Raw genomic sequence first — 229,922 nt, 5'->3', positions numbered from 1 at the left:
AGGCGGCCGCCGTCGACGGGGCCGGGCGGCTGCGGACCCTGGTGTCGGTGACGGCGCCGCTGCTCGCGCCGGGCATCGCGGCCACCGCGCTGTTCGCCTTCGTCACGGCGTGGAACGAGTTCTTCTTCGCGCTCGTGCTGCTCAAGAGCCCCGGCAACCAGACGTTGCCGGTCGTGCTGACCCATTTCATCGGCGCGGAGGGCGTCGCCGACCTCGGCCCGCTGGCCGCGGCCGCGTTCCTCGCCACCCTGCCCTCCCTCGTGGTGTTCGCCCTGCTCCAGCGGCGGATCACCGGGGGCCTGATCGCCGGAGCGGTGAAGAGCTGATGCGGACCAGGATCACCATGGCGGTCGCCGCCCTCCTGCTGCTCCTCGCGGGCTGTTCCTCCGGCGGCCACGATGACGGCGGGCCCGTCACCCTGCGCTTCCAGTCCCTCGCCTGGCAGCAGGAGTCGGTCGCCGCCAACAAGGAACTCGTGCGGGAGTGGAACGCCGCCCACCCGGACGTCAAGGTCGAGTACGTACAGGGCAACTGGGACAGCGTGCACGACCAGTTGCTCACCTCCTTCGAGGGCGGCGAGGCCCCCGACGTCATCCACGACGCCTCCGACGACCTGGCCGACTTCGCCTACGGCGGCGACCTCGCCGACCTGAGCGGCCTGCTGCCCGCCCGGCTCAAGTCGGACATCCCGCAGCGCAGTTGGCAGACCACCACCTTGGGCAAGGGCGTCTACGGCGTGCCCTTCCTCCAGGAACCCCGCGTGCTCATCGCCAACTCTGCCTGGCTGCGGAAGGCCGGGGTGCGCATCCCGACGCCCGAACACCCGTGGAGCTGGGCGGAGTTCCGGAAGATCACCGCGCGGCTCAGCGGCGACGGCAAGTACGGGGTCGCCTGGCCGCTGAAGGAGCCCGTGTCCGTCACCCTCAACCTCGGCCTCTCGGCGGGCGGCACGCTCTTCCAGCGGGGCAGCGACGGCAAGGTGAGCGTGCGGTTCGGCACCGGGGACGCCGTCGTACCGCGCACCGTGCACGACCAGGTCGCCCACGACCGCAGCGCGCCCGCCTCGACGCTCGGCAGCGGGGGCTCGGACACCCTGCCCGGCTTCTTCGGCGGACGGTACGCGATGGTCCCGCTGGGCTTCTCCTACCGCCAGCAGATCGAGCAGCAGGCCCCCAAGGGCTTCCAGTGGGAGGTGCTGCCCGCCCCGGCCGGCGCCGACGGGCTCACCCAGGGCGTCAGCCCGCAGACCCTCTCCATCTCCCAGGACTGCCCGCACAAGAAGGAGGCCGCCCAGTTCATCGACTTCCTGCTGCGGCCCAAGAACATGGTCCGCCTGGCCCTCGGTGACTGGATGCTCCCCACCGGCACCGAAGCCCTCGCCGACCCGGCCCTGCACACCGCCGACCGCGGCTGGGCCACCGGCACCGCCCTGGCCGCCCACCTCCGCCCGGCCCCCGCCCAGTCGGTGCGCGGCTACCCGGAGTGGAAGGACAAGATCGCCACTCCGGCCTTCCAGGAGTACTACAGCGGCGCCATCGGCCTCAGTGAGCTGCGCACGCGGCTGGAGAAGGACGGCAATCTGGTCCTCGCCCGCTACCAGCGCTGAGCGGGCGCGGCGAAATTCGCTGGAGCGGGCCACCGGGCGCCACCTAGCCTCGGGGCCATGACCCCCCAGCGCCCCGCACACATCGCCATGTTCTCCATCGCCCAGCACGGCCATGTGAATCCCAGCCTGGAGGTGATCAGGGAACTCGTCGCACGCGGCCACCGCGTCACCTACGCCGTCCCGCCGCTCTTCGCCGAGAAGGTCGCCGCCACGGGTGCCGTGCCCGTGCCCTACACCTCCACCCTGCCCGGCCCCGACGACGACCCCTCGGCCTGGGGGACCACACTGCTGGACAACGTGGAACCCTTCCTCGCCGACGCCATCCAGGCGCTGCCCCAGCTCATCAAGGCGTACGAGGGCGACGAACCCGACCTGGTCCTGCACGACATCGCCTCCTACCCCGCCCGCGTCCTGGCCCACCGCTGGGGCGTGCCCGCCGTCTCGCTCTCCCCGAACCTCGTCGCCTGGGACGGCTACGAGGAGGAGGTCGCGGAGCCCATGTGGGCCGAGCCCCTGAAGACCGAGCGCGGCCAGGCGTACTACGCCCGCTTCGCGGGCTGGCTCGCGGAGAACGGCATCACCCAGCCCCCCGACCCGTTCGCCGGCCGCCCCGCCCGCTCCCTCGTCCTCATCCCCAAGGCGCTCCAGCCGAACGCCGACCGGGTCGACGAGCGCGTGCACAGCTTCGTCGGCGCCTGCCAGGGCGACCGCGCCGACCAGGGCACCTGGGAGCGGCCCGAGGCCGCCGAGAAGGTGGTCCTCGTCTCCCTCGGCTCGGCCTTCACCAAGCGGCCCGCCTTCTACGCCGAGTGCGTACGCGCCTTCGGTGACCTGCCCGGCTGGCACCTGGTCCTCCAGATCGGGCGGCACGTGGACCCGGCCGAACTCGGCGAGCTGCCCGCCAACGTCGAAGTGCACTCCTGGGTACCGCAGTTGGCGGTGCTTAGGCAGGCCGACCTGTTCGTCACCCACGCGGGCGCGGGCGGCAGCCAGGAGGGGCTGGCCACGGCCACCCCGATGATCGCCGTCCCGCAGGCCGTCGACCAGTTCGGCAACGCCGACATGCTCCAGGCGATCGGCGTGGCCCGCACCCTGCTCACCGAGGACGCCACCGCCGACCGCCTCCGTGAGACCGCCCTCGCCCTGGCCGACGACCCCGAGGTGGCGGCCCGGCTGAAGGAGATCCAGGCCGACATGGTGCGCGAAGGGGGCACGACGCGGGCCGCCGACCTGATCGAGGCGGAGCTGCCCGTGCGCTGACGCCGGTGGAGAAACGTTGGTGAACCAGTCACAAGATCGTGGAGGACTTGCCCGGCGGCCGCTCGGTCCGACAGAGTTTGCCGCAACGGGCGTACCGTCCGGTACGGCCGTCGTGCCCGCCCCCACGGGGCACGACGGCCGTTCTATCGTGGGCGGATGACGACGACGTATGCGGCGCTGCTGCGCGGGATCAACGTGGGCGGCAACAAGAAGCTCCTGATGGCCGACCTGCGAACTCTCCTTTCCGAGCTGGGCCATGACGATGTGCGGACCCATCTGCAGAGCGGGCAGGCGGTGTTCACCGCCTCCCAGGGCGACGAGGGGATTCTCGCCGGGGAGTTGAGCACGGCCATCGAGAAGCGGTTCGGGTTTTCCGTCGACGTGATCGTGCGGGACCACGCCTATCTGACGGCGGTCGCGGAAGCCTGCCCGTTCCCCGCCGACGCGCTGGAACCCAAGCAGGTGCACGTCACCTACTTCTCCGGCCCGGTGGACCCCGAGCGCTTCGCCGGGATCGACACCGCCGCCCGCCTCCCCGAGGAGTTCCGCCTCGGCGACCGGTGCCTGTACCTCTACGCACCCGACGGGCTCGGCCGCTCCAAGCTCGCCGAGGAGCTGGGCCGCCCGCGTGTCACCAAGGGCCTGATCGCGACGACCCGGAACTGGAACACCGTCCGCAAACTGGCCGAGCTGACCGGCTGACGGCGCCCTCTACCGGACGGCCGGGGAATGTCAACCCCCTTTCACTCCAAAGGGGTTGATTGCTGGTGCCGTCGGCCGCTTCGTGGGTAACGTCACCGACCGAGCCGACCCGGCACGCTTCCCTCGCCGCAGCCCGGCCCCCGTAAGGCCCCCGGATCAGGAGTGAGGACGACAGACGTGAACGCGTACAACCACCCCGGCAGCACCTCCGGCCGCCCGGTACCCGGCGGCGACGGGACCGACCTGGAGACCCTGATCCGGCTCGCGGACGGACTGGTCGCCGCGCTGCACGCCGAGTACCCCGTGCTCCTGGAGCACGGCGAGATCATCCAGGCCGAGCTGGCCCTCGCCGCCGACGACGGCTTCCCGCCCAACCGGGGCCGCATCCGCCACCAGCTCGACGACCTCTGCATCGGCGCCGCCGCCGGCACCGGAACCCTCGAGTACACCCGGCGCCTGACCACCGCGCTCAACCTCTAGGCCCCCACGGCCACCGGCACCGACCGCAGCGCCTCGGTGTAGCGGTCCAGCAGCACCCGCGCCACCTCCGGCGCGGGCCCCAGCACATCGGCCAGGACGTCCGCGTCCGCCGCGCCCCGCGCGATCCGGTCGGGCAGGAAGCCCGGCGCCAGCACATAGGGCGCGACGGCGATCCGCTCGCACCCCTGGGCGCGCAGCTCGCGTACCGCGTCCTCGGTGCGTGGAAGGCGGGCGGAGGCGAACGCGGGTCGCACGGCGCACCAACCGGTGCGCCACCACTCCCGCGCGATGTCGGCGATCACCGCGATCGCCTCCGCGTCGGAGGACCCCGCCGAGGCCAGCACGACCCCGGTCGAGGACTTGTCGGCGGGGTCGAGCCCCGCCTCGTACAGGCGCCGTTCCAGCGCCGAGACCAGCAGCGGTGACGGGCCGAGCACCTCGGCCTGGCGGACCCGCATCCCGCGCGGCGCCTCCCGCAGCACGGCCGGGATGTCGGCCTTGGCGTGGAAGGCGCGGGTCAGCAACAGCGGTTGCGCCACCACCTCGCGCACCCCGTCGGCCGCCAGCGACTTGAGCACGCCGCCGACCGAGGGCACGTTGAAGTCGAGGAAGCCGGTCACCACCCTGAGGTCCGGCCGCATCGAGCGCACCCGCGCGACCAGGGCGTGCACGGTCGCGGCGTGCCGGGGGTCACGGCTGCCGTGGGCGACGATCAGGAGAACGGGTTTGTGGTGCATGGGAGTTCAGCTCTTCACCAGCAGGCCCCGGCTGCGCAGCACCCACCGCTCCAGCGGACTGAAGATCAGCAGGTCGACCGCGATGCCGACGAACAGGATCAGCAGGATGGCCTCGAACACCATCGCCATGTCGAGGGCGTTGCGGCCGTTCTCCAGCAACTGGCCAAGACCGACGCCCAGATCGGGGAACGACGCGATGATCTCGGCTGCCATCAGCGAGCGCCAGGAGAACGCCCAGCCCTGCTTCATCCCGGCCACATAGCCGGGCAGCGCGGCCGGCAGCGTGATGTGCCAGACCCCGCGCAGCCCGCCGGCGCCCATGGTGCGGCCCGCCCGCAGGAACAGCGGGGGCACCTGGTCGATGCCGGAGACCAGGCCGTTGGCGATGGAGGGCACCGCGCCGAGCAGGATCACCGCGTACATCATCGAGTTGTTCAGCCCCAGCCAGATCACCGCCGGGGGCACCCAGGCCACCGAGGGCAGCGACTGGAGGCCGGACAGGATCGGGCCGATGGCCGCGCGCACGAACTTCACCCGCGCCACCAGCAGCCCCAGCGGGGTGCCGATGAGCAGGGCCAGGCCGAAGCCGAGCAGACCGCGCGAGACGCTGGTCCAGATGTAGCCGAGGAGCTTGCCCTCCAGCCAGTCCCGCTGCACCGCGTCCCACACCGCCCTCGGCGCGGGCAGCTTGGTGGGGTCGGAGACGACCCCGAAGGACACCAGGCCCTGCCAGACCAGCAGCACCACCAGTACGGCGGTGACCGGCGGCAGCACCTTGGTGACCAGGGTCTGCCGCAGCGGCACCCGGGCGCCGCGCGGGGTCTCCAGGGCGTCGAGGCCCGCCTCCACGCTCCCCGTGTCGGGAGCCGGTGTCGTCTCAGTGCTGGCCATGGCGGCGGATCTCCCCTCGCAGCGCCTCGGTGATCTCCAGGGACAGTTCCGCCACGGGGGCGTCCTCGATGCGGCGCGGCTGCGGGATGTCCACCGTCCACTCGTGGTCGACCTTGCCCGGCCGGGAGGACAGCAGCACGACCCGCTGGGCCAGCCGTACCGCCTCACGCACGTTGTGCGTCACGAAGAGCACGGACAGGCCGGTCTCCGTCCAGACGCGGGTCAGCTCGTCGTGCAGCACGTCGCGGGTGATGGCGTCCAGGGCCGCGAACGGCTCGTCCATCAGCAGCAGTCCGCTTTCCTGCGCCAGCGCGCGGGCGAGTGCCACCCGCTGCCGCATACCGCCGGACAGCTCGTGCACCCGCTTGCCGTGCGCGCCCTTCAGCCGGACCAGTTCGAGCAGCGACTCGGCCTTGTCGCGGCGCTCGCCCTTGGGCACGCCCCGCAGGCGCAGGGCGAGTTCGATGTTCTTGCCCGCGGTCAGCCACGGGAAGAGGGCGTGCTCCTGGAACATCAGGGCCGGGCGGCCGTCGGTGTCGATGGACCCGGCGCTGGGCCGGTCCAGGCCCGCGACCAGGTTGAGCAGGGTCGACTTGCCGCAGCCCGAGGCCCCCAGGAGGGTGACGAACTCGCCGGGCGCGACATCGAGGCTGATGTCGTCCAGCACGAGCTGCTGCCCGCCCGGTCCCGGAAAGGACTTCGAGACGTGGTCGAGGCGGGCGGCGTACTCGACCGCCGGGCCGGCCTTGGTGAGAGTGGTGGCCATGGTCGTCACCTCCTGGGGACTCATCGGTTGGCGTCGGTCAGTCGGTGCCGAGCCCGGCGGCGTCGACCTTGGGGGCGCCCTCGGCGCCGAGGACCTTGTTGAGCAGGGTCAGGTCGTAGATGCCCTTGAGGTCGGGCTTGGCCAGCAGGCCCGCCTTGACCGCGTGGTCGGCCTCGGTGTCCAGGGTGGCGGCCAGCGGGTCGTCGGTGGTCTGGATCGACTTCCACGCCGGGTCCAGCACGGCCGGGGGCAGCGACTTGCCGGAGTCGGCCTCCAACTGCTTGTTCGCCGACTCCTTCGCCGCGTCCGGGTTCGCCTTGATCCACTTGTTGGTGCGCACCGACGCCCGCAGGACCGCCTCGACGGCCTTCGGGTGGGCCTTGAGGAACTTCTGCGACACGATCACGTTGGTGATCACGAACTTCTTGTCCGGCCACAGGTCGGACTCGTCCAGCAGCACCTTGCCGCCCTCGGCGACCAGCTTGGACGCGGTCGGCTCCGGCACCCACGCGCCGTCCAGGGAACCGGCCTTGAAGGCGTCCGGGGTCACCTTGTTGTCGCTGCGGACCACGGTGACGTCACCCTTGCCGCTCTGCGCGTCGACCTTGTAGCCCTGCTCCGCCGCCCAGTTGAGGAAGGCGACGTCCTGGGTGTTGCCGAGCTGGGGCGTGGCGATCCGCTTGCCCTTGACGTCCTTCAGCGACTTGATCTTCTTGGGGTTCACGACCAGCTTCACCCCGCCGGACGCCGAACCGCCGATGATCTTCAGGCTGCGGCCGCCGGACTTGGTGTAGCCGTTGATCGCGGGGGAGGGGCCGATCCAGCCGATGTCGATGGAGCCGGAGTTGAGCGCCTCGATCTCGGAGGGGCCCGCGTTGAAGGTGGCGTAGTCGGCCTTGGTGGCGCCCAGTTCCTTCTGGAAGAGGCCCTGCTGGCGGCCGACCAGCGCGGTGGCGTGGGTGAGGTTGCCGAAGTAGCCGATCTTGACGGAGTCCAGGCCGTCGATCTTCTTGGCCCCGGCGGCGACCTTCTGGTTGGCGGCGTCGTCCTTGGCCTCGGACCCGTAACCGCAGGCCGCGAGGGCCAGCAGGGGGAGTACGGCGAGCACGGTGAGACCGCGGCGCGGCAGCGGCGAACTGATGGCAGGCACGGGAGGCGTTTCCTCTCGTCGGCCCGGCGGTCACGGCGGTCAGGCCGTGGCCGGGAGGTCGATGGGTCTTCGTCGTCGCAACCGGGACGTCGTCGGGTGGGAGGAGGGCATTGCGTGGGGGAGCAGGGCGCGCGAGCGGTGCGCGTACGTCAGCGCGCACATCGTGCGACCCCGCCCTGCCCGGAGCCGAGCGCGCCGCTGCCGATGCGGCCGCCCTCCTTGGCGAACGTCGAGAAGACCTCGGTGGCCCGCATGGTCAGAAGTCCCACCCGTCGTCGTCGCCCTCCGTCACCGGCTCGGGCGCGGCGAAGGACTCGCCGACCATGCCCGCGGTGAGGGTGGTGCCGTCGCTGGGGTCGATCAGGATGAAGGAGCCGGTGCGGCGCGAGTCGGCGTAGGAGTCGACCGGCAGCGGCTCGGCGGTACGGATCTTCACCCGGCCGATGTCGTTGGCGGCGAGCGTCCCCGGATGCGGGTGCAGGGACAGGTCGGCCAGGGTGAGCCGGGACGGGATGTCCTTGACGATCGCCTTGACCGTGCGGGTGCCGTGCTTGAGCAGCACCCGGTGGCCGACGGTCAGCGGCTGGTCGGCCACATGGCAGACGGTCGCCTCCACGTCCTGCGTGGTCGCGGGCGCGTCCTTGCTCGGCACGATCAGGTCGCCGCGCGAGACGTCCACGTCGTCCGCGAGCAGCACGGTCACCGACTGGGTGGTCCACGCGACGTCGACCGGCTCGCCCAGCAGGTCGATCCCGGCGATGGTGGAGGTGCGGCCGGACGGCAGCACCGTGACCTCCTCGCCGACCCGGAAGGTGCCGGCCGCGATCTGCCCGGCGTACCCCCGGTAGTCGGGGAGTTCGGCGGTCTGCGGGCGGATCACGTACTGCACCGGCAGCCGGGCGTGGCAGTGCGCCAGGTCGTGGCTGACCGGCACCGTCTCCAGGTGCTCCAGCACGGTCGGGCCGCCGTACCAGTCCATCCGGGCGGAGGCGTCGACCACGTTGTCCCCGGCGAGCGCCGAGATCGGGATCGCGGTGACCTCGGGGACGCCCAGCTCGGTCGCGTACGCCGTGAACTCCTCGGCGATGGCGGCGAAGACACTCTCCTCGTAGCCGACCAGGTCCATCTTGTTCACCGCGAGCACCACGTGCGGCACGCGCAGCAGGGCGGCGATGGCCGCGTGGCGGCGGGTCTGCTCGACCACGCCGTTGCGGGCGTCGACCAGGACCACGGTCAGCTCGGCGGTGGAGGCGCCGGTGACCATGTTCCGGGTGTACTGCACATGGCCCGGCGTGTCGGCCAGGATGAAGCGGCGGCGCGGGGTGGCGAAGTAGCGGTAGGCCACGTCGATGGTGATGCCCTGCTCGCGCTCGGCCCGCAGGCCGTCGGTGAGCAGCGCCAGGTCCGGCGCCTCCTGGCCCCGGCTCGCGGACGCCCGCTCCACGGCCTCCAGTTGGTCCACCAGGACCGACTTGGAGTCGTGCAGCAGCCGTCCGACCAGGGTGGACTTGCCGTCGTCGACGGAGCCTGCGGTGGCGAACCGGAGCAGGGTGGTGGCCGACAGCGCCTCGGCGGTGATGGTGCTCATGGTCAGAAGTACCCCTCGCGCTTGCGGTCTTCCATCGCGGCCTCGGAGAGCTTGTCGTCGGCGCGGGTGGCGCCCCGCTCGGTGAGCCGGGACGCGGCGATCTCGGTGATGACCGCCTCCAGCGTGGTCGCGTCGGAGTCGACGGCGCCCGTGCAGGACATGTCGCCCACCGTGCGGTAGCGCACCAGCCGCGTCTGGACCGGCTCGGTGTCCTTCGGGCCGCCCCACTCGCCGGCGGTCAGCCACATGCCGCTGCGGGAGAAGACCTCGCGCTCGTGCGCGAAGTAGATCTCCGGCAGCTCGATGGACTCGCGGGCGATGTACTGCCACACGTCCAGCTCGGTCCAGTTGGACAGCGGGAACACCCGGACGTGCTCACCGGGCGCGTGGCGGCCGTTGTACAGGTTCCACAGCTCCGGGCGCTGGCGGCGCGGGTCCCACTGGGAGAACTCGTCGCGCAGCGAGAACACCCGCTCCTTGGCGCGGGCCTTCTCCTCGTCGCGCCGGCCGCCGCCGAAGACCGCGTCGAACCGCTCGCTCTGGATCTTCTCCGTCAGCGGCAGCGTCTGCAGCGGGTTCCGGGTGCCGTCGGGACGTTCCTTGAGCACACCCCGGTCGATGTAGTCCTGTACGGAGGCCACATGGAGGCGCAGCCCATGTGCGGCCACCACACGGTCCCGGTACTCCAGCACCTCGGGGAAGTTGTGTCCGGTGTCCACATGAAGCAGGGCGAAGGGCACGGCCGCCGGCGCGAACGCCTTCAGCGCGAGGTGGAGCATGACGATCGAGTCCTTGCCCCCGGAGAACAGGATCACCGGGTTCTCGAACTCGCCTGCCACCTCGCGGAAGATGTGCACCGCCTCGGACTCCAGCGCGTCCAGGTGGGAGAGGGCGTACGGGCTGTCCGTACCCTCGCCGCCACCCGTCACCTTGGCGACGGTCGTCATGCCAGTCCCCTCTCGCCGAGCAGGGCGTGCACCGCGGCCGCCGACTGCGTGACGCTCTGTCCCTGCGTCTCGATCCGGAGATCCGGCGCCACCGGCTCCTCGTACGGGTCGTCCACGCCGGTGAGCCCGGTCAGCTCGCCCGCCGCCTGCCGGGCGTACAGCCCCTTCACGTCCCGCTCGCCGCACACCTCGACCGGGGTCGCCACATGGACCTCCAGGTACGGGGTGCCGTTCGCCGCGTGCCGCTTGCGCACCGCCTCACGGCTGTCGGCGTAGGGCGCGATCACCGGGACCAGCGCCAATACGCCGTTGCGGGCGAGGAGTTCGGCCACGAAGCCGATGCGCTGGACGTTGGTGTGCCGGTCCTCGCGGGCGAAGCCGAGCCCGGCCGAGAGGAACTCGCGGATCTCGTCGCCGTCGAGCACCTCCACGCGCCGGCCCTCGGCGCGCAGCCTGCCGGCCAGTTCGGTGGCGATGGTGGTCTTGCCGGCGCTCGGCAGACCAGTGAGCCAGACGGTGGCTCCGGTCGTCACGTGTTCTCGCTCCTCGTATCGATCGGTCGTCATCCGTGCAGCCCGCACTCGGTCTTGCCCCGCCCGGCCCAGCGGCCGGCCCGCGCGTCCTCGCCCTCCAGCACCCGCCGGGTGCAGGGGGCGCAGCCCACCGAGGCGTAGCCGTCCATCAGCAACGGGTTGGTGAGCACGCCGTGTTCGGCGACATAGGCGTCCACGTCGTCCTGGGTCCAGCGGGCGATGGGGGAGACCTTGACCTTGCGGCGCCGGGCGTCCCAGCCGACGACCGGGGTGTTCGCCCGCGTCGGCGACTCGTCCCGGCGCAGTCCGGTCGCCCACGCCTGATACTCCGTCAGGCCCGCCTCCAGCGGCTGCACTTTGCGCAGGGCGCAGCACAGGTCGGGGTCGCGGTCGTGCAGCCGGGGCCCGTGCTCCGCGTCCTGCTCGGCGACGGTCTTCTCGGGGGTGAGCGTGACCACGTTGACGTCCATCACGGCGTCGACGGCGTCCCGGGTGCCGATGGTCTCCGGGAAGTGGTAGCCGGTGTCGAGGAACACCACGTCCACGCCGGGCCGCACCCGCGAGGCCAGGTGGGCCACCACGGCGTCCTCCATGGAGGAGGTCACGCAGAACTTCTCGCCGAAGGTGTCCACCGCCCAGCGCAGTACGTCCAGCGCGGAGGCGTCCTCCAGCTCACGGCCGGCGCGCTCGGCCAGTTCCCTCAACTCGTCCTCGGTGCGCTCTTTCTGAGCGGTCGTCATATCCGGTCGTCCCCTCCGTCGTCGCCCCGCTTCAGCCCCCGGGCGAGCAGCCCGAGGAACTTGAGCTGAAAGGCGCGATTGCAGGCTCCGCATTCCCAGGCGCCGTGGCCCTCCTCGCTCGGGCGCAGGTCCTCGTCCCCGCAGTAGGGGCAGTGGAACGGTGCGGCACGCTCGCTCACGACAGCGCCTCCTCGCTGGCCCGCGCGGCCCACACGGCGAACCGCTCGCCGTCGGCGCGCTCGGCCTCGAAGCGGCGCAGGACGCGCTCGACGTAGTCGGGCAGCTCCTTCGACGTCACCTTCAGACCGCGCACCTTGCGGCCGAAGCCCGCCTCCAGACCGAGCGCGCCGCCCAGGTGCACCTGGTAGCCCTCGACCTGGTTGCCGTCCTCGTCCACGACCAACTGGCCCTTGAGACCGATGTCCGCCACCTGGATACGGGCGCAGGCGTTCGGGCAGCCGTTGAGGTTGATGGTGATCGGCTCGTCGAACTCCGGCAGGCGGCGCTCCAGTTCGTCGATGAGGGCGCTGCCGCGCGCCTTGGTCTCGACGATGGCCAGCTTGCAGAACTCGATGCCGGTGCAGGCCATCGTGCCCCGCCGGAACGACGAGGGGGTGACCCGGAGGTCCAGCGCCTCGAGACCGGCGACGAGGGAGTCGACCTGGTCGCCCTCGACGTCCAGCACGATCATCTTCTGCTCGGTGGTGGTACGGACCCGGCCGGAGCCGTGCTCCTCCGCGACCCCGGCGATCTTCGCCAGGGTGGCACCGTCGACCCGGCCGACGCGCGGGGCGAATCCGACGTAGAAGCGGCCGTCGCGCTGGCGGTGCACACCGACGTGGTCGCGCCAGCGCTCCACCGGCTGCTCGGGCGCCGGGCCGTCGATCAGCTTGCGGCCGAGGTACTCGTCCTCCAGCACCTGGCGGAACTTCTCCGGGCCCCAGTCCGCGACCAGGAACTTCAGCCGGGCGCGGTTGCGGAGCCTGCGGTAGCCGTAGTCCCGGAAGATCGAGATGACGCCCTCGTGGACATCGGCCACCTCGTCGAGCGGCACCCAGGCGCCCAGCCGGACGCCGATCTTCGGGTTGGTGGACAGTCCGCCGCCCACCCACAGGTCGAACCCTGGTCCGTGCTCGGGGTGTTCGACGCCGACGAGCGCGATGTCGTTGATCTCGTGCGCCACGTCCAGCAGGGGCGAGCCCGAGATCGCGGACTTGAACTTGCGGGGGAGGTTGGAGAACGCCTTGTTGCCGATGACCCGGCGCTGGATCTCCTCGATGGCCGGGGTGCCGTCGATGATCTCGTCCTCGGCGATGCCCGCGACCGGCGAGCCGAGGATCACGCGCGGGGTGTCGCCGCACGCCTCGGTGGTGGACAGCCCGACGTCCTCCAGGCGCCGCCAGATCTCGGGCACGTCCTCGATCCTGATCCAGTGCAACTGGATGTTCTGCCGGTCGGTGATGTCGGCGGTGCCGCGCGCGAACTCCTGCGAGATCTCGCCGATCACGCGCAACTGGGCGGTGGTCAGCCGGCCGCCGTCGATGCGGACGCGCAGCATGAAGTACTTGTCGTCCAGCTCCTCCGGTTCGAGCACGGCGGTCTTGCCGCCGTCGATACCGGGCTTGCGCTGGGTGTACAGACCCCACCAGCGCATGCGGCCGCGCAGGTCGTTGGGGTCGATGGAGTCGAAGCCCCGCTTGGAGTAGATCGTCTCAATGCGTGTCCGCACATTGAGACCGTCGTCGTCCTTCTTGAACTGTTCGTTGCCGTTGAGCGGGGTGTGGTGTCCGGCCGCCCACTGGCCCTCACCACGGTGACGACTCACCTTGCGGCGGGGCGCGGCGGCAGCGGGGTCCTGGGGACTGGGGGCCATGGTTCTACGTCCTTAGGAACAGGCGGAAAATCGGCTCTGGCCTGCGCGCATGTACGCACGCGGGCATACCTGCGCGGCGTTGCGCTGAACGGGGGTGGAGAAAGAGGTCGGCGGTGCTGGAGTGCTCAGCTCGCCCGACACATGGCGCTGGACATGCGGCCGAGGTCGACGTGGCGTCGACTCACCAGGGCGATTCCAGTTCCAGACATGACGGCAGCGTGTCACGCACGTCTCCGGGCAGTCCACCATTGTCCGGCATATGGACGGATCTATTCTGAATGGTGAGACGCGGGTGAGGGGTGGGTTCCGCTCAGTCGCCCAGGAACGCACCGGGCCACGGTCCCGGCGTCGGGAGGTCCGCCTCCAGCTCCACCTTCGTGTCGAACAGGGTGAAGCCGCGCCGCAGATAGTTGTCCAGCGCGTACGGGCCGTCCTTGCTGCACGTGTGGAGCCACACCCGCTTCACCGGGGCGAGATCCGGCCACCGGTCCGCCAGGTCCCAGGCGCGCGCCGTACCGAACGACAACAGGTGCCCCCCGATCCGGCGCCCCCGGAACGCGGGCAGCAGCCCGAAGTAGGCGATCTCCACCACGCCCTCCCCGGTCGCCTCCAGCTCGACGTACCCGGCGGGCGTGCCCCGCTCGTACGCCACCCAGGTCTCCACGCCGGGCCGCCCCAGGTACTCCGCCCACCGGGCGTGGGTCCAGCCGAGCCGGTCGGTCCAGCGGATGTCGCCGCCGACCGAGGCGTACAGGAACCGGCTGAACTCGGGGGACGGCACCTCGGCCCGTACGATCCGCACCGCGTCGCCCTCGGGGGCCGCTGCGGGCAGGAGGTCGGACGGCGAGGTCTGTTCCAGGGACCAGGTGGTGACAGGGACGCTGCTCATGGGCTCAGGGAATCATCCCGCCCACGGGCCTGTCGATCGTCGGCGGCCAGGTCACGGCTCAGTCCAGCGAGCGTTCCAGCGAGGCCAGCGGGACCGCGAACAGCATCCGGTCCGACAGCGACCACACCTCGCCGGTCTCCTGCCAGTACGACAGCGACACCGCCGACTCGGTCCAGCAGTGGTGCGAGCCGTCCGACCCGCAGCGGGCCCCCTTCGCGCCGTCCGCGTCCTGCCGCCACAGCCCGCCCCGGCCGTCCTCGGCGCCGGGCAACTGGCCGGTGTACCAGGAGGCGCCCTCCGCCCCGGCGTGCCGGTACGACAGCACGCCCCGCACCCCGCGCGCCTTGGTCCGGAACACCTCGACGGCGTCGGTGTGCCCGGCGGAGTCGGTGGCGAGCAGGCCGGCTCGCGCGGGGGCGGCGCTGAACGCGTACCGCCACAGCCGGGCGCGGCGGGCGCCGTCCGGGGAGGTGCGCTCGGCCGCGACCAGGCTGTCCGGGGCGGTGCTCCGGTCCAGCGCCAGCGGGCCGGGACAGGGTGGGCGGCCGCCCTCGCAGCGGCCGCGGGTGTAGCGGTAGGAGCCCACGGCGGGCAGTACGTACCGGTACCCGGCGGCCGACCAGCCGTGCGGCACCCGGCCGACGGCGGGCTCGTTGGTGGTGGTGCGCTGGATGCGGTCCAGGTCGTAGACGTAGAGCGCCTCGGCGCCGCCGTCGGAGGTGGTGACCAGCAGCTTGCCGTGGTTCCAGACCATGCCGGAGACGCCCGAGGTCAGGGGCCGGTAGTCCCGGCCGCCGTCGACCGGCACCACCAGCAGGACCCAGCGGTAGACCGGGCGGGCGGGGTCGTCGAGATTCGTGAACGCGACGCGGGTCAGGCCGCGTTCGGCCGCGCGGCCGGTATCGGTGGCGTGCGTCCAGCCGGTGAGCACGACCCGGTGGCTGCCCCAGACGCCGTCCTCGTCGGCGTCGCCGGAGGTGGTCACGGCGGCGGGGCGCCAGGCGGTGTCGGCGGTGTCGGCCGGGTCCCAGCAGTACGAACGGGTGGCCTCGGGGGTCAGCGGCAGCGAGGAGCGGTCGTCGCCCGCGCAGTCGGCGCCCGTCCGCATCCGGCGGTCGGCGTCGCCGAGCACGGTGTCCACGCCGACCGGGCGGCCCATGGCGGCGGAGAGGCGGTTCAGCACGGGGGCGGGCTCCAGGCGCTCCTGGAGACGCAGCGGGGCGGTGTCGGAGGCGGAGGTGAGCGGCTTGAGCGCGCCGGGGTTCCCGGCGACCTCGGCCTGGGAGGTGCTGATCAGCGTGGCCGCCGCGGTGAGCGCCAGTCCGGTCCCGGTGAGGGCCGCGCGCAACGCCACGCCCCGTCTGCGCCTGCGGTGTCTGCCGCGTTGCTTCATGTCTCCTCCCGAGGCGGGCCAACTGCGCCCGGCGATCGTCATGTTGATCACCCGGCACGGGGCGGACCCGCCTCGGATGCTACGGCAGCACGCGGCGCGCCGGGGCCAAGAGGCCGCAAATACGCGGAAGGTGCCCGGTGTGCGGCAGGAGGCGCCCGGCGTGAAAGGGGGCGCTCAACGCGTCCCGTGTGCCGTGCGGCGCACCGCGATCCCCGGTGCCGTGGAGCGCGGCAGCAGGTCACGGGGGTCGTCCGGGAGCAGCACCTCGGCCTCCGCGTCCTCCCGCAGCCGGTACGGCCGATGCAGGAGGAGCGCCCCGAGATATCGGCGTACCCGCGACATCTCCGCGCGGACGGTGACCGTGCGGGAGGGGTCGCCGAACACGTCCTCGGCCAGCCCCGCCGCACTGCGCCCCGCACGCTGGGCCACGAGCAGGTACAGCAACTCCGCGTGCCGCTCACTGGGTTCACGGGTCCAGGTGCCGCCCGCGTCGGACACCGTGAGCAGCCGGCGCTCGGGGTGGGACAGGTCGAGCACCAACCTCCCCGTGCCGTCCGGCGTTTCGGCGGACGCCCGCAGCAACCAGCCCCCGGCCAGCGGCTCCACCGCGCACATCCCCAGCCCCGGCAGCCAACGCCTGCCCAGAGAAAGCGACTTGGGCAGCGTGATGCGGCGTACGTACGGCATCCCCGTCACCGCCGCCGACCAGCCGTCCCGGTCCACCACGAGCGCGCGTCCGTCCAGCCGGGCCAGCACCGGCGCGGCCACCGACCGCAGTTGCTCCAGGGAGCCGAGGTGCAGCTCGCGCAGCCGGGCCTCGGCGAGCCGGGCGACCGACTCCACCCAGGCGAGGGTCGCCGGATGCATGCTCTCCAGCGGACCGCTGATGTCCACCACGCCGATCAGCCGCCCGTCCCGGGGATCGGTGACCGGCGCTCCCGCGCACGTCCAGGCGGCGTGCGAGCGGACGAAGTGCTCGGCGGCGAACACCTGCACCGGCCGCCGCACCACCGCCGGGGTGCCGACCCCGTTGGTGCCCACGACCGCCTCGCTCCAGTCCGCGCCGATCTCGAAGCCGAGCCCGTCCGCCCGGCGCAGCACGGCGGGCGAGCCCTCCCGCCACAGCACCCGGCTGTCCGCGTCCGCGACGACCATGATGTGGCGGGCCACGTCCGCGACCGAAAGCAGCCCCTCCCGCAGTACCGGCAGGACGTGCCGGAGCGGCGACTCCTCCCGGCGGCGGCGCACCTCCTCGGCGCTCAACAGCCCCGCCCTGACGTCCCGGTCGGGGTCGACGCCGTCGCGCAGCATCCGTTCCCAGGACTGTCCGATCACCGGCCGGGGTGCCATCGGCGCACGTCGCCCGGCGAGCGTCGCCTCGCGGACCTGCGCCAGCATGCGCGCCGTGCGCGGCGGGTCGGCGGCGGTCGGACGCGCCACGTCACTTGGCGGGTTCACCACGGGAGTCCTTCCCTCTCCGGACAGCGCGCACGGCCCTGTCAAGCCGTCCGGAGGGCGGTTTCCGGTCGGCCGACGCCCCCATACTGCCGTCGGTCCCCGGTCGGGGGGAACACCCTCCGCGCACTGTCGGCGACAAGTTGCAACCCCCTGCAACCCTGGTGAACCCGGAAGGGCGGCAGGAGACTTGACTCCCGCGCCGCCTCAAGGGCGGCGTTCGCGCCCCGTCGCGGGCCCGTGTCGCGGGGGCGGTGCCGAGTCGGCGCGGCACCGCCCCCGCGGCGCCGCACCGTCCGCCGGGTCGCCGCACAAGCGTGCCCCCGCGAGGTGAGGGGCGCGTGGTGCGGCGGATACCGTTAGGACGTGCAGTCAGCAAGCGAATCCTCCCAGCGGCCCCACGGTCGCCTCCACCGGGCCAAGGCTCTCTACCGGAACGTCTCCAAACGGAGGACGGCCTGGCTGCTGCTGACGGACACCGTCAATTCCTGCATGGAGTACCGCATCCTGGGCCTCGCCGCCGAGGCCGCGTTCTTCACGCTGCTGTCCGTGCCCCCGCTGCTGCTCAGCCTCATCGGCCTGCTCGGCTACGTCGACGACTGGACCGGCGCCGACACCATCCACAGCCTGGAGACCAACCTCCTCGAAGCCTCCCGCACCGTCCTGTCCGACAAGGGCGTCAAGGAGATCGCCGAGCCGATCCTGGACGACGTGATGAAGGGCGGCCGGCCCGACGTCATCTCCATCGGCTTCCTGTTCGCCCTCTGGTCGGGCTCGCGCGCGGTGAACGTCTTCATCGACACCATCACCGTGATGTACGGCCTCGACGGGGTCCGGGGCATCGTCAAGACCCGGATCATGGCGTTCCTGCTGTTCGTGGTCGCCCTGCTGATCGGCTCGGTGGCGCTGCCGCTGATGGTGGCCGGGCCGGACGCGGTGGTCGGGGTGCTGCCCTGGTCGGCGACGGTCGTCCAGGTGCTGTACTGGCCGGTCGTCATCGTGCTCTCCATCGTCTTCCTGACCACGCTGTACCACGTCTCCGTCCCGGTCCGCTCGCCGTGGATCGAGGACGTGCCCGGCGCGCTGGTCGCGCTCGCCATGTGGGTCCTGGGCAGCCTCCTGCTGCGCGTCTACCTCACCCACACCATCGAGGGCGCCACCATCTATGGCTCCCTCGCCGCCGCCGTCGCGGTGCTGCTGTGGATCGGCGTGTCCGCCTTCGCCGTGCTGGTCGGCGCCGCCGTCAACGCCGCCATCGACCGGGTCTGGCCCGCCGCCGCGACCGCCGCCGCCCGCGAGGCCAACGAACGCCAGCGGGAGGCCCAGGTCGCGGACTACGTCGCCTGGGCGGCCGGGCTGCGCGACGCCGACCCGGACGACCCGGACATGCCGTCCGAGTTCCCCGAGCGCTGGTCCCGCTTCCTGCCCCCGGAGGACATCACCGGCCGGCTGCGCGGCCACACCCGCAACGGCCACCAGCCGCCCAAGGGCCACCAGGACGACGACTGACCGTACGGACGGTCGGTGCGCCGGAATAGATCCACTCCGCGCGGCGCTCTGAGAGACAGATGTGGTGCGTGCCGCCACGGCGGCCGCACCGGCGACGAAGGGCTGGTGGGCGATGACGGCTGACCGGACGGGCCCGGTGGCCCGCACCCCGTACGGCGCGGTACGCGGCCGGTACGAGCACGGGAACGCGGTGTTCCGTGGCATCCCCTACGCCGCACCCCCCTTCGGCATCCGCCGCTTCCGCGCCCCCGAGCCGCCCGAGCCCTGGGACGGCGTGCGCGACGCCGGAGCCTTCGGGCCGACCCCGCCGAAACCCCCGTACTCCGAGGCGTTCGCCCAGTACCTCTCCGACCCCTCGGTCCCCGGCGACGACTGTCTGAGCCTCAACGTCTGGACCCCCGAGCCCGGCCCCGGCGCCCGTCTCCCGGTGCTGGTCTGGCTGCACGGCGGCGCGCTGACCAGGGGTTCCTCGGCGGTACCGGTGTACGACGGGCGCGCCTTCGCCCGCGACGGCGTCGTCCTCGTCTCGGTCAACTACCGGCTCGGCGTCGAGGGCTACGGACTCTTCCCCGACGCCCCCGCCAACCTGGGCCTGCGCGACCAGCTCGCCGCGCTGCGCTGGGTCCACGAGTCCATCGCGGCCTTCGGCGGCGACCCCGGCAACGTCACCCTGGCCGGGCAGTCGGCCGGCGCCATCAGCACGGGCGTGCTCATCGCGGCCCCGCAGGCGCGCGGACTGGTCCGGCGGGCGGTGCTCCAGAGCGGGGCGCCGGAGGTCTCGGACCGGGAGAAGGTCCGGCGCATGGTCCGCCGGATGGCGACCCGCCTGAAGATCCCCGCGACCGCAGCCGCCTTCGCCGACGTCGACCGCGACCTGCTGCTGCGCACCCAGGCCGAGGTCAGCCGCCGCAGCAGCCCCATCCTGGGCGGGCCCGGCTTCGGCATCGTCGTCGACGGCGACCTCGTCCCCACCGACCCGCTGGCCGCCCTCACCGCAGGCGACGCGGCGCACGGCGTCGACCTGCTGATGGGCTGGACCCGCGACGAGTACCGGCTCTGGCTGGTGCCCGGCGGCCTGGTCGAGCACGTCGACCGGCTCGGCGCGGTCGCGCTGGCCGGCGCGATGGCCCGCTGCCACGTCGGCTCCGAGGTCCCGCGCGGCTACCGCGCCCTGCACCCCGAGGCGGGCGCCGCCGAGCTGGTCGGCCAGATGGTCACCGACCACATGCTCCGCCTCCCCCTGCACCGCCTGGCCGACGCCCGCCCGTCCCGTTCCCACGTGTACGAATTCGCCTGGCCGTCCCTCCGCCCCGCCCTCGGCGCCTGCCACTCCCTGGAACTCGGCTTCGTCTTCGACACCGGCGAGGTCGAGGAGGCCGTGAAACTGGCCGGCAAGGGCGCCCCCCAGTCCCTCGCCGACACCATGCACACCTCCTGGGTCGACTTCGCCACCACGGGCGACCCCGGCTGGCCCTCCTGGGACGCCGCCCACCCGACCCGCGTCTTCGCCACCACGGGCCCCCACCTGGCCCACGGCCCCCGAGACGCGGAACTCGCCCTCTGGACGCGCCCCCTCGTCCCCCGCCAGACCCCGTCACCCGACCGCCTCGCGGCGGTACGGCGCCTGCGGAGGTCCCCGGTGCTGCGGAGGCGCTGAGCAGCCGCGCGCTAGTGGGCGGGGCCGGACGCCCAGGCCAGCGGCGGCACGATCGACTGGACGTCCGCTCCCTCACCGACCCACAGCCCGATGAACAGGGCGGCGGCCGCCTCCAGCAGGGCGGCCCGGGCGAGGGGCCCGGCCGAAACCGGCAGGCAGCCCGTGTCCCGGACCAGTTCCCGGGCGAGCGCGAGGGACTCCTCGTCGTCGCCGCAGAGCGGGACGGACAGGGCGCGGCCGCCGAAGACCGGAGGCCGCATGCGCCACACGTCCTCGTGACAGAGATTGAACGCCTTGACCACATGGGCTTCCGGCGCCGCCGACGCCAGCCGTTCCGCGGCCGACGGGCCCCGGGCCGTGAGGAGTCCGAAGCCGGGCCCCACCGGGTTCGAGCAGTCCAGCAGCGTCGTCCCGGACAGCGCCGGGCCCAGCCGGCCGACCACCTCCTCGCCCGCCCCGAAGGGCAGTGCGGCCAGGACCACCTGCCCGAACCCGGCCGCCTCGCGCAGTCCGCCGGCACGGGCGGCACCACCGACGCCCCGCGCCAGGCGCGCCGCCCGGTGCGGGTCGCGCCCGCCGATGAGCACCTCGTGCCCGGCCCGCGCCCAGTGGGTGGCGAGGGCGTCCGCCATGTTGCCCGTCCCCAGTACGCCGATCCTCATCGTTCGTCCCTTCGCCCCGTTCGGTCGTCCGGAACGACGGTAGGGAGCCCGTCGGGCACCATGTGGTGCGTGACGACCGACGCGTTCCTCGCCGACTGCCGGGCCCGCCTCGCCTTCGACCTGCTCTCGAACACCTGGAACGCCGTCGTGCTCTGGGCGTTGCGCGACGGACCGCTCCGCCCCGTCGAACTGCGGGAGCGGATCGGGGGCATCAGCTCCAAGGTCCTCACCGAGACACTGCGCCGCCTTCAGTACAACGGCCTGGTGGCCCGGCGGCCGCGGCCCGGAGCGCCGCCGCGAGTCGAGTACCGGCTCACCGATCTGGGGCGGACCTTCCTCGCCCCCATCGGCGCCGTGGGCGCCTGGGCCTTCGACCACGGTGACGAGGTCATGGCGGCACAGGAAGCCGCGTCCGGCGAGTGATCAGGTACGGCCCAGAGCCCGCGCGATCGCGGTGATCGTCTCCGGGCCCACGCGGCAGCAGCCGCCCACGAGGCGGGCGCCGGTGGTGGAGAGGGCGGGGGTGAGGGTGGGGGCGTTGTCCCAGGAGCGGGTTCGCGCGTTCCAGGTCTCGCCGCTGTTGGGGTAGGCGACCACTGGTTTGCCGGTGATCCGGGCCGCGGTTTCCACCGCTCTCGGGACGTCCTCGGGGGCGCAGCAGTTCACGCCCACCGCGATGATCTCCTCGGCGTCGGCGGCCAGGGCGAATGCCGCCTCCAGGGGCTGGCCGGCGCGGGTGTGGTTGCCGTCGATGGTGTAGGACAGCCAGGCGGGGATGCCCAGGCCGCGTACCGCGTGCAGGAGGGCCGCTGCCTCGTCGGTGTCGGGGATCGTCTCCAGGGCCAGGATGTCGGGGGCGGCCTCCGCCAGGACCTCCAGGCGGGGGCGGTGGAAGCGTTCCAGCTCGGTGCGGGTCAGGCCGTAGCGGCCCCGGTACTCGGAGCCGTCCGCGAGCATCGCGCCGTACGGGCCCGCCGAGGCGGCGACCCAGAGGGGGCGGGTTGCCTCGGCGCGGCGGGCGGCCGCACGGGCCAGTTCGACGCTGGAGGTCAGCAGGCGCGCGGCTTCCGCGTGGTCGATGCCGCGCCGGGCGAAGCCCTCGAAGGTGGCCTGGTAGCTGGCGGTGATCGCCACGTCGGCACCGGCCCTGTAGTAGGCGAGGTGGGCCTCGGTGATCGCCTCCGGGGCCTCCGCGAGCAGGCGGGCCGACCACAGCTCGTCGCTCAGGTCGTGCCCGGCCGACGCCAACTGGTTGGAGAGGCCGCCGTCCAGGACGAGCGGCGGGCCCTCGGTGAGGGCGGTGGCCAGATCGGTGCTCATCCCTCGACGCTAATCGAGGTGAGGGCCTCGGCGAGCCGGTCCGCGAACTCCTCCGGGTGCTCCACGGTGCCGAGGTGGCCGCCGGGGAGTTCGAGGAGGGGGCCGCCGGACAGGAACGCGGCCGTGCGGTGGGGGAGTTGGCCGCGTGAGTCCGCTCCTGCGGCGAGCGTCAGCCGGGCGAGCGGGGGTGCGGGGACGTAGGCGGTGAACGGGCGCAGTACATGCGCGAGGAAGACGCCCATCGGGGTCGCGTCGGGCCCCTCGGCGGGCGGTCGCCCGGGCCCGGCCAGCGCGGCGATCAGCTCCCGGCGCCGCTCGGCCCCGTCCGGCAGCACCAGCGCGCACGGCGGCTCGTGCGCGACCACGTGCGCCAGCCGCGCCGGGTGCCGCGCGGCCAGCGCGAGCGCCGCGATCCCGCCCGAGCTGGTCCCGAAGACGTACGCCAGCTCACCGGCCGGCAGCACGGCGGCCAGCACCCGGTCCGCGCCGTCCGCCCAGTCCTCCGGCCGCTGGTCCGGCACCGGCTCCCCGAGGCGCCCGTGCGCCAGGCCCAGCGGGTCGTACGTCACCACGGTGAACCGGCGCGCCAGCCGCGCGACCAGCGGGCCGAGCCCCATCGGATGCCCGGCGCCGCCCGGCAGGAGGAGCAGCACCGGGCCGGTGCCGGTGACGTCGAAGTCGGGGGTCCTCACGCGCTCTCCCTCGGCCAGTTCTCCAGCGCCCGGTGCAGCGCCTCGACCCCCTTCTCCCAGGAGGCGTCCACCGCGCGGCCGGCGCCGAAGCCACCCGCCGATTCGAGGACGCAGTAGCCGTGGAAGGTGCTGCGCAGCAGGCGTACCGCGTCCGTGAGGTCGGGCTCGTTCAGGCCGTAGGCGCGCAGCATCCCGTAGGTGATCTCGGCGGTGCGGCGCAGGGCGGGGGAGTCCGCGATCAGGGACTGGTCGATGCGGATCTGGGTGGCCGCGTACCGGCCGGGGTGCTCCAGGGCGTAGGCGCGGTACGCGTTCGCGAAGGCGGTCAGCGCGTCCCGGCCCGCGCGTCCGGCGACCGCCGCCGCGATGCGGTCGATCAGCTCGCCGCCCGCGTACAGCGCCAGCCGGGTGCGCAGGTCGTTCAGGTTCCGGACGTGCGAGTAGAGGCTGGCGTCCTTCACTCCGAAGCGCCGGGCCAGCGCGGAGAGGGTGACGTGCTCGAAGCCGGCCTCGTCCGCGAGTTCGGCGGCGGCCGCGACCAGCCGGTCGGCCGTAATCCCCGCACGCGCCATGGACCCACCTCCTTGGATGCCTAGCGCACATCCTAGAGGCTCTAGGAAAGAATCTCCCGCACGAATTCATTGGCGAACTTCCTCGCCGGGTCCAGCTCGGCCACCAGCGCCCGGAAGTCGGCCAGCCTGGGCAGCCGCCCCCTGATGACCGCCGACGGCATCGCGAACACCTTCCCCCAGTGCGGCCGGGCGTCCAGCGCGCCGAGCGCGGCCTCCACCGCGCGGACCACGGGGAGCACGCGCGCCGCGTCCTCGATCCAGGTGAAGTGCAGCGCCACCGAGTCCCGCCCGTACGCCGGGCTGAGCCACTGCGCGTCGGCCGCGACCGTACGGACCTCACAGGTCAGCACCACGCCGGCGAGCGCCTCCCGGATCGCGTCCAGGGCGTGCAGCGCGGCCAGGGCGTCCGCCCTCGGCAACAGGTACTCCGACTGGAGTTCCGAACCGCTGCTGGGCGTGAACTCGGCCCGGAAATGCGGCAGTCGCTCGTGCCAGGGGCCGGGCACACCGCCCTGCTCGGTGCAGTTGACCGCGGGCATCCCCGGCACCGGATGCATCGCCCCGGCCGCCGGCTCGGCCCACGGGAAGTCCACCGGTGCCTGGTCGGTGCGCCGCTTCAGCCACACCTGCCGGAACCCCGGTGCCCGCCAGTCGGTGAACAGGCTCACGCTGTACGCCGAGGCCGCGACCGTCTCGTACTCCAGCCCGTCCAGGGGGAGTTCGGCGAAGACGTGCTGCTCGACCTCGTACGCCGGTTCCAGGTCGAGGGTGAGGGCGGTGACCACGCCGAGCGCGCCCAGCGAGGTCACGGCGCCGTCGAAACGGGCGTCGCCGCGGGCGATCCGCAGCGTGCCGCCGTCCGCCGTGATCAGCTCCACCTCACGCACCGCCGAGGCGAGCGGCCCGTTGTCCACGCCGGAGCCGTGGGTGCCCGTCGCGACGGACCCGGCGACCGAAATGTGCGGCAGGGACGCCATGTTGGCGAGCGCCAGCCCGTGCGCGTGCACCGTACGGGCCAGCTCCGCGTACCGGACCCCGCCCCCGACCCGTACCGTCCGGGCCGACGTGTCCACGTCGATCACCGGGGGCAGCCCGGCCACCGACAGCAGTACGCCCCCGGCGCCGGGGTCCGCGATCCGGTTGAAGGAGTGCCCGCTGCCCAGCACCCGCACCCGCGCGCTGTCCGACACCAGTGCCCGCAGCGCGTCCGGCGAGGTGGGCCGGTGGAACTCGTCGGCCGTGTACGTGATGTTCCGCGCCCAGTTGGTGACCGCCCGCGCCGACCTGGTCATCCCTGCCGTCCCTCCCCGAGAGTGCCTGTGCCCAGACCCTCTCATCACTCCCGTGACCTGGGGAGACCCGGACCGAGGGACAACACGTCGCGTGGCTCACAGCCCCCCCCCGGGAGGGCTTGCCGGGAAGTGGGGGCATACGGTGTGAGATGTACGTGTGAGCCGGGACCTTAGCCGGAGGAGACAGGGATGGGCAGCCGCACCGCGCTGGTCGAGGATCTGATGGAGCGGTTCCCGCATGTGCCGCGGGAAGCCGTCTTCAAGGAGGACCTGCTCCGGGGCGGAGTCGCCTTCGACGCCTCGGCCCTCAGCGACAACGAGAACGGCGAGGTCAAGCCGAAGTCGTACTTCATCTTCTCCTTCGACCACGGCACCCTCCCCGAGCTGGGCGAGGCCGCGCTCCGCAGGCCCCCGGAGGAGATCATCCTCACCGGCGGCCCCTACGACCTGCGCCGCACGGTCGTCTCCGTACGGGTGAACCCCGCCTCCCCCTACCGGGTCGCCGCTGACGAGCACGGCCAGCTCGGCCTTTACCTCGACGGCAAGCGGATCTCCGACGTCGGCGTGCCGCCGATGCCGGAGTACTACCGGCACAAGCTCTCCAACGGGAAGTCGGTCATGGAGGTGGCCCCCACCATCCAGTGGGGCTACCTGATCTACCTGACCGCCTTCCGCGTCTGCCAGTACTTCGGCGCCAAGGAGGAGTGCCAGTACTGCGACATCAACCACAACTGGCGCCAGCACAAGGCGGCGGGCCGCCCGTACACGGGCGTGAAGGACGTCGACGAGGTCCTCGAGGCGCTGGAGATCATCGACAAGTACGACACCGCCAAGATCTCCACCGCGTACACGCTCACCGGCGGCGCGATCACGACCAAGGTCCAGGGGCTGGACGAGGCCGACTTCTACGGGCGGTACGCCAAGGCCATCGAGGAGCACTTCCCGGGCCGCTGGATCGGCAAGGTCGTCGCGCAGGCGCTGCCCAAGCCGGACGTCCAGCGCTTCAAGGACTACGGCGTGCAGATCTACCACCCCAACTTCGAGGTGTGGGACGAGTATCTGTTCAAGATGTACTGCCCCGGCAAGGAGCGGTACGTCGGCCGGGACGAGTGGCACAAGCGCATCCTGGACTCCGCCGACGTGTTCGGCGCGCGCAACGTGATCCCCAACTTCGTGGCGGGCGTGGAGATGGCCGAGCCCTTCGGCTTCACCAGCGTCGACGAGGCCATCGCCTCCACCACCGAGGGCCTGCGCTTCTTCATGTCGCACGGCATCACGCCCCGCTTCACCACCTGGTGCCCCGAGCCCACCACCCCGCTCGGCAAGGCCAATCCGCAGGGCGCGCCGCTGGAGTACCACATCCGGCTGCTGGAGGCGTACCGCAACACCATGGACGACTTCGGCCTCTCCTACCCGCCCGGCTACGGGCCGCCCGGCCCCGGCAACGCGGTGTTCTCCGTCAGCTCCTTCATGGACAGCCTGTCCGCGGAGGAGCGGGTGGAGGTCTGAACCGGCCTGCGGTTCCGGGGCTTTGAACCGCTGAGCGCCCGCTTCCGTATCTTCTGACGGAGTGGCGGGCGCGCGGCGGGCGGTCCCGGTCACGCCGGGCGACGAGCCGCTCACCCGATCCGCCGGGTCCGCTTGTCAGCCCGGCGGCGGCGTGAAAGGCTCCTGCCTCCGCGAGGCCCCAACTCCACCATCGCTGTGGGGAGTTGCCCCTCGCTCGTGGACGCTGGAGACCGATGCCCGATCTGCCGCCACCTCAGGACGCCGCCGAGGCAGCGCTGTTCGCCGAGTGCTGGGACGCGGTCCTCTCCTACGCCGACCTGTGCACGGCCGGAGCGGGAACGGCACACCAACTGGCCGACGAAGCCTTTACGTTGGGGATGCGTGAGCTGCGGGCCGCGCAGGGTGCCGTGCGCGGCCGTACCGCCCGGCTGCCGGTCATCCCCCAACTCCTCACCGCCGTACGGGAGACGGCGGCCGGCTGGGAGAGCGCGGGCAAGGGACACAAGCTCGACCCCGACCTCCGTCTCTGGCTCAACTCAGAGGCGGCCGCCCGTTATACGGGTCCTCCGCTGGGCCGGCCCATCGCGCTGCGGGGTCTGCGTGACATGCCCGAGGCGGACGCCACGCTGCTCTGGCTCGCCGAGGTGGAGTCGCTCCCGCTGCCCAGCGTGGCCCGGCGGCTGGGCCTGGACCCGCTGACCACGGGCGCCGAACTCGACCAGGTCCGCGTGCTGTTCCACGACCGCTGCCACCGCGCCCACCGCGACACCCCGCTGGACGCCGAGTGCCGCAGCTACGCCCGCCTGCTGGACGCCGTCACCCGCTCGCCCGGCGCCGAGACCCCCGAGGACCTCTCCCGCCACCTCGCCACCTGCGTCCCGTGCGCCGAGGCCGCCGCCTGCCTGCGCCTGCACGGCGGCGGCATCCCGGCCGCGCTCGCCGGGGGCGTCATCGGCTGGGGCGCTCTCGCCTACCTGGAGCGCCGCCGCCGCGCCGCCGAGGTCCGCCTCGGCGTGGGCGCGCCCTCGGGGCCGGGGGCGCGGGCGGACGACGAGGCGGCGCGGGGCCGCGTACTGCGCGGCAGCCTCCTGGCGGCGGCGGGGCTGCTGTCGGCGGTGGCCCTGGGGGTCTCCCTGATGCCCTTCGGCACCCCGGACGACACCGACGCCTCCGCACGCGACGACCAGAAGCCGATCGCCGCCCCCGACACTCCGCACCCCGACCCCACCCCGGCCCCGTCCCGCTCGGCGGCCCCGGCGACGACCCGTACCGTCCCGGTCCCGGCGTCCCCGCTCCCGACCCCGACCCGGTCTCGCGAACCGGCGCCGCCTCCCTCCCCGAAGCCCTCCGCGACCCCGTCCCCCACGCCGAGCACCCGTACGACCTGCCGCGTCGCCTACCACCTCGACGACGAATGGAGCGACGGCTTCCAGGCCAGCCTCCACATCACCACCGACACCCCCCTCTCCGACTGGCAGCTCACCTGGACCTTCCCCGACGGCCAGCACATCGGCCAGACCTGGGACGCGACCCCCCACCAGGACGGCGCCCGGGTCACGGCGGAGGCCAAGAGTTACAACCGCGAGGTCGCCGCCGACGGGACGATCGCGTTCGGGTTCGTGGGGACACGGGACGGGGGGAACGGGGCGCCACGGGGGTTCCGGCTCAACGGGGAGCCCTGCGCGAACGGTTGACCGCAGCCTGGTCGCCGGCCGTGCGGGAGGATGGCCGTCATGACGGACAGCCATGGTGAACTGCACGAACTGCTCCACCGCGCCGGCCTGGAGAAGGTCGGGGACGGCAGGGTCTCCGAGGCGCTGCCCTCACAAGCTGCCTGGCGTCCCGTGATCGCGGCGAGCACGGAGCCCACGCTCGCGGTGCCGGACGACCGTCCCGACCTGGTCGCCGAGTTGAACCGGCAGTGGCACCGGCTCGCCGTCGAGCGCGGTGTGATCGACGGGGACGGGGAGTTCCTGATCCACGTCGCCAATCACGGCTGCGCCTGCTGGACCCGAGTGCGGCTGGGGGAGCAGTGGGATCTGGCCGGCCTCCTCGGCCCCCGCCCGGGTCAGCCGGAGTTCGTGACGATGTCCCCGGACGGGGAGAGCGTCCTGGGCGTCACCTGCGAGGAGTACGAGGTCTGGTTCGTGGCCGTCGCCCCGTTCGGGGACTGGCTGGAGGCGTGGGCACGGGGGTTGGCGGTGGAGAGACCGGACGCCGGCTGGGACACCGTCCTGCGACGGAAGACGGGGTCGGCGCGGCTGCGGGGCGCATGGCGCGAGGGGCTGGGCGCAAACCCTTCCGCCTCTCCGGCCGTGCTGTGCCGCCTCCTCGACGTCGCCCCTGAGGAGCGGCTCCCGTCCGGGCTCAGATATCGGGAACTCCCCGAGGAGGTGGTCGCGGCCTGGGTCGCGCACCCCGAGTGGCGGGTGCGCGAGCAATTGGCGGAGCGGCCGCTCGACGCCGAACAGAGCGCCGTGCTCTTCCGCGATCCCGATCCGCGACACCGGTGGTCGCTCCTCACCAGTGTGGTGGACCAGCACCCGCCGCTCACCGCCGCGACCTTCGCCCAGCTCGCCACTGACCCCAGCCCGCGCGTGCGTGCCGAGCTGGTCCGTCACCGCGACCTGCCGGTGCGGCACCTCGTCGCGCTGGCCGCCGACCCGGACACCGCAGTACGGAAGGAAGCCGTCCCGCGTGCCTGGACGCATCTGGCTCCTCCGGCGCGGGCGGCCCTGCTCGCGGACCCGGACGCCGGCGTGCGGTTCACAGCCATGCTGCTCCACCACGACTCCACCCCCCTCCCGCCGGCCGACTTCGCCGCACTTCCCGGTGCCGCCCACCGGGAGCGCGCCGCGCTCACCTGCGTTCTCGCCCGTGAGCTGGCCGAGGAACTGGTCCACGGCACCGAGACCACCCTGCGCAGGGCCGTCGCCCGGAATCCGCATCTGGACGCCGACTTGGTGGCTCTGCTCGGCCAGGACCCGGACCCCGGCATCCGCTGGTGGGTGTACGTCCGTCCGGAGCTCACCGAAGCGGAACGCTCCCGCGTGGCCATCGACTTCGATCCGGACGCCCACTGCCGCCCCCTCCCGTGGGTCCAAGAGCTGGCGGACGACGAGGAGGCCATGCGCCGCTGCGCCACCTCCGCACACGTCATGCTCCGCCGCAGCGCCGCGTGCGCGACGAACCTGCCGCCCGACGTGGTCGACCTGCTGGCGCGCGACGAGGACCGGGTCGTCCGGCTCTTCCTCGCCGAAAGCTGCGCCCAGGCCCCGGCGGACCTCCTGCTGGAGATGGTGCGGACCTGGAACGGCTACTCGTCCGCCCGGATGATCGAGCACCCCAACTTCCCCCGGCAGGGCCTTCTCCGCTTCGCGGACGACCCCGACCCCCGCACCCGTAAACTCGCCCTCCTCGACCCGGAGTCACCCACCGAACTGGTGGAACGCTTCAGCCGTGACGCGGACGCGACTATCCGCCGATCCGCGCTGGCCGACGAGCGGCTGTCCGTCGCCTCCGTGATCCGCCTGCTCGACGATCCGCACGCGTACATACGGGACGCCGCAGCCGCCGACCCCCGCCTCCCCGTCCACGTCCTGACCACCCGCCTGTACGACCGCACCACGGCAAACTCCGCCGCGGCCAACCCCGCCCTCCCGGAAGCCGTCATGCACCACCTGCTGGACGCGACGGAAATCGATGGCGGCTCAGCACTCGTCGCTCTAGAGTGAGGACCGCTTCGCGCGGCGGTAGGTCGTCGCCGCTTCAGGCTGAGTGAGGAAAGGGAGGTGTGACCGATGGCTGTCTCTGTGCTGGGCCGTGCCCGCGACCAGAAGTTCATCCACTCCACCTCCGTGGCCACCGGCTGATCCGATCGCGCCCTAGGCGCTCGCCGGGGTCACCCTTGTGAAGGGTCTCCCTTGCAACTCTCCTCCTCGCATGCTCTTTTGCCCCTCGGCTGGGACTCCCACTGGGAAGCCGAGTTCGCTCCCTACGCCCGTCAGGGGCTGCTTCCCGGGCGGGTCGTCCGGGTGGACCGGGGGCAGTGTGATGTCCTCACCGCGGACGGGGTCGTCCGTGCGGACACCGAGTTCGTCGTCCCCCGTGACCCGATGAAGGTCGTGTGCACGGGGGACTGGGTCGCCGTCGACCCCGAGGGCGGCGACCCCCGGTACGTCCGGGCCTACCTTCCCCGCCGGACGGCGTTCGTGCGGTCCACCTCGTCCAAGCGGTCCGACGGGCAGATTCTCGCGGCCAACGTCGATCACGCCGTGGTCGCCGTGTCGCTCGCCGTCGAGCTGGACCTCGGGCGGGTCGAGCGGTTTCTCGCGCTGGCGTGGGAGTCCGGGGCGCAGCCGGTGGTCGTGCTGGCCAAGGCCGACCTCGTACCGGACCCCGCGACGCTCGCGCACCTCGTACAGGACGTCGAGACCACCGCGCCCGGCGTCCCCGTACTCACCGTCAGCGCGCTGCACGGCGACGGGCTGGACGTGCTCCGGGCGCTGATCGGCACCGGCACCGCCGTGCTGCTCGGGCAGTCCGGCGCGGGCAAGTCCACGCTGGCCAACGCGCTCGTCGGTACGGACGTCATGGACGTCCAGGCCGCGCGGGACGTGGACGGCAAGGGCCGGCACACCACGACCACCCGCAACCTGCTCCCGCTGCCCGGCGGGGGCGTGCTCATCGACACCCCCGGACTGCGCGGCGTCGGCCTGTACGACGCGGAGAGCGGGGTCGGCCAGGTGTTCTCCGAGATCGAGGAACTGGCGGCGCGCTGCCGGTTCCACGACTGCTCCCACGCCGCCGAGCCCGGCTGCGCGGTCACCGCCGCCGTCGACTCCGGCGAGCTGCCCGTCCGGCGACTGGAGAGCTACCGCAAGCTGGTCCGCGAGAACCAGTGGATCGTCGCCAAGACCGACGCCCGCCTGCGCGCCGAGCTCCGCAAGGACTGGAAGCGCAAGGGAGCCGAGGGCCGGGCGGCGATGCGGGCCAAGAAGGGGCCCTGGACCTGACCCGTAAGGGGGCCGGGCAGGGGGACCGGGCTGCATGTCCGTTTTCCGCTGGCCCGGCCCCCCTCCCACGTCCGACACTGGACGCATGACGGACGATGACAGCAGGTACGAGGCGGTGCGCAGCCGCGACGGGCGGTTCGACGGCGTCTTCTTCTTCGCCGTCCGGACCACCGGCATCTACTGCCGCCCGAGCTGCCCCGCGGTCACCCCGAAGCGGTGCAACGTGACGTTCTTCCGCACGGCCGCCGCCGCCCAGGGCGCGGGCTTCCGGGCCTGCCGTCGCTGCCGCCCGGACGCCGTGCCGGGCTCGGCCGAGTGGAACGTCCGCGCGGACGTCGTCGGCCGGGCCATGCGGCTGATCGCGGACGGCGTCGTCGACCGCGAGGGCGTCACCGGCCTCGCCGCCCGCCTCGGCTACAGCGCCCGGCAGGTGCAGCGCCAGCTCACCGGCGAGGTCGGCGCCGGACCCGTCGCGCTCGCCCGCGCCCAGCGCGCCCACACCGCGCGCACCCTGCTGCGGACCACCGAACTCCCGGTCACCGAGATCGCGTTCGCGTCCGGCTTCCGCAGCATCCGCCAGTTCAACGACACCATCCGCGAGGTCTACGCCCACACCCCCACCGAGGTACGCGACGCTGCCCCGCGCTCCCGCCGCGGCGCCCCCGGCACCGGTATCCCGCTGCGCCTCGCCCACCGGGGCCCGTACCAGGCCGGCGCCGTCTTCGACCTGCTCGCCCGCGAGGCCGTACCCGGCGTCGAGGAGGTGACCGGCACCCCGGGCGCCCGCGTCCACCGGCGCACCCTGCGGCTGCCGTACGGCACCGGTGTCGCCGTCGTCCACGAGCGCGCCCACACCCCCGAGCCGCGCGGCGGCACCCGGCCCGGCGGCTGGCTCGACGCCCGGCTGCTGCTCACCGACCCCCGCGACCTCACCACCGCCGTGCACCGGCTGCGCCGGCTGTACGACCTGGACGCCGACCCCTACGCCGTCGACGCCCGCCTCGGCGCCGACCCCCGGCTCGCCCCGCTGGTCGCCGCCCGGCCCGGCCTGCGCTCACCGGGCGCGGTGGACCCGCTGGAGATCGCCGCCCGCGTGCTCAGCGGGTCGCCGGACGAGGTCACACGATTCGTCCTCCGGTACGGCAAGGCGCTCGACGCGCCCAGCGGTGCCCTCACCCACCTCTTCCCCGAGCCCGCCGTCCTCGCCGAGGCCGAGGCCGGAACCCCGCTCGGCACGCTCGCCGCCGCCCTCGCCGACGGCCGCATGCGCCTCGACCCCGGCGCCGACCGGGACGAGGCGCGGCGCGTCCTGGAAGCGCTGCCCGGCATCACCCCGGCCGCCGTCGCCGCCCTCCGGGCGCGCGTGCTCGGCGACCCGGACGTCACCCCACCCGGTACGGACCTGCCCGAAGCCTGGCGGCCCTGGCGGTCCTACGCCGTTCACCACCTACGGGTCGCCGAGGAGCTGACCGAGTGATGGCGATCATGGACAACCCCTACTGGACCGAACTGGCCTCCCCGGTCGGCCCCCTGCTGCTCACCGCCGACGCCGACGGCGCGCTGACCTCGGTCTCCGTACCCGGCCAGAAGGGCGGCCGGACCGTCCAGGAGGGCTGGCGGCACGACGCGGGACCCTTCCGGGAAGCCACCGAACAGCTCACCGCGTACTTCGCCGGAGACCTCAAGGAGTTCGACCTGCCGGTCCGTGTGCGGGGCACCGAGTTCCGCGAGCGGGTGTGGGGCGCCCTGGACGCCGTCCCCTACGGGGCCACCACCACGTACGGTGCGATCGCGGCCCAGGTCGGTGCTCCGCGTGCCGCGATCCGGGCGGTCGGGGGTGCGCTCGGTGCCAACCCCCTGCTGGTCGTCCGCGCCTGCCACCGGGTCATCGGGGCCGACGGCACGATGACGGGGTATGCGGGCGGGCTGGAGCGGAAGATGTGGCTGCTGCGGCTGGAGGGAGTGCTGGGGGGCGCGTAGCCTCTGCCCGTCCTGTCGCGGGCTGTTCGGTGCGTGGGGGGCTGCGGGCCGTCGTGGCTGGTCGCGCAGTTCCCCGCGCCCCTGGGTGGGGGTGGTGGAGGGCGGTTCGGGAGCTGGCGTCTGTTCGGTTGCCGGCTGTTCTGTGCGTGGGCGGCTGCGGGGCCGTCGTGGCTGGTCGCGCAGTTCCCCGCGCCCCTGGGTAGCCGCAGCACAAGTTGGTCAGAGGCGCGGGTGAGCTGACCGGGCCCACCCGACCGGCTGGGCCGAGCGGGTGGGCCCGCGGTGCGGGTGCCCCGGCCCCGGCACGCCCGTGTGACACCGTCGCCTGGGGTGGCCCGGACATCCGGACGGGCCCGGTGCGGAAAGGGGCGGACATGGGCGGTGCCGTACGGTTCCTGGCGGTCCTGCTGCTTCTGCTCACCCCCGCACCGGCCTGGGCCGCCGCCGGTGACCAGCCCTGGACCGGCACCTGGGAGGCCGCCCCCTCCGGCACCGCCCCCGCTCTGCCCGGCGCCGCGATCCGCAACGTCGTCCACCTCAGCGTCGGCGGCCACGAGCTGCGGGTACGGGTCACCAACCGGCTCGGCACCACCCCGCTGCACCTCGGCGCGGTCACCGTCGCCCTGCGGCAGGGTCAGGGCCCGGACGCCGTACCCGGCACCCTGCGCACCGCCACCTTCCGGCGTGCCACCAGCGCCACGGTCCCGCCCGGCCGGGACCTGCTCACCGACCCGGTCCGGCTCACCGTCCCGGCCGCCGCCGATCTCCTGGTCACCGTCCTCACCCCGGACGACTCCGGCCCCGCCACCCAGCACGGCACCGCCCTCCAGACAAGCTGGGTCGCACTGGTCGGCGCCGGGCACGCGGCCGACGAGGACGGGTCGGCGTACCGCACCCCGATCAGCAACTGGTACTACGTCGCCGGGGTCGACGTACGCGGCGTCGCCACCGCCAGCGTCGTCGCCTTCGGCGACTCGCTCACCGACGGCCACGGCTCCACCCACGACGCCAACCACCGCTGGCCCGACCTGCTGGCCGAGCGCCACCGCCGCCTCGGCGTCCTCAACGCGGGCATCGGCGGCAACCGCCTGCTGCGCGACGGCACCGGCCCCGGCGCGCTCGCCCGGCTCGACGTGGACGCGCTGGACCGTGCCGGGGTCCGCTTCCTCGTCGTCTTCGAGGGCGTCAACGACATCAACGGCAGCCCCACCGCCGACGACGTCAGCGCCTACGCCGACGCCTACCGCACCCTCGTCGCCCGCGCCCACGCCCGGCACCTGCGAGTCGTGGGCGTCACCCTCACCCCGTACGGCGGCTACCCGGCCCACACGGCGGCCCGCGAGAAGGTACGACAGGGGGTCAACGAGTTCATCCGCACCGGCGGCGCCTTCGACGCGGTCTGCGACGCGGACGCGGCGCTGCGCGATCCGGCCGACCCGGTACGGCTGCTGCCGCGCTACGACCCCGGCGACCATCTGCACTTCGACGACGACGGGATGCGGGCGGTCGCCGACTGTGTGAGCCGCGTGCTGCTGTGAACGGGGTCAGCCCCAGACCACCGCGCCCAGCCATGCCGCCGCGATCAGCAGGCAGGCGAAGAGTTCCGTGAACACGCTGGAGCCGCCCGAGCGCATCGCCGTACGCAGCGCGGCCATCGCCTCGCCGTGGCTGCCGAGGCGGAGCCGTTCGCCGAGGTAGATCCCGCCCATGAAGCCGGGCAACGCGCCCACCACCGGCAGCAGCACGAAGCCGACGAGCGCGCCGACGCCCGCGTACACCGCCATCCGGGGCGTCGCGCCGCTCGCGCGCAGCCGGCGCGCGGGCAGCGTCCAGCGGACGACGTGCGCCAGCAGCAGCACGACGGTCGCGCCGACCAGGAGGGCCCAGGCCAGGCCGGACGGGTTCGTCAGCGACCACCACAGGACACCGGCCCACACCAGCCACGAACCCGGCACCCCGGGCACCAGCACTCCGCACAGGCCGAGCGCGATCACCAGGCCGACCAGCAGGAGTTCCCACGCTCCCATCTGCCCAGCGTGCCCGAGCCCGGACGGAACCGCAGATTACGTACGGCCGTTCGCCCTGTCCCTCGATGCGCTGGGCGAGGAGGGCCGGATTTCGCCGATGCCCCGTTTCCGCGCGGCCCGCGTGGTGACAATTACCGGCATGAGTCAGCAGGGGGGCGGGCCCACTCGCCAGGACGACGACTGGTGGGGGCAGCTCTACGACGAAACGGCCGAGGACACCGGACCGGCACCGGCCCCGGATTCCCTGGACGACCGCTACGCCTCGGCGAAGCGCACGATGGGGCGGGGGCCTGGCGGCGCGGAGGACCGGGGCCCGGCGCAGGGGGGTTCACCGCCCCTGCCGGACCGGAGAACCGACGGCCCGGCCCCCGGGGAACGCCCGCCGTTTCCGGCCCAGCGGGACGCCGAGCCGCCTGCCGGGGGAGGGGCGCCGCTGGATGCCCCGGGCGGGCGCACCCCGCCGGTCGGACCGGCTGCCCCTCCGTTCCCGCCTCCCGTGCCGGACGCCCGGCGGACCCCGGCCGCCTCGGAGCCGCCGGTCCCGCCTTCCGCGCCGCCGCCCGCCTCGCCTCCTGTGCCGGACGTGCGGCAGCCCCCGCCCGCCGGGTCGTCTGCCGGTCCGGTGGTGCCGGGCACGCCTCCCGTACCGGATGCGGGGCCGCCCCCGCCTGTCCCTCCCAGGAGGGACGCCCCGGCCCCGCCGACCGCGCCCCCTGCGCCGGACCCCCGGCGAGTGGCGCCCGCTGTCCCCACGGAGCCGCCCGCTCCCGAATGGTCAGCGGGGCGGACGCCGGTACCGCCGAGCGCCCCGTACCCACAGCCGGGCGGACCTCCCGCCGTCCCGCCCAGTGCCCCGGAGACACCGGCAGGCCGCGCCCCGGTTACGCCCGCCGCCCCCGGCTCCGAGTCGGACCGGCCTCCCACCGTCCCACCGAGCGCCCCGTACCCACAGCCGGGCGAACCTCCCGTGGTCCCGCCGAGCGCCCCGGACACACCGGCAGCCCGCACCTCCGTTTCGCCGACCGCCCCGGCCCCCCCGCCGCACCGACCTCCCGCCGCCCCAGACCCCCAGCCCGGCCGACCCCCCGCCGTCCCGCCCATGCCCGGCTGGCCAGCACCCGCTGCGGAGCAGCCCCCCGGCCCCGGCGCCCCCCGAGGCCCCGTCGTCACCGGCGTAGCCCACTTCACGCCAGCCGCGCCCCCCAGCCCCGACTACGTCGGCTCCCGGCCGCCCACCTACGCGCCCGAGCCCACCGCGCTGCCCGCCGCCGATCCCGAGGAACTCGGGGAGCTGGTGCCGGACACCGTGCTGGAGGGGGCGCGGTACGGGGCGTGCACCTTGCGGGCGGTGTCGTTGCGGGGGGACTCCGCGCGGTACCGGGGGGAGGCGCGGCGGGACGCGCTGCTGGTGGCGCGGTTCGGGGCGGGGGAGCAGGCGCTGGTGCTGGTGGCGATGGCGACCGGCGCGCGGGCCGCGCCCGGCGCGCACCGGGCGGCCGCCGAGGCGTGCCGGTGGACCGGGCAGGCGTTGGGACGCAGCCACGAACGGCTGGTCGAGGACCTGCGCGCAGACCGGCGCGGCGACCTCAAGTCCGGCCTGAACCGCCTCACCGACCGCACCCTCGGCAAACTCCGCGCCGCCTCCGGCGAGCCCACCGCGAGCCTGCGCTGTCTGCTGCTGCCCGCCGACCCCGACTGCCGCACCCGTGTGTTCTTCGGCGCCGGTGAGGGCGGCCTGTTCCGGCTGCGGGACGGCGAGTGGCGGTCCCTCGAACCAGCCGTACCAGCCGTACCGGCCGCACCGGGCGAGGGCACCCCCGACGGCGACCGCCTCACGATGGACCTCGGTATCCCGGTCCCGCCGAGCCCGTACGAGCCCGCCGAGCCGCCGCAGACGCCGTTCCGGTTCCGGGCCGCCATAGCCCGGCCGGGTGATGTGCTGATGATGTGCACCTCCGGCCTCGCGGACCCGCTGCGCGGCGAGGCGTCGCTGCGGGCGTTCCTGGGCCGCCGCTGGTCGCGCGCCGCCGCGCCCGGTCTCGCCGGGTTCCTCGCGGACACGCAGACGAGGGTGAAGGGGTACGCCGACGACCGTACGGCCGCCGCCGTTTGGGAGGCGTAACCGGGGCCCCTGTGACTTGATGGAAGCGCAGGGGCATATCCCAGGGACCGCGAAGGGGCGGACGAGCGTCATGGCCAAACAGAACGTCGCCGAACAGTTCGTCGACATCCTCGCCCGCGCCGGCGTGCGCCGTATGTACGGCGTCGTCGGCGACAGCCTCAACCCGGTCGTGGACGCCGTGCGCCGCAACGCCGCGATCGACTGGGTGCATGTGCGGCACGAGGAGGTCGCCGCCTTCGCGGCCGGCGCCGAGGCGCAGATCACCGGCAAGCTCACCGCGTGCGCGGGTTCCTGCGGCCCCGGCAACCTGCACCTGATCAACGGCCTCTACGACGCCCACCGCTCCATGGCGCCCGTACTGGCGCTCGCCTCCCACATCCCGTCCAGCGAGATCGGCCTCTCCTACTTCCAGGCGACGCACCCGGAGCGGCTGTTCGAGGAGTGCAGCCACTACAGCGAGATGATCTCCAACCCGCAGCAGATGCCCCGGCTGCTCCAGACCGCCATCCAGCACGCCATCGGCCAGCGCGGCGTCAGTGTGGTCACGCTGCCCGGCGACGTCGCCGACCTGCCCGCGCCCGACCAGTCCTTCGAGAGCGCCCTGGTCACCTCCCGGCCCACGATCCGCCCCGGCGACGCCGAGATCGACCGCCTGGTGGAGATGATCGACCAGGCCGACAAGGTCACCCTGTTCTGCGGCGCGGGCACGGCGGGCGCGCACGCCGAGGTGATGGAGTTCGCGGGCCGGATCAAGTCCCCGGTGGGCCATGCCCTGCGCGGCAAGGAGTGGATTCAGTACGACAACCCGTTCGACGTCGGCATGAGCGGGCTGCTCGGTTACGGCGCCGCCTACGAGGCCACCCACGAGTGCGAGCTGCTGATCCTGGTCGGCACCGACTTCCCGTACAACGCGTTCCTCCCGGACGACGTGAAGATCGCGCAGATCGACGTACGGCCCGAGGTCATCGGCCGGCGGTCCCGGCTGGACCTCGCGGTGTGGGGGGACGTCCGCGAGACGCTGCGGTGTCTGATCCCGCGGGTGCGGGAGAAGACCGACCGGCGCTTCCTGGACAAGATGCTCAAGAAACACGCCGACGCGCTGGAGGGCGTGGTCAAGGCGTACACCCGCAAGGTGGACAAGCACGTCCCCATCCATCCCGAGTATGTGGCGTCCGTGCTGGACGAGTTGGCGGACGACGACGCGATCTTCACCGTCGACACCGGCATGAACAACGTCTGGGCCGCCCGCTACATCTCGCCCAACGGCCGCCGCAGGATCATCGGTTCGTTCTCGCACGGCTCGATGGCCAACGCGATGCCGATGGCCATCGGCGCCCAGCTCGTGGACCGCGACCGGCAGGTCGTCGCCATGGCCGGTGACGGCGGATTCACCATGCTGATGGGCGACTTCCTGACCCTGGTGCAGCAGGATCTGCCGGTCAAGCTCGTGCTGTTCAACAACTCCGCGCTCGGCATGGTGGAGTTGGAGATGCTTGTGGCGGGCCTGCCGTCGTACGGCACCACCGACGTGAACCCCGACTTCGCCGAAGTCGCCCGCGCCTGCGGGGTGTTCGGGGTGCGGGTGGAGAAGCCCAAGCAGTTGGCCGGTGCGCTGAAGGACGCCTTCAGGCACAAGGGACCGGCGCTGGTGGATGTGGTCACCGACCCCAACGCCCTCTCGATCCCGCCGAAGATCAAGGCCGACATGGTCACCGGGTTCGCGCTGTCCGCCTCGAAGATCGTGCTGGACGGCGGCGTCGGCCGGATGCTCCAGATGGCCCGCTCCAACATCCGCAACGTCCCCCGGCCCTGAACTCGCCCCGGAAAGCGGTGATTTCCGGTCAGTTTCACCGCGAGTGACCGATTGGGGGCGCACGGTGCGCGCACGGGCCCGCAGGAGCCCTCAGACGGCTCCTGCGGCGTCTTTCGGCCGCCTCGGCGCTTTCCGTACGCGTGTCCAGACGGCCGGTGGGCCGCCCGTACGGCCGCCATGCGTGGCCGAAGACCCGGCGGTCGGGCGGCGGCCATGACTGGCCGTTGGTCCACTGGGCAACCATCCGTCGTGGACGCGGTCGACCAGGAGGGGGAGGGCCGGCGACGTGTGGGCGGGGGTCATGACGAAGCAGGCGCGAGGGGGCGGTCCCATGACGGTGGGGGCCACTCCGGCGGACACGGGGGACGGCGAGACCGGCGGCACACGTGAGGCGCACCGGCTCAGACGCGAGCTGGCGCGGGCCGACCTCGCGGCGGTGCCCGCGGCGCGGCGCGAACTGCGCGCCCTGTTACGGCACTGGGACCGGCCCGACCGGTCCGACATAGCGGAACTGCTCACCAGCGAACTCGTCACCAACGCCCTGGTGCACACCGACGACGACGCGGTCCTCACCGTCGTCGTCTCCCCGCGCGGACTCCGCGTGGAGGTACGGGACTTCATGGCCCGAGGGCCTCTGATGCGCACGCCCACCCCGGACGAGGACACGGGCGGCCGGGGCCTGGTCCTGGTGCGCTCCCTCGCGGACGCCTGGGGGGTACGGGCGCACGCGGTGGGCAAGTCGGTCTGGTTCGAACTGGGTTCGGCGGCCGCATAGATACGACGGCGGGGTGGGGACGCGCTCCTGACGAATCGCGTCCCCACCCCGTCGCCGCTCGGACTCAGCCGAACTGCTGCTCCAGGTCCTTCAGTTTGCGCTCCAGCGAGTCGAGCCGGGGGAGCGCCATCGTGTCGTCCTCCGCGGTGAGGTCGACGGTGACCGGTTCCCCCCGGACCGACTGCAGCGAGGGCCGTGGGCGGGCGGTCAGCTTCTCCGCCGCTATGGCCGGCTCCCCGGTCGCCGGGGCGGCGGCGCGGTCCATCTGCACCTCCACCGTCCGCGCGGGCGTCCGGCTCACGAAGCCCCGGGCACCCCGGCTCAGCGCCTTCAACTGGGCCCGCTCCACGCGCTGTTGGTCGCGCCGGCGCTGACGGGCCTCGGTCTTCTCCCGCTTGTCGTCACGCACCTCCTCGACCGCCTCGTCCAGGCTGCGCACCCCCTCCAGGAGCATGAGCGACCAGGCCCCGTAGGTCTCGCGCGGTGCCCGCAGCCAGCGGACGATGCGGATCTGGGGCAACGGGCGCGGCACCAGGCCCTGTTCGCGCAGAGCGGCCCGGCGGGTCTGCTTCAGCGCCCGGTCGAACAGCACCGCCGCCGACAGGGACATGCCGGAGAAGAACTGCGGCGCCCCGTCGTGGCCGATCCCCCGGGGCGCGTGCACCCAGTTGAACCAGGCCGCGGCGGCGGCGAACATCCACACCAGCATCCGGGAACCCAGCGCGGCGTCGCCGTGGCTGGCCTCGCGCACGGCGAGGACCGAGCAGAACATGGCCGCGCCGTCCAGGCCGAACGGCACCAGGTACTGCCAGCCGTCGGTGAGGCCGAGGTTCTGCTCGCCGAAGCCGACCAGGCCGTGGAAGGAGAGGGCCGCCGCCACCGCGGCGCAGCAGAACAGCAGGACGTACGAGGCGGTGCCGTAGACCGCCTCCTTGCGCCTGCGGCGCTCCTCGCTGCGTTCCCAGGAGTCGTCCGCACCCGCCTTCTCCCCGGAGGAGCGCTTGCCGCGCGCGAGCACCGTGATCGCCGCCGGTACACCCAGGAGCAGCACGGCGCCCGGAAGCAGCCAGTTCAGCGATATGTCGGTCATTCGCATCAGGGGTCCCTTGCCTTGGGATAGGGCGTATCGCCCGTCATAGTGACCCATTCCCGGCGCCCGGCCGGGGATTTCGAGGCAACGGTCCTTCAAAGGGGCACGGGGGCGGCGCGATGATGCCGTTCTGCTCGAACTGTGTGCTGCGAAGGGGTAGTTGAGTTCGATTTCCGCCGCTCGAACGAGTGGTTCCGGCTCGCTCAGGCCGCCGCGGCCGCCGTCAGCTTGGCGACGCGGTCGCTGTCGCAGGTGCGGGGGCAGGTGGCACAGGTGTCCTCGGGGCGCAGCGTGTAGAACATGCAGCAGCTCACCCGGTCGCGGGTGGCCAGCGGGGCGCCGTCCGGACCGGTCAGCTCGCGGAACGCGGCCGAGCCCGCGTACGGACGGGTGGTGCCCGGCAGCAGCAGCTCCAGCTCGCGCATCGCGCGCCGCTCCTCGCCCTCGCCGAAGAGGGAGGCGAGGTACCACAGGCCCTCGACGATCTCGTCCGTCGCCATGCCCCACAGCGCGCGGCCGCGCCGCCGCATGCGCGGGCCGAAACCGCCGAGCACCGGTTCGAGGTGCTCGGCGACGGCCGCGCGCACCTCGGCGCGCAGCGCCTCCTCGTCGGCCACCACGACCGCCTCGGGCAGCCCGGCCGCCGGGTCGTCCGGCAGGCAGGCGAAGGTGCCCGGCCGTACGGTCATCCGGCCCTCGGTGCGGTGGTAGGCGACGTGGGCCGCGGGCAGCCGGGGGACCCGGCGGTGCAGGAACCAGGGGACGGTGATCAGGAGGCAGGCGGGCCAGGCGTAGCGGTGCAGGCCGAAGCCGGCGATGACGTCCGGGCGGGCGCGCTGCCCGTAGTCCCGCAGCACCTGGGCGTCGTCCCAGGCGAGGAAGGAGTCGAGCTGGGCGCCGCCCGCGGCGAGTCCGTCGGCGGTGACCCAGCCGTCGCCCGAGGGCAGTGCCGGACCCTCGTGAAGGGTCACGCTCAGTCCCGGATAGACCTCGCCGAGCCGGGCGTACGCTGCGGTGAGCGGCGAGGCCGTAGCGAGCATGGCGGGACCACCGATCCTTCGAACATGGGGGCGGGCGTACAGGTAAGGCTAACCTTACCCATCTTTCCGGGAATTTGAAGAGGCGCCTCCTGCGCCTAAGGTGCTTGACGGACATGTGACGGTCCGTCGTCCGTGTCCGGGGCCGGTCCCCGGCCGCCGAACAGCCCGAGGAGGACCCGTGAAGCAGGGCCTGCACGACGTCTCCGGTACGGGGCTGCCCCGGCACGCCGCCCAGCCCGCCGAGCGGGTCCCCGCCCAGTCCCGCGAGCGGGCCGACGGCACCCCGGCGGTACGGGGTGAGCACACGCACAGCGAGCCCCCGCTGCCCCAGCCCCGTGCGGTCGTGCAGCGGGCCTCGGTGCGGGGGCAGATCCTCGACGCGCTGCGCTCCGCGCTGACCACCGGCGAACTGTGCCCCGGCGAGGTCTATTCGGCGCCGGTGCTCGGTGAACGGTTCGGGGTCTCCGCCACCCCGGTCCGCGAGGCCATGCAGCAGCTCGCGCTGGAGGGCGCCGTCGAGGTCGTCCCCAACCGGGGGTTCCGGGTCGTGCAACGCGGGGCCCGCGAGCTGGCCGAGCTGGCAGAGGTACGGGCGCTGCTCGAGGTCCCCGTCCTGCTGCGGCTGGCCGGCACCGTCCCGGCGGCCCGCTTCGCCGAGCTGCGCCCGCTCGCCGAGGACACCGCCCGCGCGGCCGGCGCCGGCTGCCCGGCCCGTTACGCCGAGGCCGACCGCGCCTTCCACCGCGCCCTGCTCGCCCTCGCGGGCAACGAACAGCTCCTCCGCATCGCCGAGGACCTCCACCGCCGCGCCCAGTGGCCCCTCGCCACCACCCCGCCCCGCCAGCACCGCGCGGTCCTCCTCCGCGACGCCGCCCAGCACACCGCCCTGCTGGACGCGTTGGCCTGCGGCGACGTGGACCTGGTGGGGGACCTGGTGGCGGAACACTTCGCGCAGCGGGACTAGGGAACCGCGGTCCCCTCAGGCCGTGGCCGCCCCCGGTGCCGGTGGGCTCAGGTGCTCCGCCAGCCACGTAGGAAGCCCGCCCAGGAGGCGGAAGAGGCGGCCGGCCTCCTCGCGCAGCCGCGTCGCCTCGGGTTCGGGTTCTGTCTCGGCGAGGGAGACCAGGGCGGGGGCCGTGCCGATCAGGTAGCCGAGGTCTTCCCGGAGGCGGAGGGATTCCGCGAAGCCGTGCCGGGCCTCGGCCAGTTCGCCTTCACGGAGGGCCAGTTGGGCGAGGTGGCGCCAGGTGCAGGAGAGCAGGAGCGGGTCGGACTGGGCGGTGGCGCCCGCGTGGGCCCGGCGGTAGGCGGCGCGGGCGGCCTGCGGGGAGTGGGTCAGGTTCTCGGCGAGCAGGCCCCGGCGGAAGTCCAGCAGGGCCCGCCCCGGAGCCCCCGGCGGGATCAGCGCGGCGGCCCGGCCGAGCGCGGCCCGCGCCTCGTCGGCCCGGTCCCGTACGCGGTGCAGCGTGGAGGTGTAGGCCAGCCGGCCCCGCTCGCAGGCGGCCGCCCCGCGCTCCTCGTCGCTGTGGGCCCGCGCCTCGGCGGTGCGCAGCGCGTCCTCCGCCGCCTCCCAGCCCCGCTCGGTGTACAGGCACCGCTCCACCAGCAGCGCGGCCCGCTGGAGGGTCGCGCGGGGGGTGTCCGTGGGCAGGAGGGCCGCCGCGTCGGCCCAGCAGGCCCGGGAGCGCAGCCGCCACACCGCGGTCTGGAGCGGATCGTCATCGGCGGTCGTTCCGTCACCAGACATGGCGGGATGCGCCACGTTGCCCTCCCCGAGCACGCCGTCGAGCTGTTGAGTGCGTGCATTCCAGCACCGATCACCGGGCCGGGCCAAGAGGGTGGGTGAAACTTTTCACAAAGTTGCGGACCGGGGGCCGAACGGCCGTCCCGTGGCGCCGGAAGATCGAATTCGCTCCCCGGCGCCGACCGCCGCTGATCACACCGGTGCGGCGGTGCTCAGCTCATCCGCAGGGCGAGGAAGAAGTCCAGCTTGTCCTCCAGCCGGGACAGGTCCCGGCCCGTCAACTGCTCGATCCGCCCCACCCGGTACCGCAGCGTGTTGACGTGCAGATGCAGCCGGCTCGCGCACCGCGTCCACGAGCCGTCGCTGTCGAGGAACGCCTCCAGGGTCGGGATCAGCTCGGCCCGGTGGCGGCGGTCGTACTCGGTGAGCGGGTCCAGCAGCCGGGCGGTGAAGGCGCGCCGCACGTCGTCCGGGACGAACGGCAGCAGCAGGACGTGCGAGGCCAGCTCCTGGTGCCCCGCCGCGCACACCCGGCCGGGCCGGGCCGCGGCGACCCGGCGGGCGTGCCGGGCCTCCTCCAGCGCCCCGCGCAGCCCCTCCGCCGAGTGCACGGCGGCGGACACGCCGAGGGTGAGCCGTCCGTCGCCCTCCAGCCCCGCCGACAGCGCCTCGCGCACCGAGCGCAGCAGCGCGTCGGCCTGCAGTCCGGCCTCGGAGCCGTCGTGCTCGGCGGAGACGGCCGGCAGCGGCACCAGCGCCACGGCCTCGTCCCCGGTGTGCGCGACGGCGACCCGGTCGGCCGGTTCCGGGCCGGTGGCCAGCGGGTCGACGAGGACCTCCTCCAGCAGCGACTGGGCGACCGGCCCGCCCGCGACCGCGCCGTCCTCCCACTCCACACGGGCCACCACGACCTGCCAGTGCGGCGCCGCCCCGAGCCCCGGCAGCAGCACCGGTGCGGCGACCCTGAGGCGCGCCGCGATCTCGGCGGGCGCGGCCCCGCTCTGCACCAGCTCCAGCACCTCCTGGGCGAGCCGGCGCCGTACCGTACGGGCGGCGTCGCGCCGGTCCCGTTCGACGGCGATGAGCTGGGTGACGCCCCGGAGCAGGTCGAGCCGCTCCTCGGGCCAGTCGGCGGCGTCCGCCTCGACGGCCAGCAGCCAGTCCGACAGCACGGTCTCCCGTACGTCCGGCACCGCCTGCGGCGCGCGGCCGGAGGAGCGGACCGGGAACAGGGAGTACGTGACACCGTCGAGCTGCACCCGGTGCGGCCCGCGCCGCCCGGTGCGTACGGCGGTGAGGTGCTCGGCGGCGAGCCGGGCGCAGGTCTCCGGCGGCAGCGCCGGGCCCGCGACCTTGGAACCCGCGATCAGGCGGCCGGTGGGGGAGAGCACCCAGGCGCGCAGGTCGAGGTCGCTGCCGAGCAGGTCGAGGACCACGTCGGGGCCGCCGCCCGCCGGGCCGGAGGTCATCATGCGCCGGTGCCGGTCCACCACGGCGGCGAGGTCACCGGCGCGCTCACCGGAGACCTGGCGCACCACGTGCTCGGTGATGGTGGCGAAGGCCACCGACTCGTCCACGGCCAGCAGCGGCATCCGGTGCTGGGCGCAGGCCACCACCAGGTCCTCGGGTATGTCCCCCAGCTCGGCCTCCCCGGCCGCCAGGGCGGTGACCCCGGCCTGCACCAGGAGGCGGACGAACGGCTCGGAGTCACCGGCGTCCCGGCGCCAGGCCAGGCCGGTGAGGACCAGCTCGCCGCCGGACAGGTACCGGCTCGGGTCGCGCAGGTCGGTCGTCATGACCCCGCGCACCGTACGGTCCAGTTCGTCCTCGCCGCCGAGCAGCCGCAGCCCCAGCGCATCGGTGTCCAGCAGTGCGCGCAGCCGCATCTCGTCGCCGCCGTTCTGTGTCGAAACTCTTCGTGATCTGGATGGGTGACGGAGGCGGAGCCGGCGCGGGGCGCGCGGGCCGTGCCCCGCACCTGCGGTGTCTCCTGTGTTTCCGGAGGAAAACGGAGGGGTTGCCGAGGGCCTTCGTTCATACGAATCTACAAGATGACCGCCGTGGCCAGCCAACTCCTTCGGGTTTTCGGTGACTGACACCGTTGGAAGAAGGACCGGTGTACTGACTTCACGACCCCCGTGTCATGAGACGGAAGAAGAGAGCCGGGCCATGGAATTCCTTCGCCCCGCAAGCTGGCAGGAGGCGCTCGCCGCGAAGGCCGAGCACCCCACCGCCGTGCCGATCGCCGGGGGCACCGATGTGATGGTGGAGATCAACTTCGACCACCGCCGCCCCACCCACCTCCTGGACCTCACCCGCATCGGCGAGCTGACCGAGTGGGAGACCGGCGCGGACTCCGTACGCCTGGGCGCCTCTGTCCCGTACGCCCGGATCATGCGGCACCTGCGTGCCGAGCTGCCCGGTCTCGCGCTCGCCGCGCACACCGTCGCCTCGCCGCAGATCCGCAACCGGGGCGGGGTCGGCGGCAACCTCGGCACCGCCTCGCCCGCCGGGGACGCCCACCCGGCGCTGCTCGCGGCCGGGGCGGAGGTCGAGGCCGAGTCGGCGGCGCGCGGCACCCGGCTCATCCCCGTCGACGCCTTCTACACCGGGGTCAAGCGCAACGCCCTGGAGCCCGACGAGCTGATCCGCGCCGTCCGCATCGCCAAGGCGGACGGACCCCAGCAGTACTCCAAGGTCGGCACCCGCAACGCCATGGTCATCGCGGTGTGCGCCTTCGGTCTCGCCCTGCACCCCGAGACGCGGACCGTGCGTACCGGCATCGGCTCCGCCGCGCCCACACCGATCCGGGCCGAGGTCGCGGAGCAGTTCCTCAACTCGGCCTTGGAGGAAGGCGGGTTCTGGGAGAGTGGGCAGATCGTCGCGCCCTCGGCCGTGAAGCAGTTCGCCGCCCTGTGCGCCGCCGCCTGCAACCCCATCGACGATGTGCGCGGCACCGCCGACTACCGGCGGCACGCGATCGGCGTGCTGGCCCGCCGCACGCTGATGTGGGCCTGGGAGTCGTACCGGGGCGGGCGCCGAGCCACCGAAGGAGCCGCGTGATGCGCGTCAGTCTGACCGTCAACGGACGCCCGCAGCAGGCCGACGACGTCTGGGAGGGCGAGTCCCTGCTCTACGTGCTGCGCGAACGGCTCGGGCTGCCCGGCGCCAAGAACGCCTGCGAACAGGGCGAGTGCGGCTCCTGCACCGTCCGCCTCGACGGCGAGCTGGTCTGCTCCTGCCTGGTCGCGGCGGGCCAGGCCGAGGGCCGCGAGGTCGTTACCGTCGAGGGCCTGGCCGACCACGCCGAAGCGCGCCGCACCACCGCGCCCGGCGTCGGCCTCGACGAGGCCCGGCGCTGGCAGCCGGTGCCGGGGGAGGGAACCCAACTCGCGCCGATCCAGCAGGCGTTCATCGACGCCGGTGCCGTCCAGTGCGGCTTCTGCACCCCCGGCCTGCTGGTCGCCGCCGACGACCTGCTGGAGCAGAACCCGGAGCCCACCGACGCCGACATCCGCGAGGCGCTCTCCGGCAACCTGTGCCGCTGCACCGGCTACGAGAAGATCATGGACGCGGTCCGCCTGGCGGCCGCCCGGCAGGCAGAGGAGGTCTGACATGCCCGCACCCGGACCGGCCGGCGTCCCCACGAAGATCACCCAGGGCGCCCAGGCGGCGGGCGGCATCGGCGAGTCCACGCTCCGCCCGGACGGCATCCTCAAGGTCACCGGCGAGTTCGCCTACTCCTCCGACCTGTGGCACGAGGACATGCTCTGGGGCCACCTGCTGCGCTCCACCGTCGCCCACGCCGAGATCGTGAGCATCGACGTCTCCGAGGCCCTCGCCCTGCCCGGCGTGCACGCCGTCCTGACCTACGACGACCTGCCCGCCGACGTGCGCCATTACGGCCTGGAGATCCAGGACACCCCGGTCCTCGCCCACGGCAAGGTCCGCCACCACGGCGAACCCGTCGCCGCGGTCGCCGCCGACCACCCCGAGACCGCCCGCCGGGCCGCCGCCAAGATCCGCGTCGAGTACCGCGAACTGCCCGTCATCACCGACGAGTTCTCCGCCACCGCCCCCGACGCGGTCCTGGTCCACGAGGGCCGCACCGACCACCACGCGCCCTACGTGACGCACCCCAACATCCTGCACCGCCAGCCCATCGTGCGCGGCGACGCGGCCTCGGCCGCCGAGCGGGCCGATGTGATCGTGCGCGGCGAGTACACCTTCGGCATGCAGGACCAGGCGTTCCTCGGCCCCGAGTCCGGGCTCGCGGTGCCCGAGGAGGACGGCGGGGTCCACCTCTACATCGCCACCCAGTGGCTCCACTCCGACCTGCGCCAGATCGCCCCCGTCCTCGGCCTGCCCGAGGACAAGGTCCGCATGACGCTGGCCGGGGTCGGCGGCGCGTTCGGCGGCCGCGAGGACCTGTCGATGCAGATCCACGCCTGCCTGCTGGCCCTGCGCACCGGCCGGCCGGTGAAGATCGTCTATGACCGGTTCGAGTCCTTCTTCGGTCATGTCCACCGCCACCCGGCCAAGCTGACCTACGAGCACGGCGCGACCCGGGACGGCCTGCTCACCCATGTGAAGTGCCGGATCGTCCTGGACGGCGGCGCCTACGCCTCCGCGTCCCCGGCCGTCGTCGGCAACGCCGCCTCCCTCGGCATCGGCCCGTACAACGTCGACGACGTCGACATCGAGGCCGTCGCGCTCTACACCAACAACCCGCCCTGCGGGGCGATGCGCGGCTTCGGCGCGGTGCAGGCGTGCTTCGCCTACGAGGCCCAGATGGACAAGCTGGCGGGGGAACTCGGCCTGGACCCGGTCGAGTTCCGGCAGCGCAACGCGATGGAGCAGGGCAGTACCCTGCCCACCGGACAGGTGGTGGACTCGCCCGCGCCGGTCGCCGAACTCCTGCGCCGGGTCAAGGCGATGCCCATGCCGCCCGAGCGCCAGTGGGAGTCCAGCGAGGGCGCCGACGTACGGCAGTTGCCCGGCGGTCTCTCCAACACCACCCACGGCGAAGGGGTGGTGCGCGGGGTCGGATACGCGGTCGGCATCAAGAACGTCGGTTTCTCCGAGGGGTTCGACGACTACTCCACCGCGCGTGTCCGCATGGAGGTCGTGGCCGGGGAACCGGTCGCCGTCGTGCACACCGCGATGGCGGAGGTCGGCCAGGGCGGGGTCACCGTGCACGCGCAGATCGCCCGCACCGAACTCGGCGTGGAGAAGGTCACCATCCAGCCCGCCGACACCCGTGTGGGCAGCGCCGGTTCGACCTCCGCCTCCCGGCAGACCTACGTCACCGGCGGCGCCGTCCGCAACGCCTGCGCGCTGGTGCGGGAGCGGGTGCTGGAGATCGGGCGCCGCAAGTTCGGTACGTACCACCCCGCTTGGGCCACCGCCGAACTCCTGCTGGAGCGGGGCAAGGTGGTCACCGACGGGGGCGAGGTGCTCGCCGACCTCGCCGACGTGCTGGAGGGGGAGAGCGTCGAGATCGAGCGGGAGTGGCGGCACCGGCCGACCCAGCCCTTCGACCGGCGCACCGGCCAGGGCAACGGCCATGTGCAGTACTCCTTCGCCGCGCACCGCGCCGTGGTCGAGGTCGACACCGAACTGGGCCTGGTCAAGGTGGTCGAGCTGGCCTGCGCCCAGGACGTCGGCAAGGCCCTCAACCCGCTCTCCGTGCTCGGCCAGATCCAGGGCGGCACCGTGCAGGGGCTCGGGGTCGCGGTGATGGAGGAGATCCTGGTGGACCCGGTGACGGCGAAGGTGCGCAACCCGTCCTTCACCGACTACCTGATCCCGACCATCCTCGACACCCCGACCATCCCGGTCGACGTCCTCGAACTCGCCGACCACCACGCCCCCTACGGGCTGCGGGGCGTCGGCGAGGCCCCCACCCTCTCGTCCACCCCGGCGGTGCTCGCCGCCATCCGCGCCGCGACCGGCCTCGAGCTGAACCGCACCCCGGTCCGGCCCGAACACCTCACCGGCACGGCATGAGAGCGACGCGTCAGGAGGCCGCCGGATGCTGGACATCGCCGAGGAACTGAACGTCTGGGCCGCCGAGGGCCGTGACTTCGCGGTCGCCACCGTGGTCGCCGTCAGCGGCAGCGCCCCCCGCCGCCCGGGCGCCGCCCTGGCGGTCGACGCCGGGGGGACGGCCGTCGGCTCGGTCTCCGGCGGCTGCGTGGAGGGCGCGGTGTACGAGCTGTGCCAACAGGCGCTCGCGGACGGCCGGCCCGTACTGGAACGCTTCGGGTACGACGACGAGGACGGCCTGGGCGTCGGGCTGACCTGCGGCGGAGCCATCGACGTGCTGGTGGTGCCGGTCCGCGCGAGCAGCCGGCACCGCCCGGTGCTCGCCGAAGCACTGGCCGCCGCTTCCAGTGGCCGGGCCGTAGCTCTCGCCCGGATCACGGCGGGCCCGCCCGAACTGCTCGGCGGCGCACTCCTGGTCGACGGTGACGGCACCCCGCACGGCGGCTTCGGCGGCCACCCCGATCTCGACCGTACGATCGCCGCCGAGGCCGCCGCCTTCCTGGACACCGGCCGCACCGGCACCGCGGAGGTGGGCGCACGCGGCGCCCGCTGCGGGACCCCGGTCACCGTGCTGATCGAGTCCGCCGTGCCGCCGCCCCGGATGATCGTGTTCGGCGCCGTCGACTTCGCGGCCGCGCTGGTCCGGGTCGGCAAGTTCCTCGGCCACCACGTCACGGTGTGCGATGCCCGCCCGGTGTTCACCACCCGCGCCCGGTTCCCGGAGGCCGATGAGGTGGTCGTCGACTGGCCGCACCGCTACCTCGAGCGCACCGCCACCGACGCCCGTACGGTGCTGTGCGTCCTCACCCACGACCCCAAGTTCGACGTACCGCTGCTGCGGCTGGCCCTCGGTCTGCCCGTCGCCTACGTCGGTGCGATGGGCTCCCGGCGCACCCACCTCGACCGGCTGGAGCGGCTGCGGGAGGCGGGCGTCACGGACCGCCAACTCGCCCGGCTGCGCTCGCCGATCGGGCTCGACCTCGGCGCCCGTACCCCGGAGGAGACGGCGCTGTCCATCGCGGCGGAGATCGTCGCCGCCCGGCGCGGCGGCACCGGCATCTCCCTGACCGGCGCCCACACCCCGATCCACCACGACCTCCCCCTGAGGGTGGGCTCGCCCGCCTGAGCGGGCGCGCTTCCTGGCCGACCGGGCTTCGCCGGCTCACTCCCGCCTGAGCACCCCGTTCACCACGCGGCCGAACATCCACTGTGCCGCGCTCGTCACCACCCCGTCCAAGGCGTGGGGCAGGAAGGACACGCGGAGTTCCTCCCGCCACACCACGCGGGCCCGCCCGCCGGGACCCGGCCGTACCTCGATCTCCGCCCAGCCGAGCACCACCCGGCCGCGCTTCTCCAGCCGGCACAGCCCCGGTTCGCCGTCCAGCGGAGGGCGCCACACGGTGATGTCCATCGGGTCGTCGAATTGCAGCGGGCCGACACCCGTACGGGCGAGGATGCGGGAGCCCACGCCGGTCGGCGGGGGTGTCACCACCGTCATCCGGGTGAGCGGCACCAGGTCCCCGTGCCGGGGCCAGTCGGTGATCCGGCGCCATGCCTCGGCGAGCGAGAGGGGGACGGTGCGTTCGAGCGTGAAGAGAGACACGCCTCGATCGTAGGGAATCGCCGTCCGTCACCTGGGGGTTCACCCCGGCGGGTCACCTGCCCGGCGGATGGACCGGAGTGCCACCGGCGCACGCGGAACCGCACGCGCCCATGGGTACGCCCCCGGGGGAATCGTCTGGGGGCGTTGGATAGGGAGGCGCTGCGGGCCGCTCGTGGTGGCTCGCAGCGCCCCCCTGGTCATGCACCCGAGCAGGCTCGGGAAATCTTCCGGGTCAGGAGTTGACCTGCGTGGTCACCAGGCTGGAGAAGGTGGTCAGCCGGGTGTAGACACCCGGGTAACCGGCCTCCGCGCAGCCCTCGCCCCAGGAAGTGATCCCTGCCAGGACGCCCCCGATGATCAGGGGACCGCCGCTGTCGCCCTGGCAGGTGTCGACGCCACCGGAGGTGAGTCCGGCGCAGACCATGTCGGACTGGACGAAGTCCGAACCGTAGGAGCTACGGCAGCTCGAGTCGGACACGGTGGGCACCGTCGCGGTCCGAAGCTGGTTGGAGGAGTTGCCGTTCTCCGAGGTGGTGCCCCAGCCGAGGATGCGGGCCGTGGTGCCGGCCGCGTAGACACTCGTCTGGGAGGAGGAGACGTAGGACACCGGGGTGTACGGCATCGACGTCGACAGGGTCAGCACGGCCACGTCGTCGCCGCGGGTGGCGTCGGTGTAGTCCGGGTTGATCCAGATCTTGCTGACGCGGCTCACCGTGCCGTTGGTGCCGTTGAGGTAGGTGCGGCCACCGACCACGCGGACGCTGCTCGTCGACTCGCCGACCATGCAGTGGGCCGCCGTGACCACCTTCTTGGCGGACACCAGGGTGCCGCCGCAGAACTGGTTGCCGGACGCGTCCGTGATCTGCATGACGTACGGGTACGCGGTCGTGGTGGTGGTCGTGCCGCCCACGATGGGCTGGGGCGCGGCGCTCGCCGCGGGGGCGGCCACGAGCGCGGTCGCCGCGGCGGCGGCGGTCGCCAGCACGGTCACGGCGGTCTTTCTGGCACGTCTGAGCCCGAACATGAGTCTCCTCAGTGGGGGTTGCCGGTGGGGGTCGCGCGGGTGTGGGGGTGGAGCACGGGACGGGGCACCCCCGACTCCGGTGGAGCGGAGAGGGGCGGGATTCCGAACCCGTGTGCCCGGCGAGCGGCACGCCCCTCACGCTAGGACCCGGAACTCCCGCCTCCCAATGAGGGAACCCCCTAGGGGGTCGGGGGAGGGAAAACCCTCGGTCCGGCTCAGTTAACCGGGGGCGCCGTCACTTCGCGCGGCGACCTGCGGCCAATCGGACGATGTCCACCCGTGAGCGGATGCCCAGCTTCCGGTAGACCCGGGTCAGGGTCGCCTCCACCGTCTTCACGCTCACGAACAGCCGTGCGGCTATCTCCCGGTTGGTGGCCCCCTCCATCACCAGCGCGGCCACCTGACGCTCCATCGCGGCCAGCCCCGCCAGCGCGTCCAGTGCCTCCGGGGCGTCCGGCACCGGCACCGGCGGCGCGGGCTCCGGCGCGCTGCGGGCCTCGTCCACCTGGCCCAGCCACGGCAGCGCCCGGCAGCGCCGGAACAGCCGGGTCGCCTCGTCGTACGCCGTACCCCGGCGGCGGGCCCCCTCCGGGGAGCGGGCGCGGAGCTGGGCCAGGGAGAACGCGGCGCGGGCCGCCTCCAGACCGTAGCCCAGCTCGGTGAGCCGGTCCTGAGCGGACGTCAGCCGGGTCAGCGCGCCCTCCTGGTCGCCGCGGGCCGCCCGCACCAGGGCCTCCGCCCGGTCCAGCACCGCGAGCACGCTCGCCCGGCCGAGGCGCTCGGCGTGCTCCCGGCTGGTGTCGATGAGGTCCTGCGCCTCGGCGGGTTCACCGATGCGGACCAGCGCCTCCGCCAGATCCCCCTGCCAGCGTCCGCGCGCCGGATCGGTGATGCCGAGGTCCTGCTCCAGACGGCGTACCCGGCGCAGCGCGCGCACCGTGCCCGCCGCGTCCCCGGCCACCAGTTGGGCGTACCCGAGGGCCGCGAGCGCACGCGAGAGGTACATCTGGTCGCCGTCCTGCTCGGCGTGCGCCACCGCCTCGCGGGCCAGCGACAGGGCCCGGCCCACGTCCCCGCCGGACGCCTCGGCCAGCGAGGTCAGCATGGCGGAGGCGGTCTCCCCGATCCCCGAGTCCCGCGCCAGCCGGAGCGCCTCGCGGGCCAGCTCCAGGGCGCGTCCGCAGTTCCCGGCGTGCAGCTCGGTCTCCGCGAGCCCGCGCAGGAAGTGCACCTCGCTCTCCACCGAGCCCCGCCGCCGCACCTCGCCCAGCAGCGCGGTCACCGTGCCGCGCGCCTCGGCCAGCCGGTCGCCCATGACCAGCCAGCGGAACCGCGCGCTGCCCGCCCCGTTGTGATGGCACGCCACCGACGCGTCCTGCGGCTCACGCAGCGCCCGCTTGATGGTGCGCGGTGCCTCCGGATGACCCATCAGCGTCTCCGTCTGCGCCTGGAAGGCCAGCGCCAGCAGCTCGGTGCGCCGGTCCCCGCCGTGCTCGGCCAGCGCGGCCGCGTGCGCGGCGGCGGTACGGGCCTCGGTGAAGTCGCCCTGCACGATCAGCGCGCGCCAGGCGAGCTGGTAGTTGACCAGGGCCAGCAGCCGGGGGTCCTGCCCGGCGTCGGCGAGCGCCTGCGGGAAGACGGCGTCGACCTCGGCCATGGTGTGCCCGGCGGTGTCGATGACCACGATCCAGGCCCGCACCCGCTCGGCGGGCACGGCGGTACGGCTCAGCACCTCGCGCGCGATGTCCCGGGCGAGGTCGACTTCGCCGGCCGTGATCGCGTCCTCCGCGGCGGTCAGCCGCCGCTCCTCGGCGCCGGGCACGCCGTCGGCCGGCGTGCGGCGCGCGGCCAGCAGGCCGAGCTGGGCGGCGACGGAGGGTGCGCCCCGGTCGCGGGCGAGGGTCGCGGCCCCGGCGAGCCTCGCCGCCACCTCCGGGTCGGTGCCGGTGGTGGCCAGCGCCAGGTGCCGGGCGCGCTCGATCGGGTCGGAGGCGGCGGTGGACAGCGCCGCGTGCGCGGCCCGCCGCTCGGGGGCGGGTGCCTCGGCGTAGAGGGCGGCGGAGATCAGGGGGTGCGCGAACCGTACGGCCGGGGCCTCCGGTTCGGTGGCGAGCAGGCCGAGTTCGGCGGCCTGGGCGCACTCCGCCTCGGCGTTCTCCCGGCCGGCCGCGTGCAGCAGGGCCGGGGTGGGACGGGCGCCCGCGCTGGCCACCAGCAGGGTGCGGCGGGCCTCCACCGAGAGCATGTCCAGCCGGCTGAGCACCAGGGCGCGCAGCGAGGTCGGCACCGGCAGCGGCTCGCCGGGCCTAGGCGGGGTCGGGCTGTCGGCCAGCGCCCGGCTCAGCTCCAGCGCGAACAGCGGGTTGCCGCCGCTGGTGCGGTGGATCTCGCGCACCGTGGAGCGGGGGAGCGCGCCGTGGCCCCGGTGGTCCAGCAGCCGGGCCACCTGGGTGCGGTTGAGGGGGCCCAGCCGGACGGCGGCGGTGTCCGGGGGACAGGCGCGCAAGTGACGGTCGTACTCCTGGCTCTCCGGGCCCTCGGTGCGGACCGCGCACAGCAGTTGCACCGGGGTGCCGTCCAGGCGGCGGGCGGCGAAGCCGAGCAGTTCGGCGCTGGCCGGGTCGAGCCACTGGAGGTCGTCGGCGACCAGCAGGACCGGGCCGCGCGCGGCGAGGGCGCGCAGCGCCGAGAGCACCGCCAGGCGCAGGGCGAGGCCGTCGCGCTGGAGGCTGGACTCGCCCCGGCCGGTGAGCGCCGACTCCAGCGCGGTCAACTGGGCGGAGGGGAGGTGCGGCGCGATCTCGTCCAGGACCAGCCCGAGGAGGTCGGCCAGGGCGAGGAAGGGCAGATGCGATTCGGACTCGGTGGCCGAGCAGCGCAACACGGTGTGCGCCGTGGCGCCGTATTCCTCGGCCAATGCCCGCAGGAAGGTCGATTTCCCTATTCCGGCCGGGCCGTGCACCAGCACACTGCCGCCCGAGCCGAGCTGTTCCTTCGCGTCGGCGAACAGTTCCTCGCGGCCGATGAGCAGGTCGGGGCGGCATCGGGCAGGCTCCTGGAAGTCCCGTCGCACGGTTCGCCCGCTCCCCTCGTGTGTCGTGTCCGGGCCAAATTCTAGGCAACGGAGCCCGGAATTCGGCGAGAAGTCGTGGTGAGGGAAATAACAGCCCGTCAAGCATCGCGCAATTCAAAGCGGGCCTATGTGAATGGCATGTTTCGCCGGCGGTTGCCGGGGGACCGGAGTGTCCGGTTCCGGCCCCTAGGGGAGGACCCCGGCCCGGCGTGCCGCCGTCACCGCCTCCCCCCGGGTGTGCGCGCCCAGTTTGCGCATCGCCGCGCGCAGATAGCCCTTCACCGTCTCCGGGCGCAGGCCCAGCCGGTCGGCGACGGCCGCGTTGGTGGCGCCGGTCGCCACCCAGGTCAGCACGTCCAGCTCGCGCGGGGCCAGCGCCGGGGACCCTTGCGGGGCCGGTGCGGTCAGCAGGTCGCAGGCCGCCAGCAGTTCGGCCCGCAGCTCCGGGTCCGCGATGCGCGGGGCCAGCGCCCGCAGCGCCGCGTGCGCCTCCCGTACGTGCTCCTGGCCCGCCCCCGGCTCCGGTACGGCGGGCCGGAGCGCGGCCAGCAGACCCCGCGCCTCGTCCCGTACCGCGAGCGCCCGCTCGACCTCCCGCGCCGCCGCCACCGCACCGCCGAGCGCCCGGTCGCCCAACGGCTGGGCGGTGCGCAGCGCGCCGTAGAGCACCCCGCGCACCCGGTGCCGTACCACCAGCGGTACCGCGAGGACGGAGCGCAGGCCCTCGGCGGCCACCGGGGCGTCGTACTCGTGGCTGATCCGGCGGGAACTGGAGTAGTCCGGCACCGCACAGGCCCGGCCCAGCGCGACCGCCCGGCCGCCGAGCCCGGTGCCCGAGGTCACCACCAGCGAGCGCAGGGCGCCGGTCGCGGTGCCGCTCAGTTCGCTGATCCGGATCTGCGCCGCGCCGGGGCCGACCGCTCCGCCGAACGCGACCGGCAGTCCCGTCGCGCGCCGCAGCCCGGCCAGCGCACCCCGAATCTCCGCCGTCGCCACGGCATCTGCTGCCACCTTCTCGCTCCTTCGTGCCGCCACCCCCGTTCGGGGGTGGTGAGACCCGCATCACGGATTAGACGATGGGGGAGAGCCGCCCGGCAATGGTCCGGGACGCGGGAGTGCACCGGCGGTGGACGACCGCGGCAGCGAGGAGGACACGGATGACGACCCCGACGGAGCTGTTCCGCAGCGCCCGCGATTTCCTGCTGGAGCACCGGGAGGACTACCAGGCCGCCCACGACGGCTTCCGCTGGCCCGAGTTGGAGCACTTCAACTGGGCGCTGGACTGGTTCGACGTGATCGCGGAGGGCAACGACCGCACCGCCCTGCACATCGTGGAGGAGGACGGCACCGAGACCCGGCTCTCCTTCGCCGAGCTGTCCGACCGCTCCGACCGGGTGGCCAACCACCTCAAGGCGCTGGGCGTCGGCGCCGGGGACCGGGTCCTCGTCATGCTCGGCAACCAGGCCGAGCTGTGGGAGACCATGCTCGCCGCGATGAAGCTGCGTGCCGTGGTCATCCCGGCCACCCCGCTGCTCGGCCCCGCCGACCTGCGCGACCGGGTCGACCGCGGCGAGGTCGCGCACGTCATCGCGCGCGCCGAGGACACCGCCAAGTTCGCCGAGGTCCCCGGCACCTACACCCGGATCTCGGTCGGCGGCCTGCCCGAGGAGGCGTGGGAGCCGTACGAGGACGCCTACGCGGTCCCCGCCGGGTTCCTGCCCGACGGGCCGACCCTCGCCGACGACCCGCTGATGCTGTACTTCACCTCCGGGACGACCGCCCGCCCCAAGCTGGTCGAGCACACCCACACCTCGTACCCGGTCGGCCATCTCGCCACCCTGTACTGGATCGGGCTGAAGCCGGGCGACGTGCACCTCAACATCTCCTCGCCCGGCTGGGCCAAGCACGCCTGGTCCAACCTGTTCGCGCCCTGGAACGCCGAGGCGACCGTCTTCGTCGTCAACTACTCCCGCTTCGACGCCGGCCGGCTGATGGCCGAGATGGACCGGGCCCGGGTCACCACGTTCTGCGCGCCGCCCACCGTGTGGCGGATGCTGATCCAGGCCGACCTGACCCAGCTCGCCACCCCGCCCCGCGAGGCCGTCGCCGCCGGGGAACCGCTCAACCCCGAGGTGGTCGAACAGGTCCGGCGGGCCTGGGGCGTCACCGTACGGGACGGGTTCGGGCAGACCGAGACGGCCGTGCAGATCTCCAACAGCCCCGGCCAGGAACTGCGTTCCGGCTCCATGGGCCGCCCCAGCCCCGGCTACCGCGTCGAACTCCTCGACCCGGTCACCGGAGCGCCCGGCGCCACCGAGGGCGAGATCGCGCTCGACCTCTCCGTGCGGCCAGTCGGCCTGATGACCGGCTACCACGGCGACCCCGAGCGCACCGCCGAGGCGATGGCCGAGGGCTACTACCGCACCGGCGACATCGGTTCCCGCGACGAAGACGGATATGTCTTCTATACGGGGCGAAGTGATGATGTATTTAAGGCCAGCGACTACAAGATCAGCCCCTTCGAGCTGGAGAGCGCCCTGCTGGAGCATGAGGCCGTTGCCGAGGCGGCCGTCGTCCCCGCCCCCGACGACCTCCGGCTCGCGGTACCGAAGGCGTACGTGGTGCTCGCCGAGGGCTGGGAGCCCGGACCCGGCACCGCGAAGGCGCTCTTCGAGCACTCCCGTGAGGTGCTCGCGCCCTACAAGCGGCTGCGCAGGCTGGAGTTCGGGCCGCTGCCCAAGACCGTGTCCGGCAAGATCCGCCGCATCGAACTGCGCGAGGCCACGGCCGCGGGCTCGGCGGACGAGTACCGCGAGGAGGACTTCCGGTGACCCTCTCCTACACCCACGGCACCGGAGACACCGCCCTGCTCGGCGACACCATCGGCGCCAACCTCGCTCGCACTGCGGCCACTTGGCCGGACCGGGAGGCCCTGGTCGACGTGCCCGCCGGGCGCCGCTGGACCTACGCCGAGTTCGCCGCCGACATCGAGCGGCTGGCCCGCGCGCTGCTCGCCTCCGGGGTGGCCAAGGGTGACCGGGTGGGCGTCTGGGCGGTCAACCGGGCGGAGTGGGTGCTCGTCCAGTACGCCACCGCGCAGGTCGGCGCGATCATGGTCAACGTCAACCCGGCGTACCGCACCCACGAGGTGGAGTACGTCCTCCGGCAGGCCGGTGTTTCCCTGCTGTTCGCCTCCACCGAGCACAAGGGGAGCGACTACCGGGCGATGGTGGACGAAGTCCGCCCGAAGCTGCCTCAGTTGACGCGGAAGGTGTACTTCGGGGACCCGAGCTGGGAGGAGTTCACCGCACTCGGCAGCGAGGTCTCCGCGCAACAACTGCGCGCCCGCGAAGCCGAGTTGTCCTGCGACGACCCGATCAACATCCAGTACACCTCAGGCACCACCGGCTTCCCGAAGGGCGCCACCCTCTCCCACCACAACATCCTCAACAACGGTTTCTTCGTAGGAGAGTTGGTCGCCTACACCGAGCAGGACCGCATCTGCGTACCCGTGCCCTTCTACCACTGTTTCGGCATGGTGATGGGCAACCTCGCGGCCACTTCCCACGGCGCCTGCATCGTCATCCCGGCCCCGTCCTTCGAGCCCCGGGCCACCCTGGAGGCGGTCCAGCGGGAGCGGTGCACCTCGCTGTACGGGGTGCCCACGATGTTCATCGCCGAGCTGAACCTCCCCGAGTTCGCGGAGTACGACCTCTCCACCCTGCGCACCGGCATCATGGCGGGCTCGCCCTGCCCGGTGGAGGTGATGAAGCGGGTGGTCGCCGAGATGCACATGGCCGAGGTGTCCATCTGCTACGGCATGACCGAGACCTCCCCGGTCTCCCTGCAGACCCGTGTGGACGACGACCTGGAGCACCGCACCGGCACCGTCGGCCGCGTTCTGCCGCATCTGGAGGTCAAGGTGGTCGACCCGGCCACCGGTATCACAGTGCCGCGCGGTGAGGCCGGCGAGCTGTGCACCCGTGGCTACAGCGTCATGCTCGGCTACTGGGAGGAGCCGGAGAAGAGCGCCGAGGCCATCGACACCGGCCGCTGGATGCACACCGGCGACCTCGCCGTGATGCGTGAGGACGGCTATGTGGAGATCGTCGGCCGCATCAAGGACATGATCATCCGGGGTGGGGAGAACATCTACCCGCGCGAGATCGAGGAGTTCCTCTACGCCCACCCCAAGATCCGGGACGTGCAGGTGGTCGGCGTACCGCACGAGCGGTACGGCGAGGAGGTCCTCGCCTGTGTCATCCCGCTCGACCCGGCCGACCCGCTCACGCTGGACGAACTGCGCGCCTTCTGCCGGGACCGGCTGGCCCACTACAAGATCCCGAGCCGGCTCCAGCTCCTCGACGCCTTCCCGATGACGGTGTCCGGCAAGGTCCGCAAGGTCGAGCTGCGCCGCGCGCACGGCTCCTGACCTGCTTGCGGGGCGCGGTCGCCCCCGTGGCCTTCCGGCCGAGACCGCGCCCCACAAGTCCCCCGTCCGCGAGACCCGCCACCCCCGTCCCGGCGGGACCTCGCACTCTCAATCTGCCCTCATTCGACGGAGGTTGAAGCCTTTCGGGCGGTCTTCAGAGGTTGATTTGAGGTTGGCCCCCCCCGGAGCCTTGCGCCTCACGGCTCCTGTCGCCCGGTACCTCACAGCTCGTGCTCCGACAGCCCCGGCCAGTCGTCCGGGCCACCGCCCAGCCAGTCGATCAGGTCGCTCTCCTCGACCTCGATGCGGTCGAGGTCGGCCAGGCGGAGGATCTCGATCACGTCGTCCAGGTGGGAGGCGAGGCCGAGGGTGACCTCGCCCTCGGTGACCCGGCGGGAGCCGTCGAGCGCCGGGGGGTGGACCACGATGTGCGGATGGTGCGTCGGATCGGCCATGGGTTCAGCGTCCTGCGGATCGCACCGCGCCGCTACTCGGCGGGAGGGCCGAGAATTCGCCCAGGTTTCACCGGTCACCGCCCCCGCCCTCTTCCCCGCGCACCGGCCGGGCTTCTAGCCTCGCGGCGCCCCATACTTCCCACGGAAGGCAGACCCGACGCATGCGCCACGCCCTCCTACGCGCCGCGAGACGGCTCGGCACCAGAACGGCCGTCACGGCCGTCACCACCGCGCTCGCCGTGGCGGCCCCCTTCCCGGCCGTCGCGGCGAGCGGGCCGGAGCGGCTGTCGTCGCTGGTGGACCCGCTGATCGGCTCCGCGAACGGCGGCAACACCTTCCCCGGCGCCACCCTGCCCCAGGGCATGATCGCCTGGTCGCCCACCAGCACCGCCGGGGACCAGACCAGCACCGGCGCGGCCAACGGGTACGCCTACAACACCACCCGGATACGCGGCCTCAGCCTCACCCATGTCAACGGCGCCGGCTGCCACCCCGGTGCGGCCGGGGACGTCCCGATCATGCCGTTCACCGGTGACATCACGTCCTCCCCGTCCGCCGACACCAAGGACGCCGTCTACGCGGCGGACTTCTCCCACGCCGACGAGAAGGCCGTACCCGGCCGCTACACCCTCGGCCTCGCCTCCGGCGCCTCCGCCGACCTCGCGGTGAGCAAGCGGGCCGGGGTCGGCGACTTCACCTTCCCCGCGGGGAGGCCGGCGAGCCTCCTGTTCCGCGTCTCCAACTCGCTCAACGGCAGCGAGGACGCGCACATCGACATCGACGCCGCCCACCGCAAGGTGACCGGCTGGGTGCTGACCGGCGCGTTCTGCGGCCGCCGCGCCAACGGCGGGACCAACAACCGCAAGAGCTACTACCGGCTGCACTTCAGCGCCACCTTCGACCGCGCCTTCGCCACCACCGGCACCTGGCACGACGGCACCCTGTCACCCGGCTCCACCACGGCCTCCGGCGGCGAGGGCTACGCCACGGGCGCGGACCGCGCCGGACGCGGCTCCGGCGGCTGGGTCGGCTTCGACACGGCGTCTGACAACGATGTCCACATGCGGCTCGGCATCTCCTACGTCAGTCTCGCGGGCGCCGAGGCCAACCTCCGCCACGAGATCCCGGCGCGGGCGAGCGTGGCCGACGTGGCCGCCGCCGGGGCGCGGGACTGGGACCGCGAGCTGAGCACCGTACGCGCCGAGGGCGGGAGCCCGGCCCGGCGTACCGCGTTCTACACGGCGCTCTATCACTCCCTGATGCAGCCCAACCTGATCAGCGACACCGACGGGCGCTACTGGGGCATGGACCAGGCGGTGCACCGGCTGGCGCGCGGGCAGGGGGCGCAGTACAGCAACTTCTCCGGCTGGGACCAGTACCGGGCGCAGGTCCAGTTGCTCGCGCTGCTGCGGCCCACGGTGGCGGGCGACTTCGCGCAGTCGCTGTACAACTTCGCCCGGCAGAACGGCGGGGTCTGGGACCGCTGGGTGCACCTCAGCGGCGCCACCCACGTGATGACCGGCGACCCCTCCGCTGCCACCCTGGCCACCTTCTACGCCATGGGGGTACGGAACTTCGACTACCGGGGCGCCTACGCCTCCCTGGTCCGCCAGGCCACCGTCCCCACCCCGGACGACCTCTCCGACGCGGGCTGCCCCGGCCAGTGCGAGGGCCAACGCCCCAACCTGGCCCAGTACTTGGTCTCGCACTACGCGCCTCAGGACGCCTGCCACTGCTGGGGCGGCGCGGCGGAGACCCTGGAGGACGCGGTCGCGGACTTCTCCCTGGCCCAGTGGGCGCGACAGCTCGGCCGGGACGAGGACGCGAAGCTCTACACCGACCGCGCGGCCTACTGGCGCAACGTCTTCAACCCCGCCACCGGCTACGTCCAGGCCCGCAAGCTCGACGGCACCTGGGTGACGCCGTTCAACCCCGCGAGCGACCTCGGGTTCGCCCAGGGCACCAGCGCCACCTACACCTGGATGGTGCCGCACGACGTCCAGGGGCTCGCCGACGCGATGGGCGGCCGGAGCGCGGCCGCGACCCGGCTCGACGGCTTCTTCCACAACCCGGACGGCTCCTGGTCCGTACGCGGCGGCGACCCCCTGCGCTACGACCCCACCAACGAGCCCGGCATCCACGCCCCCTGGCTCTACAACGCGCTCGGACAGCCGTGGAAGACCCAGGCGACGGTGCGCCAGATCCTCGACACCGTCTACGGCACCGGCCCCGCCGGCCTCCCCGGCAACGACGACCTCGGCACCATGTCCGCCTGGTACGTCTTCTCCGCCCTCGGCATCTACCCGCAGACCCCCGGCAGCGCCACCCTGCTCCTCGGCGCCCCCGTCTTCCCGAAGGCGACCGTGGACCGTCCGGGCCGCGCCGACCTCGTCATCACCGCCCCCGAGGCCGACGACACCCACGCCTACATCGGCGCGGTACGCCGTGACGGGCACCCGGTGACCCGCTCCTGGCTCACCCCGGCCGAGGCACGCGCCGGCGGGAGGCTGGACTTCACCCTGACCACTACACCCGACACCGACTGGGCGACGGGGGACCTGCCCGAGTGATCCCCCCCCCGGCCTCGCGGGGGGCGTCCCCGCGGGGCCGACCGGGGCTAAGGTCGTACGACCTAGACCCGGGAGCAGAGTTGAGACTGCGAGTGGAGTTCACCACCGAACCCTTCGACCTGGACGTCCCGCCCGCGCACGCGGTGGCGGCCCGCGAGGTCGTGGAGGGCGGCGGGCTGGACACCGTGGACGTGGGCCCGTTCGGCACCATGGCCGAGGGCGGTGCGGACGGGGTGCTCAGCGCCGTGGACGCGCTGCTGCGGAGGAGCCTGGAGGCCGGGGCGACCCGGATATCCCTCCAGGTCAACGTGGTCGGGGAGGGGCGGTAGGTGACCGCCGAGGAACCGTTCCTCGCCGCTGTGCGCCCCCTCGTGGACGCCATGGGCGGCGAACTCCTCCCGCCGGGCGAGGCCGGCCCGGACGACGTGGTGCTGGCCTGGGAGGGCGCCGAGGTCGTCGCCGTACGGCTGCCGCAGCTCGCGGAGTCCCTGGACCACATCCTCTCCGCGCTGGAGCGCCGGGAGGGGCGGCCGCTGGCCGAGCTGGACCGCAAGGCCAAGCAGGAGATCGTCCGGACGCTGGAGGCACGCGGCGCCTTCGCCGTACGGCACGGCGTGGAGACCGTGGCGGGGGCACTCGGCGTCAGCCGCTTCACCATCTACAACTACCTCAACCGGGAGAAGGGCCGCTGAGCCCGTCCGGTAACCCAGAATTTTCAACAAAGTGTTGACGTGCCGTCGCGGTGAGGCGTTAGCTGACGGCACCCCGTCCGGCACGACGGCCCTCGCGGCCACGGAGGCGCCCGTGACATCGCCCGCCACCCCCCTGGGCCTGGCCCGGTTCAACGCCCTCGGGGACGAGGCCGCGCTCGCCGCCCTGCACGAGGTGTGCGCCTCCACCGCCTGGGGCCGCCTGCTCCTGGTCGCCCGCCCGTACGCCACCCCGGACGACCTGTACCTCGCCGCCGACGCGGCCCTCGCCGGACTCGGCGCCGACGACCTGGCCGAGGCGATGGCGGGCCACCCCCCGATCGGCCGCCCCAAGCCCGGCGACCCCGCCTCCACGCGGGAGCAGCGCGGCATGGCGGACGCCTCCGACGCCCTGCGCGCCGAGATGCTCGAACTGAACCTCGCCTACCAGGACCGCTTCGGCCATGTCTTCCTGATCTGCGCCACCGGCCTGACCGGCGAGGAGATGCGCGACGCCCTGACGGAGCGGCTCGGCAACACGCCGGAGCGGGAACGGGAGATCGCCCGCGCCGAACTGGGCAGGATCAACCGCATCCGCCTGGCCCGACTCGTCGCCTGAAGGACGCCCGCACCATGACCGATACCGCCTCCGTGTCCACGCACATCCTGGACACCTCGCTCGGCCGCCCCGCGCCGGGCGTCACCGTCCGCCTCTCGGCCCGCACCGGCTCCGGCGCCGACTGGCGGCCGCTCGGCGAGGGGACCACCGACGCCGACGGCCGCTGCCGGGACCTGCCGGCCCCGCCCGGGGACACCGCGCAGGTACGGCTCGACTTCGCCGTGGAGCCGTACCTCGGGGAGCGAGGCGACGCGTTCTTCCCGGAGGTGACCGTCACCTTCGCCGTACGAGCCGGGGAGCACTACCACGTCCCGCTGCTGCTCAGCCCGTTCGGCTACTCCGTATACCGAGGGAGCTAGCTTTCATGGCAGAAACGTCCCGCCCGGCCGGGCCCGCGATCCTGGCGCAGAACCAGTACGGCAAGGCCGAGAACCGGGTCGTCCGGATCACGCGCGACGGCGCCACCCACCACATCAAGGACCTCAACGTCTCGGTCACCCTCAGCGGCGACATGGACGACGTCCACTACTCCGGCTCCAACGCCCATGTCCTGCCGACCGACACCACCAAGAACACGGTGTTCGCGTTCGCCAAGCGGTACGGCATCGAGTCCGCCGAGCAGTTCGGCATCCACCTCGCCCGGCACTTCGTCACCTCCCAGGAGGCGATCCGCACCGCCCGCATCCGGATCGAGGAGTACGCCTGGGACCGGATCGGCGCGGAGGACGGCGGCCACTCCTTCGTCCGCAAGGGCCAGGAGGTCCGGCACGCCCAGGTCTTCCACGACGGCACGTCCTGGCAGGTGATCTCGGGCCTGGGGGACCTGGTGGTGCTGAACTCCACCGACTCCGAGTTCTGGGGCTACGCCAAGGACGGATACACCACGCTGCCCGAGGCGTACGACCGCGTACTGGCCACCGAGGTCAACGCCCGCTGGCGGTACGGCTGGACCGGCGGGGGCGACGCGCCCGACTGGGACGCCTCCTACGCCGAGGTAAGGCGCCACCTGCTGGAAGCCTTCGCCGGGACCTACTCGTACTCGCTCCAGCAGACCCTGTACGAGATGGGCGCGCGGGTGATCGGGGAGCGTGCCGAGGTCGACGAGATCCGGCTCTCCCTGCCGAACAAGCACCACTTCCTGGCCGACCTCACGCCCTTCGGGCTGACCAACGACAACGAGGTGTACCTCGCCGCCGACCGGCCGTACGGCCTGATCGAGGCGACCGTCCTCCGCGAGGGCCGCGAGGCGGCGATCCCGGTGGACCTCACCAACCTCTGAGCAACTTCTGCGAGACCTCCGAGAGCGAAGGACGAACCGTGGCACCAGCCGAGCGCATCGTCATCGAGAACTGCGCGATCGCCACCGTGGACGCCGACGACACCGAGTACGCCACGGGGCACCTTGTCCTCGCGGGCGACCGGATCGAGTCGGTCGGCGCGGGTCCGGCCCCCGAGGGGCTCACCGATGTCACCCGCCGAATCGACGCCACCGGACACCTGGCCACGCCCGGCCTGGTCAACACCCACCACCACTTCTACCAGTGGCTCACCCGTGGCCTGGCCACCGACCACAACCTCTTCGACTGGCTGACCGCGCTCTACCCGACCTGGGCGCGCATCGACGAGGACATGGTGTCGGCGGGGGCGCGGGGCTCGCTGGCGATGATGGCCCGGGGCGGGGTCACCACCGCCATGGACCACCACTACGTCTACCCGCGCGGCACCGGCGACCTGTCCGGCGCGATCGTGCGCGCCGCCCGCGACACCGGCGTCCGCTTCACCCTGGCCCGCGGCTCGATGGACCGGGGCGAGTCCGACGGCGGGCTGCCGCCGGACTTCGCGGTGGAGAGCCTGGACGAGGCGCTGGCCGCCACCGAGGCCACCGTCCGCGAACACCACGACCCCTCCTTCGGCGCGCTGACCCAGGTCGCGGTCGCGCCCTGCTCGCCCTTCTCCGTCTCCACCGAACTGATGAAGCAGGGCGCGGAGCTGGCGCGGCGGCTGGGGGTGCGGCTGCACACCCACGGCTCGGAGACGGTGGAGGAGGAGAAGTTCTGCCACGAGCTGTTCGGGATGGGCCCGACCGAGTACTTCGAGTCCACCGGCTGGCTGGGCGAGGACGTGTGGATGGCGCACTGCGTCCACATGAACGACTCCGACATCGCCGCCTTCGCCCGCACCGGCACCGGCGTCGCCCACTGTCCGTCCTCCAACGCCCGGCTGGCGGCGGGCATCGCACGGGTGCCGGACCTGCTGGCGGCGGGCGTGCCGGTCGGCCTGGGCGTGGACGGCACCGCCTCCAACGAGTCCGGCGAACTCCACACCGAACTCCGCAACGCCCTCCTCGTCGCCCGCCTCGGCCCGCACCGCGAATCCGCCCTCACCACCCGCCAATCCCTCCGCCTCGGCACCTACGGCGGCGCCCAAGTCCTCGGCCGCGCCACGGAGATCGGCTCCCTGGAGCCCGGCAAGCTCGCCGACCTGGTCCTCTGGCGCATGGACACCCTGGCCCACGCCTCCATCGCCGATCCGGTGGCGGCCCTGGTGCTCGGCGCGCCCGCTCCGGTCACCGCCTCCTTCGTGGGCGGCCGGCAGATCGTGGCGGACGGGGTGCTGCTGCACGTGGACGAGGACGCGATCGCGCGGACGACCCGCGAGCAGGCGCGGCGGCTGGCGGAGGGCTGACGCGGGGCCTGTCTCCCGGATCAGGCCGGCTCCAGCCGGGGGCGGGCGCCTCTCGGCCGACCCGAGCGGGGTCTGGTGCGTGCAGATGCAACGCCGCAGATGCGCGTGCCAGACCCCGCGACGCCGACCTGATCCGGAAGGCAGGCCCCAGGTCTCACACCCGGCGTGGGGACGCCAGGAGGTGGCGGGCTCTCGTGCGGGCCTCGGTGTATTCGCCGCACTGCCAGCCCGCCGCCTCCAGGGTGGTCGCGTACTCCGCGAGCGCCGGGCCGTGCACCGCGACCGCCTCCGGCTGGGGGGTCGCGCGGACGCGGTAGCCGGGGGTGTCCGTGTGCTCCGGCCGGTGGCCGGCCGCCTCCAGGGCGAGGGCGGCGGCGCGGACCAGGTGGGTGCGTTCCCAGCCGCAGGGGCGGTCGGTGGCGCTGTCGGGGTTGGTCATGCGGCGCAGCTCCAGCAGGCCCTGCCAGGCGTCGCGCACCTCGCGGGCTCGGGAGGGGCCGGCCGGTATCTCCTCCGCGCCGCCGACCCGCGCGGCGAAGACACCGGCGGAGTCGGAGGCCGGGGCGGGAGCGGACTCCGGCTCGGCCTCGCGCAGGCGGTGGCCGGCCGGGGTCAGGAAGTGGTCGTGGGGCGGGCGGGGGTGCCGGAAGGCGAGGCCGAGCCGGACCAGCGCGGCGAGCTGGGCGTCCGTGCCCCGCAGCCGCCCGGTGCCGGGATCGGCACCCTCGATGACGCGCCGCTGTGCGGCGGTGGGCGGTCGTGCCATCGCGATGCTCCCTCCGGTCCCGATGCTGGTCCGCTGCTGGTCTTCGAAGCGTACGGCCGGGCACTGACAACGCCCCGGTGGAGCTACTGCCGGTACCCGCTGAGGAACCGCCCGATCCGGCCGATGGCCGCCTCCAGGTCGTCCGCGTAGGGCAGAGTGAGGATGCGGAAGTGGTCGGGGGTCGGCCAGTTGAAGCCGGTGCCCTGGACGACCTGGATCTTCTCGCGGAGCAGCAGATCGAGGACGAACTTCTCGTCGTCGTGGATCTTGTGCACCTTGGGGTCGAGGCGCGGAAAGGCGTACAGCGCGCCCTTGGGGCGGACGCAGGAGACGCCGGGGATCTCGTTCAGCTTCTCCCAGGCCACGTTCCGCTGCTCGTACAGCCGGCCGCCGGGCGCGGTGAGTTCGTGGATGGACTGGCGGCCGCCGAGCGCGGCCTGGATGGCGTACTGGGCGGGCGCGTTGGGGCACAGCCGCATGGAGGCCAGCATGGTCAGGCCCTCCAGATAGCTCTTGGCGTGCTGCTTGGGCCCGGTGACCACCAGCCAGCCGGAGCGGAACCCCGCCACCCGGTAGGTCTTGGACAGCCCGCAGAAGGTGAGGACGACCAGGTCGGGGGCGAGGGCGGCGGCCGAGTGGTGCACGGCGTCGTCGTAGAGGATCTGGTCGTAGATCTCGTCCGCGAACACCATCAGGCCGTGGCGGCGGGCCAGGTCGAGGATGCCCTCGACGATCTCCTTCGGATACACCGCACCGGTCGGGTTGTTGGGGTTGATGATGACCACGGCCTTGGTGCGGTCGGTGATCTTCGAGGCCATGTCCGCCAGGTCCGGAGCCCAGTCGGACTGCTCGTCGCAGAGGTAGTGCACGGCCTTGCCGCCGGCCAGCGTGGTGACCGCCGTCCACAGCGGGAAGTCCGGCGCCGGGATGAGGACTTCGTCGCCGTCCTCCACCAGCGCCTGTACGGCCATGGAGACCAGCTCGGAGACGCCGTTGCCCAGGAACACGTCGTCGACGTCCACCTCCAGGCCGAGGGTCTGGTAGCGCTGGGCCACCGCCCGGCGGGCCGAGAGGACACCGCGCGAGTCGGTGTAGCCGTGGGCGCGGGGGAGCATCCGGATCATGTCCTGGGTGATCTCCTCCGGCGCCTCGAAACCGAAGAGCGCCGGGTTCCCGGTGTTCAGGCGCAGCACACTGTGCCCCGCCTCCTCCAGCGCGTCCGCGTGCTGGATCACCGGACCGCGGATCTCGTAGCAGACCTCGCTGAGCTTGTTCGACTGCCGGAACTCCATGCGCCGCAACCCCTCCGGTAACTGGTGTTGCTTGGTTTTACCAAGTAGGAGCTTGGAAAGTCCAACAACATGTCTAGACTGCGTCGCATGCCACCTCGCCGACGCTACGACCAGTACTGCTCCGCGGCCCGCGCCCTCGACCTCGTCGGGGACCGCTGGACCCTGCTGATCGTCCGGGAGTTGCTGGCCGGACCCCGCCGCTACACCGACCTGCACGCGGACCTCCCCGGCGTGAGCACGGATGTCCTCGCCTCCCGGCTCAAGGACATGGAGCGCGACGGCCTCACCGCCCGGCGGAAGCTGCCCCCGCCCGGCGCGGCCTACGTGTACGAACTCACCCCGCGCGGCCGGGACTTGCTGCCCGTGCTGCACGCCCTGGGGGAGTGGGGAAGCCCCGAGCTGGCCGAACTGCGGCCCACCGACGCGGTACGCGCCCACTGGTCGGCACTGCCGCTGCTGGCGGCGCTGGGCGCGGCGGAGTTGGGGATCGGAGTGACTGAAGTCGCCACAGAGGACGGCGAGTTCCATCTGTACGTCGGCGCGGAGGACGGCCCGGTGTACGGGCACGGACCGGCGCCGGTGGCCGCCGATGCCCGGCTGGTGATGGACGCGGCGACCTGCGCGGAGGTGTGCCGGGGCGAGGTGGGGATCGCGGACGCGGTGCGGGCGGGGCGGGTCACGGTGACCGGTGACGGGGCCCTCGCCAAGGCGCTGCGGGATTGACGCGCGGAAATGACGAAGGCCCGCCGTTTCGGCGGGCCTTCGTGAAGGGTCAGGCGCCCGGTGGGACGTACGCCGGGCGGCCCCGGCCCCGGGTCAGCGCGTAACCGCCGATGCCCGCGAGCGCGGCCAGCACACCGCCGACAGCGGTCCACACCCAGCGGCTGGACCACCAGTGCGAGGACCAGCCGTCGTCCGGCTCGATCGCGGAGAGCACGGCCGACTTCGAACCGTCCTTCTCCGCATCGGACTTGACCGCGATGCCGGGGACGAGCGGCTTGCCCAGCGAGCCGTCCACGGCCGCCGCGCCGCCGATGTTCTTCGAGTCCGCGCGGACTTCGGCCCGTACCGGCAGGCCGAGGTCGGCGGAGCCGAGGTTCAGCACCGTCAGCCGGATGTAATAGGTGCCCGGCAGCGGGTCGTTGGCCCACGGCTCGGACCAGGCGCGCACCGTGCGCAGCACACACGCCAGTTCGACGGTGGCGGTGCCCTGTTCGGCGGTGCGGGTGGCCGCGCCGTACTGGCAGGACTGGTGGCGGCGCAGGCCGTCGTAGACGTCGAGCTGCCAGGTCTGCGCGGCGTGCGTGCCCGGCAGCTTCACCGTCGCCTTGACCGTCGGGCGCTGCCCGGTGTCGGCCGGGAACGACCAGTACAGGTAGTCACCGGTGGACGCGGAGGCGGTGGCCGTCCGGCCCTGGTCCATCTCGGCCGCCGTACGGAACGACGTGCCCGCCTGGGTGGGGGCCTTGCCGTCCGCCGAGGCGCTCGGGGAGGGGGAGGAGTCGGCCGCGGCGGGGGCGGCGGCCAGGCCCAGCGTCAGCAGGGCCGCGCTCAGCACACGTATCGCACGCATCAGTTCGTCCTCCAGACCGCGACCCGCCAGCGGGACAGCCAGCCCCACAGCAGACCCGCGACGAAACCGGTCAGCACCAGCGCGGCCAGCAGCCACCAGCCCCGGCCGAGGCCGAAGGAGGCCACGTCGGAGGCGGCCGAGGGACCGTCCACCACGTCGACCGTCAGCTCCAGCGGCATGCCCGGCGTGGTCTTCACACCGGCGCTGGCCGAGAAGGAGTTGGTCACCTGGAGACACACCGTCTCCGGGGTCGCGTCGTCGTCATCGGAGTCGGGCTTGGGGTAGCGCAGACCGGTGGAGATCGCGTCGGTACGGCCCGTTCCGGCGCCCTCGCCGCGGACGATCTCACGGCCCTGCTGGGTCACCGCCCGCAGCAGCACACCATAGTTGGGGTTCGTCGCGCGGTCGTCGGCGACGCTCACCGAGGCGCGCAGCTCCTGGCCCGGCTGGACGTCGACCTTGTACCAGCGCTGCTTGCCGAACTCCTCGCGGTCCGTGTAGAGACCGGACTTGAGCGCGGGGGCCCCGGCGCAGGCGTCGGTGCCCTCGGTGGCCACCGGCGTCACCACCGGATCGGCGGCCCGCTCGACCAACTGGCCGACCCGGTCCGTCAGTTCCTCCTTGTGCTGCACGGAGGTGTACGTGCCGCCGGTGGCGTCCGCGATGCAGCTCAACTGGTCACGGGTCTTGGCGTCCGGCACCAGGCCCAGGGTGTCGATGGTCAGGCCGATGCCCTTGGCGGCTATCTCGCGGGCCACCTCGCACGGGTCGAGGGGCTGGCAGGTGTCCTCGCCGTCGCTGATCAGGACGATCCGGCGGGTGCCGTCACCGTTCCCGAAGTCGTCGGCCGCCTTCAGCAGCGCCGGGCCGATGGGGGTCCAGCCGGTCGGTGCGAGGGTGGCCACGGCGGTCTTCGCCTCGGTGCGGTCCAGCGGGCCCACCGGATAGAGCTGCTCGGTGTCCTTGCAGCCCTCCTTGCGGTCGTTGCCGCGGTAGTTGGCGCCCAGGGTGCGGATGCCCAGCTCCACCTCCTCGGGCGTCGCGTCGAGCACCTCGTTGAACGCCTGCTTGGCCGCCGCCATCCGGGTGCCGCCGTCGATGTCCCGGGTCCGCATGGAACCGCTGACATCCAGGACGAGTTCGACCTTCGGAGCGGGCTGCGGCTCGGTCTCGTCCGCTGCGGCCCCGCCGGGACACGCGATCCCGGCCGCCAGGGCGGCGAGCAGGGCACAGACGCCCGCCGCCAGCCGTTGTCTTCTGATCATCGGCGGATCTTATTGATCGTAGGTGGCGGGCTCCAAAACGAACGGGCTCGGCAGCTCCGTCCACAGGTCGCCGGGAGTCTCCGGAGACAGCCTCATCAGGGTCAACGCCTTGACGGGCAGCGGATTTTCACACAGCGCGGCCAGGTCGGGCGTACGGGGCAGATCCGGCAGCGCGGCCCGCAGCGCGGCACCCAGCGCCGGGCCCGAACCGGCCGTCGCCGCGAGCGCGCCGCCGACGAGCGAGCCGAACAGCTTGCGCCGCAGGGCGAGTTCGTCGTCCGTGACCAGCCGTCCCGTCAACTCGGCGGCGGATATGCCGTGTCGGGCGAGGCGGGCCGGGCTGACGCGGATATCGGCCAGGTCGCGGTAGATCAGCCGCAGCGGGGTGTCGTCCGGCGCGAGCACCACCAGGAGGTTCTGGCCGTGCGCCTCCAGCGCGACCCCGAGGTCCAGCAGGCGCAGGCCCGCCGTGAGCGCGAGCCGGGTGAACGCGGCCAGCCAGCCCGGCGATCGGGGCAGTGCCGTGGTGGCCAGCGCGGCCACCGGGAGCACCCGCTCGCCCGGAGCCAGGTACGCCTCCGGCGACTCGCGCAGCAGCACCGCCAGATCCGGCGAGTGGGCCGTGGCCGCGCCGATCGTGTGCGTGACCTCCAGCAGCCCCTCCATCCGGCCGACCAGCTCCGCCGCCAGCACCGACAGCGCGGCCGACGCCCGTACCGAGTACGCGGAGATGTCCCGCACCGAGGAGGTCAGCCGGGCGCTCAGCGCGGTCTTCACATGCGGTCCGCCGGGCAGCGCCAGCGTGCGCAGCGACATCAGCGGATGCGCCGTACGCCACGGCTCGGCGGTCCGCTTGAGCACATGTGCCGCCTGCCAGGGATGCACCGGCAGCAACAGGTCCTCACCGGAACGGAGTTCGGCCGGCCACTCGCCCGACACCAGGCACTCGCCCGTCGGCACCGCCACCGTGCCCAGCTCCACCACCGGCCGGTGCTCCGGCCCGTACGCCAACTGGTCGGCCACCGAGAAGCCGGGCCGGGAACGGCAGTTGGGGTGGAAGGGATGACCGTCCACCACCCGCTGCTCCCACTCCCAGTCCCGCTCCGGCCACCCGGCGCCCGGCTCCGCCGCGTCGGCGCGGGACAGCGCCAGCGAGGTCACGCTGTTCGCCAACTCGGCGGCGAACGCGGCCGCGTGCGGCACCGCGAGGTCCGTCATCAGCCGTGCGGGGTCCGCGTATCGATCCCGGTCGAGGCGGACCTCGGTAACGCGGTCGCCGGTCGCGTACGGGTCCGAGGGCGGACCGTGCAGCGCGCGGCCGTCCGCCAGCCGTACCGTCAGCCCGTGCGCCCCCGGCGTCCGGGACGCGACCCACGGCAGCGGCTCGTGCGCCAGCGCCCGCCACAGCCGGGTCAGCACCGCCGCGCGGGCTCCCGGCAGCGCGGCCGTATAGCGGTCGCGCAGGGCGGGCCGGACGGCGGCCAGCTCCTCGGCGACCTCGGCCTCGGCGGTGGGGGAGTGGTACACGGTCGGCTCCTCGGGGACTGGCAGCTCAGGGCACGATTGTCGGATACCGCAGACTTACGGAGCACGGTCGGCCCCCCGGACCGGCCACAGCACGACGAGAACGAGTGGAACCCGTGGACCTCAACCCCCCGACCGACGCCGCCCGGCGCGCCGACGCCTACGCCTCGGCACCGCTGCTCAACTGCCTGCTCCGCGAGGTGGCCCGGCCGGTCCCGGCGAGCGGGGACCGGCCCGAGTACCGGCTGCCTGGCACCGGCCGGCTGCTCCGGGTGCGCCCCGGCCGCCGCCCGGCCGACCCCGAGGTGCGCGCGGACGGCGCCTGGCACTCGCTCACCCACGCCGAACTGGTCAAACTCGTCGCCGAGGAACTGCGCGCCCACACCGGGCTCCCCAACGACGACCTGCCCGCCGAGATGCTGGACAGCCGCGACACCGTCGCCGCCCTTCTGGCCGCCCGCGCCCGCGCCCGCACCCTCGCCCCCGAGGACCCGTATCTGCGCTCCGAGCAGTCGCTGATCACCGGCCACCCGCACCACCCGGCGCCCAAGGCGCGCGGCGGCGGCCCGGTCGCGGCCTGGCTGCCGTACGCCCCCGAGGCGCACGCCCGGTTCCCGCTGACGCTGCTCGGCGTCCGCGAGGACCAGGTAGCAGAAGAGGGCGACACCAGCGCCCTGGACGCCCTCGGCACCGCACCGCCCGGCTACCGGCTGCTGCCCGCCCACCCCTGGCAGCTCGACCTCCTCGCCCGCGACCTCGCCCCCGCCTTCGCCGACCGGCGCCTGATCCGGCTCGGCACCACCGAGTCCGTCGTCTGGCCGACGGCCGCCGTGCGCACGGTGTACGAGCCCGACCGCGACCTGTTCCTCAAGTTCAGTCTGGACGTCCGCATCACCAACGACATCCGCCGGCTGTGGCGCCACGACCTGGAGAAGCTCGACCGCACCGACACCGCGGCCCGCGAAGCCTTCGCCGCGATGGGGCCGCCCGCCGCCTGGCTGAGCGACCGTGGCTACCGCACGGCCGCGTTCGCCTTCGAGGAACTCGCCGTCCTGGTCCGCGACGGCCTGCGCGGCCACCTCCTGCCCGGCGCCACGCCCCTGCTCGCGGCCGGGCTCGCCGAGGGCTTCGACGGCAGCCCGCTCGCTGCCGCCCCCGATCCGCACGCCTGGTGGGCCGCGTATCTGCGCCAGGTCGTCCCGCCCGCGCTCCGCGCCTTCGACGAGCACGGGGTGGTGCTGGAGGCGCACCTCCAGAACACCCTGGTCGCCGTCGACGCCGCCGGAATGCCCGTGCAGGCGCTGTTCCGGGACGCCGAGGGCGCCAAGCTGCTGTCCGACGTGAGCCGGGAGGCCGGGTGGGAGCGGCTGGTGTACTGCCTCCTCGTCAACCACCTCACCGAGATCGCCGCCGCCCTCGCCGAGGCCCACCCCGGCCTCGACCCCTGGCCGGCCGTCCGCGCCGAGCTGTCCCGCCACCCGCTCCCGGAGATACCGGCCCTGCTCACCGCGCCCGCCCTGCCCGGCAAGACCAACCTGCTGCTCCGCTGGACCGGCGCGGACGGGGCGGACGCCCGCTACCTGCCCCTGCCGAACCCGCTGCGGGAGGGCGACGCCGGGTAACGGGGTCCTCTCTCCAGGGCCGGGAGCGGGCCGGTGCGATCGCATAACCTGGGTGAATGCTGACCGAGGTCACCGCAACCCGCTACATCGAGCCGCTGCGCACCGGCGGCTCCGTACCCGCCGTCGTCGAGGCCGACGACCTGGGGACGTACGTCGTGAAGTTCACCGGCTCCGCGCAGGGCCGCAAGGCGCTCGTCGCCGAGGTGATCGTCGGCGAGCTGGCCCGCGCCCTGGGCCTGCGCTTTCCCGAGCTGGTGCTCGTGCACTTCGACCCTGCCGTGGCCGCCGACGAGCCGCACCAGGAGGTGCGCGACCTGCACGGCGCCAGCGCGGGCGTCAACCTGGGCATGGACTACCTGCCGGGCGCCCGCGACCTCACCCCCGAGATCGCCCGGCACTTCCCCGTGGAGCCGCTGGAGGCGGGCCGGATCGTCTGGCTGGACGCGCTCACCGCCAACGTGGACCGCACCGTCCACAGCTCCAACCTCATGGTCTGGCCGACCTTCGGCACCGCGCCCCCGCGCCTGTGGCTCATCGACCACGGCGCCGCCCTCGTCTTCCACCACCGCTGGGACACCACGAACCCCGGCCGCAAGTACGACTTCCGCCACCACGCGCTCGGCCAGTACGGCCCCGACGTGCGCGCCGCCGACGCCGAGCTGGCGCCCAAGGTCACCGAGGAGCTGCTGCGCGGCATCCTCGCCGAGGTGCCCGACGCCTGGCTCACCGACGACCCCGCCTTCGCCGGCCCGGACGAGGCCCGCGCCGCCTACGTCGACCATCTGCTGGCCCGCGCCCGACTCTCCGCCGAGTGGCTGCCCACCGACTTCCCCGACCGGGCGGAACTCGCCGCCGAGGAGGCCGCCCGTGCCGAGCGGTCCCAGCGGGGACGCCCGGACTGGCTCAAGCGCGTCCCCGACCTGCACGGACGTCCGGCGGCGGAACAGGACTGGTCGGTACACCTGGGATGAAGGGATCTTTGTGAGTCACCGAGTCGAGATCGAGTACTGCACCCAGTGCCGCTGGCTGCCCCGCGCGGCCTGGCTGGCGCAGGAGCTGCTCACCACCTTCGAGACCGAGCTGGAGGCTCTTGCGCTCAAGCCGGGCACCGGGGGCGTCTTTGTCGTCCGGGTGGACGGGGAGCCGGTGTGGGACCGCCGTGAGCAGGGGTTTCCCGAGCCCACGGCGGTGAAGCGGCTGGTGCGGGACCGGGTGGCGCCGGAGCGGTCGCTCGGGCACTCCGACAAGCCCGCTCCCTCCGAGCAGTGAGCGCGTTCAGCCGGTGAGGTGCCGGTAGGCCGGAAGAGTGAGGAAGTCGGCGTACTCCTCGTCCAGCGCCACCGTCAGCAGCAGGTCGTGCGCCTCCTGCCAGTGACCGGCCGCGAACGCCTCGTCGCCGATCTCCGCCCGCACCGCCTCCAGCTCGGTCGCCGCCAGCCGGCGGGCCAGCTCGGGGGTGGCGCGCTCGCCGTTCTCGAACTCGACGCCCGCGTTGATCCACTGCCAGATCTGCGAGCGGGAGATCTCGGCGGTGGCCGCGTCCTCCATCAGGTTGAAGATGGCCACCGCGCCGAGCCCGCGCAGCCACGCCTCGATGTACCGGATGCCGACCTGCACCGCGTTGACCAACCCGGCGTACGTCGGCTTCGCGTCCAGCGAGCCGATGTCGATCAGGTCGGCCGCCGCCACGTGGACGTCCTCGCGCAGCCGGTCCTTCTGGTGCGGGCGGTCGCCGAGCACCTTGTCGAAGGACTCCATGGCGATCGGCACCAGATCCGGGTGGGCCACCCAGGAGCCGTCGAAGCCGTCGGCCGCCTCGCGGTCCTTGTCCGTCCGCACCTTCTCGAACGCCACCTTGTTGACCTCGGCGTCCTTGCGGGACGGGATGAAGGCCGCCATCCCGCCGATCGCGTGCGCGCCCCGCTTGTGGCAGGTGCGGACGAGGAGTTCGGTGTACGCGCGCATGAACGGCGCTGTCATCGTGACCAGGTTGCGGTCCGGCAGCACGAACTCCGGCCCGCCGTCACGGAAGTTCTTCACGATGGAGAACAGGTAGTCCCAGCGTCCCGCGTTCAACCCGGAGGCGTGGTCGCGGAGTTCGTAGAGGATCTCCTCCATCTCGTACGCCGCGGTGATCGTCTCGATCAGGACGGTGGCCCGTACCGTGCCCTGTGGGATGCCGAGTTGGTCCTGTGCGAACACGAACACGTCGTTCCACAGGCGGGCTTCGAGGTAGGACTCGGTCTTCGGCAGGTAGAAGTACGGGCCCTTGCCCAGCTCCAGCAGGCGGGCGGCGTTGTGGAAGAAGTACAGGCCGAAGTCGACCAGGGCGCCCGGAATCGGCTCCCCGTCGGCCCCCTTGAGGTGCCGCTCGTCCAGGTGCCAGCCGCGTGGTCGCATCACGACCGTCGCCAGTTCCTCCTGCGGGCGCAGCGCGTACGACTTGCCGGTGCGGGCGTCGGTGAAGTCGACGCGGCCGGCGTAGGCGTCGGTCAGGTTGAGCTGGCCGAGGATCACGTTCTCCCAGGTGGGGGAGGAGGCGTCCTCGAAGTCGGCGAGCCAGACCTTGGCGCCGGAGTTGAGGGCGTTGACCGTCATCTTGCGGTCCGTCGGGCCGGTGATCTCCACCCGGCGGTCCTGCAGCGCGGGCGGCGCGGGGGCCACCCGCCAGGAGTCGTCGGCGCGGATGTCCGCCGTCCCGGGCAGGAAGTCCAGCGTGCCGGTACGGGCGATCTCGGCGCGGCGCTCGGCCCTGCGGGCCAGGAGTTCGTTCCGGCGCGGGGTGAACCGGCGGTGCAGCTCCGCGAGGAAGTCCAGCGCCGGGCCGGTGAGGACCTCCTCCTGCCGGGGGAGCGGCTCGGCGTCGACGACGACCGGCGGGGACGCGGGTGCGGACATGAGCGGTCACTTCCTCCGTGGCGGGCTGGTCGGACTGGGCAGCGTAATTTCCTGATCGCCGAACCTCAATGGGCCCCGCCGGGCCGCAGCCTGCCGAGGTCGGCCCCGGTGTCGATGTCGTACGGCTCCGCCACGTCCCCGCACTCCACGAGGCGGATCTCGGCGGAGTGCCGGCGCAGGTAGGCGCGGGCCCCCTGATCACCCTGGGCGGCCTCGACCACCCCCGGCCAGTGGGCGGCGCCCAGCAGCACCGGGTGGTTGCGCCTGCCGTCGTACGCGGCCGAGGCGAGGGAGGTCTCACCGGTGAACGCGTCCAGCACCCGTGCGTACGCCTCGGGTCCGATGCCCGGCTGATCGACAAGGCTCACGAGAGCGGCGCGCGCATCCGTACCCGCGAGTGAGCGAAGCCCGGCCCGCAGGGAGGACCCCATGCCTTCGGCCCAGCGGGGGTTCTCCACGAGCACGCATCCGCTCAACTCGGCCTGTGCGCCCACCTCTTCAGCCCCCGCTCCGAGCACCACGTGCACCCGGTCACACCCGGCCTCCCGCAGAGCACGGGCTGCCCGCTCAACGAGCAGTACCCCGTCATGCCGCAACAGCGCCTTGGGCCGCCCCCCGAGCCTCCGCCCCCCTCCGGCGGCGAGCAGGAGCCCGGCGACTTGGGGATGGCGGGGAGCTTGGTCGGGTGTCATGGGACCAGCATGCAGGGGTGGGGGCAGGCGCGGGTGTATCGGGCCGCCTGCGCGGACCGCGTGACGAGACCCGGGGTAGGGCGGCGGCAGGCCGGTGCGGCCCGCTCGATCGCGGAATGGAAGACGAAGGTGCCGATGCCGGCCGCGGCCAGAGCCCACTGGCTGATCCGCACCGCCGTCACGCTGGTCGCACTCGCTGTGGACTCTGCGGGGTCGGCGGTGTGTTCATGAAAGGCGCTCCTCGGGCCGGGCGGGGCGGTGGGTCAGGAAGGGAAGGTGATGGCGAGGGCGATGCCGGGGCGGGCTGTACGGGGCAGAAGGCGGGTTGCCAGGTCGGTCAGGCGGACCAGGAGGTAGCGGCGGGCCAGGGCCCGGCGGGCCGCCCGGCTTTCGGTGACGCCCAGGAGCTGGGCGGTGGCCTGGTGGCGCGGGGCGTCGTGCGGGACCCGGCCGCGGCTGTCGCTGACGCTGAGGGTGACGTGGGCGGTGTGGCGCAGCCGTTTGACCTTGCCGCTTGCCGGGTCGGTCCATACCACCAGGCGCTCCCCGTCCGGGGCGAGCCAGACGGGGGTGGCGACGGGGGCGCCGTTCTTGCGGTAGGTGGTCAGGCTGATGTGACGGGCGGCGGCCACGTCCGGGGGGATGCTCATCGGATCGGGTCCTTGGAAGAGGTGTGGCCTGACGGCCCGGAGCCGGGGCGGGGGCTACTTGCCGCTGGTGGGCGGCAGCAGGCCGAGGCGGAGCAGGCTTTCGGCGGTGGCGGCCACGGCATCGGCGCTGCTGCGCGGGTTCCAGCCGAGCACGGTGCGGGCCTTGTCGTTGCTGACGTGGCGGATCTTGCCGAGGTTGGGCAGCATGCTCTGCAGGGCGGGGTTGGCCCGGGCCGCTCGGTGCACGGCCTGGTCGGGGAGTTCCTCGGCCGGAACGGCCTCGGCGGCGGGGCCGAGGCGTTCGCGGATGGCGAGCGCGATCTGGTGCAGGGAGACGGCGTCGCCCGCGGCGGCGATGAAGCGCTGCCCGGCGGCCTGGGGGTCGCTCATGGCGCGCAGGTGCAGCTCGGCGGCGTCGCGGACGTCGACGACGGCGAAGTACAGCCGTGGGGTGCCGGGCAGGGCTCCGCCGAACAGGTTGGTGATCATGTTGATCGAGGTGGAGTGATCGGGTCCGGTGACGGGGCCGAAGATGCCGACCGGGTTGATCACGGCGAGTTCCGGCCCGTCGGTCTCGCGCTCGACGAAGTCCCAGGCGGCCTGTTCGGCCAGGGTCTTGGACCTGATGTAGGCGGGGATGCCGCTGTCGGGGTCGGTCCAGTCGTCCTCGGTGAAGGCCCGCTCGGTGGCGGGCCTCCCGTAGCCGACGGCGGCGAAGGAGGAGGTGACGACCACGCGCTGGACGTGTGCGTCGCGAGCTGCGCGCAGGACGCGCAGGGTGCCTTCGCGGGCGGGGACGATCAGGTCGTCCTCGTGGTCGGGCTCGCCGCCGGGGAAGGGGGAGGCGGTGTGCAGGACGTAGCGGCAGTCGGTCACCGCTTCGGTCCAGCCCTCGTCCGCGGTCAGGTCCGCCTCGACGAAGGAGAGCCGGTCGTCCGCGTCGGTGCCCATGGCCTTCAGGTCTTCCCGGACCCGCGCCTCCTTGGCCCGGGAACGTACGGTGGTGCGCACCCGATGGCCCTCCGCGAGGGCCTGGGCGATCACCCGGACGCCGAGGAAGCCCGAGCCTCCGGTGACCAGGACGGTGTCGTTCGGTGTGCTGCTCATCAGGTGATTCCTCGCTTGTGCGTCGGAGAGTGCACCGGCGGGGCAAGGGCGCCGGTGGCTGACCACGGGGGTCAGTGGCCGGTGGTCAGGGCCGGCAGGAGCAGGGCGTCGATGGCCGCGATCAACTGGTCGGCGTCGGCTTCCGTGCCGGTGAAGAGCTTCTCGACGAAGAACGTGCCGACGAGGAACGTCTCGGCGTGCCGCAGGGCCGGGTTGTCCGGGCGGATCGCGCCGCCTTCGACGTGCCGGTCGAGGATGGCGCGCAGTGCATCGAGGTAGGGGGCGAGGAGCACGTCGCGCAGCGCCTGGGCCAGTTGGGGGTCGGTCATGACGGCCTGCCAGATGCCCAGGGTCGGTGTGCCGGCCGGGTGCGGCGGCGGCATCAGCCGGGCCAGCGCCACCAGGTCGGCGCGCAGGTCTCCGGTGTCGACGGGGGGCAGCGGCGGGTATTTGCGCGCCATCATCGCCGTGATCACCAGTCTGGGCTTGTTCTCCCACTGCCGGTACAGCGTGGCGGTGCTCGCCTTGCTGCGCCGGGCGACCTCGTCCAGGGTCGCCTGCTCGTAGCCGACCTCGGCCACCAGATCGAAAGTGGCATCGAGGATCTCGCGCTCGCGCTCGTCGGTCAGCCGTCTGCGCCGGTTGGGGGCCGGCGACCGCTCGTTCATCACTGCTCCTCATCGTGGATGGCTGGTTCGCGTGACCCGCGGTTCGGGAGACCCGGTTAGCGAAAATGCGTTTTCGACAGTACGTTTTCGCTAAGGCGTTTTCAACCCCGACACCTGGTGACCGGCGGAAGCGGTTTCGCCGCGACCGATCGGACCCGCGCTCGGACCGCGCCTGTCGGGGTCGCTGCAACTGATCCAGGCAATGAGGGACGGCAGGATGCCCGGACTCCCCGACCTGTCCACGGCCGTGGTCGACGTCCGGGACGTCGTCGACCTGCACCTGCGGGCCATGACCGCGCCCGAGGCCGCCGGACGGCGCTTCATCGCCGCCGCCGGTGACGCGGCGCCCTTCGCGTACATCGCCGCCACCCTGCGCGAGCGCTTGGGCGAGGGCGCGCACCGGGTGCCCCGGCGCCGCCTGCCCAGCCTCCTCGTACGCGCCGACGCCGCCCAGGCCCGCACCCTGCTGGGCTGGCAGCCGCGCTCCACCGCCAGTGGGCCACCCGCCATGGCGCGCGCCGGCCCACACCGCCAGCCACCGCGTGACGTGCGGCAACATCTGCGGCCGACCCCCGCGAACACCCCCTCGTCCGCTCAGGCCCCGCGGCCCCAGCGGCTGGCACTCTTGACTCCTGGCCGAGCGGACCGCGAGACTCCTTCAACAGAACGTTGAAGTCCGTTACATGGGTGTTAATACCGTTTCCTGGGCGTGAACGGCTGAGAGGGGTTCGGGTGTCCGACGACGTCGAGTTGGCGCTGCGGTCCACGCGTGTGGTCACCCCGGAGGGGGTGCGGGCCGCGACGGTCACCGTTGCCGGCGGGACGATCGAGGCTGTGCTGCCGTACGAGGCGGAGGTTGCGGCCGTCGACCTGGGGGACGACGCGCTGCTGCCCGGCCTGGTCGATACGCACGTGCACGTCAATGACCCCGGCCGGGCCGAGTGGGAGGGGTTCTGGACCGCGACCCGTGCCGCGGCGGCCGGGGGTATCACCACCCTCGTCGACATGCCGCTGAACTCCCTGCCGCCGACCACCACGGTCGACCACCTCCGCATCAAGAAGGAGGCGGCACAGGGCCGGACCCACGTCGACGTCGGCTTCTGGGGTGGCGCGCTGCCCAGTAACGTCAAGGATCTGCGCCCGCTGCACGAGGCCGGGGTGTTCGGCTTCAAGGCGTTCCTCTCACCGTCCGGCGTGGACGAGTTCCCCCACCTGGACAACGCCCAACTGGCTGCCTCCCTGGGCGAGATCACCGAGTTCGACGGACTGCTCATCGTGCATGCCGAGGACCCGTCCCACCTCACGGACGCCCCCGCCGGCCCGGCGTACGCGGGCTTCCTCGCCTCCCGCCCACACGCGGCTGAGACGGACGCCATCGCCCAACTGCTGCGCGAAGCAAGCAGGTTGAACGCCCGCGTCCACGTCCTCCACCTCTCCTCCTCCGCCGCCCTCCCCCTCATCGCCGCCGCCCGCGCCGAAGGCGTCCGCGTCACCGTGGAGACCTGTCCGCACTACCTCACCCTGAGCGCCGAGGAAGTCCCGGACGGGGCAAGCGAGTTCAAGTGCTGCCCGCCCATCCGCGAGGCCGCCAACCGGGACCTGCTCTGGCAGGCGCTCGCGGACGGCACGATCGACTGTGTCGTCACCGACCACTCGCCCTCGACCGCCGACCTCAAGACACCGGACTTCGCCACCGCCTGGGGCGGCATCTCCGGCCTCCAGCTCAGCCTCCCCGCGATCTGGACCGAGGCACGCGTGCGCGGGCACCAACTGACCGACGTCACCCAGTGGATGTCCGCCAAGACCGCCGCTCTCGCCGGTCTCGACCGCAAGGGCGCCATCGCACCGGGCCGCGACGCCGACTTCGCCGTACTCGCCCCGGAGGACACCTTCACCGTCGACCCGGCCCGCCTCCACCACCGCAACCCGGTCACCGCGTACGCCGGCAAGACCCTGCACGGCGTGGTGAAGTCCACCTGGCTGCGCGGCCAACGGGTCTACAGCGAGGGCGAGTTCACCGAGCCGAAGGGCCGCCTGCTCACCCGTACCGGCTGAGCCCCGTACCCCCTGCCGAAAGGACCCCCGATCACCGTGACGGCGCAGCAACCCTCCACCCCGCCCCGCTTCACCGGCGACGCGGCTCCCTACGGCGGTGGCGACCCCTACGCGGACTACCGCACCGCGGACTTCCCCTTCACCCACCACCCCGACCTCGCCGACCGGCGCCTGGGGGCCGGGGTGATCGCCGCCAACGACGAGTTCTTCGCCGAGCGGGAGAACCTGCTGCTGCCCCACCGCGCCGAGTTCGAGCCCGGCCGCTTCGGCCACAAGGGCAAGATCATGGACGGCTGGGAGACGAGGCGGCGGCGCGGCCCGAGCGCCGAGGACCCCTGGCCGGGCGCCGACGACCACGACTGGGCGCTGATCCGCCTCGGCACACCCGGTGTGATCCGCGGGATCGTGGTCGACACCGCGCACTTCCGGGGCAACCATCCGCAGGCCGTCTCCGTCGAGGCCACGTCGGCGCCCGGCAACCCGTCCCCCGAGGACCTGCTCGGTGACGACGTGAAGTGGACGACGCTCGTCCCGGTCACCCCGGTCGGCGGCCACGCGGCGAACGGCTTCGTCGTCTCCGCGCCCCAACGCTTCACCCACCTCCGCCTCAACCAGCACCCGGACGGCGGAGTCGCCCGGCTGCGCGCGTACGGCGAGATCGTCCCGGACCCGGAGTGGCTGGCCACGCTCGGCACCTTCGACGTGGCCGCGCTGGAGAACGGGGGCCGGGCCGAGGACGCCTCCGACCGCTTCTACTCCCCGGCCGCCAACACCGTACGGCCGGGCCGCTCCCAGCGGATGGACGACGGCTGGGAGACCCGGCGCCGCCGCGACCGGGGCCACGACTGGATCACGTACCGGCTGACCGAACAGGCGCTGGTGCGGGCGGTGGAGATCGACACGGCGTATCTGAAGGGGAACAGCGCGGGCTGGGCGTCGGTGTCGGTGCGGGACGGCGAGAGCGGGGAGTGGACCGAGATCCTTCCGCGCACCCGGCTCCAGCCGGACACCAACCACCGCTTCCCGCTCCCGGCGCCGGCCGTCGGCACGCACGCGCGCGTCGACATCCATCCGGACGGCGGGATCTCCCGGCTGCGCCTCTTCGGTTCCCTCACCGAGGCCGGGGCGAGCCGGCTGGCCGCGCGGTTCCGGGAGCTGGACGGCTGAGGCGCGCCGGGGGGACCGATGAGTTGCGGTCCCGCGCGGGGTCTGCACCGTTGACAGCACGACCCCGCACCCGGAAGAAGGCTCCTCATGGGCAAGCTCGTCTCCACCGTCTTCGTCTCGCTCGACGGCGTCTACCAGGCACCCGGCGGCCCCGAGGAGGACACCAGCGGCGGCTTCGGCCAGGGCGGCTGGACCTTCCCGTACGCCGACGACGACTTCGGCGGCTTCGTCGACCAGAGCTTCCGCCGGGCCGGCGCCTTCCTGCTCGGCCGCCACACCTACGACATCTTCGCGGGTTATTGGCCCAAGGTGACCGACCCCGGCAACCCGGTCGCGGCCAAGCTGAACGCGCTGCCGAAGTACGTCGTCTCCGCGACCGTCCAGAACCCCGAGTGGGCCGGGACGACCGTGCTCTCCGGCGACCTCGCCAAGGAGGTCCAGGCGCTGAAGGAGCGCACCGAGGGCGAGGTCCAGCTCCACGGCAGCGGGGCGCTGGTCCGCTCGCTGGTGAACCTCGGCCTGATCGACACCCTGCACCTGCTGACCTTCCCCGTCGTGCTGGGTGAGGGGCGCCGGCTGTTCGTGGAGGGCGCCGTCCCCACCCGCTTCAAGCACGCGGGCGGCACGGTCACCGGCAAGGGGGTCTCCATCCAGACGTACGACCTCGACGGCCGCCCCGAGTACGGGTCCTTCTAGCCAGCCGACGGGATGCCAACAGGAGCCCCAACGGCTCCTGTTGGGGCAGGTTAACTCCGCGAGAACTCATCGGACCTGCCGGGAAAATCCACATCTCCGTCATTGACATGAACGCGTCTACGCGCGTCATCATGAACCCATGAGATTCCCCCCACGCACCACTCGTATCGGCGCTGCGGCGGCCCTCCTCTCCGCCCTCCTCGTCGGCGGCACCGTCTCCGCCACCACCGCGGACGCGGCCACCGCCTCGGTCGGCAGCATCTGCTACGGCTCCCTGCCGTCGCAGGCGCACGACACCCTCGACCTCATCGCCCAGGGCGGCCCGTACCCGTACTCCCAGGACGGTGTCGTCTTCCAGAACCGCGAGGGCGTCCTCCCCAGCCAGTCCTCCGGGTACTACCACGAGTACACGGTGAAGACCCCGGGCGACTCCACCCGTGGCGCCCGCCGCATCGTCACCGGCCAGCGGACCCAGGAGGACTACTACACCTCCGACCACTACGCCACGTTCAACCTCGTCAACTACGGCTGCTGACCACTCCGTTCGACCCGCCCCGCGATCCTTCCCCCCACACCAGGGGTCGCGGGGCGGGGCCGTGTCCGGGGCGGCTCAGACGTAGGAGGACTGCACCCGGTCCGGAACCTCCGCCAGGGCGACCGCTCTTCGTTCGCGCCGGGAGATCTCGCACGCCTCCGCGATGCGCAGGGCCTGCAACGCCTGCCAGCCGTCGCAGGGGTTGGGGTGTTCGCCGCGGACCACGTCGACGAAGGTGCAGAGTTCGGACTCGTAGGCGCTGCCGAAGCGTTCGAGGAAGCCGGGCCAGGGTTTGTCGGCCGGGGGAGGGCCCGTCGGTTCGGTGGAGGCGATCGGGGTGCGGTCGTCCAACCCCACCACAACCGTGTCGAGTTCGCCGGACAGCTCCATGCGGACGTCGTAGCCGGCGCCGTTGAGGCGGGTCGCGGTGGCCGTGGCGAGGGTGCCGTCGTCCAGGGTGAGCAGGGCCGCGCCGGTGTCGACGTCGCCAGCCTCGCGGAACATCGGGGGACCGGCGTCGGAGCCGGTCGCGTACACGTCGGTCACCTCGCGGCCGGTGACCCAGCGCAGGATGTCGAAGTCGTGGATCAGGGTGTCCCGGAACAGCCCGCCGGACAGCGGGAGCCACTCGGGCGGGGGCGGGGACTGGTCGGAGGTCAGGGCGCGCACAGTGTGCAGCCGGCCGAGCCGGCCCGAGCGCACCGCCTCACGGGCGCCGACGTACCCCGCGTCGAAGCGCCGCTGGAAGCCCATCTGGAGCACGGTCCCCGCCGCCGCGACCTCGGCGAGCGCGTGCAGCGTGCCGGGCAGGTCGAGCGCGATCGGCTTCTCGCAGAACACCGGCAGCCCGGAGCGGGCCGCGCGGCCGATCAGCTCCGCGTGCGCCGCCGTCGCCGTGGTGATCACCACGGCGTCCACGCCCCACTGGAAGACCTCGTCCACGCCCGGCGCCGCCGTCTCCCCGAGCCGGTGCGCCAGTTCCTGCGCGCGTAACGGATCGGAGTCCGTCAGGATCAGCGATCCGACCTCCCGGTGGCGGCTCAGTGTGTTGGCGTGGATGGCCCCGATGCGGCCTGTCCCGATGACCCCGATGCGCATGAGGACACATTGAGGGGGAACAACGTGCACCTGTCAATCAAAATGTCAGGACAACCGGACTTCACGACTTCCCGTCATCCGGGCACCGGACTACGCTCGGGCCCGTGCCGAAACCTGATGTGGACCCCACCGCGCCGCTCGGCCTCCGCGTGGACCGAGGCTCCCCGGTGCCGCTGTACTTCCAGCTCGCCCAGCAGCTGGAGGCGGCCATCGAGCGCGGCGCCCTCACCCCCGGCAGCCTGCTCGGCAACGAGATCGAGCTGGCCGCGCGGCTCGGCCTGTCCCGGCCCACCGTCCGCCAGGCCATCCAGTCCCTCGTCGACAAGGGGCTGCTGGTGCGCCGCCGGGGCGTCGGCACCCAGGTCGTGCACAGCCAGGTCAAGCGCCCGCTGGAACTGAGCAGCCTCTACGACGACCTGGAAGCGGCCGGTCGGCGCCCCGCCACCAAGGTCCTGGTCAACACGGTCGTCCCGGCCACCGCCGAGATCGCCGCCGCGCTCGGCGTCACCGAGGGCAACGACGTGCACCGCGTCGAACGGCTGCGCCTCGCGCACGGCGAGCCGATGGCGTATCTGGTCAACCATCTGCCGCTCGGTCTGCTGGACCTCGACACCGCCCGGCTGGAGGCCACCGGCCTGTACCGGCTGATGCGCGCGGCCGGCATCACCCTGCACAGCGCCCGCCAGTCCATCGGCGCCCGCGGCGCCACTTCCGCCGAGGCCGACCGGCTCGCCGAGGCCGAGGGCGCCCCGCTGCTCACCATGAGCCGCGTCACGTTCGACGACACCGGCCGCGCGGTCGAGCGGGGCGACCACACCTACCGTCCGGCCCGGTATTCCTTCGAGTTCCAGCTTCTCGTGCGCCCCTGAGGCACCCCCGGCCGCGTCACATTGTCCGGACAAATACCCTGTCAGGTGGGCCCCGGACGGGTAACCAGTGTTCCGCGTGTTCGATACTGAAGTGTTTGCGTCAGAACACGGCACGTTTGCGTGAGAACACGGCAAGAAGGGCACGGCCTCGTGGCACGGTTTCAGAACCGGGTAGGCATGACGGTGGCAGGAGCGTTCGCACTGCTCGCCTGCGTCTCGCTGACCGCCTGCAGCAGCACCGGCGGCAAGAAGGCCGAGGACGCCCGCAAGGCCGCCACGGCTCAGGGCAGGGCGGCGGTGTCCACCCCCCGCTGGACCATCGCGATGATCACCCACTCCGGAGACGGCGACACCTTCTGGGACATCGTGCAGAGCGGCGCCAAGCAGGCGGCGGTCAAGGACAACATCAACTTCCTGTACTCGCACGACGACGAGGCCCAGCAGCAGGCGCAGCTCGTCGACGCCGCGATCGACAAGAAGGTCGACGGGATCATCGTCAGCCTGGCCAAGCCCGACGCCCTCAAGGCGGCCGTGGCCCGCGCCCGCAAGGCCGGCATCCCGGTGGTCACGGTGAACTCCGGCTCGGCGCAGTCCAAGGCGTTCGGCGCGCTCGGCCACATCGGCCAGGACGAGACCATCGCCGGTGAGGCCGTGGGCGAGGAGCTGAACAAGCGCGGCCGCAAGAACGCCCTGTGCGTCCTGCACGAACAGGGCAACGTCGGCCACGAGCAGCGCTGCGACGGCGTGGAGAAGACCTTCCACGGCAAGGTCCGCAAGCTCTACGTCAACGGCACCAACATGCCCGACGTCCAGTCCGCCGTGGGCGCCAAGCTCCAGGCCGACCGGGACGTGGACGCCGTCGTCACCCTGGGCGCCCCCTACGCCGACACCGTGGTGAAGGCCAAGGAGGACGCCGGAAGCAAGGCCGAGGTCGACACCTTCGACCTCAACGCCAAGGTCGCCGCCGAGCTGAAGGACGGCACCCTCGGCTTCGCCGTGGACCAGCAGCCCTACCTCCAGGGCTACGAGGCGGTCGACCTGCTGTGGCTGTACAAGTACAACGGCGACGTCCTCGGCGGCGGCAAGCCGGTCCTGACCGGTCCGCAGATCATCACCAAGGACCAGGCGGGCGCGCTCGCGGCGTACACCGATCGGGGCACCCGATGAGCACCACCACCGACACCCGGCCGACCGGGGGCCCGGCACCGGGCGGCGAGCGGCCCCGCGACGAGCGGCTGCTGCGCACCTCCCCGCTGCGCAAGCTGATGTCCCGGCCCGAACTCGGCTCGGTCGTCGGCGCCCTCGCGGTCCTGGTCTTCTTCGCGGTCGCCGCCGACGGGTTCCTCCGCCCGTCCAGCGTCAGCACCGTGCTGTACGCCTCCTCGACCATCGGCATCATGGCCGTCCCCGTGGCCCTGCTGATGATCGGCGGCGAGTTCGACCTCTCGGCCGGCGTCATGGTCACGTCGTCCGCGCTGATCTCCTCGATGTTCAGCTACCAGATGACGGCGAACATCTGGGTCGGCGCGGGGGTGTCCCTGCTGGTCACCCTGGCCGTCGGGGCGTTCAACGGGTTCATGCTGACGCGTACGAAGCTGCCCAGCTTCATCGTCACGCTGGGCACGTTCCTGATGCTCACCGGCATGAACCTGGGCTTCACCAAGCTGATCGACGGCACGGTGTCCACCAAGTCGATCGGCGACATGGAGGGCTTCCCGAGCGCGCACGCCGTGTTCGCCTCGACGATCGGCCTCGGCGGGGTCGACCTCAAGGTCACCGTGGTGTGGTGGCTCGGCCTGGTCGCCCTCGCCTCCTGGGTGCTGCTGCGCACCCGCGTCGGCAACTGGATCTTCGCGGTCGGCGGCAACGAGGACGCGGCCCGCGCGGTCGGCGTCCCCGTCGCCAAGACCAAGATCGGCCTCTACATGGGCGTCGCGTTCGGCGCCTGGGTGTCCGGGCAGCACCTGCTGTTCTCCTTCGACACCGTCCAGTCCGGCGAGGGCGTCGGCAACGAGCTGATCTACATCATCGCGGCCGTCATCGGCGGCTGCCTGATCACCGGCGGCTACGGCAGCGCCATCGGCTCGGCGGTCGGCGCCCTGCTGTTCGGCATGACCAGCAAGGGCATCGTCTTCGCCGAGTGGAACCCGGACTGGTTCAAGTTCTTCCTCGGAGCGATGCTCCTCCTGGCGACCCTGCTCAACACCTGGGTCCGCAAGCGCGCGGAGGCCACGAAATGACCGTCACCGAAGAGCGCGTGCCCCTGGTCGAGCTGACCGATGTCAGCAAGCACTACGGCAACGTGCGCGCCCTGGAGGGCGTCTCCCTCCAGGTGCACGCCGGGGAGATCACCTGTGTCCTCGGCGACAACGGCGCGGGCAAGTCCACCCTGATCAAGACCATCGCGGGGCTCCACCAGCACGACGGCGGCACCCTCAGCATCGAGGGCGAGGAGACCCGGCTCGCCTCCCCGCGCGACGCCCTGGACCGGGGCATCGCCACGGTCTACCAGGACCTCGCCGTGGTCTCCCTGATGCCGGTCTGGCGCAACTTCTTCCTCGGCTCCGAGCCCCGCAAGGGCAAGGGCCCCTTCGCACGCCTGGACACCGACCTCATGCGCCGCACCACCCGCGAGGAACTGCTGCGCATGGGCATCGACCTGCGCGACGTCGACCAGCCCATCGGCACCCTCTCCGGCGGCGAGCGCCAGTGCGTGGCCATCGCGCGCGCCGTGCACTTCGGCGCCAAGGTGCTCGTCCTGGACGAGCCCACCGCCGCACTGGGCGTCAAGCAGTCCGGTGTGGTCCTCAAATATGTGGCCGCGGCACGTGATGCGGGCCTGGGTGTCGTGCTGATCACCCACAACCCGCACCACGCGCATCTCGTCGGCGACCGCTTCGTGCTGCTGCGGCGCGGCGCCATGGTGGGCAACCACACACGCGACGAGATCACCCTGGACGAACTGACCAAGCAGATGGCGGGCGGAGCGGACCTGGACGCTCTGCACCACGAGCTGAAGCGCGGCTGACGGGCGCGGAGCCGCGGGGATTCGCGGCTCCGCCCCCGACAGCGCCGCGCCCGGCGTGAGCGTGAGGCACAATCGAGCCCGATGAGCACCTACCGCGACCTCGCCGCCCCCATCGGCTCCCGCCGCGCCCCCGTCCTGCGCACGGTGGGCACCCGGGAACGCCGCTCCCACCTGACCGCGCCCCGCGTGCCCACGGTGGGCATCGACATCGGCGGCACCAAGGTCATGGCGGGCGTCGTGGACGCCGACGGCAACATCCTGGAGAAGCTCCGCGCGGAGACCCCGGACAAGTCCAAGAGCCCCCAGGTCGTCGAGGACACCATCGCCGAGCTGGTGCTCGACCTCTCCGACCGGCACGACGTGCACGCGGTGGGCATCGGCGCGGCCGGCTGGGTCGACGCCGACCGCAACCGCGTGCTGTTCGCCCCCCACCTGTCCTGGCGCAACGAGCCGCTGCGCGACCGCCTCGCCGCCCGGCTGTCCGTGCCCGTCCTGGTGGACAACGACGCCAACACCGCGGCCTGGGCCGAGTGGCGCTTCGGCGCCGGGCGCGGCGAGGACCACCTCGTGATGATCACCCTCGGCACCGGCATCGGGGGCGCCATCCTGGAGGACGGCCAGGTCAAGCGGGGCAAGTTCGGCGTCGCGGGCGAGTTCGGCCATATGCAGGTCGTGCCCGGCGGACACCGGTGCCCGTGCGGCAACCGCGGCTGCTGGGAGCAGTACAGCTCCGGCAACGCCCTGGTCCGCGAGGCGCGGGAGCTGGCCGCCGCCGACTCCCCGGTCGCCTACGGGATCATCGAGCACGTCAAGGGCAGCATCGGCGACATCACCGGCCCGATGATCACCGAGCTGGCCCGCGAGGGCGACGCCATGTGCATCGAGCTGCTCCAGGACATCGGGCAGTGGCTCGGCGTCGGCATCGCCAACCTCGCCGCCGCCCTCGACCCGTCCTGCTTCGTCATCGGCGGCGGGGTCAGCGCGGCCGACGACCTGCTCATCGGCCCCGCGCGGGACGCCTTCAAGCGCCATCTCACCGGCCGCGGCTACCGGCCCGAGGCCCGCATCACCCGCGCCCAGCTCGGCCCCGAGGCCGGCATGGTCGGCGCCGCGGACCTGGCCCGGCTGGTCGCCCGCCGCTTCCGCCGCGCCAAGCGCCGCCGCGTGGAGCGCTTCGAACGCTACGAGCGGTACACCCAGGGCCGCCGGGACGTGGACTCCGCATGACCACCTCGCTTCCGCACCAGGCGGCCGCCCCGCCCGCGCCGCACCCGGCGGGGGAGGACCCGCGGCACCGCGTCAAGCGCCGCGCCCTCACCCTGCTGATCATCGTGCTGCTCATCGGCGTACCGGCCGGCTACCTGGTGATCTCCGCCAACCAGAGCCGGGACAGCGGCAAGGACAAGGAAGCGAAGTACTCGGCCACCGGCCTCACCCCCGGCTGGCCCTCCAAGGTGCAGCGCCGCCTCTACCAGGTACCCGTACCGCACCCCGCCGACCGGCTCGCCTACTACGAGACCAACAACTGGAAGACCAGCCGCCTGTACGTGCAGTTCCGCACCAACGGCGCGGGCCTGGACAGCTTCCTCGGCACCCTCGGCATCCGCCGCGACCAGCTTGAGCAGGGCGCCGTCACCATCGGCGCCCGCGACCGCCAGATCTCCGGCTGGAACCTCACCGGCCCCGGCCCCTGGTCCGGCTACACCCACAAGCAGAAGAACCCGGCCCCCACCCAGGACGTGGTCGTGAACATGTCCGACCCGGTCTATCCGACGGTGTACGTGGTCAGCCGCACGGTGCCCTGACCTGGGCGTGCAGCCCATTGTCAGACCCCGCCCGTACAGTCGGACACGGCTCATCCGACAGGGAGGGAGGTGACAGGACACATGAGTGACGGCACGGCCACGGCGACAGCCCGCGCGCGGACCGAGGACACGGTCCCGGCACGCCTCGCCTGCGTGTTCCTGCCCGCGCCCCTCCCGCGCGAGGCCCGCGTCGCCTTCTGGGACCCCGACGGCGAGCCCCTCCTGGACGCCACCGACGAGCTGACCGTCGTACGGCCGCACGGCACGGGCGTACGGCGCCGTCAGGTGCCCGCGCTCACCCTGCCCCTCGCCGACGCCCTGCCCCTGCTGGTCCGGGCCCGGCACGATCCGGCCGCCCACCCGGCCACCGCCTGCTGGGGGGCCGCCGCGCTGCACGCGCTGCGCCTGACCGCGCGGGGGCGCCTGCTCCCCGGTCTCACCCCGACCGGCCACGACGCCTGGCGAGCCGGGCCGCTGGAGCCCGACGACATCGCGCACCTGCGCGCGGTGGCCGCCGCTATGCCGCCCGAGGGCCACGCCGTGCCGCTGCCCGGCCCCGGACCGCTGACCCTGCCCGAGCCCGAGGCCCTGGTCCGCGCCTTCCTGGACGCCGTCGCGGACACCCTGCCCCGCACCCCCGCCGCCCCGCACGCCGGCGGACGCCCCTTCGCCGCCCGCGAGCCCCAGCCGCTGCCCGGCGCCCAGGACTGGGCGGCCGAGGTCGCCGCGGGTATGGACGCGGGCGTACGTGTCTCGCTGCGGCTGGACCTGTCCGGGTACAGCGTCTTCGACACCAGTGACGACCAGCGGGCGCGGGCGGCCGGTGCCGCCGTCGTGCAGGTGCACAGCCTGGCCGATCCCACCCTGGTGGCCGACGCGGCGGCCGTCTGGGCCGGGGACGCGGACGCCTTCGGACCCCGCGCGCACGTGGACGCCGCTCTCGCCGTCCGGCGCGCCGCGCGCGTGTGGGCGCCGCTGGACCGCCTCGCCGAGCAGGACGTGCCCGACGTGCTCGCCCTGTCCGAGGAGGAGGTCACCGACCTGCTCGGCGTCGCCGCGAGCCGGCTCGCCGCCGCCGGGGTCGCCGTGCACTGGCCCCGCGACCTCGCGAGCGACCTCGCCGCCACCGCCGAGGTCCGCACCGCCCCGGGCTCCGCGACCGACGGCACCGGCTTCTTCGAGAGCGAGGAGCTGCTCAGTTTCCGCTGGCAACTGGCGCTCGGCGGCGACCCGCTCACCGAGGCCGAGATGGACGCCCTCGCCGAGGCCCACCGCCCGGTCGTCCGGCTCCGCGACCGCTGGGTCCTGGTCGACCCCGCCCTGGTCCGCAAGGCCCGCAAGCGCGAACTGGGCCTGCTCGACCCCGTCGACGCGCTCGCCGTCGCCCTCACCGGCACCGCCGAGGTCGACGGCGAGACCGTGGAGGCCGTCCCGACCGGCGCCCTCGCGGCCCTGCGCGACCGGCTCACCGCAGGGCTCGCCCCCGCCGAGCCGCCCGCCGGGCTCGACGCGACCCTGCGCGACTACCAGTTGCGCGGGCTGGCCTGGCTCGACCTGATGACCTCCCTCGGCCTCGGCGGCTGCCTGGCCGACGACATGGGCCTCGGCAAGACGATCACCCTCATCGCCCTGCACCTCAAGCGCGCCCGCACCGAGCCGACCCTCGTGGTCTGCCCCGCCTCCCTGCTGGGCAACTGGCAGCGCGAGATCAACCGCTTCGCGCCCGGTGTCGCCGTCCGCCGCTTCCACGGCGCCGACCGCACCCTCGACGGCCTCACCGGCGGCTTCGTCCTCACCACCTACGGCACCATGCGCTCCGCCGCCGCCCAGCTCGCCGAGCACCAGTGGGGCATGGTCGTCGCGGACGAGGCCCAGCATGTGAAGAACCCGTACTCCGCCACCGCGAAGGCGCTGCGCACGATCCGGACCCCCGCGCGCGTGGCGCTCACCGGCACCCCGGTGGAGAACAACCTCTCCGAGCTGTGGGCCCTGCTCGACTGGACCACGCCCGGCCTGCTCGGCCCCCTGAAGTCCTTCCGCGCCCGGCACGCGCGTGCCGTGGAGAACGGCGAGGACGCCGAGGCGGTGGAGCGGCTGGCAAGGCTCGTCCGGCCGTTCATGCTGCGCCGCAAGAAGTCCGACCCCGGCATCGTGCCCGAACTCCCGCCCAAGACCGAGACCGACCACCCGGTCCCGCTCAGCCGCGAACAGGCCGCGCTGTACGAGGCCGTGGTGCGCGAGTCGATGATGGCCATCGAGGACGCGAACGGCATCGCCCGCCGGGGCCTGGTCCTCAAGCTGCTCGGCGCCCTCAAGCAGATCTGCGACCATCCGGCGCTCTACCTCAAGGAGGAGCCCGCCCACCCCGACCGGCTCTCCGCCCGCTCCGGCAAGCTCGCTCTGCTGGACGAGCTGCTGGACACCGTGCTCGCCGAAGACGGCTCGGTCCTGGTCTTCACCCAGTACGTCGGCATGGCCCGGCTCATCACCGCCCACCTGGCCGACCGCGCGATCCCGGTCGACCTGCTGCACGGCGGTACCCCGGTGCCCGAGCGGGAGCGGATGGTGGACCGGTTCCAGTCCGGGGAGATCCCGGTGCTGGTGCTCTCCCTCAAGGCGGCGGGCACCGGGCTGAACCTCACCCGCGCGGGACACGTCGTGCACTTCGACCGCTGGTGGAACCCCGCCGTGGAAGAACAGGCCACCGACCGCGCGTACCGCATCGGGCAGACCCAGCCCGTCCAGGTCCACCGCCTCGTCACCGAGGGCACGGTCGAGGACCGCATCGCCGAGATGCTCACCGCCAAGCGTGCCCTGGCCGATGCCATCCTCGGCTCCGGCGAGGCGGCCCTCACCGAGCTGACCGACCGCGAACTGACCGACCTCGTGTCCCTGCGGAGGCCGGAATGAGTGCCGAGGAGCGGAACCCGGCGGAGGAGGCCCGCGAGGCGCTGCGCGCGGCTCGGGCGGGGGGCTTCGGTGCGGCTGAGCCCGACGCGGCCCGGGATGCCGCCGAGGCGGAATCGGTGGAGAGGGATGCCGCGTCGGCGGGGGTGCGGGAGGAGGAGCAGCGCCCCGGTGACGCCGCTCGGGCCGCGCTGGGGGGACGGCCGAGCGAGGAAGTTGAGGTGCCGGAGCCCGGGGGCCGGCCCGGCCCGACGGCTGCCGAGCCCGGCGCCCGGCCCGGTGAGGTGGCCCGGGCCGCGCTGCGGGCCGCTGTGGCGGCTCGGCGTGACGGGGAGGCGGCCTCGGCCCCGGCCCCGGCCCCGGCCTCGGCATCGGAGGAAGCTGATGCCGACCCCGACGAGCCGGCCGCGCCCGCAGCCCCCCAGCCGACCCCGACCAGCCCCCGCCCCGGCGACGCGGCCCGCGAAGCACTCCGCGCCGCCCGCCGGGAGGCCGACCGGGGCGAGCGCCGCCCCCGCAAGACCACCCCGCGCCCCGCACCCGCCGCCGCCACCGAAGGCCGCTCCCCCCACGCCCAAGTAGCCCGCGACATGCGGAACTTCCTCAGCACCGCCTTCCGCATGCCCGACCTGGCCGACGACCCCGAGGCCGAAGAAGCCCAGCCGCGCACCGACACCCCGGAACCCCCCACCGAGCACACCCCGACCCCACCCGCGCCCCGCACCACCCCGACCCGCACCCCCGACCACCCCGCGCCGCCCCACCACCCCTCCTCCATGGCCACCCCCCACCGGGACAGCGAACTCCGCCGCACCTTCCCCCCGTTCGCCCCCCGCCCCGAACCGCAGGACTTCGCCACCACCTGGTGGGGACAGGCATGGGTCGATGCCCTGGAGCACACCGCGCTGGACGCCAACCGGCTGGCCCGAGGGCGCGGTTACGCGGACGCGGGCAACGTCGACGCGATCACGGTGACACCGGGACTGGTGCTGGCGTACGTGCGGGGGAGCCGCCCGCGCCCGTACCGCGTGCAGTTGCGGCTCCGGACGCTGAGCGAGGAGGACTGGGAGCGTCTTCTGGAGGCGGCGGTGGACAGCCCGGCCGACATCGCCGCGCTGCTCGACAAGGAGCTGCCGCACACCCTGGCCGACCGGGGCGTGCCCCTGCTGCCCGGTGCCGGCGACCTGATCCCGCAGTGCAGTTGCCCCGACTCCGGCCGCCCCTGCAAGCACGCGGCCGCGCTCTGCTACCAGACGGCCCGGCTGCTGGACGCCGACCCGTTCGTGCTGCTCCTGCTGCGGGGCCGGGGCGAGCGGGAGCTGCTGGACACGCTGTCCCGGCGCAGCGCGGCGAGCGCGGCCCGTGCCGCACGCGAGCGGGGCCCGGCCGCGCTGCCCGGCGTACGCGCGTCGGAGGCGCTGGCCGGACGCCCGCTGCCCCCGCTCCCGGCCCCGCTGCCCGCGCCCGCGCACCCCGAGGCGCCCCCGGCGTACCCGGCGGCGCCCGGCGGACCCGACCCGTTCGCGCTGGACCAGTTGGCCACCGACGCCGCCGCCCGCGCGCACGCGCTGCTCACCACCGGACGGGACCCGGTGGGCGGGCTGACGCTGTGGCAGGACGCGGTACGCCTCGCCGCCGCCCGCCCCGGCTCCGGCCTGACCGCCGCCACCCGCACCCTGTACGCCACCCTGGCCACCGCCGTGGACCGCACCCCCGCCGAACTGGCCCGCGCGGTCGCCGCCTGGCGGCAGGGCGGCCTCGCGGGGCTGACCGTGCTGGAGGAGCCCTGGGACCCGCCCGCGGGCCGCTTCGACCGGGCCCGCCCGCTGCTGCTCGCCGCCGACCTGCCCGCCTTCCGCCCCTGGCGCAACCACCTCACCCACCCGGCGGGCCACGCCCAACTCCGCCTGGGCCAGGACGGGTTGTGGTACGCGTACGAGTCGGAGCCCGGCCACGACGACTGGTGGCCGCGCGGCGCGCCCGGCCTGGACCCGGTCTCCGCCCTCACCACCCTGGACATACCGGACTCGCTCTGAGCGCAGTACACCCGCCGTACGCCCGCCGTGAAGACCGTGTGAGAGTTCGCCGCGCTTTCCGGGGAGCCCCCCGCCACGCACCGGGCCCCCCGGCCCGGCGAGGGCGTCCGGGCGGTTAGCGTGGTGCGGTGAGTGAGAAGAAGACCCCCACCCTTCAGTACCGGTTCGACGGCCCGGAAGACGCCCCCGTGCTCATCCTGGGGCCCTCCCTGGGCACGACCTGGCACATGTTCGACCGCCAGGTGCCGGAACTGGTCAAGCAGTGGCGGGTCCTGCGCTTCGATCTGCCGGGCCACGGCGGCGCTCCCGCCCACCCGGCCGGTTCGGTCGCGGAGCTGGCCACGCGCCTGCTGGCCACCCTGGACAGCCTCGGCGTGCAGCGCTTCGGCTACGCGGGCTGCGCGCTGGGCGGCGCCGTCGGCATCGAGCTGGCCCTGCGCCACCCCGAGCGGCTCGCCTCGCTCGCGCTGGTCGCCGCCTCGCCCCGGTTCGGCACGCCGGACGAGTTCCGTCAGCGTGGCGTGATCGTACGCACGAACGGGCTCGACCCGATCGCGCGAAGCGCGCCCGACCGCTGGTTCACCGGGGGCTTCGCCGCCGCGCAGCCCGCGATCACCGAGTGGGCGGTGCAGATGGTCCGCACCACCGACCCCGGCTGCTACATCGCCGCCTGCGAGGCGCTCGCCGCCTTCGACGTACGCCCGGAACTGGGCCGTATCGGCGTGCCCACGCTGGTGCTGGTCGGCTCCGAGGACCAGGTCACCGGCCCCGCCGAGGCCCGCACGCTGGTCGCCGGCATCCACGACGCCCGCCTCGCGGTCGTACCCGGCGCCTCCCACCTGGTGCCGGTCGAGCAGCCCGCCGCCGTCACCGACCTGCTGGTCCGGCACTTCTCCACCGCCTGGCAGCAGCCCTTCGACACCGGCCAGACCGCCCTCCCGGCCGCCGCCGCGCCCGTCACGGCCCCGGCCGCCCCCGCGCCGGTCGCCATGCCCACCCCGGCCCCCGTGCCCGCCCCCGCCGCGCCCCCGCGCACCGCCCCGGTCGCCGAGATCGCGGCCGCCGCCGAGCCGCCCCAGCCGGTCGCCCCGCCGGACCGGTACGAGACCGGCCTCAAGATCCGCCGCGAGGTACTGGGCGACGCGCACGTCGAGGGCGTGCTCGCGCGGGCCGACGAATTCTCCGGCGACTTCGAGGAACTCGTCACCCGCTACGCCTGGGGCGAGGTCTGGGACCGGCCGGCCCTGGACCGCAGGTCCCGCAGCTGCGTCACGCTCACCGCGCTGGTCGCGGGCGGGCACCTGGAGGACCTGGCCGTCCACACCCGCGCCGCGCTCCGCAACGGCCTCACCCCGCAGGAGATCAAGGAGGTGCTGCTCCAGGCCGCCGTCTACTGCGGTGTCCCGGCGGCGAACAGCGCCTTCCGGGTGGCCCAGCAGGTCATCCGCGAGGAGACCACGCCCGCCGAGTGAGGCCCCCGGCCGCCCGAGGCGGCACGATGGAGACGGAAGCGGCCCGACGACCAGGACGGGAAGTCATGAAGCTCATCAAGAAGTCCCACTCCTGCGTCCGCCTGGAGAAGGACGGCCGGACGCTCGTCATCGACCCCGGCAACTTCAGCGAGCCGGACGCGGCGGTCGGCGCGGACGTCGTCCTCGTCACCCACGAGCACCCGGACCACTTCGACGAGGGCAGGCTGCGCACCGCGCTGGAGGCGAACCCGGAGGCCGAGATCTGGACCCTGAGGTCGGTCGCGGACCAGCTCACGGCCGCCTTCCCCGGCCGGGTGCACACCGTCGGCCACGGCGACACCTTCACCGCCGCCGGCTTCGACGTCCAGGTCCACGGCGAGCTGCACGCCGTGATCCACCCGGACATCCCGCGCATCACCAACGTCGGCTACCTGATCGACGGCGGCAAAGTCTTCCACCCCGGCGACGCCCTCACCGTCCCCGACCAGCCCGTGGAGACCCTGATGCTCCCGGTGATGGCACCGTGGAACAAGATCTCCGAGGTGATCGAGTACGTCCGCGAGGTCGGGCCCCGCCGCGCCTACGACGTCCACGACGCCCTCCTCACCGACCTGGCCCGCCCGATCTACGACCGCCAGATCGGCGGCCTGGCCGACGCCGAGCACCTGCGCCTGGCACCGGGGGCCTCGGCCGAGCTGTGACGCCCGAGCTGCGCTGCCCGAGCTGTGAGCCCGGTTGTCACACCCGGCGGGTAGGTTGTGGAACATGCGCATCGCCACCTGGAACGTGAACTCGATCACCGCCCGTCTCCCGAGGCTGCTGGCCTGGCTGGAGAGCAGCGGCACCGACGTGCTCTGCCTCCAGGAGGCCAAGGTCGCCGAGGCGCAGTTCCCGGTCGAGGCCCTGCGCGAGCTGGGCTACGAGTCGGCGGTCCACGCCACCGGCCGGTGGAACGGCGTGGCGGTGCTCTCCCGCGTCGGCCTCGCGGACGTGGTCAAGGGCCTGCCCGGCGACCCGGGCTACGAGGGCGCCCAGGAGCCCCGCGCCGTCTCGGCCACCTGCGGCCCGGTCCGCGTCTGGTCGGTGTACGTGCCCAACGGCCGCGAGGTCGACCACCCGCACTACGCGTACAAGCTCCAGTGGCTGGACGCCCTGAAGACGGCCGTCGCCGGGGACGCGGCGGGCGGCCGCCCCTTCGCCGTCCTCGGTGACTACAACATCGCCCCGGCCGACGACGACGTGTACGACCGCGCCGCCTTCGAGGGCGCCACCCACGTCACCCCCGCCGAGCGCGCCGCCCTGGCCGCGCTGCGCGAGACCGGCCTGAGCGACGTGGTGCCCCGCCCGCTGAAGTACGACCACCCCTTCACGTACTGGGACTACCGCCAGCTGTGCTTCCCCAAGAACCGCGGCATGCGCATCGACCTGGTGTACGGCAACGGCCCGTTCGCCGGCGCGGTCAAGGACGCCTACGTCGACCGCGAGGAGCGCAAGGGCAAGGGCGCGTCCGATCACGCGCCGGTGGTGGTCGACCTCGACGTCTGATGCGACGCTGGGGCCCATGAACATCCCGTTCCTGGGCCACCGGCGCGGCAAGAGCGGTGACGCGGCGCTCCCGGCCGACCCCGAGGCAATCGCCGCCCTGCTCTCCGAGTGCGAACTGCTGCGCTCCCAGGCGGACCGGGCGGGCGTACGCCTGGACGACACCCCGGCCTCCCTGGAGGCCTTGGACCAGCTCGTCCCGCGCTGGCGCGACGACGCCGAGACGCTGCCCTGGCTGGGCAACGACGCCGGGCTCTACCTCGGCACCGTGGTCGTGCGCACCGTACCCGGCGCCGTCTGGCGCATCAGACGCGACGGAGAACCGGTTCTGCGGCTCGTCTCCGGCCGGGAGTTCGAGGTCACCGAGCCGGGCCGCCAATGGGCCACCAGCGGCCTTCCCGAGCTGTCCCAGCTCTACGCGGAGATCGCCGAACCCTGACCCCCGTGCGTCCCGGCGCCGCACAAATGGGGCTTAAATACGGCTAATGCCCCGGGGTGCGTGTCGTCCGCCCGGTCCGGCATGGTCTGGATAGTTTCGGCCACTACGACTCGGCGAGAGTGAGTAGGGCTGCGGATGGCCGTCGATCCGTTGATCGAACTGCGTGACGTCAACAAACACTTCGGGGAGCTGCATGTCCTGCAGGACATCGACCTGACCGTCGGCAAGGGGGAGGTGGTCGTGGTCATCGGCCCCTCCGGGTCGGGGAAGTCGACGCTGTGCCGGGCCATCAACCGGCTGGAGACCATCGAGTCCGGCACCATCACGCTCGACGGGCAGCCGCTCCCCGAGGAGGGGCGGGCGCTGGCCCGGCTGCGGGCCGAAGTGGGCATGGTCTTCCAGTCGTTCAACCTCTTCGCCCACAAGACGGTGCTGGAGAACGTCTCCCTCGCGCAGACCAAGGTGCGCGGCCGCAAGAAGGCCGACGCCGACCGCCGCTCCCGTGAACTCCTCGACCGGGTCGGCCTTTCCGCCCACGCCGACAAATACCCCGCCCAGCTCTCCGGCGGCCAGCAGCAGCGTGTGGCCATCGCCCGCGCCCTCGCCATGGACCCCAAGGCGCTGCTCTTCGACGAGCCCACCTCCGCGCTCGACCCCGAGATGATCAACGAGGTGCTGGAGGTCATGCAGCAGCTCGCCCGCGAGGGCATGACCATGATCGTCGTCACCCATGAGATGGGCTTCGCCCGCTCCGCCGCCAACCGCGTCGTCTTCATGGCCGACGGCCGGATCGTCGAGGACCGCAGCCCCGAGGAGTTCTTCACCGCCCCGCGCAGCGAGCGGGCCAAGGACTTCCTCTCCAAGATCCTCAAGCACTGACCGGGGAGTGCGACCCATGTCCCGCCACACCCGCGCGCCCCGCGCCATCGCCCTGCTCGCCACCCTGCTGGCCTCGCTCGCCCCGCTGGCCGCCTGCGGCAAGGACGGCAGCCCGCCCGTCAAGGGCCCCGCCCCCGACCAGCTCCCGCACTACGCGGTGGACCGGAACTTCAGCCTGCCCGGCTCCCCGACCTGGGTACGCGCCAAGAAGCGCGGCCATTTCGTCGTCGGCGCCAAGGAGGACCAGCCCTACCTCGGCGAGAAGGACCCGGCGACCGGCCGTTACTCCGGCTTCGACATCGAGATCGCCAAGATGCTCTCCGCCTCCCTCGGCTTCCCCGGCGACAGTGTCCGGTTCCGCACCATCGCCTCCGCCAACCGCGAGACCGCCCTGCAGAACGGCCAGATCGACTACTACGTCGGCACCTACACCATCAACGCCAACCGCAAGAAGCTGGTGGGCTTCGCGGGCCCGTACTACATGGCCGGCCAGTCCCTGCTGGTGCGCAAGGACACCGACGACATCCACGGGCCCGAGGACCTCGCCGGCAAGCGTGTCTGCTCGGCGGCCGGTTCGACCCCGTACCAGCGCATCAAGGACGACTACCCGAAGGCCGTCCTGGTGGCCTATGACACGTACTCGGTCTGCGTCGACAACCTGCTCACCTATCAGGTCGACGCGGTCACCACCGACGACGCCATCCTGATCGGCTACGCGGCCAAGGCCCCCGACGAACTCAAGGTCGTCGGCAAGCCGTTCTCGAAGGAGCCGTACGGCATCGGAGTCCCGCTGGGCGACAACGCCCTGCGCTTCGCCCTGGACACCGCCCTCGCCGCCCGTGAGAAGAACGGCGACTGGAAGAGGGCGTACGACGCCACGCTCGGCCTGTCCGGTGTGCCCGCGCCGAAGCCGCCGCCCATCGACCGCTACCCGGCGAGCTGACCGAGGACGCCATGAACGTACTGACAGACAACTTCGCCCTGTACGGCGAGGGATTCCTCGGCACGGTCGAACTGACCGTCTACGCCTCGCTGCTGGCCCTCGCGCTCGGCTTCCTGATGGCGTCCTTCCGGGTCGCGCCGGTGGCCTCGCTCAGGGTCTTCGGCACGGTGTGGGTGACCGTGCTGCGCAACACCCCGCTCACCCTGCTGTTCTTCGCGGTGCTGCTCGGACTGCCCCGGTTCGGACTCGTCCTGCCCTTCCAGGCGTTCGCCGTCCTCGCGCTGGGCTGCTACACCTCCGCGTTCATCTGCGAGGCGCTGCGCTCCGGCATCAACACCGTGCCCAGGGGCCAGGGGGAGGCGGCCCGCAGCCTCGGCATGACCTTCTCGCAGACGCTGAGCGTGATCGTGCTCCCGCAGGCGTTCCGCTCGGTGATCCCGCCCGTCGGCTCCACCCTGATCGCGCTGGCCAAGAACTCCGCCATCGCCGGCGCCTTCAGCGTCACCGAACTGCTGGGCACCTACAAGACGTTGAGCGAGCTGGGCTACAACATCATCTGGACCTTCGTCTGGATCGCGGTCGGCTATCTGATCATCACGCTCGCCATCAGCGCCCTGTTCAACCTGCTGGAACGCACGTGGGGAGTGGCCCGATGACGACCGAGACCACCGCGCTCTACGACGTCCCGGGCCCCACCACCCGGCGGCGGCACGCGCTGTACGCGGTGCTGTCCACCGCCGTGCTGCTGGGCCTGGTCGCCTGGGTGCTCTATCTGCTCTTCTCCACCGGTCAGTTCACCGCCACCAAGTGGATGCCCTTCGAGTACAAGGGCATCCAGGAACTGCTGCTGCGCGGCCTCGGCAACACCCTCAAGGCGTTCGCCATGGCCGCCGTGCTCTCCCTCGCCCTCGGCGGGGTGCTCGCCGCCGGACGCCTCTCCGACCACGCGCCGGTGCGCTGGCTGGCCACGCTCGTGGTGGAGTTCTTCCGCGCGATGCCCGTGCTGGTGATGATCTTCTTCATCTTCGTGGCGCTCAAGGTGCAGCCGCTGCCCGCCCTCGTCGCCGGACTGACCCTCTACAACGGCTCGGTGCTCGCCGAGGTCTTCCGCTCCGGCGTCAACGCGGTCGAACGCGGCCAGCGTGAGGCCGCGTTCGCTCTCGGCATGAGAAAAACCCAGGTCATGTCCTACGTGCTCGTACCGCAGGCGGTACGCGCCATGTTGCCAGCGATCATCAGCCAGTTGGTGGTCGCGCTGAAGGACACCTCGCTGGGCTTCCTCATCACCTACGAGGAGTTCCTCCACGCCGGGAAGCTCATCGCCTCGAACCTCGACTACGATTTGCCGTTCATCCCCGTAGTGATGGTGATCTCGCCGATCTACATCGGGATGTGCATGCTGCTCTCGTGGTTCGCCGTCTGGGTGTCCCGCCGGGAGCAGCGCAGTCCCAAGACCGAGGCCGTGGCTGTCGCCGCGCCCGGCCCTGGGGCGCCGCTGCCGGGTGGGGAGCCACCCACGGCTTAAGAAGCCGTGACGAAGGCGGCGGTTCACACGGGCCATGCTCGTCCGGCGGCGGCCGGAGATCACTGCTCGCGCAGGGGGACCGACACGTACGACGGGTCGTTCTCCGGCGAGGAGAAGGTCAGCCGCGCGCCGGACGGGTTGTGCTCGAGGTAGAGCGGATCGACCGTGTCGGCCACCAGGGCCAGCCGGTGCCCGGCCGGGACGTCGTAGGCCGTGGAGAACAGGTCCAGGTCCACCCCGAACGGCTGCCCCGGCGTACGGCCGTGCCAGGTCAGGGGCGCGTGGGTGACCAGCTTGCCGATGCCGAGCGGGCCCACGTCGTACAGGTAGGCCACGAAGGTGCCGCTCTCGGCGGTCGGGGTGAGCGTGGTGTGCAGCCGGGCGGTGCCCCGCACCCGCTGGGGCGCCGTGTACCGCTCCGACTGCCAGACGGCCGCCCAGCGGCGCGGCAGCAGCGGTATGGAGGCCATGGGGGGCAGCTTGGTGACCTGGTCCATGAGGCCCGAGAGCAGGACGATCCCGCCGTCCGCGCCGGAGTCGACGTTGGTGTGGATGGTGGTGCTGCCCGCCAGCGCGATCTTGCGGTCGGTGGCGGCGACCGACTTCCAGTCCGGGTAGCCCTCGTAGCCGCCCCCACTGCGGGACTCCAACTGGACGGGCTGCTCGCGGTCGACGCCGTTGTCCACGCCCCTGAGGTAGTGGTCGAACCAGCGGCCGGTGTCCTTCCACACGTCGTTGGGCAGCCCGAACAGGCCGGTCAGCTCGGGGGTCGCGTGGTCGCCGGGGCGCAGTTGGAGGCGCTTGGGGCCGGTCAGCTTCTCGTAGAAGCCCGCGTACTGGTTGACGGGGAAGACCGAGTCGCTCCAGGCGTTGGCGAGCATCACGGCGGGCTTGCTGGCGTTCAGCCGGTCCAGGTACGTCACGGCGGAGCGGCGCTCGCCCCAGTCGATGAGGTTCTGCTCCTGGGAGAGGTCGGAGGCGTAGAAGCGGTCGAAGATCTGCCGCAGCTCGGGGCTGCGCCGGCCGGTGACCGCGCCCGCGCCGTCCAGCAGGGCGGCCGCCTGGACGTGCTGGGTGCGGCCGGAGTAGATCGACCCGATCAGGTCGGCCCAGCCGCTGAGCGCCGCCACGGCCCTGATGCGCTTGTCGTGGGCGGCGGCCAGCAGGCTGATGCCGGCGCCGTAGGAGACGCCCGCCATGCCGATGCGGGCGGAGTCGGCGGGGGTGTTGGCCAGCGCCCAGTCGATGACCTTGGAGGCGTCCGCCAGGTCGGGCGCCCCGGCCACCTCGATCTCGCCGCCGGACTGCCAGAAGCCGCGCACGTTGTAGGAGAGGACCACATAACCGGAGTCGGCGAGCTTCTGCGCCTGGGCGAGGTACTCGGCCTGCGGGAAGCCCCAGCTCGTGGGCAGCACCAGCAGGGGATGGCTGCCGGAGCCCGCCGGGGTGACGACGTTCGCCTTCAGTACGGTGCCCCCGTCACCGGGAATGTCGACGAACCGTACGGCGGGGGCCGCCTGGGCCGAGGGCGCCAGCCCGACGACCGCGCCGGCGACCAGCGTCGCCGATACGGTGCCGACGGCGCAGGTGCGCAGGGGGTTACGAGCGGGGGCCATGGTCACTCCTGACGCGTGCCAGTGCGAAAGTGACCCGACAGTAGTGGGTGGTTCTTACCTCAAGTAACCCGTGGGTAAGTTACGTACGGGTAACAATAGTTGAAGACGGTTGCGTCCTATGAGGCGGGCGTCGCCGGAGCCGGGGTCTCCGCGCTCTCCCCGGTCTCCGGGAACGGCGCCTGCGCGGCCCGCGTGACATCGGCGACCACCTCGACCAGATCGGGGCCGTACGCCTGGGAGTTGACCACCTTGAGCAGCAGCACGAACGAGTGGGAGCCGTGCTTGCGGGCCAACCGCTCGTGGTTACGGGCCAGATAGCGCGTCGCCGCCTGATTGGTGATCGCCCGCTGCCCGCAGAACAGGAACACCGGCCGCGTCTGCCGCCCCGCGGCGACCTTGGCCAGCAGCACGTACTCGGTCGTGCCGGGCTCCATCCGGTAGGTCTCCGTACCGATGCGGAACGCGCCCCGGTTCGGCCCCTTCTCCTTCTCGGTGTTTATCCGCACCCCCGGCAGCATCGCCGACATGTGCGCCAGCATCCGCCGGTTGGAGGCCGGACCGCCCACGCAGAACTCCGTGCGCTCACCGAAGCCCTGGTGCGACACGTCCTGCGTCATCAACTGCATGTTCGCGCCACAGTCCTTGATGAGCGCGGACAGCTCCAACAGCGCGAACACGTCGAACCGGTGCACCGCCGGCTCCGTCGCCCCCGGGTCCCGGTTCACGACGAACAGCGTCTCCGAGTTGTCCGGCAACCCGAAGAACACCTGCTTCCGCCGCAGCTTCCGCCGCCACAAATAGGTCCGGGCCACCCACCCGATCGCGGCACTGATGCCGGCGGCTATGACACCAAGGACGATGTTGCGCACGTCATCGTTCATGCGGCGGGATGGTAGCGGGTCCGGGAATACACAGGGGCGCCGCGTGGGCCTCGTGCGCGATGCTGGGCGCGTGATCGAGCTGGATGCCGCGGTGCGGATCGTCGAGGAAGAGCTGGAGCGAGAGTCGGCGCTGAAGGTGGAGCCGGTGAACATGGTCGTCGCGAGCGCTGTGCGGCATGAACTGGTGTGGGTCGTCCATGTGACGACGGCGGAGTATCTGCGCAGCCGGGACCCCGCTTTCCTGCTGGTCGGGGGAGGCCCGTACCTGGTCGACCGGGCTGACGGCGGCCTGCACTCGGTTGGTGCCGTCTCCTGGAAGACGGGGGCGTGGGAGACCGACTACCGGGTGCGCATCCGGGGGGAGGCCGTGCGGACCGCCGTGGACGACCTGCACGGCGAGGTGCGGGCGGCCGTCGCGGGACGGGGCCGGCTTCCCGCCGTGCGGCTGCTGCGGGAGCGGGTGCCCGCGCTGGTGCTCGGCCAGGCTCTCGCGTACGTGAGCGGGCTGAGCGGGGACGGGGTTCCGGAGGAGCTGGTGGAGGTCGTCACGCGGGAACTGGTGGCCCCGGTTGACCCCGTGATGGCCGTCCGTACCATCAGGGCCGGCTGAGCCGGCATGCGGGGCCCGAGGCCGCGAGGCATACTGTCGGGGGCCTTGGGGATCTGGTTACGCTGCGCGGACGGTGTTCTCGGGAGGTTCGGATGGGTCGTCCTGGTACGCGGAAGCTGGCGGTGGTCGTGGTCTCGGCCGCCGTCGCCTCGATGGGGGCCGCCGCCCCGCCAGCAGCGGCGGGCGGGCCCGGCGGGAAGGTGCCCGTGGCGGTCGGCTACGGAGGCGCGGTCTCCAGCGTCGACGCCGACGCCAGCGCGGCCGGTATCGAGGTGCTGCGCAACGGCGGCAACGCGGTCGACGCGGCCGTGGCCACCGCAGCCGCGCTGGGCGTCACCGAGCCGTACTCGGCGGGCGTCGGCGGAGGCGGCTACTTCGTCTACTACGACGCCAAGTCCCGTACCGTGCACACCATCGACGGCCGCGAGACCGCCCCGCTCAGCGCCCGCTCCGACCTGTTCCTGGAGAACGGCAAGCCGCTGGCCTTCGCGGACGCCGTCACCAGCGGGCTGAGTGTCGGCACCCCGGGCACCCCCGCCACCTGGCAGACGGCCCTGCGCAGTTGGGGCACCAACAGCCTCGCGCGGGTACTGCGGCCGGCCGAGCGGATCGCCCGCGACGGCTTCACCGTGGACGACACCTTCCGCTCCCAGACCGCCGCCAACGAGACCCGGTTCCGCTACTTCCCGGACACCGCACGGCTGTTCCTGCCCGGCGGCAAGCTCCCGGTGGTCGGCTCCACCCTCAAGAACCCCGATCTGGCCAAGACATACGAGGAGTTGGGCCGCAAGGGCGCCGATGCCATCTACCGGGGCGACCTCGGCCGGGACATCGTCGCCACCGTCAACAAGCCCCCGGTCGACCCCGCTTCGGGCTGGAACGCCCGCCCCGGCAAGCTGACCGCCAAGGACCTGGCGGGCTACCGCACCAAACTCCAGCGGCCCACCGACACCTCGTACCGCGGTCTGAAGGTGTACTCCATCGCGCCCTCCTCCTCCGGTGGCACGACCGTGGGCGAGGCGCTCAACATCCTGGAGAAGAGCGACCTTTCCAAGGCGAGCGAGACCCAGTACCTGCACCGGTACATCGAGGCGAGCCGCATCGCGTTCGCCGACCGGGGCCGCTGGGTCGGGGACCCCGCCTTCGAGGACGTACCCACCAAGCAACTGCTCTCGCAGCGGTTCGCCGACTCGCGGGCCTGCCTGATCAAGGACGACGCCGTCCTGACCAGCCCGCTCGCACCCGGCGACCCCCGCCACCCGGCCGCCTGCGCGACCAAGGGCAAGGCCGCGCCGACCACGTACGAGGGCGAGAACACCACCCACCTCACCGTCTCCGACAAGTGGGGCAACGTCGTCTCCTACACGCTCACCATCGAGCAGACCGGCGGCAGCGGCATCACCGTGCCCGGCCGGGGCTTCCTGCTCAACAACGAGCTGACCGACTTCTCCTTCACCCCGGCGAGCCCCGGCGTCCCGGACCCCAACCTGCCCGGTCCCGGCAAGCGCCCGCGCTCCTCGATCTCCCCGACCATCGTCCTGGACCGGCACAACCGCCCTGTGGTGGCGCTCGGTTCGCCCGGCGGCGCGACCATCATCACCACCGTGCTCCAGACCCTCACCGAGTTCCTCGACCGGGGTCTCCCGCTGGTCGACGCCATCGCGGCACCCCGCGCAAGCCAGCGCAACGCCGCCCAGACCGAAGCCGAACCCGCCCTGTACGACAGCGCGTTGCGGGAGCGGCTGGAACAGCTCGGGCACAGCTTCAAGCTCAACCCCGAGATCGGCGCCGCGACCGGCGTCCAACGGCTGCCGGACGGGAAGTGGCTGGCCGCCGCCGAGACGACCCGGCGCGGCGGCGGCTCCGCCATGGTGGTCAACCCGACGGGCTGACCCTGAGCACCTCTAAAGACTCAAGCCCCCTCGCGCTGCGCCTCGGCCGGCTGGGCCTCCTGGCCCTGGACCCGGAAGTCCAGCCGCCCGTCCGCCACATCGACCGTCACCTCGCCGCCCTCGGCCACCGCGCCCTTCAGCAGCAGCCGCGACAACTGGTTGTCCACCTCACGCTGGATCGTGCGACGCAGCGGCCGGGCACCGTACTCCGGCTGATGGCCGCGCTCGGCCAGCCAGTCCACGGCCGCGTCGGTGAAGTCCACCGTCACACCCCGCGCGCTGGTCAGTTCGCGGGTGCCGTTGAGCAACAGGTCGGTGATTTGGCGCAGTTGCTCGGCCGTGAGCTGGCGGAACACCACGATCTCGTCGATCCGGTTGAGGAACTCCGGCCGGAAGTGCTCCCGCAGCGGCCGCAATATCTGCTCCCGCCGCGCCTCCTCGTCCGCGTCCGCACCGCCCGGCCCGAACCCGATCCCGGCACCGCGCCGGGTGATGACGTCCGACCCCAGGTTGCTGGTCATCACGATGACCGTGTTGGTGAAGTCCACCGTCCGCCCCTGGGCGTCGGTCAGCCGGCCGTCGTCGAGCACCTGGAGCAGGATGTTGAAGACGTCCGGGTGCGCCTTCTCCACCTCGTCCAGGAGCAGCAGCGAGTACGGATTCCGGCGCACCACCTCGGTGAGCTGGCCCGCCTCCTCGTGGCCGACGTAACCGGGCGGCGCCCCGACCAGCCGGGAGACCGTGTGCCGCTCCTGGTACTCGCTCATGTCGAGCCGCACCATCCGGTCCTCGCTGCCGAACAGCGACTCCGCCAGCGCCCGCGCCAGCTCGGTCTTGCCGACCCCGGTCGGGCCGAGGAACAGGAAGCTGCCGATCGGCCGGTCCGGGCTCGACAGCCCCGCGCGGGAGCGCAGTACGGCGTCCGCGACCACGTTGACCGCCTCGTCCTGGCCGACCACCCGCTCGTGCAGATGCTCCTCCAGGCCGAGCAGGCGCTCCTTCTCCTCCTGGGTCAGCCGGCTGACCGGCACCCCGGTCTGCCGGGACACCACCTCGGCGATGGCCTCCGCCGTCACCTGGAGGTTCTGCCCCTCGACGGCCTCCCCGTCGTCGGCCACCTCCGAGATCCGCCGCTGGATGTCCGCGATCCGGTCCCTCAACTGGGTTGCCTGCTCGTACTGTTCGTCCGCCACCGCCTGGTCCTTGTCCCGGACCAGTTGCTCGGCCTCGCGCTCCAGCGCGCGCACGTCCGCGCCCTTGGTCCGGGCGCCGAGCCGCACCCGCGCGCCCGCCTGGTCGATCAGGTCGATCGCCTTGTCGGGCAGCCGCCGGTCGGTGAGATAGCGGTCGGACAGCTCCACGGCCGCCGCCAGCGCCTCGTCCGAGTAACGCACCTGGTGGTGGGCCTCGTAGCGGTCGCGCAGCCCGCGCAGGATCTCCAGCGCGTCCTCCACGGACGGCTCGGGCACCTGGATCGGCTGGAAGCGGCGGGCCAGCGCCGCGTCCTTCTCGATGCGCCGGAACTCCTCCAGCGTGGTCGCGCCGACGATGTGCAGCTCGCCGCGGGCCAGGGCGGGCTTGAGGATGTTGCCCGCGTCCATCGCGCCGCCCTCGCCGCCGGTGCCCGCGCCCACCACCGTGTGCAGCTCGTCGATGAAGACGACCAGCTTGTCCGAATGCGCGCGGATCTCCTGCACGATGTTGTTCAGGCGCTCCTCGAAGTCGCCCCGGTAGCGGGTGCCGGCCACCACCGAGGTCAGGTCCAGCGCCACCACCCGGCGCTCCTCAAGCCCCTCGGGCACGTCCCCGTCCGCGATGCGCTGCGCCAGCCCCTCGACCACCGCGGTCTTGCCGACGCCCGCGTCACCGATCAGCACCGGGTTGTTCTTGCCGCGCCGGGACAGCACCTCGATGGTCTGCTCGATCTCCTTCTCCCGGCCGATCACCGGATCGATACGGTTCTCGCGGGCCAGCTCGGTCAGATCGCGCCCGTACTTGTCCAGCGTCGGCGTGGTGGTGGGCCGGGGGCGGTCCGGGCGGCCCTGCGCGGTGTCCGGCGCCTCGGGCGGAGCCGGTTCCGCCTTGAACCGGGCCGCGTGCAGGATGTGCCCGGCGGCCGAGTCCGGGTTCATGGCGAGGGCGCTCAGCACATGCTCGGGGCCGATGTACCCGGCGCCGCTGGCCCGTGCCATCTCGTGCGCCTCCATCAGCGCGCGCTTCACGGCCGGGGTCAGGGACAGCGCGGTCGGCGGCACCTTGCCCGGCTGGTGCTGCACGGGTCCGGCGCGGCCGTCGATCTCGGTGGCCATCGAGTCCGGGTTCGCCCCGGACCGGCTGAGCAGACTGCGGGTGGGCTCGCTGGACAGGGCGGCGCGCAGCAGGTGCTGGGTGTCCAGATCCCGGCTGCCGTGCTCCGCCGCGTACTGCGCGGCCCCCTTGACCAGCTCGCGCGCGGGCTGGCTCAGCAGGCGGCCGATGTCTATCTGGCGGGGGCCGCCGGGCTGGCCCGGATTCCCGGAGCCGCCGAAGAAGCGGGAGAAGAACTCCCCGAAGGGGTCGCCCTCGGGGCCGATGTAGCCGCTGGTCATCGTTTCCGTCCTTCGCAGACGACGCGTGCGGAGCGGCCGGGTACCCCGGATCGGCCGCTCTTGAAACGATGGCACGCCCAGGGGGGAAGGGCACCCGCAGGCTTCACCGGCCCCGCGCCGAGGCCCCGCGTTACGACCCCGCGCCCTGCCGTACCGGCTCGCGCGCCGTCAGGATGCGCGGGCCCGCGTCCGTGATGGCCACCGTGTGCTCGGCGTGGGCCGCGCGGGAGCCGTCATTGCTTCGGAGGGTCCAGCCGTCGGGGTCGGGGTGGTAGCCGTCCCGGCCGCCCGCGATCAGCATCGGCTCGATCGCCAGGACCATCCCGTGGCGCAGCGGCATGCCCCGGCGGGGGCGGCCCTCATTCGGCACGCCGGGGTCCTCGTGCATCTTGCGCCCGATGCCGTGGCCGCCGAAGTCGGCGGGGATGCCGTACCCGGCGGCGCGGCACACGGTGCCGATGGCGTGGGCGATGTCGCCGATGCGGTTGCCGACGACCGCCGCCTCGATCCCGGCCGCGAGCGCCCGCTCTGCGGTGTCGATCAGGGTCAGGTCCTCGGGGCGCGGGCGGCCGACCACGAAGCTGATCGCCGAGTCACCGGCCCAGCCGTCCAGCAGGGCGCCGCAGTCCACGGAGAGGAGGTCGCCGTCGCGCAGCCGGTAGCCGGTGGGGATGCCGTGCACGATCGCGTCGTTCACCGAGGCGCAGATCACCGCCGGGAAGGGGGTCGGCGCGAAGGAGGGGCGGTAGCCGAGGAACGGTGACGTCGCGCCCGCGTCGCGCAGGACGTCGCGGGCGACCTCGTCCAGTTCCCGCAGGCTCACGCCCACGTCAGCGGCGTTCCGTACCGCCGTCAGGGCGCGCCCGACGACCTGGCCGGCCGCGTACATGGCCTCGATGGAGGCGTCCGTCTTGAGTTCAACCATGCCAATTACTATACCGGTATTAGAATGGGTGCCATGGTGCGCACCCCCCTGACCCCCGAAGAGCGCGAGCGCGGCGAACAGCTCGGCCGGCTGCTGCGCGAGGCACGCGGACCGCGGAGCATGACCGAGGTCGCCGCGGTCGCCGGCATCTCCGCCGAGACCCTCCGCAAGATCGAGACCGGCCGGGCGCCGACCCCCGCCTTCTTCACCGTGGCGGCGCTGGCGCGGGCGCTCGGGCTCTCCATGGACGAGCTGGTCGTCCGCTGCGCGCTGGTCCCGGTCTGAGCCGTTCCGCAAACCGTGCGTAGCAGGCCCGTAACACGGCTGGTGTTGCCTGGCTCCCGCAGTGCTGGCGAACGGGCGGGGGCCGGTGAATGGCGGAACAACTCACGGCGGTGGCAGGGGAGTTCGGGTCCTACCTGGACGGCCTCCTGTCCCGCCTCGACCAGAACGCGGGCTGGTGCGGGGTCTTCTGGCACCGCGATCCGGACGGCATGCGCGCCTGCCGCGAGGGGCGCGAGGTGCCTCCGTGGGACGTGGTCGACGCGCTGCTGCGGGACCTCGCGGCGGCGTACGGCACCGTGCCGGCGCTGGCCGAGCGCGAGCGGGCCCGCGCGCTGCACGCGGCCGCCCTCGTCGCGTACGACGCCCGCCCCGGCGCCCGCGAGACTCTGGACCGGCGCCTTCATGCCACCCTCCGCGAGCGCCATGACGCGGACGAACGAGAGGCCGCGCTGGCCCAGCGTCTCGCCGAGGCGAGGACGGAGGCCGAGGCGGAGGCCCTCCGCGTCGATCTGGCCTGGGCTCGGGACGCCCGGCACCGGGCGACGGCTCGGTGTGCGGAGCTGCGGGACCGGCTGTCCCGGATGGCTCGCTCGGAGCCGTCGGCCGCACGGGTCCCCGGGCAGGGGGCGCCCGGCCGTACCCCTCGCGCGGACGCATCCGCCCTCGCGCCAGGCGCCCCGGCCGAAGGCGCTGAGTACGCGGCGTCCGGGCGAGCCCACTACGCGGCCACGCCCGACTTCGCGCCGGGCGGCCGGGCCGACGCCGCCGCGCGGGCCTCTGGCCAGGCGGCGTCGGGCCGTACGCCCCACGCGGCCACGTCCGACTTCGCGCCCGGCGCCCCGGCCGACGCCCGCCCGGCCGCATCCGGTGATCACCCGACCGAAGCCCCCTCCAAGCCTCGCAAACGCCGCCGAGGCAGCGCCCGTTTCGCCGGACTGGACGACGAGACCCCCGCACCCCTGATCCTCCCCGGCGCTCCGCCGGACACCCCCGACCTCCGGGGCGCCCGGTTCGCCGGAGCCGAGGCCGAGATTGAGGGGGAGGAGGCAGCCACCCCCGTACCCCACCCCGACGACCACCGAGCCGTAGCCCAAGCCGTCGCCCACCTCGCCGCCCTCCGCGCCGGGGGCCGCAGCGGTGAGGCGTACACACTCCTCGCGGAAGCCGCCCGCTGGCCCGCCGTACGCCTCCCCCTCCTCGCCGACGCCCTCACCCACGCCGACTGGACCACCCTCCGCTGGGAGGCCGCCGCCCTGCCCCCGGAGCAACTACTCGCCGCAGTACAGGCGTTGACGGCATCCGACCGCCCCGAGGAAGCCCACCGCCTGCTCCGCGAAGGCGCCGCCCGCCCTCCGGAGGAAACCGGCGCCGCGGTGGCGCGCCTCCAAGAAGAAGGCCGTACCCGCGACGCCCGCACCCTCCTCGACGCCTCCCTCCGCACCCGCACCCCCGAGGACGCCGCCCGCCTCGCCACCCCCGACCCCGACCGCCTCACCCCCCTCCTCCTGGAGGCCGCCCGGCACGTCTCCGAGGACCACCACCGGGCCCTCCTCCACGCACTCCGCGCCGCCGGGATCACCCCCTGACCGGCAGCCCGCTCACCCGCAGGGGTGTGAATCGGGACCGAATCAGCGGGTTGGTGACGATGGTCTTGGCAAGGGCGTCCAAGAGGCTTACTTTCGTCCCTCTACGGCCTGTTTCTACGGGCGTAGAGGCTCGGACGCCGCGTCGAAGGAGCAGCTCATGGCCAACGTCGTACGTGCCGCACTGGTTCAGGCCACCTGGACCGGCGACACCGAGTCCATGATCGAGAAGCACGAGGAGTACGCCCGCGAGGCCGCGCGCCAGGGCGCGAAGATCATCGGGTTCCAGGAAGTCTTCAACGCCCCCTACTTCTGCCAGGTGCAGGAGCCCGAGCACTACCGCTGGGCGGAACCCGTACCGGACGGCCCGACCGTGACCCGGATGCGGGAGCTGGCCCGCGAGACCGGCATGGTGATCGTCGTCCCGGTCTTCGAGGTCGACGGCTCCGGGTTCTACTACAACACCGCAGCCGTGATCGACGCGGACGGCAGCTACCTCGGCAAGTACCGCAAGCACCACATCCCGCAGGTCAAGGGCTTCTGGGAGAAGTACTACTTCAAACCCGGCAACCTCGGCTGGCCCGTCTTCGACACGGCGGTCGGCAAGGTCGGCGTCTACATCTGCTACGACCGCCACTTCCCCGAGGGCTGGCGACAACTGGGCCTCAATGGCGCCCAGTTGGTCTACAACCCGTCCGCCACCCACCGCGGACTCTCCGCCCACCTCTGGCAGTTGGAGCAGCCCGCCGCGGCCGTCGCCAACGAGTACTTCGTCGCCGCCATCAACCGGGTCGGCCAGGAGGAGTACGGCGACAACGACTTCTACGGCACGTCGTACTTCGTGGACCCGCGCGGCCAGTTCGTCGGTGAGGTCGGGGACGACAAGACCGAGGAACTCCTCGTGCGCGACCTGGACTTCGACCTCATCGACGAGGTCCGGCAGCAGTGGGCGTTCTACCGCGACCGCCGTCCCGACGCCTACGAGGGGCTGGTGAACCCGTGAACGACCTGTACGCCCGCCACCGGGGCGTCATGCCCGACTGGCTCGCGCTCTACTACGACGACCCGCTGGAGATCACCCACGGTGAGGGCCGGCACGTCTGGGACGCCCAGGGCAACCGGTACCTGGACTTCTTCGGCGGCATCCTCACGACCATGACCGCGCACGCGCTGCCCGAAGTCACCAAGGCGGTGACCGAGCAGGCCGGGCGGATCATCCACTCCTCGACCCTCTACCTCAACCGCCCGATGGTCGAACTGGCCGAGCGCGTCGCCATGGTGAGCGGCATCCCGGACGCGCGGGTCTTCTTCACCACCTCCGGCACCGAGGCCAACGACACGGCGATGCTGCTCGCCACCACCTACCGCCAGGGCAACACCGTCGTGGCGATGCGCAACAGCTACCACGGCCGGTCCTTCGGCGCGGTCGGCATCACCGGCAACCGCACCTGGTCCCCGACCTCCCTCTCCCCGCTCCAGACCCTGTACGTGCACGGCGGCGTCCGCACCCGTGGCCCGTACGCCGGGCTGGACGACCGTGCCTTCATCGACGCCTGCGTGGCCGACCTGCGCGACCTCCTCGGCCAGACCCGGCCCCCGGTCGCGCTGATCGCCGAGCCCATCCAGGGCGTCGGCGGCTTCACCTCCCCGCCCGACGGGCTGTACGCGGCGTTCAAGGAAGTCCTCGACGAGCACGGCATTTTGTGGATCTCCGACGAGGTCCAGACCGGCTGGGGCCGCACCGGCGAGCACTTCTGGGGCTGGCAGGCCCACGACCGCAACGGCCCGCCGGACATCGTCACGTTCGCCAAGGGCATCGGCAACGGCATGTCCATCGGCGGGGTGATCGCCCGCGCCGAGATCATGAACTGCATCGACGCCAACAGCATCTCCACCTTCGGCGGCACCCAGATCACCATGGCCGCCGGGCTCGCCAACCTCGGCTACCACCTCGAACACGACCTCCAGGGCAACGCCCGCCGGGTCGGCGGCCTGCTCATCGAGCTGCTGCGCGGGGTCACCGCCGGGCTGCCCGGCGTCCGCGAGGTGCGCGGCCGGGGGCTGATGATCGGCATCGAGCTGGTCAAGCCGGGCACCGACGAGGCCGACCCGGCAGCGGCCGCCGCCGTCCTGGAAGCGGCCCGCCGCAACGGCCTGCTCATCGGCAAGGGCGGCGGCCACAACACCAGCGCCCTGCGCATCGCCCCACCGCTGACGCTCACCGTCGCGGAGGCCGAGGAAGGCGCGGCGATCCTCGGGGACGCGCTGAGGAGCACGTACTAGGAGGTACCGCCGATGACCATGACCTCGGAGTTCCGGCACACGTCGTGGGGGCCGGAGGAACCGGCCCTGTCCGTCCGGCAGGTGCTCACGCTGGAGCGGGTGCTGGCCGGGGAGCCCGAGGTGGTGGCCGGGGCCGACGGGCTCGACCGGGCGGTGCGCTGGGTGCACGTGGCCGAGGCCGCCGACGTGGGCGTGATGCTCACCGGCGGCGAGATGGTACTCACCACCGGGGTGCTGCTCGCCGGGGACGAGGCCAAGCAGGCCGCGTACATCCAGTCGCTGCACCGGGCGGAGGCCGCCGCCGTCGTCCTCGGGCTCGGCCGCGCCTTTCCCACGCCGCCCGAGGTGATGCGCCGGGCCGCCGAGCGGTGCGGGCTGCCGCTGGTCGTGCTGCACCGGCCGTTCCCGTTCGCCGAACTCACCGAAGAGGTCCAATCCCGGCTCGTACGGGCGAAGTTCGCCGCCGTCAGCCTCTCCGAGGCCGTCCGGACGAGCCTCACCGCGCTGATCACCTCCGGCGCCCCGCTGCAACGCCTGCTGGACGAGGTCGCGCAGCACTCCGGGTGCCCGGTCGTCCTCACCAACCTCGCGCACCGGGTCCTCGCCACGGCGGGGGAGCGGTCCGCCGTGGACGACGTGCTGCGTGACTGGGAGCGGATCGCCCGCCAGGCCGGAGGCAGCGAGGGCGACGGCTGGGTACGTGCCGAGCTGGGCGGGCGCGGGGAGCGCTGGGGCCGGCTGCTGCTGTGCGGCTACCGGGGCGACTCGGCCACCGGGCGCCTGCTCGCGGACCGGGCCGCCGAGGCGCTGGTGCTGCACCGGATGCTCGGCGGCGCCTCGGGCCGCACCTGGGAGGAGCAGTCCGCGCACGGCCTGCTGACCGACCTCGCCTCCGGGACCGTACCGGCCCGGCATCTGCTGCCCAGGGCGCGCGCGGCCGGACTCCCCGTCAACCGGCGTACGTTCGTGCCGCTGGTCGTGCCCGGCGCCGAGCCCGAGCGGCTCGACCGGGTGCTGCGCACGCTGGGCCTGACCGGGCTGGTCGCGGAGCTGGCCGACGGGGCGACCGCCGTACTGCTCAGCCTCGCCCGCGACCAGGACGCCGAGGCGCTCACCGGCCGTCTCGCCGCCCGGCTGCGCACCCCGGAGCTGCCGGACGCGGTGGTCGCCGCCGCCGACCCGCGCACCTGCTGGGACGACGTGCCCGCCGGGCTGCGCGAGGCCCGGCACGTCGCCGACGCGGTCGCCGGGGCCGCCCTGGACCGGCCGGCCGTGGTACGGCTGCGGGACGTTCATCTGCGCGGGCTGATCCGGCTGCTGCGCGACGACCCCCAGGTGCAGTCCTTCGCCGAACGCGAGCTGGACGGCCTGCTGTGCGGTGGCGAGGGGGAGCTGCTGGACGTGCTGCGCACCTACCTGGCGACCGGCCGCAACAAGTCCCGCACCGCCCAGCTCCACCACGTCTCCCGGCCCGCGCTGTACCGCCGGCTTGAGGCCATACAGGCGCGGCTCGGGATCGACCTGGACGACTTCGAACAGGCTGCCTCCGTGCACATCGCACTCCTCGCGCATGACGCGCAACAGGGCTGAAACATGCCACGACCTGCGAAAACGGCGGTGAAACATGCTCTCGGTACAACGTGACACGGTGGCACGCCCGCACCCCGCAGACGTGACACCGTGCCACTCAAACCGCCCGCTCAACCTTCCTAGTGTTCTGGCACACCGAGCGACCCGGAGGTCCCGATGAGCCGAGTGATCCGCGCCGCCCTCTTCCAGACGGCCTGGACGGGCGACAAGGAATCCATGATCCAGGTGCACGAGCAGGCGGCCCGCGACGCCGCCGCCCAGGGCGCCCAAGTCCTCTGCTTCCAGGAGCTGTTCTACGGCCCCTACTTCTGCCAGGTGCAGGACAAGGCGTTCTACGAGTACGCCGAGCAGATCCCCGAGGGTCCCACCGTCCGCCGCTTCCAGGCGCTGGCGAAGGAACTGGGCATCGTCCTGGTACTGCCCATGTACGAGGAGGAGCAGCCCGGCGTCCTCTACAACACCGCCGCCGTGATCGACGCGGACGGCTCCTACCTCGGCAAGTACCGCAAGACCCACATCCCCCAAGTCCAGGGATTCTGGGAGAAGTTCTACTTCCGTCCCGGCAACAGCGGCTGGCCCGTCTTCGACACCGCCGTCGGCCGGATCGGCGTCTACATCTGCTACGACCGCCACTTCCCGGAAGGCTGGCGGGCGTTGGGCCTGGCCGGTGCCGAGATCGTCTTCAACCCCTCGGCCACCTCGCGCGGACTCTCCCGCTACCTCTGGCAGTTGGAGCAGCCGGCGGCGGCCGTCGCCAACGAGTACTTCGTCGGCGCCATCAACCGGGTCGGCGTGGAGGACCTGGGCGACAACGACTTCTACGGCACCACATACTTCGTGGACCCCGAGGCCCAGTTCGTCGGCGAGGTCGCCAGCGACAAGGAGACCGAACTCGTCGTCCGCGACCTCGACATGGCCAAGCTCCGCGAGGTCCGCGACCGCTGGCAGTTCTACAGGGACCGCGAGCCGGGTGCGTACACGCCGCTGACGGCGCCGTAGAAACGCCGGCGAGCGGTATTCAGGGGCGCGGGGAACTGCGCGACCAGCCACAGCGAACCCGCAGCAGACCACGAAGGAGAGGACCCCATGTCCCGCCGCACGCTAATCCGGAACGGCCTCCTCATCACCGCCTCCGACGAGATCCACGCCGACGTACTGATCGAGGACGGCCGAATCGCCGCCCTCGCCGCCTCCGGCACCCCCGCCGCCGAGGCGTTCACCGCGGACCGGACCATCGACGCGACCGGGAAGTACGTCATCCCGGGCGGCGTAGACGGCCACACCCACATGGAGATGCCGTTCGGCGGCACCTACGCGGCCGACACCTTCGAGACCGGCACCCGCGCCGCCGCCTGGGGCGGCACCACCACCATCGTGGACTTCGCCATCCAGAACGTCGGCGGCACCCTGCGCGAGGGCCTGGACGCCTGGCACCAGAAGGCCGAGGGCAACTGCGCCATCGACTACGGCTTCCACATGATCGTCTCCGATGTGAACCAGGAGACGCTCAAGGAGATGGACCTGCTGGTCGAGGAGGGTGTGACCTCGTTCAAGCAGTTCATGGCCTACCCGGGCGTCTTCTACTCCGACGACGGCCAGATCCTCCGCGCCATGCAGCGCGCCGCCGAGAACGGCGGGCTGATCATGATGCACGCCGAGAACGGCATCGCCATCGACGTCCTGGTCGAGCAGGCCCTCGCCCGCGGCGAGACCGACCCCCGCTACCACGGCGAGGTCCGCAAGGCCCTGCTGGAGGCCGAGGCCACCCACCGCGCGATCAAGCTGGCCCAGGTCGCCGGCGCGCCGCTGTACGTGGTGCACGTCTCGGCGCAGGAGGCGGTGGCCGAGCTGACCCGGGCCCGCGACGAGGGGCTGAACGTCTTCGGCGAGACCTGCCCGCAGTACCTCTTCCTGTCCACCGACAACCTCGCCGAGCCGGACTTCGAGGGCGCCAAGTACGTGTGCAGCACCCCGCTGCGGCCCCGCGAGCACCAGGCCGCCCTCTGGCGCGGCCTGCGCACCAACGACCTCCAGGTGGTCTCCACCGACCACTGCCCGTTCTGCTTCTCGGGCCAGAAGGAGCTGGGCCGGGGCGACTTCTCCAAGATCCCCAACGGGATGCCGGGCGTGGAGAACCGCATGGACCTCCTCCACCAGGCCGTGGTCGAGGGCCACATCTCGCGCCGCCGCTGGATCGAGATCGCGTGCGCCACCCCGGCCCGCATGTTCGGCATGTACCCGAAGAAGGGCACCATCGCCCCCGGCGCCGACGCCGACGTGGTGATCTACGACCCGCACGCCGAGCAGGTCATCTCGGCCGAGACGCACCACATGAACGTCGACTACTCGGCGTACGAGGGCAAGCGGATCACCGGCCGGGTCGAGACGGTCCTCTCGCGCGGCGTCCCCGTGATCACCGAGCGGGAGTACACCGGCCATGCCGGGCACGGCGTCTACACCCCGCGCTCCACCTGTCAGTACCTCAACTAGGAGTGGTGCCCATGGACTTCGGTCTCGTACTCCAGACCGACCCGCCCGCCTCCCGCGTCGTCGACCTGATGAAGCGGGCCGAGCGCAACGGCTTCACCTACGGCTGGACCTTCGACTCGGCCGTGCTCTGGCAGGAGCCGTTCGTCATCTACAGCCAGATCCTGGCCCAGACCGACCGGCTCACCGTCGGCCCGATGGTCACCAACCCCGGCACCCGCACCTGGGAGGTCACCGCCTCCACCTTCGCCACCCTCAACGACATGTACGGCAACCGCACGGTCTGCGGCATCGGGCGCGGCGACTCCGCGATGCGCGTCGCGGGCCGCAAGCCCAACACGCTCGCCCGGATCAGCGAGGCCATGAAGGTCATCCGCGCCCTCGGCCGGGGCGAGGAGACCGACCTCGGCGGCACCCCGATCCGGCTGCCCTGGGTGAAGCCGGGCGCCGAACTCCCCGTCTGGATGGCCGCGTACGGGCCCAAGGCGCTGAAGATGACCGGCGAGGAGGCCGACGGCTTCATCCTCCAGCTCGCCGACCTCTACCTCACCGAGTTCATGGTCAAGGCCGTCAAGGACGCCGCCGTCGCCGCCGGCCGCGACCCCGACGAGGTCACCATCTGCGTGGCCGCCCCCGCCTACGTCACCGACGACGACTCGCCCGAGGCGCTCGCCCACGCCCGCGAACAGTGCCGCTGGTTCGGCGGCATGGTCGGCAACCACGTCGCCGACCTCGTCTCCCGCTACGGCGAGCACTCCGCGCAGATCCCGGACGAACTCACCGACTACATCAAGGCCCGCGAGGGCTACGACTACGCCCACCACGGACGCAGCGGCAACCCCGACACCCAGTTCGTACCCGACGAGATCGTGGACCGCTTCTGCCTGATCGGCCCGGTCGAGGCCCACATCGAGAAGCTGAACGCGCTCCGGGCCCTGGGCGTCGACCAGTTCGCGGTGTACGACATGCACGACGCGCAGGAGGCCACCATCGACGCCTACGGCTCGAAGGTGATCCCCGCCGTCAACGCCTGAGCACGGCAGGCGAATCGCACTCCCCCTTCCCGCCCCGCGCGCGGAAGGGGGCCAGGACGCCCGTACGGAACCCTTACGGCGCACCCCCCCCGCACGGCCTGTCCCGACCCTCCCATCCGATTGGCCTGCACCATGACCGAAACCGCACCCACGGCCATACCGCCCTCCGCCCAAGTCACCCTCGCAGACGGCCGGGTGGAGATCGCCCCCGGCGCCCCCGCGCCCAGCGGTCCCTACGCCAACGAGGACCTGCTTCCCGTACCGGCCGCCAAACGGACCTGGACGACGTACAACTTCTCCGCGCTGTGGGTCGGCATGGCCCACAACACCGCCTCCTGGACGCTGGCTTCGGGTCTGATCGCGGTCGGCATGGACTGGAAACAGGCCGTGTTCACCATCGCGCTGGCCAACCTGATCGTGCTGGTGCCGATGCTGCTCACCGGGCACGCCGGACCCAAGTACGGCATCCCCTTCCCGGTGTTCGCCCGCGCGTCCTTCGGGGTGCGCGGCGCCAACCTGCCCGCTGTCGTACGGGCGTTGGTGGCGTGCGGCTGGTTCGGCATCCAGACCTGGATCGGCGGCGAGGCCATCTTCTTCCTGGCCGGCAAGCTGATCGGCGACAGTTGGTCCGGCGCCGCGCACATCGGCGGCTACGCCTGGACCATGTGGCTCTCCTTCGCCCTCTTCTGGGCGCTCCAAGTGGCCATCATCCTGCGGGGCATGGAGACCATCCGCCGCTTCGAGAACTGGGCCGCGCCCTTCGTGATCGTCGGCGCGTTCGTGATGCTGTGGTGGATGAGCGACCAGGCCGGGGGAGTCGGCCCGCTCTTCGACCAGCCGTCCAAGCTGGGCTGGGGCGGCGCCTTCTGGAAGCTGTTCTGGCCCTCCCTGATGGGCATGATCGGCTTCTGGTCCACCCTCTCCCTGAACATCCCCGACTTCACCCGCTACGGCCGCAGCCAGCGCGCCCAGACCCTCGGCCAGGCGTTCGGCCTGCCCACCACCATGACCCTGTTCGCGTTCCTCTCGGTGCTGGTCACCTCGGGTTCGCAGGCGGTGTACGGCGAGCCGGTGTGGGACCCGGTCCAGCTCGCCGCCAAGACCGACAACGTGGTGGGCCTGCTCTACGCCCTGGTCACCGTGCTGGTGGCGACCCTCTCCGTGAACATCGCGGCCAACCTGGTCTCCCCGGCCTTCGACTTCTCCAACGTCGCGCCGCGCAAGGTCAGTTTCCGCACCGGCGCGCTGATCACCGCCGTCCTCGCGGTGCTGATCTTCCCGTGGCGGCTCTACTCCGACCCGCAGGGCTACATCTTCACCTGGCTCGGTCTGGTCGGAGGTCTGCTCGGCACGGTCGCGGGCATCCTGGTCGCCGACTACTGGTTCCTGCGCCGCACCCGCCTGGACCTGGCCGACCTCTACCGCGCGGGCGGACGGTACTGGTACGTGGGCGGCTGGAACTGGCGGGCGGTGGCCGCCTTCGTGGTGGGCGGCGTCCTCGCCATCGGCGGCGCCGACTTCCACCCGCTGATCGACGGCCGCCCGATCCCGTTCCTCCGCCCCCTGGCCGACTACGGCTGGGCGGTCGGCCTCGGCACCTCGCTGGTGCTGTACGTGGTGCTGACCTTGGCGAGCGGCCGTCGATCAGCGGCCAGTTGAGCACAGGAGCCCCGGCGGTCGTCCACCGACTGCCGGGGTTCTGCCGTTACTTGGCGCCGCCGCGCAGGGAAGCCACCGCGTCCTTGGCCGCCTTGATGGCACCCTTGTTGATCTCGGAGGTCTCCGGCGCCTTCTTGCTCTCGAAGTCGCTGCCGCTGTACGTGACGACCACCAAGGCGTTCGCGGCGCGGGCCAGCACCACGCCCTCGCGGGTCTGCTGCTTGTCCTCCGTGTTGAGGTTCACGACGGAGTAGCCGCCGTCCCCGAGCCCCGGCACGGCTCCGCCGCCGCTCTTCTCGGCGACCCGCTGCTGGTACTCCTTCTCCGCCGCGTCGTCGGAGGCGGTCACCTCGTAGGAGACGTCCAGCCAGCGGTAGTCGTAGCCCTTGAGCGCGTTCCAGGAGCAGGTGCGGCGCAGCTTGGAGTCGGTGGACGGGATCTCCTTGCCGGCCGTCTTCGCGCCGGGCACCAGGGACTTGACCGTGGCCACGGGCACCCCGGTGCAGGGCGCGGGCGCGGCGGCGTACGTCTTCACGGCGGGCGCGGCGGAGGACGCGGACGGCGCGGCGGAGGCACCGGCGGACGCCTGACTCGTGGGCGCCGGGCCGGAGTTGGCGGTGGCGGCGGGACCCGAGCTGAGGGCCCAGCCGGCGACGGCCAGCACGACGACCGGGGACAGACGAGCGGTGAGGGCGAGCGGCAGAGGCAGAGAACTCACGGCGCACTTCTCGTGGGAGAGGGGGTGACGGAAGGGGGCTGCGGGGACGGGGGACGCCAGTCTCACACGAGGGGTCCGCACCACGGAAGCCCGAACTCGCTGCGTACTTGAGCCGTGACGCGGCCCGTGTATCGAGGCGGCGCATAACACCCATATCCCCTCCGCCGTCACGGCCGGAAGAGCGGGCGTGTGATTGGCATGGACCTGTTGTGAAGGTGCCGCTAGGCTCTGCCCCGCACTGATGAGAGCGCTCTCAGAAATCGGCTGTTCCACCCCCACCTCGTTGGAACGACGAAGGGCAACTCCCCATGAGACGCAAGAAAGTCATGCGCGCCGCCGCGGCCGCACTCCTCATGCTCGGCGGCCTTTCCGCGGCGGGCACCCTCCCCGCCGCCGCGCAGAACGCCGGCGAAGCCCCCGCCTCCAAGAGCCTGCTGACCGCGATGCAGCACGACTTCGGGCTCACCAAGTCCCAGGCCGAGGCCCGCCTCAAGGCCGAACGCGCCGCCACCAACCTCGACCCCAAGGCCCGCGCCACCGCCGGCGCGGCGTACGGCGGTTCCTGGTTCGACGCCAAGAGCAACCGGCTGACCGTGGCCGTGACCGACGACGCCTCCGCGAGCGTCCGCCAGAAGCTCCGGGACGCCGGGGCCACCGTACGCACGGTGGAGCACAGCGCCCGCGAGCTGAACGCGGCCAAGGCGCGCGTCGACCGCCTCAAGGCGCCCAAGTCCGTGACCAGTTGGCACGTCGACCCGAGCGCCGGGTCCGTCGTGATCGACGTGGTCCGCTCCAAGGCCGCCGACAACGATGTCCAGCGCTTCCTGGCGAGCGCCCGCGAGGCGGGTCCCGTCACCGTCAACAAGGTCGCCGAGTCCGCGAGCACCCTGGCGGCCGGCACGGTCGGCGGCGACCCGTACTACACGGGCAATGTCCGCTGTTCCATCGGCTTCTCCGTGTACGGCGGCTTCGTCACCGCCGGGCACTGCGGCCAGCCGTCCGCCGCCGTCTATGGCTGGGACCGGTCCTACGTCGGCAACTTCCAGGGCTCGTCGTTCCCCGACAACGACTACGCCTGGGTCAACGTGGGCAGCGGCTGGTGGACCGTACCGGTGGTGCTCGGCTGGGGCACCACCTCCGACCAGTTGGTGCGTGGCTCCAACGTGGCGCCTCCCGGCACCTCCATCTGCCGCTCCGGCTCGACCAGCCACTGGCACTGCGGCAGCGTGCTCGCGCTGAACGAGACGGTCAACTACAGCCAGGGCGCGGTGCACCAGCTCACCAAGACCAGCGTGTGCGCCGAACCCGGTGACTCCGGTGGCTCGTTCATCAGCGGCGACCAGGCCCAGGGCGTCACCTCCGGCGGCTGGGGCAACTGCTCCAGCGGCGGCGAGACCTGGTTCCAGCCGATCAACGAGATCCTGAGCCGGTACGGGCTGACGCTGCACACGGCCTGAGTTCCGCTCTCGCACGATGGCCCTGCGGGTGTTTTCGCTCGCGGGGCCTCCTCGTGCCGGTCCCTCTTGCGTCCGCGCCGGCCGAACACGTTTCATCCTGCATGAGTCCCGGGCGGGGAAGCGCCCGTGCGTGCCGTGCAGAGAAGAGGCCGTATGTTCACCACCCGTCCCACCCTCCAGGGCACCTTCGGCATGGTGTCCAGCACCCACTGGCTGGCCTCCCAGTCGGCCATGGCGGTGCTGGAGGACGGCGGCAACGCCTTCGACGCGGCCGTGGCGGGCGCGTTCGTACTGCATGTCGTGGAACCCCACCTGAACGGCCCGGCGGGCGAGGTGCCCATCCTGCTCGCCCCGGCCGGCGGCGAGGTCCGGGTGCTGTGCGGGCAGGGCGTCGCCCCGGCGGGCGCCACCGTCGCGCACTACCGGGGCCTCGGCCTGGACCTCGTCCCCGGCACCGGCCCCCTCGCGGCCGCCGTCCCCGGAGCCTTCGACGCCTGGCTGCTGCTTCTGCGCGACCACGGAACCAAACCTCTGGACGAGGTGCTGAAGTACGCCATCGGGTACGCCGAGCACGGCCACCCGCCGGTCGAGAACATCACCGCGACCGTGGAGAGCGTGCGGGAACTGTTCGAGACCGAGTGGACCAGCTCGGCCGAGGTGTACCTGCCCGGCGGCCGCGCACCCCGCCCCGGTGAGCTGCTGCGCAATCCCGCCCTCGCCGCCACCTGGAAGCGCCTGCTGGCCGAGACGGCTGGCGCGGGGGACCGGGAGGCCCGTATCGACGCCGCCCGCGCGGTGTGGCGTACGGGCTTCATCGCGGAGGCGCTGCTCCGCCAGTCCCGCCGCCCCACGCTGGATTCCAGCGGCTCGCGCAACACCGGCACCCTCACCGAGACCGACCTCGCGGACGGGACGGCGGGCTACGAGGCTCCGGCCACGTACGACTGGAACGGCTGGACCCTCTGCAAGGCGGGCCCCTGGAGCCAGGGCCCGGCCCTCCTCCAGCAGCTCGCCCTCCTCCCGGCCGACCTCCCGCAGTACGGCAGTGCGGACTACGTCCACCTGCTGATCGAGGGCTGCAAGCTCGCCATGGCCGACCGCGAGGCGTGGTACGGGGACGCGGACGAGGTGCCGCTCGCGGAGCTGCTGTCGGCGGAGTACAACTCCGGCCGGCGGGACCTGATCGGCGCCGACGCCTCCTGGGAGCTGCGGCCGGGGAGCCCCGGCGGACGTACGCCCCGGCTGCCGAAGCTCGCCCACGCGCGCGTGCCGGGCGGCGGGGCTGGGGTCGGGTCCGGTTCGGGGGCCGGGGTCGGGGAGCCGACCGTGGCCATGGCCGCCGAGCCGCGCGTGAGCGCCGACGGCACCACGCGCGGGGACACCTGCCATCTCGACGTGGTCGACCGCTGGGGCAACATGATCGCCGCCACGCCCAGCGGCGGCTGGCTCCAGTCCAACCCGGTCGTCCCCGAACTGGGCTTCCCGCTCGGCACCCGGCTCCAGATGACCTGGCTGGAGGAGGGCCTGCCGAACACGCTGACGCCCGGCCGCCGCCCCCGTACGACCCTGTCGCCGTCGCTCGCCCTGCGGGACGGCGTGCCGGTGCTGGCCTTCGGCACGCCCGGCGGTGACCAGCAGGACCAGTGGCAGACGCACTTCTTCCTGGCGGCGGCCCTGCGCGCGCCGGTGCGGGGCGGGCTCGACCTCCAGGGCGCGATCGACGCCCCGAACTGGCACAACGACGGTTTCCCCAGCTCGTTCTACCCGCGCGGCTGGCGGGCCGGCAGTGTGACGGTGGAGTCGCGGATGCCGGAGGAGGTCGTCGCCGAGCTGCGGCGCCGGGGGCACGACGTGACCGTGGGGCCCGCCTGGTCGGAGGGGCGGCTGTGCGCGGTCGCCCGCGATCCCCGTAGCGGGGTGCTGTCCGGTGCGGCGAATCCGCGGGGGATGCAGGGGTACGCGGTGGGCCGCTGAGCGAGCCGGCCTTGTGTGAGCGGACCGCAGGTGAGCGCCCACTCGCCAGCGGTCCGGGAGGTTATCCACAGCCGGGAGGGGGATATCGCCGGACCGTGGTCTCATGGACACATGATCGACGACACCGGAACCATCGAGGAGTTTCTCGCCCACCACTCCGCCGACGTGGAGGAGGCGATCCGCAAGGCAGCGGCCACCGAGATCCTGCCCCGCTTCCGCCGTCTGGCCGAGCACGAGGTGGACCAGAAGAGCGGGCCGCACGACCTGGTGACCGACGCCGACCGGCTGGCCGAGCGGCGCCTCACCGAGGAGCTGAGCGCCCTGCTGCCCGGCTCGGTCGTGGTCGGCGAGGAGGCGGTGCACGCGAACCCGGCGACGTACGACGCCGTCCGGGGCGACGCACCGGTGTGGATCATCGACCCGGTCGACGGCACCCGCCAGTTCGTGCACGGCAACGACGGCTTCTGCACCCTGGTCGCGCTCGCCCACCGGGGCACCGTGCTGGCCTCCTGGACATACGCGCCGGTCCGGGACCAGTTCGCCACCGCCGTACGGGGCAAGGGCGCCTTCCTGGACGGGGAGCGGCTCTTCGCGGGGCCGCCCGAGCCGGGCCGGGACCTCAAGGTCGCCGTCTCGCACCCGGACTACACCACCGAGGACCAGAAGCGCGCGCTGCGGGCCCTGTGGACCGACGGGGTCGCCCCGCGTTCCTGCGGCTCGGCGGGGCTGGAGTACCTGGCGATCGCGCGGGGCGAGACCGACGCCGTGGCGTTCTCCTGGGAGGCCGCCTGGGACCACGCGGCGGGCCTGCTGCTGGTGGAGGAGGCGGGCGGCGCCCACCTCACGCTCACCGGGGAGCCGTTCCGGATAACCGGGGGCAACGCGCTGCCGTTCACCGCCGCCCGCGACGCCGCCACGGCCCGTCGGGTGGGGGAGCTGCTGCGCACGGGGTGAGAGGAGCGGCCGGGGCCGGTGAGGGTGCCCCGGCCTATGCTGATCCGAGTTGCCATCGGCTGACGAGGGGGTCGGAAGGTGCCGTCGATGCTGGACGCGGTCGTGGTGGGGGCGGGGCCGAACGGGCTGACCGCCGCCGTGGAGCTGGCCCGCCGGGGCTTCTCCGTGGCCGTCTTCGAGGCGCGGTCCACCGTGGGCGGCGGCGCCCGCACCGAGGAACTCACGCTGCCCGGCTTCCGGCACGACCCCTGCTCGGCCGCGCATCCGCTGGGCGTCAACTCGCCCGCGTTCCGCGCGATGCCGCTGGAGCGGTACGGGCTGCGGTGGCTGCACCCCGAGCTGCCCATGGCCCACCCGTTCCTGGACGGCAGCGCGGCGGTGCTGGCCCGCTCGGTCGCGGAGACCGCGGCGTCCTTCGGCCCGCGCGACGCGGGCGCGTACCGCAGGCTGATCACGCCATTCCTGCAACGCTGGGACACCCTGCTGCGGGACTTCATGTCCCTCCCGCTGACCGCGCTGCCGCGCGACCCGGTCACCCTGGCCCGCTTCGGCCTGGCCGGCCTGCCGCCCGCGACGGCCCTGATGAGCCGCTTCCACGACGAGCGCTTCAAGGCCCTGTTCTCCGGCCTGGTCGCCCACACGATCGCCCCGCTGAGCGGGTTCGCCACCAGCGCGATCGGCCTGGTCTTCGCGCTCGCCGCACACGCGCGGGGCTGGCCGGTCCCGCTGGGCGGCTCCCAGTCGATCTCGGACGCGCTGACGGCGTACCTGCTCGACCTGGGCGGCAAGGTGTACACCGACTACGAGGTCAAGCGGCTGGACGACCTCCCCCCGGCCCGCGCCTACATCTTCGACACCTCACCCACGGCCCTGGCCCGCATCGCCGGCTTCGGCAGCTACTACGACGGCTACCGCTACGGCCCCAGCGTCTTCAAGATCGACTACGCCCTGGACGGCCCGGTCCCGTGGACCGCCCCCGAGGCCCGCGTCGCCGGCACGGTCCAGTTGGGTGCGAACCGCGCCGAGATCGCCCGCGCCCTGCGTGCCGCGTCCCGCGAGGACCGGGCCCCGGACCCGCCGTTCCTGATCACGGTCCAGCCCAGCGTGGCCGACCCCACCCGGGCGCCCGAGGGCAAGCAGGTCTTCTGGGTCTACGGCCACGTCCCCAACAACTGGCAGGGCGACCTGACGGAAGCGATCGAACGCCAACTGGAGCGCTTCGCCCCGGGTTTCCGCGACCGAGTCCTGGCCCGAGCCACAGCCGGCCCACCGGAACTGGCGGCCCGCAACGCGAACTACATCGGCGGCGACATCGCCTGCGGCGCGGTGGACGGCCTCCAACTGTTGTTGCGCCCCCGCCCGACTCTGTTCCCGTATCGCACCCCCCATCCCGCCGTCTTCCTCTGCTCCTCCGCGACCCCGCCCGGCGCCGGGGTACACGGCATGTCGGGCCACAACGCGGCCAAGGACGTCTGGAGAAGGCTGAGGCAACGATGACCAGGATCACGCTCGTCCAGGGCGACATCACGGAGCAGCGGGTGGACGCGATCGTGAACGCGGCGAACTCGTCCTTGCTGGGCGGGGGAGGGGTGGACGGAGCGATCCACCGGCGGGGCGGCCCCGCCATTCTGGACGCCTGCCGCGACCTCCGCGCCTCCCGCTACGGCGGCGGCCTCCCCACGGGCGAGGCGGTCGCCACGACGGCGGGCGATCTCCCGGCGGAGTGGGTCATCCACACGGTGGGTCCGGTGTGGCAGGGGCCCGGCTCCGATCCGGCTTTGCTGGCGTCCTGCTACCGGGAGTCGCTCCGGGTGGCGGATGAGGTGGGGGCACGGACGGTCGCGTTCCCGGCGATCTCCACGGGGGTGTACCGGTGGCCCGTTCCGGAGGCGGCACAGGTCGCGGTGGAGACGGTGCGGGCTGCTGATACGGGGGTGGAGGAGGTGCGGTTCGTGTTGTTCGACGGGGGGACGTTCGGGGTGTTTGAGGGGGTGGTGGGGTGAGCGGAGTCGGCAGCCGACGGCCCGCCAGAACTGGGTTTCGGCGGGCCATCGGAGAGCTAGACCTTCGGCCTCAGCACGAACAGATCAGCACAGACAGGGATTCGTGGTCCAGCCCAGGCCGATCACGTCTTTGTCTCGCAGCGCACCGGAGTACGCCTGCACCTCGTCCACATCGCCGTGGAGGTACTCGCCCCAGCCGTCACCGGCTTTGCCCCGGCCGATCTGGAGGGCACCGGTGCTGTGCCAGCCGTTGGGAAGGGTCGCGGTCGCCTGGTCGTTCGTGTGCCCGTCGAGGTAGAGCTTGATCGTGTCGGTCCCGTCGTCGTAGACCACGGCGAGTCGATGACCCTGTCCCTCGCCGCCGTCCGCGCCCGTAATCTGGGACACCACCCGCTCGGGGGCTCCGACCTCGTCCTTCTCCGGCATCACCAGTTGCCAGCTATATGTGGACGGCTCGTAGCGCACCTTGAACGCGTCGGTGTGCTCGCCGGCCTGTGAGAGCACGGTCATCGGGTGGGCCGGCTCGGAGTCCGCGAGGCGAACGACGACGCCGATGGTGAAACTGTCCCCGGTGTCCACGACGGGCCCGCCGGCAGCGGCGTACCCGGTCTCGCCGTCCAGGCGCAGATGCCCGTCGCCGACGAGCGGCGGTGGTACATAGGAGCAGTCGGGGTCGATCTCGGGGATGCAGGAATTGTCGGAGCCGTGGTAGATCGACGCTCCGGTGCCGAGCCGCAGCGGGGCGCCGTCCGACTGCTCGGGACTCGCGCCGTCCGCCGCGTTCTCCAGCGACCAGTGGCCGAGTAGCTTCGGCTTGCGCAGTCCCAGTTCGGCTGCCTCGTCCGGGACCACGACCCGGTCGTGGACCTGTACATCACCGATGTCACCGTGCCACCGGTCTCGATAGCCGGTAGTCCCGCGGGCACGTCCGATCTGGAACGCGCCGGCCACCGCGGCGGGCTTCGCCTCTGCCGCGGTGCCGACCTCATGGCCGTTGACGTACAACTGCGCACGACCTGTCTCCGCGTCGTACAGCCCCAGCAGATGGGCCCACTCGCCGGTCTCCGGCGCGCCACCGGACACCCGCGCGCCCCCGATCGCGAACGACCACACGGGGCCGGGCTCCTGGCTGTGAAGCCCGAGGCTGAAGCCGGGCTTCCCGTCCGCGTCCTGGCTGGCGACGGTCATGTTCCGGCCGGTTTCGGCGGGCCGCACCCAGGCGCTCACGGCGAAGGTCTTGCTGATGTCGGTGGCCGGCGCGTCAGGGGTGAGGAAGCCGTGGCCGCTGCCGTCAAGGCTGACGGTGGCGGTGGCTCCGGTCCCCGCGGGCGCGGGGCCACCGAAGGTCACACCGGTGCCGGCACGTGCCTCGGTGCCCACCTCGGCGGAGGCCGAACGTGAGCCTGCCGGGTCGTCCAGCTTCCAGCGGGCGACAGGCGCACGCCCGGCCTTCACGTTGAAGTCGTACGACGCCTCGCCGCTGCTCCGGCCCGACCGATCGATCGCGCGGACCGTCAGCGACTTGGGCCCTGAAGTGAGCGGCAGGTACGGAATGGTCGCGGCTGCGCCCGGCCGCTCCGCGGAGACGGTCCCGTAAGGGCCTCCCATGAAGCCGTACGTGTACGACACCACGTCGTCGGAAGGCGAGTCCATGGTGAAGTGGCCGTAGACGCCCACCCCGTCCACCCAGAACACCGTGTCGGGGTTGGGGTACTCGGGGGAACTGATCGTCGCCTTCTCGGGGTTCACGTCGTCGTACACGAACGAGCAGACCGAGCCGTCGCCCTCATCGCTCCAAGCGGAGGTCGCCTTGCCGTCGTTCGCGCGGACATGCCAGGAGACGACCGTGTCAGCCGGGAGGTCGGTCGGCATCGTCCAGTAGAAACGCGACCCCGACGACAAGGTGCCGGTGGTGTAGGTGCGGCGCTGCTCCGCTCCCGCCGCGTCCGTCCACCACGCTTCGAACTCGCCGATGAGCGGGCTCGATTCGCTGGGCTGGTTGTCCTCCTCGGGGTCGTACAACATGGCGCTGAGCCTCGGCGGCTGCGGCACATATGGCGTGTCGTCGCCCGTGGCGCAGTCCTTGCTCTGCGTCTGGAGGTCCTGGACGAGCGGCTGCTTCGGCGGCAGGTTGTCCACCGCGTGCGCCGTACCGGCAGCGGCGACCAGCAGCGCGGCGACGCAGCTCCCCACCACCATCCGTCTGCGTCTGCCTGTCCTTCCGAACATGGTCAAGCGGCCCTCCCCTGTGCATCTTTGGATGCTTGTGGATCACAAGCGCCGCATGAAACTAACAGAGGCCTCTGACATCGCCGAAGAGAGTTTTCCCTGGACGCGTGGGCGGGGCGGATAGCCCCGGCGCCCCGAACGGCCGACCACGATGTCCGGCTGGAGTACTAGGAGCTGACGGGGAGATGAGCTGTGACTCCAGGTCGCGTCCAGGGCTTCGTCGCCGTGGCTGACATTGGCCCTGACCAGCAAAGCCCTCCCCGACGGAAAGGCAGAGATGTGCGCCCCCGGCAGGACTCGAACCTGCGGCCAAGCGCTTAGAAGGCGCCTGCTGTGTCGATGGGCGTACGGTCCCTAACCGGTCCGTGACGGAGCTGCGCCCGTTCGACCTAGACGGTCGGCGCTCGCGGGCGCAGTCTCAACTGTCAGTGTCCAAGTAGCCCTTAGGTCTGCTCGTCGTTACCCGGTTCCTCGCACTCGACGGCAACATCCGAAGCCGAGCCGCCCCAGTCGTGGGCCGGCGCCGTGCTGATCCGCAGGCACCCGTCCGTGCCGAACAGCTCGATCAGTTGGGACAGATGGGCTCGGGCCAGGCTGGGCGTAGGGGTCTCGTCGGTCACCCGCGTCCCTCCAGTTCTGCCCACACGACCTTCCCCCACCGCCGCTCGTCCGTACCCCAGTTCATGGCGAGCGTCATCACGAGGAAGAGCCCGCGCCCGTCTTCTGCGTCAACCGTGGGCGGGCTTGGCTCGGGACGGTCAAGGGAGAAGTCCGCCACGGCTGCACGGACCCTGCGCGGTGTGCGGCGCTCCACCACTACGCGGATCGAGTCCCGGCGGGCGTGCCGTACGGCGTTCGCCACGAGCTCGGAGACGATCAGGAGGGTGTCGTCCATCAGGTCGTTCAGCCCCCACGTGGAGAGGGCGGCGCGTACCAATCGGCGTGCGGTCATGGCGCTTTCGGGGGCGCGCGGCAGCGTCTCGCTGTAGCCGGGGTGCCCGGTCGGACGAGGCCGCGTGGTGGGTTGCGACATGGTTCCGAGCATGGATGCCGCCGAATCTGCGGCCAATCACCGGCCGTTCTACTTCCGTTCCACTTTCGTCCCGCCGCCCGCCCGCGTTCTGCTTCGATGCTGGTGGAAGGGAGTGACGTGTGGCGACCGTGCACCATTGGACCGGGCTGGAGACCCGGGCGCTCCGTCTCGCCCTGCGGCTGAGCGTGCGGGCCTTCGCCGAGCACCTCGGCGTGGCCGTCGCCACGGTCTCGAAGTGGGAGAGCAAGCGCACTGGAACCGAACCCAGGCCCGATACCCAGGCCATGCTCGACACCGCCCTCGGACGCGCGGACGCCACTGCCCACCTGCGCTTCGAGACGCTCCTGTCCGAGATGGCCAGTCCGGCGCGGCATCTCGCCCAGCCCGCCGCCGGTGCTCGACCGCGCTGCTCGGCGACTTGAAACGCGACCAGGGTTGCTTACTCGGCCCGCTGTCCGCACAGCATTCCTACGCCGGGGCTCGCGCGGTCTTCGTCCAGCTCGGCATCCCGCGGCGAATCGCGCAGCTCGACCTCTCTCTCGCCGTGGTCACGGAGATGTCCGGCAAGCTGGAGACCGCCGCCCGCCATTACGAGACCCTCGCCGTCGACGACCGGCTGTCCCGCAGAGACCGCGCCAAGGCCCGCCTGTGGGTGGGTACGGCGCTGAGCAAGAACGGCCGGCACGACTACGCGACCCGCGTCATGCGGGCTGCGATCCGCGACTTCGAGGATCTCACCGAGCCCGACGACTGGTCGGTGGCCCACCAGAAGGTCGCTTTGGCCCGCCGTGGCGCCGGCGACCTCGACCAGGCCCTGCACTTCATCGACGTCGCCCGTGGCAGTGGGAACACCGACTCGCCGATGGAACGCGTCCGGCTGGACACCGCCCACGGCCACATCCTGCTCTCCGACACCGCGACCCGCGATGATGGGCTCCGCGTCCTCGATCAGGCCACCAGCACGGCCGCGCGGTACGGACTCGTGCACCAGTTGCGCAGCATCGAGGGCGTCAGGGCCATGAGCGAGGGGCCGGCCGGCCCCCTGCGACGGTGACAGGGAGAGAGCCGTGAGCGACAACCAGCAGACCATCACCGAGGACCAGTGGCACCAGGCCGCGCGCATCTGGGACTACCACCAGATGCACCACCAGCCGCGCCCTGTCGACGTGGCGATCGGCCTGGGCAGCCACGACCTCGGCGTCGCCACCCACGCCGCCGAGCTGTACCACGCCGGGCTGTTCCCGACCCTGGTCTTCACCGGCGGCAACAGCCCCACCACCGTCAGGGTGTTCCCGCGCGGCGAGGCCGTCCACTTCCGCGAGCACGCCCTCGGCCTCGGGGTCCCCGCAGAGGCGATCCTGCTGGAACCGAACGCCGGCAACACCGGGCAGAACATCACCCTGTCGCGGGAGGTCCTGGCCGCCGCCGGCATCCTCCCGGCCACGGTGATGCTCATCTGCAAGCCGTACATGGAACGCCGGTCGTACGCGACCGCCCGCAAGCTGTGGCCCGGCATCGAGTTCCTCTGCGCGTCGGAGCCCCTGGAGTTCGACGACTACCTGAAGTCCATCGGCGACGAGAAGCTCGTCCTGGACATGCTCGTCGGCGACCTCCAGCGGATCATCGAATACCCGAAGCTCGGCTTCGCCACCGAGCAGGAGGTCCCGGAGGGCGTACGGGACGCGTACGAATCCCTCGTCCGGGACGGCTTCACCACCCGCCTCATCGCTCCCTGACCTGTCCCAGTTGACGGCCTGCTGTGCGAGCGTCACGAAGTCCGACCAGTTGATGCAGCGCCCGGTGCCTCCGACACGGCGAGGCCCGCAACTGGGGCTCCCCTTCGCCCCCGCCTCAGGCGATCATCCCCCCGCCATCCACAAACACCGTCGTCCCCGTCGCATACCCATTCCCCGCCAAGAACAGCACCGCCTCCGCCACATCCGAAGCCTCCCCCACCCGCCCCAACGGCAGCCGCTGCACGGCGGAGGAGTACATCGTGTCCCGAGCCGCAGCATCGAGCCCGTCCCACAGCGGGGTACGGAGGAGCCCCGGCGACACTGCGTTCACCCGAAGCGGCGCAGCCTCAAGGGCCAGCCCCCGCACCAGCGCCTCCAGGGCGGCGTTGATCGCGCTCTGGAGGGCGGATGCGCGGCCGGGGCGTTGGGAGAGGTAGCCGGAGACGAGGGTGAGGGAGCGGGTGGGGTGGACGGCGCGGGCGATGCGGTAGGCGCCCCAGAACTTGCTGTCCATCGCCGCGTACGCCTCCGACAGGGGCAGGGTGTCGACGCGGCCCATCGGGGTTTCGCCCGCCGTGACCACTATGTGGTCGAAGGAACCTGCCGTGGCGGCGAACTTGGCCACCTCGTCGTCGGAGCGGATGTCGAGGGTCTGGCCGGTGACCGGGCCGGCGAGGCCGGAGAGGGCCGTCACCGCCTCGTCGATCCGCTGGGGGTTGCGGGAGACGATGACCGTGTCCGCGCCCTGGGACGCGAACTCGCGGGCGGAGGCCAGGCCGACCCCCGAGGTGCCGCCGACGACAAGGACGCGCTGGTCCGCGTATGCGCTCATGACTGGTTCCGCTCCTGAGAGTTGGGCTGGTCGCCGGACCGCGTGCGGGCGAAGCTCGCGCGGTCCAGCTCGGTCACCTGGACGGAGATGTCGCAGGCCGTCTCGCGCAGGGTGGCCGGGAAGAACTCCGCCAGTACGGCGAGCGCCGCCTCGCTGATGGCGGCACGCGCCTCGACGGACTTGCCGGCGAACGTCCTGATGTCGAGGTTCACGAAGGACTGCTCGTAGCTGCCGTCCCCGATGAGGTACCGGTCCATCGGGACCGCGCGGCTCTTGAAGTCCTGGAGGCGGAAACCGCCCGCCTCCGCAAGGGTGTTGTGGAGTTTGCCGAAGACGGCCGCCGGATCGACGGAGTCACGGACGTTGCCGGAGTATTCGAGTACGAGGTGAGGCATGTCGCGCTCCCAGCTCCCAACGGGTCAGTGGACCTCGGCCGGCTGAAGGTCGACCGGCGCCGGCACCGGCCGGGGCTTGCGCGGGCCGAACGTGCTCAGGCCGGCGCTGACCGCGAGCGCGACCACCGCCGCGATCAGGGACGCCCGCAGCCCGGTCAGGAAGTGCCCGGAGGACGCCTGCCCCACGAGCAGCCCCATGACGGCCACCCCGATGAGCCCGCCCAACTGCCGCGAGGCGTTGAGGACTCCGGAGGCGATGCCCGCGTTGGCGGGGTCCACCGAGCCGAGCATGGCGTTGGTCATGGACGGCACCACCAGCCCGATGCCGAATCCGGCGACCACGAACTGCACGGCCATCCGCACGTACGCGTCCGAGCCGACGACCGGGATCGTGGCCAGGTAGCCGACGGCGGCCAGGACGTTGCCGGTGATCAGTACCGACCGGGCACCGTACTTCTTGACCAGCGGACCGCAGGACAGGTTGGCGATCATGATGGCGGCCGTCATCGGCAGGAACGCCAGGCCCGCGGTGATCGGGGAGTAGTCCCAGACCTGCTGGAAGAACAGGCTGAAGACGAAGATCAGGCCGTAGAAGGCGAAGTTGAGCAGCACGCCGATGAGCGAGGTCGCGGAGAACGCGTGCCGGCGGAACAGGTGCAGCGGCAGCATCGGGTCGTGGGTGCGGCGCTCGGCGGCGAAGAAGCCGGCCAGCGCGAGCACGAAGACGACCAGGCAGGTCAGCACGGTGGCCGAGGTCCAGCCCTGAGCGTTGGCCTCCACGATGGCCCCGGTCAGCGCGCCCAGGCCGACGACGGCGAGCAACTGACCCGGCAGGTCCAGCGAGCGGGCCACGGAGACGTCACGGGCCGGCGCCGGGCGGGCGTAGGCCCGGACCAGCACGATGCCGAGCGCGGCGATCGGGACGTTGACGAAGAAGATCGAGCGCCAGCCCAGCGAGTCCACCAGCAGACCGCCGACCACCGGGCCGAGGGCCAGCGCGAGGCCGCCCGCCGCCGCCCACAGGCTCACCGCGCGGGTGCGCTCGTGGGGGTCCGGGAAGTTGGTGTTCACGATCGACAGCGACGACGGCACGATCATCGCCGCGCCCACGCCCTGGAGGACCCGGGCGGCGATCAGCGCGACCAGCGTGGGGGCGGCGCCGCAGATCAGCGAGGTGACGGCGAAGAGCGCGAAGCCCCACATGAAGATCTGCTTCGGGTCGTAGCGGTCGCCCATGGCGCCGGCGGTCAGCAGGAAGGCCGCGAAGGTGAGGGTGTAGCCGTTGATCACCCACTCCAGGCCGGAGAGGCTGCCGCCGAACTCGGCGCCGAGGGCCTTGGTGGCGACGTTCACGACGCTGACGTCGAGGATGACGACGACGAAGCCGAGGCACGCGGCGAACAGGGTCAGTCCTGGGCGGGCCTTGTGCGGTGAGGTCTGGGGCACGGGTCTTCCTTCCATGCGTGCCGAAGCGGGCGTAGGGGAGGCTCGAGTGCGGGAGCAGGGCGGTACGCCACCGGCTCCGGTAGGCTGTTCGTCGAGGAGCGAACAGTCAGAGTGTACGCAGATCATCGAACACTCTGCAATCCGTACGCGCCCGGTGTGTACGGATCGAGTGAGACGGGACGGAGCGATCAGCCATGGCGGCACAGACCTCTCGGCAGCAGGACGCGGCGAGCCACCGCACCCCGCCGGTCCACACGGCCCCGGACGAGGTCGCGCTGGAGACGGCCCTGCTCGCCCTCGCCGACCCCGTACGGCAGACCCTGGTACGGGAGTTGGCCGGCGCCGGGGACTGGGAGCGGTCCTGCGGCAGCTTCGACGTACCGGTCACCAAGGCCACCCTGAGCCGCCACTTCGCCGTCCTGCGGGAGGCCGGGCTGCTGGAGCAGCGGGACGCCGGGGCGAAGCGGCTCAACCGGCTGCGCAAGCCGGAGTTCGACGCCCGGTTCCCCGGCCTGCTGGACCTGGTGCTCGGTCACGCCGCCCCCTGAGGGCGCACGGCCCGGTCGTGCAGCCCCTTCGCCACGTCCAGCGCCAGGGACCGGTCCACGGCGGGTGTGCCGAAGGCGAGCGCCGGACTGAACGTGCCGTCCAGCGTGCCCAGATGGAGGACCAGGCCGTAGTTGGCGCCGGTGCGGTTGACGATGGTCCGATAGCCGCCGACCCGGTTCAGGTGCGGACCGAGCGCCGGGTCTACCACTCCCACGTTCGTGATGCAGATTCCCGGCGCCGACCCGGCGGCCGCAGTCTCCTCGACCGCACGCCGGATCGCCGCGTGCGAGCGGACGGGGGGCCGCCAGGCCGCGTCGGCCGCCGCCAGTGCGGTGCCGTACTCCCGCGCCAGGCCGGTCAGTTCACCCCGGCCCGGCCGCATCGGCACCCGCAGTACGTTGATGAAGCAGCCCACGTCCGGAAGGTCCGCGTACCGCTGCCGCAGGGACACCGCGGTGAACATCCCGACCTCGGTACGGCCGGTGACCTCCGCGTAGGACTCGGCGAGCGCGGCGGCGAAGAACTGGTTGACGGTCACGCCCTGTTGCTTGCACCAGCCCTTCAGAGCCACGCTCTCCGCTCGGGTGAGCGTGCACGGGACGAAGTCCGCGCCACGCTCCTCCCAGGGTCGGTGTTCCGCGAACGGGAGCCGCCCGGATGGAGGTTGGACGAGACCCTGCTGCCCCGCCGGCGCCCGGTAGGCGAGGCCGTCCGCGTCCGGCGGCAGCCTTCGCACGTCGTACGGGCTGGGCTCCGACGAGGGAAACAGGGCGTCCAGCAGGGCCCGGATCACCGCGCCCGTCGAATGGCCGTCGGAGATCGCGTGGTTGCGGGTGAAGTACAGGTGCGTCGCCCCGGCCCTCGGATCGCGTACGGCGTGCAGCCGCCACAGGGGGGCGCCGGTCTCCAGGACCTCGTTCAGCTCGCGTCGCAGCAGGTCGTCGGGGGAGTCCGGCGAGGTCAGCGTGGAGTGGCGGAGTTGGTCGGGCAGTACGCCGGGACCCTGGGCGAACCACAGGGTGTCCGCGTGCTCCTCGATGCGCAGGCCGAGCAACGGGAGTTCAGCGGCCCACTGCTCAACAGCCTTGTGCAGCCGCCCCGGTGCGATGTCCTCCCGTACCGTCACCTGCGTGGTGACCTGGGTCGTGCCGCCCATCAGCGCATGCGTGTACGCGAACGCGGCCTCCCCGTCCGAGAGTTCGCGCACCGCGTTCACGACGACCACGCCAGCGGGTGGGACAGCCGGACGTCGTGGCTGGTGAAGTCCAGGGTGACCCGGTCGCCGTCGGCCGTGCGGAAGCCGCCGTGGAAGCTGCTGCGGTCGGCGCCCAGGTAGACGTAGTGCACCCGGCCGGGATGGTGCAGGGCGCGGTAGGCGAAGAGGCGGGACATCAGGGCCGGCAGCTCGTAGTGCAGGGCGTCCAGGCCGGTGGCGAAGGTACCCTTCCACGCCGGGGCGCCGTCCCGCTCGATCGTCGCCTCCCCGGTCACCGAGCGCGGCGGCTCGCCGAGGTGCAGCCAGGGCGCCACCCCGGCGTCGCACAGCTTGGCGTACGACAGATGCCCGGCGTGCTGCTTGAAGCGGCCGATGTCGGTGAGATCGTTGCCGAAGGTGTAGCCCGCGTACCTCGGCACCCCGGCGGCGTCTCCGATGTAGACCAGGACGACCTCGGCCTCCTCGCAGACGTGAACGGCGTCGGCGGGTACGGAGAGGGGCTCGCCGGGGACCTTGAGGGCGTCGCCGAGGCCCTTGACGAACCAGTTGGGCTGGTCGGGGACCTCGGCGTCGACCTTCACGTTGTGCGTCATCATGAAGCCGCTGACCAGGGCGTCGCCCAGGTGGGCGGGCAGCAGGGGCGGCAGCAGGCGGACGTCGTCGCGGGCGGCCTCGACCGGGGTGCGGTCGCGGGTCAGCCGGTCGAGCAGGGCCTCGGTGGTGTCGTCCGAGGCGGACGCCAGGGCGGCCAGGGTGTCGTCGCCCAGCGGGTACAGGCGCAGCGGAGCCTCGGGTTCGGGCAGGCCGAGGCCGAAGTGGCGCTCGCCCGCGTGGACGCATTCGAAGACCACCGTCATGGTGGACACCTCCTTGAGAGGTCACGGCCCGTACGGGCCAGGGCGGACAGGGGGGGGCGGGCCGGGTCAGTCCATGAGGATCTCGACCAGGACGGGCTTGCCGTGCTCCTTGATGTGGGCGACGGCCTCCCGCACCGTGGGCTCCACGGCCTCGATCCGCTCCACCCGGGGCAGCGCGTGCACGCCGTAGGACCCGGCCAGGGTGACGAAGTCGACCGGCTGGTCGTAGAAACTGGTGGCGATGTGCGCGCGGCCGGTGTCGCGGTCGCGGTTGTCCGCGATGCGTTCGGCGTGCTGGGTGGAGTTGAGGTAGAGCCGGTTGTTCATGACGATCACCAGCAGCGGTACGTCGTACGCGGCCAGCGTCCACAGCGCGCTCGGGGTGTAGAGGAAGTCGCCGTCCGCCTGGAGGTCGACGCAGAGGGTGCCGTCGCCCTGGTGGGCGAGGGCCGCCCCGACCGAGGCGCCCAGGCCGTAGCCGAGTCCGCCGCCGCCGTTCAGGCCGAGATAGCTGCCGGGGCGCTCCAGCGGCCAGAGCTTCTTCACCCAGCCGTCGATGGTGAGGCTGCCGGTGTTGGTGAGCACCCACTCCTCGTCCCGGACCGCGCGGTGGATCTCCTGCACGGCCGTGGAGACCTGGATGTGCTCCCGGCCCGCCGCCTCGTCCGCCTGGCGCGCCCACTCGGCCCGCGCCTCGGTGTGCAGGGCGGAGAGGACCTTGACCCGCTCCTCCCGGCGCTCGGTGAACTCGGCCGCCGCGAACGGCCCTTCGGGGTCCTCGGCCACCTCGCGCAGCGCGGCCACCGACTGGCCGGTGTCGGCCGCCACGGCGAGGCTCACCGGGACGAACTGCTGGTAGTCGGCGGCCCACTTGCTGGTGAGCAGCTCGTTGAAGCCCAGGGTGACGACCTCGGCGCCGTTCGCCGGCAGGCCCTCGTCGGTCAGGGGCAGGAAGGAGCCGAGCGCGCCCACGAGGTCCTGCACCTCCAGCGCGACTACCAGGTCGGCCGCGTCCAGGAGGCCGGTGTTGCTGACGTTGAGCTGGTGGGTGTTGGGGAAGTTCATCCGGTTGCCCCGGTCCACCACGGCGAGCCCGAGCGCGTCGGCGAGGGCCACCAGCGGCGCGACCGTCTCCGGGTCACGGCCGGAGAAGTCGACTATCAGCACCGGTAGTTGAGCCTCGCGCAACCGCTCCACGAGGTGGTCCAGCTCGCTGCCGCCGAGCGCGGGCAGCCGGGTCGGTTCGGTGGCGGCGGCGGGCAGCAGCCGTACGCCCTCCGCCAACTCCTGTTCCTGCACGTCGAAGTCGAGCGCCACGAACACCGGTGCCTGCAACGGGGTGTTCATCAGCTTGAAGGCGCGGTAGAGCGACTCGACGGTGGCCCGCTGCCCGATGGGCTGGTCGCACCACTTGACATAGTCCTTGACGACGGACTCGATGTTCTGCGACGTGTGAATCCAGTCGATCCACGGCCGCCGCTTGCCCGCGTCCACCGGCCCGTTGCCGCCGAGCACGAACAGCGGGACCCGGTCGCACCAGGCGTTGAAGATGGCCATCGAGGCGTGCAGCAGACCCACGTTGGCGTGCACGAACACGGCCATGTGCCGGCCGCTCGCCTTGTGGTAGCCGTGCGCCAGCGCCACCGCGATCTCCTCGTGGCACGCCATCACGATGTCCGGCGCCTCGGCGGTGTGCACCAGGGAGTCGTGGACGCCGCGGAAGGACGCGCCGGGGTTGAAGGCGACCTTGTCGATGCCCTGCTGGTTGAGGAACTCCACCAGCAGGTCGGAGAAGTAGGACGTCGTCATGCGTGATCCTTCGTACGGTTCATGCGTGCGCATGGGGGCGGGCGGGGACCGGGCGCCAGACCGGGTCGCCCTCGGTGCGGTGCGCCGTCACCCAGCGGGCGGCGAGGTCGGTCGGGGTCAGGCCGAAACCGGGGCCGGGGGGCGGAGTGATCGTGTTGGTCCGCCGGTCCACGGCCGGGCGGGGCGCCACGACCATCTCCGGGAAGAACAGGTCGGACTGGCCGGCCTCGACGGTGAGGGCGTCCGGATGGGCGAAGGCCAGGGCGCGTCCCGCGTTGATCAGCGGGCCCACCTCGGCCACCTGCACCCCGACCTGGAAGGCCAGCCCCGCGCCGCGGGCGAGGCCGATCAGCCGGGCCGCGGTCACCGGGCCGCCGTTCTTGGACACGCGGACGTTGAAGGCGTCGCACGCCCCGGCCGCGATCGCCCGCTCGGCGTCCTCGGGGGTGCACACCGACTCGTCCAGCATCACGCGGGGCCCGGTACCGCCGCGCAGCCGGGCGAGGTCGGCCCAGGAGCCCTTGGCCAGCGGCTCCTCCACCCAGTCGGCGCCGGCGGTGTGCAGCGCCTCCATGTGGCCCGGAGCCTCCTCGGGCGACCAGCTCATGTTGGCGTCCACCATGACCGGCACCAGCTCGCCCAGCCGGGCCCGGATCGCGGCCACCGTACGGGCATCGCGCCGGATGTCGTCGGCCGCCTTGACCTTGACGAAGTGGAACGGGCCCCGCGTGTCCAGGAATTCGTCCACATCGAGACTGAGATCGAGGACTTGGGACACCGGGAGAGACGGGGGAGTGCGCGGGTGTGAGCCCGGAACCAAGGCCGAAGCGTGTGAACCCAGTTGTCGCCCCAGCAGGTCGAGCAGAGCCGTCTCCAGCAGGCAGAGCAGGTTGCCCCCGCCCCGCAGACCGAACGTGCCGGCGACCCCCGACCGCAGCAACTCGGCCAGCAGCAGCGACGGTTCGGTCGACCGCAGCCGGGCGAACACCGCGTCCAGCGGCACCTCCCGCAGCGCCGCCGTCACCGAGTCGCTGGTCTCGCCGGTGACATAGGCGCGGGGCGCGCACTCCCCGAGCCCGGTCGCGCCGTCCACCGTCAGCCGCAGCATGAGGCTGTCGGAGGCGGAGCGGCGCTTGGCCGGGTGGTCGAAGCCGACCGCCATGGGCAGCTCGACCCGGTACAGCGTGGCGCCGGCCGGTTCAGGCATCGCGGTTCAGCCCTTGGAGCAGGGTGAAGGTGGACGCCCAGTCCACCAGCCGGGCCCGGACGTCGGTGTAGAAGAGGTAGTGCTTGTCGGTGGCGAACTGGATCAGCGCGCCGTGCGAGCCGGTCATCCGGCGGAAGGTGGCGCGGGCGTCGTCCAGGTCCACGATCGGGTCGCCGACCCCGGAGACGTAGGCCGCAGGCACCGGGGGAAGCTCGCGCCCGGAGTGCATGTAGCGCGACTCCAGGTCGAGCAGCACGCCCCGTGAGCGGCGGGTCAGGGCGCGGGCCGCCAGGTCGTCGTTGTCGATGAAGTGCCGGTGGCGGACCTCGTCCGTGAAGTCCTCCGACCGCAGTCCCGCGTCCCACAGTTCGGTGCCCGACTCCGTTGCCAGGGCCTGCCGTTGGCCGTCGTCGAGGGTGGCGTGCAGCTTGCCCAGCCAGGCCGAGCAGAAGATCGCCGCGTCGTAGCGGGTGGTGAAGTCCGGGTGGTGCATGAGCGCCGCCATGAAGGAGCCGCCCAGGCAGTGCCCGAACAGGGAGAGCGGTACCTCGTCGCCTATGGCGGCGCGCACATGCTCCAGGGCGGTGATGTAGTCCCGCAGCACAGTGTCGGCGTCGGGGAGGTCCTGGCGGTCGCCGCCGCTGATGCCGGAGCCCCGGCGGTCCAGTACGTAGAAGGCGATGTCGTTGTCCGCGAACTGCGGGCCGACCTCCCACAGCCAGCCCGCGTGCGACTGGAGGCCGTGGAAGTAGAACACCGCTCCCTTGACCGGGCCGCGCGGGCGCCACAGGTGCAGGGCCAGCTCGGCGCCGTCGACCGGGAGTCCGGCTATCTCGCGGCGGATGTTCTGCGGTGGCCTCTTGGTCTCGATCACGTCCGGTTCCCCTCGGTCAGCGTCGGGTGGAGCGCGGCGACGAAGTCGACGTCCCGCTGGAACGGCTTGTACTTGTACTGGGTGGCGTTGCCCTGCTGGCGGCGGCTCTCGACGTACGCGGCGATGGCGTCGCGGGGCACCGTGACGACCTCCAGCGCACCGAGCCGGCCGCTGTCCCGCTTGGAGGCGTACTCGATGTTGATCTCGTGCAGCGCGGCGTCCACCGCCCCGGACAGCTTCGCGTCCAGCGACGCGGACGGCTCGGGGACCTCCGCGACGACGATGTAGTACGGCGGCTCCGCCCAGCGCGGGCCGCACATGAACAGCCCGGCGCCGAGCCCGTGGGCGGCGAGGCCGCGCTGGATGGCGCCGGTCACCTGGGACTCGGTGATCTTCTCGCCGGTGAACGAGTGGAAGATGCCGTCCCGGTGGACGAAGTGCACCCAGGGCGTGCCGTCCACGATCCGGTCCACGTGGTACACGTCCCCGGTCCACAGCCGGTAGAGGCCGTTGCCCTGCGTCATGATCAGGTGGTAATCGCGGCCCGGCTCGACCTCGTCGAACAGCAGCGTCTCCACCTGCTCGCCGGCCGCCACCAGGTCGCCGAGCGGCACCTCGGCCGGGACGAACTCGAAGAACGCCTGCCCCACCGCGAGCGGCTGGCTGTGCAGCGAGTCGTCCACCGGGATGGTGGTGACCCCCTCGGTGCCGCAGCTCATGAACGGCAGCCGGGCCACCCCGGGCAGCACCGCCTCCAGCTTGGCCGCGTACAGCCCGGCCGACGCGGACAGCCAGCAGGTGTAGAGCGTGAGCGAGGGCCACACGTCCTTGAGGCTGAAGTCCCGGTCCAGCAGCACCTTTTCGAGCCTGCGCGCCCCCTCCGCGTCGGGCGCGGTGTACGGGCGCCCCTCCAGCGTGCCGTCCCGCACGTCCCGTACGAGCCGGTCGCCGTGCTGGGCCAGCAGCTCCCGCAGCGAGATCAGGGTGCTCGGGTTGATCGACGAGATGTAGTGCAGGTCCTTGCCGATCAGGTGCCGGATGCGGTGGTACATCCGGCCCTCGTGGCCGCTCGGCACCTCCGGCCCGAACCACGGCGACTCGTACCAGGGCGGGTTCCAGTCCTGGCTGTTGATCTGCGGATGCCGGTTGCTGATCGCCTGGTGGCCGATGCCGTGCACGAAGTCGAACACGTCCTCGCGCACGGTCTGCGTGTCCAGCGTCGCGTACGGATGGGCCAGCAGCTCCGGGTGGTACTCCAGATACGTGCCCCACATCGCCTTCATGGCGGGGATGCGGTAGGTCAGCAGCCAGTGCAGGGTGTACGGCACCAGCTTGGGCACCCCGGTGGTGCCGCTCGTCTTCAGCCAGCGCAGCACCGGGCTGCAGGTCAGGGTGCCGCCCTTGGTCCGGGTCTCCCGCTGGATCTCGGGCACGAAGTCGTCGTAGCGCATCACGGGGACCAGCGAGCGGAAGCTGTCCGGGTCGTCGGCGACGGCCGAGTAGCCCTTCTCCCGCCAGTGCACCGAGCCCGCGCTCATGTCGATGACGTCGTCCAGCACCCGGCGCTGGGCCAGGCCCGGCTGCTTGAGGTCGGTCAGCAGGGCGTCCCGCGCCTGGCGGCACTCCTCCGCGAACGGGTCCCGGCGGGCCTGCCAGTGTTTCTGCCAGTGAGGTATGTCCACAGTCGCTCCTGAAGAAGCCTGAAGAAGCCTGAAGAAGGTGAAGTGGTCACAGGGCCGGACCGGTGGATCAGCGGTCGATGTACGCCATCATCCGGTCGTTGTACCGGGGTCCCGCGACCGCGTCGGCGCGCACGGCGACCTCGATCTCGGCGAGCGTGTCCGCGTCGAGGCGGACCTCGGCGGCACGGGTGTTCTCCTCCAGATAGGTGCGCCGCTTGGTGCCGGGGATCGGCACGATGTCGTCGCCCTGGTGCAGCACCCAGGCGATGGCGAGCTGGGCCGGGGTCAGGCCGTGGCGCGCGGCGACCTCGCTGATCTTCCGGGCGATCGCCGTGTTCTGGTCGTAGTTGGCGCCCTGGAGACGGGGGTCGTGGTGGCGGAAGTCGTCCTCCGGGTACTCCTCGGCGCGCCGGACGCCACCGGTGAGGAAGCCCCGGCCCAGCGGACAGAAGCCGACCAGGCCGATGCCCAGCTCGCGCAGCACCGGCAGGACCCCGTCCTCCAGGTTCCGCTCCCACACCGAGTACTCGCTCTGCACCACGGAGAGGGGGTGCACGGCGTGGGCGCGGCGGATGGTGCGCTCGCCCACCTCGCACAGGCCCAGATGGCGGACCTTGCCCTGCTCCACCAGGCCGGCCATGGCGCCGACCACGTCCTCGATCGGCACCCTGGGGTCCAGGCGGTGCTGGTAGAGGATGTCGATGTAGTCGGTGCCGAGGCGCTTCAGGGACGCCTCGACCACCTCGACGATGTGTTCCGGACGACTGTCGGCCTCGGCGGTCGTGCCGTCCTTCAGCTTCATCGGGAAGCCGAACTTGGTCGCGATCACGGCCTGTTCACGGCGCCCGGCGAGCGCCTGGCCGAGCAGCACCTCGTTGTCGTACGGCCCGTACGCCTCGGCCGTGTCGAACAGGGTGTACCCCAGCTCCAGCGCACGGTGGACGGTCGCCACCGACTCCCGGTCGTCCGGGGTGCCGTACCACTGGCTCATCCCCATGCAGCCCAGGCCCAGTTCGGAGACCTTCAGCCCCCGGCGGCCCAGCTCGCGCGTCTTCAGCATGCCTTCTCCTCGCTCCTGGCGATCCCCCGCCGGCAGGCGCTCCTGGCGGCTGGCGACGCAACTGAAGCACATCCATGTACTGGAGTTCAATAGCTGACTGTGGTCGAGTGATCGCGCTGCCGTACGGCGGGTGAACGTCGTGCGCCGAGCGGGTCACCGTCGTGTAAACCCGTGTGAGCTGCGGAAGTTGGGGATCGCAGGTGGCGGCGGGTGTGTGATGCCGCTGTAACGGCGACTTCATCATCAAGACCCCGGCACAAGTTTGTTCTTCGGTATAGATTTGAACCACCGACTGGGGGAGGAGAGTTGCGATGACCACTGGGGAACCGATCGCGATCATCGGCATGGGGTGCAGATTTCCGGGGGCGGCCGGGGTCGAGGAGTTCTGGGCCCTGCTGGTGGGCAACACCGACGCGGTGATCCCGGTACCGGCGGACCGGTTCGACGTCGGCGCCTGGTACGCCCCCGAGCCCGGCACACCGGACCGGCTGATCTCCCGGCACGGCGGTTTCCTGGACGGGCTGCACGACTTCGACGCCGCCTTCTTCGGGATCTCGCCCCGCGAGGCCCGCACCATGGACCCGCAGCAACGGCTGCTGCTGCACACCGTCTGGGAGGCGTTCGAGGACGCCGGAGTGCCGCCGTCCACGGTCCGGGGGAGCGCCGCCGGGGTGTTCGTCGGTCAGGCCACCGCCGAGTACGCCGACGCCGCCGGGCGGTCCGCCACCGCCGACGTACGGGCCATGGCGGGCGGCCGGCTGCGCGCCGTCACCTCCGGCCGGGTCTCCTACGCCTTCGACCTGCGCGGACCCAGCGTGGTGCTGGACACCGCCTGCTCGTCCTCGCTGGTCGCCGTGCACAGCGCGCGGCAGAGCCTGCTCACCGGCGAGTGCGACCTCGCCGTGGCCGCCGGGGTCAACGCCGTGCTGTCACCCACCGACGCGGTCGCCTACTCGCAGGGCCGGATGCTGTCCCCGGACGGCCGCTGCAAGTTCGGCGACAGCTCGGCCGACGGGTTCGTACGTAGCGAGGGCGTGGGCGTGGTCCTCCTCAAGCGGCTCTCCGACGCCCTCGCGGACGGCGACCCGGTCCGCGCGCTGCTGCTCGGCAGCGCGGTCACCAACGACGGTGACGGCAGCGGCCTGTTGCTCCAGCCCGCCGTCTCCGGCCAGGCCGCGATGCTCCGTACGGCCTGGCGCAGCGCCGGTGTCGGCCACGTGGACTACGTCGAGGCCCACGGCACCGGCACCACCGTCGGAGACGGGGTCGAACTGCGGGCGCTGACCGAGGTGTTGAACGGCCAGGGGTACTCCGGAGCGCCCGTTCCGGTCGGGTCCGTGAAGACCAACATCGGGCATGCCGAGGCCGCCGCCGGGATCGCCGGGCTCATCAAGGCCGTACTCGTCGCCGAGCACCGCACGATCCCCGCCTCGCTCCACCTCACCGCACCGCAGGACGGGCTCACCGACGCCCCCGTGGCCGTGGCCGACCGCAACACCCCGCTGCGGCCCAAGGGGGAGCGGGCCGTGCTCGGCGTCAGCTCCTTCGGCATCTCGGGCACCAACGCCCACGCGGTGATCGGGGAGTTCGTGCCCGAGCCGCGCCCCGCCGCACCGTCCCCCGAAGCGGGCCCGCACCTGCTCGTGCTCAGCGCCCGCACCCCCGAGGCCCTGCGCCGGCTCGCTCTGCGCCACGCGGCCCACCTCGGCCCCGAGGGCCCCGGCCGCCGGTACGCCCTCGGTGACATCTGCCGCTCCGCCGCCACCGGCCGCGACCACCACCCCTTCCGCCTCTGGGCTGTTGGCGACACCCACGACGCCCTGGCCGACGTACTGCGCGACCTGGCCGAGGGGCGCCCGACCCCGGACGGCGGACTGCACGAGGCCGGGTTCGACGGTCCCCGCCAAGTCGCCTTCGTCTTCCCCGGCCAGGGCTCGCAGTGGCCCGGCATGGGCCGCGAACTCCTGCGCACCTCCGAGGCGTTCCGCACCGCCCTGGCCGAGTGCGACGCAGCCGTACGCGCCGAGACGGGCTGGTCCGTGCTCGACCTGCTCCAGGACGACAACGCCCAACTCGCCGACGCGGTCGAGCTGGTGCAGCCCGTCCTCTGGGCCATGGAGGTCGCCCTCGCCGCCCACTGGCGCGCCCTCGGCGTCGACCCCGACGTCTGCGTGGGCCACAGCATGGGCGAAGTGGCCGCCGCCTGCGTCGCGGGCGCGCTGTCCGTACGGGACGCCGCGCGCGTCATCTGCCGCCGCAGCGACCTGATGCAACGCCTCGCCGGACGCGGCGCGATGCTCGCCACCGAACTCTCTCCGGACCAGGCCCACGCCCTGGTGACGGGCTACGACGACACGGTGTGCGTCGCCGTGGAGAACTCCCCGAACGCCACCGTCCTCGCCGGTGACCCCGGCGTACTCGCGGACATCGCACGGGAGTTGGAGCGCCGCGAGGTGCTGTGCCGCACGGTCAAGGTCAACGTGGCCTCCCACTCCCCGCTGATGGACGAGATCCGCGAGGACCTGCTGGCCCGGCTCGCCGAGGTCACGCCCGCCGCGCCGGGCACGCCGATGTTCTCCACCGTCCGCAGCGCCCCCGTCGAGGGTGCTGTGCTGGACGCCGGCTACTGGGCGGACAACCTGCGGGAGCCGGTGCGCTTCGCTCAGTCCGTACGGCAGGTCGTCCGGGAGCGCGGCCCGGTCTTCGTGGAGGTCAGCCCGCATCCGCTGCTCGGCCGGGCGATCGAGGACGTCCAACTGGACGCCGGAGTCCCGCCCACCGTCGTGACCACGCTGGTCCGGCAGCAGAGCGAGGCGACGGCCACCGCCCGCGCCCTCGGCCGCGCTTACGCCCTGGGCGCCCCGGTCGACTGGCGCCGCCGGTACGGCGACGAAGGTCCGCGCGTGCCGCTGCCCTCCTACGCCTGGGACACCGAGGAGTACCGCGCCGCACCCGAGCCCGTCGTACCGTCCGGGCTCGGTGAGCGCCGGGTCCGGCTGTCCCGCCTCGGGGCCGCCGCGCTGGGTACGGGCGTGACCGCGCGCGGCGCCTCCCTCGTACCGCCCGTGCTGTACCTCCAGGCGGTGGCCGAGACCCTGCGCGACCTCGTCGGCGCGGGCCCGGTGGAGCTGCGGGACGTGCGGATCGGCGGCACCCTGCCGTCCCTCGCGGAGGCCGCCGCCACGACACTGGTGATCGGGCTGGACCAAGGGGCCGGCGACGCTTACGAGTTCCGGGTCGCCGCGGTCACCGACGGCTCCGCCGAACCGGTGTCCTGCGTGACCGGCAGCGCCCTCGCCCGGCCGGGGGCGGACGCGCCAGCGGCCGTCACCCTCGACACCGCGCTCACCCGCTGCACCGAGTACGTGCCCGGCGCCGAGTTCTACCGCCGGGCCGAGGCCCGCGGCTACTCCGTCGCCCCGCCGCTGCGCGCCGTACGGCAGATGTGGCGGCGCGAGGGCGAGGCGGTGGCCCGGCTCCAGATGCCCCCGGCCGACGCCGGAGCCGTGGGCGCGCTGGAGGCCGCGCTGCTGACCATGCTGGCCTCCTGGCCGCACGGGGACGGCGCCGCCCAGGACACCTACCTGCCGCTCTCCTTCGACCGGGTCCTGCTGGCCGACGAGCCCACCGGCGAGTTCTGGAGCACGGCCCGGTTCGCGCCGGACGCCGACGCGGAGGGCGGGCGGTGCGACATCGTCCTCACGGGGGCGGACGGCCGGGTGCTGGCCGACTTCGAGGGGGTCGCCCTGCTCCGGTCGGGGGGTGCACCGGTGCGCGTCGCGGAGGTCCCTCGTACCGCGCCGCCCGTACGGCTGGAGGCGCCCCCCGTGGCGGACCGGCTCATCATCCACACCGCCACGGTCCTCGGCACCACCGTCGACCGGGTCGACCCCCGGCGCCCCCTGCGTGACCTGGGGCTGGACTCGCTGATGGCGGTTCAGCTCCGGCGCATCCTGAAGCAGGACTTCGGGGTGGAGATCCCCACCAGCCGGCTCCTGGGCGACGAGAGCGCGGCGGCTATCGCGGCCGGGCTGGCCGGAGCAGGAGTCTGACCACACCACCCGCCCACGTGCGGCCGCCCCTTGACGGGGAACGGCCGCACGACCCGTTCTGGAACCCTGATGTATCGATGCACTACGGTATAGAGAACGTCGTCGCCGTGGACGCGGGCCTGGTGAGGCGGTGGCAGCCATGCCGCCGCCGGATTGCGGGAGGTGTCACGGAGACGCCGCCTCGAACGGGGCCGAGAGTTAGAGAGAGCCGATGACGACCGAGGAAACCGAGCTGGTCCGCCCTCCGGGACGCCGGGAACGCAGCAGGCAGCGCATTCACGACCGCCTGTACACCTCCGCCCTGGAACTGTTCGCCGAGCAGGGGTACGAACGCACCACCATCGACCAGATCACCGAGCGCGCGGACGTGGCGAGGGGCACCTTCTTCAACCACTTCCAGCGCAAGGAGGACCTCGTCACCACCTGGGCCCAGCAGCGCCAGGACAAGCTGCGGACCTACATGGACAAGTCCCTCGCCCACCAGGACGACGACACCACCGTGCAGTTGGAGCGCTGCATGTCCGCGCTGGCCGACTTCAACGAGGCCGAGCGCAATCTCACCCAGGTCATGCTGGCCGCCTGGGTCAGGTCGGGCCAGCCGCTCCAGGAGGAGCCCGAGTACGCCGGGCACGTCTTCGTGCGGGCCATCCTCGCCGGGCAGGCGCGGGGCGAGGTCGCCCCCGACATCGACCCGGTGCTGGCGGGCAACATGCTGCGCGACGCCTACCTGGGACTGCTCTACCGGTGGAGCCAGACCACCGACGACAGCATCCCGCTCCACGTCGAACTCCGCGCCCTGCTGCGGATCTCGCTCACCGGCGTCCTGTCCTACCCCCGGCGCGGTGCCGCCCGCCCCACCCCGGCCGAGGCCGCGTCCGTCAACTGACGCCGCTACGCGTCCGGTTCCGTCCCCCGGCGCACCGACGCCCCCTCGCCCGCCGTGCGGGGTGCCGGAATCGCCGGGGACAGGCGGGCGTGCGCGCGGGCCCGGCGGTCGTCGGCCTTCGCGCACAACTCCCGTACGGCAGAGGCGAATCGCTCGGGGGAGGGCGGGTCGGCCGGGCCGAGCAGGTGTTCCTTGAGCTTGGCGCGGTCGGCCGCGTGCTGGTCCTGGCGCGGGTCGCGCACCGCGTCCAGCAGGTACCGCACGGTCGCCGCGTCCGGAGTCAGCACGGTACCGGCCGACACTGTCGGGAAGGCGGCCCGGAAGTCGTCCTCGGACAGGCCCGAGGTGTTGGCCACGGCGTACGGCTTCTCGCTGCTCAGCCAGTCCGAGACCACGCTGGACACATCGCTGATCAGCAGGTCGGCCTCGTTGAAGCAGGCGTACAGCGCCGGGCGGGGGCCGGTCACGATCCGGTGCTCCCACTCGGGGAACGACGCCCAGTACGCCCGCTCCCAGGCGGCTGTGGCCCGCGCAATCCGGGACTCGCGGTCGCCGTCCGGGGTGCCCTGGAGCATCATCCGCTCCAACTCGTCGGCCGCACCACGGAAGGTGGTCGAGGTGAGGTGGTCCAACTCGGCCGTGCGGCGCAGCAGTTCGACCTGGGCCTCCGGGGCGGGCCGGGGGCCGGAGCGCTTCGCGTTGGCCGCGTGGATCAGCGCCCGGATGCGCTCGTCGGCCGCGCCCGCGCGGGGGTCCACCGAACCGGTCATCGGGTGCGGCTTGTAAAGGACGCGCACACGGGGGTCGTTGAGCAACTGCCCGACGATGTGCTCGCCCGCCAGGACGACCGAGGTGTTGCCCGGATTGCCGTCCCAGCCCTCCCAGGTCGGGGCGTACAGCACGGTGGTGTACGGGCCGGTGGGCGGGCCCGAGTACGGGCGGATCGGCGCCAGTTGGGGGCGGCCGACCTCCACCACGTCCTTGTCCTCCACGCCGACGTCCGCGAGCGCGTACCGCTCCCGCGCGGCCGGTCCGGCCACCCACACCTCGTCGTACGCCTTGGCGTAGGGGTTGCAGGAGGACAGCTTGTCGCTCTCGCCGTGGTTGATGAACGCGTGCTTGATGGCGGGGATGCGCAACACCTGGGATGTCTTGCCGGAGTTGGCGGGGTGCAGTATCGCCTTCAGTGTCGAGTTCTCCAGCGCGAACAGTGTGGCGACCTTGGGCAGGCAGAGCACGGGTACGTCCGTCGCGTCGATCTTCTGCACCATGAACCGCTCGCGCAGCACGATCAGCGGCCGCTCAAGACCGGCGAGCGTGGAGAGCCACATGTTGGCCTGGTAGGCGGAGGAGGCGCCGCCGGAGAAGTACATCGCCACGGTCGGGCGGTACCCGGCCAGCCAGTCGTCCAGCCACTCCATGACCTGCGCGTCGCTCGCGGCCCGCTTCTCCGGCAGCAGCCAGGTGGCCAGGCGGGCGACGCCCATGCCGATCAGGGTGAGCGAGGCGGCGAGCCCGATCGCGCCCCAACGGCCGTGCGCGGTAAGGGCGGTGGCCAGCAGGCCCGTCGTGGCCGGGACGGAGAACGCCAGCAGGCGGTGCCCGGCCTGGCGGGCCAGGATGCGCGGCGGGGCGGCGGTGGGGTTCAGCGCCGAGACGTCGATGTTGCGGGTGACGACCGGCAGGGTCCGGGCGCGGCGCACCAGCAGGGAGACCGCCTGGCAGGCGAAGTGCAGGACGTAGAACGCGCTCAGCGCGCCGAGCAGCGGGGGCATCTCCCGCTCCGGGTCGATCCCGTCGATCCGCAGCAGCGCCACCACGATCAGCATGTCCCGCAGCAACTGCCGTACGGTCACGTCGAGTCGGATGCGGCTCAGCGGGGACAGCAGGGCGGGGCGCCGGTGCAGCAGGCAGGCGTCGAGCGCGAGACCGGCCGCGCCGGAGGCGACGAGGAGCGGGGCGTTCGGCAGCAGCGCGCCGGCCAACTGCGTGGCGAACAGCAGGAACAGGCTGAATATCGCGCACAGCGCGGGTAGTTGGGTCCAGATTCTCGGGAGGAGTCCGGCAAGCGGCACGGTGGGAGCTCCTGCTGTTCGCACGACGGGACACGCGGCACTGGAACGGCCCCGGCCACCCGCGCCCGCCCCGGCCCCACGCACAGCCAACGACCGGCCCCACCCCCGGTCACGTACCGCCGTGCTTTCGAATCCCCCTGCCCTCCCGAGCCGAGGGACCTGTGGCCCGGCCCGCCCCGGCGCCGTGGCATCATCGGCCGGGGTTCCGGCGGAGAAAGGGTCGCGGAGGGTGATGGAGAGGGTTCTCGGGGTGGCCGGGGCGTTGCTCGACGGCGCCTCCCTGGAGATGACCGGCAAGGACGTGCCCCGGCTGGCGGAGGCGCGGGCCGCGCTGGACGGCGGGACCCGGATCAACGTCACCTACCTCGCGGGCGAAGACGCCGGCATGCGGCTCGCGGCCGCGCGGGCGGTGCGGGAGCACGGGTTCGTGCCGGTGCCGCACCTCTCGGCACGGCGGCTGCCCTCCAGCGCCGAGCTGGAACGTTTCCTCGCCGGGCTCGCCGAGGCGGGCGCCGTGGAGAACGTCTTCGTGGTCGGCGGCGACCCGGCCCGCCCCGAGGGCCCGTACGAGGACGCGCTCTCCGTGATCAGCGGCGGGCTGCTCCAGCGGTACGGCGTACGGCACGTCGGCATCTGCGGCTACCCGGAGGGGCACCCGGCGATCGGCGACGACGCGCTGTGGTCCGCGCTCACCGGCAAGGCGGCCGCGCTCCAGGAGGCGGGGCTCGCGGGCGACGTCATCACCCAGTTCGGCTTCGACGCCGACGCCGTCCTCACCTGGCTGGAGGCCCTGCGCGGGCGCGGGGTGCACCTCCCGGTACGGGTCGGCGTACCCGGCCCGGCGGGGGTGCGGCGGCTGCTCGGGTACGCGACGCGGTTCGGGGTCGGCACGGGAGCCACGGTCGCCCGCAAGTACGGGCTCTCGCTGACCAACCTCATGGGCACGGCGGGCCCCGACCGCTTCCTGGACGACCTGGCCGACGGCTACGACCCCGCTCGCCACGGCACCGTCAAACTGCACTTCTACACCTTCGGCGGGCTCCGGCCGACCGCCGAGTGGATCACCCGGTACCGGCGGGAACGCGGCTAGGAGCCCCTCACGGCCGGGCCGGAGGTCGGCCGCCTCGCGGCGATGTCCCGCCGGCCGCAGGCTTGGAGGTAAGGGAAGCAGGCCGCCGCCGTGTCACGTCGAGCCCGGCAGTGCCGCTTGCAGGGCTCACTCACCCGCCCCTCCGCGACGGCGACGGACGTACCCGGCCCCTGCTCCGCAGGGAACGGCTTTGGGACGCGAAGTGAGGCGATCGCATGGACCAGGCTCCCGAGGTGGCGGTGATAGGAGCCGGCATCGTCGGACTCTCCACCGCCTACGCACTGGCCGAACGCGGAGTGACCGCGCGGGTCTACGAACGCGGCCTTCCGGGCCACGGGCAGTCCAGTGGCCAGTCCCGCATATTCCGCCACGCGCACGACGACCCCCGTATGGTCGAGCTGACCCGCCGGGGCCGCGCCGTCTGGGACGAGTGGTCCGACCGGTTGGGGGCCGAACTGATCTCCGGGGACGGAGTGGTCGCCCTGGGCAGCCCCGTTTCGCGAAGGCTGCGCATCCTGGAGGAAGCCGGCGGCATACCGGTCCGGAGCGTGGACAGCGCCGAGCTGCACGCCCGCATGCCGCTGCTCGCCGACTATCACGGTCCCGCCATGCTCGACGAGGGCGGCGGCGCCATCCGGACCCGTCTCGCGGTCGGGAGACTGGCCGACGCGCTGGGTGACTCCGTGGTCACCGACGAGGTCATCTCGCTCCACCCGACGGACCGCGGCACGGTGGAGGTGCTCAGTGCCGTCGGCCGCGAGGAGTACGCGACGGCCGTGGTCTGCGCGGGTCTGGGCACCGCGCAGTTGGCGCGCACCGTCGGGCTTTCGCTCCCCGTACAGCCGGCCGCCCACGTCCGCCTCACCTTCCAGGTCGAAGGAACGCCTCCGGAGCGGGTCGCCTGCCTGCAGGACAGCAGCGGCGAATTCGGGGAGGTCGGCGTCTACGCGGTCCCCTATCCGGGCAACAGCCGGTACGCGGTGGGCCTCAGCCAGACGGTCGAGGTGCGGGAGGACGGCAGCTTCGCCGACCCCGCGGCACTGGCGGAACTCAGCGACCGCGCCCACGCGTACGTCACCCGCGCCTTGCCCGGCCTCGACCCCGAGCCCGTCGAGCACCTCCACTGCTGGGTGACGAGCCTGCCGTGGAGCGAGGACGGCATGGCGGTCTGGGAGACCGGCGGCATCTTCTTCGCCGCCGGGCACAACCTGTTCAAGCAGGCACCAGTGCTGGGCCGGGCGCTGGCCGCCGCGGCCACGGGCGAGGAACTCGAGGCGGACCTGCGTCCGGCGGCAGCACTCGGCCGGCCCCGCTGAACACCGGCAGGCGCGGCTGCCCCCTCCCGTGATCCCGACCGACCGCCTGGCCGCCTCCGACGTGCATGTCGGAAACTCGCCAGCCTCCGGTGCCGTACTGCCCGATGCTTGAGGCATGCGGAACGCGACCATCAGCACCCATGCCCCGCCCTTCGACCGGGAGCACTGCGTGCACGCCGTCCAGTCCAAGGACGCCCGGTTCGACGGCTGGTTCTTCACCGCCGTGCTCACCACCCGCGTCTACTGCCGCCCGAGCTGCCCGGTGGTGCCGCCCAAGGCCGAGAACATGACCTTCTACCCGAGTGCCGCCGCCTGCCAGCGCGCCGGGTTCCGGGCCTGCAAGCGCTGCCGGCCCGACGCCACCCCCGGCTCGCCGGAATGGAACCACCGCGCCGACCTGGTCGCCCGCGCCATGCGGCTCATCGCGGACGGGGTCGTGGACCGGGAGGGCGTACCCGGACTCGCCGCCCGGCTCGGCTACTCCGCCCGCCAGATCGAGCGCCAGCTCCTCGCCGAACTCGGTGCCGGGCCGCTCTCCCTGGCCCGCGCCCAGCGCGCCCAGACCGCGCGGCTGCTGATCGAGACCACCGCGCTGCCCATGGCGGAGGTCGCCTTCGCCGCCGGGTTCTCCTCGATCCGCACCTTCAACGACACCGTCCGCGAGGTCTTCGCCCTGGCCCCGTCCGACCTGCGCGCCCGCGCACCCCACGCCCGGGCGGTCGGCACCGCGGGCACCCTCACGCTCCGGCTGCCGTTCCGCGCCCCGCTGAACCCCAGCAACCTCTTCGGCCACCTCGCCGCCACCGCCGTACCGGGCGTGGAGGAGTGGCGGGACGGCGCCTACCGGCGCACGCTGCGGCTGCCGTACGGGCACGGCATCGTCGCCCTCACGCCCGAGGCCACGCACGTCGGCTGCCGGATCGCCCTCAGCGACCTGCGCGACCTCACCGTGGCCATCAGCCGGTGCCGCAGGCTGCTCGACCTGGACGCCGACCCGGTGGCCGTGGACGAGCGGCTGCGCGCCGACCCGCTGTTCGCCCCGCTGGTGGACGCCGGGCCGGGGCGCCGGGTGCCGCGCACGGTCGACGAGGCGGAGTTCGCCGTACGCGCGGTGCTCGGGCAGCAGGTGTCCACGGCCGCCGCCCGTACGCACGCGGCCCGGCTGGTCACCGCGCACGGCAAGCCGCTGGACGACCCCGAGGGCGGGCTCACCCACCTCTTCCCCGAACCCGACGCGCTGGCCGCCGTGGACCCCGAGACCCTCGCCATGCCGCGCAGCCGCCGCGCCACGCTGACCACGCTGGTCGCGGCGCTCGCGGACGGCACGCTGAACCTGGGCGTCGAGGCCGACCGGGCCGAGACCCGCGCCCGGCTGCTGGAGCTGCCCGGCTTCGGCCCCTGGACCGCCGACGTCATCGCCATGCGCGCCCTCGGCGACCCCGACGCCTTCCTCCCCACCGACCTCGGCGTCCGGCGAGCCGCCTCGGGCCTGGGCCTGCCCGCCACCCCGGCGGCGCTCACCGCCCGCGCGGAGGCGTGGCGGCCCTGGCGGGCGTATGCCGTGCAGTACCTGTGGGCGACCGACAGCCATCCGATCAACTTCCTCCCGGCCTGAAGGACTTCCCGTGCGACACCACACCGTGACCGACAGCCCCTACGGGCCGCTGACCCTCGTCGCGGACGCCGACGGCGCCCTGTGCGGCCTGTACATGACCGACCAGCGGCACCGCCCGGCCGACGATACCTTCGGCCCGCGCGACGACAGCGTGCGCGTCTTCGCCGAGACCCAGGAGCAGTTGACGGCCTACTTCGCCGGTGACATCCGGCGGTTCACCGTCCGGCTCGGCCTGCACGGCACGCCGTTCCAGCGCCGGGTCTGGGACCGGCTCACCGAGATCCCCTACGGGGAGACCCGGAGCTACGGCCAGCTCGCCCTCGCCCTCGGCACGCCGGGCGCCTCCCGCGCGGTCGGCCTCGCCAACGGCCGCAACCCGGTCGGCATCATCGTCCCCTGCCACCGCGTGGTCGGCTCCGACGGCAGCCTCACGGGTTACGGCGGCGGCCTGGACCGCAAGCGTCGGCTGCTGGCCTTCGAACGCGGCTCGGAGCGGGCCGAAGAAGGCGTGCTGTTCTAGCCCTCGGGTACGAGGCTCCGCAGCAGCTTCGGCAGCGCCGTGCCGATCGGCTCGCGCACCACCTCGTCCGCGAGGTCGTCGTACGGGGTCGGCTCGGCGTTGACGACGATCAGGCGGGCGCCGTGGTCCGCCGCGACCCCGGCCAGCCCGGCGGCCGGCTGCACCTGGAGGCTGCTGCCCACGGCCACGAACACCGAGCACGCCTTGCTGATCGCCAGCGCCTCGCCGAGGACCACCGGGTCGAGGTTCTCGCCGAACATCACCGTCGCCGACTTCAGGATGCCGCCGCACGCCAGGCACGGCGGGTCGTCCTCGCCCGCCTCCACCCGCGCGAGCGCGTCCGCCATCGAGCCGCGCACCTTGCACCGGGTGCACACCACACTCCGGGCGCTGCCGTGCAGCTCCAGCACCTTGCGCTCGGGCAGACCGGCCCGCTGGTGCAGTCCGTCCACGTTCTGGGTGAGAACCCGTACGGGAACCCCCGAGCGCTCCAGCTCCGCCACCGCCAGATGCGCCGCGTTCGGCTCGGCGAGCAGCGTCTGCTGGGAGCGCCGCAGTTGCCAGGACCGCCGGCGGATCTCGGGGTCGCCCATGTAGTACCCGTAGGTGACGAGCTTCTCCGCCTCGGGGTCCTCGCGCCACAGCCCGTTGGGGCCGCGGTAGTCGGGGATGCCGGAGTCGGTGGAGATACCCGCGCCGCTGAGCACGGCGACCAGAGGCTTGCTCATGCCCCGAGGCTAAGCAGCTCCCGCCCCACCGGGCCAGCGAAATACCCTCACCCCCCTGTCGCCCACCGCACCCCCGCGACCGCCCCCAGCACCAGCGCCGGCCCCACCCAGCCCCACCCCAGCACCCGGCGCACCCCTGGCAGCACCCACACCGCCGCCGCCACCCCGGCCGCCCCGACACTCATCACACACGCCAGCACGATCCCCGCGTACGCGTCGTCGTCCCACGTCCCGGCGGGGCGGATGGTCAGCGCGGTCCAGCAGAAGTAGGCGGAGACGAGGGTCAGCAGGATGATCGGCACGGCGTACACCGTGGCGAGCCGGCGGCGGTCGTCGTCCACGGGGGCGAGACCAGTCATCGTCAGACCGCCCGATGGCCGTTCTCCAGTTCCGCCGGGCCGTCGCCGTCCTCCAGGGCGTCCAGGGCGGCGAGGACGCGGCGGCCGAGGGGCGGGGGGAGGTAGTCGGGGAGGTCGGTACGGGGGACCAGGCGCCAGGAGAGGAGTTCCTCCTCCTGGAGGTGGATGGCCTTGAGGTCGGCGTCGGTGAGGACGCCGCCGTCGTAGAGGTAGGCGACCAGGGGCATGTGGCCGGGGACCGGGACCCAGTCCACCGCGAGCAGGCGGCCCGGCGCGCGGTCCAGGCCGATCTCCTCCAGCGTCTCGCGGCGGGCGCCCAGGCGGGGCGTCTCGCCGTCGTCGGACTCGATCGTGCCGCCCGGCAGACCCCACCCCGGCCGGTAGTTCGGCTCGACCAGCAGGACCCGGCCCTCGGCGTCCCGGAACAGGGTCGCGGCGGCGGACAGGACGCGGGGCAGGCCCGCGATGTACGTGGCGAAGTCGTCAGAGGTGGTCATCCAGGCAGGGTAACCAGGGGGCATGGATCACAACCCCTAGGGTGGACGCCGCGCCGACCCGTAGGGGCGGTGGAGCGAGAGGTGAGGGGACGCGGAGTGGTGGACGGTGTGGGTCGCGGGGTGCTCGTCGCCCCGGACAAGTTCAAGGGGTCGCTGACGGCGGCGGAGGTGGCCGCGCATGTGGCGGCCGGACTGCTGCGGGCCGTACCGGGCCTCGCGGTCGAGACGCTGCCCGTGGCCGACGGCGGGGACGGGACCGTGGACGCGGCCCTCGCCGCCGGGTTCGAGCGCCGGGAGGTGAAGGTCGCCGGGCCGCTCGGACATCCGGTGACCGCCGCGTTCGCGGTACGCGGGGGCACGGCGGTCGTGGAGATGGCCGAGGCGAGCGGACTCCGCCGCCTCCCGGCCGGGACCCTCGCCCCGCTCACCGCGTCCACCCACGGCTCCGGCGAGCTGCTGCGGGCCGCGCTGGACTCGGGTGCCCGGACCGTCGTCCTCGGCGTCGGGGGCAGCGCCACGACGGACGGCGGGGCGGGGATGCTCACGGCGCTCGGCGCGCGGTTCCTGGACGAGCGGGGGGAGCCGGTCGGGCCGGGCGGCGGCGGCCTCGCCGACCTCGCCGAGGCCGACCTGACCGGTCTCGACCCCCGCCTGGCCTCCGTCGAGCTGATCCTGGCCAGCGACGTGGACAACCCCCTCACCGGCCCGCACGGCGCCGCCGCCGTCTACGGCCCGCAGAAGGGCGCCTCCCCGGCCGACGTGCCCCTCCTCGACGCCGCCCTGACCCGCCTCGCCGCCGCCCTGGGCCCCGACCTCGCGGACCACCCCGGCGCGGGCGCGGCAGGCGGCGTCGGCTACGCGGCCCTCCTCCTCAGCGCCCGCTTCCGCGCCGGGATCGAGGTCATGCTCGACGTCCTGGGCTTCGCCGAGTCCCTGGCCCGCGCCGACGTAGTCATCACAGGCGAGGGCGCCCTGGACGAACAGACCCTCCACGGCAAGGCCCCAGCCGGCGTCGCCGCAGCCGCCCGCACCGCGGGCAAGCAGGTCATCGCGGTATGCGGCCGCCTGACCCTGCCCCCCGAGACCCTCCACAGCGCCGGCATCACAGCGGCCTACCCCCTCACATCCCTGGAACCCGACCCGGCCACCTGCATAGCCCAGGCGGGCCCGCTGCTGGAACAAGTCGCGTCCCGCATCGCTGAGCAGCACCTGACCTGACAGCCAGGGCAGAGCAAAGGGGCCCCGGACCGGCAAGGTCCGAGGCCCCGAAGCCAAGCGAGTGCGCGCGTTACGGCAGTTGTGCTGCTCGGGCCTCGCGGCGGTTGTCGCGGAAGTTGTTCACTCGGCGGGCCGTGGCGAACAGGGGGATGACCGCGCCCATGACGAGCTGGAGGGCGCAGCCCGTCTGGAGGAGGAGCTGTCCGCCCGGGGCGTCGAAGGCCCAGGCGGCCAGCAGACCCATGGAGAGGACGATCCAGCCGAGCATCGCGCCGGCGAGGCGGCCGCGCGGCTTGGGGTACTCCACCCGGCTCACCATCAGCCAGGCGGTGCCCACGATGGCCAGCAGGGTCGCCGGGAACGGCAGCTCCAGCAGCACGATGGAGACGACCGTCAGCGCGCCGAACGGCGAGGGCATGCCCTGGAACATGCCGTCCTTCAGCGTCACGCAGGAGAACCGCGCGAGCCTCAGGACGACGGCGAGCAGCACCACGATCGCCCCGAGCGCCGCCACCCGCTGGTGTGCGTCGTCCGCGACCATGCCGTAGACCAGGACGAAGTACGCCGGGGCCAGGCCGAAGCTGATCAGGTCGGAGAGGTTGTCCAGCTCCGCGCCCATCGGGGAGGAGCGCAGCTTGCGCGCCACCAGCCCGTCGAAGAGGTCGAAGACCGCCGCGCAGAGCATCAGGATGACCGCCGTGGCCGCGCTGTGGCGGGCCATGCCGGATTCCTGGCTGCCGGTGAGGTGCGGGATGAGGATGCCGGTGGTGGTGAAGTACACCGCCATGAAGCCGCAGGTCGCGTTGCCGAGCGTGAGCGTGTCCGCTATCGACAGCCGCATAGAGAGGGGCATCTCCTCCTCGTCGCCCGCCTCGTCGGCCTCGGGCACCCAGCCCGCCTGTGTCTCTGGATCAATCACGGTCAATGCGAGTCACCCCAGCCACGGTCTTCTGACCGACCTCGACGTCGACCTCCACGCCCTCGGGCAGGTAGAGGTCGACACGCGAGCCGAAGCGGATCAGACCGATGCGGTCACCCTGCTCGACCTTCGTGCCCTCAGGGATGTACGGCACGATGCGGCGGGCCACAGCGCCCGCGATCTGGATCATCTCGATGTCGCCGAGTTCGGTGTCGAAATGCCAGACTACGCGCTCGTTGTTCTCGCTCTCCTTGTTGAAAGCCGGAACAAAGCCGCCGGGGATGTGCTCGACCGACGTCACGGTGCCCGCCAGGGGCGCCCGGTTGACGTGGACATTGAGCGGGCTCATGAAGATGGCTACGCGGGTGCGGCCGTCCTTCCAGGGCATGATGCTCTGCACCACACCGTCGGCGGGCGAGATGACGCGACCCGCGGTGATCTCGCGCTCCGGGTCGCGGAAGAACCACAGCATGCCCGCCGCGAGAGCGGTGGCGGGCACGGCGACGGCCTTGGCGACGCCCGAGCGGCGGGCCCGTGCCAGGCTGAGGGCCGCGGTGGCGACGGTCGGGAGGAGCCACGGCGATGCTCCGCGCGCGAGGCGTACGCCGCCGGCTCGGCTGTCGCTGGGTGCAGAGGTTTGGCTGTGGGGCATGGATGACCTTCGTAGCGGATGATGCCGCGCAATGACGGGGGACGGCGGCTTTCCGGGGATCGTACCGGGCGCGGGCCGCAACTGGGCAAGCCAGGAAGCCGAGTCGGCGGCCGAAGACCGTCGACGGGGTGTGATCTTCTTCTCGGCGATAACACCCCGTCTCCGGACAATCAGCCCTGGAATCGATACTCTTCGAGCAGGCGGCGACCGATGATCATTTTCTGGATCTCGGCGGTACCCTCACCGATCAGCAGCATCGGCGCCTCGCGGTACAGGCGCTCGATCTCGTACTCCTTGGAGAAGCCGTAGCCGCCGTGGATGCGGAAGGCGTCCTCGACGACCTCCTTGCAGTACTCGGAGGCCAGGTACTTGGCCATTCCGGCCTCCAGGTCGTTTCGCTCCCCGGAGTCCTTTTTGCGCGCGGCGTTCACCATCATCGCATGGGCGGCCTCGACCTTGGTGGCCATCTCGGCCAGCTTGAACTGAATGGCCTGGTGCTGGGCGATCTGCTTGCCGAAGGTGTGCCGCTGCTGGGCGTACTGAACCCCCAGCTCGAAGGCGCGCTGGGCGACACCGCAGCCGCGCGCCGCGACGTTGACGCGGCCGACCTCGACGCCGTCCATCATCTGATAGAAACCCCGGCCGGTGACGCCGCCGAGCACCCGGTCGGCCGGAATGCGCAGGCCGTCCATGATCAGCTCGGTGGTGTCGACGCCCTTGTACCCCATCTTGTCGATCTTGCCGGGGATGGTGAGACCGGGGCGGACCTCGCCGAAGCCGGGCTCCTTCTCCACCAGGAAGGTCGTCATGGACTTGTGGGGCGCGGTGCCTTCGGGGTGTCCTTCGTCACTCCGGACCAGAACGGCGACCAAAGAGGACGTTCCGCCGTTCGTCAGCCACATCTTCTGGCCGTTGAGGACGTACTCCTCACCGTCCTTCACCGCCTTGGACGTGATGGCCGACACGTCCGAGCCGAGCGCCGGCTCCGACATCGAGAACGCGCCCCGGATGTCGCCCGCCGCCATGCGCGGCAGGAAGTGGTCCTTCTGCTCCTGCGTGCCGTGCTGCTTGAGCATGTACGCCACGATGAAGTGCGTGTTGATGATCCCGGAGACCGACATCCAGCCGCGGGCGATCTCCTCCACGCACAGCGCGTAGGTGAGCAGCGACTCGCCCAGGCCCCCGTACTCCTCGGGGATCATCAGACCGAACAGGCCCAGTTCCTTGAGGCCGTCCACGATCTGTTGCGGGTACTCGTCGCGGTGCTCCAGCTCGGTGGCGACCGGGATGATCTCCTTGTCCACGAAGTCGCGGACGGTGGAGAGGATCTCCTGCTGGATGTCCGTCAGACCGGCGGTCTGGGCGAGGCGCGCCATCTACTTCACCTGCTCCTTGAGCTCCGGGCGGCCGGGCTGCTCGCCGCCGCGCTCCTTGATGTACGTCTCGGTCGGCACCATGACCTTGCGGCGGAAGACGCACACCAGGGTGCCGTCCTGCTTGTAGCCCTTGGTCTCCACGTGCACGATCCCGCGGTCGTTCTTCGACTTCGACGGCCACTTGTCGAGCACGGTCGTCTCGCCGTAGATGGTGTCGCCGTGGAAGGTCGGCGCCACGTGCCTCAGCGACTCGATCTCCAGGTTGGCGATCGCCTTGCCGGACACGTCCGGCACCGACATGCCGAGCAGCAGCGAGTAGATGTAGTTGCCGACCACCACGTTCTTGCCGAAGTCCGTGGTGCTCTCGGCGTAGTTGGCGTCCATGTGGAGCGGGTGGTGGTTCATGGTGAGGAGGCAGAAGAGGTGGTCGTCGTACTCGGTGACCGTCTTGCCGGGCCAGTGCTTGTAGACGGCCCCGACCTCGAACTCCTCGTAGGTGCGCCCGAACTGCATGCTCACGCCTCCGGAATCTCGAACGTGGACGTCCGCCGCATCCCGGCGGCGCGGCCCTTGCCCGCGATGACCAGGGCCATCTTGCGGCTGGCCTCGTCGATCATCTCGTCGCCGAGCATCGCCGAACCCTTCTTGCCGCCCGCCTCGGAGGTGCAGTACTCGTAGGCGTCCAGGATCAGCTCGGCGTGGTCGTAGTCCTCCTGCGAGGGGGAGAAGACCTCGTTGGCCGCCTCCACCTGGCCGGGGTGCAGCACCCACTTGCCGTCGAAGCCGAGCGCGGCGGCACGGCCGGCGACCTCGCGGAAGCCGTCGACGTTCTTGATCTGGAGGTAGGGGCCGTCGATCGCCTGGAGGTCGTTGGCGCGGGCGGCCATCAGGATCTTCATCAGGATGTAGTGGTAGGCGTCCGCCGGGTAGCCGGGCGGCTGCTCTCCCACGACGAGCGACTTCATGTTGATCGACGCCATGAAGTCGGCGGGACCGAAGATGATCGTCTCAATACGTTGACTGGCAGACGCAATCTCATTGACGTTGTTGAGACCCTGGGCGTTCTCGATCTGGGCCTCGATACCGATGCGGCCGACCTCGAAGCCCATCGTCTTCTCGATCTGCGTCAACAGCAGATCAAGAGCGACCACCTGCTGCGCGTTCTGCACCTTGGGCAGCATGATGCAGTCAAGATTGGGGCCGGCACCCTCAACCACCGTCACGACATCGCGGTACGTCCACTCGGTCGTCCAGTCGTTGACCCGTACGACCCGCGTCTTGCCCGTCCAGTCGCCCTCGTTGAGGAACTTGACGATGGTGTGCCGCGCCTCCGGCTTGGCGAGCGGCGCGCACGCGTCCTCCAGGTCCAGGAAGACCTGGTCGGCCGGGAGACCCTGCGCCTTCTCCAGGAACCGCGGGTTGCTGCCCGGCACCGCCAGACAGGAGCGGCGCGGACGCAGACGGTTGACGGTCATGCGGGGACCTCCAGGGGGTCGAGCTTGTTCGCTGTGCGGATCTCGTCGACGATACGGCCGATGATTCCGGTGATGTCGAAGTCCTTCGGGGTGAACACGGCGGCCACGCCGGCCGACTTCAGCAGTTCGGCGTCGGCGCCCGGGATGATCCCGCCCGCGATCACCGGGATGTCGTGCGCCCCGGCCTCGCGCAGCCGGTCCAGCACGTCCGGCACCAGCTGGGCGTGCGAGCCGGACAGGATGGACAGGCCGACCGCGTGCACGTCCTCCGCGAGGGCGGCGTCCACGATCTGCTCCGGGGTCAGCCGGATGCCCTGGTAGACCACCTCGAACCCGGCGTCACGGGCGCGCACCGCGATCTGCTCGGCGCCGTTGGAGTGCCCGTCCAGGCCCGGCTTGCCCACCAGGAAGCGCAGCTTGCCCACGCCCAGGTCGCGCGCGGTGGCGTCCACCCGCGCCCGCACCCCGGCCATCGCGGAGCCGGCCTCGGCGGGCACCGCCACCGGGGCGGAGGAGACGCCGGTCGGCGCCCGGTACTCGCCGAACACCTCGCGCAGCGCCCCCGCCCACTCGCCGGTCGTGACGCCGGCGCGGGCGCACTCCAGGGTGGCCTCCATGAGGTTGGCGGTGCCCTTGGCGGCCTCCTTCAGCTTCTCCAGCGCCTTGCAGGGGCGCGGGTGGTTGAAGGGCGGCTGGTAGCGGGTGTCCCGCCAGGTGCCCAGGGCCTCGATCACCCGGTTCTCCACGGCCGGGTCGACCGTCTGGATCGCGGTGTCCAGGTCGGCGGTGAGCGGGTTCGGCTCGGTCGTCTCGAAGATGTTGACGCCGATGATCTTCTCGTCGCCGGACTCGATCCGCGCCCGCCGCTCGGCGTGCGAGGACACCAACTGGGCCTTGAGGTAACCCGATTCGACGGCGGCCATCGCGCCGCCCATCTCCTCGATCCGGGCCATCTCCGCGAAGGAGTCGTCGACCAGGGAGGCCACCTTCTCCTCGATGACGTGCGACCCGGCGAAGATGTCCTCGTACTCCAGCAGGTCGCTCTCGTGCGCCAGCACCTGCTGGATGCGCAGCGACCACTGCTGGTCCCAGGGGCGGGGCAGGCCCAGCGCCTCGTTCCAGGCGGGCAGCTGCACGGCACGCGCGCGGGCGTCCTTCGACAGCGTCACGGCGAGCATCTCCAGCACGATCCGCTGGACGTTGTTCTCCGGCTGCGCCTCGGTCAGGCCGAGCGAGTTGACCTGGACGCCGTAGCGGAACCGGCGCTGCTTGGGGTTCTCGATGCCGTACCGCTCGCGGGTGACCCGGTCCCAGATGCGGCCGAACGCCCGCATCTTGCACATCTCCTCGACGAAGCGGACGCCCGCGTTGACGAAGAAGGAGATCCGGGCCACCACGTCGCCCATGCGCTCCTCGGGCACCTGGCCCGAGTCGCGCACCGCGTCCAGCACCGCGATGGCCGTGGACATGGCGTACGCGATCTCCTGGACCGGCGTGGCGCCGGCCTCCTGGAGGTGGTAGCTGCAGATGTTGATCGGGTTCCACTTGGGGATGTGGGACACCGTGTACGCGATCATGTCCGTCGTCAGCCGGAGCGAGGGTCCCGGCGGGAAGACGTGCGTCCCGCGCGAGAGGTACTCCTTGACGATGTCGTTCTGGGTCGTGCCCTGGAGCCGGGTGATGTCGACACCCTGCTCCTCGGCGACGACCTGGTAGAGCGCCAGCAGCCACATGGCGGTCGCGTTGATCGTCATCGAGGTGTTCATCTGGTCCAGCGGGATGTCCTGGAACAGCCTGCGCATGTCACCCAGATGCGAGACGGGCACGCCGACCCGGCCGACCTCGCCGCGGGCGAGGATGTGGTCGGCGTCGTAGCCGGTCTGGGTGGGCAGGTCGAACGCCACCGACAGACCGGTCTGGCCCTTGGCGAGGTTGCGCCGGTACAGCTCGTTGGACGCCTCCGCCGTCGAGTGCCCGGCGTAGGTCCGCATGAGCCACGGACGGTCCTTCTGACGCGCCTGCGGCGCCTGACGCTCTGTCACGGTTCGCTCCTCAGACGTTCCGGAAGCGGTTGATCGCGTCGATGTGCTCGGCGCGCAGCTCGGCGTCGCGGACGCCGAGGCCCTCCTCGGGGGCCAGGCACAGCACGCCGACCTTGCCCTGGTGGAGGTTGCGGTGCACGTCGTACGCGGCCTGGCCGGTGTCCTCCAGGGAGTACACCTTGGACAGCGTCGGGTGGATCTTGCCCTTGGCGATCAGGCGGTTGGCCTCCCACGCCTCGCGGTAGTTGGCGAAGTGGGAGCCGATGATGCGCTTGAGCGACATCCACAGGTAGCGGTTGTCGTACTCGTGCATGTAGCCCGAGGTCGAGGCGCAGGTGGTGATGGTGCCGCCCTTGCGGGTGACGAAGACGCTGGCGCCGAAGGTCTCGCGGCCGGGGTGCTCGAAGACGATGTCGATGTCCTCGCCGCCGGTCAGCTCGCGGATGCGCTTGCCGAAGCGCTTCCACTCCTTGGGGTCCTGGGTCCGCTCGTCCTTCCAGAACTTGTAGCCCTCGGCGTTGCGGTCGATGATCGCCTCGGCGCCCATCGAGCGGCAGATGTCGGCCTTCTGGTCGCTGGAGACGACGCAGATCGGGTTGGCGCCGCCGGCCAGCGCGAACTGGGTGGCGTACGAGCCGAGTCCGCCGCTGGCGCCCCAGATCAGCACGTTGTCGCCCTGCTTCATCCCGGCGCCGTTGCGGGAGACGAGCTGGCGGTAGGCGGTGGAGTTGACCAGACCGGGGGCGGCGGCCTCCTCCCAGCTCAGGTGGCCGGGCTTCGGCATCAGCTGGTTGGACTTGACGAGCGCTATCTCGGCCAGCCCGCCGAAGTTGGTCTCGAAGCCCCAGATGCGCTGCTCGGGGTCGAGCATCGTGTCGTTGTGGCCGTCGGAGGACTCCATCTCGACGGACAGACAGTGCGCGACGACCTCGTCACCGGGCTTCCAGGCGTTCACGCCGGGGCCGGTGCGCAGGACGACGCCCGCGAGGTCGGAGCCGATGATGTGGTACGGCAGGTCGTGCCGCTTGGCCAGCTCGTTGGTGCGGCCGTAGCGCTCCAGGAACCCGAAGGTGGACAGCGGCTCGAAGATCGAGGTCCACACCGAGTTGTAGTTCACCGAGGAGGCCATGACGGCCACCAGGGCCTCGCCGGGGCCCAGCTCGGGCAGCGGCACCTCGTCGAGGTGGGTGGACTTGCGGGGGTCCTTGTCACGGGTCTCGAGGCCCGCGAACATCTCCGTCTCGTCCTTGTGCACGGTGATCGCGCGGTACGACTCGGGCAGCGGGATGGCGGCGAAGTCGGCGGACGTGGCGTCCGACTGGATCGCGGCGAGGATGTCCTTCACGGTCACGGTATTGCCTCCGGCGGTGAGCGCCCTGAGGGAGGGGCGCTGGGGTTTCGTCGGTGCGGGAAGTGCGCTCGGGGGTGCGAGGGGGTGCCGTCGGTTGGGCGGCGGATGCTTCGGCGGCGCTTTGTGGCGCGGGAGGTTGCCTGTGACGCAGGCGTCCGGACGCGCGAGCCGGGTGGCTTGCGGGGACAGCCGGCGCGCGGGATTTCGCTACGCGCCGGCCGTCCGGACACTCTCAACGTATGACACCGCGTGTCAGGCGGCAAGGCACTGAGTGCCAGAACTTGCTCTCACATGAAATCTTTACGTAACAAATGAGCGATGATCGATCGTCCGACGCCGGAAAGCCCGGTGAAATCGGCCCCCGGCATGCCAAAACGGCCACCCCGGAGGGTGGCCGTCGGCACGGGATGAGAAAACCGGTCAGCGCTCCTTCAGCGCCTGCTCGATGGTCCGCATGACCTCGTCCAGCGGGGCGTCGGTGCGGGCGACCGTCACCAGCACCTCGCCCTGCGCGGAGACCGTCGCCGGAGCGGCCGTGGCGGCCGTGCTCCGGCCGGCGCCGATGCCGGTGCCGAAGGTCCGGCGGACGATCGCGAAGGCGTGGTCGAGCTGCGCCTCCACGTCGCCCTGGCCGTCCGCCCGCAGCCAGCGCCGCAGCACATGGTTGTGGGCGGTGACCACCGCGGACGCGGCGACCTCGGCCAGCAGCGGATCGTCGTTGGCGTCGTCCGCGTGCGCCCGCTCGTCGAAGTGGCCCAGCAGATAGCGGGTGAACAGCCGCTCGTAGCGGGCCACCGAGGCGATCTCCGCCTCGCGCAGCGTGGGCACCTCGCGGGTCAGCCGGTAGCGGGCCACCGAGATCTCCGGCTGGGCCGCGTACATCCGCATGACCTCCTTGATCCCGCGGCACACGGTGTCGAGCGGATGCTCGTGCGCCGGGGCCGCGTTGAGGACCGCCTCGGCCCGGATCAGGGTGTCGTCGTGGTCGGGGAAGATCGCCTCTTCCTTGGAGCGGAAATGGCGGAAGAACGTGCGCCGGGCGACGCCGGCCGCCGCCGCGATCTCGTCCACCGTGGTCGCCTCGTACCCCTTGGACGCGAAGAGTTCCATCGCGGCCGCCGCCAGTTCCCGGCGCATCTTCAGCCGCTGGGCGGCGGCGCGGCCGCCCGCGGCGCTCTCCGGGGCGTCGGAGGCGGCGGATGTACGTGAGGACCTGACGGGCTGGGACATGACCCGAACGTACTGCATGGACGCCGTGCCACGCGCGGGTGCCGGGAGGCCCTCGTCCCCGAGGTGGGCGGGGGCCCGGCCGGGCGGGGTGAGGCCGCCCGGTTCGAGCAGCCCGCCCCACTCCGGTCCGTCCCGGAAACCGTCGCCGTCAGCGGCGGGCATACTCGCGGAAGCCCCGGCCGGTCTTGCGGCCCAGGCAGCCCGCCGCCACCAGGTGCTCCAGCAGCGGCGCCGGGGCGAGACCCGGGTCGCGGAACTCGCGGTGCAGCACCTTCTCGATGGCCAGCGAGACGTCCAGCCCGACCACGTCCAGCAGTTCGAACGGGCCCATCGGGTAGCCGCCGCCCAGCCGCATCGCCGCGTCGATGTCGTCCAGGGTCGCGTAGTGCTCCTCGACCATCTTGACCGCGTTGTTCAGGTACGGGAACAGCAGCGCGTTCACGATGAAGCCGGCGCGGTCGCCGCAGTCCACCGGGTGCTTGCCGAGCCGGGCGCAGACCTCGCGGACGGTGGCGTGGGTGTCGTCGGCGGTGAGCACCGTGCGCACCACCTCCACCAGCTTCATCGCCGGGGCCGGGTTGAAGAAGTGCATGCCGATCACGTCCTGCGGGCGCGAGGTGGCGCGGGCGCAGGCGACGACGGGCAGCGAGGAAGTGGTGGTGGCCAGGACCGCGCCCGGCTTGCAGACCTTGTCCAGCGCCTGGAAGAGCTGCCGCTTGACGTCCAGGTCCTCCGCGACGGCCTCCACGGCCAGATCGACGTCCGCGAACGCCTCGTAGCCGCCCGCCGGGGTGATCCGCTCCAGCATCCCCGCCGCCGACTCGGCGGTCAGGCGGCCCTTGGCGACCGAGCGGTCCAGGGACTTGCCGACCCGGGCCTTGGCGGCCTGCGCCTTCTCCTCGCTGCGGGCGGCCAGGATCACCTCGAACCCGGCCTTGGCGAACACCTCCGCGATGCCGGACGCCATCGTGCCGGACCCGGCGACGCCCACCGAGCGCACCGTACGGCCCGGTGACGCGGCGCTGCCGGACGCCGGGGTGAGGGCGTCCGGGACGGTCTCGGCGCTGCCCGGAGCCGCGTAGGTGTAGAAGCCGCGGCCCGCCTTGCGGCCGGTCAGGCCCGCCTGGCTGAGCTGCTTCAGGATCGGCGCCGGGGCGTGCAGCCGGTCGCGGGACTCGGCGTACATCGCCTCCAGGACCCGGCGGGCGGTGTCCACACCGATCAGGTCCAGCAGGGCGAGCGGGCCCATCGGCAGACCGCAGCCCAGCCGCATCGCCGCGTCGATGTCCTCGCGGGAGGCGTAGCGCGCCTCGTACATCGCGGCGGCCTGGTTCAGATAGCCGAACAGCAGGCCGTCCGCGACGAATCCGGGGCGGTCGCCCACCGCGACCGGCTCCTTACCCAGTTCGAGTGCGAGGTCGGTGACGGCGGTGACGGCCTGCGGCGCGGTCAGCACCGAGGAGACGACCTCCACCAGCTTCATCGCCTGCACCGGGTTGAAGAAGTGCAGGCCGAGGACGCGCTCGGGGCGCTCCGAACCGGCGGCGAGCCGGGTGACGGACAGCGCGTTGGTGCCGGTGGCCAGGATCGCCTCCGGCCGCACCACGCGGTCCAGTTCGGCGAAAATCTGCTGCTTGATCTCGTACGACTCCGGGGCCACCTCGATCACAAGGTCGGCGTCGGCGGCCGCGGCGAGGTCGGTCGAGGTGGTGACCCGGTCCAGCAGGGCGGCGCGCTCGGGCTCGGTGAGCCGGCCGCGCTCGACGGCGCGGGCGGTGGAGCGCTCCAGCGCCTGGACGCAGGTGGCGGCCTGGGCCGCGTCGATGTCGATGCCGACCACCGTGCGGCCGGCGCGGGCCAGGACCTCGGTGAGACCGGTGCCCATGGTGCCGAGGCCGACCACGGCGATCGTCCGCAGCGGGGAGGGAGGGGTGTGGGACAGGGGAGTGGCCATCGCGGAACTCCAGGAAGAGTGGTGACGACGAGGAACGCGCGGCACGCGTGAGGACGCGTGCCGAAACGCGGGATGCGGGTGTTGCCGGGCTGCGAAGCGCACACGCCCGGTGCCGTCGTGGCGGGCGCGCACACGCCCATGACGGTCCAACTTGCCGACCGGCCCTGTCCCGGAGCCGGGTCGTGCTCTCGACGGTTGCGTCACCAGACCGTCGCCAGCCGAAGCGCGAGTGGGTAACTCGCTCGTCTGAGCTTAACCAGTGAGTAACGAGCGCGCCAGTCCCCGGCGCGGATCTCTCGGGGCGTCGGCTCAACGGCCGCGCAGCAGCGCGCTGATCTCCCGTTTCAGGAACGCGTCCTGGCAGAACTCGAAGTGGTCCACCCGGCGCAGATCGAAGACCTGGCGGATGCCCCGCTGCCGGGCCCGCGCCACCACGTCGTTGAAGCGCTGCTCGAAGTGGAGCGAGAAGTAGACGCGGGTCAGGTCGCTGATCGCCCGGACCCGCTCCAGCCGCTCGAAGAACAGCTCGTACCGCCCGTCAGGCTCCCAGTAGTCCAGCAGGTCGGCCGCGTAGCGCTGGACCTGGCCGAGGTCCTTGCCGCTGATCTTGTGCAGGTACTCGCAGAAGTTCTGGAACTCCACGATCTCCGCCGGGATCTGCGCGATCCGCTTCAGCTCCGCGAGGGGATGCTCCGGGTTGAGCCGGGCCACCTTGCTGGAGATGACCATCGTGGAGTGGTTGATGTTCGGGTCCAGCAGCAGCATCGACCGTATCTTGGGCTGCCGTTCGGGATGGTCCCGCCACAACTCGGCCAGCCGGAACAGCAGATCGCACCCGACGGAGAACCCGACGAGCGTGAGCCGCTTGTACGGGTACTGCCGCTGGAGGTTGTTGAGGGCGCCGCTGATGAGGTCGGCGTGCAGGGCCATGCCGATCGGACGGTACCGGTGGTCGCGGGTCTCCTCCACGTTGTGGCCGAACAGAGTGATGGCGACGGTGTGCTGCCGGGCGACGTTCATGAACGGGCGGAAGTCGTCCGCGTCCAGCCCGAGACCGTGCAACAGCACGACGAGATCACCGGATTCGGCGCCGCGTTCCAGGTACCAGAGCTGGCGGCCGATCACGGCGTCGTCCGAGGGAAGGTCCTCCTCGAAGTCGTCGGCGTGGATGTCGAAGAAGTTGCGGACCACCTCCCGGCGCAGCTCGCGCCGCCGCTCGGTGAGACCGCGCGCCCACCAGGCCAGCGAGAAGACACCGGCGACGGCCAGCGTCACCAGCGTGCCGCCCGCGACGACATGGCTCCACGTCCAGGCGATCAGCGCCCGCGCCTCGTCGCTGTAGATGCCGATGGCCGACCCGGTCAGGCCGCCGGCCAGCGTCAGGGCCAGCTTGTGCCGGGCCACGAACGCCGCTGTCCGCTCCATCAGCACTGAGCTGTGGATCATCCGAACCCCCGTCCCCGCCGCGTCCCGCCGCGACGGACCCCTCACCCCGCCAGGACGCCCATACCCGGCCGGACCGTCACGTCCCCCATGCAGTGCGCGTCCGACACATCGGCCACATGCAGGGCCTCGGTGCTGCCGTCGACGTAGGCGTGGACCGAGCAGCCCATCCGGGCCAACCCGTGGCTGGGGTCCATGACCAGCAGCAGGCCCGGCCGGTCCAGCGCGCCCAGCACAGTGTCGATCACCCGCCGCCTGACGTCCTCGGCGTACTGGTAGAGCACGAAGGTGCAGGTGGCCACGTTGATCCGGGCGGACGTCAGCGCGTCGGCCAGCGCCCGCACGTCCAGCAGGTCGAGCGGGCGCAGCGGAACGTCGTACCGGCCCGCCGTCTTCGCCTGGTCGAGGGACCAGAGGACCTCTCCGAACCGCCGCTCGTAGTAGTCCGAGGGGCCGTGGCAGGCGCGGACCCACTCCAGGGTGGGCAGCGGGGGCCGGTCCACCCCGCAGACGTACTCCAGCGGGATGCGCCGGAACGGGGGAGCGGCCGGGTGCCAGTGCAGGTCCGGGGCGAAGCGGTCGAACACCGGCTCCACGTTCAGCTGGCGCGGCAGCAGCCCGATGCTCGTGCCCAGGTCCATCAGCCGGACCCGCTCGATGCCGCGCGCCTGCGCGAACGCCCCGATCACCAACTGCGGGACCAGGAAACGCCGTGCGCCGGTGTACGAGTTGGAGTGCTCCGCCATCAGCCGGGTCAGCTCCGCGCGCCGCTCCGCCAACAGCCCCGCGAGCAGCCGGACCCGGACCGGCAGCGGTGTCTTCGCGTCGAACACCTCCGAGGGGCCGCCGTCGTGCAGCGTGTGGTGCTGGACGGCGATACCGAGCAACGTGATGGCATGCGCGTCGGTGATGTACGGCCGCTTGAGCCACACCTCCGCCAGCAACGCGTCCAGCGCCGTGGGCCCGTCGGCCGCGGCCACGCCGGCCAGGCCCTCGTGGAGGACCGCCCAGCCGTGATTGCCCTGCTGGTGGCGGAGCATGTCGGTGAGAGCCGCGCGCAGCGACTCCCCGCGGGTGGAGGTCACGAGGCGGTCACTCCTTCGGGGACGGCGGGGCATGCCTCGCGCTCCGACTGCCGCGTGTGGGCGGGCTGCCGCGTGTGCGCGGGCGCGAGGCCCCGCAGGGTGTGGTGCTCCGCGAACCGCTCCACCGTGCCGTACACCTCCGGCGGTACGCCGAGACGCTTCAGGCCGGACAGCGCCAGGGTCATCGTCTCCCGTGCCAGCGCGGCCAGTTGGGGGTCGGCGAGGCCGTGCCGGGCCGCGTCGACCCAGTCCCGGCGGGTGGGGGCCAGGGAGCGCGCGGCGACGACGGAGGCGGCCGCGTCGGACGTCGGCTCGTCGTCCAGCAGCGCCGCCACCACGGCGAGCGGAACCATCCAGTCGTCGCCCTCCTGCGCGTCGATCATGCGGAGTTCGAGATGGCCGCAGGCGCGCACGGGCGGGACGAGGGACTTCAGGTGGTGGAAGACGTCGGTGGGATGCACCGCTCCCGGTCCGGCCCCGCGCAGCCACCCTCTCAGGGTCAGTCCGGCGGGCGCCGGGTCCCATGCGGCGGGGCTGTCTAATGGCGCGGTCCGGCGGACGCCGACCACCTGGGCGTCGAGCGCGTACTGGGTCCAGGTCTCGCGCGGATCACCCTCGCAGGGCAGCGGGCCGGTGCGGAACGGGTCCGTCCTGAAGCGCAGCGACTGACGCCCGGAGGAGTCGGACAACGCACCCTCCCTCCCGTGTGGGGCGGGAGAGTTGGCGAACATCGCCATCAGGGCCGGGCCCAGCGAGTTGGCGAGCAGCCACCGCCGGGACCGGCCGCGCCAGCCGGCCGAGCCGTCGCCCGCCTCCACGTTCACCTGCACCGACGCGGTGTTGCACAGCAGCGTGTCGCCCTCGTGGCCGAGCCGGGCGTAGTAGCGGCGCAGCGCCTGATAGCGGGGGAGGGGTACGGAGAAGCACGGCGGACGGGGGTCCAGGCCGGCGCCGAGCAGCCGGGCACCCGCCGCGCGTGCCCGGTCCCGGAGTACGGCGACGTCTGCCGCGACCGCCGTCACGCAGTCGGAGACGGAGTCGAACGGGGCGCCGCTCAGCTCCAGTTGGCCGCCCGGCTCCCAGGAGATGCGGCTGCCTCGGGGTAGTTGATCCCCGAGCAGGCAGGCGAGACGCAGCGACTCCGCGCTGTCCGCACGGCGTGAGGCGTCGCCCAGGGGGAGGACGAACCACTCCAGTTCCACCCCGATGCGGCCCACTCGGCCCCGGCACATCGAGTGATCGAAGATCAGTGCTGCCGCCTCCGGCTCGCTCAAGGCGTCGTCCAAAGGAGCACGCTCCCCCCAGCCCTAGTGATCACCCCGACATGGATGGAACGGCCGTACGGGAATCCCTCAAGCTCGGAATCATTTCTACCCGCGGCCGTCGGGCATGAAGCTTGCGGTAAACGATGCGGCCGGAAAGTTCCGATTCCTGCGATGTCGGAACGGGTACTGGACTAGGGTCTGTCGTCACCGGAAGCCCTTTCCGCGCCCATCCCGTTCAAGAGAGTGGCCGATTCCATGGCAACCCTTCTGTCTTCTCTGCCTTCGGGCAGCTTGACGTACAAGAGTTTCGGACAGCTCAGCTATCTGGAACGTGTGGCCGATTCGCCCACTGTGACGGTGTTCTTCCACGGCCTGGGGCTGGACGCGACGGATTATCAGGGGTATCTGGAGTCGCACGAAACGCATGGAATCGCCGTCAACCTGGCGGGTTACGCACCCCGTGCGACGGACCATCTCTCACCCGTGCCGGTGCGGCAGCACGTCGAGATGGTGGCCGCCCTGGTGCGCAGGATCGCGCGCGACCAGCCGGAGAAACGGATCGTTCTCGCCGGGTTCTCGCTCGGCGCCGATCTGGTGCTGCAACTGGCCGAGCACTGGATGTCGAGCCCCGGCGAGTGGCGCCCCCCGCTCCAGGGCGCCCTGCTGCTCGACCCCAATGTGAATCGGTCGACGATGACCATCTCACGGCTGTTCGCCGCCGCCGACCGGCGTGATCCGCTTCCGGCGCTGAAAAAACTGGTCGAACTGGCACCCGATCTCGACGGATTTCGATCCTTGTGCACCTATGCGAGCAGAATCGCGGCGAAGGACTTCGGTCAGGTCCGGCAGTTGGCGGACGACATGATGCACTACTGGGAACCCGCCGGATATGATCAGTTCGGTGCCCGAGTGGCACGTGTGGTCGAAATCGCGGACAGCGTGAACATCGTGCTCTCCGCCGACTATCAAGAACATCTGTCCGGAATGGAATCCGCCGTTCAGGGGCAGGGTGCCGACACCGCGCGGGTCTCCTTCCATATCACCGAACTCGATCATTTCGGTCTCATCGGTCCCAGCGTTCTCCAGCGGCAGCTCAAGTCCCTCGGCAGTGACTGACCGGCACGCGGCGCCGTACGCGATCGCCGATCGCCTGCGCCAGGAGTCACGGGGTGCGGCGGCGCTGGAGCGGCTGCTCGGCACCGGGGACCTCGATGAACTGGCGCAGGTACTGACCGCGCCCGGACAGCCCCTGTGGGCCCGTGAGTTGGCCGCCTATCGGCTCGGAGTCGCCGGGGACCGGCGGGCGTTCGAGTCTCTGGTGCTGCTGCTCAATCACCGGGACCCGCCCCGGTGCGCGGCGGCGGCCGAGGCGCTGGCCGTGCTCGGGGACCCGCGTACCGCGCGGGCGGCCGCCGCGCTCGCCACCAATGAACTCCGGGTCGCCTACGCCCTCCAACCGGTGCGTCTCCTCGTCCGGTTGCGCGCGCCCGAGTCGGTCCCCGCACTCATCACCACTCTCGAACGCCGCCTCCGCCCCCACGACCCCTACCGCCGGGTCGCCCTCGCCTGCGTGGAGGGCCTCGGTACCCTGGCCGACCCACGGGCGAAGCGAGTGCTGACCGAAGCCCTCGCCCATCCGCCCCTGGCGGCGGCCGCCGTGACCGCGCTGGGACGCATCCCGCGTCAGCAGCAGCGGAGTTGAGACCTGGCGTACCGCACCTCCGGCACCGATGTGCCGTCCTCGGCGCCGTCCGGGCGGAAGCCGGCTCGCTCGTAGAAGCTCCGGGCGCGGGTGTTGTCCCGCAGGACCCAGAGCAGTATGCGCGGGTGGGCGGTGCTGCGGGCGAGGGCCTCGGTGAGGAGGGTCCGGCCGATGCCGGTTCCGATGTGCGCGGGGTCGGCGTAGAGGGCGTACAACTCGGCGTCCGGCGTGCGGGTTTCGCCGTCCCGGTACGGTCCCACCGAGGCCCAGCCGACGACCTGGCCGGCGCGTTCGGCGACCAGATGGGTGGTGGGGTCGTCCGGGCGCGTGAAGTGGGCCCGGCGGCGCTCGGCGTCGGCCTCGGCGCTCAGTCCGTCGAGGTCCGCCTGCGGCATCAGCCCCCGGTAGGCGTGCCGCCAGCCGGTCACGCGGATCTCCGCCACGCGGTCGCAGTCGGAGAGGGCCATGGGGCGGATGGTGAGGGTGTCCATGGCGGGGAGCGTAGAGAGCGGCACCGGCCGGGCGCCCCCGGATTTTCCGGTGCCCGCCGGAAGTGGCGGGCACCGGTGGGGGGTTCAGTGGCGGAAGCCCAGGAGGCCGTGGAGGGTCGAGCCCTTTGAGGCGGCGGGGGCCGTCTTGGCGTCCAGGGGCTTCGGGGCGGGGGACTTGGCGCAGACCGCGTCCACTTCGCCCCGGCCGCGGGGGACCGTGCCGTCGGTGAGGTAGGCGGTGAGGTGGTCGTCCAGGCAGGAGTTGCCGGTCAGGGTGATGCCGTGGTTGCCGCCGCCCTGCTCGACCACCAGGCTGGAGTGGGCCAGGAGGCGGTGGGTCATCACGCCGCCCGAGTACGGGGTCGCCGCGTCGTCCGTCGCCTGGAAGAGCAGGGCCGGGGGGAGCTTGCCGTTGGCGATGTTGACCGGCTCGCGCGGGGGCGTGGGCCAGAACGCGCACGGCGCGTTGTACCAGGCGTTGTTCCAGGTCATGAAGGGCGACTTGCGGTGGGCCGCCCAGGTGTCCCGCGACCAGCGGCGCCAGTCGCGCGGCCAGGGCGCGTCCCGGCACTGCACGGCCGTGTAGACGCTGTAGTTGTTGTCCCCGCCCGCGTCGACGGCGGCGAAGTTCTCGTACGCCTGCTCCAGCGGCCCGGTGTCCTTGTCGTGCACCCAGGAGGCCAGCGCCTCGGCGAGGTAGGGCCAGTAGCCGTCGTAGTAGCCGCCCGGCATATAGGTGTCCTCCAGCTCGGCGGCACCCACTGTGCCGTCCGCCGGGTCCTTCGCCAGCGCGGCCCGCAGCGCGTACCAGTCGGCCTCGATCCGCGCGGGGTCGGTGCCCAGGCCGTACGCCTCGTCGTGCGTGGCGATCCAGGCCATCAGGGCCTTGTGGCGGGCGTCGAAAGCGTGGTCCTGGGTGAGGTTGTCCTCGTACCAGACGCCGGTCGGGTTGACGATCGAGTCCAGCACCAGCCGGTGCACCCGCGCCGGGAAGAGCTTGGCGTAGACCGCGCCCAGGTAGGTGCCGTAGGAGTAGCCGAGGTAGCTGAGGCGGCCGGCGCCCAGGGCCGCGCGGACCGCGTCCAGGTCACGGGCGGCGGAGACGGTGTCGATGTACGGCAGCACGTCCGCGTGGGCCTTGCCGCAGGCGGCGGCGAAGGACCGCACCCGGTCCAGGTTCCGCCGCTCCAGCTCGGGTGTGGCCGGGACGGTGTCCGGGCGTACCGGCGTGAAGTGGTCCGGTGCGCAGTTCAGCGCCGGGGTGCTCTTGCCGACGCCGCGCGGGTCGAAGCCGATGACGTCGTACTGCGCGGCCACCGTCGCGGGCAGCGCGGAGGCGATGTACCCGGCGAGGGTGAGCCCGCTGCCGCCGGGGCCGCCGGGGTTGACCAGCAGCGGTCCCTGGGACGTCTTGGCGGTGTGCGGGACGCGGGACAGGGCGAGCGAGATCTGCCGCCCGGCCGGCCGGGCGTGGTCCAGCGGGACCTTCAGGGAGGCGCACTGGAGGGTCGGGTAGTCGCCGGTGCCGCAGTCCTTCCAGGTCAGGCCCGGCGCGGCGGGGGCGGGGGCGGCCTGGACGGGCAGGGCGGTGGCCGAGGCCGCCAGCAGGACGGCCGTCGCGCCCAGCACGGCTGCGCGTGTTCTCATGCGTGGCAACTCCACGGGACGGAGGATGGCGCGGACCGCGAGGGCCGCGGTCCTCGCGGCATCGTCCCTGCAATCCCCGTCCCTTGAGCCCGTCCGCCCCGCACTTGACCCGAACGGGTCGCCGGATGCCCTCGAACGCGCTCACATCAGGGTGAGCTGCGTCGGTTCCGGCTCCGCCGGCCGCTCGTCGCTCCGGGCCGGGCGGATGCGCCGGGTGGCGCCCGCGCGGGTCGGCCCGATGCCGTACTCCCGTGCCAGCTCGTGCACCTGGCGGGTGACCCGGCGCTGGTACCAGGTGGGGGCGTAGGAGCCGCCCGCGTACAGCCGCTGGTAGCGGGTCACCAGGTGCGGGTGGTGCTCGGCGAGCCAGCTCATGAACCACTCCCGCGCGCCGGGCCGCAGATGCAGCACCAGCGGGGTCACCGAGGTGGCCCCGGACTCCGCGATGGCGCGGACGGTGTCGCGCAGTTGGGCTGGCTGGTCGCTGAGGAAGGGGATCACCGGGGCCATCAGTACCGCGCAGCCGATGCCGTGCTCGCCGAGCGTGCGCACCACGTCAAGGCGCCGCTCGGGCGCCGGGGTGCCCGGCTCCACCGTGCGCCACAGCGCGGCGTCGGTGAAGCCCACGGAGACCGAGATGCCGACGTCGGTGACCTCGGCCGCGCGCACCAGTTGGTCCAGGTCGCGCAGGATCAGGGTGCCCTTGGTGAGGATGGAGAAGGGGTTGGCCCGCTCGGTGAGGGCGTCGATGATCCCCGGCATCAGGCGATAGCGCCCCTCCGCGCGCTGGTAGCAGTCCACGTTGGTGCCCATCGCCACGTGCTCCCCGCCCCAGCGCGGCGAGGCGAGCTGGCGGCGCAGCACCTCGGGCGCGTTGACCTTGACCACGATCTGCGAGTCGAAGCCGAGACCGGTGTCCAGGTCCAGATAGCTGTGCGTCTTGCGGGCGAAGCAGTACACACAGGCATGCGAACAGCCCCGATAGGGGTTCACCGTCCACTCGAACGGCATCCGGGACGCGCCCGGCACCCGGTTCAGGATCGACCGCGCCCGCACCTCGTGAAAGGTGATGCCCTTGAACTCGGGCGTGTCGAAGGTACGGGTCACCACGGCGTCCGCGCCGAACAGCGCGCCGTCGGGGGTCCGGCCGTGACCACCGGACTCGTCGGTCAGGTTCTCCCAGCGCATGACGCCTCCTCGGTAGCTCGTTCCCCACAATAGAACATCTGTTCCCATGATCGGGCGGACCCGGATTTGGAGCCGGGATGCCGGGGTGGTTGGCTGATCCGAAACGCTGGAGACACAGGTCCTGGAGGAGAGCGATGGCGCAGGTCGAGGCCACTACGGAACGAGTCGTCGCGGCGAACGCCGACAGGGTGTTCGACGCGCTGACCGACTACCGGACCACCCGCCCGAAGCTGCTCCCCGAGCACTTCAGCGAGTACGAGGTCCGCGAGGGCGGCGACGGCGCGGGCACCCTCGTCCACTGGAAGCTCCAGGCCACCAGCAAGCGCGTACGCGACTGCCTGCTGGAGGTCAGCGAGCCGACCCCGGGCGAGCTGGTCGAGAAGGACCAGAACTCCACCATGGTCACCACCTGGCGCGTCACGCCGGCCGACGAGGGCCGCTCCCGTGTCGTGGTCACCACCACCTGGAAGGGCGCCGGCGGCATCGGCGGCTTCTTCGAGCGCACCTTCGCCCCCAAGGGCCTGGGCCGCATCTACGACTCGGTGCTCGACAGGCTCGCTGCCCAGGTCGAGAGCTGATCTCTCCAAACACCGGCCGGTGCGGGGGGCGTTGCTCCCCGCGCCGCTCCCCTCACCGGTTCGAGTGATCTCCGCCGAGACCGGATTCATGCCGTAACTCGCCGTATGTGTTCGCAGTTGTCGCGTAACGCGGGATGTGCGACAGGTGTGAGCGAGGGGAGCGGTACGTGGGCGGAACGACGCTGGTGTGCGAGGAGCCGGTCACCGAGGCGGTGCCGGCTCCGGTCGAACACCTGGACCCACCACCCGCACCGGAACCCGAACTCGGCGCGCGCCAGGTGCGGTTGGTCTTCGTCGGGCTGATGCTCGCGCTGCTGCTGGCCGCGCTGGACCAGATGATCGTGGCCACCGCGCTGCCGAAGATCGTCGGCGAGCTGCACGGCCTGGACAAGATGTCCTGGGCGATCACCGCCTATCTGCTGACCTCCACCATCGGCCTGCCGCTCTACGGCAAGCTCGGTGATCTCTTCGGCCGCAAGGGCGTCTTCCAGTTCGCCATCCTGGTCTTCGTGGTCGGCTCCGCCCTCGCCGGGCGGGCGCAGAGCATGGACCAGATGATCGCCTTCCGCGCGGTGCAGGGCATCGGCGCGGGCGGCCTGATGATCGGCGTGCAGGCGATCATCGCGGACATCGTGCCGCCCCGGCAGCGCGGCCGCTACATGGGCCTGATCGGCGCCGCCTTCGGCCTCGCATCCGTCGCCGGACCGCTGCTCGGCGGCTACTTCACCGACCATCTCTCCTGGCGCTGGTGCTTCTACATCAACGTCCCCTTCGGCCTGGTCACCCTCGCCGTGGTCGCCGTCGTGCTGAAGCTGCCCCGGCCGAGGAAGCGGGCCCGGCTGGACGTGCCCGGCGCGCTGCTGCTCGCCGCCGCCTCAACCTGCCTGGTGCTGCTGACCAGTTGGGGCGGGACCGAGTACGCGTGGGACTCGCGCGAGATCATCGGCCTCGGCGCGGGCGCCGTCGCGGCAGTGATCCTGTTCGTCGTGGCGGAGCGTTTCGCCGCCGAACCCCTCATCCCGCTGCGGCTGTTCAGGGACTCGGTCTTCAACATCACCGGCCTGGTCGGCCTGGTGATCGGCGTCGCCCTGTTCGGCGCGGCCAGCTATCTGCCGACCTTTCTCCAGATGGTCGACGGCGCCAGCGCCACCGAGTCCGGGCTGCTGATGCTGCCCATGATGGCGGGCATCGTCGGCGCCTCCATCGTCGGCGGCCAGCTCATCAGCCGCACCGGCCGCTACAAGGTCTACCCGGTGGCCGGGGCCGCGCTCGCCGCGCTCGGCATGTGGCTGCTGTCCCGGCTGGAGACCGACACCCCCCGGCTGTCCTACAGCGTCTGGATGGCCGTCCTCGGCACCGGCATCGGCCTGGTCATGCCCGTCCTGGTGCTCGCCGTGCAGAACTCCGTGCGCCCCGCCGACCTCGGCACCGCCACCAGCGCCAACAACTACTTCCGGCAGATCGGCGGCAGTGTCGGCGCCGCCATCTTCGGCACCCTCTTCGCCGACCGGCTCACCGACGCCCTGCGCGAGGACCTCCCGCCCGACGCCTCGGCCGCGCTGCCCGACCCCGAGGCGATCACCCCGCAGCTCGTGCACGCGCTGCCCCCGGCGCTGCGGGACGCCTACATCCACGCCTACGCCGACGCCATGCCCCGGATCTTCCTGTACCTGGTGCCGGTGCTCGTACTCGGCCTGATCATCGCCTTCTTCCTCAAGGAGAAACCCCTGGTGTCCCAGCACGCCCCCCTCGCCACCGACCCGGACACCGTGCCGGGCATCCCCGTACCGCCCCAGGCCCGCGCGCCGCACACCGCCGGGATCGCGGTCTGCGGCACCGTCCAGCACCCCGACGGCACCGTGGTGCCCCGCGCCGCGCTCACCCTCATCGACGTCGGCGGGGTGCAGATCGGCCGCGGCGCCAGCGGCGACGACGGCCGCTACGCGCTGGCCACCCCCGGCGCCGGCTCCTACGTGCTCATCGCCGCGGCCGGCGGCCACCAGCCGCAGGCCGTCTCCGTCACCGTCGGCGAACGCCCCGTCGAGCTGGACGTGGTCCTCGGCGGCGCCGGACGCCTCGCGGGCGCCGTGCTCACCGCCGACGGCAGCCCCGTGCGCGACGCCACCGTCACGCTCACCAACGTGCACGGCGAGGTCGTCGCCGCCACCCGCAGCGGGCGTGAGGGCGGGTACGTCATCGGCGAGCTGGTCGCGGGGGAGTACACCCTGGCCGCCAGCGCCCCCGCCTTCCGCCCGGCCGCCCTCCCGGTCACCGTCCAGGCGTCCCGCGAGACCCGGCAGGACGTCGAACTCGCGGGCGGGGCCGTACTGAAGGGCACCGTCCGGGCCGGGGGAGGGCGCGCCGTGGAGGACGCGCGGGTGACCCTGCTCGACGCGGCCGGGAACGTGGTCGACACCCTCACCACGGGTGCCGACGGCACCTTCCGCTTCGTCGACCTCTCCTCCGGCGAGTACACCGTCATCGCGGCCGGCTACCCGCCGGTCGCCACGGTCCTCCAGGTCGCGGGCGGCGGCCGCACCGAGCGTGACCTGCAACTGGGGCACGAGGACTGAGGGTTACCGGCCCTCTCGGCTCAACGGCGATCTGCGGACACGGAATTCACGGTTTGCCACACATGGCGACGTGACTCCCCCGTACCGTAGTGGCGGGCGGCATTGATCGTTCGCGTACTGCCGTGGGGAGAGAGGGCCTGGGCCATGGACCGTGGCAGCGAGCGGGACGTGTCTCCCGGCCGCGGTGCGGAGGACCCCGCGGCGGGCCGGATTCCGCTGGCCGTGGTGATCGTCGACCGCGCGGGCCTGGTGTCCCACTGGAGCAGCGGGGCCGGGCGGTTGTTCGGCCCCGGCCGGGAGACGGCCGTCGGGCAGCCCGTCGCGGACCTGCTGCCCGTCTCCGGCGCCCTGCCGGACGACCTCCAGGAGGACACGCCCGACGACGGGGACGGTCCCGACCTGGAGACCTCCCTCAGTGCCCACACCGGTTACCCCACCGCAGGGCGCGCCCGGCTCACCCCGCCCGGACGCGGGGACGACGAGCGGATCGACGTGCTGTGGTGGGCCTACCCGCTGGTCGGCCCTGGCCCCTCCCGGCTGCTGGTGCTGGCCGCCGACGCCACCCGGCTGCGCGCGGCGCGCGGTCACCCGGACGAGAGCACCGAGCGCATCGCGCCCGGCTTCGCCCGCCACACCGAGCTGCCCACCGCCGCCGACCTGGAGCGCAGGCTCCCCGAGATCCTGCCCAACATGGGCCCCGGCCTCAGCGCCCGCATCGTCTCCCAGGTTCTCGAACTCGGCTATCCAGTGCTGGAGTTCAGCCAGTACGAGCGGGTCCCCGTCACTCCGTACTGGGGGGTGCCCCGGCGCCCCGGCCGCTCTGACAGCGTTGTCCCGCACCCCCGCGGCGAGCCCCTGATACCGGCCGACGCCCCGGCCGACCTGGAGTACGCGGCGGTACGGGAGCGGCTGGAGTTCCTCAACGAGGTCAGCTCCGCCATCGGCACCTCCCTCGACCTCGGGGAGACGATCCGCGAGGTCACCAGCGCGGCCGTACCCCGGTTCGCGGACTTCGCCGGCACCCATCTGCGCTCCGCCGTCCTCGCGGGCGAGGGCTTCCCCGACGGGCCGCCCGACGCCAGCACCCTGATGCACCGGGTCTGGGTCGAGCACAACGACGAACCCGGCCGCTGGGACGACACCGTGCCGGTCGGCGAGGCGTTCGCCTTCCCCGAGCACACGCCGTTCTACCAGTGCATGGTCACCGGCGAACCGGTCCTCATCCCGAGGATCAGCGACGAACTCGGCGACCGGATCTCCGGCGAGTTCGAGAAGCGGGACCTCCGCCCGCTCATCAACGGCCGTTCCCTGCTGATCGTCCCGCTCAAGGCCCGCAATGTGGTCCTCGGCTTCATGGTGCTGCTGCGCCGCGCCGACCGGCTGCCCTTCGACGGCATGGACCGCACCACCGGCGCCGAACTCGCCGCCCGCGCCGGGCTGGTGCTCGACAACGCGCGCATGTACACGTACCAGGAGAACGTCGCCGAAACCCTCCAGGACAGCATGCTGCCGCAGGTCACCCCGCGCATGGCCGGGTGCGACGTGGCGACCCGCTATCTGCCCGGCACGCTGCTCGGCCGGATCGGCGGCGACTGGTTCGACACCGTCAAATTGCCCGGCTCGCGCACCGCGCTGGTCGTCGGTGACGTGATGGGCCACGGCCTCAACTCGGCCGCGATGATGGGCCAGTTGCGCACCGCCGTCCAGACCATGGCCGCACTGGAGACTCCGCCCGCCCAACTGCTGCGCAACCTGGACGATTTGGCGCGTCGGCTCGGCGAGAACTACCTCGCCACCTGTCTCTACGCCGTCTACGACCCGATCCGCGGCGAGCTGCGGGTCGCCAACGCCGGGCACATCCCGCCCGTGCTGGTCCGCGCGGCGGACGGCGGCAGCGAACTGCTCGAACTCCCCACCGGCGCGCCCATCGGCGTCGGCGGAGTGCCCTTCGAGGCGACCACGGTACGGGTCGCGCCCGGCGACCGGCTGGTGCTGTGCACGGACGGCCTGGTCGAGGTGCGCGGCTCCGACATCGGGGAGGGGCTGGCCGCGCTCTGCGAGTCCGCAGCGCACCCGGCCGCCTCGATGGACGCGGCCTGCGACACCATCATCCGCGCCCTCAACACCCGTGGCGGCCGCAAGGACGACGTGGCCCTGCTGATGGCCCGGCTCAACGGCATCCCCGACGACCACGTGGCCCAGTGGCACCTGGAGTCCGCCCCGCGCGAGGTCTCCCGCGCCCGGCACCTGGTCCGCGAGCGCCTGCTGAAGTGGGGGCTGCCGCAGGCGGTGGACACCGCGCTGCTGCTGGTCAGCGAGGTCGTCACCAACGCGGTACGGCACGGCGGACCAGGCCCCATCGGGCTGCGCGTGGTCCGCGCCGGGGACCTGCTGTTCGAGGTCACGGACGAGGAGCCGGAGCTGCCCGACATGCGCACCGCCGGGCCGGACGACGAGGCGGGCCGGGGCCTCGGTGTGGTCAGCCGGCTGGCGAAGGAGTGGGGCGCCACCACGAGCGGGCACCGCAAGACGGTGTGGTTCGAGCAGGCGCTGATCCCGTAAAGGTGCCCTTGGACCCCTTGTCGGAGGGCAGTAGGCGCGATATCCCGATCATGGCACCGACCCCTGGGGAGATCGCAGTGAACGTTTCCGACGACTACCGCTCCAACTGGGAGAGTTTCTGGCGGGAGACCTCCGACGAGCGGGGGGACGCGATCTGGGACTCCGACCCCGCGCTGACCGCCGAGCCGCACAGCGATCTCCTCCTGCCGCACGCCGAGGCCGGCCGCGCCATCGTGGACCTCGGCTGCGGCAACGGCACCCAGACCCGCTACCTCGCCACCCGGTTCGCCCGCGCGGTCGGCGTCGACCTCTCGGACGCCGCGATCGACCACGCCCGCCGGGCCACGGCCGGGGGCGCCGCCGAGTTCGAGCAGCTCGACCTGACCGACACCGACGCCGTGCGCGACCTGCACGACCGGCTCGGGGACAGCAATGTCTACATGCGCGCCGTCATCCACCAGAGCGAACCCGCGGCCCGGCCCCTGGTCGCCGCCGCCGTGGCCGAGCTGCTGGGGGAAGAGGGCCGCGCCTTCGTCGTGGAACTGACCTCCGCCTCCCGTGACGTCCTGAAGCGGGCGGCCGAAGGCCCCGACGGGCCGCCGCCGAAGCTCCGCCGCGTCTTCCACCACGACCTCAAGCCCGCGGACGCCGGGGACGAGGAGATCCCCCGTCTGCTGGCCGAGGCGGGCCTGAAGATCCTGGCCACCGGGGAGACGGTCCTGCCGCAGACCGAGCACTTCCCGGACGGCACCCGCATCGACCTGCCGGCCAGGTGGTTCGTGCTGGCGCGCGAGTGAGAAGGGTCCGTGCCGGGCGGCGGCCGGGGACCGGGTCGTAGCCGCCGCCGGGCCGGGCGCGTAACCTGCGCGGCATGAAGATCCTCATCAGTGCCGACATGGAAGGCGCCACCGGGGTCACCTGGCCCGCCGACGTGCTGCCGGGGACGCCGCAGTGGGAGCGCTGCCGGGGGATGTTCACCTCCGACGTGAACGCGGCCGCCCAGGGCTTCTTCGACGGCGGCGCCGACCAGGTCCTCGTCAACGAGGCGCACTGGACCATGCGGAACCTGCTGCTGGAGCAGTTGGACGAGCGGGTCGAGATGCTGACCGGGCGGCACAAGGCGCTGTCCATGGTGGAGGGCGTCCAGCACGGCGACGTCGACGGCATCGCGTTCATCGGCTACCACGCGGGCGCCGGCATGGAGGGCGTCCTCGCCCACACCTACCTCGCCAACCAGATCACCGGCGTCTGGCTGAACGACGTACGCGCCAGCGAGGGCCTGCTCAACGCCCATGTCGTCGCGGAGTACGGGGTGCCCGTGGTGCTGGTCACCGGGGACGACCTGGCCTGCGAGGACGCGCTCGGCTACGCGCCGGAGGCGCTGAAGGTCGCGGTCAAGGACCATGTCTCGCGGTACGCGGCCGTCTGCCGTACCCCGGCCCGCACCGCCGCCGACATCCGCGCGGCGGCCAAGGAGGCGGCGCGGCTCGCGGTGCGGCAGGAGCCGTCGGAGCAGGGGCCGTTCACGGTCGCCGTGGAGTTCGACGCCGAGCATCTGGCGACGGCCGTCACCGTGGTGCCGGGCGTCGCGCGGACCGGGGAGCGCAAGGTGGCGTACACCAACGGCACGATGTACGAGGCAATTCGCACGTTCAAGGCGGTCACCACGATCGCCTCGGCCGCCGTGGAGGAGCAGTATGGCTGACCAGCGCGCGCTGGACGAGGTGGTCGAGTTCACCTCCGAGCTGATCCGGATCGACACCACCAACCGGGGCGGCGGCGACTGCCGGGAGCGGCCCGCCGCCGAGTACGCGGCCGAGCGCCTGGCCGGTGCCGGTCTCGAACCGCTGCTGCTGGAGCGGACACCGGGGCGCGGCAACGTCGTCGCCCGGGTCGCGGGCACCGACCCGTCCGCCGACGCCCTGCTGGTCCACGGCCACCTGGACGTGGTGCCCGCCGAGGCCGCCGACTGGAGCGTGCACCCGTTCTCCGGCGAGGTCCGCGACGGCGTGGTCTGGGGACGTGGCGCCGTCGACATGAAGAACATGGACGCGATGATCCTGGCCGTGCTGCGCGGCTGGGCCCGGCAGGGCGTACGGCCGCGCCGGGACCTCGTCATCGCCTTCACCGCCGACGAGGAGGCCAGCGCGGAGGACGGCTCCGGCTTCCTCGCCGACCGGCACCCCGAACTGTTCGAGGGCTGTACGGAGGCGATCGGGGAGTCCGGCGCCTTCACCTTCCACGACGGCACCGGGCGTGAGATCTACCCCGTCGCGGCGGGGGAGCGGGGCACCGGCTGGCTGCGGCTCAGCGCGGGCGGCCGCGCCGGGCACGGCTCCAAGGTGAACCGGGAGAACGCGGTGACCCGGCTCGCCGCCGCCGTCACCCGGATCGGCGAGCACCAGTGGCCGCTGCGCATCACCCCGACCGTACGGGCCGCGCTCACCGAGCTGGCGGAACTGTACGGCGTGGAAGCCGACTTCGACGACATGGAGCTGCTGCTGGACAAGCTCGGCCCGGCCGCCAAGCTGGTCGAGGCGACCGTCCGCAACAGCACCAACCCGACGATGCTGGACGCCGGTTACAAGGTCAACGTCATCCCCGGCGAGGCTCACGCGCACATCGACGGGCGCTTTCTGCCGGGCGGCGAGGAGGAGTTCGAGTCCACGTTGGACCGCCTCACCGGACCGGACGTCGACTGGGAGTACGTGCACCGCGAGGTCGCCCTCCAAGCCCCGGTGGACGCCCCGCTGTTCGGCAAGATGCGGGCGGCCGTGGAGGAGTTCGCGCCGGCCGCGCACGTCGTCCCGTACTGCATGTCCGGCGGCACCGACGCCAAGCAGTTCTCCCGGCTCGGCATCACCGGCTACGGGTTCGCCCCGCTGCGGCTGCCCGAAGGCTTCGACCACCAGGCGCTGTTCCACGGCGTGGACGAACGCGTGCCCGTGGAGGCGCTCCAGTTCGGTGTCCGCGTCCTCGACCGCTTCCTGCGGACGGCCTGACGACATGGGGGATGAGATGCGGGTCCAGCCGTACGGTTCCTGGCCGTCGCCCATCGACGCGGCCCTCGCCGCCGCGCACGACGGGCACCCCGAGTGGGTGGGGTTCGTCGGGGACGAGGTCTGGTGGACCGAGCCCCGGCCCGCCGAGGGCGGCCGCCGCGCCCTGGTGCGCCGCACGGCCGCCGGTGCCGAGGAGCCGGTGCTGCCGCCGCCGTGGAACGTGCGCAACCGCGTCCACGAGTACGGCGGCCGCCCCTGGACCGCCGCCCCCGGCCCGGAACGCCCCCTGGTCGTCTTCACCCACTTCGCCGACCAGCGGCTCTACCGCTACGAACCCGGCGGCGAACCGGTCCCGCTGACCCCGATCTCCCCGGTCGGCGGCGGACTGCGCTGGGCCGAGCCGGAGTTGGACCTCGAGCGCGGTGAAGTCCGCTGCGTGCTGGAGGAGTTCACCGGCGAGGGCAGCGGTGACGTACGACGGGTACTGGCCGCCGTACCGCTGGACGGGTCGGCCGCCGAGGACCGGTCCGCCGTACGTGAACTCATCGAAGAGCGGCACCGGTTCGTCACCGGGGCACGCGTCTCCCCGGACGGCCGCCGGGCCGCCTGGCTCGCCTGGGACCACCCGCGCATGCCCTGGGACGGCACCGAGCTGCTCGTCGCGGAGGTCGGCGACGACGGCCTCTTCCGGGACGTGCGCACGGTCGCCGGGGGCGACGACGAGGCGATCGCGCAGGTCGAGTGGGCGTCGGACGGGCGGCTGCTGTACGCGAGCGACCGGGGCGGCTGGTGGAACCTGTACCGGGACGGCGTACCGCTGTGCCCGCGCCAGGAGGAGTTCGCCGGACCGCTGTGGAAGCCCGGCCTGCGCTGGTTCGTACCCTTGGCGGACGGGCTGCTCGCGGTGCTGCACGGGCGGGGGGCCGCCGTGCTCGGGATACTCGACCCGGAGACCGGTGAGATCGCCGACGCGGCCGGTCCCTGGACCGAGTTCGACTCCTCCCTCGCCGCCCACGGCAGCCGGGTCGCGGCCATCGGCGCCAGCCCGCGCACCGGGTACGAGGTGATCGAGCTGGACACCGGCACCGGCCGCGCCCGCACCATCGGCGCCCGGCACCGGGACCCCGTCGACCCCGCCTACTACCCCGAGCCGGAGGTCCGCACCTTCACCGGACCCGGCGGCCGCGAGGTGCACGCGCACGTCTATCCGCCCCGGCACCCCGAAGTCACCGGCCCTGACGACGAGTTGCCGCCCTATGTGATCTGGGCGCACGGCGGCCCGACCAGCCGGGTGCCGCTGGTGCTGGACCTCGCCATCGCCGCCTTCACCTCACGCGGCATCGGCGTCGCCGAGGTCAACTACGGCGGCTCCACCGGGTACGGGCGCGAGTACCGCGAGCGGCTGCGGCACCAGTGGGGCGTGGTCGACGTGGAGGACTGCGCCACGGTGGCCCTCGCGCTGGCCGAGGAGAGCACGGCCGACCGGAACCGGCTGGCGATCCGGGGCGGCAGCGCGGGCGGCTGGACCACCGCGGCCTCGCTGACCGGCACCGACGTCTACGCCTGCGGCACGATCAGCTACCCGATCCTCGACCTCACCACCTGGGGGCCGGGCCGCACCCACGACTTCGAGTCCCGCTATCTGGAGTCCCTGGTCGGCCCCTTCGCCGAGGTCCCCGACCGCTACGCCGAGCGCTCGCCCGCGAACCGCGCCGACCGGCTCACCGCCCCCTTCCTGCTCCTCCAGGGGCTGGACGACGTGATCTGCGCGCCCGAGCAGTGCGAGCACTTCCTCGACCGCGTAGCGGGCCGGGGTGTCCCGCACGCCTACCTGGCCTTCGCCGGAGAGGGCCACGGCTTCCGGCGCGCCGACACCATGGTCCGCGCGACGGAAGCCGAACTGTCCCTGTACGCCCAGGTGTTCGGCTTCGACCTGCCCGGCGTCCCGAAACTGGAGCTGGGTACGTGAAGCAACTCGAGCGCCCCACCCGTCTCGCCCCCGGCGCCCGCGTGGCCGTGGTCGCGCCCAGCGGGCCGGTGCCCGAGGAACGGCTGCGCGCGGGCCTCGACGTGCTGCGCGGCTGGGGCCTCGACCCGGTGGCCGGACCCCATGTGCTGGACCGGCACGGCCAGTTCGGCTATCTCGCGGGCACCGACGCCGACCGCGCCGAGGACCTCCAGCGGGCCTGGTGCGATCCCTCGGTGGATGCGGTGCTCTGCGCGCGCGGCGGCTACGGCGCCCAGCGGATGGTGGACCTCCTCGACTGGGAGGCGATGCGCGCGGCCGGCCCGAAGGTGCTCGTCGGCTTCAGCGACATCACCGCCCTGCACGAGGCGTTCGCCACCCGCCTGGGCCTCGTCACCCTGCACGGCCCGATGGCCGCCGGGATCGACTTCATCGGCAGCGAACGCGCCCGCGACCACCTGTACGCGACCCTCTTCACCCCGGAAAAGGTCCAGCGGATCACCACCGACGGCAAACCTCTCGTCCCCGGCCGCGCCCGGGGCACCACCCTCGGCGGCTGCCTCTCCCTCCTCGCGGCGGAACTCGGCACCCCGCACGCCCGCCCCTCCGCCGAGGGCGGCCTGCTCTGCCTGGAGGACGTGGGCGAGGAGACGTACCGCCTGGACCGCTACCTCACCCAGCTCCTGCGCGCAGGCTGGCTGAACGAGGTCCGTGGCGTCCTCCTCGGCTCCTGGCAGGACTGCGAACCGTACGACTCGCTCCGCCCGATGCTCGCCGACAGGCTGGCCCCGCTGGGCGTCCCGGTCCTGGAGGGCGCCGGGTTCGGGCACTGCCCGGACGCCCTGACGGTCCCCTTCGGTCTGGCGGCCGAACTGGACGCGGACGCGGGCACGTTGACCCTGGAGGAGCCCGCGCTGCGGTGACTTCCGGCCAGGAGGCGGGCGTAGGCTGGCCGGATGCCGCACACCGCACTCCACTACCTCGCCCAGGGCCCCCGGGTGGCCGTCCGCCGGTTCCGGATGGAGGACGCAGGTGAGTTCACCGCGCGGGCCAGGGAGAGCAAGGACCTGCACCGACCGTGGCTGGTGGTGCCGGACAGCGACGAGGCGTACGCCACCTACGCCGGGCGGCTGCTCGGGGACGCGGGGCGGGCCGGGTTCCTGGTGTGCGAGCGGGACAGCGGGGACATCGCCGGGTTCATCAACATCAACAACATCGTCCGGGGCGGCTTCCAGTGCGGGGCGCTCGGGTACGGGGCGTTCGCGCACGCGGCCGGGCGGGGGCTGATGCGGGAGGGGCTCGAGCTGGTGATCGGGTACGCCTTCGGGCCGCTCGGGCTGCACCGGCTGGAGATCAACGTGCAGCCCGGCAACACCGCCTCCATCGCGCTCGCGCGCGGCGCCGGGTTCCGGCTGGAGGGCTTCTCGCCCGCCATGATCCAGGTCGACGGGGAGTGGCGCGACCACGAGCGCTGGGCGCTCACGACGGAGATGCGCGGCTGAAGCCCAGCCCCGTGCCCCCGCTCAGGCCCCCGACTGGTCGGCGTACTCGAAGACCGTGCCGTCCGGGTGCATCACCAGCAGGTTCCGGCCCACCGGCGTCGGCACCGGACCCGCGATGATCTGCGCGCCCAGGTCCGCGAGCAGCCGGTGCGCCTCCTCGACGTCCTTCACGGCGATCGTCGCCGTCACCTTGCGCAGCACCTCCAGCTCCGCCTCCGGCCCGCTCATCAGCAGGAACGACCCGATCGCGGCGACCTTCACCCCGCCGCGCTCGAAGCGCAGGGCCGTACCGCCCGCCAGCCGCTCGTAGAACGGGACCGAGGTCTCGAGGTCGTCGACGCAGATGCGCAGTGTGGCGCCAAGAATCTCCATGCCCAGGAGCCTAGTTGGGGCGGCCGGGTGCGCACAGGCCGTCCCCGCGCATCGAGGGGCGTGCGCGGCGGCCGGGTGACGTGAAGGGGGTTTGCGTGCCGTAACCCCGGTTACGCGGAAGACCTCGGACGAACCGCACCACCGGGGCGCCCGCGGCCGGTCACACACCGTGACGGGCCGGGGCTTCTCGGGGGCCGGGCAGCCCGCCCGGTTTGCCGAGGACCGTCCGAGTCGCCTCGGACCCGCGGAAAGGAGACCCATGAACAACGACGAACTCGCCGAACTCGGGCAGCAGTTGCGGGTGGACAGCGTCCGCGCCGCGGACGCCGCGGCATCCGGACACCCCACCTCCTCGATGTCCGCCGCCGACCTGATGGCCGTGCTGCTCGCCAACCATCTGCGCTACGACTTCGAACGCCCCGACCACCCGGCCAACGACCGCTTCATCCTCTCCAAGGGACACGCGTCCCCGCTGATGTACTCGGTCTTCAAGGCGGCCGGTGCCATCGACGACGCCGAACTGCTCACCTTCCGCAAGCTCGGCAGCCGCCTGGAGGGCCACCCGACCCCGCGCCGGCTGCCCTGGGTGGAGACGGCCACCGGCTCCCTCGGCCAGGGCTTCCCGGTCGGCGTCGGCATCGCCCAGGCGGGCAAGCGGCTGGACCACTCCGCCTACCGCGTCTGGGTGGTGTGCGGCGACAGCGAGATGGCCGAGGGCTCGGTCTGGGAGGCCGCCGAGGCCGCCGCGTACGACAAGCTGGACAACCTCACCGTCATCGTGGACGTCAACCGGCTCGGCCAGCGCGGCCAGACCCGGCACGGCCACGACCTGGACGCCTACGCCCGCCGCTTCCAGGCGTTCGGCTGGCACACCGTCGAGATCGACGGCCACGACGTCGCCGCCATCGACCGCGCCTACAGCGAGGCCGAGTCCACCAAGGACCGCCCCACCGCGATCATCGCCCGCACCCTCAAGGGCAAGGGCGTCGCCGCCGTGGAGGACCAGGAGGGCAAGCACGGCAAGCCGCTGCCCGACGCCAAGGAGGCCATCGAGGAGCTGGGCGGCCCCCGCGACATCCACGTCCACGTCAGCGAGCCGCCCGCCGCTACCCCGGAGAAGCTCGCCCACGAGCCGCTCAGCCTGCCCCGCTTCGACAAGGGCGAGGAAGTCGCCACCCGCGACGCCTTCGGCAAGGCGCTGGCCGCGCTCGGCACCGCGCGCGGCGACGTCGTCGCCCTGGACGGCGAGGTCGGCGACTCCACCCGCACCGGCGTCTTCGCCGAGGAGCACCCCGAGCGCTTCTTCGAGTCCTTCATCGCCGAGCAGCAGATGGTCGCCTCGGCGGTCGGCATGTCGGCACGCGGCTGGGTGCCGTACGCGTCCACCTTCGCGGCCTTCTTCAGCCGCGCCTACGATTTCGTGCGCATGGCGTCCATCAGCGACGCCTCGATCAACCTGGTCGGCTCGCACGCGGGCGTGGCCATCGGGCAGGACGGCCCGTCCCAGATGGGCGTGGAGGACCTGGCGATGTTCCGGTCCGTGTACGGCTCCACCGTGCTCTACCCCTGCGACGCCAACCAGACCGCCCGTCTGGTCGCGTCCATGGCCGACCTGGACGGCATCCGCTACCTGCGTACCTCGCGCGGCGAGAGCCCGGTCATCTACGACGCCGACGAGGAGTTCCCCATCGGCGGCAGCAAGGTGCTGCGCTCCAGCGAGGAGGACCGGCTCACCGTCGTCGCGGCCGGGGTCACCGTGCAGGAGGCGCTCAAGGCCGCCGACAAGCTCGCGGAGGAGGGCATCAAGGTCCGGGTCATCGACCTGTACTCGGTCAAGCCCGTCGACGTGGAGACGCTGCGCCGGGCCGCCGACGACACCGGCTGTCTGGTCACGGTCGAGGACCACCACGAGGAGGGCGGCATCGGCGACGCGGTCGTGGAAGCCTTCACCGACGGGCGTCCCGTACCGCGCCTGGTCCGCCTCGCGGTCCGGATCATGCCGGGTTCCGCCGCGCCGGACGAGCAGTTGCACGCGGCCGGCATCGACGCCGCGAACATCGCGGCGACCGCGCGGCTGCTGGTGGGCGAGGCCGTGGTGAGCTGAGCCGGGTCTCCGCTGTGGCGGGCGTCGCTGATGCGGCGCCCGCCGTGGTGTGTTCAGGCCGGCTTGCGGCACAGGATCTCGCCGTGCAGGACCGCGAACCAGCCGTCCTCCCGCCGCCCCCACTCCCGCCACGCGTCGGACACCGCCCGCAGCTCCTCGGGCGTGGCGTGGCCGCCCTCCACCGCGCGGCCGGCGTAGGCGGAGGCGAGCGTACGGTCCGCCCACAGACCGCTCCACCAGGCGCGCTCCTCGGGGGTGGCGTACGTCCAGGTGCCGGACGTGGCGGTGATGTCGCTCAGCCCCGCCGCCAGCGCCCAGCTCCGCAGCCGCCGGCCGGCGTCCGGTTCGCCGCCGTTGGCCCGCGCGACGCGCCGGTACAGGTCCAGCCAGTCGTCCAGGCCGGGCACGGCCGGGTACCAGGTCATGGCCGCGTAGTCCGCGTCGCGCACCGCGATCAGCCCGCCGGGCCGGGTCACCCGGACCATCTCGCGCAGCGCGCCCACCGGGTCGCCCACGTGCTGGAGCACCTGATGGGCGTGGACCACGTCGAAGGTGCCGTCCGGGTGGTCCAGGGCGTGCACGTCGGCCACCTCGAAGTCCACGTTGGCCAGCCCCCGCTCCTCGGCGGTGGCGCGGGCCTGCTCCAGGATGCCGGGGGCGCGGTCGGCGCCGGTCACCCGGCCGTCGGGGACCAGCGCGGCGAGGTCGGCGGTGATGGTGCCGGGGCCGCAGCCGATGTCGAGGACGCGCATGCCCGGTTCGAGCGAACCGAGCAGGTACGCGGCCGAGTTGGCGGCCGTGCGCCAGGTGTGCGAACGCAGCACCGACTCGTGGTGCCCATGGGTGTAGACGGCGGTCTCGTGTGTCTCCGGCATGACAGCACGGTACGCCCGCGAACCGGATGCTGAGACCGCTGTTTCGCGATATGGACTGACGGGTCGTCAGACCACGTTAGGGCGCGGGCTGTACGCCGTGAGGATCTCCGGCAGCTTCTCCACCGTCACCGTGCCGGACACCGAGGTGACCTCGCCGTCGTACGCCAGCGGGGTGCCCGGCGCGAGGCCCGACAGGCGCAGCCGGCCGAGCTGGACCGCCGCGTGGCCCTGGGACCGGCTGAGCGGGCCCGCCACGGCGGCCGCCAGCAGCCGCAGCGTCGGCCAGCCGTTGCCGTGCACCACCCGCACGTCCAGCGGGCCGTCCGACAGCTCCGTACGGCGTCCGGCGCCCAGGCCGCTGCGGCGGTAGACGCCGTTGCCGATGAACAGCATCCACAGCGGGTGCCGCTTGCCGGCCGCCTCGACCACCAGCGGATGCCGGTCCTTGCGCAGCACCTTCACCGCGCCCAGCACCCCGGCCGCCCAGCCGCCGATCCGGGGCGACCAGTGCTCGCGCTCGCGCACCAGCTCCGGGTAGACGCCCAGGCTCAGGGTGTTCAGGAAGACGCTGGAGCGGTCGTCGGCGGTGAACTTGCCGACGTCCACCTGCACCGCCTCGCCCGCGCGGACGGCGGCGGCAAGACCGGCCGCGTCCTCCACCCCGAGGTCGTACGCGAAGTGGTTCAGGGTGCCGCCGGGCAGTACCGCAAGCGGCAGGCCGTGCAGCAGGGCGACCTCCGCGCCCGCGTTCACCGTGCCGTCGCCGCCGCACACCCCGAGGACCCGTGCCCGCGCCGCCGCCTTGTCCAGCTCGGCCCGGACCTCCTCCGGCTCGCACTCCACGATCTCCGCCAGCGGCAGCGCGTCGTGCAGCGCGCGCACCCGGTCCGCGGTGCCCGAGGCGCGGTTGGCGACCATCACCAGGCCCTCGCCGTCCGGCAGGGCCGGGGCGTCCGCGCGCGGCCGGGCCACCGGGCGGGCCGCCGCCCGCGTCGGCACCAGCTTCCGCACCACGAACGCGGCCCCGACCCCGAGCGCCGCACCGGCCAGCACGTCGCTCGGGAAGTGCGCGCCGGTGTACACCCGCGAGGTCGCCACCGAGAACGCCACCGGCGCCACCGCCGCGCCCCACGCCGGGGACTCCAGCGCGACCCCGGCCGCGAAGGCGGCGGCCGACGCGGAGTGGCCGGACGGGAAGGAGGTGGTGATGGGCTGCCGCTTGAGCTGCCGGGACAGCGGCACCGAGTCCAGCACCGGCCGGGTGCGGCGCACCGACCGCTTGCCGAGGGTGTTGACGGTCAGCGAGGCCAGGCTCAGCGAGGCCAGCCCTCGCACCGCAGCCCGGCGCGCCCTCGGGGTGCGGGTCGCGGCGATGGCACCGGCCGCCGCGAACCACAGCACGCCGTGGTTGGCGCTGCGGCTCAGGCGGGGCAGCACCTTCTGCGCGCCGGGCCAGTTCCGCCGGGCGGCCACCTCGAAGAGCCGGGCGTCGGCCGCCAGCAGCCGGCGCAGGACGTTGCGGCCGGTGGCCGGGACAGCGGTGAGGTCGACATCTGCGCTCATGTTCGACCCCCTACCCCGAAGCGCGCCTTTCTTGTGCCGCCACCGGGGTACCGCGCGCGGAGGCCGGGGGAGCGGGATCTTCGTACAGTGGACCTCAGGACCAGTGGACTCGGGACCAGTGGCCCTCAGGACCGCGGACACGACGAGCGGGGGCACCACCATGACCGGAGTCGACCCCAGCCGACTGGACGACCAGCAGCTCATGAAAGAGCTGGAGACGATCCACCGCACACGCCACGACACCCTGCTGTACGGCTCGAACGACGCCCTGCGCGCCCACAACGAACGCATGGCCCAGTTGGAGGGCGAGTACCTGCGCCGCAATCCGCGCCGCCTGGTCAGCGCGGGCCGCACCCGCGAGGGCGCCCGCGAACGGGGCTGCGGGGAGCCCGGCGAGTGACCTCGGAAGCGGTTTCGGGGGCCGGTGTCACCCGTTGGGTGTCGTCCGTGTCCCGCGAATGGGGTCCGGCGGCGGGCGGGGCGGCGCCGAGGGGGCTCTGATGGCAACGAGGGCACAAAACGCGTGCCCCGACCGCCGTACCGCCGAGGAGCCCGCCCCATGCGCCGCACCGTACGCGCCCTGTCCACCGCCGCCGCCCTGGCCGGCGCCACGCTCGTCATAGCCGGCCCCGCGTCCGCCGAGTCCGGCGCCCCCTGCGAGGACCCCGCCGCCTCCGCGCCCAAGTCGCCCGGCAAGTCGTACGACGCCCCGCTGCCCGGCGCGCCGTACCTCAGCGCGGCGCCCGGCGGCCCGAAGGACTGCGCGGAGGGCTCGGCCGGAAAGACGGGCAAGACCGGCCAGGGCGATGACGATGCGGCCTGGGACGACGAGGACGAGGAAGGCCAGGACTGGGACTCCGGCCCCGGGAAGGACGACCCGCCCACCCTGGAGCACGGCGTGCAGGCCGGGGCCGGCGGCACCTTCTCCGACTCCGTGCCCGCCCTCGCCGCGGGCGGCGCGCTGATCGCCGCGGCGGCCGCCGGAGCCGGGTACCGGCTGTACGGCCGCAGGCGCCCGGCCGGGCGCTGACGGCGGGCACCGGAGGCCGCTGTGACCGGGACGACGCCGGACACGAGCCATGCCGGGCCGTCCGGCGGGTACACACCTTCCCGAGGGCACCACCAGCAGGCACCCTGCGCACCCGCCACACGGCACGGGACAGCCGGGCGAGCGGGGTCACAGGGGATTCGGCACACGGACCGTGCGGAGGCGGAGATGCGGCGGAGGGAACCCGAGGGCCACGGCCCGGTCCGCTACGGCCCCCCGTTCCCCGCCGACGGCCTGCCCGTCCTCCCGGAACTCGCCGCCCGCCTCGCCGCCGCCGAACACCACGGCGAAGCCCAGCCCGCCGGCGGCGACCCGGCCCTGCTGGAGGCCGCCTGCGGCTACTGGACCCGCCGCTCACTGCCCTGCACCCCCGACCACGTCACCCTCGCCCCCGGCGCGCCCCCGCTGCTGCTCGCGCTGACCGCCGCGCTCGCCGGAGACCACGGCGACCTCCTGGCGCCCCGCCCGCGCGCCGCTTGGTGGGCGCCCGTCACCCGGCTGCTCGGCCGACGGCTCTTCCCGGTGCCGACCCCGGCCGACAGCGGCGGCATACCCGACCCGTACGCGCTGCTGGAGACCGTCCGCCGGGTCCGTGCCGAGGGCGGCGACCCCAAGCTGCTGGTGCTGTCCGTCGCGGACGACCCCACCGCCGCCGTCGCCCTGCCCGAGCTGCTGCACGAGACCGTGGAGGCGGCCGCCGCCGAGGGGCTGCACGTGATCAGCGACGAGACCTGGCGGGACACCCTGCACGATCCCCGCGACACGGTCCTGGTCAGCCCGGCCGGGATACTGCCCGACCACGTCACCGTCGTCGCCGACCTCGCCGGATCGCTGCTCCCGGCCGGCTGGCCCGCCGCCGTCGCCCGCTTCCCGGACACCGGGGCCGGGGAGGACGCCCACGCCCGCGTGCTGGACGTGCTCACCGCGCTCGGCGCCCGCCTCGCCGCCCCCGTCGCGGCCGCCGCCCGGTACGCGCTGGACGAACCCGAGCCGGTCACCGCCCGCCGCGAGGCCACCACCGCCCTGCACGCCAAGCTGGCCGCCGCCGCGCACCGCACGGTCCTCACGGGCGGCGCGCTCGCCCCGCCCCCGCAGGCCGGGCGCCACCTCTACGCCGACCTCGGCCCGCTGCGCGAACCCCTCGCCGCGCGGGGCGTGCGGGACGCGCAGGAACTGGAGGACTTCCTCACCGCCCGGCTCGGCATGCCCGCGCCCGGCGGCCACCGCTTCGGCGACGACCTCGGCGCCCTGCGCGTACGGCTGTCCACCGCCTCGCTGCTGGGCGGCACCGACGAGGACCGCGAGGCCGCGCTCGCCGCGCCCGACCCGACGGAACTGCCGTACACACGGGACGCGTTGCTCACCCTCAGGTCGGTCCTGGACGAACTCCGTGACGACACCGCGCGATGGGAGCCTCCTCGATGACGCAGCAGACGCATGAGTCCGGGTCCACCGTCACGACGGCCACCACACCCGCGCCGGACGCCCCCGCGCCGGTGGACGCGGCACCCGAGGTGGTCGTCCGCGCCCCGCTCGCGCCCGCGTCGCCGCCGCTGGCCGAACCCCGCCCGCTGGGCGAACACCGGGTGTGGCCGCGGACGTTCCACGACCGGCTCACCGCCCCGCTGCCCGGCTGGCGTGCCATGGCCCGCTTCGCCCGCGAGGGCGCCGTACGCCCCGAACCCGAGGGGCTCGTCGACATTCCCCGACTCCCGTACGAACCCGGCCCGTTGCCCCGCGTCGGGGCCGACGCCCTCGCCGTCACCTGGGCGGGGCACGCCAGTTGGGTGGTGCGGATCGGCGGACTGACCGTGCTCACCGACCCGGTGTGGTCGCGCCGCATCCTCGGCACTCCGGCCCGCGTCACCCCGGTCGGCGTCCCCTGGGAGAGCCTGCCGCCCGTCGACGCGGTGGTGATCAGCCACAACCACTACGACCACCTGGACGCCCCCACCCTGGGCCGACTCCCGCGCGACACACCGGTGTTCGTCCCCGCCGGGCTCGGACGCTGGTTCCGCCGCCGGAGGTTCACCCGCGTCACCGAGCTGGACTGGTGGGAGGGCGCCCAACTCTCCGGTGTGCGCTTCGACTTCGTGCCCGCGCACCACTGGTCCAAGCGCACGCTGACCGACACCTGTCACAGCCTGTGGGGCGGCTGGGTGATGACCGCGACGGACGGGCAGCGCCTCTACTTCGCGGGCGACACCGGCTACGGCCACTGGTTCGGGCGGATAGGCCGCCGCTACCCCGGCATCGACCTCGCCCTGATGCCCATCGGCGCCTACGACCCGCGCTGGTGGCTCAGCGACGTCCACTGCGACCCGGAGGAGGCCGTACGGGCCACCCTCGATCTCGGCGCCCGCCGGATGGCGCCCATGCACTGGGGAACGTTCGTGCTCTCCGCCGAGCCCGTCATGGAGCCCCTCACCCGCGTCCGCGCGGCCTGGGAGAAGGCGGGCCTCGCCCGGACCGACCTGTGGGACCTCCCCATCGGCGCCTCCCGCGTCCTGGAACCGGACCCGCGTACTACCGCTCCTCGCCCCGTACCCGGCGCACCAGCCCCGGAGCCGCGCTGACCAGCACGGTCAGCAGTACCACCGCCAGCACCCCCTCCCACGGCCGGGCGAACAGCGAACCCCCGAGCACGCCGATCACCTGGTACGTCAGCGCCCACGCCAGGCACGCCGGCAGGTTGCCCCGCGCGAAGCGCCGCAGCGGCCACTCCGCCAGCAGGCACGCCAGCATCACCGGAATCCGGCCGGCGGGTATCAGCCGGGACAGCACCAGCACCGACACCCCGTGCTCGGCGAGCTTCTCCCGCGCCTGGTTCAGCCGCTCCTCCGGCGCCCGCGACCTGAGCGCCTCCAGCCAGCGCGACCCGCTCTGCGAGCCCAGACCGCGCCGCCCCAGCCAGTACAGCGCCGCGTCCCCCAGGAAGGCCGCCAGCGACGCCGTCACGAAGACCAGCGCCAGCGAGAACGGTGCCGTCCGGTGCAGCGCCACCACCGTCGCCGAACTGACCAGCGCCCCCGTCGGCACCACGGGTATCAGCGCCCCCACCAGCACCAGCAGGAACAGCGACGGATAGCCGTACGCCAGGCCCGTCGACTCCAGCGGCGCACCCGTCGTCGCGGCGGCGGCCAGCAGCGCCGCGCCCCCCAGACATCTCACCGGGCGACCTCCAGCCGTACGCCCTCGCCGTGCCCCAGCCGGTGCACGGTCACCTTCGGCGCCGCCTCGGCCGCGAGGCGTACGAACTCCTCGCCCGGCGCGTGGAATTCGTGCGGGCGCACCGCGTCCATGCCGATCGGCCAGTACGTGCCGTAGTGCACCGGCACCGCCCAGCCCGGCGCCAGCCGGGCCAGCGCACGCGCCGCCCGGCCCGCGTCCAGATGCCCCTCGCCGAGGTACGGCCCCCAGCCGCCCACCGGCAGCAGCGCCACGTCCACCGGGCCGACCTCCTCGGCCATCGCGTCGAACAGCGCGGTGTCCCCGGCGAAGTAGGTGCGCGCCTCGCCCTCCACGACATAGCCCAGCGCGGGCGCGCGGTGCGGGCCGAACGGCAGCCGCCGTCCGTCGTGCAGCGCGGGCACCACCCGTACCCGCAGCTCCCCGAGCCGTACCTCGTCGCCGGGCACCACCTCGGTGAGGTCCAGCCCCCGCAGCCGGCGCAGTCCGGGCACCGCGCGCGGCGCGCCCCGCGGCACCAGTACCCGCGTGCCCGGCGCCAGTTGCGCCAGCGACGGCAGATGCAGATGGTCGGCGTGCAGATGCGAGATGAGCACCGCGTGCGCACGGCGGGCACCGGCGGGCGGCGGGGCGCCCCGGCGGCGGCGCAGATGCGCCAGCCGGGAGGCGAACAGGGGATCGGTGAGCACCCGGGTGTCCGAGTCCTCGATCGTGCAGGTGGCGTGACCCCACCAGGTGACCTCCACCGGCACTACCCTCACCTCCGCGCGCGACTCCCCCGAAGCCTACGGGCAGCGGTAGGGTCGGCGGCGAAACCCGGAGGTGAGGGGACGCCATGGGACCGTTACGGGGTGCCTCGGCCGCGCTTGCGACGGTACGGATCACCGCCATCGCCAGCCTGACCCCGCTGGAGGAGCTGGAGGCCGACCCCTTCCTGGTCGACTCCCGCAGCCAGCACGCCATGTGCGCCCGCTGGGCCGCCGAGCAGGGCCTCGTGGTCACCCGCGAACTCCTCGTCGGCGGCCTGCGCTTCGACCACGGCGCCCTGTGGGACGGCGTACGCCCCGGCGTGGACGTCTTCGTCGCCCCCAGCCGGCGCGTGCTGGAACGCGCGCTGTCCTCGGTGGAGGAGTTCACCGCCGAGTGCGCCCGGCGCGGGGTCCGCGTGGAGACCGTCGGCAGCGCCGAACCCGCGTACGACGCCCGGATGAAGGCGCGCGTGCACCGGCGGCTGTCGATGCCCACGGCCGGGTACGACGGGAAATAAGCCGTCCCGACGCCTCCGGCCGGTATGACAAGGTGGGGGACAGGCCCCACGGGGCGGGCCGGGACGTGAGGTGCGCGGGGCGTTGAGGTGGCGACGGGTTGCCGGTCAGATCGGCCGGAGCGTCACGGTGTGGGCGGTGTCCACGCTCACGATGCTCCTGCTCGCCGGACTCCTCCCCGACTTCCGGCTCCAGTCGCCCGACGGTGACAGCGCCACCCGGATCGCCGTCACCGCCGCCTGCGGCGCGGGGGCGTTCGGTCTGCTGTCGGCGCTCGTCTGGCCGGTGCTGGTACGGATGCTGCTGCTGGTGCCCGCGCTCTTCCTCGGCCTGCTGGTCTTCTTCCTCAACGGCTCCCTGCTGCTGCTCGCCCTGCGCGTCAACCCGTCCGGGCGGGGCGAGGTGGCGCCCGAGACCGCCGTCATCGTCGCCGCCGTGATGTCCGCCGTCGCCTCCGCGACCGGGGGCGCGCTCGCCGTACGCGACGACGATGCCTACCGGCGCCGGCTGCTGCGGCTGGCCGACCGGCGCCGAAGAGCCACCCTGCCCTGCGCGAGCACCCCCGGCCTGGTCTGCGTCCAGCTCGACGGCGTCGGCCACGACGTGCTCACCGCCGCCGTCCGCGACGGCCTGATGCCCACCGTCGCCCGCTGGCTGGCCACCGACGGCATCCTCCCGCCCACCCACCGGCTCACCGCCTGGCGCACCGACTGGTCCAGCCAGACCGGCGCCAGCCAGCTCGGCATCCTGCACGGCAGCACCTGGGACGTCCCCGCCTTCCGCTGGTACGAGAAGGACCGTGGCGAGGTCATGGTCTGCAACCGGCCCACCTCCGCCGCCGAGTTGCAGCGCCGCGCCATGGCCCGCACCGGCGAGGCCGGACTCCTCGCCGTCGACGGCGCCAGCCGGGGCAACCTGTTCAGCGGCGGCGCCGGGGAGCAGGCCCTCGTGCTCTCCATCGCCACCCGCCGCCGGGCCCGGGAGAACCGTTCCCGCGCCGGGTACTTCGCCTACTTCTCCGACCCGGCCAACGCGGTGCGCACCGCCCTGTCCTTCTTCGCCGAGATCGGCCGCGAGATCGGCCAGTCCACCCGCGCCCGGTTCGCCGGAGCGCACCCGCGCGTGGGCCGGGGCGGGCTCTACCCGTTCGTCCGCGCCTTCGCCACCGTCGTCGAACGGGACGTGGTCGTCGCCGCCGTGATGGGCGACCTGCTCGCCGGCCGCACCGCCGTGTACGCCGACCTGGTCGCCTACGACGAGGTCGCCCACCACTCCGGACCCGACAGCCGCGACGCCCGCCAGGTCCTCAAGCGCCTCGACCGCTCCCTCGCCCTGATCGAGAAGGCCGCCGAGCACGCCCCGCGCCCCTACCGCCTGGTCGTCCTCTCCGACCACGGGCAGAGCCCCGGCGAAACCTTCCGGTCCCGCTACGGCCTCACCCTCGCCGACCTCGTCCGCGCCGGCAGCGGACTCCCCGTGCCGCGCGGCGCGGGGCGCACCCCGAGCGGCGCCGAGGCCCGCGCCGCCGTACGCGCCGCCCTGGGCAGGGACGACGGCGTTTCCGCGGCCAGGGAGGATGGCTCGGAGCCCGTCGTACTCGCCTCCGGCAACCTCGGCCTGGTCTCCTTCCCGGACGTCCCGCACCGGATGACCAAGGAGGAGATCGACGCCCGCCACCCGGCGCTGCTCCCCACCCTCGCCAACCACCCCGGCATCGGCTTCCTGCTGGTCCGCAGCGCCGAGCACGACGGGGTGATCCTCGGCCCCTGCGGCACCGAGATCCCGCTGGCCGAGCTGGACGAACGGCCGGGACCGCTGGCCCGCTTCGGCCCCGGCGCCATCGACGCCGTACGCCGGACGCACGCCTTCCCGCACACCGCCGACATCATGGTCAACTCCTGGCACGACCCGGCCACCGGGCAGATCCACGCCTTCGAGGAGCAGATCGGCTCCCACGGCGGCCTCGGCGGCGCCCAGTCCCGCCCGTTCCTGCTCTCCCCGCTCACCCTCTCGGTGGCCGAGGAGGACGGCGAGGCGCTGACCGGCGCCGAGCGCGTGCACGGCGTACTGCGCCGCTGGCTCGGCGAGTTGAACGGTCCCGAGGTGCCGCTCGACGCCGACCGCGAGCCCCGCGCGGCCTGACCCCGCGGACGGGTCCTGACGGTGTGACGACCCGGGATGTGATCGGATGGGGGTACGGGGGCACCAGGACCCGGAACACGCAAACACCCGCGAAAGGAACCACCGTGGCTACCACGCGCACCGCACACACGGTCTGGGAAGGCGAACTGCTGTCGGGCAGCGGCACCGTCAGCTTCGACTCCTCCGGCATCGGCTCCCAGCCGGTGTCGTGGCCGTCGCGCGCCGAGCAGGCGAACGGCCGCACCAGCCCCGAGGAGCTGATCGCCGCCGCGCACTCGAGCTGCTTCTCCATGGCCCTGTCGCACGGCCTGACCGGCGCCGGCACTCCGCCCACCCGGTTGGAGACCAAGGCCGACGTCACCTTCCAGCCCGGCGAGGGCATCACCGGCATCCACCTCACCGTGCGCGGCGAGGTCCCCGGCCTGGACGCGGAGGGCTTCCAGGCGGCAGCCGAGGACGCCAAGAAGAACTGCCCGGTCAGCCAGGCCCTGACCGGCACCGAGATCAGCCTCACGGCCGAGCTGGCCTGAAGCCTGTCGCCTGCTCTTGCGGGCCTCCGGTGCCGCGTCCTCGGCTCTACGGGCGCGGCACCGGTCACAGGCTCTCGCGGAACTCCCGCAGCAGCTTCTGGGTGCGCTGCGCGGAGGCCGCCCGCGCCGTCATGTGGTCCAGCACCTCCAGATGCGCGGCCACCTCCTCGCGCGAGTCGAGGTAGAGCGCGCCGGTCAGGTACTCGGTGAACACCATGTCCGGCAGCTCCCGTTCGGCGAACCGGAACAGGGTGAAGGGGGCGTACGTCCCCGGATGCGGGCCCGCCGCGAACTCCGCGAGCTGCAGGGTGATCCCGTCCCGGTCCGCGTACTCCAGCAGCCGGTCCAACTGGTCGCGCATCACCTCGGACCGCGTGCTCACCGGGCGCCGCAGCACCGTCTCGTCCATCACGAACCACAGATGCGGGGCGTCCTCCCGCTCCAGCAGCCGCTGCCGCTCCAGGCGCAGCGCCACATGCCGCTCCACCGTCTCCGCGCCGTGCTGCCCGATGGTCCCGGCCTCCAGCACCGCCCGCGCGTACGCCTCGGTCTGGAGCAGGCCGGGGATGAAGTGGGGCTCGTAGGAGCGGATCAGGCGGGCGGCGCCCTCCAGGCTGACGTACAGGCTGAACCAGTCCGGCAGCACGTCGTGGAAGCGCTGCCACCAGTCCGGCTGGTTGGCCTCCTCGGCCAGCCGCACGAACGCGGCGGCCTCCTCCTCACCCACCCCGTACGCGGCCAGCAACGCCTGCACATACGGGATCTTCAGCGCGACCTCGGCCGTCTCCATCCGCCGCACGGTCGCCGAGGCCACCCGCAGCACCCGAGCCGCCTCGTCCCGGCTCAGCCCGGCCGACTCCCGCAACTCCTGCAACCGCCGCCCCAGCACCACCTGCCCCACCGTGGGCGCGGCCCGCCGCTCACTCACACCCGACCCTCCCCACCCACCGAACCATGCGGGAAGTGTGCCACGCGCGGGTTCCGCGCACAGGGGGGATCAATCAGCCACCTGGGGACGGGAGTTGGCCGAGTCGGGGTGGGTAGGGACGGTGTCGGCGGGCACATGGAATCTGTGCTCGACTACGACAAGGAAGCCGAGTCCTACGACGATCTCCGTGGTGGTGAGCCCCGTGCTCGGGCCGCTGCCGATGCCGTGTTCGGGTTGGTCGGGGAGCGGCAGGGGCGTCTGCTGGACAATGGGTGCGGTACGGGGATCGTTACGCGGTGGATGGTGGGGGCGCGGCCCGGGTTTCGGGTGACCGGGGTGGATCTCACGCCTGCCATGGTCGAAAAGGCTGCCGTGCGGGTGCCTGGGGCTGTGGTGCGGGGGGACAGTCGGCGACTGCCGTTTCCCGACGGGGTGTTCGACGTGGTCACCAGTGTGTGGCTGTTGCATCTGCTGGACGATCCGGCCGATCTGCGGGCCGTGCTCGGGGAGTCTGCGCGGGTGTTGCGGGCGGGTGGGACCTATGTGACCACCGTCGACAAGGCGAAGGCGCATGATGTCGGGAGCGACATCGATGCTGTGCTCGGGCCGCGTCCGCGGCGGGCTGCCGCCGACGACCCGGCCAAGGTGGATGCTTATGCCGCCGAGGCCGGGATGGTCAGGATCGGTCGGGCTCGGTTCACCGGGGTTGGGCAGGGGCGTAGTCCGCGGCGGACGATCACGGATCTCCGGCGCGGGTGGTTCACGCTGCTGCCGCCCGGTGAGCCTCGTACCGAGGAGTTCGCAGCCCGGTTGGCCCGACTGCCCGACCAGGACCGGCCCCGCGCGGACCCCGTCTTCACCCTGCACGCCTATCGGCGGTCCGGGTAGGGGTGGTGTCCGGCCACACATCCGGGCGTCGGTTCAGGATCGCGGCCACCATGGGGCGGGACGACACCAGTACGTCGGCCAGGAAACGGGACCGGCGTACGCCCAGTGCGCGCAGGGCGCGGCCGTGGTCGGCGATCACGATCAGGCAGGCCCCGGCCAGCAGTCCGCGCCACAGGGACAGCAGCGGGCGCCGTAGCGCCCGCGGCAGTTCGGCCACCGAGTCGTGCAGGCGGGCACAGTGGAACGGTATGTGGCGCTCCTCGTCCGCGAGGATGCGGGCCGCCACCTCCGAGGTGAGGGCGTCGCCGCTGCCGTCGCGCAGGGCGCGGTAGTAGCGCAGGGCCACCACCTCCGCGACCATCAGCACCAGCAGCTCCAGGCGCAGGCCCATCAGCCGGCGTACCCGGACGAACGCGGTGTCGGTCCAGTGCCCGGACAGCACCGGCATGCCGCCCGCCGTCAGCAGCAGGGCGAGGAGACGGGCGTGGTTCTGCTCCTCGGCGATGAACAGCCGTACCGCCCGGGCGTATTGGGGGTCTCCCGCCTCGTCGGCCTTGGCGGTGAGGTTCGCGCCGTCGCCGTCCTCCCCGGTCTGGAAGCGCTGGACGCTCGCCCACACCGCCGGGTCAAGGCGCGCGGCACGCGTCCAGTCCGGGTCGGCCCGCGCGGCCCTCCGTACCCGCTCCGCCTCGAAACCGTCCGCCCACTGCCCGAAACCGCTCACCCCGAGCCTCCCTCCGGCACGGCCCTCGCGCCTTGCTGACCCAGGACGCCGATCAGTGCCGAACCGTTCCGCCTCGCCAGAGGCTTGCCATAACGGCAACAGTTCTTGCCGTCGGACACCGCCCCGTCGCACGCTGGGCGCAGCCGGAACAGAGCCGGGGAAGAGAGGCTGACCAGCATGGCGCACGACCACCACCACGCACCCGCCGGGCACGGACACGCACACCACCACACCGACATCGACTGGGCCGAGATGGGCCCGGTGCTGGAGTCCCAGGCCGAGCTGCTCGCCCCCCTGTACCGCGAGGCGATGGCCTGGCTCGCCGAGGAGACCCCCGAGCCGGGCCTGATCGTGGACGCGGGCAGCGGCCCCGGCGTCGTCGCCTGCCTGTTCGCCGAGGAGTTCCCCGGCGCCCGGGTCACCGCCGTCGACGGCAGCGGACCCCTGCTGGAGCGCGCCCGGGGCCGCGCCGCCCGCCTCGGCGTGGACGGCCGCTTCTCCACCGTCACCGGCGAACTCCCGGACGCCCTCGACGAGTTGGAGTTCCCGGCCGACCTGCTGTGGGCCAGCCGCAGCCTGCACCACCTCGGGGACCAGCGGGCCGGCCTCGCCGCGTTCGCGGAGCGGCTCGCCCCCGGCGGCACGCTGGCCCTCCTCGAAGGCGGACTCCCCGCCCGCTACCTGCCCCGCGACATCGGCATCGGCCGCCCCGGCCTGCAGTCCCGGCTCAACGCGGCCGAGGAGGAGTGGTTCAGCCGGATGCGCGCCGAGCTGCCCGGCGCGGTCGCCGAGCCCGAGGACTGGCCCGCCCTGCTCACCTCGGCCGGCCTGAAGCCCACCCGCACCCGGACCTTCCTGCTGGACCTGCCCGCCCCCGCCGACGAGGCCGCCCGCGACTACGCCGCCGCCTACTTCACCCGGCTGCGCGACGGCCTCGGTGACGCCCTGGACGCCGACGACCGCGCCACCCTGGACCGCCTCCTCGACCGCGCCGACCCGGAGAGCGTGTACCACCGGTCCGACCTGTTCGTGCTGGACGCGTACACCGTCTACACGGCCGTACGCCCCCGCTGAATCAGTTCTCCGCGAGGAACTGCCGGGCCAGCCGGTCCCCGAGGGCGACCGCCGCGTCATGGCTCTCGATGGGGGACACCCGCGAGTCCTTGAACAGGATGTACGTCACCCCGGACTCGGCGCCCCCGGTCGCTGGGTCCGGGTCGATGCCCAGGGCCTCGGCGGTCGCGTACGACGCCTCGCCGATGATCTCCTTCGGGCCGGTGTCCCCGACGACGGCGTACTCCACCTGGTCGCCGTGGATGACGGCGACCACTCCGCCGCCCGCGATGCCGGCCGCCGCGGGGTCCCACAGGGCGCTCTTACCGGGCACGACCACGTACGGCAGCGTGTCGGCGCGCAAGGGCTTGCCGTCGGACTGGTGGAAGGCGGTGTCGTCCTGGTACCAGGGGTCGCGGTCCTCGTTGCAGTGGGTCGTGCGCTGCCCGTCGCAGTCCACGTCCAGGTCCGCCTGCCAGAACACCGCGCCCTTCAGGCCGCACACCGGGACGGTCGCGGCGCTCTCGGCGTCGGTGCGGTACAGGCCGTCGGAGATCCGGTCGCACGTGCGCACCTTCGCCAGCAGGTCGGCCGCGGGGACCGTGCCCTCCCGCGCCCGCCTCGGCGTGTCACCGTGCGCGGCGGCCAGGGCCGTGGCGCAGAGCAGGACGGTCCCGGCGGCGGTGGCGAGACCCAGGGGACGAAGACGCACGGCGCGGAGCCCTTCCCGGCGAAGCGGCGCACAGAGCCGCCCGCCCCGCGTGGGGACGGGCGGCTCGGCGATGTCAGACCATGTCGAACGTGGCCGGATCGGGACCCAGCCGCTTGTCCTCGTTCAGCGCGCTGATGGCGGCGAGGTCCTCGTCGTCCAGGCTGAAGTCGAACACCTCGATGTTCTCCTTGATCCGCGACGGCGTCACGGACTTCGGGATGACGATATTGCCGAGCTGGATGTGCCAGCGGAGCACGACCTGCGCCGGCGTACGCCCGTGCTTCCGCGCGATGGCGACGATCGCCGGGACCTCCAGCAGGCCCTTGCCCTGGCCGAGCGGCGACCACGCCTCGGTGGCGATGCCCTGCTCGGCGTTGAACTCCCGCGCCGCGCGCTGCTGGAGCTGCGGGTGCAGCTCGATCTGGTCGACCGCCGGGATGACGGACGTCTCCGCGATCAGCCGCTGAAGGTGCTCCGGCAGGAAGTTGGACACGCCGATCGCGCGGATACGGCCGTCGGAGTACAGCTTCTCGAACGCCTTGTAGGTGTCGAGGTAGTTGTCCCGCGCGGGCAGCGGCCAGTGGATCAGATAGAGGTCGAGGTAGTCGAGACCGAGCTTCTCCAGCGACGTGTCGAAGGCACGCAGGGTCGAGTCGTACCCCTGGTCGCTGTTCCAGAGCTTGGTGGTGACGAAGAGGTCCTCGCGGGGCACGCCGGACGCGGCGATCGCCTTGCCGGTGCCCTCTTCGTTGCCGTAGATCGCCGCGGTGTCGATGCTGCGGTACCCGGTCTCCAGCGCCGTGGCGACCGCGCGCTCCGCCTCGTCGTCCGGGACCTGCCAGACGCCGAAGCCGAGCTGGGGCATCTCGACACCGTTGTTGAGGATGATCGGGGGGACCTTGCTGCTCACGAGCCTGTGATCCTTCGGTTGCGGACAGGTGCTGTACCCATCCTCAACGATCACGGGCCGGTCCGCATTCCTGACGGCGGGATCAGGACCGGTAGAGGGCCTCCACCTCACGCTCGTACGCCTTCTCGATCGCCTTCCGCTTCAGCTTCAGCGACGGCGTCAGCAGCCCGTGCTCCTCGGTGAACGGCTGGGCCAGGATGCGGAACGTACGGATCGACTCGGCCTGCGAGACCAGCGTGTTCGCCGCGACCACCGCCCGGCGCACCTCCGTCTCCAGATCGGCGTCGCGCACCAGCTCGGCCGGGGTGGGCCGGGGCTTGCCGCGCATCTGGAGCCAGTGGTCGACGGCGTCCTGGTCCAGGGTGACCAGCGCCGCGATGTACGGGCGGTCGTTGCCGACGACGATGCACTGGTTGACCAGCGGATGGTCGCGCACCCGCTCCTCCAGCACACCGGGGGAGACGCTCTTGCCGCCGGAGGTCACCAGGATCTCCTTCTTGCGGCCGGTGATGGTCAGATAGCCGTCCTCGTCCAGCGAGCCCAGGTCACCGGTGGCGAGCCAGCCGTCGTGCAGGGTCTCGTCGGTCGCCTTGGGGTTGTTGAGATAGCCCTGGAAGACGTTTCCGCCGTGCAGCCAGACCTCGCCGTCGTCCGCGACGTGCACGGTCACACCGGGGACGGCCTGGCCTACGGTGCCGTAGCGGGTGCGCTCGGGCGGGTTGGCGGTGGCGGCGGCGGTCGACTCGGTCAGGCCGTAGCCCTCGTAGATCTGGACGCCGGCGCCCGCGAAGAACAGGCCGAGGCGGCGGTCCATCGCCGAGCCGCCCGACATCGCGTTGCGGATACGGCCGCCCATCGCCGCGCGGACCTTGGAGTACACCAGCTTGTCGAAGAGCTGGTGCTGCATCCTGAGGCCCGCCGAGGGGCCGGGGCCGAGACCCCACGCCTTGGCCTCCAGCGCCTCGGCGTACTTCACGGCCACGTCCACCGCCTTCTCGAAGGGCGTCGCCTTGCCGTCCTTCTCCGCCTTGCGCCGGGCCGAGTTGAACACCTTCTCGAAGATGTACGGCACCGCCAGGATGAACGTCGGCCGGAACGCGGCGAGGTCCGGCAGCAGCGCGGCCGCGTGCAACTGCGGCTGGTGCCCGAAGCGGACCCGGCCCCTGAGCGCCGCGACCTCCACCATGCGGCCGAAGACATGGGCCAGCGGCAGGAACAGCAGGGTGGACGCCTCGTCGCCCTTCTTGGAGTGGAACACCGACTCCCAGCGGCGGATCACCGTGTCCGCCTCGAACATGAAGTTGCCGTGCGAGAGGACACAGCCCTTGGGGCGGCCCGTGGTGCCCGAGGTGTAGATGATGGTGGCGGTCGACTCCGGGGTCACCGCCTCGCGGTGCCGGTGCACCACCTCGTCGTCCAGGTGCGCCCCGGCGTCGTACAGCTCCCGTACGCAGTTCGCGTCGAGCTGCCAGAGCCGGCGCAGGCGGGGGAGGCGGCCGATGACCGTGGCGATCGTCATCGCGTGGTCCTCGTGCTCCACCACGGCGGAGGTGACCTCGGCGTCGTGCAGCATCCAGAAGCACTGCTCGGCGGAGGAGGTCGGGTAGACGGGCACCACCTGGGCACCGATCGTCCACAGCGCGAAGTCGAAGAGGGTCCACTCGTAGCGGGTGCGGGACATGATGGCGACCCGGTCGCCGAAGCGGACGCCCTGGGCGAGGAGGCCCTTGGCGAGGGCGACGACCTCGTCGCGGAACTCGGCGGCGGTCACGTCCCGCCACTGCCCCTGGTCGTCCTTGCGGCCGAGGGCGATGTGCAGCGGGTCGGTGCGCGCGTTGTCGAAGACGGCGTCGGCCAGGCCGCCCACCGGCGGCTCCGACTCCCTCTCCGTCACAGGGTTGGTGAACTCGCGCAAACCTCGCTCCCCCCTATCTCGCTCTTCCTCGCTCCTCCGTCACGGACCCGCGACGCTCCGCACAGCGCCGTGAAAGCTACCCCACCGAATGGCCGGATGGGAGGGGTCCGGAAACCGGCCAAACCTCACGTACCTCACGCCCACCACCCGGAAAATCCCCGCACATGCGGAAGGGCCGGACACGATACTGACGGGTCGGTACGTACCCCGGTCGTAATCTCCACCGAATCTGTACGGGCCGGTCACGGAGGCCGCCAGGTGAGGCGCCTGCTCTCAGCCGACCGGCGGCCCACGTGATCGACGCACCGCTCACCGCACTGGCGGGTATCTTCGTTGAGCTGTGCTGTGGTATTGCCGGGGTGGGGCTTCGGGTGGACAGGGGGGTGGTCTGCGATGCCGGTGGCGGAGATCGTGACGGCGGCGTTCGGAATCGCGGGGAAGGTGGCGGCGAAGCCGGCCGCGGACGCGGCGCTGCGGAAGGAGCTGACGGTCAAGGCTCTGAAGAAGCTCCACCTCGATCCGCATGTGCCACCGCAGGACTTCGACACGCTGTACGCCTACACGCTGATCGAGTACGGCGTCGGCTGTTCCGTGTCGGTGCCCGCCCTCTTCCGGGACGAGTACGTCATAGAGGCGTTCCGGCGTTCCTTCGAGGCCGGTGACTGGGACCGGCTGCGCGCGGAGGTGGCGAACGCGGTCGAACGGGGGCGGGAAACCGCCGAGTTCGGGCATCTGGACCACAACTTCGCCGAGACGCACGTCGACGGCTTCGTGACAGCGTTCCAGGGTTTGGTCGACCGCAGCCGCGCGCCCCACGAGACCCGCATGGAACGCAAGCTGGACGAACTGCTGGAACGGGTCAGCCATACCCGGGACGAGGAGGAGATCCACCGCGCCCGCACCGAGCCGGGGCGCGCCGAACTCTCACCGGCCGCGCGCCTCATGCGGGACGTCTCCGACTGGTTCGTCGCGGTGGGGTACGAGATCCGGCGCACCTGGGAGGCCGACCACGACACCGTCGCCCTGCTCGTCGACGTACCCCAGCGCCGCCCGGGCCGCTTCGACCGTACGGTGATGCTCTGTGTGGAAGGTGAACTGGCCCCCCACCACATCAACCTCCTCGACCAGCTCGTCACCGACGAGGGGGCGCGCGAGGGGTGGGGCCTTGCGCAGATGCGGGTCAGCAATGCGGCGCGGCAGCGCGTGGAAGGCAGCGGGGACCGCCTCTTCTGCTACACCTTCGACGAACTCGTCGAGCTGGAGGCCGACTTCGAGCCGTACATCGCCTGGGTCGAACAGGAGGTGCGGCGTCGGGGGATCGACACGAGGTACGTTCCGCTGTCCTGCCAGAAGGACGAGATCGACCCCGCGACCCAACAGCCCCTGGACACAAGCGTCTACGGCTGGCGCGAGGGTGGCCTGGACCACTATGTCGCCGGCTGGCTGGAGGACCCGGCGAAGAAACACCTGTCCCTGCTGGGTGAGTTCGGCATGGGCAAGTCCTGGTTCGCGCTGCACCTGGCCGGCGAGATGGCACGCGGCTGGCAGGACGCCCGCCGCAAGGGCCTCCCCCGCCCCCGCATCCCCCTGCTCATCCCGCTCCGGGACTACGCCAAGCAGACCTCCGTGGAAGCGCTGCTGTCGGAGTTCTTCTTCAACAAGCACAAGATCAACCTGCGTAGTTACGACGTTTTCCGCGTCTTGAACCGGATGGGCCGACTGCTGCTCGTCTTCGACGGCTTCGACGAGATGGCGGCGCGGGCCGACCGCAACACCATGGTCGACAACTTCTGGGAGCTGGCCAACGCCGTCGAACCGGGAGCCAAGGTCCTGCTGAGCAGCCGCACCGAACACTTTCCGGACGCCCAGGAAGCCCGCGACCTGTTCAGCGCGAAGGTGGCCGCCTCCGCGTCAGTGGTCGGCAAGGACGGTCCCATGTTCGAGATCGTCGAGCTGGTGCCCTTCGATGACGAACAGATCGAACGGATGCTCAGCCACACGTCGTTGACTGCGGACCAGGTGCGGACGGTCATGACCCACGAAGACGTGCGCGACCTGATGCGTCGGCCCGTCATGTCGGAGCTGGTGATCGACGCGCTCCCGGAGATCGAACGCGGGGCGCAGATCGACCTCGCCCGTATCTACCTTTACGCGATCCAGCGGAAGATGGACCGCGACATCAAGATGGAGCGGACCTTCACCTCGCGCGGCGACAAGCTCTTCTTTCTGTGCGAGGTCGCCTGGGAAATGCTGTCGAGCAACCGGCTGACGCTCAACTACCGCGACTTTCCCGACCGATTGAGAGAATGCTTCGGTCCTGCCGTGCAGAGGGCGAAGGATCTCGACTACTGGGCACAGGACATGCGGAACCAAGGCATGCTGGTGCGGAACGCCGAGGGTGACTACGGGCCTTCGCACAAGTCACTGCTGGAGTTTCTCGTCGCGTTCAAGTTCGCCGCCGAACTAGGTCTCCTGGATGCCGACTTCCTGCGGCTGATCCCGGGTGCCGGCGACCCGAACGGCGAGTACTCCACTTGGTCGTCCTACTTCGCGGCCCGGGGGACCGACGGGGCTCTGCCCGTCCTCGGCACCTTCATGGCGGAGCCGCAGGCCAACTTGGGCCGGGGTTTCGGGTCCCTGCGGCGCAATGAGGTGGTCTACCGCTTCCTGGGCGCCATGGTCGGACAGCATCCGCAGTGCAAGGAAAGACTGCTCGACATCGCTGTCGACACCCGCGATGCCGATGACGAGGACGACTTGGGATCGCTCGCGGGCAACTGCCTCAGCCTGCTCGTCGCAGCCGGGGAGAGCCTGGAGAACGTCAGCCTGGCAGGCGTGGACCTTGCCGGCTTCGCTCCTTCGTGGCTGGCGCGACAGGTTTCCATGACCGGGGCCGATCTGGACGGGGCCAACCTCCGGCAAGCGGAACTGGAGAACGTCGATCTGGCAGGGGCCAACCTGGCCAATGCTCGACTTCCGCTCAGCATCCTCACGGACGCGCATGTCCTCCATGGCGGCCTGGCGCATGCCGGTGCTGTGATGGCCGGGGCCAACGGCGAGGTGTCGCACTGGCCGGACGGCCGGGTGGACGTCGAACCACTGAAGTTCTCGGTCGACATGGAACGCGAGGACGGCAGCCTTGAGTGCGATCTCCTTCCCTGGGGCGACAGCGCGTGGCTACTGCGTGACAGGACCGGTGGCCGCTGTATCGATGTCCGTACTGGACAGGTGGGTGAGCGCGTCTCTCCGAGCAAGGGAGCGCTGCTCCGCTGGGAGGGGAGGCTGACCTCGGCAGACTGGGACTTCACGAACGGAGAACTCCGCATCGCCGATTGCGCGACTGGCGAACTGGTAGCGACCTTGCCTGTGCCGACCGTCGCGGAAGGGATTCTCGTGGGCTTCGTCAGATGGGAGGGCATCACCATGCTCCAGCATGAGGACGATCGGCTTCGCTACATGCTCTTCGAGCCGGCAATGCCGACCATGTGGCGCACTTTGTACGAGTCGCCGCTCGTCGAGGTGGCCAACCCGACTTATATCGTGTCTTCCTCGAGCCTCCTCATGATCCAAGCTGGCCGGGCCGTCGTGGCCGTGGACTTCGTCGCGAGTCATGCGGAGATGAACGCCCCGGGGCTCGCCGTTCCTTGCCCGACAGAGGACCGAAAGCGTCTGTACGCAAATGGACGAGGCTTTGCCTACAGTGCCGGGCCCGGTCTCGCCGCCCTCGCCACCGATGACGAGATCTTGGTCTGGAACCTGCACAGCGGGGCCGAAGAGCTCCTCTGGAGTATCGACCCCGTTCCCAGCGGGTTCTCCGCCATGTGGAACTCCGAGGACGGCGCACGCCTGGTCGTCCTCACGCAGATGGGTGAGCTGACGGTCCACGACTTCGGCAGCGGAGAGATCCTCTCCCGGACGATGCTCAGCTCTCGCCTGCAGGGGACCCGCTTTTCCCGTGAGTGCGGCCTTGGCGACGTCACCCTGGAAGCCATCACCCGCGCCGGAGGCGTGATCGTCGATTAGCCGCTCCGCCGCCGCAGCCTCTCCCCGCCCGCCAGGATCGCCGCCGCCAGTGCGTTCGCCGCGTCCTCTGTCGTGCCCCGCGCCCGGGCGTGGGTCAGGGTGAAGTCGACCTTGCCGAGGTCGGGGAGGGCGGCGCGGTCGGGGATGCGGGTGAGGCCCGGGGGGATGAGGTGGCGGGAGTGGGCCATGACGCCGAGGCCCGCTCGCGCGGCGGCGATGAGGCCGTTGAGGCTGGTGCTGGTGCAGACGATGCGGTAGGGGCGGGAGTGGGACTCGAGGGTTTCCAGGGCTCGGGCGCGGGTGATGCCGGGTGGGGGGTAGACGATCAGGGGGACCGGGCGGTCCGGGTCCAGGCGGAGGCGGTCCGTGCCGATCCAGACCAGGTCGTCGCGCCAGACCAGGCGGCCGCGCGGGTCCTCGGGGCGGCGTTTGGCGAGGACCAGGTCGAGCTTGCCCTCGGCCAGGCGCTCGTGGAGGGTGCCGGACAGCTCCACCGTCAGTTCGAGGTCGACCTCGGGATGGTCGTACCGGAAGCCCTCCAGGATCTCCGGGAGGCGGGTCAGGACGAAGTCCTCCGAGGCGCCGAACCGCAGCCGCCCCCGTACGCGCGGGCCGGAGAAGTACGCCGCAGCCTGTTCCTGCACCTCCAGCAGCCGCCGCGCGAAGCCGAGCATCGCCTCGCCGTCCCCGGTCAGCTCCACCGAGTGGGTGTCCCGCGTGAACAACTGGCGCCCCGCCGCCTCCTCCAGCCGACGCACATGCTGGCTCACCGTCGACTGCCGCAGCCCCAGCCGCCGCGCGGCCTGCGTGAAGCTGAGCGTCTGCGCCACCGCGAGGAACGTACGCAGGTGCGTAGGGTCGTACATGGAGGCCAGCGTAGCCCGGTCATCATGAAGCGCGATCGCAGTCAGAGCGGTATGCCGGATTCCGTGATCGGCGCCGACCAGGCACGATGGAGATCGTCCGCCCCACCGAGACGCTACGGAGCCCTGTGAAACGCCGGCTGCCCATCGACCCGTACATCGCGCTGCTCCTCGGCACGGTGGGCCTGGCCGCGCTGCTGCCCGCGCGGGGCGTCGCCGCCGACGTGGCCTCCGGCGCCTCCACGGCCGCCATCGCGTTCCTGTTCTTCCTCTACGGCGCCCGCCTCTCCACCCGCGAGGCGATGGAGGGGCTGCGCCACTGGCGGCTCCACCTCACCGTCCTGGCCTGCACCTTCGTCGTCTTCCCGCTGCTCGGGCTGGCCGCGCGCGGACTGGTCCCGGCGCTGCTGACCCAGCCGCTCTACCAGGGCCTGCTGTTCCTCACCCTGGTCCCGTCGACCATCCAGTCCTCCATCGCCTTCACCTCCATCGCGCGCGGCAACGTCCCCGCCGCGATCTGCGCCGGCTCCTTCTCCTCCCTCGTCGGCATCGTCGTCACCCCGCTGCTCGCCGCCGTCCTGCTGGGCAACTCCGGCGGCGGCTTCTCCGCCGACTCGCTGCTGAAGATCGTGCTGCAACTGCTGGTGCCGTTCCTCGCCGGGCAGTTGCTACGGCGCTGGATCGGCGGCTTCGTCGCGCAGCACAAGAAGGTGCTCGGACTGGTCGACCGGGGCTCGATCCTGCTGGTCGTCTACACCGCGTTCAGCGAGGGCATGGCCCAGGGCATCTGGCACCAGGTGAGCGTGCCGAGGCTCGGCGCGCTGCTGCTGGTGGAGGCCGTCCTGCTCGCCGTGATGCTGGCGCTGACCTGGTACGGCGCGCGGGCGCTGGGCTTCAAAAGGGGCGACCGCATCGCCATCCAGTTCGCCGGGTCGAAGAAGTCCCTCGCCGCCGGACTCCCCATGGCCGGCGTCCTGTTCGGCGCCCACGCCTCCCTCGCCGTACTTCCCCTGATGCTCTTCCATCAGATGCAGCTCATGGTCTGCGCGGTCATCGCCAAGCGCCGCGCCCACGACCCCGAGGAACCGCCGGCCCCGCCGGCCCAGGTGCCCCGCCCGCGCGTACGGCCGGACGGCGACAACGCCCCGTAGACGGCCGAACGCGTCGCGTTCACGGACCCGTTGACCCGGATTTCCGGCACGGACAGCCCACGAGGGCTAACGTTCCGTCATGACCGCAGCCCCCGTACTCGACCCCCGGCGCACCGCCCTCGTCCTCGTCGACCTCATGGACCGCCTCGTCGCGCTGCCGCTGGAACCCCGCAAGGGCGCCGAAGTGCTCACCGCCTGCGAGGAGTTGGCGAACCGCTGCCGCGCCGGGGGCGCACTCGTCGTCCTCGTCCGGGTCGAACGGCCCACCGTCGCCGAACAGCCGCCCGGCAGCGGGCTCGTCGCCGGACTGCGGCACGAGGGCGACCTGGAGGTGGTCAAGCGGACCATCGGCGCGTTCCAGGGCACCGGGCTGGACGAGCTGCTGCGGGACCGTGGCATCGACACCCTGGTCCTCGGCGGCATCGCCACCAACCTGGGCGTCGAGTCCACCGCCCGCGCCGCCGCCGACCTGGGCTACGCGCTGGTCTTCGCGGAGGACGCCATGGCCGCGTTCACGGCCGCCGAGCACGACGCGTCGGTACGGCTGGACTTCCCCCGCCTGGGCACCGTCACCACCGTCGGACGGCTGGGCTTCGAGGCCGCAGGGGACTGAGGGCTTTCCGGCCATCCGGTGGCCTCTCCCATCTGAGGGCTTTCCGGCCACCGGACCCTCCCGCCGACCGCCCGACGCACGGAGCCGACCGTTCACCGCAAACGCGCCGCGCCCCACCTTCTCAACCCACCCGCCTCGACCTACCGTCCGGCCCCATGAGCAGCCCCCCTGTCGCGCCCCCGGGCTGGAGCCGCTGGCTCGTACCGCCCGCCGCGCTCTCCGTCCATCTCTCCATCGGCCAGGCGTACGCCTGGAGCGTGTTCAAGCCACCCCTGGAATCCGCGCTGCACCTCGACGGCACCCAGAGCGCGCTGCCGTTCCAGCTGGCGATCGTGATGCTGGGGCTGTCCGCCGCGTTCGGCGGCACCCTGGTCGAGCGCAACGGCCCGCGCTGGGCGATGACCGTGGCCCTGGTCTGCTTCTCCTCCGGGTTCCTGATCTCCGCGCTCGGCGCCCAGACCCAGCAGTACTGGCTGATCGTCCTCGGGTACGGGTTCGTCGGCGGCATCGGCCTGGGCATCGGCTACATCTCGCCCGTCTCCACCCTGATGAAGTGGTTCCCGGACCGGCCCGGCATGGCCACCGGCATCGCCATCATGGGCTTCGGCGGCGGCGCGCTGATCGCCTCGCCGTGGTCGGCGCAGATGCTGGACTCCTTCGGCACCAGTCACACCGCGATCGCGGTGGCGTTCCTGGTGCACGGGCTGGCGTACGCCGTGTTCATGACCCTCGGGGTGCTGCTGGTCCGGGTGCCCCGGCCGGAGGGGCGTACGGACAGCGGTCCCGGCGCGGCCGGAGGCGTCCAGGTCTCGGCCCGCAGCGCGCTGCGCACCCCGCAGTTCTGGTTCCTGTGGGTCGTGCTGTGCACCAACGTCACGGCCGGGATCGGCATCCTGGAGAAGGCCGCCCCGATGATCACGGACTTCTTCGCGGACAGTTCCACCCCGGTCTCCGTCTCGGCCGCGGCAGGCTTCGTCGCGCTGCTGTCGGCGGCCAACATGGCGGGCCGGATCGGCTGGTCCTCCACCTCCGACCTCATCGGCCGCAAGAACATCTACCGCGTCTACCTGGGCGTCGGCGCGCTGATGTACCTGGTGCTCGCCCTGTTCGGGGACACGTCCAAGCCGCTGTTCGTGCTGTGCGCGCTGGTCGTCCTCTCCTTCTACGGCGGCGGCTTCGCCACGGTCCCCGCGTATCTGAAGGACCTCTTCGGCACGTACCAGGTCGGCGCCATCCACGGCCGGCTGCTCACCGCCTGGTCCACGGCGGGCGTACTCGGCCCGCTGATCGTCAACTGGATCGCCGACCGGCAGGAGGACGCGGGCAAGCACGGGCCCGCGCTGTACGGGCTCTCCTTCTCGATCATGATCGGTCTGCTCCTCGTCGGCTTCGTCGCCAACGAACTCATCCGCCCCGTCCACACCCGTCACCACGTCCCCGCCCCGAAGGAGGCCCCCGATGCCCAGCGAGAGCAGCCCGCCTGACTGGCGCCCCCTGATCGCCCTCTCCTGGCTCTGGGTGGGCGCACCGCTCGCCTACGGGCTGTACGAGCTGGTGCGGAAGGCGACGCAGCTCTTCACGGGGTGAGGTGTCGGGCGTCCGTACGAGGGTCTGCGTGAAGCCGACAACCGGGGTGCCCGATTCCTGTGGCTTCACGTACCCCCGTACCCGTGAGTCACTGCGCAGACTGGAGGGTCCCGCCACCCACGGCAGCAACGAGGGGACCCCGACATGCACGGCTCGCGTATCGCCGCGATCGGCCACTACCAGCCCGCCAAGGTGCTCACCAACGAGGACCTGGCGCGCATGGTCGACACCAGCGACGAGTGGATCACCAGCCGGGTCGGCATCCGCACCCGGCACATCGCGGGCCCCGACGAGCCGGTGGACGAGCTGGCCGCGCACGCCGCCGCCAAGGCGCTGGCCACGGCCGGGCTCGCCCCCGGCGACATCGACCTGGTGCTGGTCGCCACCTCCACGGCGATCGACCGCTCCCCGAACACCGCCGCGCGGGTCGCGGCCCGCCTCGGCATCCCCGAGCCCGCCGCGATGGACGTCAACGTGGTGTGCGCCGGCTTCACCCACGCGCTGGCCACCGCCGACCACACGGTACGGGCGGGGGCCGCGACGCGGGCGCTGGTGATCGGCGCGGACAAGATGTCCGAGGTCACCGACTGGACCGACCGCTCCACCTGCGTGCTGGTCGGCGACGGCGCGGGCGCGGCGGTGGTCGAGGCGTGCGCGCCGGGGGAGCCGGCCGGGATCGGGCCGGTGCTGTGGGGTTCGGTGCCGGAGATGGGGAACGCGGTACGGATCGAGGGCACGCCGCCGAGGTTCGCGCAGGAGGGGCAGAGCGTGTACCGCTGGGCCACCACCCAGCTCCCGCCGATCGCCCGGCGGGCCTGCGAGAAGGCGGGCGTCGAGCCGGCCGACCTCGCGGCGGTCGTCCTGCACCAGGCCAACCTGCGGATCATCGAGCCGCTGGCGCAGAAGATCGGCGCGGTGAACGCGGTCGTCGCCCGCGACGTCACCGAGTCCGGCAACACCTCCGCCGCGAGCATCCCCCTCGCCCTCTCCAAGCTGATCGAACAGGGCAGCGTCCGCACCGGCGACCCGGCCCTCCTCTTCGGCTTCGGCGGCAACCTCTCCTACGCCGGCCAGGTGATCCGCTGCCCGTGATCCAGGGGTGGCCGAAGGCACAGATACGCAGGTGAAAGGCGCTCCAAAACCTTGGTATCGTTGTCCATGTCGCCGCGGGGAACACCCCCGGCCGGGTGACAGACACCTTGTCCGGGTGGCGGAATGGCAGACGCGCTAGCTTGAGGTGCTAGTGCCCTTTATCGGGCGTGGGGGTTCAAGTCCCCCCTCGGACACCAGCTCAGAACCCCTGTTGATCAGGGGTTTTCTGCTTTTCCGGGGGCGGTCTCACGGGTGGGCCGCCGGCCTGTCGATGGAGTACACCGTGACGGGGTTCCCGGCCAGCGTGTCCTCCCGCAGCGGCGTGAAGCCGAGCCGCTCCGCCACGCGCACCGACGGGGTGTTCCCGTGGCGGATCATGGCGGTGAAGTAGGCGCTGTCCAGGGTCTCGAATCCCCATGTCAGACAGGCGCGGGCCGCTTCGGTCGCGTAGCCGTGGCCCCACGCCTCGGCCCTCAGGGTCCAGCCCATCTCGACCTCGTCGAACATCTCCCAGTAGTTGAGGCCGGCCCGCCCGATGAACTCACCGCTCGACTTCAGCTCGACGGCACAGAGCCCGTGGCCCCGCTCGGCCCACTGCCGCTCGATGGACGTGAGGCGGTCCAGCGCGCGCTGGTGCGTGTAGGTGCCGATGAACCGGCTCACCCGGTCGTCGCTGTGGAGCGCGACGAACGCGTCGGCGTCCTCGACTCGTAGAGGCCGCAGTAGGAGGCGCTCGGTTTCGATCATCCGGTCAGCCTATCCATGTAACCCGGCCACAACTCCGTTGTGGAACCCGTCGTCGTGATGGCGGCCGGGCAGGAGTCGATCCCCCTGGAGGAGCGCGTCGGCTGGATACGGGAGCACTGGGCCGACGATCCGCATATCGCGGTCGTGGGTGTCGTGGACGATCTGCCGGTCGACTACGAGAGTGAGGTGGCGTGGGAGGGGCACGTCGGCCTGATGCGCCAGGCCCTCGCCCTGGGCCCGCACGCGCCCGCCGTCGACGCGGTGTTCAGCTCCGAGCCGTACGGCACCGAACTCGCCCGCCGCTTCGACGCCGCCCCCGTGCTGCTGGACGTCGACCGGGGCACCTTTGCCGTGTCCGGTACGAAGGTCCGCGCGGACCCCGTCGCCCACTGGACGGAGATCGAGCCGCCGGTCCGGGCGTGGCTGGCCCGTAGGGTCGTCCGCGACCCCGCCGACCGTGGCGGACCTCGACTGGGACGACGCCGACTTCGAACTCGTCGCCCGCCGCCAGAACCGTAGCGAGCAGCAGGCCGCCTGTACCGGTGGCCCGGTGCTCGTGTGCGACACCGACGCCCTGGCCACCACCGTCTGGCAGGAGCGCTACCGCGGCCGTACGACCGCGCCGGTACGGGACCTCGCGCGGGCGATGCCCCCGCGCGCCCTCTACCTGCTCACCTCGGACAAGGACGTCCCCTTCGACGACGACGGCCTCCGCGACGGCGAGCACCTGCGCGGCTGGATGACCGACCGCTTCCGCGAGACCCTCACCGGCTCAGGCGTCCCCTGGCAGGAACTCCACGGCGACCGCCGGACCCGCCTGACCGCCGCCCTCACGGCGGTGGACCGCCTCCTGTCCGACGGCTGGCACCTGGCGGAGCCTCTCGGCTGAGCCGGACCTCCTCAGGGGTGTGGCCAGACCGTCACGTCGACCAAGAGGAAGCCCAGTTCGGGGAGCGCCGTCGACTTGACCTGCACCACCAGGAGGGCGATGTTGCCCGCGCGGTCCTTGGCGCAGATCTCGCTCCCCGCCGCCACGGCCGCCAGCGGCAGATTGTGGCTGGTGGCGCCCTGGACTTCGAACTTGCACGAGTCGTAGGTGGCGCCCGGCTTGGCGTAGCGCAGGAGGAGCACGCTGCTGCGGCTCTCCAGTGAGCAGTCCTGCGCGCCGCAGGTGAAGCGGATGTCGCCCTTACGGTCTTTCCGGACGGCTGGCTCTCCGAGGTTCAGCGAGTTCGTCGCGTCCAAGTTCTGGAGAGGCTCCGCGACGGGCAGCGGCGTCGCGGGGGCGGTGGGGGACGGACGGGAGGAGGCTTCGACCGTGTCTCCCACGGAGCCGGAACCGCTCCCGGAGCCCGAGGCACCCGCACCCGTACCCGGCCGCTGCGACCCCGTCGCCGTGGACCCGTGCGACCCCGCCGAGCCGAGCGCCGACCACGCCAGACCCCCCAGCAGCGCCAGGGACGTGACGGCCGCGAGGGCGCCCGCGATCAGCGCCACACGCGCCCTGCGGGACATCGGCTCGGCCGGCGGGGGCGCGTAGGGCCAGTGCACCGAGGTGGGCGGGAGCATCCGGGTCGACGGGGCGAGGGGTGCCGGGACCGTCAGCTCCGAGCCCCTGATCTCCCGCCAGACGGACGGTCCTTCGCCGCCCTCGGGGTCGGGGCCTATGCGCTCCCTGCACCACTGGACGACGTCCGCCGGAGTGGCCCGTTCCTTCGGGTCGGCGGCCAGGCAGCGGGCGAACAGCGGGCGCAACTCCTCGGGCAGCAGCGAGAGATCGGGCGCGGAGTGCACGATCCGGTACAGCACGGCGGGCAACGAGCCGTCGCCGTACAGCGGTTCGCCCAGCAGCGCGAAGGCCGCCGTCTGGCCGAGGGCGAAGACATCCGTCGCCGGGGTGATTCCGCCGCCGGACGCCTGCTCGGGCGCCATGAACACGGGCGTGCCCATGGCGGCACCGGTGGCGGTGAACGAGGTGGCGTCGGCGGCCAGGGAGATGCCGAAGTCGATGACGCGGGGGCCGTCGGTGGCCAGCAGCACGTTCGACGGCTTCAGGTCCCGGTGCACGATGCCGGCCTCGTGGATCGCCTGGAGCGCCTCGGCCACGCCCGCCATCAGCCACAGCACGGCCGGAACGGGCAGCGGCCCACGCTCGGCGACGGCGTCCGCCAGCGAGGGTCCCGGCACGTACAGCGTGGCGAGCCACGGCGGTTCGGCCTCCGGACCGGCGTCGATCAACTCCGCGGTGTACGCGCCCCGGACACGCCGGGCCGCCGCGATCTCCCGGCGGAACCGGCGCCGGAAGGCGGGGTCGTCGGCCAGCTCCGACCGTACGACCTTGATCGCCACCGGCCGCCCGCCCTGCGTGTGCGACAGATAGACCCGGCCCATCCCGCCCGCACCGAGCCTGGCGGCCAGCCGGTATCCCCCCACCACGACCGGATCGTCCGCCTGAAGCGGCCGGAACGCCTCGCTGGTCTCGTTCATCGGTAGTCCTCGGGATGCGACTGCATCCAGGTGTTGATCTCGTCGCGGGTGTCCAGCAGCAGCTTCTGGTGGTGCTTGAGGTCGGGGAACGAGGGGTCGGTACCGACGGTCTCGCGGAGCTTGTCCGTCCAGGCCAGGGGAGCGGCGAAGTGGGCCGGGCCCTTGGGGCTCGCCTTCATGGAGTCATGGAGGTCGGTGAGGTTGCTCAGGACGCGGTTCAGGAAGTACTCGCAGTTGCCCGGCGTGGTGCAGCCGTCGTTGTAGGTGGCCTGGAGGACGGCGAAGGCGTCGCGGACCTCGGGCGGAGCCACGGCGGGAGAAGCCGGTGCTGCCGGTGCCGATGAGGTTGGTGCAGAAGTCCGTACCGGTGCGGCGGACTTGGACGTGTCCTCCCCCGACGAGCACCCCGTCAGCAGCGCAGCGGTCAGCAGCAGTGGTCCCACACTGCGGGCGGTGAGCATCGTGACATCCCCCTGAAAGTCGTTCCGGTGCAGAACAGTTGACGGGTGATCTTCTCAGAAGGCGAGACCCGCTCACTTACCCGTGCCGCATCCCTTGACGCACCCCCCTCCGGAGGATTAACTCACGTCCTAAATTAAGCCCTGAGGAGCCGACGCGGTTTTCGGGGTTTCTCTCTCCCGGAAAGGGACCGCTGGAGTCATGCGCAGCATCCGAGCCGCGGCCACAGGCGCCGTCGTCATGTCTCTCGCCCTCGCGGCAACGGCGTGCGGAGGAGGTACGGACAGCGGGGACGGAGCCGGCGGCTCGTCCAAGACGCTGACCTACTGGGCCTCCAACCAGGGCGCCAGCGTCGCCGTGGACAAGCAGGTGCTCCAGCCCGAGCTGGACAAGTTCGAGCAGCAGACCGGCATCAAGGTCAAGGTCGAGGTCGTGCCCTGGTCCGACCTGCTCAACCGCATCCTCACCGCCACCACCTCCGGCCAGGGCCCGGACGTGCTGAACATCGGCAACACCTGGAGCGCCTCGCTGCAGGCGACCGGGGCGCTGCTGCCCTGGGACACCAAGAACTTCGACAAGATCGGCGGACGGGACCGCTTCGTCGACCCCGCGCTCGGCTCCACCGGCGCCGAGGGCAAGGACCCGGCCGCCGTACCGCTGTACTCGATGTCGTACGCCCTCTACTACAACAAGCAGATCTTCGCCGACGCCGGCATCGACGGGCCCCCGGCCACCTGGGACGAACTCGTCGCCGACGGCGCCAAGATCAGGGCCAAGGGCAAGTCCGTGCTCGGCGCCGAGGGTTCGAACCTCTCCGAGAACATCCACCACGTCTTCGTCTTCGCCAAGCAGCACGACGCCGACTTCTTCTCCGCCGACGGCAAGCCCGACTTCACCAACCCCAAGGTGGTCGACGCCGTCAAGCAGTACGTCGACCTGATGGCCAAGGACAAGGTCATCCCGGCGGGCAACGCCGAGTACGCGCAGAACCAGTCCGTCAGCGACTTCGCCAAGGGCAAGCAGGCCATGCTGCTCTGGCAGTCCGCCGCCGCCAACCTCAAGTCCCAGGGCATGAAGGACGACGCCTACGGTGTCGCCCCCGTACCCGTCCAGGAGGGCACCCCCGGACCCGGCGCCCAGGTCAACTCGATGGCCGCGGGCATCAACATCGCCGTCTTCAAGGACAGCCACAACCTCGACGGCGCCACCGAGTTCGTGAAGTTCATGACCAGCGACGCCGAGCAGAAGATCCTCAACAAGGCGTACAGCTCCATCCCGCCGGTCAAGGCCGCGCAGGCGGACCCGGCGTTCGACGGGCCGGCCACCGCCGTGCTGAAGGACACCCTCGCCAAGAGCGCCGCCGCGCTGCCGCAGGTCGCCACCGAGTCGCAGTTCGAGACGGCTGTCGGCACCGCGGTGAAGGACCTGTTCGCCGACGCCGCCGCCGGGCGCGCGGTCACCACCGCCTCCGTCAAGGCCAAGCTGGAGAAGGCCCAGCAGCAGATGCCGGCGGCCTGACGTCCATGACCTCCACCGTTCTCAAGGAACCGGTGCGCGAGGACACCCCCGGTGCGGCGCGCGGCCCGCGCCGCACCGGGCGGTCCCGCCGCACCGCGCTCCCGTACCTGCTCCTGCTGCCCGCCCTGGTCTTCGAACTCCTCGTGCATCTGGTCCCGATGGTCATCGGCACCCTGATGAGCTTCAGGTCCATCACCCGCTTCACGCTGCGCGACTGGAGCAACGCCCCCTGGACCGGCCTGCGCAACTACCGCGTGGCCGTGGACTTCGACGCCCCGGCCGGCGAGGCGCTGCTGCGCTCCTTCGCCGTCACCGTCGGCTTCACCCTGCTCTCGGTCGCCCTGTGCTGGGCGCTCGGCACCGCCGCCGCCGTCTTCATGCAGGACACCTTCCGGGGCCGCGGCATCCTGCGCGCCCTGTTCCTGGTGCCGTACGCGCTGCCCGTCTACGCGGCCGTCATCACCTGGGTGTTCATGTTCCAGCACGACAACGGCCTGGTGAACCACGTCCTGCACGACCAGCTCCACGTCACCGACAAGCCGTCCTTCTGGCTCATCGGCGACAACAGCTTCTACGCCCTGCTCACCGTCTCGGTGTGGAAGGGCTGGCCGTTCGCCTTCCTCATCGTGATGGCGGGCCTGCAGAACATCCCGCGCGAACTCTACGAAGCCGCCGCCCTGGACGGCGCCGGGATGTGGCAGCAGATCCGCCGCATCACCCTGCCGTCGCTGCGCCCGGTCAACCAGGTACTGGTCCTGGTGCTGTTCCTCTGGACGTTCAACGACTTCAACACGCCCTACGTCCTGTTCGGCCGGGCGGCACCCGAGGCCGCCGACCTGATCTCCGTGCACATCTACCAAACCACCTTCCTCACCTGGGACTTCGGCACCGGCTCCGCCATGTCCGTCCTGCTGCTGCTCTTCCTGCTGGCCGTGACCGGCGGATACCTGCTGTTCACCTCACGCGGAAGGAGGGCCGGAAATGGCTGACTCGTCGCCCATGGCGCCGCCCCGTTCGTTCCTGTGGTCCCGCCGGATCTTCCTCACCCTGCTCACCGGCTTCGTCCTGCTGCCCGTCTATGTGATGGTCTCCAGCTCGCTCAAGCCGCTCGCCGACGTCACCGACAAGTTCCGCTGGCTGCCGAGTGAGTTGACGATCCGGCCGTACATCGACATCTGGTCCACCGTGCCGCTCGCCCGGTACTTCGTGAACTCGCTGATCGTCGCGGGCTCGGCCACCATCTGCTCGGTCGTCATCGCCG

The 229,922-nt window shown here is 72.5% G+C and carries 206 protein-coding genes, 2 tRNA genes and 1 pseudogene (2 of these 209 cut by a window edge); 117 read left to right on the top strand and 92 right to left on the bottom strand.

Going from position 1 to position 229,922, the window contains the following annotated elements; translation table 11 throughout:
• The 5 genes from E5083_RS15495 to E5083_RS15475 form a co-directional block, all read left to right on the top strand.
• Positions 1-326 carry the final stretch of a carbohydrate ABC transporter permease gene (locus E5083_RS15495; protein ID WP_135786274.1) on the top strand. 508 nt of this gene lie to the left of the window's left edge, so 326 of the gene's 834 nt are visible here — the last part of the coding sequence; the start codon falls outside the window, past its left edge; the stop codon is at positions 324-326.
• Positions 326-1,606, top strand: a complete 1,281-nt coding sequence (locus E5083_RS15490; protein WP_135786273.1) for an ABC transporter substrate-binding protein — start codon at positions 326-328, stop codon at positions 1,604-1,606. The genes E5083_RS15495 and E5083_RS15490 overlap by 1 nt, the downstream gene beginning before the upstream one ends.
• A 57-nt stretch (positions 1,607-1,663) precedes the next feature.
• Positions 1,664-2,866 (top strand): macrolide-inactivating glycosyltransferase, encoded by a 1,203-nt coding sequence (gene mgt / locus E5083_RS15485; RefSeq protein WP_135786272.1) that lies wholly within the window; start codon positions 1,664-1,666, stop codon positions 2,864-2,866.
• Between the two features lie 156 nt (positions 2,867-3,022).
• Positions 3,023-3,568: a DUF1697 domain-containing protein gene (locus E5083_RS15480; RefSeq protein WP_135786271.1), complete on the top strand. Its 546-nt coding sequence runs from the start codon at positions 3,023-3,025 to the stop codon at positions 3,566-3,568.
• Between the two features lie 177 nt (positions 3,569-3,745).
• Positions 3,746-4,048, top strand: coding sequence for a hypothetical protein (locus E5083_RS15475; protein ID WP_086692670.1), 303 nt, complete (start codon positions 3,746-3,748; stop codon positions 4,046-4,048).
• Here the strand turns inward: E5083_RS15475 and E5083_RS15470 are convergent.
• The 14 genes from E5083_RS15470 to E5083_RS15405 all read right to left on the bottom strand — a co-directional run bounded on the left by E5083_RS15470 (position 4,045) and on the right by E5083_RS15405 (position 17,016).
• On the bottom strand, positions 4,045-4,785 hold the full coding sequence (locus tag E5083_RS15470; protein ID WP_135786270.1) for a sirohydrochlorin chelatase: 741 nt from the start codon (positions 4,783-4,785) through the stop codon (positions 4,045-4,047). The two genes, E5083_RS15475 and E5083_RS15470, sit on opposite strands and share 4 nt — an antisense overlap.
• A 6-nt stretch (positions 4,786-4,791) precedes the next feature.
• On the bottom strand, positions 4,792-5,676 hold the full coding sequence (locus E5083_RS15465) for an ABC transporter permease (protein ID WP_135786269.1): 885 nt from the start codon (positions 5,674-5,676) through the stop codon (positions 4,792-4,794).
• Positions 5,663-6,442 carry an ABC transporter ATP-binding protein gene (locus E5083_RS15460; protein ID WP_135786268.1) on the bottom strand — a complete coding sequence of 260 codons (780 nt, stop codon included), beginning with the start codon at positions 6,440-6,442 and terminating at the stop codon, positions 5,663-5,665. The genes E5083_RS15465 and E5083_RS15460 overlap by 14 nt, the downstream gene beginning before the upstream one ends.
• 37 nt (positions 6,443-6,479) lie before the next feature.
• Positions 6,480-7,592 (bottom strand): aliphatic sulfonate ABC transporter substrate-binding protein, encoded by a 1,113-nt coding sequence (locus E5083_RS15455; RefSeq protein WP_135786267.1) that lies wholly within the window; start codon positions 7,590-7,592, stop codon positions 6,480-6,482.
• Between the two features lie 256 nt (positions 7,593-7,848).
• Entirely contained in the window at positions 7,849-9,180 is a 1,332-nt protein-coding gene (locus tag E5083_RS15445) for a sulfate adenylyltransferase subunit 1 (protein ID WP_135786266.1), read from the bottom strand.
• Between the two features lie 2 nt (positions 9,181-9,182).
• Entirely contained in the window at positions 9,183-10,127 is a 945-nt protein-coding gene (gene cysD / locus E5083_RS15440; RefSeq protein ID WP_135786265.1) for a sulfate adenylyltransferase subunit CysD, read from the bottom strand.
• Entirely contained in the window at positions 10,124-10,693 is a 570-nt protein-coding gene (gene cysC / locus E5083_RS15435) for an adenylyl-sulfate kinase (RefSeq protein ID WP_135786264.1), read from the bottom strand. Before cysC ends, cysD begins: the two co-directional genes overlap by 4 nt.
• On the bottom strand, positions 10,690-11,400 hold the full coding sequence (locus E5083_RS15430; protein WP_135786263.1) for a phosphoadenylyl-sulfate reductase: 711 nt from the start codon (positions 11,398-11,400) through the stop codon (positions 10,690-10,692). The genes cysC and E5083_RS15430 overlap by 4 nt, the downstream gene beginning before the upstream one ends.
• Positions 11,397-11,579 (bottom strand): hypothetical protein, encoded by a 183-nt coding sequence (locus tag E5083_RS15425; RefSeq protein ID WP_030802517.1) that lies wholly within the window; start codon positions 11,577-11,579, stop codon positions 11,397-11,399. The genes E5083_RS15430 and E5083_RS15425 overlap by 4 nt, the downstream gene beginning before the upstream one ends.
• A complete protein-coding gene (locus E5083_RS15420; protein ID WP_135786262.1) occupies positions 11,576-13,273 on the bottom strand; it encodes a nitrite/sulfite reductase in 1,698 nt (565 codons plus the stop codon). Before E5083_RS15420 ends, E5083_RS15425 begins: the two co-directional genes overlap by 4 nt.
• Before the next feature lie 125 nt (positions 13,274-13,398).
• Positions 13,399-13,482: a putative leader peptide gene (locus tag E5083_RS32260; RefSeq protein ID WP_350748019.1), complete on the bottom strand. Its 84-nt coding sequence runs from the start codon at positions 13,480-13,482 to the stop codon at positions 13,399-13,401.
• Between the two features lie 101 nt (positions 13,483-13,583).
• Positions 13,584-14,162: a GNAT family N-acetyltransferase gene (locus E5083_RS15415; protein WP_135786261.1), complete on the bottom strand. Its 579-nt coding sequence runs from the start codon at positions 14,160-14,162 to the stop codon at positions 13,584-13,586.
• 58 nt (positions 14,163-14,220) lie between these two features.
• Positions 14,221-15,555 (bottom strand): hypothetical protein, encoded by a 1,335-nt coding sequence (locus tag E5083_RS15410; protein WP_135786260.1) that lies wholly within the window; start codon positions 15,553-15,555, stop codon positions 14,221-14,223.
• Positions 15,556-15,729: 174 nt separating this feature from the next.
• Positions 15,730-17,016, bottom strand: a complete 1,287-nt coding sequence (locus tag E5083_RS15405) for a GAF domain-containing protein (protein WP_135786259.1) — start codon at positions 17,014-17,016, stop codon at positions 15,730-15,732.
• Between the two features lie 360 nt (positions 17,017-17,376).
• On the opposite strand from E5083_RS15405, the gene E5083_RS15400 reads away from it, so the two are divergent.
• Together E5083_RS15400 and E5083_RS15395 are read left to right on the top strand one after the other, a co-directional pair.
• The gene (locus E5083_RS15400) at positions 17,377-18,519 is read left to right on the top strand and encodes a YihY/virulence factor BrkB family protein (protein ID WP_135786258.1); all 1,143 of its coding nucleotides are present in this window, start codon (positions 17,377-17,379) and stop codon (positions 18,517-18,519) included.
• Positions 18,520-18,631: 112 nt separating this feature from the next.
• Positions 18,632-20,176: a carboxylesterase/lipase family protein gene (locus E5083_RS15395; protein ID WP_208754067.1), complete on the top strand. Its 1,545-nt coding sequence runs from the start codon at positions 18,632-18,634 to the stop codon at positions 20,174-20,176.
• Positions 20,177-20,187: 11 nt separating this feature from the next.
• Here the strand turns inward: E5083_RS15395 and E5083_RS15390 are convergent, their stop codons facing one another.
• Complete coding sequence (locus E5083_RS15390; protein WP_135786257.1) at positions 20,188-20,838, bottom strand: NADPH-dependent F420 reductase; 651 nt, start codon at positions 20,836-20,838, stop codon at positions 20,188-20,190.
• A 69-nt stretch (positions 20,839-20,907) separates the two neighbouring features.
• On the opposite strand from E5083_RS15390, the gene E5083_RS15385 reads away from it, so the two are divergent.
• On the top strand, positions 20,908-21,261 hold the full coding sequence (locus tag E5083_RS15385; protein WP_135786256.1) for a winged helix-turn-helix transcriptional regulator: 354 nt from the start codon (positions 20,908-20,910) through the stop codon (positions 21,259-21,261).
• On the opposite strand, the gene mmuM is transcribed toward E5083_RS15385, so the two are convergent.
• The 4 genes from mmuM to E5083_RS15365 are packed head-to-tail and all read right to left on the bottom strand — an operon-like array spanning position 21,262 to position 24,714.
• The gene (mmuM, locus tag E5083_RS15380) at positions 21,262-22,158 is read right to left on the bottom strand and encodes a homocysteine S-methyltransferase (protein ID WP_135786255.1); all 897 of its coding nucleotides are present in this window, start codon (positions 22,156-22,158) and stop codon (positions 21,262-21,264) included.
• A complete protein-coding gene (locus E5083_RS15375) occupies positions 22,155-22,850 on the bottom strand; it encodes an alpha/beta fold hydrolase (protein ID WP_135786254.1) in 696 nt (231 codons plus the stop codon). Before E5083_RS15375 ends, mmuM begins: the two co-directional genes overlap by 4 nt.
• Positions 22,847-23,422 (bottom strand): TetR/AcrR family transcriptional regulator, encoded by a 576-nt coding sequence (locus tag E5083_RS15370; RefSeq protein ID WP_135786253.1) that lies wholly within the window; start codon positions 23,420-23,422, stop codon positions 22,847-22,849. Before E5083_RS15370 ends, E5083_RS15375 begins: the two co-directional genes overlap by 4 nt.
• A gap of 41 nt (positions 23,423-23,463) precedes the next feature.
• Complete coding sequence (locus E5083_RS15365; protein ID WP_135786252.1) at positions 23,464-24,714, bottom strand: FAD-binding protein; 1,251 nt, start codon at positions 24,712-24,714, stop codon at positions 23,464-23,466.
• Positions 24,715-24,903: 189 nt separating this feature from the next.
• Between E5083_RS15365 and E5083_RS15360 the strand changes: the two genes are divergently transcribed.
• From E5083_RS15360 to E5083_RS15330, 7 genes are all read left to right on the top strand, one after another.
• Positions 24,904-26,223, top strand: coding sequence for a radical SAM protein (locus E5083_RS15360; RefSeq protein ID WP_135786251.1), 1,320 nt, complete (start codon positions 24,904-24,906; stop codon positions 26,221-26,223).
• A gap of 233 nt (positions 26,224-26,456) precedes the next feature.
• Positions 26,457-27,917: a cellulose-binding domain-containing protein gene (locus tag E5083_RS15355; protein WP_135786250.1), complete on the top strand. Its 1,461-nt coding sequence runs from the start codon at positions 26,457-26,459 to the stop codon at positions 27,915-27,917.
• Positions 27,918-27,956: 39 nt separating this feature from the next.
• The gene (locus tag E5083_RS15350) at positions 27,957-29,957 is read left to right on the top strand and encodes a PE-PGRS family protein (protein WP_135786249.1); all 2,001 of its coding nucleotides are present in this window, start codon (positions 27,957-27,959) and stop codon (positions 29,955-29,957) included.
• Between the two features lie 216 nt (positions 29,958-30,173).
• A complete protein-coding gene (gene rsgA / locus E5083_RS15345) occupies positions 30,174-31,238 on the top strand; it encodes a ribosome small subunit-dependent GTPase A (protein ID WP_244317508.1) in 1,065 nt (354 codons plus the stop codon).
• Positions 31,239-31,323: 85 nt separating this feature from the next.
• Positions 31,324-32,715, top strand: coding sequence for a DNA-3-methyladenine glycosylase 2 family protein (locus tag E5083_RS15340; RefSeq protein WP_135786247.1), 1,392 nt, complete (start codon positions 31,324-31,326; stop codon positions 32,713-32,715).
• Between the two features lie 8 nt (positions 32,716-32,723).
• The gene (locus E5083_RS15335) at positions 32,724-33,218 is read left to right on the top strand and encodes a methylated-DNA--[protein]-cysteine S-methyltransferase (protein ID WP_135786530.1); all 495 of its coding nucleotides are present in this window, start codon (positions 32,724-32,726) and stop codon (positions 33,216-33,218) included.
• Positions 33,219-33,592: 374 nt separating this feature from the next.
• Positions 33,593-34,756 (top strand): SGNH/GDSL hydrolase family protein, encoded by a 1,164-nt coding sequence (locus E5083_RS15330; protein WP_135786246.1) that lies wholly within the window; start codon positions 33,593-33,595, stop codon positions 34,754-34,756.
• A gap of 6 nt (positions 34,757-34,762) precedes the next feature.
• Here the strand turns inward: E5083_RS15330 and E5083_RS15325 are convergent, their stop codons facing one another.
• Positions 34,763-35,245, bottom strand: a complete 483-nt coding sequence (locus tag E5083_RS15325) for a DUF456 domain-containing protein (protein ID WP_135786245.1) — start codon at positions 35,243-35,245, stop codon at positions 34,763-34,765.
• 1,099 nt (positions 35,246-36,344) lie between these two features.
• Between E5083_RS15325 and E5083_RS31700 the strand changes: the two genes are divergently transcribed.
• The 3 genes from E5083_RS31700 (at position 36,345) to E5083_RS15310 (ending at position 39,955) form a co-directional block, all read left to right on the top strand.
• On the top strand, positions 36,345-37,367 hold the full coding sequence (locus E5083_RS31700) for a protein phosphatase 2C domain-containing protein (RefSeq protein ID WP_244317507.1): 1,023 nt from the start codon (positions 36,345-36,347) through the stop codon (positions 37,365-37,367).
• A gap of 70 nt (positions 37,368-37,437) precedes the next feature.
• Positions 37,438-39,180, top strand: coding sequence for a pyruvate dehydrogenase (locus E5083_RS15315; protein WP_135786243.1), 1,743 nt, complete (start codon positions 37,438-37,440; stop codon positions 39,178-39,180).
• A gap of 331 nt (positions 39,181-39,511) precedes the next feature.
• Positions 39,512-39,955, top strand: a complete 444-nt coding sequence (locus E5083_RS15310; protein WP_135786242.1) for an ATP-binding protein — start codon at positions 39,512-39,514, stop codon at positions 39,953-39,955.
• 64 nt (positions 39,956-40,019) lie between these two features.
• Here E5083_RS15310 and E5083_RS15305 read toward each other — a convergent pair whose 3' ends face one another.
• The gene (locus tag E5083_RS15305) at positions 40,020-41,051 is read right to left on the bottom strand and encodes a DUF2637 domain-containing protein (RefSeq protein ID WP_135786241.1); all 1,032 of its coding nucleotides are present in this window, start codon (positions 41,049-41,051) and stop codon (positions 40,020-40,022) included.
• Between the two features lie 197 nt (positions 41,052-41,248).
• Positions 41,249-42,085, bottom strand: coding sequence for a (2Fe-2S)-binding protein (locus E5083_RS15300; protein ID WP_135786240.1), 837 nt, complete (start codon positions 42,083-42,085; stop codon positions 41,249-41,251).
• A gap of 178 nt (positions 42,086-42,263) precedes the next feature.
• On the opposite strand from E5083_RS15300, the gene E5083_RS15295 reads away from it, so the two are divergent.
• Entirely contained in the window at positions 42,264-43,049 is a 786-nt protein-coding gene (locus tag E5083_RS15295; protein WP_135786239.1) for a GntR family transcriptional regulator, read from the top strand.
• 15 nt (positions 43,050-43,064) lie between these two features.
• Here E5083_RS15295 and E5083_RS15290 read toward each other — a convergent pair whose 3' ends face one another.
• Entirely contained in the window at positions 43,065-43,832 is a 768-nt protein-coding gene (locus E5083_RS15290) for a hypothetical protein (protein ID WP_135786238.1), read from the bottom strand.
• Between the two features lie 209 nt (positions 43,833-44,041).
• Positions 44,042-45,715: a PucR family transcriptional regulator gene (locus E5083_RS15285; RefSeq protein WP_135786237.1), complete on the bottom strand. Its 1,674-nt coding sequence runs from the start codon at positions 45,713-45,715 to the stop codon at positions 44,042-44,044.
• A 283-nt stretch (positions 45,716-45,998) separates the two neighbouring features.
• On the opposite strand from E5083_RS15285, the gene E5083_RS15280 reads away from it, so the two are divergent.
• Genes E5083_RS15280 through E5083_RS15265 form a run of 4 tightly spaced genes read left to right on the top strand, consistent with a single transcriptional unit; the run spans position 45,999 to position 51,003 of the window.
• A complete protein-coding gene (locus E5083_RS15280) occupies positions 45,999-46,892 on the top strand; it encodes an FAD binding domain-containing protein (RefSeq protein WP_135786529.1) in 894 nt (297 codons plus the stop codon).
• The gene (locus tag E5083_RS15275; protein ID WP_135786236.1) at positions 46,892-47,443 is read left to right on the top strand and encodes a (2Fe-2S)-binding protein; all 552 of its coding nucleotides are present in this window, start codon (positions 46,892-46,894) and stop codon (positions 47,441-47,443) included. Before E5083_RS15280 ends, E5083_RS15275 begins: the two co-directional genes overlap by 1 nt.
• A gap of 1 nt (position 47,444) precedes the next feature.
• The gene (pucD, locus tag E5083_RS15270) at positions 47,445-49,838 is read left to right on the top strand and encodes a xanthine dehydrogenase subunit D (protein WP_135786235.1); all 2,394 of its coding nucleotides are present in this window, start codon (positions 47,445-47,447) and stop codon (positions 49,836-49,838) included.
• A gap of 25 nt (positions 49,839-49,863) precedes the next feature.
• Positions 49,864-51,003: an XdhC family protein gene (locus E5083_RS15265; RefSeq protein WP_135786234.1), complete on the top strand. Its 1,140-nt coding sequence runs from the start codon at positions 49,864-49,866 to the stop codon at positions 51,001-51,003.
• Positions 51,004-51,039: 36 nt separating this feature from the next.
• On the opposite strand, the gene E5083_RS15260 is transcribed toward E5083_RS15265, so the two are convergent.
• The 4 genes from E5083_RS15260 to E5083_RS15245 all read right to left on the bottom strand — a co-directional run bounded on the left by E5083_RS15260 (position 51,040) and on the right by E5083_RS15245 (position 56,588).
• Positions 51,040-51,480, bottom strand: coding sequence for an SRPBCC family protein (locus E5083_RS15260; protein ID WP_135786233.1), 441 nt, complete (start codon positions 51,478-51,480; stop codon positions 51,040-51,042).
• Positions 51,481-51,712: 232 nt separating this feature from the next.
• Positions 51,713-52,504, bottom strand: a complete 792-nt coding sequence (locus E5083_RS15255; protein WP_135786232.1) for a S1 family peptidase — start codon at positions 52,502-52,504, stop codon at positions 51,713-51,715.
• A 235-nt stretch (positions 52,505-52,739) separates the two neighbouring features.
• A complete protein-coding gene (locus tag E5083_RS15250) occupies positions 52,740-55,577 on the bottom strand; it encodes an ATP-binding protein (protein ID WP_208754055.1) in 2,838 nt (945 codons plus the stop codon).
• Positions 55,578-55,763: 186 nt separating this feature from the next.
• Positions 55,764-56,588 (bottom strand): LuxR C-terminal-related transcriptional regulator, encoded by an 825-nt coding sequence (locus E5083_RS15245; protein ID WP_135786231.1) that lies wholly within the window; start codon positions 56,586-56,588, stop codon positions 55,764-55,766.
• A gap of 146 nt (positions 56,589-56,734) precedes the next feature.
• Here E5083_RS15245 and E5083_RS15240 point away from each other — a divergent pair, with 146 nt between their 5' ends.
• Positions 56,735-58,408, top strand: a complete 1,674-nt coding sequence (locus tag E5083_RS15240; protein ID WP_135786230.1) for an AMP-binding protein — start codon at positions 56,735-56,737, stop codon at positions 58,406-58,408.
• A complete protein-coding gene (locus tag E5083_RS15235; protein ID WP_135786229.1) occupies positions 58,405-60,009 on the top strand; it encodes an AMP-binding protein in 1,605 nt (534 codons plus the stop codon). Before E5083_RS15240 ends, E5083_RS15235 begins: the two co-directional genes overlap by 4 nt.
• Positions 60,010-60,230: 221 nt before the next feature.
• Here the strand turns inward: E5083_RS15235 and E5083_RS15230 are convergent, their stop codons facing one another.
• Positions 60,231-60,464 carry a hypothetical protein gene (locus tag E5083_RS15230; protein WP_135786228.1) on the bottom strand — a complete coding sequence of 78 codons (234 nt, stop codon included), beginning with the start codon at positions 60,462-60,464 and terminating at the stop codon, positions 60,231-60,233.
• Positions 60,465-60,625: 161 nt separating this feature from the next.
• Between E5083_RS15230 and E5083_RS15225 the strand changes: the two genes are divergently transcribed.
• The 7 genes from E5083_RS15225 to E5083_RS15195 all read left to right on the top strand — a co-directional run bounded on the left by E5083_RS15225 (position 60,626) and on the right by E5083_RS15195 (position 67,027).
• Positions 60,626-63,034 carry a GH92 family glycosyl hydrolase gene (locus tag E5083_RS15225; RefSeq protein ID WP_135786227.1) on the top strand — a complete coding sequence of 803 codons (2,409 nt, stop codon included), beginning with the start codon at positions 60,626-60,628 and terminating at the stop codon, positions 63,032-63,034.
• 80 nt (positions 63,035-63,114) lie between these two features.
• A complete protein-coding gene (locus E5083_RS15220; protein WP_135786226.1) occupies positions 63,115-63,363 on the top strand; it encodes a hypothetical protein in 249 nt (82 codons plus the stop codon).
• 51 nt (positions 63,364-63,414) lie between these two features.
• Positions 63,415-63,726 (top strand): helix-turn-helix domain-containing protein, encoded by a 312-nt coding sequence (locus E5083_RS15215; RefSeq protein WP_167513559.1) that lies wholly within the window; start codon positions 63,415-63,417, stop codon positions 63,724-63,726.
• 112 nt (positions 63,727-63,838) lie between these two features.
• On the top strand, positions 63,839-64,342 hold the full coding sequence (uraD, locus tag E5083_RS15210) for a 2-oxo-4-hydroxy-4-carboxy-5-ureidoimidazoline decarboxylase (protein WP_135786224.1): 504 nt from the start codon (positions 63,839-63,841) through the stop codon (positions 64,340-64,342).
• Between the two features lie 14 nt (positions 64,343-64,356).
• Entirely contained in the window at positions 64,357-64,701 is a 345-nt protein-coding gene (gene uraH, locus E5083_RS15205; protein WP_135786223.1) for a hydroxyisourate hydrolase, read from the top strand.
• A 5-nt stretch (positions 64,702-64,706) separates the two neighbouring features.
• Positions 64,707-65,621 (top strand): factor-independent urate hydroxylase, encoded by a 915-nt coding sequence (gene pucL, locus E5083_RS15200; protein ID WP_135786222.1) that lies wholly within the window; start codon positions 64,707-64,709, stop codon positions 65,619-65,621.
• A gap of 38 nt (positions 65,622-65,659) precedes the next feature.
• On the top strand, positions 65,660-67,027 hold the full coding sequence (locus tag E5083_RS15195) for an 8-oxoguanine deaminase (protein WP_135786221.1): 1,368 nt from the start codon (positions 65,660-65,662) through the stop codon (positions 67,025-67,027).
• Between the two features lie 154 nt (positions 67,028-67,181).
• Here the strand turns inward: E5083_RS15195 and E5083_RS15190 are convergent, their stop codons facing one another.
• Together E5083_RS15190 and E5083_RS15185 are read right to left on the bottom strand one after the other, a co-directional pair.
• Positions 67,182-67,793: a hypothetical protein gene (locus E5083_RS15190; protein WP_135786220.1), complete on the bottom strand. Its 612-nt coding sequence runs from the start codon at positions 67,791-67,793 to the stop codon at positions 67,182-67,184.
• An 83-nt stretch (positions 67,794-67,876) separates the two neighbouring features.
• Complete coding sequence (locus E5083_RS15185; RefSeq protein WP_135786219.1) at positions 67,877-69,085, bottom strand: pyridoxal phosphate-dependent aminotransferase; 1,209 nt, start codon at positions 69,083-69,085, stop codon at positions 67,877-67,879.
• A gap of 87 nt (positions 69,086-69,172) precedes the next feature.
• Between E5083_RS15185 and E5083_RS15180 the strand changes: the two genes are divergently transcribed.
• Positions 69,173-69,808, top strand: a complete 636-nt coding sequence (locus tag E5083_RS15180) for a winged helix-turn-helix transcriptional regulator (protein WP_135786218.1) — start codon at positions 69,173-69,175, stop codon at positions 69,806-69,808.
• Positions 69,809-69,857: 49 nt separating this feature from the next.
• On the opposite strand, the gene E5083_RS15175 is transcribed toward E5083_RS15180, so the two are convergent.
• Genes E5083_RS15175 through E5083_RS15165 form a run of 3 tightly spaced genes read right to left on the bottom strand, consistent with a single transcriptional unit; the run spans position 69,858 to position 73,450 of the window.
• The gene (locus E5083_RS15175) at positions 69,858-70,658 is read right to left on the bottom strand and encodes a hypothetical protein (protein WP_135786217.1); all 801 of its coding nucleotides are present in this window, start codon (positions 70,656-70,658) and stop codon (positions 69,858-69,860) included.
• A complete protein-coding gene (locus E5083_RS15170; protein ID WP_135786216.1) occupies positions 70,658-71,923 on the bottom strand; it encodes a VWA domain-containing protein in 1,266 nt (421 codons plus the stop codon). Before E5083_RS15170 ends, E5083_RS15175 begins: the two co-directional genes overlap by 1 nt.
• 9 nt (positions 71,924-71,932) lie before the next feature.
• The gene (locus E5083_RS15165) at positions 71,933-73,450 is read right to left on the bottom strand and encodes an IucA/IucC family protein (RefSeq protein WP_135786215.1); all 1,518 of its coding nucleotides are present in this window, start codon (positions 73,448-73,450) and stop codon (positions 71,933-71,935) included.
• A gap of 104 nt (positions 73,451-73,554) precedes the next feature.
• Here E5083_RS15165 and E5083_RS15160 point away from each other — a divergent pair, with 104 nt between their 5' ends.
• The 3 genes from E5083_RS15160 to E5083_RS15150 are packed head-to-tail and all read left to right on the top strand — an operon-like array spanning position 73,555 to position 76,338.
• Positions 73,555-75,069 carry an IucA/IucC family protein gene (locus E5083_RS15160; RefSeq protein ID WP_135786214.1) on the top strand — a complete coding sequence of 505 codons (1,515 nt, stop codon included), beginning with the start codon at positions 73,555-73,557 and terminating at the stop codon, positions 75,067-75,069.
• A gap of 56 nt (positions 75,070-75,125) precedes the next feature.
• The gene (locus tag E5083_RS15155; protein WP_135786213.1) at positions 75,126-76,040 is read left to right on the top strand and encodes a HipA family kinase; all 915 of its coding nucleotides are present in this window, start codon (positions 75,126-75,128) and stop codon (positions 76,038-76,040) included.
• A gap of 10 nt (positions 76,041-76,050) precedes the next feature.
• The gene (locus tag E5083_RS15150; RefSeq protein ID WP_135786212.1) at positions 76,051-76,338 is read left to right on the top strand and encodes an Rdx family protein; all 288 of its coding nucleotides are present in this window, start codon (positions 76,051-76,053) and stop codon (positions 76,336-76,338) included.
• Positions 76,339-76,344: 6 nt separating this feature from the next.
• Here the strand turns inward: E5083_RS15150 and aceB are convergent, their stop codons facing one another.
• The 5 genes from aceB to E5083_RS15125 all read right to left on the bottom strand — a co-directional run bounded on the left by aceB (position 76,345) and on the right by E5083_RS15125 (position 81,084).
• Complete coding sequence (gene aceB / locus E5083_RS15145; RefSeq protein WP_135786211.1) at positions 76,345-77,967, bottom strand: malate synthase A; 1,623 nt, start codon at positions 77,965-77,967, stop codon at positions 76,345-76,347.
• 65 nt (positions 77,968-78,032) lie between these two features.
• Positions 78,033-78,659 (bottom strand): nucleotidyltransferase family protein, encoded by a 627-nt coding sequence (locus tag E5083_RS15140; protein WP_135786210.1) that lies wholly within the window; start codon positions 78,657-78,659, stop codon positions 78,033-78,035.
• 263 nt (positions 78,660-78,922) lie between these two features.
• Complete coding sequence (locus tag E5083_RS15135; protein WP_135786209.1) at positions 78,923-79,309, bottom strand: PPOX class F420-dependent oxidoreductase; 387 nt, start codon at positions 79,307-79,309, stop codon at positions 78,923-78,925.
• A 54-nt stretch (positions 79,310-79,363) separates the two neighbouring features.
• The gene (locus E5083_RS15130; protein ID WP_135786208.1) at positions 79,364-80,416 is read right to left on the bottom strand and encodes an SDR family oxidoreductase; all 1,053 of its coding nucleotides are present in this window, start codon (positions 80,414-80,416) and stop codon (positions 79,364-79,366) included.
• A gap of 71 nt (positions 80,417-80,487) precedes the next feature.
• The gene (locus tag E5083_RS15125; RefSeq protein ID WP_135786207.1) at positions 80,488-81,084 is read right to left on the bottom strand and encodes a TetR/AcrR family transcriptional regulator; all 597 of its coding nucleotides are present in this window, start codon (positions 81,082-81,084) and stop codon (positions 80,488-80,490) included.
• 217 nt (positions 81,085-81,301) lie between these two features.
• Here E5083_RS15125 and E5083_RS15120 point away from each other — a divergent pair, with 217 nt between their 5' ends.
• The 5 genes from E5083_RS15120 (at position 81,302) to E5083_RS15100 (ending at position 85,537) form a co-directional block, all read left to right on the top strand.
• Positions 81,302-81,757 (top strand): NAD-dependent epimerase/dehydratase family protein, encoded by a 456-nt coding sequence (locus E5083_RS15120; RefSeq protein ID WP_135786206.1) that lies wholly within the window; start codon positions 81,302-81,304, stop codon positions 81,755-81,757.
• Positions 81,758-81,816: 59 nt separating this feature from the next.
• Positions 81,817-83,139, top strand: a complete 1,323-nt coding sequence (gene allB / locus E5083_RS15115; protein ID WP_135786205.1) for an allantoinase AllB — start codon at positions 81,817-81,819, stop codon at positions 83,137-83,139.
• Positions 83,140-83,169: 30 nt separating this feature from the next.
• Positions 83,170-84,306 carry an allantoicase gene (gene alc, locus E5083_RS15110; protein WP_167513558.1) on the top strand — a complete coding sequence of 379 codons (1,137 nt, stop codon included), beginning with the start codon at positions 83,170-83,172 and terminating at the stop codon, positions 84,304-84,306.
• A gap of 87 nt (positions 84,307-84,393) precedes the next feature.
• Positions 84,394-85,002: a dihydrofolate reductase family protein gene (locus E5083_RS15105; protein ID WP_135786203.1), complete on the top strand. Its 609-nt coding sequence runs from the start codon at positions 84,394-84,396 to the stop codon at positions 85,000-85,002.
• Positions 85,003-85,141: 139 nt separating this feature from the next.
• Complete coding sequence (locus tag E5083_RS15100) at positions 85,142-85,537, top strand: ribonuclease domain-containing protein (protein ID WP_135786202.1); 396 nt, start codon at positions 85,142-85,144, stop codon at positions 85,535-85,537.
• Between the two features lie 75 nt (positions 85,538-85,612).
• Here E5083_RS15100 and E5083_RS15095 read toward each other — a convergent pair whose 3' ends face one another.
• Positions 85,613-86,635 carry a Gfo/Idh/MocA family protein gene (locus tag E5083_RS15095; protein ID WP_135786201.1) on the bottom strand — a complete coding sequence of 341 codons (1,023 nt, stop codon included), beginning with the start codon at positions 86,633-86,635 and terminating at the stop codon, positions 85,613-85,615.
• Between the two features lie 119 nt (positions 86,636-86,754).
• On the opposite strand from E5083_RS15095, the gene E5083_RS15090 reads away from it, so the two are divergent.
• The 16 genes from E5083_RS15090 to E5083_RS15015 all read left to right on the top strand — a co-directional run bounded on the left by E5083_RS15090 (position 86,755) and on the right by E5083_RS15015 (position 104,080).
• The gene (locus tag E5083_RS15090) at positions 86,755-87,504 is read left to right on the top strand and encodes a GntR family transcriptional regulator (protein ID WP_135786527.1); all 750 of its coding nucleotides are present in this window, start codon (positions 86,755-86,757) and stop codon (positions 87,502-87,504) included.
• Positions 87,505-87,654: 150 nt separating this feature from the next.
• Positions 87,655-88,671 carry a sugar ABC transporter substrate-binding protein gene (locus E5083_RS15085; RefSeq protein WP_135786200.1) on the top strand — a complete coding sequence of 339 codons (1,017 nt, stop codon included), beginning with the start codon at positions 87,655-87,657 and terminating at the stop codon, positions 88,669-88,671.
• Positions 88,668-89,744, top strand: coding sequence for an ABC transporter permease (locus E5083_RS15080; protein WP_167513548.1), 1,077 nt, complete (start codon positions 88,668-88,670; stop codon positions 89,742-89,744). Before E5083_RS15085 ends, E5083_RS15080 begins: the two co-directional genes overlap by 4 nt.
• Entirely contained in the window at positions 89,741-90,532 is a 792-nt protein-coding gene (locus tag E5083_RS15075) for an ATP-binding cassette domain-containing protein (RefSeq protein ID WP_135786199.1), read from the top strand. The genes E5083_RS15080 and E5083_RS15075 overlap by 4 nt, the downstream gene beginning before the upstream one ends.
• 81 nt (positions 90,533-90,613) lie before the next feature.
• Positions 90,614-91,759: an ROK family glucokinase gene (locus tag E5083_RS15070; protein WP_135786198.1), complete on the top strand. Its 1,146-nt coding sequence runs from the start codon at positions 90,614-90,616 to the stop codon at positions 91,757-91,759.
• Positions 91,756-92,337, top strand: a complete 582-nt coding sequence (locus E5083_RS15065) for a sugar kinase (RefSeq protein WP_135786197.1) — start codon at positions 91,756-91,758, stop codon at positions 92,335-92,337. Before E5083_RS15070 ends, E5083_RS15065 begins: the two co-directional genes overlap by 4 nt.
• A gap of 81 nt (positions 92,338-92,418) precedes the next feature.
• Positions 92,419-95,247, top strand: a complete 2,829-nt coding sequence (locus E5083_RS15060; protein WP_135786196.1) for a DEAD/DEAH box helicase — start codon at positions 92,419-92,421, stop codon at positions 95,245-95,247.
• Positions 95,244-97,280 (top strand): SWIM zinc finger family protein, encoded by a 2,037-nt coding sequence (locus E5083_RS15055; RefSeq protein ID WP_135786195.1) that lies wholly within the window; start codon positions 95,244-95,246, stop codon positions 97,278-97,280. Before E5083_RS15060 ends, E5083_RS15055 begins: the two co-directional genes overlap by 4 nt.
• 128 nt (positions 97,281-97,408) lie before the next feature.
• On the top strand, positions 97,409-98,752 hold the full coding sequence (gene pcaDC / locus E5083_RS15050; protein WP_135786194.1) for a bifunctional 3-oxoadipate enol-lactonase/4-carboxymuconolactone decarboxylase PcaDC: 1,344 nt from the start codon (positions 97,409-97,411) through the stop codon (positions 98,750-98,752).
• Between the two features lie 65 nt (positions 98,753-98,817).
• Complete coding sequence (locus E5083_RS15045) at positions 98,818-99,453, top strand: MBL fold metallo-hydrolase (protein ID WP_135786193.1); 636 nt, start codon at positions 98,818-98,820, stop codon at positions 99,451-99,453.
• A gap of 64 nt (positions 99,454-99,517) precedes the next feature.
• On the top strand, positions 99,518-100,297 hold the full coding sequence (locus E5083_RS15040; protein ID WP_135786192.1) for an exodeoxyribonuclease III: 780 nt from the start codon (positions 99,518-99,520) through the stop codon (positions 100,295-100,297).
• A 16-nt stretch (positions 100,298-100,313) separates the two neighbouring features.
• Positions 100,314-100,733 (top strand): DUF6278 family protein, encoded by a 420-nt coding sequence (locus tag E5083_RS15035; protein WP_135786191.1) that lies wholly within the window; start codon positions 100,314-100,316, stop codon positions 100,731-100,733.
• Between the two features lie 135 nt (positions 100,734-100,868).
• The gene (locus E5083_RS15030) at positions 100,869-101,612 is read left to right on the top strand and encodes an amino acid ABC transporter ATP-binding protein (protein WP_031182551.1); all 744 of its coding nucleotides are present in this window, start codon (positions 100,869-100,871) and stop codon (positions 101,610-101,612) included.
• A 16-nt stretch (positions 101,613-101,628) separates the two neighbouring features.
• Positions 101,629-102,555, top strand: a complete 927-nt coding sequence (locus E5083_RS15025) for a glutamate ABC transporter substrate-binding protein (RefSeq protein ID WP_135786190.1) — start codon at positions 101,629-101,631, stop codon at positions 102,553-102,555.
• An 11-nt stretch (positions 102,556-102,566) separates the two neighbouring features.
• Positions 102,567-103,211 carry an amino acid ABC transporter permease gene (locus E5083_RS15020; protein WP_135786189.1) on the top strand — a complete coding sequence of 215 codons (645 nt, stop codon included), beginning with the start codon at positions 102,567-102,569 and terminating at the stop codon, positions 103,209-103,211.
• The gene (locus E5083_RS15015) at positions 103,208-104,080 is read left to right on the top strand and encodes an amino acid ABC transporter permease (protein WP_135786188.1); all 873 of its coding nucleotides are present in this window, start codon (positions 103,208-103,210) and stop codon (positions 104,078-104,080) included. The genes E5083_RS15020 and E5083_RS15015 overlap by 4 nt, the downstream gene beginning before the upstream one ends.
• 59 nt (positions 104,081-104,139) lie before the next feature.
• Here the strand turns inward: E5083_RS15015 and E5083_RS15010 are convergent, their stop codons facing one another.
• Together E5083_RS15010 and E5083_RS15005 are read right to left on the bottom strand one after the other, a co-directional pair.
• Positions 104,140-105,696, bottom strand: coding sequence for an alpha/beta fold hydrolase (locus E5083_RS15010; RefSeq protein WP_135786187.1), 1,557 nt, complete (start codon positions 105,694-105,696; stop codon positions 104,140-104,142).
• 116 nt (positions 105,697-105,812) lie between these two features.
• The gene (locus E5083_RS15005) at positions 105,813-106,577 is read right to left on the bottom strand and encodes a hypothetical protein (protein ID WP_135786186.1); all 765 of its coding nucleotides are present in this window, start codon (positions 106,575-106,577) and stop codon (positions 105,813-105,815) included.
• 70 nt (positions 106,578-106,647) lie between these two features.
• On the opposite strand from E5083_RS15005, the gene E5083_RS15000 reads away from it, so the two are divergent.
• Both E5083_RS15000 and ggt read left to right on the top strand, forming a co-directional pair.
• Complete coding sequence (locus tag E5083_RS15000) at positions 106,648-107,187, top strand: YrhB domain-containing protein (RefSeq protein ID WP_135786185.1); 540 nt, start codon at positions 106,648-106,650, stop codon at positions 107,185-107,187.
• Between the two features lie 92 nt (positions 107,188-107,279).
• Entirely contained in the window at positions 107,280-109,079 is a 1,800-nt protein-coding gene (gene ggt, locus E5083_RS14995) for a gamma-glutamyltransferase (protein ID WP_135786184.1), read from the top strand.
• Between the two features lie 20 nt (positions 109,080-109,099).
• Here the strand turns inward: ggt and E5083_RS14990 are convergent, their stop codons facing one another.
• The gene (locus tag E5083_RS14990; protein WP_135786183.1) at positions 109,100-111,667 is read right to left on the bottom strand and encodes an ATP-dependent Clp protease ATP-binding subunit; all 2,568 of its coding nucleotides are present in this window, start codon (positions 111,665-111,667) and stop codon (positions 109,100-109,102) included.
• A 130-nt stretch (positions 111,668-111,797) separates the two neighbouring features.
• Positions 111,798-112,592 carry a type I methionyl aminopeptidase gene (gene map / locus E5083_RS14985; protein ID WP_135786182.1) on the bottom strand — a complete coding sequence of 265 codons (795 nt, stop codon included), beginning with the start codon at positions 112,590-112,592 and terminating at the stop codon, positions 111,798-111,800.
• 33 nt (positions 112,593-112,625) lie between these two features.
• On the opposite strand from map, the gene E5083_RS14980 reads away from it, so the two are divergent.
• The 9 genes from E5083_RS14980 (at position 112,626) to E5083_RS14940 (ending at position 123,513) form a co-directional block, all read left to right on the top strand.
• Positions 112,626-112,877, top strand: a complete 252-nt coding sequence (locus E5083_RS14980; protein ID WP_030809674.1) for a helix-turn-helix domain-containing protein — start codon at positions 112,626-112,628, stop codon at positions 112,875-112,877.
• 89 nt (positions 112,878-112,966) lie between these two features.
• A complete protein-coding gene (locus E5083_RS14975) occupies positions 112,967-114,463 on the top strand; it encodes a hypothetical protein (protein ID WP_135786181.1) in 1,497 nt (498 codons plus the stop codon).
• Positions 114,464-114,620: 157 nt separating this feature from the next.
• The gene (locus tag E5083_RS14970) at positions 114,621-115,463 is read left to right on the top strand and encodes a nitrilase-related carbon-nitrogen hydrolase (protein ID WP_135786180.1); all 843 of its coding nucleotides are present in this window, start codon (positions 114,621-114,623) and stop codon (positions 115,461-115,463) included.
• Positions 115,460-116,743, top strand: a complete 1,284-nt coding sequence (locus tag E5083_RS14965) for an aspartate aminotransferase family protein (protein WP_135786179.1) — start codon at positions 115,460-115,462, stop codon at positions 116,741-116,743. Before E5083_RS14970 ends, E5083_RS14965 begins: the two co-directional genes overlap by 4 nt.
• Before the next feature lie 12 nt (positions 116,744-116,755).
• A complete protein-coding gene (locus E5083_RS14960; RefSeq protein ID WP_135786178.1) occupies positions 116,756-118,333 on the top strand; it encodes a PucR family transcriptional regulator in 1,578 nt (525 codons plus the stop codon).
• A gap of 156 nt (positions 118,334-118,489) precedes the next feature.
• A complete protein-coding gene (locus tag E5083_RS14955) occupies positions 118,490-119,332 on the top strand; it encodes a nitrilase-related carbon-nitrogen hydrolase (protein ID WP_135786177.1) in 843 nt (280 codons plus the stop codon).
• Positions 119,333-119,419: 87 nt separating this feature from the next.
• Positions 119,420-120,823 carry a dihydropyrimidinase gene (gene hydA, locus E5083_RS14950; protein ID WP_135786176.1) on the top strand — a complete coding sequence of 468 codons (1,404 nt, stop codon included), beginning with the start codon at positions 119,420-119,422 and terminating at the stop codon, positions 120,821-120,823.
• A gap of 11 nt (positions 120,824-120,834) precedes the next feature.
• Complete coding sequence (locus E5083_RS14945) at positions 120,835-121,854, top strand: TIGR03842 family LLM class F420-dependent oxidoreductase (protein WP_135786175.1); 1,020 nt, start codon at positions 120,835-120,837, stop codon at positions 121,852-121,854.
• Between the two features lie 132 nt (positions 121,855-121,986).
• Complete coding sequence (locus E5083_RS14940; RefSeq protein WP_135786174.1) at positions 121,987-123,513, top strand: NCS1 family nucleobase:cation symporter-1; 1,527 nt, start codon at positions 121,987-121,989, stop codon at positions 123,511-123,513.
• 46 nt (positions 123,514-123,559) lie between these two features.
• On the opposite strand, the gene E5083_RS14935 is transcribed toward E5083_RS14940, so the two are convergent.
• Positions 123,560-124,231 carry a hypothetical protein gene (locus E5083_RS14935; RefSeq protein WP_135786173.1) on the bottom strand — a complete coding sequence of 224 codons (672 nt, stop codon included), beginning with the start codon at positions 124,229-124,231 and terminating at the stop codon, positions 123,560-123,562.
• 308 nt (positions 124,232-124,539) lie between these two features.
• On the opposite strand from E5083_RS14935, the gene E5083_RS14930 reads away from it, so the two are divergent.
• The 5 genes from E5083_RS14930 (at position 124,540) to E5083_RS14910 (ending at position 130,619) form a co-directional block, all read left to right on the top strand.
• On the top strand, positions 124,540-125,688 hold the full coding sequence (locus E5083_RS14930; RefSeq protein ID WP_135786172.1) for a S1 family peptidase: 1,149 nt from the start codon (positions 124,540-124,542) through the stop codon (positions 125,686-125,688).
• 153 nt (positions 125,689-125,841) lie between these two features.
• Positions 125,842-127,662 carry a gamma-glutamyltransferase family protein gene (locus E5083_RS14925; protein WP_135786171.1) on the top strand — a complete coding sequence of 607 codons (1,821 nt, stop codon included), beginning with the start codon at positions 125,842-125,844 and terminating at the stop codon, positions 127,660-127,662.
• Between the two features lie 111 nt (positions 127,663-127,773).
• Entirely contained in the window at positions 127,774-128,616 is an 843-nt protein-coding gene (locus E5083_RS14920; protein ID WP_135786170.1) for an inositol monophosphatase family protein, read from the top strand.
• Positions 128,617-128,694: 78 nt separating this feature from the next.
• A complete protein-coding gene (locus E5083_RS14915) occupies positions 128,695-130,113 on the top strand; it encodes a phytoene desaturase family protein (RefSeq protein ID WP_208754054.1) in 1,419 nt (472 codons plus the stop codon).
• A complete protein-coding gene (locus E5083_RS14910; protein ID WP_135786168.1) occupies positions 130,110-130,619 on the top strand; it encodes an O-acetyl-ADP-ribose deacetylase in 510 nt (169 codons plus the stop codon). The genes E5083_RS14915 and E5083_RS14910 overlap by 4 nt, the downstream gene beginning before the upstream one ends.
• An 84-nt stretch (positions 130,620-130,703) precedes the next feature.
• Here the strand turns inward: E5083_RS14910 and E5083_RS14905 are convergent, their stop codons facing one another.
• From E5083_RS14905 to E5083_RS14900, 4 genes are all read right to left on the bottom strand, one after another.
• Positions 130,704-132,848 (bottom strand): LamG domain-containing protein, encoded by a 2,145-nt coding sequence (locus E5083_RS14905; RefSeq protein ID WP_244317506.1) that lies wholly within the window; start codon positions 132,846-132,848, stop codon positions 130,704-130,706.
• Positions 132,849-133,130: 282 nt separating this feature from the next.
• Positions 133,131-133,193 (bottom strand) — tRNA-Ser (locus tag E5083_RS31215).
• Positions 133,194-133,291: 98 nt separating this feature from the next.
• Complete coding sequence (locus tag E5083_RS31210; RefSeq protein WP_167513547.1) at positions 133,292-133,468, bottom strand: hypothetical protein; 177 nt, start codon at positions 133,466-133,468, stop codon at positions 133,292-133,294.
• A complete protein-coding gene (locus E5083_RS14900) occupies positions 133,465-133,881 on the bottom strand; it encodes an ATP-binding protein (RefSeq protein ID WP_135786167.1) in 417 nt (138 codons plus the stop codon). The genes E5083_RS31210 and E5083_RS14900 overlap by 4 nt, the downstream gene beginning before the upstream one ends.
• Positions 133,882-134,009: 128 nt before the next feature.
• Between E5083_RS14900 and E5083_RS32255 the strand changes: the two genes are divergently transcribed.
• The 3 genes from E5083_RS32255 to E5083_RS14890 are packed head-to-tail and all read left to right on the top strand — an operon-like array spanning position 134,010 to position 135,617.
• Positions 134,010-134,303, top strand: coding sequence for a helix-turn-helix domain-containing protein (locus E5083_RS32255; protein ID WP_425276727.1), 294 nt, complete (start codon positions 134,010-134,012; stop codon positions 134,301-134,303).
• Positions 134,300-134,935, top strand: a complete 636-nt coding sequence (locus E5083_RS14895) for a hypothetical protein (RefSeq protein WP_425276726.1) — start codon at positions 134,300-134,302, stop codon at positions 134,933-134,935. Before E5083_RS32255 ends, E5083_RS14895 begins: the two co-directional genes overlap by 4 nt.
• Before the next feature lie 13 nt (positions 134,936-134,948).
• Positions 134,949-135,617: a YdcF family protein gene (locus E5083_RS14890; protein ID WP_135786166.1), complete on the top strand. Its 669-nt coding sequence runs from the start codon at positions 134,949-134,951 to the stop codon at positions 135,615-135,617.
• 115 nt (positions 135,618-135,732) lie between these two features.
• Here the strand turns inward: E5083_RS14890 and E5083_RS14885 are convergent, their stop codons facing one another.
• Genes E5083_RS14885 through E5083_RS14875 form a run of 3 tightly spaced genes read right to left on the bottom strand, consistent with a single transcriptional unit; the run spans position 135,733 to position 138,290 of the window.
• On the bottom strand, positions 135,733-136,449 hold the full coding sequence (locus E5083_RS14885; RefSeq protein ID WP_135786165.1) for an SDR family oxidoreductase: 717 nt from the start codon (positions 136,447-136,449) through the stop codon (positions 135,733-135,735).
• Complete coding sequence (locus E5083_RS14880; protein WP_135786164.1) at positions 136,446-136,844, bottom strand: 5-carboxymethyl-2-hydroxymuconate Delta-isomerase; 399 nt, start codon at positions 136,842-136,844, stop codon at positions 136,446-136,448. Before E5083_RS14880 ends, E5083_RS14885 begins: the two co-directional genes overlap by 4 nt.
• A 24-nt stretch (positions 136,845-136,868) precedes the next feature.
• Complete coding sequence (locus E5083_RS14875; protein ID WP_244317505.1) at positions 136,869-138,290, bottom strand: MFS transporter; 1,422 nt, start codon at positions 138,288-138,290, stop codon at positions 136,869-136,871.
• Between the two features lie 194 nt (positions 138,291-138,484).
• Between E5083_RS14875 and E5083_RS14870 the strand changes: the two genes are divergently transcribed.
• Positions 138,485-138,838, top strand: a complete 354-nt coding sequence (locus E5083_RS14870) for an ArsR/SmtB family transcription factor (protein WP_135786162.1) — start codon at positions 138,485-138,487, stop codon at positions 138,836-138,838.
• Here the strand turns inward: E5083_RS14870 and E5083_RS14865 are convergent.
• The 7 genes from E5083_RS14865 to E5083_RS14835 form a co-directional block, all read right to left on the bottom strand.
• Entirely contained in the window at positions 138,823-140,064 is a 1,242-nt protein-coding gene (locus E5083_RS14865; RefSeq protein WP_137984211.1) for a phthiocerol/phthiodiolone dimycocerosyl transferase family protein, read from the bottom strand. The genes E5083_RS14870 and E5083_RS14865 overlap by 16 nt on opposite strands.
• Positions 140,052-140,912: an FAH family protein gene (locus E5083_RS14860; protein ID WP_135786160.1), complete on the bottom strand. Its 861-nt coding sequence runs from the start codon at positions 140,910-140,912 to the stop codon at positions 140,052-140,054. Before E5083_RS14860 ends, E5083_RS14865 begins: the two co-directional genes overlap by 13 nt.
• A gap of 66 nt (positions 140,913-140,978) precedes the next feature.
• The gene (locus E5083_RS14855) at positions 140,979-142,721 is read right to left on the bottom strand and encodes a thiamine pyrophosphate-binding protein (RefSeq protein ID WP_208754053.1); all 1,743 of its coding nucleotides are present in this window, start codon (positions 142,719-142,721) and stop codon (positions 140,979-140,981) included.
• Between the two features lie 19 nt (positions 142,722-142,740).
• Positions 142,741-143,928: an enolase C-terminal domain-like protein gene (locus E5083_RS14850; RefSeq protein ID WP_135786158.1), complete on the bottom strand. Its 1,188-nt coding sequence runs from the start codon at positions 143,926-143,928 to the stop codon at positions 142,741-142,743.
• On the bottom strand, positions 143,921-144,802 hold the full coding sequence (locus tag E5083_RS14845; protein ID WP_135786157.1) for an alpha/beta fold hydrolase: 882 nt from the start codon (positions 144,800-144,802) through the stop codon (positions 143,921-143,923). The genes E5083_RS14850 and E5083_RS14845 overlap by 8 nt, the downstream gene beginning before the upstream one ends.
• A complete protein-coding gene (locus E5083_RS14840) occupies positions 144,799-146,484 on the bottom strand; it encodes a GH3 family acyl-acid amido synthetase (protein WP_135786156.1) in 1,686 nt (561 codons plus the stop codon). The genes E5083_RS14845 and E5083_RS14840 overlap by 4 nt, the downstream gene beginning before the upstream one ends.
• A gap of 67 nt (positions 146,485-146,551) precedes the next feature.
• Positions 146,552-147,544 (bottom strand): aldo/keto reductase, encoded by a 993-nt coding sequence (locus tag E5083_RS14835; protein ID WP_135786155.1) that lies wholly within the window; start codon positions 147,542-147,544, stop codon positions 146,552-146,554.
• A 311-nt stretch (positions 147,545-147,855) separates the two neighbouring features.
• On the opposite strand from E5083_RS14835, the gene E5083_RS14830 reads away from it, so the two are divergent.
• Both E5083_RS14830 and E5083_RS14825 read left to right on the top strand, forming a co-directional pair.
• Entirely contained in the window at positions 147,856-151,596 is a 3,741-nt protein-coding gene (locus E5083_RS14830; RefSeq protein WP_135786154.1) for a type I polyketide synthase, read from the top strand.
• A gap of 211 nt (positions 151,597-151,807) precedes the next feature.
• Positions 151,808-152,482, top strand: coding sequence for a TetR/AcrR family transcriptional regulator (locus E5083_RS14825; RefSeq protein WP_244317504.1), 675 nt, complete (start codon positions 151,808-151,810; stop codon positions 152,480-152,482).
• A gap of 5 nt (positions 152,483-152,487) precedes the next feature.
• Here the strand turns inward: E5083_RS14825 and E5083_RS14820 are convergent, their stop codons facing one another.
• Entirely contained in the window at positions 152,488-154,557 is a 2,070-nt protein-coding gene (locus E5083_RS14820) for a hypothetical protein (RefSeq protein ID WP_135786153.1), read from the bottom strand.
• 232 nt (positions 154,558-154,789) lie between these two features.
• On the opposite strand from E5083_RS14820, the gene E5083_RS14815 reads away from it, so the two are divergent.
• The 4 genes from E5083_RS14815 (at position 154,790) to E5083_RS14800 (ending at position 159,098) form a co-directional block, all read left to right on the top strand.
• Entirely contained in the window at positions 154,790-155,647 is an 858-nt protein-coding gene (locus tag E5083_RS14815; RefSeq protein ID WP_208754052.1) for a methylenetetrahydrofolate reductase, read from the top strand.
• Between the two features lie 215 nt (positions 155,648-155,862).
• Positions 155,863-156,963, top strand: coding sequence for an NAD(P)/FAD-dependent oxidoreductase (locus E5083_RS14810; protein ID WP_135786152.1), 1,101 nt, complete (start codon positions 155,863-155,865; stop codon positions 156,961-156,963).
• 115 nt (positions 156,964-157,078) lie between these two features.
• A complete protein-coding gene (locus tag E5083_RS14805; RefSeq protein WP_135786151.1) occupies positions 157,079-158,578 on the top strand; it encodes an AlkA N-terminal domain-containing protein in 1,500 nt (499 codons plus the stop codon).
• 10 nt (positions 158,579-158,588) lie between these two features.
• Positions 158,589-159,098, top strand: a complete 510-nt coding sequence (locus E5083_RS14800; RefSeq protein ID WP_135786150.1) for a methylated-DNA--[protein]-cysteine S-methyltransferase — start codon at positions 158,589-158,591, stop codon at positions 159,096-159,098.
• Here the strand turns inward: E5083_RS14800 and E5083_RS14795 are convergent.
• Genes E5083_RS14795 through E5083_RS14785 form a run of 3 tightly spaced genes read right to left on the bottom strand, consistent with a single transcriptional unit; the run spans position 159,095 to position 160,682 of the window.
• The gene (locus E5083_RS14795; RefSeq protein ID WP_135786149.1) at positions 159,095-159,826 is read right to left on the bottom strand and encodes an SIR2 family NAD-dependent protein deacylase; all 732 of its coding nucleotides are present in this window, start codon (positions 159,824-159,826) and stop codon (positions 159,095-159,097) included. The genes E5083_RS14800 and E5083_RS14795 overlap by 4 nt on opposite strands.
• A 47-nt stretch (positions 159,827-159,873) precedes the next feature.
• Complete coding sequence (locus tag E5083_RS31490) at positions 159,874-160,185, bottom strand: hypothetical protein (protein WP_135786148.1); 312 nt, start codon at positions 160,183-160,185, stop codon at positions 159,874-159,876.
• A gap of 2 nt (positions 160,186-160,187) precedes the next feature.
• Complete coding sequence (locus E5083_RS14785) at positions 160,188-160,682, bottom strand: NUDIX domain-containing protein (RefSeq protein ID WP_135786147.1); 495 nt, start codon at positions 160,680-160,682, stop codon at positions 160,188-160,190.
• A 99-nt stretch (positions 160,683-160,781) separates the two neighbouring features.
• On the opposite strand from E5083_RS14785, the gene E5083_RS14780 reads away from it, so the two are divergent.
• Entirely contained in the window at positions 160,782-161,900 is a 1,119-nt protein-coding gene (locus E5083_RS14780; RefSeq protein ID WP_244317503.1) for a glycerate kinase, read from the top strand.
• 70 nt (positions 161,901-161,970) lie between these two features.
• On the opposite strand, the gene pssA is transcribed toward E5083_RS14780, so the two are convergent.
• The 12 genes from pssA to E5083_RS14720 form a co-directional block, all read right to left on the bottom strand.
• Entirely contained in the window at positions 161,971-162,825 is an 855-nt protein-coding gene (gene pssA / locus E5083_RS14775; protein WP_078858459.1) for a CDP-diacylglycerol--serine O-phosphatidyltransferase, read from the bottom strand.
• A complete protein-coding gene (locus E5083_RS14770; protein ID WP_086691036.1) occupies positions 162,812-163,471 on the bottom strand; it encodes a phosphatidylserine decarboxylase in 660 nt (219 codons plus the stop codon). The genes pssA and E5083_RS14770 overlap by 14 nt, the downstream gene beginning before the upstream one ends.
• 170 nt (positions 163,472-163,641) lie before the next feature.
• Positions 163,642-164,847: an acyl-CoA dehydrogenase family protein gene (locus E5083_RS14765; RefSeq protein ID WP_135786146.1), complete on the bottom strand. Its 1,206-nt coding sequence runs from the start codon at positions 164,845-164,847 to the stop codon at positions 163,642-163,644.
• Positions 164,848-165,360 (bottom strand): MaoC family dehydratase, encoded by a 513-nt coding sequence (locus E5083_RS14760; protein WP_086691032.1) that lies wholly within the window; start codon positions 165,358-165,360, stop codon positions 164,848-164,850.
• Between the two features lie 2 nt (positions 165,361-165,362).
• A complete protein-coding gene (locus E5083_RS14755) occupies positions 165,363-166,322 on the bottom strand; it encodes an HpcH/HpaI aldolase/citrate lyase family protein (RefSeq protein ID WP_135786145.1) in 960 nt (319 codons plus the stop codon).
• The gene (locus E5083_RS14750) at positions 166,319-168,364 is read right to left on the bottom strand and encodes a protein meaA (RefSeq protein ID WP_135786144.1); all 2,046 of its coding nucleotides are present in this window, start codon (positions 168,362-168,364) and stop codon (positions 166,319-166,321) included. The genes E5083_RS14755 and E5083_RS14750 overlap by 4 nt, the downstream gene beginning before the upstream one ends.
• A gap of 10 nt (positions 168,365-168,374) precedes the next feature.
• A complete protein-coding gene (gene ccrA / locus E5083_RS14745; protein WP_037855229.1) occupies positions 168,375-169,715 on the bottom strand; it encodes a crotonyl-CoA carboxylase/reductase in 1,341 nt (446 codons plus the stop codon).
• Between the two features lie 420 nt (positions 169,716-170,135).
• Entirely contained in the window at positions 170,136-170,945 is an 810-nt protein-coding gene (locus E5083_RS14740; RefSeq protein ID WP_202448154.1) for a TetR family transcriptional regulator, read from the bottom strand.
• 148 nt (positions 170,946-171,093) lie between these two features.
• Complete coding sequence (locus E5083_RS14735) at positions 171,094-172,899, bottom strand: 3-hydroxyacyl-CoA dehydrogenase family protein (protein ID WP_135786142.1); 1,806 nt, start codon at positions 172,897-172,899, stop codon at positions 171,094-171,096.
• A 309-nt stretch (positions 172,900-173,208) separates the two neighbouring features.
• A complete protein-coding gene (locus tag E5083_RS14730) occupies positions 173,209-174,345 on the bottom strand; it encodes an alpha/beta fold hydrolase (RefSeq protein ID WP_135786141.1) in 1,137 nt (378 codons plus the stop codon).
• 41 nt (positions 174,346-174,386) lie between these two features.
• The gene (locus tag E5083_RS14725) at positions 174,387-175,427 is read right to left on the bottom strand and encodes a hypothetical protein (protein ID WP_135786140.1); all 1,041 of its coding nucleotides are present in this window, start codon (positions 175,425-175,427) and stop codon (positions 174,387-174,389) included.
• Entirely contained in the window at positions 175,424-176,713 is a 1,290-nt protein-coding gene (locus E5083_RS14720) for a glutamate-cysteine ligase family protein (RefSeq protein ID WP_135786139.1), read from the bottom strand. The genes E5083_RS14725 and E5083_RS14720 overlap by 4 nt, the downstream gene beginning before the upstream one ends.
• A 234-nt stretch (positions 176,714-176,947) precedes the next feature.
• On the opposite strand from E5083_RS14720, the gene E5083_RS14715 reads away from it, so the two are divergent.
• Positions 176,948-177,808, top strand: a complete 861-nt coding sequence (locus E5083_RS14715; RefSeq protein ID WP_135786138.1) for an alpha/beta fold hydrolase — start codon at positions 176,948-176,950, stop codon at positions 177,806-177,808.
• Entirely contained in the window at positions 177,801-178,394 is a 594-nt protein-coding gene (locus tag E5083_RS14710; protein ID WP_135786137.1) for an adenylosuccinate lyase, read from the top strand. The genes E5083_RS14715 and E5083_RS14710 overlap by 8 nt, the downstream gene beginning before the upstream one ends.
• Here E5083_RS14710 and E5083_RS14705 read toward each other — a convergent pair.
• The 3 genes from E5083_RS14705 to E5083_RS14695 all read right to left on the bottom strand — a co-directional run bounded on the left by E5083_RS14705 (position 178,376) and on the right by E5083_RS14695 (position 181,720).
• Positions 178,376-178,885, bottom strand: a complete 510-nt coding sequence (locus E5083_RS14705; RefSeq protein ID WP_135786136.1) for a GNAT family N-acetyltransferase — start codon at positions 178,883-178,885, stop codon at positions 178,376-178,378. The genes E5083_RS14710 and E5083_RS14705 overlap by 19 nt on opposite strands.
• An 84-nt stretch (positions 178,886-178,969) precedes the next feature.
• A complete protein-coding gene (locus E5083_RS14700) occupies positions 178,970-180,532 on the bottom strand; it encodes an alpha/beta hydrolase (protein ID WP_135786135.1) in 1,563 nt (520 codons plus the stop codon).
• Positions 180,533-180,673: 141 nt separating this feature from the next.
• Positions 180,674-181,720: an Rv2578c family radical SAM protein gene (locus tag E5083_RS14695; RefSeq protein ID WP_135786134.1), complete on the bottom strand. Its 1,047-nt coding sequence runs from the start codon at positions 181,718-181,720 to the stop codon at positions 180,674-180,676.
• Between the two features lie 134 nt (positions 181,721-181,854).
• Here E5083_RS14695 and E5083_RS14690 point away from each other — a divergent pair, with 134 nt between their 5' ends.
• The 9 genes from E5083_RS14690 to E5083_RS14650 all read left to right on the top strand — a co-directional run bounded on the left by E5083_RS14690 (position 181,855) and on the right by E5083_RS14650 (position 193,903).
• Entirely contained in the window at positions 181,855-182,298 is a 444-nt protein-coding gene (locus E5083_RS14690; protein WP_135786133.1) for an SRPBCC family protein, read from the top strand.
• Between the two features lie 167 nt (positions 182,299-182,465).
• A complete protein-coding gene (locus E5083_RS14685) occupies positions 182,466-184,871 on the top strand; it encodes an MFS transporter (protein ID WP_135786132.1) in 2,406 nt (801 codons plus the stop codon).
• 144 nt (positions 184,872-185,015) lie between these two features.
• The gene (locus tag E5083_RS14680; protein ID WP_135786131.1) at positions 185,016-187,433 is read left to right on the top strand and encodes an ATP-binding SpoIIE family protein phosphatase; all 2,418 of its coding nucleotides are present in this window, start codon (positions 185,016-185,018) and stop codon (positions 187,431-187,433) included.
• A gap of 77 nt (positions 187,434-187,510) precedes the next feature.
• Positions 187,511-188,230 carry a class I SAM-dependent methyltransferase gene (locus E5083_RS14675; RefSeq protein WP_135786130.1) on the top strand — a complete coding sequence of 240 codons (720 nt, stop codon included), beginning with the start codon at positions 187,511-187,513 and terminating at the stop codon, positions 188,228-188,230.
• A 74-nt stretch (positions 188,231-188,304) separates the two neighbouring features.
• On the top strand, positions 188,305-189,138 hold the full coding sequence (locus E5083_RS14670; protein WP_135786129.1) for a M55 family metallopeptidase: 834 nt from the start codon (positions 188,305-188,307) through the stop codon (positions 189,136-189,138).
• On the top strand, positions 189,131-190,435 hold the full coding sequence (locus E5083_RS14665; protein WP_135786128.1) for a M20/M25/M40 family metallo-hydrolase: 1,305 nt from the start codon (positions 189,131-189,133) through the stop codon (positions 190,433-190,435). The genes E5083_RS14670 and E5083_RS14665 overlap by 8 nt, the downstream gene beginning before the upstream one ends.
• Positions 190,436-190,451: 16 nt before the next feature.
• A complete protein-coding gene (locus tag E5083_RS14660; protein ID WP_425276725.1) occupies positions 190,452-192,404 on the top strand; it encodes a S9 family peptidase in 1,953 nt (650 codons plus the stop codon).
• Positions 192,401-193,324 carry a S66 peptidase family protein gene (locus E5083_RS14655; protein WP_135786126.1) on the top strand — a complete coding sequence of 308 codons (924 nt, stop codon included), beginning with the start codon at positions 192,401-192,403 and terminating at the stop codon, positions 193,322-193,324. Before E5083_RS14660 ends, E5083_RS14655 begins: the two co-directional genes overlap by 4 nt.
• Before the next feature lie 33 nt (positions 193,325-193,357).
• Positions 193,358-193,903: a GNAT family N-acetyltransferase gene (locus E5083_RS14650; protein WP_135786125.1), complete on the top strand. Its 546-nt coding sequence runs from the start codon at positions 193,358-193,360 to the stop codon at positions 193,901-193,903.
• Between the two features lie 21 nt (positions 193,904-193,924).
• Here the strand turns inward: E5083_RS14650 and E5083_RS14645 are convergent, their stop codons facing one another.
• Positions 193,925-194,275: a VOC family protein gene (locus E5083_RS14645; protein WP_135786124.1), complete on the bottom strand. Its 351-nt coding sequence runs from the start codon at positions 194,273-194,275 to the stop codon at positions 193,925-193,927.
• A 169-nt stretch (positions 194,276-194,444) separates the two neighbouring features.
• Here E5083_RS14645 and E5083_RS14640 point away from each other — a divergent pair, with 169 nt between their 5' ends.
• Positions 194,445-196,379 (top strand): transketolase, encoded by a 1,935-nt coding sequence (locus tag E5083_RS14640; RefSeq protein WP_279632482.1) that lies wholly within the window; start codon positions 194,445-194,447, stop codon positions 196,377-196,379.
• Between the two features lie 53 nt (positions 196,380-196,432).
• Here E5083_RS14640 and E5083_RS14635 read toward each other — a convergent pair whose 3' ends face one another.
• Together E5083_RS14635 and E5083_RS14630 are read right to left on the bottom strand one after the other, a co-directional pair.
• Positions 196,433-197,254, bottom strand: a complete 822-nt coding sequence (locus E5083_RS14635) for a methyltransferase domain-containing protein (RefSeq protein ID WP_135786122.1) — start codon at positions 197,252-197,254, stop codon at positions 196,433-196,435.
• A 66-nt stretch (positions 197,255-197,320) separates the two neighbouring features.
• The gene (locus E5083_RS14630; protein WP_135786121.1) at positions 197,321-198,817 is read right to left on the bottom strand and encodes a bifunctional phosphatase PAP2/diacylglycerol kinase family protein; all 1,497 of its coding nucleotides are present in this window, start codon (positions 198,815-198,817) and stop codon (positions 197,321-197,323) included.
• Between the two features lie 87 nt (positions 198,818-198,904).
• Here E5083_RS14630 and E5083_RS14625 point away from each other — a divergent pair.
• The 4 genes and pseudogenes from E5083_RS14625 (at position 198,905) to E5083_RS14610 (ending at position 202,441) form a co-directional block, all read left to right on the top strand.
• A pseudogene (locus E5083_RS14625) lies at positions 198,905-199,217 on the top strand (DUF6158 family protein).
• 159 nt (positions 199,218-199,376) lie between these two features.
• Positions 199,377-199,847, top strand: coding sequence for a hypothetical protein (locus E5083_RS14620; protein ID WP_135786119.1), 471 nt, complete (start codon positions 199,377-199,379; stop codon positions 199,845-199,847).
• 186 nt (positions 199,848-200,033) lie between these two features.
• Positions 200,034-201,290, top strand: coding sequence for an aminotransferase class I/II-fold pyridoxal phosphate-dependent enzyme (locus tag E5083_RS14615; RefSeq protein ID WP_135786118.1), 1,257 nt, complete (start codon positions 200,034-200,036; stop codon positions 201,288-201,290).
• Positions 201,287-202,441, top strand: a complete 1,155-nt coding sequence (locus E5083_RS14610; protein WP_135786117.1) for an MBL fold metallo-hydrolase — start codon at positions 201,287-201,289, stop codon at positions 202,439-202,441. The genes E5083_RS14615 and E5083_RS14610 overlap by 4 nt, the downstream gene beginning before the upstream one ends.
• Here E5083_RS14610 and E5083_RS14605 read toward each other — a convergent pair.
• Positions 202,392-203,036, bottom strand: coding sequence for a DedA family protein (locus E5083_RS14605; RefSeq protein ID WP_244317502.1), 645 nt, complete (start codon positions 203,034-203,036; stop codon positions 202,392-202,394). The genes E5083_RS14610 and E5083_RS14605 overlap by 50 nt on opposite strands.
• Positions 203,033-203,806, bottom strand: coding sequence for an MBL fold metallo-hydrolase (locus E5083_RS14600; RefSeq protein ID WP_135786520.1), 774 nt, complete (start codon positions 203,804-203,806; stop codon positions 203,033-203,035). The genes E5083_RS14605 and E5083_RS14600 overlap by 4 nt, the downstream gene beginning before the upstream one ends.
• A gap of 83 nt (positions 203,807-203,889) precedes the next feature.
• Between E5083_RS14600 and E5083_RS14595 the strand changes: the two genes are divergently transcribed.
• The 3 genes from E5083_RS14595 to E5083_RS14585 all read left to right on the top strand — a co-directional run bounded on the left by E5083_RS14595 (position 203,890) and on the right by E5083_RS14585 (position 206,991).
• Positions 203,890-204,321, top strand: coding sequence for a hypothetical protein (locus tag E5083_RS14595; RefSeq protein ID WP_135786116.1), 432 nt, complete (start codon positions 203,890-203,892; stop codon positions 204,319-204,321).
• Between the two features lie 70 nt (positions 204,322-204,391).
• A complete protein-coding gene (locus E5083_RS14590) occupies positions 204,392-206,461 on the top strand; it encodes a phage holin family protein (protein ID WP_135786115.1) in 2,070 nt (689 codons plus the stop codon).
• A gap of 104 nt (positions 206,462-206,565) precedes the next feature.
• On the top strand, positions 206,566-206,991 hold the full coding sequence (locus tag E5083_RS14585; protein ID WP_135786114.1) for an OsmC family protein: 426 nt from the start codon (positions 206,566-206,568) through the stop codon (positions 206,989-206,991).
• A gap of 64 nt (positions 206,992-207,055) precedes the next feature.
• Here E5083_RS14585 and E5083_RS14580 read toward each other — a convergent pair whose 3' ends face one another.
• Positions 207,056-207,919 carry a helix-turn-helix domain-containing protein gene (locus E5083_RS14580; protein ID WP_135786113.1) on the bottom strand — a complete coding sequence of 288 codons (864 nt, stop codon included), beginning with the start codon at positions 207,917-207,919 and terminating at the stop codon, positions 207,056-207,058.
• Between the two features lie 144 nt (positions 207,920-208,063).
• On the opposite strand from E5083_RS14580, the gene E5083_RS14575 reads away from it, so the two are divergent.
• Positions 208,064-208,807: a class I SAM-dependent methyltransferase gene (locus E5083_RS14575; RefSeq protein WP_135786519.1), complete on the top strand. Its 744-nt coding sequence runs from the start codon at positions 208,064-208,066 to the stop codon at positions 208,805-208,807.
• On the opposite strand, the gene E5083_RS14570 is transcribed toward E5083_RS14575, so the two are convergent.
• Positions 208,776-209,531 (bottom strand): ferritin-like domain-containing protein, encoded by a 756-nt coding sequence (locus E5083_RS14570; RefSeq protein ID WP_135786112.1) that lies wholly within the window; start codon positions 209,529-209,531, stop codon positions 208,776-208,778. The two genes, E5083_RS14575 and E5083_RS14570, sit on opposite strands and share 32 nt — an antisense overlap.
• 177 nt (positions 209,532-209,708) lie before the next feature.
• On the opposite strand from E5083_RS14570, the gene E5083_RS14565 reads away from it, so the two are divergent.
• The gene (locus E5083_RS14565; protein ID WP_135786111.1) at positions 209,709-210,605 is read left to right on the top strand and encodes a class I SAM-dependent methyltransferase; all 897 of its coding nucleotides are present in this window, start codon (positions 209,709-209,711) and stop codon (positions 210,603-210,605) included.
• 1 nt (position 210,606) lies between these two features.
• Here E5083_RS14565 and E5083_RS14560 read toward each other — a convergent pair whose 3' ends face one another.
• The 3 genes from E5083_RS14560 to E5083_RS14550 all read right to left on the bottom strand — a co-directional run bounded on the left by E5083_RS14560 (position 210,607) and on the right by E5083_RS14550 (position 214,121).
• Positions 210,607-211,296 (bottom strand): glycoside hydrolase family 75 protein, encoded by a 690-nt coding sequence (locus tag E5083_RS14560; RefSeq protein ID WP_135786110.1) that lies wholly within the window; start codon positions 211,294-211,296, stop codon positions 210,607-210,609.
• 73 nt (positions 211,297-211,369) lie between these two features.
• Positions 211,370-212,206 (bottom strand): aldo/keto reductase, encoded by an 837-nt coding sequence (locus E5083_RS14555; protein WP_135786109.1) that lies wholly within the window; start codon positions 212,204-212,206, stop codon positions 211,370-211,372.
• A gap of 82 nt (positions 212,207-212,288) precedes the next feature.
• On the bottom strand, positions 212,289-214,121 hold the full coding sequence (locus E5083_RS14550; protein ID WP_135786108.1) for an AMP-dependent synthetase/ligase: 1,833 nt from the start codon (positions 214,119-214,121) through the stop codon (positions 212,289-212,291).
• A 393-nt stretch (positions 214,122-214,514) separates the two neighbouring features.
• Here E5083_RS14550 and E5083_RS14545 point away from each other — a divergent pair, with 393 nt between their 5' ends.
• A complete protein-coding gene (locus E5083_RS14545; RefSeq protein WP_135786107.1) occupies positions 214,515-218,144 on the top strand; it encodes an NACHT domain-containing protein in 3,630 nt (1,209 codons plus the stop codon).
• Here the strand turns inward: E5083_RS14545 and E5083_RS14540 are convergent.
• The gene (locus E5083_RS14540; RefSeq protein ID WP_135786106.1) at positions 218,141-219,010 is read right to left on the bottom strand and encodes a LysR family transcriptional regulator; all 870 of its coding nucleotides are present in this window, start codon (positions 219,008-219,010) and stop codon (positions 218,141-218,143) included. The genes E5083_RS14545 and E5083_RS14540 overlap by 4 nt on opposite strands.
• 86 nt (positions 219,011-219,096) lie before the next feature.
• On the opposite strand from E5083_RS14540, the gene E5083_RS14535 reads away from it, so the two are divergent.
• The 6 genes from E5083_RS14535 (at position 219,097) to E5083_RS14515 (ending at position 223,647) form a co-directional block, all read left to right on the top strand.
• On the top strand, positions 219,097-220,158 hold the full coding sequence (locus E5083_RS14535) for a bile acid:sodium symporter family protein (RefSeq protein WP_244317501.1): 1,062 nt from the start codon (positions 219,097-219,099) through the stop codon (positions 220,156-220,158).
• A 79-nt stretch (positions 220,159-220,237) separates the two neighbouring features.
• The gene (locus tag E5083_RS14530) at positions 220,238-220,771 is read left to right on the top strand and encodes an isochorismatase family protein (RefSeq protein ID WP_135786105.1); all 534 of its coding nucleotides are present in this window, start codon (positions 220,238-220,240) and stop codon (positions 220,769-220,771) included.
• A 155-nt stretch (positions 220,772-220,926) separates the two neighbouring features.
• On the top strand, positions 220,927-222,255 hold the full coding sequence (locus tag E5083_RS14525) for an OFA family MFS transporter (protein ID WP_135786104.1): 1,329 nt from the start codon (positions 220,927-220,929) through the stop codon (positions 222,253-222,255).
• Positions 222,230-222,358: an MFS transporter small subunit gene (locus E5083_RS32015; protein WP_279632481.1), complete on the top strand. Its 129-nt coding sequence runs from the start codon at positions 222,230-222,232 to the stop codon at positions 222,356-222,358. The genes E5083_RS14525 and E5083_RS32015 overlap by 26 nt, the downstream gene beginning before the upstream one ends.
• Positions 222,359-222,502: 144 nt before the next feature.
• On the top strand, positions 222,503-223,450 hold the full coding sequence (locus E5083_RS14520; protein WP_135786103.1) for a beta-ketoacyl-ACP synthase III: 948 nt from the start codon (positions 222,503-222,505) through the stop codon (positions 223,448-223,450).
• A 109-nt stretch (positions 223,451-223,559) separates the two neighbouring features.
• Positions 223,560-223,647: transfer RNA gene (locus E5083_RS14515), tRNA-Leu, on the top strand.
• A gap of 49 nt (positions 223,648-223,696) precedes the next feature.
• Here the strand turns inward: E5083_RS14515 and E5083_RS14510 are convergent.
• Entirely contained in the window at positions 223,697-224,197 is a 501-nt protein-coding gene (locus E5083_RS14510; RefSeq protein ID WP_135786102.1) for a GNAT family N-acetyltransferase, read from the bottom strand.
• A 39-nt stretch (positions 224,198-224,236) separates the two neighbouring features.
• Between E5083_RS14510 and E5083_RS31205 the strand changes: the two genes are divergently transcribed.
• Together E5083_RS31205 and E5083_RS14505 are read left to right on the top strand one after the other, a co-directional pair.
• A complete protein-coding gene (locus tag E5083_RS31205) occupies positions 224,237-224,716 on the top strand; it encodes a nucleotidyl transferase family protein (protein WP_167513546.1) in 480 nt (159 codons plus the stop codon).
• Complete coding sequence (locus tag E5083_RS14505; RefSeq protein ID WP_167513545.1) at positions 224,655-225,086, top strand: AAA family ATPase; 432 nt, start codon at positions 224,655-224,657, stop codon at positions 225,084-225,086. The genes E5083_RS31205 and E5083_RS14505 overlap by 62 nt, the downstream gene beginning before the upstream one ends.
• A gap of 11 nt (positions 225,087-225,097) precedes the next feature.
• On the opposite strand, the gene E5083_RS14500 is transcribed toward E5083_RS14505, so the two are convergent.
• Both E5083_RS14500 and E5083_RS14495 read right to left on the bottom strand, forming a co-directional pair.
• On the bottom strand, positions 225,098-226,684 hold the full coding sequence (locus E5083_RS14500; protein WP_135786100.1) for a serine/threonine-protein kinase: 1,587 nt from the start codon (positions 226,682-226,684) through the stop codon (positions 225,098-225,100).
• A complete protein-coding gene (locus E5083_RS14495) occupies positions 226,681-226,995 on the bottom strand; it encodes a hypothetical protein (RefSeq protein WP_135786099.1) in 315 nt (104 codons plus the stop codon). The genes E5083_RS14500 and E5083_RS14495 overlap by 4 nt, the downstream gene beginning before the upstream one ends.
• Positions 226,996-227,344: 349 nt before the next feature.
• Here E5083_RS14495 and E5083_RS14490 point away from each other — a divergent pair, with 349 nt between their 5' ends.
• The 3 genes in view from E5083_RS14490 to E5083_RS14480 are tightly spaced (at most 10 nt apart) and all read left to right on the top strand, a layout consistent with a single transcriptional unit that may run on beyond the window.
• Entirely contained in the window at positions 227,345-228,661 is a 1,317-nt protein-coding gene (locus E5083_RS14490; protein ID WP_135786098.1) for an ABC transporter substrate-binding protein, read from the top strand.
• Positions 228,662-228,666: 5 nt separating this feature from the next.
• Positions 228,667-229,650 carry a carbohydrate ABC transporter permease gene (locus tag E5083_RS14485; protein WP_135786097.1) on the top strand — a complete coding sequence of 328 codons (984 nt, stop codon included), beginning with the start codon at positions 228,667-228,669 and terminating at the stop codon, positions 229,648-229,650.
• Positions 229,651-229,660: 10 nt separating this feature from the next.
• On the top strand, positions 229,661-229,922 hold the 5' end (the start) of the coding sequence (locus tag E5083_RS14480) for a carbohydrate ABC transporter permease (RefSeq protein ID WP_135786518.1). 578 nt of this gene lie beyond the right edge of the window; the window shows 262 of its 840 coding nt (coding positions 1-262); the start codon lies at positions 229,661-229,663; its stop codon lies off the right edge, out of view.

This window comes from Streptomyces bauhiniae, from assembly GCF_004784475.1.
GTDB lineage: Bacteria > Actinomycetota > Actinomycetes > Streptomycetales > Streptomycetaceae > Streptomyces > Streptomyces seoulensis.
The sequence above is the reverse complement of the archived record's forward strand: the minus strand, read 5'-3'. Positions and strand labels throughout refer to the sequence as shown.

Coding starts and splice junctions, on each gene's coding strand:
- E5083_RS15075 (WP_135786199.1), top strand. CDS start 89,741: ATGACCGTCACCGAAGAGCGCGTGCCCCTGGTCGAGCTGACCGATGTC.
- E5083_RS14815 (WP_208754052.1), top strand. CDS start 154,790: ATGGAGAGGGTTCTCGGGGTGGCCGGGGCGTTGCTCGACGGCGCCTCC.
- E5083_RS15310 (WP_135786242.1), top strand. CDS start 39,512: ATGACGGTGGGGGCCACTCCGGCGGACACGGGGGACGGCGAGACCGGC.
- E5083_RS15180 (WP_135786218.1), top strand. CDS start 69,173: ATGCCACCTCGCCGACGCTACGACCAGTACTGCTCCGCGGCCCGCGCC.
- E5083_RS15280 (WP_135786529.1), top strand. CDS start 45,999: ATGGAATTCCTTCGCCCCGCAAGCTGGCAGGAGGCGCTCGCCGCGAAG.
- E5083_RS14925 (WP_135786171.1), top strand. CDS start 125,842: ATGTTCACCACCCGTCCCACCCTCCAGGGCACCTTCGGCATGGTGTCC.
- E5083_RS15170 (WP_135786216.1), bottom strand. CDS start 71,923: ATGATCAGAAGACAACGGCTGGCGGCGGGCGTCTGTGCCCTGCTCGCC.
- E5083_RS14545 (WP_135786107.1), top strand. CDS start 214,515: ATGCCGGTGGCGGAGATCGTGACGGCGGCGTTCGGAATCGCGGGGAAG.
- E5083_RS15305 (WP_135786241.1), bottom strand. CDS start 41,051: ATGCGAATGACCGACATATCGCTGAACTGGCTGCTTCCGGGCGCCGTG.
- E5083_RS14700 (WP_135786135.1), bottom strand. CDS start 180,532: ATGAGAACACGCGCAGCCGTGCTGGGCGCGACGGCCGTCCTGCTGGCG.
- cysC (WP_135786264.1), bottom strand. CDS start 10,693: ATGACGACCGATCGATACGAGGAGCGAGAACACGTGACGACCGGAGCC.
- E5083_RS15215 (WP_167513559.1), top strand. CDS start 63,415: ATGGGCGGCGAACTCCTCCCGCCGGGCGAGGCCGGCCCGGACGACGTG.
- E5083_RS14690 (WP_135786133.1), top strand. CDS start 181,855: ATGGCGCAGGTCGAGGCCACTACGGAACGAGTCGTCGCGGCGAACGCC.
- E5083_RS14705 (WP_135786136.1), bottom strand. CDS start 178,885: ATGGACACCCTCACCATCCGCCCCATGGCCCTCTCCGACTGCGACCGC.
- E5083_RS14805 (WP_135786151.1), top strand. CDS start 157,079: ATGCGGAACGCGACCATCAGCACCCATGCCCCGCCCTTCGACCGGGAG.
- E5083_RS14960 (WP_135786178.1), top strand. CDS start 116,756: ATGACCATGACCTCGGAGTTCCGGCACACGTCGTGGGGGCCGGAGGAA.
- E5083_RS14485 (WP_135786097.1), top strand. CDS start 228,667: ATGACCTCCACCGTTCTCAAGGAACCGGTGCGCGAGGACACCCCCGGT.
- E5083_RS14630 (WP_135786121.1), bottom strand. CDS start 198,817: ATGAGCGCAGATGTCGACCTCACCGCTGTCCCGGCCACCGGCCGCAAC.
- E5083_RS15325 (WP_135786245.1), bottom strand. CDS start 35,245: ATGGGAGCGTGGGAACTCCTGCTGGTCGGCCTGGTGATCGCGCTCGGC.
- E5083_RS14660 (WP_425276725.1), top strand. CDS start 190,452: ATGCGGGTCCAGCCGTACGGTTCCTGGCCGTCGCCCATCGACGCGGCC.
- E5083_RS14715 (WP_135786138.1), top strand. CDS start 176,948: ATGGCAACCCTTCTGTCTTCTCTGCCTTCGGGCAGCTTGACGTACAAG.
- E5083_RS15080 (WP_167513548.1), top strand. CDS start 88,668: ATGAGCACCACCACCGACACCCGGCCGACCGGGGGCCCGGCACCGGGC.
- E5083_RS15010 (WP_135786187.1), bottom strand. CDS start 105,696: ATGGCCCCCGCTCGTAACCCCCTGCGCACCTGCGCCGTCGGCACCGTA.
- E5083_RS14940 (WP_135786174.1), top strand. CDS start 121,987: ATGACCGAAACCGCACCCACGGCCATACCGCCCTCCGCCCAAGTCACC.
- E5083_RS15100 (WP_135786202.1), top strand. CDS start 85,142: ATGAGATTCCCCCCACGCACCACTCGTATCGGCGCTGCGGCGGCCCTC.
- E5083_RS15285 (WP_135786237.1), bottom strand. CDS start 45,715: ATGCGGCTGCGCGCACTGCTGGACACCGATGCGCTGGGGCTGCGGCTG.
- E5083_RS14645 (WP_135786124.1), bottom strand. CDS start 194,275: ATGGAGATTCTTGGCGCCACACTGCGCATCTGCGTCGACGACCTCGAG.
- E5083_RS15040 (WP_135786192.1), top strand. CDS start 99,518: ATGCGCATCGCCACCTGGAACGTGAACTCGATCACCGCCCGTCTCCCG.
- E5083_RS14860 (WP_135786160.1), bottom strand. CDS start 140,912: ATGACGGTGGTCTTCGAATGCGTCCACGCGGGCGAGCGCCACTTCGGC.
- E5083_RS15125 (WP_135786207.1), bottom strand. CDS start 81,084: ATGAACGAGCGGTCGCCGGCCCCCAACCGGCGCAGACGGCTGACCGAC.
- uraH (WP_135786223.1), top strand. CDS start 64,357: ATGACCGATACCGCCTCCGTGTCCACGCACATCCTGGACACCTCGCTC.
- E5083_RS15330 (WP_135786246.1), top strand. CDS start 33,593: ATGGGCGGTGCCGTACGGTTCCTGGCGGTCCTGCTGCTTCTGCTCACC.
- E5083_RS15255 (WP_135786232.1), bottom strand. CDS start 52,504: ATGTTCGGGCTCAGACGTGCCAGAAAGACCGCCGTGACCGTGCTGGCG.
- E5083_RS14905 (WP_244317506.1), bottom strand. CDS start 132,848: ATGTTCGGAAGGACAGGCAGACGCAGACGGATGGTGGTGGGGAGCTGC.
- E5083_RS15365 (WP_135786252.1), bottom strand. CDS start 24,714: ATGACCAGGTCGGCGCGGGCGGTCACCAACTGGGCGCGGAACATCACG.
- E5083_RS15335 (WP_135786530.1), top strand. CDS start 32,724: ATGGACAACCCCTACTGGACCGAACTGGCCTCCCCGGTCGGCCCCCTG.
- E5083_RS14730 (WP_135786141.1), bottom strand. CDS start 174,345: ATGATCCACAGCTCAGTGCTGATGGAGCGGACAGCGGCGTTCGTGGCC.
- E5083_RS14620 (WP_135786119.1), top strand. CDS start 199,377: ATGCGCCGCACCGTACGCGCCCTGTCCACCGCCGCCGCCCTGGCCGGC.
- E5083_RS15315 (WP_135786243.1), top strand. CDS start 37,438: ATGGCCAAACAGAACGTCGCCGAACAGTTCGTCGACATCCTCGCCCGC.
- E5083_RS14565 (WP_135786111.1), top strand. CDS start 209,709: ATGGCGCACGACCACCACCACGCACCCGCCGGGCACGGACACGCACAC.
- E5083_RS15015 (WP_135786188.1), top strand. CDS start 103,208: ATGACGACCGAGACCACCGCGCTCTACGACGTCCCGGGCCCCACCACC.
- E5083_RS15230 (WP_135786228.1), bottom strand. CDS start 60,464: ATGGCCGATCCGACGCACCATCCGCACATCGTGGTCCACCCCCCGGCG.
- E5083_RS15070 (WP_135786198.1), top strand. CDS start 90,614: ATGAGCACCTACCGCGACCTCGCCGCCCCCATCGGCTCCCGCCGCGCC.
- E5083_RS15480 (WP_135786271.1), top strand. CDS start 3,023: ATGACGACGACGTATGCGGCGCTGCTGCGCGGGATCAACGTGGGCGGC.
- E5083_RS15355 (WP_135786250.1), top strand. CDS start 26,457: ATGCCCGATCTGCCGCCACCTCAGGACGCCGCCGAGGCAGCGCTGTTC.
- E5083_RS15130 (WP_135786208.1), bottom strand. CDS start 80,416: ATGAGCAGCACACCGAACGACACCGTCCTGGTCACCGGAGGCTCGGGC.
- E5083_RS14530 (WP_135786105.1), top strand. CDS start 220,238: ATGACCGCAGCCCCCGTACTCGACCCCCGGCGCACCGCCCTCGTCCTC.
- E5083_RS14920 (WP_135786170.1), top strand. CDS start 127,774: ATGATCGACGACACCGGAACCATCGAGGAGTTTCTCGCCCACCACTCC.
- E5083_RS14535 (WP_244317501.1), top strand. CDS start 219,097: ATGGAGATCGTCCGCCCCACCGAGACGCTACGGAGCCCTGTGAAACGC.
- E5083_RS14830 (WP_135786154.1), top strand. CDS start 147,856: ATGACCACTGGGGAACCGATCGCGATCATCGGCATGGGGTGCAGATTT.
- E5083_RS14635 (WP_135786122.1), bottom strand. CDS start 197,254: ATGCCGGAGACACACGAGACCGCCGTCTACACCCATGGGCACCACGAG.
- E5083_RS14770 (WP_086691036.1), bottom strand. CDS start 163,471: ATGCCCCACAGCCAAACCTCTGCACCCAGCGACAGCCGAGCCGGCGGC.
- E5083_RS14765 (WP_135786146.1), bottom strand. CDS start 164,847: ATGGCGCGCCTCGCCCAGACCGCCGGTCTGACGGACATCCAGCAGGAG.
- E5083_RS15340 (WP_135786247.1), top strand. CDS start 31,324: ATGACGGACGATGACAGCAGGTACGAGGCGGTGCGCAGCCGCGACGGG.
- E5083_RS15290 (WP_135786238.1), bottom strand. CDS start 43,832: ATGTCTGGTGACGGAACGACCGCCGATGACGATCCGCTCCAGACCGCG.
- E5083_RS15120 (WP_135786206.1), top strand. CDS start 81,302: ATGCCCGGACTCCCCGACCTGTCCACGGCCGTGGTCGACGTCCGGGAC.
- E5083_RS14525 (WP_135786104.1), top strand. CDS start 220,927: ATGAGCAGCCCCCCTGTCGCGCCCCCGGGCTGGAGCCGCTGGCTCGTA.
- E5083_RS15175 (WP_135786217.1), bottom strand. CDS start 70,658: ATGCGTGCGATACGTGTGCTGAGCGCGGCCCTGCTGACGCTGGGCCTG.
- E5083_RS32260 (WP_350748019.1), bottom strand. CDS start 13,482: ATGTCTGGAACTGGAATCGCCCTGGTGAGTCGACGCCACGTCGACCTC.
- E5083_RS14540 (WP_135786106.1), bottom strand. CDS start 219,010: ATGTACGACCCTACGCACCTGCGTACGTTCCTCGCGGTGGCGCAGACG.
- E5083_RS15065 (WP_135786197.1), top strand. CDS start 91,756: ATGACCACCTCGCTTCCGCACCAGGCGGCCGCCCCGCCCGCGCCGCAC.
- E5083_RS14810 (WP_135786152.1), top strand. CDS start 155,863: ATGGACCAGGCTCCCGAGGTGGCGGTGATAGGAGCCGGCATCGTCGGA.
- hydA (WP_135786176.1), top strand. CDS start 119,420: ATGTCCCGCCGCACGCTAATCCGGAACGGCCTCCTCATCACCGCCTCC.
- E5083_RS14885 (WP_135786165.1), bottom strand. CDS start 136,449: ATGAGCGCATACGCGGACCAGCGCGTCCTTGTCGTCGGCGGCACCTCG.
- E5083_RS15240 (WP_135786230.1), top strand. CDS start 56,735: ATGACGACCCCGACGGAGCTGTTCCGCAGCGCCCGCGATTTCCTGCTG.
- E5083_RS14650 (WP_135786125.1), top strand. CDS start 193,358: ATGCCGCACACCGCACTCCACTACCTCGCCCAGGGCCCCCGGGTGGCC.
- E5083_RS15350 (WP_135786249.1), top strand. CDS start 27,957: ATGACGGACAGCCATGGTGAACTGCACGAACTGCTCCACCGCGCCGGC.
- E5083_RS14850 (WP_135786158.1), bottom strand. CDS start 143,928: ATGCCTGAACCGGCCGGCGCCACGCTGTACCGGGTCGAGCTGCCCATG.
- E5083_RS14740 (WP_202448154.1), bottom strand. CDS start 170,945: ATGTCCCAGCCCGTCAGGTCCTCACGTACATCCGCCGCCTCCGACGCC.
- E5083_RS14670 (WP_135786129.1), top strand. CDS start 188,305: ATGAAGATCCTCATCAGTGCCGACATGGAAGGCGCCACCGGGGTCACC.
- ggt (WP_135786184.1), top strand. CDS start 107,280: ATGGGTCGTCCTGGTACGCGGAAGCTGGCGGTGGTCGTGGTCTCGGCC.
- E5083_RS14945 (WP_135786175.1), top strand. CDS start 120,835: ATGGACTTCGGTCTCGTACTCCAGACCGACCCGCCCGCCTCCCGCGTC.
- E5083_RS15460 (WP_135786268.1), bottom strand. CDS start 6,442: ATGGCCACCACTCTCACCAAGGCCGGCCCGGCGGTCGAGTACGCCGCC.
- E5083_RS14755 (WP_135786145.1), bottom strand. CDS start 166,322: ATGACCGTCAACCGTCTGCGTCCGCGCCGCTCCTGTCTGGCGGTGCCG.
- E5083_RS14695 (WP_135786134.1), bottom strand. CDS start 181,720: ATGCGCTGGGAGAACCTGACCGACGAGTCCGGTGGTCACGGCCGGACC.
- E5083_RS14735 (WP_135786142.1), bottom strand. CDS start 172,899: ATGGCCACTCCCCTGTCCCACACCCCTCCCTCCCCGCTGCGGACGATC.
- E5083_RS15360 (WP_135786251.1), top strand. CDS start 24,904: ATGGGCAGCCGCACCGCGCTGGTCGAGGATCTGATGGAGCGGTTCCCG.
- E5083_RS15055 (WP_135786195.1), top strand. CDS start 95,244: ATGAGTGCCGAGGAGCGGAACCCGGCGGAGGAGGCCCGCGAGGCGCTG.
- E5083_RS15005 (WP_135786186.1), bottom strand. CDS start 106,577: ATGAACGATGACGTGCGCAACATCGTCCTTGGTGTCATAGCCGCCGGC.
- cysD (WP_135786265.1), bottom strand. CDS start 10,127: ATGACGACCGTCGCCAAGGTGACGGGTGGCGGCGAGGGTACGGACAGC.
- E5083_RS14595 (WP_135786116.1), top strand. CDS start 203,890: ATGGGACCGTTACGGGGTGCCTCGGCCGCGCTTGCGACGGTACGGATC.
- E5083_RS14880 (WP_135786164.1), bottom strand. CDS start 136,844: ATGCCTCACCTCGTACTCGAATACTCCGGCAACGTCCGTGACTCCGTC.
- E5083_RS14490 (WP_135786098.1), top strand. CDS start 227,345: ATGCGCAGCATCCGAGCCGCGGCCACAGGCGCCGTCGTCATGTCTCTC.
- E5083_RS14615 (WP_135786118.1), top strand. CDS start 200,034: ATGCGGCGGAGGGAACCCGAGGGCCACGGCCCGGTCCGCTACGGCCCC.
- E5083_RS14930 (WP_135786172.1), top strand. CDS start 124,540: ATGAGACGCAAGAAAGTCATGCGCGCCGCCGCGGCCGCACTCCTCATG.
- E5083_RS15185 (WP_135786219.1), bottom strand. CDS start 69,085: ATGGAGTTCCGGCAGTCGAACAAGCTCAGCGAGGTCTGCTACGAGATC.
- E5083_RS15095 (WP_135786201.1), bottom strand. CDS start 86,635: ATGCGCATCGGGGTCATCGGGACAGGCCGCATCGGGGCCATCCACGCC.
- E5083_RS15470 (WP_135786270.1), bottom strand. CDS start 4,785: ATGCACCACAAACCCGTTCTCCTGATCGTCGCCCACGGCAGCCGTGAC.
- E5083_RS15060 (WP_135786196.1), top strand. CDS start 92,419: ATGAGTGACGGCACGGCCACGGCGACAGCCCGCGCGCGGACCGAGGAC.
- E5083_RS15415 (WP_135786261.1), bottom strand. CDS start 14,162: ATGAGCAGCGTCCCTGTCACCACCTGGTCCCTGGAACAGACCTCGCCG.
- E5083_RS15105 (WP_135786203.1), top strand. CDS start 84,394: ATGGGCAAGCTCGTCTCCACCGTCTTCGTCTCGCTCGACGGCGTCTAC.
- E5083_RS14680 (WP_135786131.1), top strand. CDS start 185,016: ATGGACCGTGGCAGCGAGCGGGACGTGTCTCCCGGCCGCGGTGCGGAG.
- E5083_RS14970 (WP_135786180.1), top strand. CDS start 114,621: ATGGCCAACGTCGTACGTGCCGCACTGGTTCAGGCCACCTGGACCGGC.
- E5083_RS14980 (WP_030809674.1), top strand. CDS start 112,626: ATGGTGCGCACCCCCCTGACCCCCGAAGAGCGCGAGCGCGGCGAACAG.
- E5083_RS31490 (WP_135786148.1), bottom strand. CDS start 160,185: ATGACTGGTCTCGCCCCCGTGGACGACGACCGCCGCCGGCTCGCCACG.
- E5083_RS15030 (WP_031182551.1), top strand. CDS start 100,869: ATGGCCGTCGATCCGTTGATCGAACTGCGTGACGTCAACAAACACTTC.
- E5083_RS15390 (WP_135786257.1), bottom strand. CDS start 20,838: ATGAGGATCGGCGTACTGGGGACGGGCAACATGGCGGACGCCCTCGCC.
- mmuM (WP_135786255.1), bottom strand. CDS start 22,158: ATGAGCACCGATCTGGCCACCGCCCTCACCGAGGGCCCGCCGCTCGTC.
- E5083_RS15395 (WP_208754067.1), top strand. CDS start 18,632: ATGACGGCTGACCGGACGGGCCCGGTGGCCCGCACCCCGTACGGCGCG.
- E5083_RS14520 (WP_135786103.1), top strand. CDS start 222,503: ATGCACGGCTCGCGTATCGCCGCGATCGGCCACTACCAGCCCGCCAAG.
- E5083_RS14870 (WP_135786162.1), top strand. CDS start 138,485: ATGGCGGCACAGACCTCTCGGCAGCAGGACGCGGCGAGCCACCGCACC.
- E5083_RS15035 (WP_135786191.1), top strand. CDS start 100,314: ATGAACATCCCGTTCCTGGGCCACCGGCGCGGCAAGAGCGGTGACGCG.
- E5083_RS15265 (WP_135786234.1), top strand. CDS start 49,864: ATGCTGGACATCGCCGAGGAACTGAACGTCTGGGCCGCCGAGGGCCGT.
- E5083_RS15025 (WP_135786190.1), top strand. CDS start 101,629: ATGTCCCGCCACACCCGCGCGCCCCGCGCCATCGCCCTGCTCGCCACC.
- E5083_RS14665 (WP_135786128.1), top strand. CDS start 189,131: ATGGCTGACCAGCGCGCGCTGGACGAGGTGGTCGAGTTCACCTCCGAG.
- E5083_RS14855 (WP_208754053.1), bottom strand. CDS start 142,721: ATGACGACGTCCTACTTCTCCGACCTGCTGGTGGAGTTCCTCAACCAG.
- E5083_RS14910 (WP_135786168.1), top strand. CDS start 130,110: ATGACCAGGATCACGCTCGTCCAGGGCGACATCACGGAGCAGCGGGTG.
- E5083_RS31700 (WP_244317507.1), top strand. CDS start 36,345: ATGCCCGGCTGGCCAGCACCCGCTGCGGAGCAGCCCCCCGGCCCCGGC.
- E5083_RS14760 (WP_086691032.1), bottom strand. CDS start 165,360: ATGCAGTTCGGGCGCACCTACGAGGAGTTCGAGGTCGGGGCCGTCTAC.
- E5083_RS14500 (WP_135786100.1), bottom strand. CDS start 226,684: ATGAACGAGACCAGCGAGGCGTTCCGGCCGCTTCAGGCGGACGATCCG.
- aceB (WP_135786211.1), bottom strand. CDS start 77,967: ATGTCCGCACCCGCGTCCCCGCCGGTCGTCGTCGACGCCGAGCCGCTC.
- E5083_RS14785 (WP_135786147.1), bottom strand. CDS start 160,682: ATGACCACCTCTGACGACTTCGCCACGTACATCGCGGGCCTGCCCCGC.
- E5083_RS14610 (WP_135786117.1), top strand. CDS start 201,287: ATGACGCAGCAGACGCATGAGTCCGGGTCCACCGTCACGACGGCCACC.
- pucD (WP_135786235.1), top strand. CDS start 47,445: ATGCCCGCACCCGGACCGGCCGGCGTCCCCACGAAGATCACCCAGGGC.
- E5083_RS15445 (WP_135786266.1), bottom strand. CDS start 9,180: ATGAGCACCATCACCGCCGAGGCGCTGTCGGCCACCACCCTGCTCCGG.
- E5083_RS15420 (WP_135786262.1), bottom strand. CDS start 13,273: ATGGCCCCCAGTCCCCAGGACCCCGCTGCCGCCGCGCCCCGCCGCAAG.
- E5083_RS15140 (WP_135786210.1), bottom strand. CDS start 78,659: ATGACACCCGACCAAGCTCCCCGCCATCCCCAAGTCGCCGGGCTCCTG.
- E5083_RS15190 (WP_135786220.1), bottom strand. CDS start 67,793: ATGGCACGACCGCCCACCGCCGCACAGCGGCGCGTCATCGAGGGTGCC.
- E5083_RS15410 (WP_135786260.1), bottom strand. CDS start 15,555: ATGAAGCAACGCGGCAGACACCGCAGGCGCAGACGGGGCGTGGCGTTG.
- E5083_RS14510 (WP_135786102.1), bottom strand. CDS start 224,197: ATGATCGAAACCGAGCGCCTCCTACTGCGGCCTCTACGAGTCGAGGAC.
- pucL (WP_135786222.1), top strand. CDS start 64,707: ATGGCAGAAACGTCCCGCCCGGCCGGGCCCGCGATCCTGGCGCAGAAC.
- E5083_RS14975 (WP_135786181.1), top strand. CDS start 112,967: ATGGCGGAACAACTCACGGCGGTGGCAGGGGAGTTCGGGTCCTACCTG.
- map (WP_135786182.1), bottom strand. CDS start 112,592: ATGGTTGAACTCAAGACGGACGCCTCCATCGAGGCCATGTACGCGGCC.
- E5083_RS15370 (WP_135786253.1), bottom strand. CDS start 23,422: ATGGCGCGTGCGGGGATTACGGCCGACCGGCTGGTCGCGGCCGCCGCC.
- E5083_RS14835 (WP_135786155.1), bottom strand. CDS start 147,544: ATGCTGAAGACGCGCGAGCTGGGCCGCCGGGGGCTGAAGGTCTCCGAA.
- E5083_RS15225 (WP_135786227.1), top strand. CDS start 60,626: ATGCGCCACGCCCTCCTACGCGCCGCGAGACGGCTCGGCACCAGAACG.
- E5083_RS14990 (WP_135786183.1), bottom strand. CDS start 111,667: ATGACCAGCGGCTACATCGGCCCCGAGGGCGACCCCTTCGGGGAGTTC.
- E5083_RS15465 (WP_135786269.1), bottom strand. CDS start 5,676: ATGGCCAGCACTGAGACGACACCGGCTCCCGACACGGGGAGCGTGGAG.
- E5083_RS15300 (WP_135786240.1), bottom strand. CDS start 42,085: ATGCTCGCTACGGCCTCGCCGCTCACCGCAGCGTACGCCCGGCTCGGC.
- E5083_RS15155 (WP_135786213.1), top strand. CDS start 75,126: ATGCTGACCGAGGTCACCGCAACCCGCTACATCGAGCCGCTGCGCACC.
- E5083_RS15045 (WP_135786193.1), top strand. CDS start 98,818: ATGAAGCTCATCAAGAAGTCCCACTCCTGCGTCCGCCTGGAGAAGGAC.
- E5083_RS15135 (WP_135786209.1), bottom strand. CDS start 79,309: ATGAGCATCCCCCCGGACGTGGCCGCCGCCCGTCACATCAGCCTGACC.
- E5083_RS14825 (WP_244317504.1), top strand. CDS start 151,808: ATGACGACCGAGGAAACCGAGCTGGTCCGCCCTCCGGGACGCCGGGAA.
- E5083_RS14900 (WP_135786167.1), bottom strand. CDS start 133,881: ATGTCGCAACCCACCACGCGGCCTCGTCCGACCGGGCACCCCGGCTAC.
- E5083_RS15275 (WP_135786236.1), top strand. CDS start 46,892: ATGCGCGTCAGTCTGACCGTCAACGGACGCCCGCAGCAGGCCGACGAC.
- E5083_RS32015 (WP_279632481.1), top strand. CDS start 222,230: ATGCCCAGCGAGAGCAGCCCGCCTGACTGGCGCCCCCTGATCGCCCTC.
- E5083_RS15430 (WP_135786263.1), bottom strand. CDS start 11,400: ATGACGACCGCTCAGAAAGAGCGCACCGAGGACGAGTTGAGGGAACTG.
- E5083_RS15020 (WP_135786189.1), top strand. CDS start 102,567: ATGAACGTACTGACAGACAACTTCGCCCTGTACGGCGAGGGATTCCTC.
- E5083_RS15490 (WP_135786273.1), top strand. CDS start 326: ATGCGGACCAGGATCACCATGGCGGTCGCCGCCCTCCTGCTGCTCCTC.
- E5083_RS14795 (WP_135786149.1), bottom strand. CDS start 159,826: ATGAGCAAGCCTCTGGTCGCCGTGCTCAGCGGCGCGGGTATCTCCACC.
- mgt (WP_135786272.1), top strand. CDS start 1,664: ATGACCCCCCAGCGCCCCGCACACATCGCCATGTTCTCCATCGCCCAG.
- E5083_RS14955 (WP_135786177.1), top strand. CDS start 118,490: ATGAGCCGAGTGATCCGCGCCGCCCTCTTCCAGACGGCCTGGACGGGC.